Below are 221,965 nucleotides of genomic sequence, written 5' to 3' on the forward strand. Positions count from 1 at the left end.
CGCCCCGGCGCATGGGCCAGGGGCCAATGGCCCTGTTCGTACAGCGCAAGCACAGGCTCCCAGTGTGCCGGCAGGCCGAGATGCATCTCCAGCAGGCGTTGCCGGAAGGCGAACATCGCTCCATCGCGCGCCACCAGCTGCAGGTCATGTGCACCGCAGCGCAGTGCCGGCAGATCCAGCGCCGAAAGCGCGCGCATCAACGTGCGGTTGAGTTCGCGTCGGGCGTCGGCCAGTTCGGCGGGATGGGGCAGGGCGCCGTGAAACGGATCCGAATCGCCCAGTGTTGTGGGCATCCATTCGAAACCATCGGTATCGATGGTCCGCATTGCTTCGGCCAGCGACCGAACGGCGACGACGCCGGCCGTTATGGGCAGTGTTTCACCCAACCGGGAAAAAAAGCCGATTCCAGACATCCGCTGCAGCATGCTATCCATACGGGCATTGTAGATCCACGCCAAGCGTGGATGCCGCTGTCCCCGTCCTGCGGCTACAGCAATTCCAGCATCAACCCCAGCACCGGCAGCGCGATCGCCAGCGGCGCAATCCATGTTGGACGATACGGATACAACCCGAACGACAGCGTCACGCCGGCCAGGGTCATTGCCCCCAGCCACAGCACCGGGCCCATCGCCCAGCCGTGGTCGGCCACGCACAGTGCGAACGCCGCCGCCAGCAGCGCCCAGCCCAGCACCCGCCACAGCACCCGCCGTGCGGGTGTGGCCGCGGCTTTGCCATGCAGGTCGTGCTGGTGCTTTTCCATCGCCAGCGACAGCGCAGTAAACGCAGAGAACGACAGGGTCAGCGCCAGCAGCATCATGCGCTGGCCTCCGCTTCGGCCGCGTCTGCAGTGTTCACCGATGCCTTCGGCGCAGCCGCAGTGGCTGCACGCTTCTTCTTCTCGGCCGCACTCAGCGGTGGCGTCCAGCGCTGCATGCGCCAACCGCACAGCGCCAGCATCGCACCGAACGCGATCATCGACAGATCGAAGCCAGCCAATACCCAGTCGCCGTTGCGCAGGGTGTTGCCCAGGTGCGCATGCGTGGTCAGCGCATTGACCACCGGTACCAGTGCGAACGCGGCCGCGCCCAGGTAGAGCTGCCACGCCCACATCATCCGCTTCGGCCAGATGAAGGCGGCCAGCAGCGCGCCGGCCCAGGCGTAGAAGAACACGTTGGCCTCCGCACTCGAGCGCTCGGCGATGTCCAGCGGCAGCAGGCGGTTGCCCCAGAAGTAGGCGGCGAAGGCGATCGGCAGGCCGGCCACGGTGCCGATGTTCAGCGCATCGACCAGGCGCAGGCCGAAGCCGGTGCGGCCACTCTTGGCGTGCCTGGGCCGTTCCTTCACCGCCCACAGCACCACGCCGCTGGCCACCATCAGGCAGCCGACTAGACCGGACAGGAAGAACAGTGCACGCAGGCCCCAGTCGGCAAAACGCGCCAGGTGCAGGCCGTACAGCACGCCGCGGGTGGCGGTGGCACCGCCGGAAGGCGGCGTTTCCTCAAGCAGAGCACCGCTGACCATGGCGTAACGCACGGCCGGGGTGTCGATGGACAGGCGCTTGCCGTCGCGCTGGCGGATGTCGATCACCGCATTGGCCGCGCCCGGATTGGACACGGTGAAACCGGCCACCTCCACGCCGTGCCAATGCGCGCGCGCGTTGTCCAGCAGTTGTGCGATCGGCAACGGCGTGGCGTGGCCCTCGGCGGGCGCGGTCACTTCCGGGAGGCCGCCGAAGGCCTCGAAGAAGAACGTGTCCTCGTCCTGCGGGTAGGCCACCTTCACCCCCCACGGCAGGTACATGATCATCAACGTCACAATGCCGGTGTAGGTGATCATCGCGTGGTAGGGCAGGGCCATCACCGCGCTGACGTTGTGGAAATCAAGCCAGGAACGCAGGCCCTTGTCCTTGCGGAAGGTGAAGAAGTCCTTGAAGATTTTCTTGTGGGTGATGACGCCGGTGATGATCGCCACCAGCATGAACATCGCGCAGAAGCCGACCAGATAGCGTGCCCACAGCACCGGGATGTAGTGCAGGTCGAAGTGCAGGCGGTAGAAGAAGTCGCCGCCGCGGGTCTCGCGCGCCTTCAATGCCTGGCCGGTGTTGGGGTCCAGCGTGGCGTCGCCGAAGCCACCGCGGCGGCCACGGCTGGGATCGGCCAGTTCCGGCGGCAACCGCCAGAACATCTGCATGGCCGGGTTGCGCGGCTGCGGCAGTGTGACGAACCAGCTTTCGGCCTGCGCGGCGTTGGCTTGCAGGTAGTCCACCGCGCGCTGTGCGGCGACGTCGATGCTGACGTTGCTGGACGGCAGTTCCGGACGCATCCAGCGGCTGATTTCCTCGCGGTAGTAGCTGGCCGTGCCAGCCATGAAGATCAGCAGCAGCAACCAGCCAACCAGCAGCCCGGTCCAGGTGTGCAGCCAGGCCATCGACTGGCGGAATCCGTTCTTCATGCCCAGGCCCCCATCAGGCGCGCAATGGCGGCCATCAGCAGCGCGGGCGCGAGGATGCCGACCCAGGCGCGCAGCGCGCTGCGGGTGGCGAATGCCCACAGTGCCGCACAGGCGGCGACCAGGATGGCCAGCAGCATGCCGGTCAGCACGGTCTGGCCACGGGCGCCGGGCAGGGCCACGGCGCAGAACACACTGGTCACCGAGGCAAGCGCGTAACCGCCGAAGATCGCGGCCAACGAGCGTGACAGCACGCCCCAGCGCGGGTTGGAAAAGAAGGTGCGGGGGCTGGCGGTTGCGGGCGAGCGGTCCACGGCATTCCTGCAGGTAGGAGAGGGGATGGAACGCGTCCGCGGCCCCCTTGCGCCCTGCGCATGTCGCCCAGCGTGTCCCATCGACGAAGCACGGCCCGCGCAGACGGGCAGTCCAGAGGTGGGGGATGTACACGGGCGATGGGTGCGTCTTCCGCACCCGATTGGCTAAGCGTACAACCGATCAGTAAATGATAGGCATTCGCATTTTATGAATCAAGCGTGATTACCCGAAGGGCGCGTTGAGGCCTAGAACCTGAACACCACTGTCGCCGCATGCAGCAGCAGGCCGATCAGGCCACCCACCAGGGTGCCGTTGAAGCGGATGAACTGCAGGTCGCGGCCCACGCTCAGTTCCAGCTGTTCCACCAGATGGCGCTCGTCCCAGCCCTTCACGGTCTGCGCGATATGCGTGGTCACGCCTTCGCGCAGGCGGCCGGTCAGGCGTTGCGCGCCTTCCAGCAGGTGCTGGTTGAGGGCCTCGCGCAGCGCCGGGTCGGCCTGCAGGCTCGCACCGAGCGAACCCAGGCTGCGCTGCAGGTGGCCGACCAGCGCCGAGTCCTCGCGCTGCAGGTCCGCGCGCAGGCTGGCGTGGATGCGCGCCCACAACCCCTGCACGTAGTCCTGCAGGGCCGGATGGTCGATCATTTCCTGCTTGAGCTGTTCGATGCGCTCGGTCAGGGCCGGGTCCTCGCGCAGGCGCTGCACGTAATTCTGCAGCCAGCTCTCGTAGTCCTGGCGCAGCGGATGCTGCGGCTCGGCCAGCACCTGTTGCAGCTCTTCCAGTACCGCGCGGGCCAGGCGCTCGGCCAGGCTGTCGCCGATCTCGTCAATCGGCTTGACCCAGTTCACCGTGCTCGACAGCGTCGGCCATTCGCGCTGGATGTAACGCACGATCAGCTGCGAGGCGCGTTCTTTCACCTCGGGCTGCTCGAGCCAGCGGCCCAGCCGCTGCAGGCCTTCGTCCAGCACGCGCTGGTGGCGACCATCGGCGGTCAGCAGGGCCAGCAGTTCACCGGCAGTGGCAGCGGCATTCCACTGCCGCAACTGCTGCACAACGAAGCCGTGCAGCTGCCGGCGCACGGCGGTTTCGTCGAAGAAATCCAGTGCCTGCAGCGCCCAGCCGCGGACCATGTCGGCCAGCATGCGCGAGCGTGCCGGGTCGGCCAGCCAGCTGCCGAGGCGGCTGGCCGGATCGAACACCTGCAGCTTGGCCAGCAGCACGCCCGGCTCCAGGAACTGGTCGCGCACGAACAGCGCAAGGCTGTCGCCGATGCGTTCCTTGCTGCGCGGGATGATCGCGGTGTGCGGGATCGGCAGGCCCATCGGCCGCCGGAACAGCGCGACCACGGCGAACCAATCGGCCAGTGCGCCCACGGCTGCGGCCTCGCAGAACGCCGAAACCCAGGCCCAGATGCCGCGCTCGCCCTGCCAGTGGCTGACCGCGAAACCGGCCAGCATCAACAGCAGCAGGCCCAGCGCGAGGGCTTTCAGGCGCCGCAGCTGAGCGCGGCGCGGATCGTTGGCAGACGTCATGCCGGAAGTCTAACCGGCACGGCATGAGCATCTGGTAGTGCCGGCCGCTGGCCGGCATCCTCAACGCACCCGATACGTTCATGGCGTTGCCGGCCAGCGGCCGGCACTACCCCTTGGTTCAGAGCGCTTCCAGTTGCTTGCGCAGCGCGGCCAGTTGCGCGCGCAGGGTGTCGTTCTCACGGGTCAGCGCGACCACCCGACGGCGCAGCGCCGGTGCGTCCTCGCCCAGCTGCTCCAGCGCCGACAGCACCTCGGCATCGCGGCTGGCGATCTCGTCCTCATTTGCCTCCTCGAAATCCATCTCGGCCGCGTCCGGCTTCGGTGCGCGCGGCTTGCGCTTGGATTCACGCACGCGCTTGGCGGCCTGCTTCAGCTCGTCCTTGCCACCGGCCGCGGCCGCGCGCTGCTCGTCCTCCGGCAGGTCGGCCACGGCGGCGGCGGCGCTGATCGAGATCACGCCGGCCTTCACCGCTTCGACGACTTCGGGCGCGGCCTGGGCGTGGATGCGCTCGATCATGCCGACCTGGCTGGTGCTCAGCTTGGCCTCGCGGGCCAGCTCGGCGCGGCTGATCTTCGGTGCCGGCTCCCACGGCGGGCTGTCTTCGCCGGCCTCATCGGTGACGTCGGCAGTGCCATCGCTCTCGCGCTGCAGCTGCGCCTGCTCGATCTGCTTGCGGGCGGCCAGGATGTCGCGCTTGCGCAGCGCCAGCACGCCGCGCTGGAAGTCGGACACGCTGCGACGGCCCAGGTGCTGCTCGATCATCCACAGGTGCACGTCTTCCATGCTCTGGAAGCGGGTGTTCTGTACGGTGTTGAAGGGCAGGCCATGCTTCTGGCAGATGCCGAAGCGGTTGTGGCCGTCGACCAGTACGTTGCCCCACAGGACCAGCGCGTCACGACAGCCCTCGGCCAGGATGCTGCGCTCCAGCGCGTCATGTTCGTCCGCAGTCAGCGGATCGATATAGGCCTTGAGTTCTTCTTTGACGACGATATCCATGGGCACGGCAGCGAGCAGGAGCGGAACCGCCCATTGTACCCGCTCGCCGCCGCCGGCCAGGGCTCAGGCAGTGGCCCGGATCATCTCGCCCAGCGTGCCGGTGATCTGGTCGATCTGCGCCTTGTCCACGATCAGCGGGGGCGACAGCGCGATGATGTCACCGGTACAGCGCACCAGCAGCCCGCCGTCGTGGAAGCAGCGCCGATAGACCTCGTAGCCCCGGCTGCCCGGCGCATCGCGGCGAGGCGCCAGCTCGACCGCGCCGACCAGGCCGAAGTTGCGGATGTCGATCACGTTGGGGAGGCCCTGCAGCGCATGCAGCCGTTCCTGCCAGTACTCGCCCAGCTCGATGGCGCGCTCGAAAAGGCGCTCCTCGGCGTAGACCTCCAGCGTGGCCAGTGCGGCCGCGCAGGCCAGCGGATGCCCCGAATAGGTATAGCCATGGAACAGCTCGATGGCCTGTGGCGGTGCCTGCATCAGGGTTGCATGCACGGCGTCGCTGGCCAGCACGCCGCCCAGCGGCACTGCGCCGTTGCTGACCGCCTTGGCGAAGGTCAGCAGGTCGGGGGTGACCCCGAAGCGCTGTGCGGCGAATGGCATGCCGACCCTGCCGAAACCGGTGATGACCTCATCGAACACCAGCAGGATGCCGTGGTGGTCGCACAGCTCGCGCAGGCGCTGCAGGTAGCCCGGCGCCGGCAGAATCACCCCGGCGGAACCGGCAATGGGTTCGACGAAGACCGCCGCGATGGTTGAGGCATCATGCAGTGCGATCAGTCGTTCCAGGTCATCGGCCAGCTCGGCGCCCTGGCGCGGCAGGCCTTTGCTGAACGCATTGCGCTGCAGGTCCAGGGTGTGGCGCAGGTAGTCCACGCCGCCCAGCTGCAGACCGAACGCCCTGCGGTTGTTGGGCAAGCCGCCCAGCGCCATGCCGCCGAAGCCCACGCCGTGGTAGGCCTTCTCGCGGCTGATGAAACGCGTGCGCTGGCCCTCGCCACGCTGGCGGTGGTAGGCCAGCACGATCTTCATCGCGGTATCCACCGCCTCCGAGCCGGAGCTGGTGAAGAACACATGGTTCAGTGGCGTCGGCGCCAATGCGGCCAGTCGCTGCGCCAGCGCGAAGGCCGGCGGTGAGCCCATCTGGAAGGCCGGCGAGTAGTCGAGCGTGCGTGCCTGCTCGACGATGGCCTCGACGATGCGTGGGCGGGCATGGCCCGCGTTGCAGCACCAGAGGCCGGCGGTGCCATCGAGGATCTGGCGGCCGTCGACATCCTCGTAGTGCATGCCCTCGGCACGCACCAGCACACGCGGCGCGGCCTTGAACTGGCGGTTGGCGGTGAACGGCATCCAGTACGCCTCCAATGACTCCGGGCGTTGGGTAGCCAGATCGTGCAGGTCGCTCGCGGAACGCTTCATGCCAGCTCCATCGGGTCCGATGGGGGAAATGTAGCGCAGCCACGTCACGGCGGAGTCGCGGCCGCGCCGGTATAACCGGGGAAACTGTTCCGAGGAGCCCGACATGGCCGCCTTTCCCGACCGCAGCCACTGGCAGGTGCTGGCCCAGCAGCTTTCGATATCCGCACAGGCCTTCATTGATGGTCGTTACACCGACGCTGCCAGCGGCGCGCGCTTCGACTGCATCAGCCCGATTGATGGGCGCGTGCTGGCGGTGGTCGCCGACTGCGATGCAGAGGACGTAGAGCGCGCAGTGCGGTCGGCGCGGCGTGCCTTCGATGCGGGCCACTGGTCAGAGGCCAGCCCGGCCCATCGCAAGCGGGTGTTACTGGCCTTGGCGGCATTGGTGGAAAAGCACGCTGATGAGTTGGCCCTGCTGGAAACCCTGGACATGGGCAAGCCGGTGCGCGACGCACGCCGTATCGACCTGCCCGGCGTGGTGCGCTGCCTGCGCTGGACCGCCGAAGCGGTGGACAAGCTGTACGGCGAAGTCGCACCGACTGGCCCACACGAGCTGGGCCTGGTCACGCGCGAGCCAGCCGGCGTGGTCGCAGCGATCGTGCCATGGAACTTTCCGTTGCTGATGGCCTGCTGGAAGATCGCGCCTGCGCTGGCCATGGGCAATTCGGTGGTGCTCAAGCCTTCCGAGCGGTCGCCCTTGAGTGCGTTGCGATTGGCCGCGCTGGCCGCTGAGGCGGGCCTGCCGGACGGCGTGCTGAACGTATTGCCAGGCCACGGTACGCGCGTCGGTGAACCGTTGGCGCTGCACATGGATGTGGACGTGCTGGCCTTCACCGGTTCCACCGCCACCGGCGCGAAGCTGCTGGAGCATGCGGGACGGTCCAACCTCAAGCGGGTCTGGCTGGAATGCGGTGGCAAAAGCCCGCACCTGGTGTTCGCCGATGCACCGGACCTGGACGCAGCGGCCAAGGCCGTGGCGCAGGGCATCTTCTTCAACCAGGGCGAAGTCTGCACCGCCGGCTCGCGGCTGCTGGTGCAGCGCTCGATCCGTGAGGACTTCGTGCACCAGGTGATTGCCTACGGCCAGCATATGCAGCCGCAGCATCCACTGGAGGCCGATGCACCGATGGGCGCGCTGGTCGATGCCGCGCACGTGCACAAGGTGCTGGCCGATATCGCACGGGCCGAAGGCGAGGGCGCCCGCCTGCTGCTCGGCGGCCATCGGGCCGAGGTGGAGGCCGGCGGCTGCTATGTGCAGCCCACGGTGTTCGACCAGGTGCGTCCGGACCACGCGTTGGCACGCGAGGAGGTGTTCGGCCCGGTGCTGGCGGTACTTGGTTTCGAGGACGAAGCAGAGGCAGTGCGCGTGGCCAATGACAGCCGCTATGGGTTGGCGGCGGGCCTGTGGACACGTGACCTCGGCCGCGCCCATCGCGTCGCACGCCAGCTGCGCGCCGGCAGCGTGTGGGTGAACGGCTGGGATGGTGGCGACATGACCGCACCGTTCGGTGGCTACAAGCAGTCCGGCAATGGGCGCGACAAGTCACTGCATGCGTTCGACAAGTACAGCGAGATCAAGGCCACCTGGATCCAGCTGTAACGACGTGGCGGCTTGACCGCTGTTCGTTCTTTGTAGCGTCGAGCCCTGCTCGACTGCTTCTCGCGAAGAGCAGTCGAGCGTTGCTCGACTCTGCAGAAGGCAGACAGCCGTCGAGCTACCGGCAGCGGGCACTCACCTGCAGCACTGCCGCGCGCAGCATGTCGCGGTCGGCGTCTTCGACCGCGTTCTGGAAATAGTCCATGTCCTGTTTACCCAGTTCGCACGGGTCGACGATGTATCCCGGCGGCCAAAGCCCCAGCAGTTGCGCCACGCCATGCACGATCTGCTCGGGGCTCATCTGCCGACGGATCCGGAAGTAATTGCGGCGAGGCCCGAACGCAGGATGGACCTCGCGCCGACCGATCAGGCGCGGCGCCACGCCAGCTGCGCTGATGCCGTCACCACCGTCGATGCTGCCCGCAGGCAGGCTCAGGATCAGTGGCGCCACTGCAGCCACGTTCCCCGGGGCAGGCAGGGCGCTCTCTGCCTGTGCAACCGGAGCAGGGCGGGGCATCATCGATGCGGCCGGACGCGTCATCTTTACGGAGGGCGAGGCGGGCTGTTGAGGTACCGGCGCCGGCGGTTCCAGTGGCAGCCAATGCAGCGAGATCCGCGGGCCCTCACCGCTGCGCAGTTCGATCCGGCCGCTGTCCAGCAGCCACAGAGCGAGCCCGCCATGCACCAGCAGTACCACCAGCCACGCCGCCATCCGCGGCAGCTTCGGCGAATCGGAGCATGACAACGCAACTGCAGCCATGGGCAAGGCATCCATGCAGGGACCGGTGGCGCAGCCTAGCCGGCGGCCGGAAAAATTCCGTTGGCATCGGTGTCGGCTGAAACCATCGTCCCGTGCGGCCATCGGCCCGTGGCAGAATCGGGCGATCCGCCGTTACCCGTGTTGCCGATGTCGACGATCACTGCTGCCGCGCCGCCCGTGAATTCCCCCCGTCGTATCCTGCTGGCCAGCCTGATCGGCACCACCATCGAATTCTTCGATTTCTATATCTACGCCACGGCCGCCGTGCTGGTGTTCCCGCACCTGTTCTTTCCGGACAGCAGTGAGCAGGCGGCCCTGCTGCAGTCACTGGCGACCTTCGCGGTGGCGTTCATCGCGCGTCCGGTCGGCTCGGCGGTGTTCGGCCATTTCGGCGACCGCATCGGCCGCAAGGCCACCCTGGTCGCCGCGCTGCTGACCATGGGCCTGTCCACGGTGCTGATCGGCCTGCTGCCGACCCACGCGCAGATCGGGCTGTGGGCGCCGGCGCTGCTGGCGCTGTGCCGTTTCGGCCAGGGCCTGGGGCTGGGCGGCGAGTGGGGTGGGGCGGTGCTGCTGGCCACCGAGAATGCGCCGCCGGGCAAGCGCGCCTGGTACGGCATGTTCCCGCAGCTGGGCGCACCGCTCGGCTTCCTGCTGTCGGCCGGCATCTTCCTCGTGCTCGGCCGCTGCCTGAGCCAGAACGACTTCCTGCAGTGGGGCTGGCGCATTCCGTTCGTGGCCAGCGCACTGCTGGTCGGCCTTGGCCTGTGGGTGCGCCTGAACATCCACGAGACGCCGGACTTCAAGAAGGCGCTGGAGCGCAAGGCGCCGGTGCGGTTGCCGATGTGGACGGTACTGCGTGACCACCCGGTACCGATGCTGCTCGGCACGCTGGGCGCCTTCGCCACCTTCGTGCTGTTCTACCTGATGACGGTGTTCAGTCTCGGTCATGGCACCGCGGTGCTGGGCTACAGCCGCGAGCAGTTCCTGCTGATGCAGATGGCCGGCATGCTGTTCTTCGCGCTGGGCATCCCGCTGTCGGCGCGCTATGGCGACCGTTGGGGCACGCGGCGCACGATGATTGTTGCCAGCGTACTGATCGTCGGCTTCGGCGTACTGTTCGCACCGTTGTTCCAGCCGCACAGCCCGTGGCTGGTCACCGCCTTCCTGTGCCTGGGCCTGTTCCTGATGGGGCTGACCTACGGCCCCTGCGGTACCTTCCTGGCCGAGATCTACCCGGTGGAGGTGCGCTACACCGGTGCCTCGCTGTCCTTCAATCTGGCCGGCATCCTCGGTGCGGCACCGGCGCCGTACCTGGCCACCTGGCTGGCCGAGCGCTTCGGCCTGGTTGCGGTGGGTTACTACCTGTGCCTGACCGCGGTGGCCACCCTGTGCGCGCTGGTGGTACTGCACCGGCGCGCGCTGCGGCTCAACCAAAGAAGCGCTTGAGCGTGCGACCCAGCCAGCCGCCGCCCTGGTGTTCGCGGGCGAACTGGTTCAGGTGCGCCTTGACCTGTTCGGCATAGGCCTGGTCGTCGCCGCGGATGTGGTTGAACAGCCAGCGCGAGAGCATGGTGCGCAGCTCGTCACTGATGTCCTCGCCGGCCTGGAAGCGCATGCGGTACTCCGAGACACGCTTGATGAAGACCTCATGCACGCGTTTGTGCGCGGCACAGAACGGGTAGCCCGCTTCCTCCATCAGCTCTTCCTCGAACGCGAAGTGCGACATGGTGTAGTCCACCACCTCGTCGATCACTTCACCCACTGCGGCACGCTGCATGCTGGCCTGGGCCACGTGCAGGTGGTTGAGCATTTCGATGATGCGGCGGTGTTGTTGGTCGATCACATCGATGCCGATGTTCAGATCGTCCTGCCAGACCAGTAGTGCCATCCCCGGCTCCCCTTCATGCGTATGTCGGGGCGGACTGTAGAGCCGCCCGGCGCGGGCGGCGTTGATCTGGATCAAAGCGTACCGGTCAGGGCAGCGCCGGCTCGCGTGGGCGTAGCGGGCTGGCGACCGTGGTGCAGCTGACCCGGTTGCGGCCACCGGCCTTGGCCAGGTACAGCTGGCGGTCGGCTTCGGAGATCAGCCGGTGCAGTGCATCGCGCTGCGGGCGCAGGCAGCACAGCCCGATGCTGACCGTCATGCGCAGCGTGGCGGTGCCGATGTCCACCTCCAGCGCGGCGATGCGCTGGCGCAGCTCCTCGAAGTACAGCAGCGCCTCGTCCTGTTCCATGTCCGGCACCAGCAGGCAGAATTCCTCGCCGCCGAAGCGCGCGATCAGGTCGTGGCTGCGTGCATGCGTGGCCACCGCGCCGGCCACCGCGCGCAGCGCATCGTCGCCGGCTTCGTGGCCATGGGTGTCATTGATGTGCTTGAAGTGGTCGATGTCGATCATCGCCACCGCCACGCACTGGCCGTGCAGCTGCAGCTGCGGCAGCTGGCGCTGGCTCTGCTCCAGGAAGCAGCGGCGGTTGGGCAGGCCGGTGAGGAAATCGCGGGTGGCCAGGTCCTGCAGGGTGCCGATCAGCTCCAGCTGGTCCACATTCTGCGAGACCCGGCAGAAGAATTCCTCGCGCGAGAACGGCTTGCGCAGGAAATCGTTGGCGCCGTTCTTCAGGAAGCGCGGAATCAACGATGCATCGGTATTGCCGGAGATGCCGATCACCGCCACCTTGTCGCGCGAACGCAGGGTGCGCAGGCGGCGGGTGAACTCCACGCCCTGCATGCCCGGCATTTCCTGGTCGACCACGGCCAGGCGGATCGCCGGATGCGCCTCGATCGCGGCCAGGCCTTCGTTGCCATCGGCCGCTTCGTGCACCTCATGGCCGTACATGCGCAGCAAGGCTGCGGCGTAACCGCGCGCGGACGGTGAGTCGTCCACTACCAGCGCGGCGATGCGCCGGTTGCGCTCCAGCCGCTGCACCAGCCACACCAGGTAATCGATGCTGCCGGGAGTGTTCTTCAGCACGTAGTCGATGATCTGCTGCTGCAGCACGCGCTTGCGCAGGTCCTCGTCGTAGACGCCGCTGACCACCACGGTGGGCAGGTCGCGCTTGAGGAAGAACTCGACCACCGCGTCGCGGTCGCCATCGGCCAGGACCAGCCCGGTCAGTACCAGGAACCAGCCGCCACCTTCGCTCAGCAGGCGGTCGGCCTCGGCCAGGGTGGAGGCGATCACCACCGGCAGTTCCAGGCGCTGCTCGATGGCCTCGCGCAGCATGCCGGTGAAGGCGCGGGAGTTTTCGACCAGCAGGATCCGCTGCGGCAGCGGATCGGCCAGGTCGCCATCGACGGCGGCCTGCGGCAGGACGGGCATGATGCGGTGGCTCACGAGGGAGGGGCTCGGCACGGATAACGGCGGTTTAGGGTGTAACTTTAGCGGCGAACGTTGCGCGCCGGGCCAGATTCCGCGTCAGGCCGCCGCTGGCGACGCGTGGGTGATCGGTTCATGCAGGACCAGCCGCAGACGATTGCCGCGGCAGTGGACCGTTCCGCCGTAGGCAAGCATCCGTCCGGCCAGGCGCTCGACGGCCTGTTGGGTGGTACGCGTGGAAAGCGGACAACCACGATCGAGCAGGCTCACCACGGCAACAATGCCGCGATGCTTGCCTGCCCGACCGCTTCGGGCGCGCACGCAGACCTGCCCGGTTTCCAGCTCCAGCAGAAGTGAAACCGCCTCGATCAGCGAGCGATAGATGGCCAGTTGCAGATCCACGGTCAGCAGGCAGGGATTGCCCGCCAGCCTGGGTGGAATGACGCGATGCGTGTTGTTCCAGATTTCGCATGCACCGCCGGCTTGAAGCGCGATGTAGAGCCCGACGTGCTCCAGTCCGGTGGGATAGACCAGGCTGGCCTGTTCGCGAAACAGCCGTGAATGTACCGACGACGCGTGCTGCAGGCTGTTTGCGACCGCATGGTGGCCTTGGGACTTCAGCCAGCTGACCATCTCGCTGAGCGAATTGTCCATGCCCTCGCCCAGGTGCTTCAGGTGGACGGCCCGTTCACGCAGCTCACGCTCGCTGGTCTGAAGTGAGCCGCGTGCCAGGCGCAGCGTGGTTGCCTCGGCCAGGCCGCGGGACCGGGCGCGCTGATGGTGATAGCTGATGCTGGAACCGAGTGCCAGCAGTGCGACACTCATCACCGCCATGTTCTGTTGGGTGGTGAACGTGCCCAGGTCGAACGAGGAAGGCAGGCCAGTGCTGGGCGTTGCGCCGTGCAGGGGGAGGTTCAACAACGGAATCGCGATGGCTGCGCCGCGCCACCCGTGCATGAAGGTCAGGGCGATGGCGGGCAGGGCGGCCAGCAGCACCATGTGTGTCCGCGTCGTGTGGGCGTCGGCGCGTGTCAATTGCATGCACAGGCCCAGCACCAGCATCACCAGGATCGCCGAGGCGGTAGGGGCGACGAAACGGTCTGTCCAACCGGGGTCGGCCTGCCGCCGCGACCAGAGGAATGCCAACGGCACCAGGGTGATGATGGCGGCGAAGTGGCCAAAGATCGTCCGGTCGACCGCGTCCAGCAGGTTGCTGGGTGGTGGGTTCGACCATAGGACATATGAAATGCCCAGGTTGAGACCCGGCACGAACAACGCTGTGCAGAACGACAGCGACAGCAGCCACAGACCGGTGGCTGCTTCGGACGGCATTCTCATCCGATGCAGGTAGACCACCAGCATCGCCATCGGCATCAGCAGCGTCGAAGCCAGGATGACCCAATCCAGGCCGTAGGTGTCGATCATGGGGATGCGCAGCGTTGCAAAGTACGCGTACTCGCCCAGCAGCAGGTAGGGCCACAGGCGGGTCGGGACGATCAGCAGTGCCGCTGCGCGGATGCCCGCCGGCAGGAAGAACTGATCCAGCGAAAACTGACGCGAGCCGAGGCAGCTCAGCGCATAGACGGCCGCGAGTGCGATGCCGGCTGGCCGGATACGGAAGCTCAGTTCAACTGCCTTCTTGAATCGGTCCAAACCCGAGCCTCCCTTGCTCGTGACATTGGCAGCGGCCGTGCGGGTTGCTTGAACGCGCCATGACGCGCCATTGGATGACAGTATCGATGGAAGCAGGGGGGCGCAATTGCACGCCGGCGCCAGATCCTGACGGGGTGGGTTCGGCGCCGACCAAAGATCACTTTCGCGCAATGATCTGCAGCTCCTTTCACCGGGATAGTCAGATCGCGGCCCGGGGGACGCCAGTGTCCATGGAGCGTGTGCTTTCCCTCAAGGCTTCAGTAGTGCCTGCCTGGCGGGGAGCGTCCCGTGCTTCGGTCAACACCATCCTGAGCCTGTTGCCACTCAGGTCCATGTGGCCAGCGTGTGCGAGCACTCGGCCCAGCAGCTGCTCGTTTGCCAGCGCCTTTGCACGGCTTCCCAGTGATGCGTGGCGGTCCAGAAGAGCCACGCAGATGAAGGCACCACGCTTCCGGAAGGAGCTTCCGCAGCGGATACTGACCGAGATCTGTCCACACTCGCACTTCAATAGAAGCGAGACCGCATCGACCACGAGTCGATAGGCAGCAAGCTGAAGGCCGACCCCGAGTGCGCAGGGGTCACCCTTCAACCTCGGCTGGCCGATGCGATGCGTAGCATTCCATGCCTCGCGCACCCCGCCAGCCTGCAACGCCACGTACAGGCCCAGCTGTTCCAGGGCGGCGGGATAGATCATGCTGGCCTGGGCCCGGAACAGGCGCGAATGCACCTCAGAGGTATGCCGCAGGCTGTCGGCCACGGCGTGATGACCCTGCGCATGCAGCCAGTTCACCATTTCGTTCAGCGACAGGTCCATGCCATCGCCCAGCTGGCGCAGATGGGCCGCGCGCTCACGCAGGTCCATCTCGCTGGCCAGGTGTGAATTCCGAGCAAGCTGCAGGGCCGCTCTACCATCTTCCTCGTGCAGCCGGTGCTGGGTCTGGAAGTGGGTGATGCGCGCACCCAGCAACAGCAGGGCGATGCTGGCGATGGCCATGGCCTGCTGGGTAGCGAAGGTAGCCGGGTCGAATGCGGTCGGATGGTCGGCGGGGGTGCTGAGGCCAAGAATCATGTTAACGGCGGCGACACCGATGGCCGCACCGCGCCATCCCAGCAGGCAGGTCAGTGCGATCGCGGGAATAGGCAGGATCAACAGCAGCTGCAGCGAGCCGGGGGCCGTGATCGAGGCCGGTACCGGCGTCGCCTGCAGGCCAATGACCAGCATGGCGCCGAGTGCTGCGACCGTGGCCGCGACAGACCCGGTTGTCCATTTTTCCTCGGCGCGTCGGATCCACAGCAATGCCAGGGGTGCCAGGATCAGGATGCCGGTGAAGTCGCCCAGCGCATAGCGCAGCACATTGGTGAGTAATGTCTCTTCATGCAACGGTGCCCACATCACATACGAGATTCCGAGGTTGAGCAGGCTGACGACCGTCGCGGCGCATACCGCAATGGAGATCACGCCGACGATCGTGGTGCGTGCCAGCAGCTTCCGGTGCAGGCGCACGATCAGCATCACGGCAGGCATCAGGAACACCGAGGCCAGGATTACCCAGGTCAGGTTGTATTTGCTGATCAGGGGGATGCGCAGATGCGCGAAGTAGGCGTATTCACCCATCAGCAGGTAGGGCCAAAGACGCGGCGGGCACAGCAACAGCGCGGCCACCCGCACGCCGGCAGGCAGGAAGAACTGGTCCAGTGACAGCTTGCGCGCTCCCCAGCAGGCGAGGGCATAGAGCAGCGCCAGCGCCAGCCCTTCTGGGCTGACCCGTATCCTCACCAGCAGGCCGTCCTTCCACCACTGCATCCACGTGCTCCCCAGCTCCTGCGCCGATTATGTGGCTGGGAAGGGCCCGGCTACCACAACGCATCCCGCAGCTTGTACCACGACATCGCCGCCACCAGCAGGGGCGTGCGCAGCAGCCGGCCGCCGGGGAAGGGCGCATGCCGCAGGCGCTGGAACACGTCCAGACGCTCGCTCTGGCCGGCAATGGCGGCGGCGATCACCTCGCCGGCCAGTCCGGCGGCGGCCACCCCATGGCCGGAGAATCCCTGCGCGAAGTACAGGTTGCCGTCCAGCCGGCCCCAGTGCGGGGCGCGGTTGCGGGTGATGTCCACGTAGCCACCCCAGACCTGGTCCAGTACCACGTCGGCCAGCTGCGGGAAGACGTCGTGCATGCGTCGCTGCATCACCCCGCGCAGGCCGGGCGGGGGCAGTGCCGAGTAGCTGGCGCGGCCGCCGAACAGCAGGCGGTGGTCGTGGCTGAGGCGGAAGTAGTCCAGTGCCCAGGCGGTGTCGGCCACGGCCATGTTGTTGCCGATCAGGGCGCGGGCACGTTCTGCGCCCAGTGGCTCACTGGCACCGATATAGGTGCCCACCGGCATGATCCGCCGTTCCAGCTCGGGCAGCAGGCCCTGCAGCCAGGCATTGCCGGCCACCACCAGATGCATGGCGCGCACGCTGCCCTGGGCAGTGTGCAGGCTCGGCCGTGGCCCGCGCTGGATGCGCACGACGGGCGAATTCTCGTGGATGACCACACCTGCCGCGCGCGCTGCATCGGCCAGACCGCGTGCATACGCCAGCGGGTGCAGGTGTGCGCTGAGCGGGTCGAACATCGCGGCGCGGTAGCGCGGGCTGTCCAGCTGCGCGCGCAGAGCGTCACGGCCCCACCACTGCATGGGGTAGTCGTAGTGGCGTTGCAGGTGCTCGCAGTTGGCGCGCAGGTCACGCTCGTGGCGTTCACGGATGGCCACGCTGGCGTGGCCTTCAACCCAATGGCAGTCGATGCGGTGGCGATCGATGCGCGTGCGCATCGCCTGCACCGCGTCGCGCGACCAGTCGAACAGGTGGCGTGCATCATCACGACCCAGCTGACGCTCCAGTTCGTCCACCTCGCAGCCGTAGCCGACCAGCGCCTGGCCACCATTGCGGCCGGACGCGCCCCAACCGATCCGCTGCGCCTCCAGCACCACCACGCGCTGGCCACGTGAGGCCAGTTCCAGGGCCGCGGTCAGGCCGGTGTAGCCCGCACCAAGCACTGCGACATCGGCCTGAACCTCGCCCTGCAGCGGGGGCAGCGCGGGTGGTTCGGGCAGGCTGGCGGCATACCAGCTGGGCGGGAACGCGGCACTCACCGCAGGCCTCGCGGGCGCAGTGCGGTGGAGGAGAGCGGGGGAGGACGATCAGCATTCACCCGAGTAGTTTCGCCGATGCGTGACAGCCATGGTGTGACGGCGACGACTTGCCGCCTTCGCCTGACGGCGGGTAACGTGTCGGCACGCCAAGGAGTTTTCCCATGCGCCGCCTGCCCTGGGTGGGCCTGCCCACCGACAGCACCGTGCTCGGCCATCACCGTTTCGCGGTGGCCGGCGAGAAGTACGTGCGCGCGCTGGCCGAGGCCGCCGAGGTGACCCCGGTACTGTTGCCGAGCGTGCAGCCGCCGCTGCCGGCCGGCGACTGGCTGCAGGGGCTCGATGGCCTGCTGTTGACCGGTGCGGTCAGCAACATCGAACCGCAGCATTACGACGGCGGTCGCAGCTGGCCGGGCAATCCGCATGACCCGGCCCGTGACGCCAACGCGTTCGCGCTGCTGCACGAGGCGCTGGCGCTGGACCTGCCGGTGCTGGCGATCTGCCGCGGCCTGCAGGAGCTGAACGTTGCGCTGGGTGGCACGTTGCATCCGCAGGTGCACGCGGCGCCCGGTCTTTCGGATCATCGTGAAGACCCGAAGGCGCCGGTTGATGTGCAGTACGGGCCGGCCCATGCGGTCGCCCTGGCGGCGGATGGCTGGCTGGCGCAGTGGCAAGGCGGTGACCGCGCACAGGTCAATTCGGTTCACGGGCAGGGCATCGACCGACTGGCACACGGGCTGCAGGTCGAGGCCAGGGCCGATGATGGACTGGTCGAGGCAGCGCGCAGCCCACGCCATCGTTTCGTGCTCGGCGTACAGTGGCACCCGGAGTGGCGTGTCATGGACTCGCCGTTCTATCACGCTATTTTCCGTGCGTTCGGCCAAGCTTGCCGGCAGCACCAACAGAACCGACTGGATTCCCGATGAGTTCCCGAACGCGCCCGCGCAAGACGGCTACGCCCCCCGCACCGCAGGAAAGCAGCCTGCTGCGCTGGCTGAAGGAGCGGCGCATCACCGAGGTCGAATGCCTGGTCCCGGACATCACCGGCAACGCGCGCGGCAAGATCATTCCCGCCGACAAGTTCTCGCATGATTACGGTACGCGGCTGCCCGAAGGCATTTTCGCCACCACCGTCACCGGCGAGTTCCCTGATGACTACTACGAGCTGACCTCGCCGTCGGACTCGGACATGATGCTGCGTCCCGATCCGGACACGGTGCGCATGGTGCCGTGGGCGGCCGACGCCACCGCGCAGGTCATCCACGACTGTTACACCAAGAACGGTGAGCCGCACGAGCTGGCGCCACGCAACGTACTGCGCCGCGTGCTGGCGGCCTACGCCGAGCTGGGCCTGCGGCCGGTGGTGGCGCCGGAGCTTGAGTTCTTCCTGGTGCAGAAGAACACCGACCCGGACTTCCCGCTGCTGCCACCGGCCGGCCGCTCCGGGCGCCCGGAAACCGCGCGGCAGTCGTACTCGATCGATGCGGTCAACGAATTCGACCCGATCCTCGACCTGATGTACGACTACGCCGATGCGATGAAGCTGGATGTGGACACGCTGATCCACGAATCCGGTGCGGCGCAGCTGGAGGTCAACTTCACCCATGCCGATGCGATGGACCTGGCCGACCAGGTGTTCCTGTTCAAGCGCACCATGCGCGAGGCGGCGATGCGCCACGGCGTGTATGCCACCTTCCTGGCCAAGCCGATGGAGAACGAGCCGGGCAGTGCCATGCACATCCACCAGAGCCTGGTGCGGGTGAGCGACGGCAGCAATGTGTTCGCTGGCGATACCGATGCCGAAGGCGAGTTCAGCCCGGTGTTCGGCCACTATCTGGGCGGCCTGCAGAAGTACGCGCCGCAGGCGATGGCGTTCTTCGCGCCGAACGTGAATTCCTACCGCCGGCTGGTGTTCGGCGAAGTCTCGCCGAGCAACGTGCACTGGGGCTTCGACAACCGCACCTGTGGCCTGCGCGTGCCGCTGGACACGCCGGAAAACATGCGCGTGGAGAGCCGCTTCGCCGGTTCCGACGCCAACCCCTACCTGGCGATGGCGGCGACCCTGGCCTGCGGCCTGCTGGGCATCCGCGAGCGGTTGGCACCGGATGCGCCGGTGACCGGCAGCGCCAAGGAACTGGGCTACAACCTGCCGCGCTCGCTGGGCGAAGCGCTGGATGGGCTGGAGCAGTGCAGCGAACTGCAGGCCCTGCTGGGCGAACGCTTCTGCCGGGCCTACATCTCGGTGAAGCGCAAGGAATACGAGACCTTCTTCCGTGTCATCAGCTCGTGGGAGCGCGAGTTCCTGCTGCTGAACGTCTAAGCATCCGGAATAGAAAAATCCGCCGCCGGGGGGTAGGCTGGCACCCGTCGCCGGCCCCGCCGGCCCCCCTTCCCGCATTCTGGAGCACCCGATGAAGCTGCGTATCCTCACGCTCGGCCTGGCCTCCGCCATGCTCGCCGCCTGTGGCGGTGGCAATGGCGGCGCGCAGGACAGCCAGGTCCTGAACGTCTACAACTACAGCGATTACATCGCCGAGGACACCATCCCGACCTTCGAGAAGGAGAGCGGCATCAAGGTGACCTACGATGTGTTCGACAGCGATGAGATGGTCGAGACCAAGCTGCTGGCCGGCAACAGCGGCTACGACGTGGTGGTGCCGACCCTGAACTTCTTCGGTCGCCAGATCCAGGCCGGTGTGTTCCTGCCGCTGGACAAGAGCAAGATCCCGAACCTGGCCAATCTCGATCCGGCGGTGATGAAGCGCATCGCCACCCAGGACCCGGGCAACCAGTACGGCGTGCCGTACATGATCGGCACCACCGGCATCGGCTACAACGTGGAGATGCTGAAGCAGCGTTTCGGTGGCAGCACCGACATCGCCAACAGCTGGGACCTGGTGTTCAAGCCGGAGAACATCAGCAAGATGAAGGACTGCGGCGTGACCATCCTGGACACGCCGGCCGACATGATCCCGATCGCGCTGCATTACCTGGGCCTGGACCCGCACAGCGGTGACCCGGCCGAGCTGCAGAAGGCGGCCGACCTGCTGAAGTCGATCCGACCGTACGTGCAGAATTTCCACTCCTCGCAGTACGTGGGTTCGCTGGCCAATGGCGGCACCTGCCTGGTGGTCGGCTGGTCGGGTGACATCATCCAGGCCCGCGACCGCGCCGAGGAAGCCAGCAATGGCGTGCACGTGGCCTATTCGATCCCGAAGGAAGGCGCCCCGCAGTGGTTCGACATGCTGGCGATCCCGAAGGACGCCAAGCATCCGGAGGCCGCTTACGCCTTCATCAATTACCTGCTGCAGCCGAAGGTTGCCGCGGCCAACACCAACTTCATCCACTACGCCAACCCGGTGCCGACCGCGACCCCGCTGGTGGATGAGGCGATCCGTACCGACCCGACCATCTACCCGCCGGCCGACGTGGCCGCGAAGATGTTCACGTACTCGATCAACACGCCGGAAACCGACAAGCTCTACACCCGGCTGTGGACCGAGGTGAAGACCGGCCGTTGAGCCGGCCTGGTGCCGCCGCGTCATGCCCGGCGGCTGCCTTACCCTGGGTCGATGCCGGTACTCCCGCTTCGGCCCAGGTGCCGCAGGATGGCAGGCAGCAGGTCGCGTGCATCGCGACCGCCGTTGCACAGGAACGATGAACTCATCCGCTGCAGGTTGTGCATGCCGATGAAGAACAGCCCCGGTTGCGGTGAAACACCGAAGTCGCCGAGCGGGTAGCCATGTGCATCCAGCGCGCCCGGTACGTCGAGCCAGGGCCATTCGGCGACGAAGCCGGTGGCCAGCACCACCGAGCGGATGCCTTCCGCCTGCAGATCCAGTTCACGCGGGGCGGCGTCCGGCTCCCAGTGCAGATAGACCTCCTCCGGAATGTAGCGGGCATCGTCGGTGCGTGGCTCGGGACGCGTGGCGTAGTACGCGCTGGCCAGCGAATCGAGATAGGCGTACTCGGCCTGCGTGGCCTCGATCGCGGTACGCAGCTGCGGGCGCACATCGGCGAAGCGGGCGACGTTTCCATCGAAGCCCTGCAACCGGCCCAGCAGCCTGATGCCCGCGCGGTGCATCGCCAGCAGGCTGATCGAGCTGCCCAGGCCACCGTTTCCCTTGCCGGAAATAAGCGGGAACTCCGCGGTGCGGGCCTTGCGCAGCGCATCCGGTTCCCCGGCCAGTACGGCGGCCGCCTCACTCACATGCTGGTGGATGCGCCCGGCCATGTCCCACCAGGTCATCGAGTCCTTGCCGCGCAGCCGGCGGGTATGCGAATGCCGCTGGGCCAGTGACCAGTGCACGCTGCGACCGCTGTCGCGCAGGTCCTGGGCGATCTGCGCGCCGGACTGCCCACCCCCGATGACCAGCACGGCGCCATCGGGCAGCTGGCGGGCACTGCGGTAGTCGCCCGAGTGCAGCACGGTCAGGCTTGGCGCGGGCGCGAACGGGACCCGGGGCATCCGTGCACGGCGGTATTCACCGGTGGCGACCACCACCGCGCTGGCATGGATCAGCCCCTGGCTGCTGTCGATGGCATAGCCGCCGCACTCGGGCGCGACCCGATGTACCGCGCACCCTTCGCTGATCGGCAACACGCGCTCGTCGGCATAGTCGCGGAGCCGACGGATCACCTCCGGGGCGCCCATGAAGCCTTCCGGGTCGTCACCCGCATAGGCATGGCCGTGCAGGGCCATCGTCGCGTTGGCGGTGTTGGTCTGGAACGACTCCCAGCGCCGCTGCCAGCTGGCGCCCACGGTTTCGGCCTCCAGCACGCGATGCTCGACGCCGGCTTCCTGCAGGAGCGCGCTGAGGGACAGCCCGGCCTGGCCGGCGCCGATGATGACCAGCGGCAGCCTTGCAGGCAGGGAGCCCGGCAGGCGGGGCGGGAAAGGGGAGGGGCTGTCCGGGGAAGTCACGAGGGTGGGTCCATGCAAGGCCTTGATCAGGGCCATTGCGCGGGGAATGCCCCGGGCCTTCAACAGATCCGGTTCTGAAAAACGTTGCAGATCGAGGCGTCGCCTGTGGTGTCTGGCCGGGACGGCCGCAGGGTCGTCCAGGGGAGCCCGGGCCTTTGCGCGGGCAGGCCACCATGGCGGGGGAAAACCGACACTCCTGGGGCCCCCGGAGCCGGCCAGCGGCCGCTTCCGCCTGCCGCCGTCATATCCCCTGGGCCTCCCCGGCCGTTAGAATGGCGGCCGCTGTCCACCGCCCGCTCCCGGAGCCCCCATGCCCGTTGAAGCCCAGCCGGTAGCCGCCGTCGTTGACACGACCGGTGTGCCCGGCTATCTCTCCATTCGTGACCTGCGCAAGGAATTCGACGGTTTCGTCGCCGTCGACGACGTCAACCTGGACGTGCGCAAGGGCGAGATCTTTGCTCTGCTCGGTGGCTCCGGCAGTGGCAAATCGACCCTGCTGCGCTGCCTGGGCGGCTTCGAGACGCCCACCAAGGGCAGCATCACCCTCGACGGCCAGCGCCTGGATGCGTTGCCGCCGTACCAGCGGCCGGTCAACATGATGTTCCAGTCCTATGCGCTGTTCCCGCACATGACGGTCGAGCAGAACATTGCCTTCGGCCTGAAGCAGGATGGCCTGGGCAAGGACGCGATCAGCAAGCGCGTCGGCGAGATGCTCGACCTGGTGCAGATGGGCCACCTGGGCAAGCGCAAGCCACACCAGCTGTCCGGCGGCCAGCAGCAGCGCGTGGCGCTGGCGCGGTCGCTGGCCAAGGGGCCGAAGCTGCTGCTGCTGGACGAGCCGATGGGCGCGCTGGACAAGAAGCTGCGCTCGCAGATGCAGCTGGAACTGGTCAGCATCATCGAATCGTCGGGCGTGACCTGCGTGATGGTCACCCACGACCAGGAAGAAGCGATGACCATGGCCACCCGCATCGCGGTGATGGATGCCGGCTGGATCCAGCAGGTCGGCAAGCCGGACGAGGTCTACGAGCAGCCGGCCAACCGCTTCGTCGCCGAGTTCATCGGTTCGGTCAACCTGTTCGACGGGGTGATCGACGAGGACCTGCCGGAGTACGTGACCGTACGCTCGCCGCTGTTCCCGGCGCCGATCTACATCGCCCATGGCATCACCGGTTATGAAGGGCAGCCGGTCGCGTTCGCGCTGCGCCCGGAGAAGGTGATGATCGGCAAGGACGAACCGGAAGGGCACACCAACAAGGCCCAGGGCGTGATCGAGGACATCGCCTACTTCGGCAGCCATTCGGTCTACCACGTGCGCCTGCCCAGCGGCGCCAAGGTGCTGGCCAACTTCGCCAATTCGCAGCGCTGGGCCAGTGATGGCCTCACCTGGGGCGACGAGGTGTGGGTGCACTGGCGCGACAACGACGGCGTGGTGCTCACCTCATGAGCACCGCCGGCCTGAAGCGCTGGCTGCCGGGGCTGCGTGCCACGGTGATCGGCATTCCGTACCTGTGGCTGCTGCTGTTCTTCGCAGTGCCGTTCCTGATCGTACTGATGATCAGCTTCTCGCTCAGCCGGGTCGGCTCGCCGCCGTACACCTGGCTGCTGCAGTACGCCGACGGCGGTTTCTCGCTGAAGTTGAACCTGGAAAACTACCTGGCGCTGTTCCGCGATTCGATCTATGCCCAGGCGTTCCTGAGCTCGATCAAGATCGCGGCGATCTCGACCTTCCTGACCCTGCTGATCGGCTATCCGATGGCCTATGCCATCGCGCGCCTGTCGCCCGCCGCTCGCAACGTGGCGATGATGCTGGTGGTGCTGCCGTCGTGGACCTCGTTCCTGATCCGCGTGTATGCGTGGAAGGCGATCCTGGACCGCAATGGGCTGCTCGACCAGTTCCTGCAGTTCACCGGCCTGCAATCGCTGATGACCAGCATGGGTCTGCCCAAGCTGCAGCTGATCGACACCCCGACCGCCGCCTACATCGGCATCGTCTACTGCTACCTGCCGTTCATGGTGCTGCCGCTGTACGCCAATCTGGTCAAGCATGACCACCGCCTGCTGGAAGCGGCCTACGACCTCGGTGCCAGGCCGTGGCAGGCGTTCCTGCGCATCACCCTGCCGTTGTCCAAAGCGGGCATCATCGCCGGCTGCATGCTGGTGATGATTCCGGCGATCGGTGAATTCGTGATCCCAGAAATGCTGGGTGGCTCGGAAACGCTGATGGTCGGCCGCCAGCTGTGGAACGAGTTCTTCAACAACCGCAACTGGCCGGGCGCCTCGGCGATGGCGGTGGCGATGATCCTGTTGCTGCTGGTGCCGATCCTGCTGTTCAACCGTTCCCAGCAGCGCCTGCTGGAAGGGAAGCAGGCATGAGCCCGCGTAGCGCAAAGGGCCTGGGGCTGGGCGTGCTGCTGCTCGGCTTCGCCTTCCTGTACCTGCCGATCCTGCTGTTGATGTTCTATTCGTTCAACAGCTCGCGGCTGGCGATGGTCTGGGCCGGGTTCTCCACCCGTGCCTACAGCGACCTGTTCGCCGACCGCGCGCTGATGGATGCGATGTGGACCAGCCTGGTGGTGGCGTTCTGGACCGCCTGTACCGCTACCGTGCTGGGTACGCTGGCGGCGATGGTGATGACCCGCTTCAAGCGCTTCCGTGGCAAGCCGCTGTTCGGCGCGCTGGTGACCGCACCGCTGGTGATGCCGGATGTGATCCTGGGCTTCTCGCTGATGGCGCTGCTGGCCTCGATGGGCGCGATTCCCGGCTTCCCGGCACGCGGCCTGGCCACCATCTGGATCGCCCACGTCACCTTCACCCTGTGCTTCGTCACCGTGGTGGTGTCCTCGCGGCTGCAGGAAATGGACCTGTCGCTGGAAGAAGCGGCGATGGATCTGGGGGCGAGCCGGCTGACCGTGTTCGGTCGCATCACCCTGCCGATCATCGCGCCGGCGCTGGTGGCGGGCTGGCTGTTGGCTTTCACCCTGTCGCTGGATGACGTGGTGGTGGCCAGCTTTGTCGCCACGCCGGGCTCGACCACGCTGCCGATGAAGGTGTTCGCCTCGGTGCGCATGGGCATCAGCCCGAAGATCAACGCGTTGGCCACGCTGCTGGTGTCGGCGGTGTCGATCGCCGCGGTGATCGGCTGGTACATCAACGCCCGCGCCGAGAAGCGGCGCCAGCGCGACCTGCAGCTGGCGCGGCAGGACAACGGCTGAGGACACGGTCTGCCGACAACGCCGGCAACACCCGGCTCACAGCCGGCGGCGCACAATGGGGCTCTTCCAGATGGAGATCCCCCATGACCGTCGAGATCGTCGACCCGGCCACCGGACAGGTGACCTACCGCCATGAACTGATGGGCGCAGCCGACATCGAGCAGCGCCTGCAGGCCGCTGCCGATGCATTTCGGGGCTGGGCAGAGCGCTCGCTGCAGGACCGCGGCGCCATCCTTCGCCAGATCGCCGCGCAGCTGCGCACGCGGCGCGACGACCTGCAGCAGGCGATGACCCACGAGATGGGCAAGCTCAAGGCCGAGGCGCTGGCCGAGGTCGACAAGTGCGCTGCCGCCTGCGAGTACTATGCCGATCACGCGGCCGACTATCTCAAGCCGCAGCTGATCGATACCGAAGCCCAGCGCAGCTACGTGCGCTACGAGCCGATCGGCTGCGTGTTCGCAGTGATGCCGTGGAATTTCCCGATCTGGCAGGTGTTCCGTTTCCTCGCCCCGGCGTTCATGGCTGGCAACGTCGCCCTGCTCAAGCACGCCAGCAACGTGCCGCAGTGCGCCGACCTGATCCTGGCGGTGTGCCGTGACGGCGGCCTGCCTGATGGCGTGTTCGACGTGCTGCACATCGACAACGACCAGGCCGCCGACGTGCTGCGCGACGCGCGGGTGAAGGCGGTGACGCTGACCGGCAGCGAGCGGGCAGGGCGCTCGATCGCTTCCAATGCCGGCGGCCAGCTGAAGAAGTCGGTGATGGAGCTCGGCGGCAGCGATGCCTTCGTGGTGCTCGACGATGCCGACCTCGACAAGACCGTGGCCGCGGCAGTGAAGTCACGCTTCGACAACAGCGGCCAGACCTGCATCGCGGCCAAGCGCTTCATCGTGGTCGAGGAGGTGGCCGATGAATTCACCCGTCGCTTCGTGGAAGCGGCGGGCGAGCGCCAGTACGGCGATCCCGATGAGCGGGGCACCACGCTGGCGCCGATGGCGCGCGCCGACCTGCGTGACGAACTGCACAAGCAGGTGCAGGCCAGCGTGGCCAAGGGCGCGCGGGTGCTGATCGGTGGTGAGCCGATTGCCGGCACCCATGCCGGCTATCCGGCCACGGTGCTCGACCAGGTCGGCCCGGGCATGCCGGCGTATGACGAGGAGCTGTTCGGGCCGGTGGCCGCAGTGATCCGGGTCAAGGATGAGGCCGAGGCACTGCGCGTGGCCAACGACACCCGCTTCGGCCTGGGCGGCAGCGTGTGGACCGGCGATCCGGTACGCGGCGAGCGCTTCGCGCAGCGCATGGAATGCGGTGCGGCGTTCGTCAACGCCATCGTCAAGAGCGACGCGCGGCTGCCGTTCGGCGGCAGCAAGCAGTCAGGCTTTGGTCGGGAGCTGGCTGACCATGGCATCCATGAGTTCATGAACATCAAGACCGTCTACGTGGCTTGATCCCGAACGGTAGTGCCGGCCGCTGGCCGGCATTGCCGGGTTGCCGGCCAGCGGCCGGCACTACCAGAAGCGGGGCATGTGTCGTGCTTGGTGGGTATCGACCGTTGGTCGATACGCCCTACAACCACTTCGCGCGCTTGAACAACCGGTACAGCCCGACGCACACACCGCCCACGCCAACGATCATCAGCGGGTACGACCAGGGTTCGCTCAGCTCCGGCATGTGACTGAAGTTCATGCCGTACCAGCTGGTGATCAGCGTCGGCGCGGCGAGCAGCGCAGCCCAGGCGCCCAGCCGCTTGACCGTCTCGCCCTGCGCCAGTGTCACCAGCGAAAGGTTCACGCTCAGCGCGGTGCCCAGCATCTCGCGCAGGGTGTCGATCACATCGCTGATGCGCACCGCATGGTCATGCACGTCACGCACGTAGAGCTTCACTTCATCGGGAATCAGTTCGCCCTGGTAGCGGCGAAGCTGCGCCAGCACGTCCTGCAACGGCGCCACCGCCATCCGCATCTTGTTCAGTTCGCGCTTGAGCTCGTACAGCCGCACCACCGTGCTGCGCTTGTAGGTGTCGGCGAAGATGTCCTTTTCCAGCAGGTCCAGGGTGTCGCGGAAGCGGTGCACGATCGGCAGGTAGTTGTCGACCACGAAGTCGGTCACCGCGTACAGGCAGTACGACGGGCCCATCTTCAGCAGCTGCGGCTCGCGCTCGACGCGTGCGCGCACCGGCGCGTAGGACAGCGAGGCGCCGTGGCGGACCGTCACCAGGAAGCGCGGGCCGAGGAAGGCATGGGTTTCGCCATACTGGATGCGTTCGTCGACCATCTGCGCGGTGGTCACCACCACGAACAACGAGTTGCCATAGGTCTCGACCTTGGGCCGTTGGTGCGCGTTGCGCGCATCCTCGATGGCCAGGTCGTGCAGGCAGAATTCTTCCTGCAGTTTCAGCAGCACGTCTTCGTTGGGGTCGTACAGGCCGACCCAGACGAAGCCGTTGCCGCTGGCAATGACATCGCTGATGGCATCCAGGCTGATGTCGTGGCGCTTGCCCTCGTCATCGTAGTGGACGCAGTTGATGACGCAGGTAGGGTTGGCCAAAGCGGGGGCGGAAGCGGAGGCGGGCAATGACATGCCCGCCATCGTGCGTCAGGGCCGTGTTTCGGACAAGTGAGGACGACGCGCCAGCACCCACGCCAGTGCCATGTGCACCGGCAGCAGCAGCACGATCCACTGCACGTTGTACTGCGCCTGCAGGCTCAGCCAGTGCAGCACCAGCGCGGCCACCGCCTGTACCGCCAGCAGCCACAGCACGATCCTGAACATGCGTCCCGGCACGCGCCGGCGCAGCAGTGCGATCGCGCCCGGCAGCAGCAGCACGGCCAGTGGCGAAAGCAGCAGCAGGTTGCGGTTGGCCCATGCGGCATAGTGGATGCTGAAGCCCCACAGGAACACCAGCACGCCACCGAACAGGGCGCACAGCAGCCAGAACGGCAGGGCCAGCCCGGCCAGCAGGCGCGGGCGGTTGCGCAGCGCCAGCACGCCAGCGGCGATCACCAGGCCACACAGCAGCCACGGCCACCAGCGGCGTGCGAACTCCTTCGGCTCCGGATCGATGCGGTGCGGCAACAGTTCCTGTTCGGAGTGCACCAGCGGCCGGCCATCGCTGTTGCGTGCCTGGCGCAGGGCATCGGCCAGGCGCATCGGGACGAACGCTTCCTGCCAGCGCGACAGCGGCTGGTCGGCGAACGGTCCGAGGCCTACATCGAAGCCCAGCCACATCCAGGGTGCCGGCGAGGCCAGACGGACCGATTCACTGCGATAGGTGTTGCCACGCGAGCGCCCCGACAGCTGCGACTGCAGGCCGCCGCCGAGCGCCTTGTCCAGCGTGTCGCGCACCATCGTGGCGCAGTTGGCGGTGTAGTAATCGTAGTGGTAACGCGCGTTTTCCGGTTTGGCCCGCTCGGCCAGGCCGGCGGCCAGCGAGCGCGCCTGGTCCGGGCGCAGGTCCAGCCATTGCACGCTGGCGCCACGGCCGGTCTCGTCGTAGTACGACAGGTCCTGCTGCAGCGGCAGCGCCACCAGGTAGTACATCATGTCGCCGCGCGCGAAGCGGCTGACGAAATCGTCCTCGGACGGATCGAAGTAGCCGAAGTTGTACGAGGTCGCTTCACCGCTGAGCGGATCGACCACCACGATGGCGTCATGGCCGAAGCGTTCGAAGAACACCGTGCCCGGCTGCATGGTCACCACGCCGATGCGCGGAGCAGGGGCTTCAGCGCTGGCCGCGGGCACGGCAGGTGTGGCCGGCGCCGGCTGCGCGAAGGCGGCCAGCGGCAGGGCCATGGCCAGCACGTAGAGTGCCAGCCACACCATGAGGATCAGGCCGCGGCGCTTCAAGCGTCGTCCTGCGCGTCCGGCGGCAGCACGGTCACGTGGAAGGCCTGTACCCGGCGCGCATCGGCGCGGGCCACGCGGAACATGAAGCGGTCCAGCGCCAGCTCGTCACCGACTTCCGGCAGGTGGCCCACGGCCTCGGTGACCAGGCCGCCGATGGTGTCGTAGTCCTCGTCGGAGAACGTCGCGCCGAATCGCTCGTTGAAGTCGCCGATCGGGGTCAGCGCGTCGACCACGTACTGGCCGTCGGACTGGATCGCGATCTGCGCCGAGGGATCCTCGGCCTCGTCATGCTCATCGTCGATCTCGCCGACGATCTGTTCCAGCACGTCCTCGATGGTGACCAGGCCAGCGACACCGCCGTACTCGTCCACCACGATGGCCATGTGGTTGCGCGACAGGCGGAATTCCTTCAGCAGCACGTTGAGCTTCTTCGCTTCCGGGATCAGGACCGCCGGGCGCAGCAGCTCGCGCACGTTGGCCGGACCGTTGTCGGCGACCACGCCGCGCAGCAGGTCCTTGGCCAGCAGGATGCCAAGGATGTCGTCCTTGTTCTCGCCGTGTACCGGGAAGCGTGAATGGCCGGATTCGACCACCTGCTTCATCAGTTCCAGGAAGGGCGCTTCAACCGGCAGCGAGACCATCTGCGAGCGCGAGATCATCACGTCGCCCACGGTCAGCTCGGCCACCGAAATGGCGCCTTCCATCATCTTCAGGGTATCGGCGGCGATCAGACCCTCTTCCTGCGCGGTGTGCAGGACAGCGACCAGCTCGTCGCGGGTATGGGGTTCGCCGGAGAAGGCGGAGGTCAGGCGTTCAAGCCAGCCGCGCTTCTTTTCACTGTGCTCCGCAGGGGAGCTACTACTGTCGTCTTCTGACATCTCTGGAAAAAAGGCACCCGGCAGGCCGGGCGTTGACCCAAGTCTAGCAGGATGTGACGGCCTGTCAGTGACTGCCGGTGGCCGGGGCTGGGGCGGCCGCGGCCGGCGCCTCCTCGGGCAGGTCCAGGCTGTAGGTGCAGCCGGCCAGGGTCTTGCCCGGGTGGGAGGCCACGGTGGAGACGCTGAGGATGATCGACTCGATCTGGGCCTCGCCGGTCTTCGGGTCGGTCACGTCGCGGCTGACCAGTTCGCGGCCGGCCATGAACTTGCCGTCCTGGTCGTAGCCGGTCTCCAATTCCAGCCGTTTGGCCAGCGGGCGTGGGTCGGCCTGGTCGAGGACGGCCATGACGCTGGCGCCGGCCACCGCCACCCGATCGGTCTGTTGGCCGAAGACGGTGATCGGGCTGGCCAGCCGGAACTCGCTCATGAACTGGTTGCCCTGCGGCAGCGGCTGCAGGCCCTGGGCCACGGCCTTCAGCGGATCGGCCAGCAGCGGCGCCAGCGCGGCCTGCTCGGCCACGCCCTGGCGGCATTCGATCAGGGCCGGCAGGTCCAGGCGGGTGGCGGAGGCGGAGGGAGCGGCGAGGGCACAGAGCAGGGGCAGACAGCAGCGCAGTGACACGGTCGGTTTCCGCAGGCGAGGGGCCGCCATCATAGCCCCGGCGAGCGCCGGAACAGCCCGCTGAGAAGGCGCAGGAAACCGGTCATCGCCCGCCGTACGACCATCAGTGAGAGAGTCAGCACAACCGCAAGCATGGCGACCTGCATCGATTGCCCCGCGATGCGCGCCACCGCCGGCCACAGGCCCGGGCTGGTCAGCCAGGGCATCAGTTCCGCCGCGGCTGTCCTGGCCACTTTCATGTAGATCACGGCCAGCACGAACAGCACCAGCAGCGAGGTGCGGCTGGCGTGGAAGAACGGGAGTGCATTGGCCGGCCTGCCAAGCCACTGCTGCAGCAGCGTTCGCCACAGTACTGGCAGGGTCAAGGCACCGACCAGTATCAGCACCATCGACGTTTCCCAAAGCCCCGGCAGGTGGGCGGGTTCAGCTCTACCTGTGAGGTGCGGGCCGAACATGCCGATCGCCAGCCCGGCCAGCAGGCACACGGGCGACAGCAGGGCCAGGCTGCGCAGCAGCCAGTGCCTGCCGCCGGGGTCGCGGGCGCTGATGCGGCGCAAGGTGTAAGCGCCCAGCACCAGCAGGCCCGCGAGCAGGCCGGGGGCCATCGCAAACGTCGTGAAGCTGTTCCCTGGGTTCATCCTTTTTCCCTCCGCGTCCTGGCCGGTGTTGAACAGTAGCTCAGCGCATGGGCTGGCACTCCAGCCGTGGCGCAGTCAGGGCGGATTCCAGCGCGTGGCCGCTGGGTACCAGCGCAGCCTGACCGGGTAGCCCAGTCGCGCCTGCAGGTGGTCACGCACGGCCGCCGCCGTCGCGCGGTTGGCTGGGGTATCCCGCAGCTCCACCTCCAGCTCCCCGGTCTTGACATCCAGGCCATGGCCGAACAGGTCGGGCAGCTGGGCCCGCAGCCAGTCCTGCTGTGCGTGCAGGCGGCGCGTCATCTCCGCTTCGGTCATCGCGGCGCCGGTGATGTAGCGCACACGTTGCGGGCCATCCGCCCCTGGATGTGTCTCATCGGCCTCGGGTGCGGCGCCTGTCAGTCGCACGACAACGTTCCAGCCCCTCGCATTGTCCACCCATATGCCGGCCAGACGTGCCGCGTGCCGCGCTTCCAGGCGCTCGATCAGTGCCCGTTGCTGGGCAGTGGCGACGATGTTGCGGGTGTCGCGCTCGCTGCTGCCGAAGAACGCCCGTAGTTCGGCGATCTTTGCGGCGATGTCGGCCTCGCTGTCGCTGGCGGGGAACGGTGAGGGACGGTCAGGATCGGGCATCAGGCCTGCCCCGGACTGCAGTAGCGCGGCAAGCACAAGTGCGGGCAGGGTCATGCTGCGCTCCTCTTCCGTGAGTGCGTGGGCTCGGAACAGGGCCCGGTGTCAGCGCTCGCCCGCGTAGGGGTCGTCGATGCCCAGCTCGGCCAGGATCTCCCGTTCCAGCTGTTCCATCGCTTCGGCTTCCTTGTCGTCCTCGTGGTCCCAGCCGAGCAGGTGCAGCACGCCGTGCACGGTCAGGTGCGCGTAGTGGGCGTTGAGCGCCTTGCCCTGTTCGTCGGCCTCCCGCGCTACGACAGGTGCACAGATCACCAGATCGCCGAGCAGCGGGAACTTGACGCCCTTGGGCAGGCCTTCGGGCACTTCGGCCGGGAAGCTGAGCACGTTGGTGGCGTAGTCCTTGCCACGGTAGTGGCGGTTCAACGACTGGCCTTCCTTGGCGTCGACCACGCGGATGGCCAGGTCGGCCTCGCGGATGCGGCCCTTCAGCGCGGCAGCCACCCACCTGCGGAAGCTCACTGCCGCCGGCAGGCCGGCACGCGGCAGGGCATAACTGACGGCGACGTCCAGTCGCACGGGACCACGGGTCATGGAGTTGCTCCAGGTTGGATCTGATGCAGGTCGCGGCGGTCGTAGGCGCTGACGATACGCGCCACCAGCGGGTGGCGGACCACGTCGCGGGATTCGAAGAAGGTGAAGCTGACACCCTCCACGTCGCGCAGCACATCGATGGCGTCGCGCAGGCCCGACTTCACGTGCTTGGGCAGGTCGGTCTGGGTCAGGTCACCGGTGACCACCGCGGTGGAGCCGTAGCCGAGGCGGGTCAGGAACATCTTCATCTGCTCGATGGTGGTGTTCTGTGCTTCGTCCAGGATCACGAACGCATCGTTGAGCGTGCGGCCACGCATATAGGCCAGCGGCGCGATCTCGATGACGTTCCTTTCCAGCAGCTTGACCACCTTCTCCACGCCCATCATCTCGTACAGGGCGTCGTACAGCGGTCGCAGATAGGGATCGACCTTCTGGCTCAGGTCGCCGGGCAGGAAGCCCAGCTTCTCGCCGGCTTCCACCGCGGGACGGACCAGGATCAGCCGCTGCACCCGCGATTCGTTCAGTGCTTCGACCGCGCTGGCCACGGCCAGGAAGGTCTTGCCGGTGCCGGCCGGCCCGATGCCGAAGTTGATGTCGTGGGTTGCGATCTGGTGCAGGTAGCGGGCCTGGTTGGCACCGCGCCCGCGTACCGTGCCGCGCTTGACCTTGATCGCCACCTCCTGCGCTTCGTAGGAGCGCTCGGCGATCTGCTCGACATTGGCCTGCGCCAGGCGCAGGTGGATGGCGTGGTTGTCGAAGGTCGTTTCGCCGGCTTCGGCGTACAGCGCTTCAACCAGCTTCTGCGCCTCGACGATGGCTTCGTTCGGCCCGCTGATGCGGAACACGAAGCCACGGTTGGCGATTTCCACGCCGAGTTTCAGTTCGATCTGCCGCAGGTGCCCGTCGAACGGGCCACACAGGTTGGCCAGCCGTTCGTTGTCTTCCGGCGACAGGGTGAAGTCTCGATGCTCGATGCTTTTCATTGCTTCGGGTGGGGCGGACGCCTTCCACCGCAGTGTATTCAGGGGAGACAAGGGTAGCGCGCGTGCGGGGCACACGGCCAGCAGACGGTCGATACAGCGTTTTCCACACCCGGTGTGGACGGGGCGCGCGAAAACCTGTGGATAGACCCTCGCAATGCTTGTGCCACAAGGCCCATGAGGTCCTGGTGAAAAAAACGTCATGGTCGCTCGTCGCTTCGGCAACACTGCCACGGGGGGCCTGCACGGGGGCATTCATCGTGACGACAGTGCAGGTTTCGTTGCCGGGCGAGCAACAAAGCCGCGCGCTGGCGGATTTCCACAACGGTTGTGGAATGATGCCGAATCAACCTGTGGATAGGTGGTGCGGAGCCTTGCAGCAAAAGGCGTGCCCGCGCGTGGCGAAAAAACCGCCAGGGCTGATCGGAATCATTGAGGGTGCACGGGGCACATGGCACCGTGTCGCCGTCGCAGGAGGGGATGGCATGGGCATCGGCAACGGGATGCGAGGAATCGGACTGGCGGGCATCGGCCTGCTTGCCGGGTGTGGGCAGTCGACACCGACTGCACTGGGCACGCTGGAGTGGGACCGGATCACGGTGCCGGCACCGGCGGCCGAAGTGATCGCCACGGTGGAGGTGCGCGAGGGACAGCAGGTCAAGGCCGGCGCCGTGCTGATGCAGCTCGACCCGGCCCGCGGCGACGCGCAGTTCGCCGCAGCGCAGGCTGATACGGCGCGTGCGCAGGCGCAGCTGGAAGAACTGAAGATCGGCCCACGCCAGGAGCAGATCGCGCAGGCCCAGGCGCAACTGGCCGCGCTGCGCGCGCAGGCTGCCGAAGCAAGTGCCTATTACCGACGGGTCCAGCCGTTGGCACAGCAGCGCTTGATTGCCGCCGCTGAGCTGGATCGTGCACGTGCCGCCGCCGGCAATGCCGAGGCCAGCGTGCGTGCTGCCGAGCAGGCCTGGCTGGAGCGGGTGCACGGCAGCCGTGTGCAGGATATCGCCCAGGGCCAGGCCACCGCCGATGCCGCGCAGGCGCAACAGGCAGTGCAGGCCGTGAACCTGCAGAAGCTGCAATTGCGTGCGCCGCGCGACGGCGTGGTCGATGCCTTGCCTTACCGGCAGGGCGACCAGGCGCCGGTCGGCGCGCCGCTGGCGGTGATGCTGGTCGGCGAGCGCCCCTATGCGCGCGTCTACCTGCCGCAGCCATTGCGGTTGCAGGTCAAGGTCGGGCAGGTCGCGCAGGTGCACCTGGAAGGGCAGGGCACTGCGTTGAAGGGGCATGTGCGCTCGATCCGCAGCGAGCCGTCATTTACGCCGTACTACGCGTTGACCGGTGACGACGTCGCGCGCCTGAGCTACCTCGCCGAGATCGAAGTGGACGACGCCGCCGACATGCGGAAGCTGCCGGCGGGAATGCCGGTGCAGGTGACCTTCTGAACACCGGCAACGACATCGCGGTGCATGCCCAGGGCCTGACCCGCCGCTTCGGCGATCTGCTGGCCGTGGACAATGTCGACCTGACCGTGCCGCGTGGCCAGGTCTATGGCTTCCTGGGCCCGAACGGGTCGGGCAAGTCGACCACCATCCGCATGCTGTGCGGCCTGCTGGAACCGAGCGCCGGCCAGATCGAGGTGCTCGGCCTGGCCGTGCCGGAGCAGGCCGAGGCACTGCGCCGGCGCATCGGCTACATGACCCAGCGCTTCTCGTTGTATGAAGACCTTTCGGTGCGCGAGAACCTGGAATTCCTCGCCGCCATCCAGGACCTGCCGCGTACGCAGGCCCGGCAGCGGGTCGACGAACTGCTGCAGCAGTACCGTCTCCTGGACCGGCAGCCGCAGCTGGCCGGCACCCTCAGTGGTGGCCAGAAGCAGCGCCTGGCGCTGGCCGGCGCCGTCGTGCACGCGCCCGAGCTGTTGTTCCTGGACGAGCCGACCAGCGCGGTTGACCCGGAGTCACGCCGCGATTTCTGGGAGGCCCTGTTTGAACTTGCCGACGCCGGTACCACCGTGCTGGTATCGACCCACTACATGGACGAAGCCGAGCGCTGCCACCGGCTGGCGATCCTCGATCGAGGCGCGCTGGTCGCCGATGGCACGCCGGCCGAACTGTGTGCACGGCTGGACGGCCGCACGCTGCAGGTCACGTCGGCGCAGCCGCGGCAGGCCAGCCGCGCATTGTCTGAGCTGCCCGGCGTGCTGAGCGTGGCACAGATCGGCACGCAGCTGCGCGTGCTGTGCAGCGAGGCGGCCGCCGATACGCCAGCGTTGCGGCGCGCGCTGGCCAGCGCCGACCCGCAGGCCCGCATCGAGGCGGTGGCGCCGAACCTGGAAGACGTCTTCGTCGCCGCCACCCGCGGCCGTGGCCGGGAGCCAGCGGCATGAACCTGCGCCGGCTGTGGGCGATCATGCTCAAGGAATTGCGCCAGCTGCGCCGCGACCGCATCACGCTGGCGATGATCGTCGGCATTCCGGTGATGCAGCTGCTGCTGTTCGGCTACGCGATCAATCTCAACCTGCGCCACCTCGACGCAGGTGTCGCCGACCAGGCCAGCAGTGCGGCGTCACGCGCGCTGGTGCAGGACATGGTCGCCACCGGCGTGATCACGCCGCGCAGCGAAGCCTATACGCCCGACCAGTTGATGCAGGCGCTGCGGCGTGGCGAGATCAGTGTCGGCATCGTGGTGCCGGCCGACTTCGAGCGCCGTCGCTTCGATGGACGCGAGGCGGTGCAGGTGCTGGTTGATGGCAGCGACACCGTGGTGCAGAGCGCGGCGATCCAGCTGGCGCAGGTGCCGCTGGAGACGCGACCGACCAGCAACACGCGGCCGCTGCGCGAAGGCAGCATCGCCGATGGTCCAATCAGCGTGACCAGCTTCTACAACCCGCAGCGGCGTTCGGCGGTGAACATCGTGCCAGGCCTGATCGGGGTGATCCTGACCATGACCCTGGTGATGTTCACGGCGGTGGCGGTGGTGCGTGAACGCGAACGCGGCAACATGGAGCTGCTGATCGCCACACCGGTGTCGCGCAGCGAACTGATGGTGGGCAAGGTGCTGCCCTATGCAGCCATCGGCCTGCTGCAGACCACGCTGGTGCTGGTGCTGGGCACCTGGCTGTTCCAGGTGCCGATCCGCGGCAGCCTGCTCGATATCTACCTGGCCGCGGTGCTGCTGGTGCTGGCCAACCTCGCACTGGGGCTGCTGATTTCCACGCGCGCGCGCTCGCAGTTCCAGGCGATGCAGATGACCCTGTTCCTGTTCCTGCCGTCGATCCTGCTGTCGGGCTTCATGTTCCCGTTCGCGGGCATGCCGCGGCCGGTGCAATGGCTGGCCGAAGTACTGCCGCTGACCCACTTCCTGCGCCTGGTGCGCGGCATCATGCTGCGCGGAGCGTCGCTGTGGGAGCTGTGGCACGACGCGCTGGCGCTGCTGGCCTTCATCGCGGTGATGATGACCCTGGCGATCCTGCGTTTCCGCAAGCGACTGGATTGAGGCATGCCGACCAACGGTCGGCATCCACCCCGGTGGGTGCCGACCGTTGGTCGGCGCACCTTATTCCGCCACCACGCGCGCGCGCAGCGAATTGGTCAGCGCCTCGGTAATCACCACATCCACGAACTGGCCGATCAGCCGCGCCGGCGCAGGGAAGTTCACCGAACGCATGTTCTCGGTCTTGCCGGTCAGTTCGTTCGGGTTCTTGCGCGAAGGGCCTTCCACCAGCACGGTCTGCACGGTACCGACCATCTTCTCGGAGATGCCGGCGGCGTGCGCATTGATGCGCTCCTGCAGGCGCGACAGGCGAGCGTGCTTTTCGGCATCGCTGATCGTGTCCTCCAGGTCGGCCGCCGGCGTGCCCGGGCGGCGCGAATAGATGAAGGAGAAGCTGTGGTCGAAGCCGATGTCCTCGATCAGCTTCATGGTCTTCTCGAAATCGGCATCGGTTTCGCCGGGGAAGCCGACGATGAAGTCCGAGCTGATCGAGATGTCCGGGCGCACCGCGCGCAGCTTGCGGATCTTCGACTTGAATTCCAGTGCGGTATAGCCGCGCTTCATCGCCGACAGTACGCGGTCGCTGCCGGCCTGCACCGGCAGGTGCAGGAAGTTGGCCAGCTGCGGCACGTCGCGGAACGCATCGATCAGCGAGTCGCTGAACTCCAGCGGGTGCGAGGTGGTGAAGCGGATGCGGCCGACGCCGTCGATCTCGGCGATGGTCCGGATCAGCAGACCGAGATCGGCGAACTCGCCATCTCCATAGGGGCCGCGATAGGCATTGACGTTCTGCCCGAGCAGGTTGATTTCGCGCACGCCCTGCGCGGCCAGCTGCGCCACTTCCACCGCCACGTCCTCGAACGGGCGGCTGACTTCGGTGCCGCGGGTGTAGGGCACCACGCAGAACGAGCAGTACTTCGAGCAGCCTTCCATGATCGACACGAACGCCGAAGCGCCTTCGGCACGCGGTTCCGGCAGACGGTCGAACTTCTCGATCTCGGGGAAGCTGATGTCCACCTGCGGGCGCTTCTGCTCGCGGCGGGCGCGGATCAGCTCCGGCAGCCGGTGCAGGGTCTGCGGGCCGAACACAAGGTCCACGAACGGCGCACGCTTGATGATCGCCTCGCCTTCCTGCGAGGCAACGCAGCCGCCCACGCCGATGATGACCTCGCGGCCCTTGTTCTTCAGGCCCTTCCAGACGCCGAGCTGGCTGAACACCTTCTCCTGCGCCTTCTCGCGGATGGAGCAGGTGTTGACCAGGATGACGTCGGCGTCTTCCGGGGTATCGGTCAGTTCCAGGCCATCGCTGGCGGCGAGCACGTCGGCCATCTTGGCCGAGTCGTACTCGTTCATCTGGCAACCGTGGGTCTTGATGTACAGCTTGCCTTTCACCTGGTCGGGCTTGCGCGGACCGGCGGGCAGGGCAACGAGCGGGGCACCGCCCGGCGGGGCGGGCGGAAAGACGTCTGGCGTCCCGGTCATGGCGCTTAATCCATTCGGGTGGCGGGAAAGCCGGCAATTCTACCTGCATCCCGGCGCGTGCGCCGGCCCAGTAGAGCCAGGCCATGCCTGGCTGTATTCATCCACCCATGGCGTGGATCTACTGGAACTGCGGGTCCGCCCCCCGGCCGCGCCCGGCGGCACGCCTCAGGCCGCCACCAGCTCCGCATCGATCTGCCGCGAACGGTCGAACGCGGTCATCGCGCTCATCCGTGCGATGTAGTCAGCCGTGGCCGGCGCCGGCTGTACCAGGCCAAAGGCCGTGGTCCACGCCAGTGCATTGCCCCACAGCACGTCGGCGGCGCTCATGACCTCGCCCAGCAGGTACGGGCCCTGCGCCAGCTGGGCCTCGACCACCTGCAGCACGGTCTCGGCATCGTTGTACGGCGACATCAGGCGCGGCGGCGGCTCGCGGTGCATCGCCTTGTCGACCATCGCCGGCTCGAAACAGGCGCCATAGAAGGCCATCCAGCGCAGATAGGGCCCGCGCAGGGCGTCACCGATCGGCGGCGCCAGCCCGGCTTCCGGATACAGGTCGGCCAGGTACAGGTAGATTGCCACCTGCTCGGTCACCAGTGCGCCGTTGTGGACGATGGCCGGCACCTTGCCCATCGGGTTTATGGCCAGGTAGGCCGGGGCCAGGTTGGCGCCGGCTTTCAGGTCCAGCACCTGCATGCGGTAGTCGGCACCCAGCGCTTCGAGCAGGGCCACGGCGCCGCTCGAGCGGGAACGGGCGGCGTGGTACAGGGTGATCTGGCGTGAATTCATGGCATTGCTCCTTGCGGTGGGTGGTGAACTGGAGGCCATCCTGGGGCACTATTGCGGACGACTTCTGTCCTCGATCCTTCATGCGCCATACCGCCCATCGTCTGCTGCGCCTGATCGCCCTGCTGCAGGCCCGCCGCCAGTGGTCCGGGGCCGAGCTCGCCGAGCGCATGGGCGTGGACCGGCGCAGCATCCGCCGTGATATCGAGCGCCTGCGCGAGCTGGGCTATCCGGTGCAGGCCTCGTCCGGGGTCGGCGGCGGCTACCAGTTGGGGGCCGGGGCCCCGGTGCTGCCGATGCTGCTGGACGAGGAGGAGGCGACCACCCTGGCCATCGCCCTGCGCGCAGCCTCGGCCACCGTTGCCGGGATCGACGACACCGCGCGTGGCCTGTTGTCCAAGCTCGATCCGCTGGTGCCGACCCGTCGTCGCCAGCAGGCCGGCGAGGTGCATGCAGCGACGGCCACCCTGTCCGACCTTCCGTCCACCGACGCACGCCTGCTCGGGCGGCTGGCCCAGCACTGCCGACAGGCGTCACGGCTGGCCTTCGAATACCGCAGCGCGCAGGAAGCCGTCACCCAGCGCGAGGTCGAGGCCCAGCACCTGGTCAATTACGGGCGACGCTGGTATCTGCTTGCCTGGGACCTGGGGCGGCAGGACTGGCGCACCCTGCGCGTGGACCGCATGGGCGCCGTACGTGAGTGCGCCGGGCCGGGCCTGCACCGGCGCACCCCGGCGCCGCCCGATGTGATGGTGCGGCAGGCGGTCAGCCAGGCGCCGTTCGCGCTGCAGGCCATCCTCCGCCTGTCCGGCAGCCATTCCGAGCTGGAAGGCCGCATCCCGCCGTGGTGTGGAGTACTGGAAGCGGATGGCCCAGACCACTGCCTGCTGCGCATGGGCGCCGAGAGCCGCGGCATGATGCTGGCGCAGATTCTCAGCCTGGACCGCCTACCCGTGGCGCTTTGGACCACCCCGCCGGGCCTGCGCGACGAACTGGCACAGCGCCTGGCGGGCCTCGGCCAGCTGCTGGCTGTGCCGCCGGTCACAGGCTGAGCCACCTCGCTTGGCAAGCCCCGGCGAAGCTGGGACACTCGCCGCCATGAAGGGGATACTGGGGACAACGGCGATCATCATCGCTGCGCTGACCGCTGCGCCGGCCAGCGCTGGAACCCTGTACAAGTGCCAGGGCGCTGACGGCGTCACCAGTTATGTGAGCAAGCGGGTGGCCGGCGCGCGCTGCAGCACCATCAGCTACACCCGTGACACCCGCCCGGCACCTCGACCGGTGGTGGCCGCGCCCAGGCCGGCATCCACCACGATGGCCAGCATCGAACGCAACCCGGTGGCCGTTGCCGCGAGTGCCGCAGCGCCGGCAACGGTCGCGCCTGCGTCCGTGCCGGCATCCGGTCCCGCACAGCCGGTCGCCTCGCGCAGCGGGCGCATGGTCAGTGGCCAGGTGTATTCCTTCATGAAGGATGGCGTGCGCCACTACACCAGTGCGCGCCCGGCACAGGTGGCCAACCTCGGCCCGGTCCGGACCATCCGCTACAGCTTCATGGAGCGCTGCTATGCCTGCGGGGTCAATCCACGCGTGGACTTCGGCACCGTGCGACTGAACACCTCGGCCTTCCAGGCCGAGATCACCTCGGCCGCGCGCGAGTTCGGCGTGGAGGAGGCGGTGGTGCGCGCCATCATCCATGCCGAGTCGGCCTACAACCCGACCGCGCTCAGCCGTGCTGGCGCGCAGGGCCTGATGCAGCTGATGCCGCCGACCGCCGCGCGCTTCGGCGTAAGCGATTCCTATGACGCCGGGCAGAACATCCGTGGCGGCGTGCAGTATCTTGCGTGGTTGCTGAAACGCTTCAATGGCGACCTGACCCTTGCCGCAGCCGGCTACAACGCTGGCGAAGGCGCGGTCGACCGCCACGGTGGCGTGCCGCCCTACAGCGAGACCCAGTACTACGTGCGCCGGGTCGGGCAGCTGGCCGAGCGTTACCGCACCGCCCTGAGTCACCAGTAGGTGCCGACCGTTGGTCGGCACTCCTTTGAAAGGTAGTGCCGGCCGCTGGCCGGCAACCCCGCAATCAATGTTGTTGCAATGCGTTGTGTGGCGCGCGACGGTTCCGCTACACTCGACCGTGATTCAATGCGGCTCTGGCCCCCACCGGATCCGCTGGCAGCCTTAAAGCTACCTAATCAATATCGGAGTGCCGGATGGCCAACGATGGGGTACACGATCCAGTCAACACCGGACGTCGGCGTTTTCTTTCTGCCACCACTGCTGTGGTTGGCGCCGTCGGCGTCGGATTCACCGCAGTTCCTTTCATCAAATCCTGGAACCCCAGTGCCCGCGCCAAGCTTGCCGGCGCACCGGTGGTGGCCGACATCAGCGCCCTGCAGGAAGGCCAACGCCTGATCGTGGAATGGCGTGGCCAGCCGATCTGGATCGTCAAGCGGTCCAAGGCGATCCTGGACGCGCTGCACGGGCTGGATGGCCGCCTCAAGGACCCCGAGTCCGGCGAGAAGGACCAGCAGCCGGACTACGTGCTGAAGCAGAACCCCGAGCTGCGCTCGATCAAGCCGGATATCTCCGTACTGGTCGGCCTGTGCACGCACCTGGGCTGCTCGCCGGAAATGGTCGCCGAAATCCGGCCTGAGCCCTACGACCCGCAGTGGAAGGGCGGTTACTTCTGCCCGTGCCACAAGTCGCGCTTCGACATGTCCGGACGCGTCTTCAAGGACGTGCCGGCGCCGATCAACCTGAAGGTGCCCGCGCACCATTACCAGGACGACAACACCATCATCATCGGTGTCGATCCGCAGGGGGCTGCCTGATGGCCAATATCCTCGCCCGTACCGCCAGCGGCGTCGCCGACTGGGTCAATGCCCGCGCGCCGGGCCTGATGCCGGTCTACCGGAAGCACGTCAGCGAGTACTACGCGCCGAAGAACTTCAACATCTGGTACTACTTCGGTTCGCTGGCGCTGCTGGTGCTGGTCAACCAGATCGTCACCGGCATCTTCCTGACGATGCACTACAAGACCAGCGCCGCCGAGGCGTTCGGCTCCATCGAATACATCATGCGCGATGTGGAGTGGGGCTGGCTGATCCGCTACATGCACTCCACCGGTGCCTCGCTGTTCTTCATCGTGGTCTACCTGCACATGTTCCGTGGCCTGCTGTACGGCAGTTACCAGAAGCCGCGCGAGCTGGTGTGGATCCTCGGCATGCTGATCTACCTGGTGTTGATGGCCGAAGCCTTCATGGGCTACGTGCTGCCGTGGGGCCAGATGTCGTTCTGGGGCGCCAAGGTGATCATCTCGCTGTTCGGCGCGATACCGGTGATCGGCAACGGCCTGACCGAATGGATCATGGGCGATTACCTGCCCAGTGACGCCACGCTCAACCGTTTCTTCGCGCTGCATGTCATCGCCCTGCCGCTGGTGCTGTTGCTGCTGGTGGTACTGCATCTGGGCGCGCTGCACGAAGTGGGTTCGAACAACCCCGATGGCGTGGAGATCAAGAAGGGGCCGAAGGGCAACCGCTGGTCGCCGAACGCACCGGCCGATGGCATCCCGTTCCACCCGTACTACACGCTCAAGGATGGCGTCGGCGCCGGTTTCCTGCTGATCATCGCCGCCTTCATCATCTTCTTCGCGCCCGGTTTCGGCGGCCTGTTCCTGGAGCATGACAACTTCACCGAGGCCAACCGCCTGGTGACCCCGGAACACATCAAGCCGGTCTGGTACTACACGCCTTACTACGCGATGTTGCGCGTGGTGCCGAACAAGCTCGGTGGCGTGCTGGTGATGTTCTCGGCCATTGCGATCCTGTTCCTGGTCCCGTGGCTGGACAAGGCCAGGGTGAAGTCGGTGCGCTACCGCGGCTGGATCTCGAAGGTGATGCTGGGCGTGCTGGCGGTGTGCTTCGTGTGGCTGGGCGTGATTGGTTCCGGCCCGGGCACCGACGTGCACGAGACCTACATCGGGCGGGTGCTGACCTTCCTGTACTTCGCGTTCTTCATCACCATGCCGCTATGGACGCGGTTGGACAAGACCAAGCCGGTACCGGAGAGGGTGACCACCCATGACTGATCGCTGGATGGTCCGGTTGGCCCTGACGGCCACCCTGATGCTGGGCAGTTTCCTGGCCTCCGCCGCCGAAGGTGGCACCAAGCTGCTGCAGGCCGGCAACGATCTGGGCGACCGCGCTTCGCTGCAGCGCGGCGCGCAGCTATACATGAATTACTGCTCCGGCTGCCACGCGCTGAAGTACCTGCGCTATTCGCGGATGGCGCAGGACCTGGGCCTGACCGAGGAAGAGGTGATGAACAACCTCAACTTCACCGGCTCGGCGATCGGCGACCCGATTCCGGTGGCGATGCCCAAGGAGAACGCGGAGAAGTGGTTCGGCAAGATGCCGCCCGATCTCAGCCTGATCGCGCGTGTGCGGGGCAGTGACTGGGTCTACACCTACCTCAAGTCGTTCTATCTGGACAGCAGTCGCCCGCTGGGCTGGAACAACGCGCTGTTCGCCAATGCCTCCATGCCCAACCCGCTGTGGGAGATGCAGGGCCTGCAGCATGCGGTGCACGGCAAGGCGGAAGCGCCCGGCATGGACCCGCCGGTGACCGGCCTGAAGATCGAAACGCCCGGGTCGGTCGATGCCGGGCAGTACGACCAGGCGGTGCGGGACATCACCAACTTCCTCGAGTATGCCGGTGAACCGGCCGCGCTCAAGCGCCAGCAGCTGGGCGTGTGGGTGATCCTGTTCCTGGCCCTGCTCACCTTCCTGCTGTACCTGCTGAAGAAGGAATACTGGAAGGACGTTCACTGAATCTGCCGCCGGCCATCTCACGGGCCTATTGGCTTTTGTGATGGTCGGTTGCACACTCGGGGAGGAGTCGACCGCCGGCACGGTGCCGGCGGCGCCGATGCGGCAGGCGGTCTCCTGTCGTGGGAGAGCCTTTGATGGCGGCGAGCGTACGCATGCGCAATACACTGACGCTGTTTTCCTCGAACGACGATGTACTGTGCCACCGTGTACGCCTGGTCCTGGCGGCCAAGGGTGTGACCTTCGACTTCGTTCCGGTCGATCCACAGAACCCGCCTGAAGACCTGATCGACCTCAATCCGTATCACTCGGTGCCGACCCTGGTCGAACGCGAGCTGGTGCTGTACGCCGCATCAGTGGTCAGCGAGTACCTGGACGAACGTTATCCGCATCCGCCGCTGATGCCGGTCGATCCGCTCTCGCGTGCGCGCATCCGCCTGGCGATGCTGCGCATCGAGCACGACTGGGTGCCACAGGTGCAGGCCATCCAGCTCGGCAACAAGACCCAGGCCGAGGCTGGCCGCAAGCGCCTGAAGGAGCTGCTGACCGCCTCGCTGCCGCTGTTCAAGGCCAGCAAGTTCTTCCTCAACCCGGAAATGAGCCTGGCCGACTGCGCGATGGCGCCGATCATCTGGCGCCTGCAGTCGCTGGACGTACCGCTGCCGAAGGACGGCAAGGCGATCGAGGACTACGGCAACCGCATCTTCCGCCATCCGGGCTTCGTCCGCAGCCTGACCGATCAGGAAAAGAAGCTGCGCGATCTGCCGGTCTGATCCGGGCCTGCGTTACCCGTCTGCACGCCGACCGGCGTGCAGGTGATCCGCCCCGGCGGGGCGCCGGGCGCGTACACTTCACGCATGACCGAAGACTTCTTCCACATGACCAGCCACCGCCCGTACCTGCTGCGGGCGCTGGTGGAATGGATCAACGACAACCAGCTGACCCCGCACATCCTGGTCGACGCCGGCGTTCCCGGCGTGCAGGTCCCGCCTTCGGCGGTCAAGGATGGCCGGGTCGTGCTCAACATCGCCGAACGTGCTGTCGTGCGACTGATGATCGACAACGAGATGGTGAGCTTCTCGGCGCGCTTCTCCGGTACCAGCTACCCGGTGCAGGTGCCGATCAGCGCCGTGCTGGCCGTCTACGCCCGCGAGACCGGGCAGGGCATGGCGCTACCGGATGACATCCCGGGCAACGAGACCGCTCCGACCAGCGATGAGCTGCTGCACGAGGAAGGCACGCCGCCGGACGATACGCCGCCAGCCAGCCCGCCGCCGAAGGGGCGCCCGAACCTGCGCGTGGTCAAGTAACCAAGTAACGGTGGGTGCCGACCATTGGTCGGCACGCCTTCAGCCCTTACACATCCTCGGCATCGTCCACATCCGCGCGGATCTGGCTGATCCGCGCCGCGCCCGGACCAGTGAATGAGATCAGCTGGTCGCCGCGCAGCACCATGCGGCCCACGTGGCGATCGATGCCGTCGTAGGAATACTCGAACTTGAAGGTACGTTCGAAGCCGAGACGGCCATCTTCGCCGCGCGACAGGCGCAGGCCGGTGGCGTGCACCGCCTGATCCAGCCATTGCACGTCGGCAGCACGGCAGGCATTGCGCCCCAGTTCGACCGCGCGCTCGGCGGCCGAACGCGCCGCGTTCCAGAAGAAATAGATGATTCCGCCGGCAATCAGCAACAGCAGCAGGGTGGGCATGGCGTCAGCCGTCAGGGGGCGATCCCGCAAAGATGGCGGCGAACGCGCGCGGGATCAAGCGCTGCACTCACCGCCGCGGCTGCGGTTCGCTGGACATCGGCTGCGCGGGCACGATGACCGGTTGAGGTGCCGGAGTGGGCTGCATCGGCGTCGCAGTGGGCGAGGGCATCACCAGCGGTGAGGTTGCAGTCAGCTGCAGCAGCGCTGCCCAGTCCTGCCGGTTGAAGCTGCATTCGTCCTCGCGACCTGGCGTGCAGCCGGGGTCGATGCCGGTGCTGTTGCGTTCGCGTGCCGGAGGCAGCTTGATCAGCCCCGTACGATCCAGCTGCAGCAACCGCATCGCTACGGTGTTCATCACGTTGCCACCGACCAGGTACAGGGTCTGGTCGCCGCCGAGGTTGGCCGCCACCACCACTTCGCAATGCGATTTCCAGTGGCCCACCGAGCCATTGCCCAGTGCCTGCACCAGCCCGCTGTAGCTGAGCGTGGTGCTGCGGTCGCGCAGGAAGCACAGCAGGTCGCCCGGTGCGGGTTTGGCCGTGGCCGGGTCGACCAGCCGGTACGGCACGCCCGAGGGGCCGCCCTGGTAGGCGGCACGGATGTAGTCGATGTGGCGTGGCGACGTATTGAAGCCAGGAACGCCGGACTGCACCATCACCCAGGAAATGAACGCGGCCGACCATGGGTTGTCGATCAGGAAGGCGCGGCAGTCGCTGTCGGTGTAGCGCGTGCCCAACGGCGCCAGGCAGCTGCTGGCGCCCGCGATGCTGCCCATCGCATTGAGTGTGCCGCTGTTGCGCCAGTAGCCGGCCACGCGCTGCCAGGCGATCAGGCCATTGTCTGCCAGGTGATCGCTTTCGGCCTCGGTGACGCTGAGGCTGGCGGCACGGCCTTCACGATCGATGAAGGGCCGGTACCAGAGCCGGTGCTCATTGCAGGCGGTGTTGCGGATGGCCACCGCCAACGGACTCAGACCGAAGCGGGGCGGAACATCGCAGGCCTCGGCGGCCGCTGCGGACAACGGCGCCGCGGCCAGCAGCAGGCAGGCAGGCAAGAGCATCCGGCGCATGCGCGGCTCCTGTGGGGGATACCTCAGCGTCGCAGCGCTGTCGTGAACGCCGGGTGTGAGAACGGGGTCAGATCCCTTTTCCATGGAAAAGGAATCGGCCCCCACGCCAGGCCTCAACCCGGCGGCGGGCCCAGCTTCAGCGACAGATCGATGGCCTGCACGTGCTTGGTCAGTCCACCGATGGAGATGCAGTCAACGCCGTCCTCGGCGATCGAACGCAGGCCACCCAGGCCCACGCTGCCGGATACTTCCAGCGGAATGCGGCCCGCCGTGATGCGCACTGCCTCGCGGCGCAGGTCGGGGCTGAAGTCATCCAGCAGGATGCGCTCGCAACCGGCTTCCAGCGCCTGGCGCAGCTGGGCCAGGTCCTCGACCTCGACCACCAGCGGCAGCGCGGGCCATTGCCGGCGCGCGGCGGCCACCGCCGCGGCCAGCGAACCGGCGGCACGGATGTGGTTTTCCTTCAGCATCACCGTGTCATAGAGGCCGAAGCGGTGGTTGTCACCGCCGCCACAGCGCACCGCGTACTTCTGCGCCAGGCGCAGGCCAGGCAGAGTCTTGCGGGTGTCGAGGATGCGCGTGCCGGTACCGGCCACCGCCGCCACGTAGCGGGCAGTGGTGGTGGCGGTGCCAGACAGCGTCTGCAGGAAGTTCAGCGAGGTGCGCTCGGCGCTGACCAGGCTGCGGCTGCGCCCGTGCAGCAGGGCCAGCACGGTGCCTGCGGTGACCGCGTCACCTTCGGAGACACGCCATTCGATGCGCACGTCCGGGTCGAGTGCGCGGTGGGTGGCGTCGAACCACGGACGGCCGGCAATCACCCCGTCCTGCTTGCACAGCAGGTAAGCGCTGTCGGCCTGGTCGGGCAGCAGGGCGGCGGTGACGTCGCCGCTGCCCAGGTCCTCGGCCAGCGCACGCGCGACATCGGCGGCGACAACGGCCGCATCCGGCGTCGGCAGCGCGCTCATGCGGCCGGGAAGTCGGCGATCTGGGCGGTCGGGATGGCTTCCTCGGCCAGCAGCACCGGGATGCCGTCGTCAACGCGGAACACCTGCTTGCGGTCGCGGGTGACCAGCGCTTCGCGCAGCGGCTGCGCCAGCGGGTTGCCATCGGCCTTGTTCACCGCGCCGGCGGAAATGGCCTTGTTGAGGGCTTCCAGGCCCTTGCCATCCAGCAGGGACAGGGGCTGGCGGGTGTCCGGCGACACCAGCAGGTCGAGCAGCTTGCGATCCATGGTTCTTCGTCTTGCGTGGAAGATGGCTAGAATACGTCTTTAAGGCAGGTGACGGCCAATGACCCCCAACCCGATCGCGCCGCTTGTCGGCATCGTCATGGGTTCCCGTTCCGACTGGGAAACCATGCAGCACGCCGCCCAGAAGCTTGAAGCCCTGGGTGTTCCGTTCGAAGTGAAGGTGGTGTCCGCGCATCGGACGCCGGATGTGTTGTTCAGTTACGCCGAGCAGGCGGGTCCGCGTGGCCTGCGCGCGATCATCGCCGGCGCCGGCGGGGCCGCCCACCTGCCGGGCATGATCGCCGCCAAGACCGCCGTGCCGGTGCTGGGCGTGCCGGTGCAGTCCAAGGCCCTCAACGGCATGGATTCGCTGCTGTCGATCGTGCAGATGCCGGCCGGCATCCCGGTCGCCACCTTCGCCATCGGCAATGCCGGAGCGTCCAACGCGGCGCTGTTCGCTGCTGCGATGCTGGCCAGCGACCAGCCGGCGATCGGCCAGGCGCTCGACGCCTTCCGTGCACGCCAGACCGAAGACGTGATGGCCCACGACGATCCGCGCCAATGAGCCTGACCGTCGGCATCCTGGGCGGCGGCCAGCTCGCCCGCATGATGGTCCTGGCCGGTGCGCCGCTGGGACTGCGCTTCCAGCTGTACGACCCGGCGGCCGACGCCTGCAGTGGCCCGCTGGCGCCGCTCACCGTCGGTGCCTTCGATGACCGCCACGCGCTGGCGAAGTTCGCCGCCAAGGTCGATGTGGTCACTTTCGATTTCGAGAACGTGCCCGCAGACAGCGCGCAGTTCCTGGCCAACCGCGTGCCGGTCTATCCGCCGCCGGCCGCGCTGGCGGTGGCCCAGGACCGGTTGAGCGAGAAGACCCTGTTCCAGCAGTTGGGCATCCCGCTGCCGGCCTTCGCTGATATCCGCAGCCGTGACGAGCTGGCTGCGAAGGCGGCTGAGTTCGGCCTGCCGTGCATCCTCAAGACCCGCCGCCTTGGTTATGACGGAAAGGGCCAGTTCCGCCTGCGCAGCGAGGCCGACATCGACGCCGCGTGGGATGCACTGGGCGCGCAGGTCGAGCGTACCGGCCTGATCCTGGAAGGCTTCGTGGCGTTCCAGCGCGAGGTCAGCGTGGTCGCCGTGCGTGGCCGCGATGGCAGCTTCGAAGCCTGGCCGGTCACCGGCAACTGGCATGTCGACGGCGTGCTGTCGGCCAGCGTGGCACCGGCTGTGCTGTCCGATGCCGAGCAGCAGGCCGCGATCGGCTATGCCCGCCGTGTCGCCGAGCACCTGCAGTACGTCGGCGTGTTCGCGCTGGAGCTGTTCTGTCGCGATGGCGAGCTGTTGGCCAACGAGATGGCGCCGCGCGTACACAACTCCGGCCACTGGACCATCGAGGGCAGCGAGACCTCGCAGTTCGAGAACCATCTGCGTGCCGTGCTGGGCCTGCCGCTGGGCAGCACCCGCATGCTTGGCCACGCCTGCATGCTGAACTGGCTGGGTGCGATGCCGGACCCGGCACCGGTGCTGGGCCAGGCCAGCGGCCATTGGCACGACTATGGCAAGGAGCCGCGCGAAGGCCGCAAGGTCGGCCACGCCACGTTGCGCGATGACGATGCTGCCGCGTTGGCCGATGCGCTGGAGCAGGTCGGCCTGGAGCTGGATCGCCAGGCCCAGGTGGCGCCGGCGGTGCACGCGCTGCGCAATCGCTGAGTCCGGTAGTGCCGGCCGCTGGCCGGCAGTGCAACGCTGTGGCGCGCCGGTGCAGGCGTCGGCGCAACATTCCCGGTGGTAGCGTGGAACTCCTTTTACAGGAGTCACGACCATGCTCGACTGGAATGCCTACCGCAAGGAACTGAAGGGCCGTATCGGTGAGATCGGCAAGCTCTCACCGGATACGGTCAAGGGCTACGCCACCCTGGCCAACGCTGGCGCGCAGACCAACCACCTCGATGCGAAGACCCGCGAGCTGATCGCGTTGGCGGTGGCGGTGACCACCCGCTGCGACGGTTGCATCACCGTGCACGTGGATGCCGCGCTGAAGCACGGTGCCAACCGCGAGGAAATCGCCGAGGCGCTGGGTGTGGCGGTGTCGCTCAATGCCGGTGCGGCGCTGGTGTACTCGGCGCGGGTGATGGATGCGGTGGCCGCGCACGAGAACGCGTGAAGCCACGCTCTGCTTTCCGGTAGTGCCGGCCGCTGGCCGGCAGATTCGCCATCTCTGTACACCGATGGGGATGCCGGCCAGCGGCCGGCACCACCCCGGGGCGGAGCCGTTGCCTCAGCGTAGCTGGCTCTCAGCGAATTCCCAGTTGACCATCTGCCAGAACGCGTCCAGATAGCGCGCGCGATCATTCTGGTAGTCGGTGTAGTAGGCGTGCTCCCAGACATCGCAGCACAGCAGCGGCGTGCTTTCACCCGTCAGCGGCGTGCCGGCATTGCGGGTCGCCTGGATGCCCAGCTGCCCGCCCGGATGCTGCACCAGCCACACCCAGCCGGAGCCGAACAGGCCCAGCGCGGTGCGGTTGAATTCCTCGCGCAGGCGCTGCACGTCGCCAAACTGACGCTTCACCAGCTCGCCCAGGCGGCCCTGCGGTTCGCCACCGCCACGAGGCCGCAGGCACTGCCAGTAGAAGCCGTGGTTCCACGCCTGGGCGGCCGCATCGAACAGCTTGCCCTGGGCCTGGCGGACGATCTCTTCCAGTGACGCGTCTTCCCACTCGGTGCCGAGGATGCCGGCATTGACCGCATCCACGTAGGCGCGATGGTGGCGGCCGTGGTGCAGCTCCAGGGTCTGTGCGGACAGGTGCGGCTGCAGGGAGCCGGAAAGGTAGGGCAGGGCAGGCAATTCGACAGGCATGGACAGGTTCGTGGCCAGAGGGGCGGCGGCAGCCGGTTCCATCCGCTTACAATGGCGGCTACCGTGGGCAGTCTAGCCGACCACCGCGGTCGGTTTGTCCGGCGAAGCAAGGAGTGAGGTTGTGGCGGTAATGCAGCAAATCCAGGCCGAGGTCGATCGTTACCCACTCGTGCTGTTCATGAAGGGCACCCCGCAATACCCGATGTGCGGTTTCTCCAGCCGCGCCGTACAGGCGTTGATGGCAGCCGGCGCGGTCACCCTGCGCACCGTCAACGTGCTGGAAGAACCCGAGATCCGCGCCAACCTGCCGCGGTTCTCCAACCTGCCGACCTTCCCGCAGCTGTTCATCAATGGAGAGCTGATCGGCGGCTGCGACATCGTCCTGGAACTGTTTGAAGCCGGCGAGCTCAAGCGCATCGTCGAAGAGGCGACCCAGGGATGAGTGCCTGGCCATCGACGTCACCGACCAACGGGGCGCTCGATGGCCGCCCGTTGCAGGATCGCGTGGTGCTGGTTGCCGGCGCCGGCGGTGGGCTGGGCAGTGCGGCGGCCGTTGCCGCCGCCGCCGCCGGGGCCACCGTGGTCCTGCTGGGCCGCAAGCCGCGCCGCCTGGACCGTGTCTACGCCCAGGTCCAGGCCGTCGGCCCGGAACCGCTGCTGTATCCGCTGGATCTGGAGGGTGCGGGCCCCGACGACTATGCCGAACTGGCCCAGGCCCTGCAGCGCGAGCTGGGGCGCCTGGATGGAGTGCTGGTCTGTGCCGCCCATTTCCCCGGATTGACCCCGTTCGAACTGGCCGACCCGGCCAGTTTCGCCCGTGCGGTGCATGTCACGCTCACTGCCCCGGCGTGGCTGGCCCAGGCCTGCCTGCCGCTGCTGCGGCAGCGCGAGGACGCGGCCCTGGTGTTTGCGGTCGATGCCTCCGAACGGGTGGGGCAGGCCTATTGGGGGGGATACGGTGTGGCCCAGCATGGCCTGCGCGGGCTCATCACCAGCCTTCATGACGAACTCGGCCGCAGCCCGGTGCGGGTCAGCGGCCTGTATCCGGGCCCCCTGCGCACGGCGCTGCGCGCCAGGGCCTATTCCGTCGACCAGGACCCGGCCGCCCGGGGCCCGGAGGCCGCCGCTGCGGCGGCCGTGACCCTGCTGTCCGGCGCTGGGCTTGCCTGGCGGGGCCGGGTTCTCGACGCCAGTGAGGCGCCCCTGCCGGAATGAGGCCGGGGGAAAGGCGGAGTGAAGAACCCGTCACGATTGCGTTGCGATCCGGTGCCGTTTGTCGCACAACCGTCACATTGATGGCGTAGCGTGTTAATCTAGTGTTAACCGTTGTGGCTGCCTTCAGCCAAGCGGTAGGGAACCCCAGATAAATCTCCGACCAGCCACCCGCAGGGCTGTTTGGATGCGCTTTTTTTCCGCCATCGCCAACTCGCATCGAGGCTACCGAAAAATGACCCACCCACTCCGGATGTCCAAGCTCACCCTTGGTCTCGTGGCTGCGCTCGCCGCCGCTCCCGCCTTCGCCCAGAGCACCTCTGCCGGTGTCGGCGGCCAGGTGATGTCCGCCGCAGGCCAGCCTGTCGCCGGCGCTGAAGTCACCATCACCCACACCGAGTCGGGCACCGTTTCGCGTGCCACCACCGATGCGTCGGGTCGATACAACGCGCGCGGCCTGCGCGTGGGTGGTCCGTACACCATCACCATCACCAAGTCCGGTGAAGGCACCAAGACCGAAGAGGGTGTCTACCTGAACCTGAACCAGGTCAACACGGTCAACGCCAACCTGGGCGGTGACCTGGCTGCGACCAACCTGGACGCGGTGAACGTTGTTGCGACCGCCGGCGGCCTGGACCTGTTCAGCGCCAACAAGATGGGCACCGGCAGCAACGTGACCCGCGAAACGATGGACGCGCTGCCGTCGGCCAACCGCAACATCCAGGACTACATCCGCCTGGACCCGCGCATCTCGCAGGTCAGCAAGGCTGACGGCGCGATCTCGGCCGGTGGCCAGAACACCCGCTACAACGCCATCCGCATCGACGGCATCAGCGCCTCCGATCCGTTCGGCCTGGGCTCCAACAACCTGCCGACCGAGCGTCAGCCGGTGTCGATGGACGCCATCCAGGAAATCAACATCGACCTGGCCAACTACGACACCACCATCGCCGGTGGTACCGGTGCGGTGATCAACGCCGTGACCAAGTCGGGTACCAATGAGTTCCACGGCACCGTGTACGGTTCGTACCGCGACAAGGACATGATCCGTACGCGCCTGGAAGGTGACACGACGGACTTCAACGGCTTCAAGGACGAGAAGACCTACGGCATGACCCTGGGCGGCCCGATCGTCAAGGACAAGCTGTTCTTCTTCACCAACTATGAAAAGTACGAGCGTAGCGGCGGCGGCGTGAGCCTCGGCGAAACCCCGTACAACAAGCCGAACGGCATCAGCGACGCCGACATCGCCCGCGTGCAGAAGCGCATGTCCGACCTGGGCTACCCGGTTGGCGGCATCGGCGCGCTGGACAACAAGACCTCGATCGAAGAGTACGCGATCAAGCTCGACTGGAACATCAACGAGAACCACCGCGCGGCCCTGCGCTACAACAAGATGAAGCAGGACGTCGTCCGCTTCCCGCAGGTCAACAACAGCGCCATCTCGCTGAGCGACTTCTGGTACACCCAGCCGACCCAGTACGAAACCTGGATGGGTGAACTGTTCAGTGACTGGTCCGAGAACTTCTCGACCGAGTTCAAGGTTTCGCACAAGGACTACTCGTCCAACCGCGTTGCTGCCTCGCATCTGCCGCAGATCCGCGTGCGCTTCGGCAACAACTCGCTGTACCTGGGTACCGAGCAGAACACCCACACCAACATCGTCGAGTCGAAGGAACTGAGCGCCTTCGGTGCCGGTACCTGGTACATCGGTGACCACACCGTCAAGTTCGGTTTCGATTACACCGACAACGACCTGATGAACTTCTATGGCCGCAACCTGTACGGCGCGTACGAGTTCGCCGACCTGGCTGCGTTTGAAGCCGGTACCCCGTCGGCCTACCAGGTGCGCGTCCCGCGCGCCGGCGGCAGCGTTGACGACATCCCGGCCAAGTTCCACCTGAAGAACACCGGCCTGTTCATCCAGGACACCTGGGCGATCAACTACAACCTGAGCCTGATGTTCGGTATCCGTATCGACATGCCGGACTTCAGCACCCAGCGCCTGTACAACCCGCGCATCGAACAGCTGTACGGCTTCAACAACACCCAGCTGGTCGACAAGAAGCTGTTCCAGCCGCGCGTCGGCTTCAACTACACCTTCGACACCGATCGTCCGACCCAGCTGCGCGGTGGCGTTGGCCTGTTCGGCGGCGCTGCTCCGAACGTGTGGCTGGCAGGTGCCTACCAGAACACCGGCCTGAACTACTCCGAGTACAACCTGACCCGCAACCCGGGTGGCTTCAGCTTCGACGCCGACAACCCGTACATCCCGAACCCGTCGCTGGCCTCGGCCCGCCAGAACGTTGACCTGATCGCTCCGGGCACCCGTCTGCCGTCGGTGTGGAAGGCCAACCTGGCGTTCGACCACGAGCTGCCGTGGTACGGCATCGTGGCGTCGGCTGAAGTGCTGTTCACCAAGGTCAAGGATGGACTGTACTTCGACCGCCTGGACGTGATGACCCCGAATGCCAATCGTTCGGTCGGTCAGGACGGTCGCGCGCTGTACTGGAACGACTACGGCATGAATGGTGCCAATGCCGGCCCGAACGGCATGCAGGCTGGCCAGAAGAATGGTCGCGCCTGCTCGGCGACCGATCGGACCTGCCCGGGTGACCGCGTCAACCGTCCGGGTGACATCGGCGACGTGATCCTGCTGCGCAACACCGACAAGGGTCGCGGTTCGCAGGCTACCTTCTCGCTGGCCAAGCCGCTGACCGAGAACTGGGGCTGGTCGCTGGGTTACACCTACACCCAGTCCAAGGAAGTGAGCCCGCTGTCCAGCTCGCAGAACACCTCGAACTGGAACAACACGCTGAGCCTGAACGCCAACGACAACGTTGCGTACAACTCGCGCTACGCGATCAAGGACCGCATCACCGGTACCCTGGAGTGGAAGCACAACTTCTTCGGTGACAACGCCACCCGCGTTGGCCTGTTCTATGAAGGCCGTTCGGGCCGTCCGTACAGCTACGTCTACTACAACGACGTGAATGGCGACGGTGCCGGTACCAACGACCTGTTCTACGTGCCGAAGGGCCCGGGTGACGTGATCTTCACCGGCGGCGCCGACATGGAGAAGAAGTTCTTCGAATGGCTGGCGCAGAATCCGGAACTCGAGGCCTACCGTGGCAGCGTGGTCCCGGCCAACTCGCACCGTGCCAAGTGGGTCAACAGCTTCGACGTCCGTATCAGCCAGGAATTCCCGGGCTTCGTGAAGGGTCACAAGGGTGAAGTCGCCCTGGACATCATGAATGTCGGCAACCTGCTGAACAAGAAGTGGGGTCTGATCGACGACTACGGCTTCTACGCCACCCGTCGCGTTGCCAACTACTCGGGTATCGACCCGGCTACCGGCAAGTACCTGTACAACTTCACCGGCCGTACCGACAATTCCTCGATCCAGGAAAACAACAACGACAAGGGCAACACCGCCGTGTCGCGTTGGTCGATGCAGCTGACCCTGAAGTACAAGTTCTGATCCGTCAGAACCTGAAGCAGTAAGTGGAAACGGCCGGGGAAACCCGGCCGTTTTCCGTTCAGGCGAAAGTCCTTGCAGGCCACTCTGCATCGGCGTAGCATCCGGAAATGTGCGCGGTGCCAACGCCGCCGATGCGGTCCCGGAAAGGCGAACGCGGGGAGCACACATCCAACGGTCGGGCTTCCCGGCCGTTTTGCTTTTTAAGGGGGCGGCAGTACAGTCGGAAACCTTGAAGGAAGCAAAAAATTGGACATGACCACGAACGAAAAATCAGCCCGCGCACTGCCGGTGCAGGACGCACGGATCTACCCGCGCGGTGGGCTGGATGTGCTGTCGCGGGCCGAAGTGGCCCGCCTGCGCGATGCCTCTGCCGGCGGCATGCACGAGCTGCTGCGCCGCTGCGCGCTGGCCGTGCTGACCAGCGGCAGTGCCTCTGACGATCCGCGCGCGGCGCGCGATCTGTATCCCGATTTCGACATCCAGGTCGCGCAGCAGGATCGCGGCGTGCGCATCGACCTGGTCAACGCACCGGCCATGGCCTTCGTCGATGGCGAGATCATCCGCGGTGTTGCCGAACTGCTGTTCGCCGTGGTGCGTGACCTGGCCTACATGGCCATCGAGATGGGCCCTGCCTACGCGGCCGAGCTGGAGTCGTCCGAGGGCATCACCAACGCGGTGTTCGGCCTGCTGCGCAATGCGCGCATCCTCAACCCGGGTGACCCGAACCTGGTGGTGTGCTGGGGCGGCCACTCGATCTCGCGCGACGAGTATCTGTACACCAAGCAGGTGGGCTATGAACTGGGCCTGCGCGGCCTGGACATCTGCACCGGCTGCGGCCCGGGCGCGATGAAGGGTCCGATGAAGGGTGCCACGATCGCACATGCCAAGCAGCGCCGTACCGTGACGCGCTACATCGGCCTGACCGAGCCGGGCATCATCGCCGCCGAGTCGCCGAACCCGATCGTCAACCACCTGGTGATCATGCCGGACATCGAGAAGCGCCTGGAGGCCTTCGTCCGCATCGGCCACGGCATCATCGTGTTCGCCGGTGGCGTCGGTACCGCCGAGGAGATCCTGTACCTGCTCGGCATCCTGCTGCGCGAGGAAAACAAGGACCTGCCGTTCCCGCTTATCCTGACCGGACCGACCGTGGCGGCGCCGTACTTCGAGCAGATCGACCGCTTCATCCGTCTGACCCTGGGTGACGCGGCCGCCGAGCGCTACGAGATCATCATCGGCGACCCGGTGGCGGTGGCGAAGAAGATGGCCAATGGCATCAAGCGCGTGCGCGAGCACCGCCTGGCGCAGAAGGACTCGTTCTTCTTCAACTGGTCGATCGAGATTCCGTGGGAGTACCAGCAGCCGTTCGTGCCCACCCACGAGGCGATGGCCGCATTGGACCTGCACCACGGGCGTGCGCCGCACGCGCTGGCGGCCGACCTGCGCCGCGCGTTCTCGGGCATCGTCGCCGGCAACGTGAAGGAAGACGGCATGCGTCGCATCGAACAGTTCGGACCGTTCCAGATCCATGGCGACCCGGACATGATGCAGGCGCTGGACGCGTTGCTGCGCGCTTTCGTCGAGCAGCGCCGGATGAAGATCTCTGGCGAATACCAGCCCTGCTACCAGGTGCTGGCCTGAGCCCGGGCCGGCGCGATGGGGATCGCGCCGGCCGGGGTGGGAAGGTGCGGGTCGTCAAGGCTTTGACGCCCGTCGCCCTGGATTGACCGTTCATCCTGCCGCCGCTTGCCGGTGGCGGGACGATGGCCCATCGTGGCCATCAACACGCTGGGGAGCGTCCAATGTCTTTGCGCCGGCAAAACGGCTTCACGCTGGTCGAGTTGATGATCACGCTGGTCATCCTGGTCATTCTGGCCAGCATCTCCTATCCCAGCTTCCGCACCGCGATGCGCTCGAACCGGCTGACCACCACCAACAACGAGGTGATCGGTCTGTTGTCGCTCGCTCGCAGCGAGGCCATCCGCAACCGCCATGGTGGCGGGGTGTGCGGCAGCAGCAACGGCACGTCCTGCGATGGTGAGTGGAGCAAGGGCATGCTGGCCTGGGGCGACGCCGATGGCGATGGCTCCGTCAGCGGCAGCGAAAGCGTGCTGCGCTTCTCCAAGGGCAGCAGCAGCCTGGCGGTCGAGGCTCCCAGCCCAACCGTCATCACCTTCGATTCCCAGGGGCGCCGCCGCGCGTCCGCCGACCAGGTCGTGAGCCTGGTGCCGCAAGGCTGCAAGACGGGTGACCCCATGCGGACCCTGACCGTCCTGTTCTCCGGCCAGGTCCGCTCCACCGCAGGAACCTGCAAATGAAACGTCGTCGTTCCGGCATGGGCGGGCCTGCCCGCAGTCGTGGCTTCAGCCTGATCGAGGTGCTGATCGCGCTGCTGGTGCTGGCGTTCGGCCTGCTTGGCTTTGCGCTGCTGCAGACCATGAACGTGCGGTTCGTGCAGAGCGCCAGCCAGCGCACCCAGGCCACCAGCCTGGCCTACGATCTGATCGAGCTGATGCGCGTACAGCGCAGCGAAACCCTCAACGGTGGCGAATACACCAAGGCCTCCTTCACTGCCGGCTCGGTCACCGCGCCGGCTGGCCCCTGCACCTGGCCCAACAGTGCCGACGTGACAGCCTCCAAGGCGAACGTGGCGCGCTGGCAATGCCAGGTCGTCAAGGTGCTGGGAGGCAAGGCCAGCGCCAACGTGACCGTCAATGATGGTCTGGTCACGGTGGGCATCGGCTGGGGAGACGAGCGATGGAACGCAGCCAATCCCGACAGCATCACCACGTTCACCCTGGTTACCCGTCTATGAAGCGCGCGCCTTCCGCTGCCAGCCATGCGGCTGGCCTCTCGCTGGTTGAACTGCTGATCTCGCTGGTCATCGGCCTGGTGCTGATGCTGGGCGTGACCCAGATCTTCATGGCTTCGCGGGCGGCCTCACAGCTGTCCGAAGGTGTCGCGCGCACCCAGGAGAACGCCCGATTCGCGTTGGAGTTCCTCGAGCGCGACATCCGGATGGCCGGGCACATGGGCTGCGTGAATGACCAGGCGCACCTGGTGCGCGCCCAGGACAGTGTCAAGGTCAACATTGCCGGCGTGAAGTCGGGTGATGGCAGCCCGATGGACTTTTCGGTGCCGATCCAGGGTTACGAGGCACAGGGCACCGCGCCTGGCAACAAGCTGACCCTCGGCGCAAGCTGGGGGGCTGCCGGCAGCACGCCGTCGGCGATCACCAATCTGAAGCCCAAACCGCTTGGCGGCAGCGACATCATCGTGATGCGCTACCTGGCGCCGGAAGGCTCGCCGGTGCTGTCCATCGGCTCCGGTACTTCGCCGGACATCACGATCGCCAGTGACGCGGCGGCCCGCCTGTCGGCCGGTGCCGTCACCACGCCCTCGGCGTTTGCCGTGGCCGATTGCAGCAAAGTGGACGTGTTTGCGGGAAAAATCGCCGGCAGCACGATCACGGCCAGCAAAGCCGATCTCTCGGCGTATTCGGCCAACAACGCGGTGACCATGGTCTATCGGGTGGAATCGATGGCGTACTACGTGGCAACGAATACCGCCGGCGAACCCGCGCTGTACCGCGCGCGTGGCGCTGGCGACAATACGTTCGCCACCGGTGAGGAGCTGGTGGAAGGCATTGAGAGCCTGCAGTTCCTCTACGGCCAGGATACCGAGACGGCGATCAGCAGCACCGCGCCGCCGACCGGGGTAATCGCCTTCCAGAAGACTGCCAGCGGGGTCAGTACCGGTACCGATGCTGCCGCTGTCGCCGCGTGGCGACGGGTTGGCCTGGTGCAGTTTGGACTGCTGGTGCGCAGCCCGCAGCGCGCCGCGGCCGAGCAGGCCAATACGGCCGTGGCCCAGCTGGGCGTGCTCGGCGTTGGCTTCAATCCGCCCACGACCTACGACGATCGTTACCGTGCCTCCTACGAGGTGTCCGTGGCACTGCGCAACCGACTGTTCGGGAACTGACCCATGAAGCCCTCCGTCTCCCGTCGATTGCAGGGGCGTACGCAGCAGCGCGGTGCGGTGCTGTACGTGGCTCTGATGCTGTTGATCCTGCTGTCGCTGATCGGCGTGGTCGGCATGCAGGTGGCGAGCATGCAGGAGCGCATGTCCTCCAACTACCGGGCCGCCAACGTGGCGTTCCAGGCCAGCGAGCGGGCGGTCCGTGACGCCGAGCGGTCGATCGAGGAGATCGACAACAATACCGGCGACGGCGGCTCGTTGAAGGCTGACGCCATCAAGCGCATCTGCGATGACGGCTTCGATCCCACCCGCTGGGTGGGAGAGCAGAAACTGTCGGCGGCGCCGGTGGTCAGCGTGCGCCGCATCGACGCCTGCATCCAGGGCGAATCGACGCTGGGCATGGGCACGCCGGAAAGCGAAGAGCCCACCCGCGTCTACCAGATCACCGCGTTCGGCTCCGATCGCGATGCCGCCACCAGCAACGAGGGTACTTCCTCGGCGGCTGTCGACACTGTTTTCAAGCTTTGAGGAACCCGGTCATGGCGACCCGAAAGATCAAGATCCTGGCCGGCTCCGGGCTGTTGCTGGCGGTGGCTGGCGGCACCTGGCTTGCGATGAACCTGTTCGCCGCGCAGGCGCAGGGCACATTGTCGCAGCACCCGATGAACCTGAAGGTCTCCGCGCCGCCGTCATTCATCATGGCGGTGGATGATTCGGGTTCGATGACCTTTCAGACTCAGTTCCCAGGGCAGGATGGAACGGCGTGCTGGAGCAACGCGCGCAAGAGCTTCTTCAAGTCGGCCGGGGTCCTGAACAAACCGGATGACATCATTGCTTACGATTCGTGGAACAGGCCCTACAACGATGGGCAGTGCAACTATTTCTACCTGTTGCCGGGGCCGCGGATCAACACCAGTTATCTCGGAATCCCTGCGTTGGACGTGTTCGGGTTTGCCCGATCCGCTGCCTACAATCCAGCCTACTACGATCCCTCGATCCAGTATCAACCCTGGCTCCGTATCGTCAATGAGGCTGTTGAATCCTACCCGGCATCGGTCGCCAGCGCCGCGCTCATTGATCCGCGTAACCAGAATGACAGCAACTATGTCGTAAATGTATCGAGCAGCTACCTGGGAACTCGATCCTGGGATGTGCAGCGCATGCAGGACGGCATGTATGCCCCGCCGGGCCAGCGATACATGACCGTATCCGACTCCGGACGGTTCAGTTCCGTGCAGGAGAACAAATCTGGGACCTCATGGTCGTCCGCGGCCAACGCGTCGTTGGAGTACACGCCTGCGACGTTCTATATGCCCTTCAAGAGCGATGGCGACCCCTATCCGCAGTTGGCAGGAACGCCCAATGCCTATGCCAACGCGGGCAACAATCGGACCAAGGTCCTGGATGCCTGCGGCAAGGGTTGCCACATGTGGAAGTACGTGCTCACGGCAAGTGATGCGGCGGCAATGCAGAACTTCGCCAACTGGTTTACCTACTACGGAAACCGCAACCGCGCGATGATCGCGGGCATGACGCATGCGTTGAATGTCAACGATATGTATGTCGGCTATTTCAGGATCAACGATTTCCTGAAGTACAACAGCTCGACGGATGCTGCGAAGCGTCTAACGATCCAGGACATGAGCCTGATTGGTCAGAAGACTCAGCTGTATAACGACATGATCGCACTGACGGCCAGCGGTGGCACGCCAAACCGCAATGCGGTAAATGCGGCCGGCCTGCAGTTCATGCGAACCGACGATGCGGCCCCCATCAAGCTTTCCTGCCAGAAAAACGCGGTGATGCTGTTCACCGATGGCTACAGCAACAACGGCAACGGGTTCCCATCGAGTTCGATTCCCACCCCAGGGAACATTGACGGTGCCATGGGTGCCCCGTTCAAGGACAGCAACTCGGATACGATGGCTGATATCGCGGCGTATTATTACGTCAATCCGTTGCGCACCGATACCGCGATGCCCAAGGGCAATGTGCCGGTGCCGGAGCAGTGCGCGACCAGTACCGACAAGTCGCTGGACTGCAACAAGAACCTGCATATCAACTTCTACGGGATCACCCTGGGTGCGCGTGGCAACCTGTTCGACCCTGACAAGCAGCAGAACCCGTATACCGATTCGGCGGTCTACAGCAACTGGCCAAGTCGCCAGAACGACAACCCCAGCACCGTGGATGACATCTGGCACGCCGCGACCAATACCCGCGGTGAGTACATCAACGCGCGTACTCCGGCAGACATCACCGCGGCCATGCGCCGGGTGCTGTCGTCGGTCACCTCCGGGCCAGCGCCTTCGGGCAGCCAGGGCCTGACCGGCGCGCGTATCGGTACCGGGTCGCTGGCGGTCACACCCCAGTTCGAAGTGGCCAACGAGGAAACCGATTGGTTCAGTCGCCTGAAGGCATCCAAGCTTGCGGTGAACGACAAGACGCAGCAGACCGAGTACACGCAGGTGTGGGAAGCGGCGGAGAAACTGGGAGCGCAGCGTTCGCGCACCATCGTTGCCACCAAGGGCAATGCTGCAGTTGACTTCAGCAGCACCAACATCGCCTTCAGCGACCTCTGCAACAAGGATGAGAAGCAGTATCCGGGCATTGCGCGCTGTTCCGCGACCGAGGCTGAAAAGCTGGGCGGCGACATCGCCACGGCCATGGCTTATCTGCGCGGCGACGCATCGCGCGAAGTACGCAATTCGGGGGGCATCTATCGCACCCGTACCACCGTGCTGGGCGACATCGTCAATTCCAGCCCGGTGATCAGTTCGCCCCGCGACGACTATGGCTACCAGCGCATCAGCACCGCGATGGCGACCTCGTATGCCACGTATCTGACCCGCAAGCGCAACAATGGCCGCTACATGGTCTATGTCGGTGCCAATGACGGCATGCTGCATGCCTTCGACGGTGGCATGAACGGCAGTGGCGTAAGTGACGGTGCCGGTGGCAGCGAGACCTTCGCCTACATCCCTGGAACCGCGCTGGGCCACATGGCCAACCTGCTGTATCCCTACGTGGCGGCCAACAAGTCCGACCAGCGCTTCCGTCATCGCTACTACGTGGATGGACCGATCGCGGTGGCGGACGCACAGATCGGTGGCAACTGGGCCACGGCGCTGGTCGGTACGGCGGGCGCCGGTGGGCGCTCGGTGTTCGCGCTGGATGTGACCACGCCGTCCAGCTTCGGTACCGGCAATCGCCTGTGGGAAATCAGTGACGTGGCGCCGGGGCTCGATAGCACCGTAAAGGCGAACATCGGCCATGTCCTTGGCAAGCCGGTGATCGTGCCGGTGAAGGAAGGGACCGGGGTGGCGTGGAAAGCGATCTTCGGCAACGGTTACAACAGCCTCAGCCGCAAGGCCGTGCTGTTCGTGGTCGACCTGGGATCGGGCGCGGTGCGGATGATCACTGCTACCGAGGCCGCAGCAACCGCACCTGCCGGTGACAATGGCCTGGGCAACATCGTGGCTGTCGACCGTTGGCGCGCAGACAGCGCCGGTGGGACGGGGCGTGTACGTGGCCGTGACGGCCTGGCGGACACGATCTATGCGGCCGACCAGCGCGGCGCGCTGTGGAAGTTCGACCTGGAAAGCACGGCGACCTCGGTCACCACGCCGGTGTTCACCACGGCGCGCCAGACCAACAACAACAACCAGGTGTATCGCCAGCCGATTACCGGTGGCATGACCGCCGTGACCGGACCCGGTGGTGGCGTGATGCTGGTGCTGGGTACCGGCAGCTTCTCCTTCGACAATGACCCCCAGGATCTCACCGCGCAGTCGCTGTACGGTGTCAACGACACCAGCAAGGACCAGCCGGAGGCCACGATCGTGCCCGCCAATCTGGTGGCCTATACAGTGACCACCACCAACAAGTTGCGCACGGTCACGGCCACACCCTTCTCCGGCGCGGCGCGCGGATGGAGCATTGCACTGCCCGGCGCAGGTGAGCGCTTTGTTGGTAATCCTGCCGTGGCGTCGGGAACGGTGTTCATGCCTACCTACATGCCCACCGCGGGTGGCCGTGGCTGTTCGACCGAGGGAAGCAACTGGCTGTTTGGCCTCAATCCGATCTCGGGCGTTGCATCGCTGGAGCAGGCGCGGGTCGGGTCCATTACCGGTACGCCCTACGGAGCGGGCACGGCTGGCGTCAGTCTCGACACCGGCGGCACCGCACCGGTGAAGGACGTCAATGTCTCGGTGATGCCGCGCCTGGCAAAGGGTGCCGATCGAGGCGGACGTGCCTGCTGGATGGCGGTCAACGTGGCGGGTGCTCCGACGATGTACGTGCCTTATCCCTGCGGTCGCCAATCCTGGCGCCAGATCCAGTAACGAAGACATGCCCATGAGCCTGAACACTCTTTCCCGTACCCTGCGTCGTCCCGGCAAGCAGCACGGTTTCTCCCTCATCGAACTGATGATCGTGGTGATCGTGCTCGGTATCCTGGCCGCGATTGTCGTTCCGTCGTACCAGCAGTACATCCGCCAGTCGCACCGGGGCGTGGCCAAGGCGGACCTGGTGGAATACGCGCAGCGTGCTGAGCGCTACTACTCGGTGAACAACACCTACTCGGGCTTCGCGCTGCCCAGCAAGGTGTCGCCGCGCGAGGGCGGGACCACACGGTACGCGATCACGTTCGATGGCAAGGCGTCCTCGTTCACGCTGACTGCGACGCCCCAGGGCAACCAGACCAAGGACAGCTGCGGGACGCTGAGCGTGGACCAGGCCAACCGCAAAACGGCCAGCGGCACGGTTTCCGATTGCTGGTAAATCAGGTGTTGATCTTCCTCTGAACGCCCAGTACAATGCGCCTCCCCGCCCGAATAGCTCAGCCGGTTAGAGCACTTGACTGTTAATCAGGGGGTCGTTGGTTCGAGTCCAACTTCGGGCGCCAGATACTGCAAAAGCCGCGAGAAATCGCGGCTTTTGTCGTTTTGGCCCGTCAGCAGGGAAGGGTGCGGTCGACACGCTCGCTGCGGATGCGGCCGCCGTTGTTGATGACCAACCTGCCATGCAGCCGGTCTCCTGCGCAGATGCGCAGCGTCAGATTGGCACCGGGACTGCGCCCGTCAGGCTGGAAGAACAGCAGCGGCCGTCCACCGCTGGCCTGGGCGACGATGGCGATGTCGGTCCGGCCTTGATGGTGGATCAGGATGTCCTGGGCGGATGCTGGTGTCCCCCGGTGCCTGCCGCTGCGATAGATGATCCACCCTGCGCTCCAGTCGCGGGAGCACTGCTCACCGTCGTCGCTGGCGCACAGCCCGATCAGTTCGCGGCGCTTCAGGGCCTCGCTTCTGGCGCTGGAAAGACTGGCATGCAGGGTCAGCTGCAGGGCGTCGGCGCGTTGCCGCAACAGCACCGGGCGCAGGGCCGGCCAGCCCACGGCCAGCAGAACGGAAAGGATGGCGATCACCACCAGCATCTCGACCAGATGCACGCCGCGTGATGCTGAACGACAGTGGGCGGGAGTGCGATGCATGGCATCAAGCCTCGCGCCGCAGCGGGACGGCCGCCATCAGGCACTGCCGCGCCCGCCTGCCCGGAAAGCCCTCAGCCGGCCGTCACCCCTTGCCCCGTATACTTGTCCTTCCCGGGAACTGGCAACACCATGAGCGACCGTTTCGAACTCGTCTCGCCGTATTCGCCGGCGGGCGACCAGCCTGATGCCATCGCGAAGCTGACCAGCAACTTCGAGGCGGGCATCGCCAAGCAGACCCTGCTGGGCGTCACCGGCTCGGGCAAGACCTACACCATCGCCAACGTCATCCAGAACGTGCAGAAACCGACGCTGATCATGGCGCCGAACAAGACGCTGGCGGCGCAGCTGTATGGTGAGTTCAAGGCGTTCTTCCCGCACAACGCGGTCGAGTATTTCGTCAGCTACTACGACTACTACCAGCCGGAGGCCTACGTGCCTTCGTCGGACACCTTCATCGAGAAGGACAGTTCGATCAACGAGCACATCGAGCAGATGCGGCTGGCCGCGACCAAGACCCTGCTGTCGCGCCCGGATGCGATCGTGGTGGCCACGGTGTCGGCGATCTATGGCCTGGGTGCGCCGGAGGACTACCTGTCGCTGCGCCTGATCCTGTCCAAGGGCGAGCGCATCGACCAGCGCGACCTGATCAATCACCTGACCCAGCTGCAGTACACGCGCAATGAGTACGAGCTTCAGCGCGGCACGTTCCGCGTGCGTGGCGAAGTGATCGACGTGTTCCCGGCCGAGTCGGACAGCGAAGCGCTGCGCATCGAGCTGTTCGACGGCGAGGTCGAGAAGATCACCCTGTTCGACCCGCTCACCGGTGAGACGATGCGCAACATGCAGCGTTTCACCGTCTACCCCAAGACCCACTACGCCACCACCCGCGAGCGCGTGCTGGCCGCGGTGGAAACGATCAAGGTGGAGTTGAAGGAGCGGCTTGAGCAGCTGTACGCGGAAAACAAGCTGGTGGAGGCGCAGCGCCTGGCACAGCGCACGCAGTTCGACATCGAGATGATGGCCGAGGTCGGGTTCTGCAACGGTATCGAGAACTACTCGCGGCACCTGACCGGCAAGAACGCCGGCGAGCCGCCACCGACTCTGTTCGACTACCTGCCGCCGGATGCGCTGCTGGTGATCGACGAATCGCATGTGACCATTCCGCAGATCGGCGCCATGTTCAAGGGTGACCGCTCGCGCAAGGAAACCCTGGTTGAGTTCGGTTTCCGCCTGCCGTCGGCGCTGGACAACCGCCCGCTGCGCTTCGAGGAATGGGAGGAGCGCTGCCCGCGCAGCATCTACGTGTCGGCCACGCCCGGGCCCTATGAACTGCGTGAAGCCGGTGACGAGATCACCGAACTGGTGGTGCGCCCAACCGGCCTGATCGACCCGGTGGTGGAGATCCGGCCGGTCGGTACCCAGGTCGACGATCTGATGAGCGAGGCCAACGCGCGCATCAAGGCGGGCGACCGCGTGCTGGTCACCACGCTGACCAAGCGCATGGCCGAGAACCTCACCGAGTACCTCACCGAACACGGTATCCGCGTGCGCTACCTGCACTCGGACGTGGATACGGTCGAGCGCGTGGAGATCATCCGCGACCTGCGCCTGGGCAAGTTCGACGTGCTGGTCGGCATCAACCTGCTGCGCGAAGGCCTGGACATGCCCGAGGTGTCGCTGGTGGCGATCCTCGACGCCGACAAGGAAGGCTTCCTGCGCTCCACCGGTTCGCTGATCCAGACCATCGGCCGCGCCGCCCGCAATGTGCGCGGCAAGGCGATCCTGTATGCGGACAAGGTGACCCGCTCGATGCAGGCAGCGATCGACGAGACCGACCGCCGCCGCGCCAAGCAGGTCGAGTACAACGAAGAACACGGCATCGTGCCGCGCTCGGTGGCGCGCCCGATCGTCGACGTCCTCGAAGGTGCGCGTTCGGATGCGGCGGAGAAGGAAGCCAAGAAGGGCAAGGGCAAGGGCAGGGCGGGTGTTGCCGAGGACGGAGCCGATTACCGTTCGCTCGGTCCGGCCCAGCTGGCGGCGCGTCTCAAGGCGCTCGAACAGCAGATGTACCAGCACGCCAAGGACCTGGAATTCGAGGATGCCGCACGGGTGCGTGACCAGATCCGGCAGCTGAAGGAAGCGAGTCTGGGCTGAACGCGGCGGTGCAGCATCTTCTTCACAAAAGTGTTGCGCTTCACGGCCGGCATCCGTAATATACGCGGCCTGCACCGACGCAATCGCGGACGTTCAGAAGCAAAAACGGGCGGTTAGCTCAGCGGTAGAGCACTACCTTGACATGGTAGGGGTCACAGGTTCGAACCCTGTACCGCCCACCACGAAGTCTCCGGAAGGAGGCTGTCGTGAACTGAAGAGCCCGGCCCTGGCGCCGGGTTTTTACGTAGCAAGGCCAGCTTTCGGGCGGCAGGAACAAGATGGGCGGTTAGCTCAGCGGTAGAGCACTACCTTGACATGGTAGGGGTCACAGGTTCGAACCCTGTACCGCCCACCACCTGGCTCCCGGCATTGCCGGTGCAGCGGTGGATCACGATGAAAGCCGGCCCTGGGCCGGCTTTCTCGTTTACGACGGTTGCCGGTGCCGAGCGTCAGCGCTGGGCAACCCATTCGTCGATGCTGATCATGCGCTGCAGCCGCCAGTGCCCGTCCACGCGTTCCCAGACCTGCGCGAAGCGCGCCGAGCCGGCTTGCCGCTGCGGGGCGTCGGCCTGTGGCGGCTGATTGCCCACGCGCAATACGCGATCCTGGCGTAGCCGGTACAGCTGCAGGGTGGCCGGGGCTGCTTTCCGACCCGGCACCGACGATGTTTCTGCCTGACCGGCGTCGGCCTGCAGGATCTGGCTGCGCAGGGAGGCATCCCCGGCGTCGGCATCGCGGCCGAACAGGCCAGCGCACAACAGCAGCAGGGCAAGCATCGGCATGGCACGGTGCTCCGGAGAAGGGAGTCCAGCGTGGCACTGCCCCCTGCGCTGTGAAACCGGTATGCGACGAAAGCCGGAAAAGCGCCCGCCAAGTCGCTGCGGGAAGGATGAATCCGGGCCAGGAAGTGCCGGGCCGCGCTTCAAGGCGGCCCGGCGTGGTGGGCCACTGCGGGGTGGCCCGGTCATGGCCGCGGCGCTGGCTCAGCTCCGCGGCGGGTGTGGCAGGTCAGCGATGCCGACCCCATGCACGGATCCGGTTACAACGGATCGCAGCACAGCAGCTGGCCGTGCTTGCCCGCGTTGCCGAACGGGCACTGCGGGTGTGGTTCGCAGCCCGGTGCATATCCGGTCTTGGGCGAGACGGCGAAGGCCTGGCTGGCGCCGAAGGCCATGGCCGCGACAACGACGATACCGGCGACGGACGAAAGCACTTTCTTTCCGATCATGTGTATCTCCTTGGTTGGCGTTGTGGAGTTGCAGTTGCCGAAGGCACGGGAGTGCCGGTTGTGGCGCGAATGCGGTAACAGGGGGCCGCGACGCGATGCGCGGCACGCGGGATCAGGGCAGCGCCGGCTTCGGTGCGAGCGAGGCGACGGCAGCCTGCACGACCTGGGCGTCGAGCTGGCCGACATGCTTGTAGGCAACGCGGCCATCGGCAGCCAGCACCATCAGCATCGGCGTGACGGTGGCGCGATAGCGCGTGGACGCGGCGGCTTCGTTGTCGATGGCGATCGGGAAGCGCAGTGCATGTTTGCCGGCGTAGTCCGCCAGCTGGTCGTATGGCGGCATGCCGACACCGACCAGTTCGCTGTTGCCGCGGGCCGCGGCGATCTGTTGCAGCTGCGGTACCGAGGCCAGGCAGTAGCGGCATGCGGTGGAGAAGAAATAGAGGATCTGCGGAACCTCGCGCGCACCGCCGATATCGACGAAGGTCTGCTGCGTGGTGCGCAGCGCCAGCGCATCCGGGCGACTGCCCAGTTCGAGGCCATGTGCTGCAAGACGCATGTCCTGCAGCTGCGTGGCCATCTGCTCATTGATCTGCCGCAGCTGGCGGTTCTGCCATCCGAGCGCGATGACCAGCACGGACAGCAGCAGGGCGACAACGGGGAACAGGACGCGCTTGAGCATCGATCATCCTTGAACACAGCGTTGGGTCGAACATACCCGAACTGGCGCGCAGGTTGTTAAGCGGATGTTCCCGGCGCATCCTCCGACGGAGCACATGTACTAGAGTTGTGCCCGCGCAGGCTTGCGTGCATGCCCTCCACCCATCCCCAGGATCTTTCAACGATGAGCGATCATGTGCCGGTTTCCAGGCCCAATCCGTTCTTTGAAGTGCTGTTCGGCGGCAACATGCTGGAAGGTACGTTCAAGGCAGTGATCTGGGTCGCCCTGTTGTCCGCTGTGCTGGCCTGGACCACGTTCCGCTGAGCGGCTGCGCGGCACTGCGGCAGCGTTGCGGCTGGCCGGTGCTCAGGCGCTGAAGGCCTGGCGCAGGCTGCGCAGGGTGGCCTGCCGGTGCTCTTTCGCGCTGGCCTCGCCCATCTCCAGTTCCTGCAGGCGCAGCCCGACCAGGGTCATCGAAAGCGCGTATCCCCGGGCCGCGTCGGCAACGCGCGACTGGCCGAGCGCGCGACGTGCAAGCGCGCTTACGTGCTCAAGGTCGGGCATCAGGCCAAGGTAGACGCGTTCGGCGCTGTCCAGATCGGGGGCTCGCAGGATCGCGTGTGCTTCGGAAGTGGGGGAGACGGAGGCCATGGGGAGTCCTTGTCCGTAGCGGGTGCTCGTTCAGAACGAGCGCATCAAGGAAATGAAGGCCGACGACTGTGTGCCGCGTCGTGCCATCGGGCTGTCCTTCACCGCATCGCCAAACCACTGGTTGGCGACGACGCCGGTCGCGCGCCACTTCGTGCCCAGCGGCGTGCTGACGGCGATCTGCAGGCTTGGCGATGTCGTGCTGCCCGGCCGGTAGGCGGCCAGTCCGGAGCGCAGCGCTTCCTCATCGCTGATGCCGTAGTAGTAATCCAGCAAGCGTGCGCTGGAGCGCACCACGCCCACCTTGGGGACCCACGTGAAGCGGCCGGCCTGGATCGGATAGCTGTAGTGCAGGCGCGATTCGAAACCGCCGCCGTGGCCGGTGATCTCACGCATCACCCCAGCTTCGATGATGCCCCAGTCGGCGCTGTATTCGCCGTTGATGCCGGCCATGGCCGACATCTGCCGGCTGTGCAGGCGGCGCAGCTGCGGATCATTCACGTCATCGGTCTTGAAGCGCAGCGTGTAGGGCGTGAGCGCCGTCGAAAGGCGCAGGCCCTGGCCCTTGTACAGGTACATCCCCAGCGAGCCGGGGCTGGCGAAGAAGCGCTGGCCCTGCCAGGCAATGGACGGAACCACCAGTGGTTTGACGTCGTAGTGCGCATACGCGCCCGAGGTTGCGCCAGCGCTGATGCCGGCCTGCACGCCCGGGTTGCGGTCGGCGGCCTGCGCGAACACCGGCAGGCCGAAGGCAGCGGAGAACAGCAGCGGGCGCAGCAGGGTCGGGGACAGTGACGGCATCGATCAGCGACTTTGCGGGGGATGGCTGCGCATGATGGCGGGGCAACATTGTCAGAACATTGCGTCGGCGCATCCGGCAGGCCGAAGCGGAAAAAGTGGGCGCCAGGCACTATGATCGGCACCGTTTCCGGTAGCCGAGCCCCCGATGCGCATCCTCCTGGTCGAAGACGATCCTGATCTGTCCCGAGCCCTGCAATCGGGACTGGAGCGGCAGGGCGTGGTCGCCGATGTGGTTGGTTGCCTGGCCGAAGCGGCCATCGCGCTGCGCGAACCCGTGCACCAGCTGATGCTGCTCGACCGCCAGTTGCCTGATGGCGACGGCGCTGGCTTCGTTGCCGTTGCGCGGGCCCTGCGCCCGAACCTGGCGGTGATCATGCTGACTGCCAAGGGCACGCTGTCGGACAAGGTCGAGGGCCTGGATGTCGGCGCCGATGACTATCTGGTCAAGCCGGTGGCGATCGAGGAGCTGATGGCGCGCATCCGTGCGGTGTCGCGGCGGCCGTCTGCGATGGTGACACCCAGCCTGCGACTGGGCCGGCTGGAATTCGATTTCGAATCGCTGCAGGCGCAGGTCGATGGCCAGCTGCTGGCGCTGCCGCGCCGGCAGGTGCTGGTGCTGCAGGCGCTGGCGATGCGGCAGGGACGCACCGTCACCCGCAGTGCCTTGGAGGCGGCAGTGTACGGCTTCGATGACGAGATCCAGTCCAATGCACTGGACGCGCATATCTCCAAGCTGCGCAAGGCGCTGCAACAGGCGGGGGCCGGCGTGGAGATCCATGTGATCCGCGGTGTCGGCTACCTGCTGGCGGAGGCCTGAGATGGCACGTCCGATCCGTTCCATCACCCTGGGCCTGGCCTGGCGCCTGTTCCTTGCACAGGCCTTCACCGTGCTGTTCGCGGTGGTCGCGTTGATCCTGACCTGGGGTGACAAGGACACCTGGGGCATGGACATGTTCATGGCCGAGGCAGTGGCCAAGGCAGTGCACAGCGAGGGTGGCCGACTGGTGCTGGACCAGGCGCGCTGGGAAAAGCTCGATGCCAGTGCAGGCGGCAACCTCTGGTTCGCGGCAGTCGACGACAAGGGTGTCTGGTTGGAGCGCGGCACGATTCCGGCGATCCACGCGCCGCTGCTGGCGCGGTTGCCGACGCTGGGCGCGACCGAACTTGGTTCGCTGGTGCCGCCGTACCTGGATGTGGCGCGGGTGATGATCCGCAACGAAGAGGGGCGCCGCATCACGGTGATGGTCGGTGGCGCTCCAAAGGGCGGGTTGCTGGATGGCGCGCTGATGGTGCTGCGCCTGATCGGCCTGTGGTTCTTCCTGCCGTTGATCGTGGTCACGCTGCTGGTGATGCCGACGGTGATCCATCGCGCGATGCGCGGCGTGCGCCGCTCCGCGCAGCAGGCCAAGGAACTGGACATCGGCCAGCCGGGCGCGCGCCTGGATGCGCAGCTGGTGTCCACCGAGGTCGCACCACTGGTGGAAGCGTTCAACGATGCGATCGACAAGGTGCAGCAGGGCTATGCAGCGCGCGACAAGTTCCTCGCCGATGCCGCGCATGAGCTGCGCGTACCGATCGCGGTGGTGCAGGCGCGCCTGTCGCAGCTGCCGCAGGGTGAACTGAAATCGCAGTTGCTGACCGACGTCGCCCGCCTCGGCAACGTGGCTGAGCACCTGCTCGACCTGCAGCGTCTCGATCGCAATGTCGGCGCGCTGCAGCGGCTGGACCTGGCGTTGCTGGTGCGCGAGGCGGCCGCCGATCTGGCGCCGCTGGTGGTCGGCGCCGGTTATGGCTTCGAGGTGGATGCGCCGGAGTCGCCCGTGTGGATCCATGGCGACAGCCTGGCGCTGGGGCGGGTGATCGCCAACCTGGTGCACAACGCCATCGTCCATGGCGGCGGGCGCGGCACGATCTGCGTGCGCCTCGATGCACGCGGCCTGCTGGAGGTCAGCGACCAGGGCGCCGGCATTCCGGTCGGCGACCGCGAAGCGATCTTCGAGCCCTTCCACCGCCTGCGTGCAGCCGGCAGCGGCAGTGGCCTGGGCCTGCACCTGGTGAAGGAAATCGTGCAGCACCACGGTGGCTCGGTCAGCGTTGGCGAAGCGGCTGGCGGCGGCGCCAGCTTCAGAGTCAATTTCCACCGCGGTACCGTACGGCGCTGACAGGCGCACGGGGAAAGGCCCGATAGGCAGCCTGCGACCTCCAGCGGCAGGCTGGGGAAATGGTTCCCGATCGATCCGCCCCGGCCCTGTTTGGCTTTGGCTGCGCTGCAGGCCTGGTGCTGGGGGCGCTGGCCTGCGTGCAGATGCCGATGTTGCTGCCGCTGTGGCTGAGTGTGCCGATGGCGATCGCCGGCGCCGGCGGCTGGCTGTTGCCCTGGCGCGGCCGTGCCTGGGCCGCGGCCCTGCTCGGCCTGGCCTGGGCAACGGTGCACGGGCACTGGGTCCTGCATGGCCAGCTGCCACCCGGCGCGCCAGCGCAGGATGTGCAGGTGCGGGGCCGGGTTGCCGACCTTCCCCAGCAGGGGCCCGGCTACACGCGTTTCGTGCTGCATGTCGAAGATGCCGGCGCGCTGCCATCGCTGCGTGGCAAGCGCCTGCAGGTGACCTGGAACGATCCGTGGCGCGGATCGCCAGCGCACGAGGCGGAGGGCGGGCGCCATGCGGTTCGCGCAGGATCGCATTGGCAGTTGTCGTTGCGCGTGCGCGCGCCACGCTCGCGGATCAATCCCGGCGGCTTCGATGGCGAGCGCCACGCCGTGCTGCGGGGCATCTCCGGCAATGCCTCGGTGCGTGATCCAGCCCGTGCGCGGGAGTGGCTGCCGGCGCAGGGCCTGCAGGCCTGGCGGGAACGCAGCAGTGCGGCGATCGCCGTGCAGGTGGCACATCCTGCCGCGCGGTTCGTGCAGGCGCTGGCACTGGGCGATACCCGTGGCCTGTCCGATGCCGACTGGGAACACCTGCGCGCGCTGGGCCTGACCCATCTGGTCGCCATCTCCGGTTTCCACGTGGGCGTGGTGGCTGGCTTCGGTGTACTGCTGTGCCGCTTGTGGTGGTGGCTGTGCCCGCTGCTGGGACGGTACTGGCCACGGCCGCAGGCCGCCGCATGGGGAGCGGCGCTGGCCGCAGCCACCTATGCCGTGGCGGCGGGTGGTGCGCTGCCGACGGTGCGCGCGGCGCTGATGATCGGGCTGGTCGCACTGGCCAGGGCCGGGCGTCGCCCGGTGGGCGCAGGGCAGGGGCTGGCGTTGGCCGCGATGGTGATGCTGTTGCCTGCGCCGCTGTCGGTGCTCTCGGCTGGATTCTGGCTGAGCTTCGGTGGCGTGCTGTGGCTGCTCTGGTGCCTGCCGAGGACGGGGCCGGAGGGAATCGGTGGCGGGCTGCGCGGGTTCCTTGCCGCGCAGGGTGTTGCCAGCCTTGGGCTGCTGCCGCTGTGCATCGCCTTGTTCGGCGGGACCGCGCGGCTGGGGCCGCTGGTCAACCTGCCGATCATCCCGTGGTGGACAATGCTGGTTGTTCCGCTGTCGCTGCTCGGTACCGGCCTGCACGTGCTGCATGACGGCGCGGGGCGTTGGGCCTGGCGTGCCGCGGCCTGGCTGTTCGAGCTCAGCTGGGGGGCCCTGCAGCCGTTGGCGCTGCATCCGCAGGCGATGTGGTGGCTGGCCGAGGCGCCGCGCTGGGCGCTACCCGTGGCCTTGCTGGGCGTGTTCTGGTGGCTGCTGCCGCGCGGCGCCGGCGGTGGCCTGGCGGGCCTGCTGCTGTGCCTGCCGCTGCTGTGGCCGGCCCGGCATGCACCGGCCGCGGGGGAGCTGGAGCTGCTGGTGCACGATGTCGGCCAGGGCACGGCGGTGCTGGTGCGCACGGCGCGGCACGCGCTCTGGTACGACGTAGGGCCGCCGACTGGCGGCGAGGGCAACGAACGCATCCTGGTCCCGGCCCTGCGCGCGCTCGGCCAGGGGCCGCCCCGGCAGGTGATGCTCAGCCATGACCACCTGGATCACACCGGCAGCCTGCCCAGCCTGCGACGGCAGTTGCCCGGGCTGCAGCTGCTGGCGCCACCGGGCAGCACCATCGGCGGCGCCACGCCCTGCCAGCAGGGGATGCGCTGGGAGTGGGACGGGGTTGATTTCCAGGTCCTGCACCCGGCGCCGGGCAGCCGGCAAGCCGAGAACGAGGACAGCTGCGTGCTGCGCATCGCCAGCCGTCACGGCGTGGTCCTGCTGCCGGGTGACATCGGTCGACCGGCCGAGGGGGCGCTGCTGCAGGCGTACCCGCACGCGCTGAGGGCGGACGTGGTACTGGTGCCGCACCATGGCAGCGGCGGCAGCTCCAGTGCGCCGTGGGTTGCGGCGGTGGCGCCGCGGTTGGCGGTGGTCTCGGCCGGGCACCGGAACCGCTTCGGCCACCCGCGCCAGGATGTGGTCCAGCGCTGGCAGGCGCAAGGCGCGGAGGTGCTGGCCACGGCCGACTCCGGGGCGATCCGCGTATGGCTTGGCGCACAAGGCCTGCAGCTGCGTGAACAGCGCATCCATGCATCCCGGTGGTGGGATGCCGCTGGGCGGGCGCGGTCGGCTGCTATCCTATCGCCGATCGAACAAGCGGCCGTTGGGCCGGAGGGTTGAAACGTGTGGGAACTGGTCAAGGCCGGTGGCTGGCCGATGGTGCCGCTGCTGCTGTTGGGCGTACTGGCTTTGGCGATCATCCTGGAGCGTTGCTGGTCCCTTCGGCGGACTGAAGTGCTGCCGCCCGGCCTCGGCCAGGAAGTGCGCAACTGGGCCGCCCGCGGCAAGCTCGACCCGGCCCACCTGCAGACCCTGCGGGCGAATTCGCCGCTGGGCGCGCTGCTGGCTGCCGCACTGGAAGCCCGCAACCGCCCGCGCGACCAGATCCGCGAGCGCATCGAAGACACCGGCCGCCACCTGGTGCACCGCATGGAGCGATTCCTGAACGCACTGGGCACCATTGCCTCGGCGGGCCCGCTGCTGGGCCTGCTCGGCACGGTGATCGGCATGATCCAGATGTTCCTGGGCATCCTCGACCACGGCGTGGGCGACGTGAACCAGCTGGCCGGTGGCATCGGCAAGGCGCTGGTGTGCACCGCCACCGGCATGATCGTGGCGATTCCGGCGCTGATGTTCCATCGCTACTTCAAGGGCCGCATCCACGGCTACGTGGTGGAGATGGAGCAGGAAGCCAGCGCCCTGCTGGATACGCTCGACGGCCGCCCCGGGGTGATGAACCCGGCCCCGGCCGCGCGCCAGTCCGGCGCCGCCACGGCGAAGGCCTGATCGATGCGTATCGGCAACGACCGACCCCAGGATGAGCCGCATATCGACCTGGTACCGCTGATCGACGTCATCCTGGTGCTGATCATCTTCTTTGTGGTCACCACCACCTTCGACGCGCGTTCGACGCTGCAGGTGCAGTTGCCGACCGCCAGCCAGCAGCAGACCAACGAGCCGCCGCGCTCGCTCAGCGTGCTGATCAACGCCGAAGGCCGTTACTTCATCAACGACCAGGAAGTGCTGCGCAGCGACGTGGAGTCGGTCAAGCAGACCATCGCCGCCGTGGCCGGCAGCGATCGCGAGCAGACCGTGCTGCTGCGTGCAGACGCACGCACTCCCTACCAGGCCGTGGTGACCGCGCAGGACGCGCTGGGTCAGCTCGGCTTCCGCCGTATTGCCATTGCAACAGCACCCGAGGTGCGTCCATGAGTTCCAAACACGCGCCGGTGTGGCCGATCTACAAACGTCTGCTGGGATACACCCGTGCCTACTGGGGCATGATGGTCGCCGCCGTCATCGCCATGGCGGTGGAGTCGGTGGCCGGCTACCACTTCACCAAGCTGATGGAGCCGCTCGTCAACCGTGGCTTCGTTAATCCCGAACCGAAAATGGCGGTGATCCTGCCGCTGACCATCCTCGGCCTGTTCCTGATGCGCAGCGCTGCCACCTGGGTGAGCGACTACGCGCTGGCCAAGACCGGCCGCAGCGTGGTGCGCGACCTGCGTGAGCAGGTGCTGGCCAAGTACCTACATCTGCCGTCCTCGCATTTTGATACCGAATCGACGCCGGTGATGGTCAGCCGCCTCAACTTCGATACCGAGCAGGTCACCCAGGCCAGTGCCGATGCGCTCAAGACCGTGGTTGCCGACACCCTGACCATCATCGCCATGCTGGCGGTGATGCTGCAGATGAGTGTCAAGGTGACCGTGGCGATGCTGGTGGTGGTGCCGATGATCGGCGTGATCGTGTCCTATGTTGGCAAGCGCTACCGCCGTATCAGCCGCGGCATCCAGGACGGCATGGGCACGATGGCGCAGACCGCCGAACAGTCGCTGGCGGCCCAGCAGGAAGTGAAGGTGCACGGCACCCAGCAACACGAAATGTCGCGCTATTCGCGCCTGGCCAACCGCATGCTGGCGCTGAACATGAAGGTGGAAATCACCCGTGCCGGTGCATCCAGCGTGGTCCAGTTCCTGGCCGCGCTGGCGCTGGCGGTGATCGTCTGGGTATCGACCCGTGAAGCACTGGCAGGCCGCCTCAATGCCGGCCAGTTCATGGGCCTGATGATCTCCATGACAGCGATCATCCCGTCGCTGCGCCGCCTGACCAGCGTGCAGTCCTCGATCTCCCGCGGTGTGTCCGCCGCCGAACGCCTGTTCGGCATCCTCGACATGCAGGTCGAGCGTGACGAGGGCCGCAACAACGTGCAGCGCGTACGCGGCGAACTGGCCTTCGACCACGTCATGCTGCGCTACCGCGAGGACAGCGGCATTGCCCTGGACGACATCAGTTTCGTTGCCAAGCCCGGCACGGTCACCGCCATCGTGGGTCGTTCCGGCAGTGGCAAGACCAGCCTGATCCGGCTGGTGCCGCGCTTCTACGAGCCCAGCGGTGGTGTGATCACCCTCGATGGCGTCGCGCTGGATGACTATCCGTTGGCCGACCTGCGTCGGCAGGTGGCGATGGTCGGACAGAAGGTCATGCTGTTCGATGACACCATCGCGGCCAACATCGCCTATGGCATGGAAGCGAGCGAGGAGCAGATCCGTGCGGCGGCCGAAGCAGCCAATGCGTGGGAGTTCATCGCGCGCATGCCGCAGCAGCTGCAGACCCCTGTCGGCGAGAACGGCGCGCTGCTGTCCGGTGGCCAGCGCCAGCGACTGGCGATCGCCCGCGCGATCCTGCGTGACGCCCCGATCCTGATCCTCGACGAAGCCACTGCCGCGCTGGACAACGAATCCGAGCGACTGGTGCAGGATGCGCTGCAGCGCCTGATGCCCGAACGCACCACGCTGGTCATCGCGCACCGCCTGTCGACCATCGAGCATGCCGATCAGGTGCTGGTGATGGACCACGGCCGCATCGTTGAACGGGGTACCCACAAGGAGCTGCTTGCCATGGGTGGCCTGTACCAGCATCTGCACAGCATGCAGTTCCGCGAAAGGCAGGACTGATGGCTGGCAAGGGTACCCAGACCCCGCCGTACTGGTACGACGGCAGCCCGGTTCCGTGGGCGATGCGCCTGCTGGCGCCGCTGTATGCCGGCGTCACCGCGCTGCGCCGCCGTGCCTACCGGCGTGGATGGCGCAAGCGCTACGCGCTGCCGGTGCCGGTCATCGTGGTTGGCAACATCACCGCCGGCGGCACCGGCAAGACGCCGCTGACCATCGCCCTGGTCGAGCGCTTGCGTGCGGCCGGCTGGAAGCCGGGCGTCGCCAGCCGTGGCTATGGCCGTGAAGACGCTGACAAGCCGCTGTGGGTGCAGGCCGACACGCCGACCGCCAAGGGCGGTGACGAACCGGTGCTGATCGCCTGGAAGACCGGCGTACCGGTGCGCGTGGACGCTGACCGCGTGGCCGCAGGCAGGGCACTGGTCCAGGCCGGCTGCGATGTGATCGTCTGCGATGACGGCCTGCAGCACTACCGGCTGGCGCGCGACATCGAGATCGAAGTGGTCGATGCCCAGCGGCGCTACGGCAACGGCCGGATGATTCCCGCCGGACCGCTGCGCGAGCCGGTCAGCCGTGCCGGCGAATGCGATTTCCGCGTGGTCAACCTGGGCCAGGCCGATGAGGAAAGCGCGGCACAGGCCTGCGGTTTCGGCCAGTGGCCGATGGCCCTGCACATCGACAGTGCACAGCCGCTGGCCGGTGGCCGCGCGCGCCCGTTGTCGTACTTCAAGGGTCAGCGTGTTCATGCGGTGGCCGGCATCGCCCATCCGCAGCGCTTCTTCGACATGCTGCGCGCGCGTGGCATCGGCGTGGTGCCGCACGCCTTTGCCGACCACCAGGCCTACCAGCCGCAGGACCTGTCGTTCGGCAGCCAGCTGCCGGTGCTGATGACCGAGAAGGATGCGGTGAAATGCCGCGCGTTCGGCAACGATTGGCATTACGCGGTGCCGTTGCGTGCCGAGCTGCCTGCCGCGTTCTGGGTGGCGCTGACCGACCGCCTGGACAAGCTGCGACCGAACTGAGCGGCGCGGCGGCGCTTGCATTCACGTGCCGCCGGCCGCATCCCCGTTGTAACGAGCCTGCCGAGTATTGCCCCATGACCGAATTCGTCGTCGCCATTCCGGCCCGCTATGCCGCCTCGCGGCTGCCGGGCAAGCCGCTGCGCCTGCTGGGCGGTGAGCCGCTGGTGCTGCACGTGGCGCGCCGCGCGCTGCAGGCCGGCGCTGGCGAGGTCTGGGTCGCTACCGACGATCAACGCATTGCCGACGCGCTGTCCGGGCTGGCCGAGGTGAAGGTGGCCATGACCGCCACCTCGCATGCCTCCGGTACCGACCGCCTGGCCGAGTGCGCGCGAATCGCCGGCTGGGCCGACGACACCGTGGTGGTCAACCTGCAGGGTGATGAACCGTTCGCGCCGGCTGCGGGAATCCGTGCGGTGGCCCAGGCGCTGGTTGAAGGCAATGCGCCGATGTCGACGCTGGCGACCGCCGTGGAGGATGCAGAAACCCTGTTCGATCCGAACGTGGTCAAGCTGGTGCGCAACGTGCGCAACGAGGCGATGTACTTCAGCCGCGCGCCGATTGCCTGGCACCGCGATGGCTTCGCGCGCAGCCGCGACGTGCTGCCGGAAGGGCATGCCTGGCTGCGCCACATCGGCATCTACGGCTACCGCGCCGGTTTCCTGCAGCAGTTCGCGGCGATGCCCCCGGGCCGGCTGGAGCAGGTCGAATCGCTGGAGCAGCTGCGCGTGCTCGAGGCCGGCTACCCGATCAGCGTGGCGATCTCGCCTGAACCGTTCCCGGCGGGCATCGACACGCCCGAGGACCTGGAGCGCGCCGAAGCACTGCTGCAGACGCTGGCTGCCCGATGAAGCTGCTGGTCGTCTGCCTCGGCAACATCTGCCGTTCGCCGATGGCCGAAGGCGCGCTCCGCGCACGCCTGGACGCTTCGCCACTGGCGGGGCGCGTGCAGGTGGATTCGGCCGGCACCGGTGACTGGCATGTGGGCGAGCCGCCGGACCGGCGTGCGATCGCCTGCGCGGCCGGGCACGGCGTGGACATCGGCGGCCTGCGTGCGCGCCAGCTGCACGCCGCTGATTTCGACCGCTTCGACTGGATCCTGTGCGCCGACGAGGCGAACCTGCGGGACGCGGGACGCTTGGTGGCACCCGCCCAGCGTGAGCGGCTGGCGCTGTACCTGCCCTGGTCGGGCGGGGAGGGGCAGGCGGCCATCCCGGATCCTTACACCGGCGGCAGCGATCACTTTGAACAGGTCTGGACGCTGGTCGACAATGCTGCAAAACGTGCAGTGGCACGACTGTTGCATGACGCCGACTCCGGCATAATCGGGCCATGAACGTCCAGCCCGTCCCGGACCTGCCCGAGTTCGCCACCTGGCTCAATGCCGCTCCCTGTACCCTGACCGAACTGCGCGGTCGGCCGGTGGCCCTGTTGTTCGTCAACGCCGCTTCTGCCTGGAGCGCGCAGCGCCTGGCCGAATTCAGTCAATGGCTGTCGCGTCACCCTGGCATGCTGCAGCCGCTGGTCCTGCAGGTACCCCGCTTCGATTTCGAGCGTGACGCCGGCGCCGCACTCAAACTGCTGCGCCGCCAAGGGCTGTCAATGCCGGTCCTGCTCGATGCCGACTGGGATGGCTGGCGTCGCTTCGGCATCACATCGTGGCCGACCGTGGTGCTGCTGGACGCGCAGGGTCGCGAGCAGCAGCGGCTGGTCGGGCTGGGGGCTCCGGGAGAGCTTGAGCGTGCGTTGAATGCGCTGTGCCACGGTGCGCCGTCGGCACCGCCGCGCGGCGGTACCGAGCTGCATCCGGAGCCGCTGCAGGCCCTGCGTTTTCCGCTGGGCCTGGCGGTCAGCACCGAACGCCTGTACGTCGCCGACAGTGGCCATCACCGCATCCTCGAATGCAGCCACGGCGGCCGCATCCTGCGCCAGTTCGGGTTGGGGACGGCCGATTTCATGGACGGCAACCTCGCCGAAGCGGCGTTCCATCGCCCGCAGGCGCTGGTGCTTGAGCGCGACGCGCTGTACGTGGCCGACACCGGCAACCATGCCGTGCGCCGCATCAACCTGCTGACCGGCATCGTCGACACGCTGTGCGGCAATGGCCGCCCCGGTGCGCCGGTGGAGGGCCCGGTAGCACAGGCGCGGCAGGTCTCGCTGGACCACCCGGTCGGCCTCGCCATCGCCGATAACCAGCTGCACATCGCCATGGCCGGCGACAACCGCATCTGGAGCTACCACCTGGGTCAGCGCAGCCTGCAGTGGCGCGCCGGCAGCGGTGCCATCGACGAGCGTGACGGCAGCGGCCATCTGGCTGCCTTTGCCCAACCGACCGCGCTGGCCGTGGTGCAGCAGGTGCTGTACGTGGCCGATGCGCTGGGCTCCTCGATCCGTGCACTGCAGCTGCGCGGGGATCTGGTGCAGACGCTGGTCGGGCAGGGCCCCTGGCGTTTCGGTGACGAAGATGGCCCGCGCGCGCAGGCCAGCCTGCAGTTCCCACAGGCGATCGCGCTGAGTCCGGATGCGCCGCTGCTATGGATTGCCGATACCGGCAATGGCCGCCTGCGCACGCTGCGCCTGGGCGGTGGCGAACTGACCACCCAGCCGCTGCCGCGCCGCCTGCACGGCCCGGCCGGGTTGGCCGTGGGTGCCGGTGCGGTGTGGATCGCCGAGACCGACGCCCACGCCATACTGCGATTCGACCCCGAAAGCGGCGTGCTCAGCGAAGTGCCGATCAGCGAATGACCGACGTTCCCGCCCCGGCCTTCGACGGCAAGGCCTTCGCGGCCCAGCTCAGTACCGCCCCCGGTGTGTACCGCATGTACGCGGCCGACGACACCCTGCTGTATGTCGGCAAGGCGCGTGCGCTGCGCAACCGAGTCGGCAGCTATTTCAACGGCAGTCCGAAGAATGCGCGGATCATGTCGATGATCTCGCAGATCGTGCGCATGGACGTGACGGTGACGCGCTCGGAAGCCGAGGCGCTGCTGCTGGAAAACCAGCTGATCAAGTCGCTGTCGCCGCGTTACAACGTCTCGCTGCGCGACGACAAGACCTATCCGCATGTGCTGCTGACCCGCGAGGACTGGCCGCGCATCGCCCTGCACCGCGGCCCGCGCGCCATTCCCGGCCGCTACTTCGGGCCGTATCCCGGCGTCACTGCGGTGCGCGAAACGCTGAACCTGATGCACAAGCTGTTCAAGCTGCGCAGCTGCGAGGACAGCGTGTTCCGCAACCGTTCGCGACCGTGCCTGCAGTACCAGATCGGGCGTTGCAGCGCGCCCTGCGTGGAGCTGGTGGCGCCTGCCGAGTACGCCGAATCGGTGCGTCGCGCTGCATTGTTCCTGGAAGGCAAGAGCGACGAACTGACCCGCGAGCTGGGCGAGCAGATGCAGGCCGCCAGCGAGGCACTGGAATTCGAGCAGGCCGCGCGCCTGCGTGACCTGATTTCCTCGCTGCGCAGCATGCAGACCCGCCAGTACGTGGATGGCCGTGCTGCCGACCTGGACGTGCTGGCGGTGGCCATGCAGGGCTCGCAGGCCTGCGTACTGCTGCTGGCCTTCCGTGATGGCCGCAACCTCGGCACCCGCCCGTTCTTTCCGCGCACCAATGGTGAAGAAAGCCCGGAGGAAGTGCTGGCCGCGTTTGTCTCGCAGTACTACATCGAATTCGAGCCACCGCGCGAGATCCTGCTGGACCGCGAGATCCCCGATGCCGACCTGCTGGTCGCCGCGTTGTCGGCCTCGGCCGAGCGCAAGGTGCAGCTGAAGTGGAACGTGCGCGGCGAGCGCGCCGGCTACGTGGAACTGGCCAGCCGCAACGCGCAGCTGACCCTGACCACCGAACTCAACAGCCGCAATGCGCAGCACGCGCGCAGCGATGCACTGCGCGAGATGCTGGGCCTGGCCGAGCCGGTCAAGCGGGTCGAGTGCTTCGATATCAGCCATACGCTTGGCGAGGCTACCGTGGCCTCGTGCGTGGTGTTCGACGCCGCCGGTCCGGTACGCGCGCAGTACCGCCGCTTCAACATCAGCGGCATCGAGCCGGGCGACGACTACGCTGCGATGCGCCAGGCCATCGATCGGCGCTTCCGCCGTGCGGTGGAAGAGCAGGGCGTGCTGCCGGACGTACTGCTGATCGACGGTGGTGCCGGTCAGCTGGCGCAGGCGCAGGCCGCGCTGGCCGACCTGGGCGTGGAAGGCGTGCTGCTGGTGGGCGTGGCCAAAGGCGTGGAGCGCCGCGCCGGCCACGAAGCGCTGGTGATGCCCGATGGCCGCGAGCTGCGCCCGGGCGCGGCCAACCCGGCGCTGCAGTTCATCCAGCAGGTGCGCGACGAGGCGCATCGCTTTGCCATCACCGGCCACAGGGGGCGCCGCCAGAAGGCGCGGATGACCAGCAAGCTGGAGGATATCCCCGGCATCGGGCCGCGCCGCCGCGCCAGCCTGCTCAAGCATTTCGGCGGCCTGGTGGGCCTGAAAGCCGCTGGCGAAGCGGAAATCGCCAAGGTGGAAGGCATCAATGACGCCCTCGCGGCACGTATCTACGCTAACCTGCACGGGTTGGCCACGCCTGATGCGGCCGAGTAGAGAGAGAAGCACGCAAGCATGAAGTTGACCCTGCCCACCTGGCTGACGTTGTTGCGGATCGTGATGATCCCGGTGCTGGTGCTGGTGTTCTACCTGCCCTACACCTGGACCAACTTCGCTTCGGCGGCGATCTTCGGCCTGGCCGCGATCACCGACTGGCTCGATGGCTGGATCGCACGCCGTTACCAGCTGGAGTCGGCCTTCGGTGCCTTCCTCGACCCGGTCGCGGACAAGCTGATGGTGGCAGTGGCACTGTTCCTGATCGTGCAGGGCCATCCGACGCCGTGGATGGCGTTCTGGGCGGCGGTCATCGTCGGCCGTGAGATCGCGGTATCGGCGCTGCGCGAATGGATGGCCGAGCTGGGCCAGCGTGCGAAGGTGCGCGTGGCGATGATCGGCAAGATCAAGACCACCGCGCAGATGGTCGCGTTGCTGTGCCTGCTGTACTCGGTGGCCCCGAACGTGCCGGTGGAAGACATCTGGATGGGCTGGCCGGTGTTCCATATCGGCGACTGGACCCTGGCCATTGCCGCGGTGCTGACCCTGTGGTCGGGCCTGCAGTACCTGCACGCCGCCTGGCCGAGCCTGCGCGATGACGAGCGCGCTGCGCGCGAGCGTGCGCGGCAGAAGAAGCTGGGCAACTGAGCCCGGGGTCGGATCCCTTTCCGCAGGAAAGGGCTCTGACCCCACGGTTGCTGCCATCCACGCATGGCGTGGATCTACTGGAAATGCCGCATCCAAGGAGGGGGCGGATCCATCAGTTTGCGGAGACGCTGCAGTAGATCCACGCCATGCGTGGATACGCGGTGCCAGGTGCCTCGGCAGACCCTGAAAAAAGCGCTTGACGCCATCCTTGGAATAGGTAAAATTTCGCCTCCCAAGCGGGAATAGCTCAGTTGGTAGAGCGCAACCTTGCCAAGGTTGAGGTCGCGAGTTCGAGTCTCGTTTCCCGCTCCAGATTCAAGAAAAACGCTCCCGCAAGGGGGCGTTTTTCGTTTGCGTGTTCCACGCTTCATCCTCACTTCACCGCCACTCCTTCGCCTCACCACGCGGCAGTTCGAAGCTGCATCTCCGACGCTCCACGGCGATGCCGCAATGCCTCACACTTCCCCCGCCTACGACCACGACGTGGTCATCGTCGGCGCCAGTTTCGCCGGTGCCGCCTGCGCATTGGCTGCCGCCCAGTACGGTCTGCGCGTCTGCGTGCTGGAACGCAAGGCCGACCCCGGCGAGCGCCTGCACACCACCGGCATCGTGGTGAAAGAAGCGATGGAGCAGACCTGGTTGGGGCGCATGCCCGAGCATCTGGTGCAGCGCGTCGCCAACGTGCGCCTGTATGCGCCGAACCTGCGCAACGTGTTGCTGGCCGCGCCGGGCTATTACTTCCTCACCACCGATACGCCGAACCTGATGCGCTGGCTGGCCAGCGAGCTGCGCGCGAATAGTGTCGACCTGCGCCTGCAACGGTCTTTCACCGATGCCCATCGCAGTGGTGACGGCTGGCAGGTGGATGGGGCAGGGCGATGCGCCTATCTGGTTGGTGCTGATGGCGCACGCTCACGCGTGGCACATCGCACCGGACTTGGCCAGGTGCGTGACAACCTCTACGGCGTCGAGCGTGAGTTCGCCGGCCTGCATTTGCCGCAGGGCGACGCGCTGCATTGCTTCGTCAGCAAGCACTACGCACCGGGCTACATCGGCTGGGTCGCACAGAATCCGACCGGGCTGCAGGTGGGATTGGCGCTGCGTCATGACCCGCAACAGGTGCGGCCGCCGGATATCGATGGCTTCCTCGACCACGTGCGCGATGTGGTCGACATTCCGCCTTCGGCGCGTTCCTCGGCCACCCGCGCCGGCTTGGTCCCCTGCGGCCGGCCGGATGGGCCGATCACCGGCCAGCGGCTGATCCTGACCGGCGACGCGGCGGGCATCGTCTCGCCGCTGTCCGCCGGGGGCATCCACTCCTCGTGGCGGCACGGCTGGGCGGTCGGCGAGGCGATTGCCCGCCATCTGCGTGGGCAAGGGCCGGAAGCGGAACGGGTGGCGCGGCGGGTGGCGCCGGCATTCCATGGCAAGCGCCTGCTGCGCTGGGCGATGGACCATCTGCAGGCGGACTGGCCGCTCAATGCACTGCTGCACACGGCGGCCACGCGGCGCATCGCCGAGCAGGTCTACTTCCACCGCCGTGGCCTGCGAACCTGAGGTATCGGTCCTGGGGGCCTGAACGCCTCCCCGCAATGCAGGCGAAAATTCCTGTTGACGCCGTGCAGCAATATCGACACAATAGCGCTCCTTCGACGCAGGTCGAACGAAATCTGCGGGAATAGCTCAGTTGGTAGAGCGCAACCTTGCCAAGGTTGAGGTCGCGAGTTCGAGTCTCGTTTCCCGCTCCAGATTCAAGAAGAACGCTCCCGAAAGGGGGCGTTTTTCGTTTGTCATGACGTTGGCGGCACGGGGCGCTACAGTCGCGCCATGGCATCGTCATGGCGGGCGTGATATCGACGGCCTGGCGGGACGATTCCAGCGTTAGTGTCGCATTCGGAATGGCGGGGCGTATCGGTCGTGGGGATGACCGCAGGCGCGGGGCTCGGGGAAGTTGGCAACAGGACGCAATGGCCCGGATGTCGCACCAGCGTTCCGTGCGTCGCATGCAGTGAAAGGCTGGCGAAAGCCAACGCCATCGTTGCCTGAACCGCACGCGTGCTGTGACCGTTTTCGGACCATTTCTCCATGTTCGCTCCACAATCGCACGGTAGCCTTCATGCTCCTTCTACACGTTGGCGGGCTGGTGGTCAGGCGTATCACTTCAGTGGCAGTGCCCAGGACAGGGCGCGGACTCTCCCTGCAGGCAGTGCTGCGCCCCGGTGCGTTTTTGGCAACCCTGGCCCTGGCCGGCTGCATGTCGGTGCCCGTCCCGGACCTGCCTGATCGCACACCCAGCGCCTGGACCCAGGTACCGCAGGGCCAGGGCGTGGCGGTGGACGCCAGGCAGTGGTGGAAGGTGCTGGCCGACCCGGCGCTGGATGGCCTGGTCGATCAGGCGGTCGCCGGCAATCTCGACCTGCAGCAGGCCACCTTGCGCCTGCAAGCCGTTCGGATCGTCGCTGGCACGTCCGACTCGCGTTTCCTGCCGGAAATCTCCGCCAGCGCCAAGCAGGTGCAGGACGCCGCCGCTGTCGATACCTACTTCCATGCCGGCATTGAAGCGATCTGGGACCTGGGCCTGTTCGGCGCCGCCGAGAGTGCGCAGCTGAGCGCGCAGGCCTCGGCCGGCAATGCCGAGGCGCTACGCAATGCCGCGCAGGTAGCGGTGATTGCCGACGTGGTGCGCAGCTATCTGGACCTGACCGTGGCGCAGGCCCAGCAGGATCTGCTGATGCGCCAGCAGGCCGTGGACGACCGCGGCGAACAACTGGCGCGGGTCCGCCAGCGACTTCGCCTGGATGAGCCGGGCGAACTGGATCGCCTGCGTGCACGCCAGGCCGCCACCCGCGCCGCCACGGCACAGGCCCGGGAAAACGCCGACAACGCGGCCCGCGCCCTGGCATTGCTGCTGGGCCGCGATGGCCCGGATCCGGCCTGGCGTGCGTACCGAACGCCGCCGACGCTGGGCACGTTCTCGTTGCAGCAGGTCCCAGCGGACCTGTTGCGCCATCGTCCGCAGATCCTGCTGGCCGAATCGGAGGTGATGCAGGCCGCCGCCAGCAAGGGCTCGGCGCGCGCCGCGATGTACCCGCGGATCAGCCTCGGCGGCTCCATTCTGTATGCCTACAACCTCACCCAGAACGCGCGCTCCAATTCCGACTCCAGTCCGTCGATCGGTCCATACGTCGATATTCCGCTGTGGGACTGGGGCCAACGCCGTGCGCGTTTCCATGCCGATGAGAAGCAACTGGACGCCGCGCTGCTCGGGTATCGCAAGGCCGTGCTGGAAGGCGTGAGCGAAGTGGAAGGCGCGCTGGGCAGCCTGGCGCGCCAGGACAGCAGCATCCAATCGCTCCGTGCGGCCAATGATGCCGCCAACCAGCAGGTCAAGCGCCAGGTGCGGCAGGTGCAGCTGGGCCTGTCCAGCGAGTTCGATGGGCTGGACACGCAACGTGCCGCGCTCGCTTCGCAGGCGGATCTGATCGGTGCGCAGGGCGCGCGCGTGCTGGCTTTTGCGTCGCTGTACCGCGCCCTTGGTGGCGCACCGCTGCCGGTCGAGGCTGAGGGCGAACCGCAATGATCGCGCTGGCCCGCAAGACCCTGGCCTATGAGTGGCGCCGGTTCCTGCCGGTGGTGCTGGCGATGTGCTTCGCCGGCGTGCTGCTGATCGTGCAGGCGGCGCTGGTGCTGGGCATCTTCGGTACCGCCGCGATCTATGTGAAGGCATCTTCGGCCGATATCTGGGCCGGTTTCCCCGGCACCCAGAGCGTCAACTACGGCCACGCGATCAGCGCCGATGTGGAAAGCCACCTGCGCATGGATCGGGATGTCACCCGCGTCGAACCTTACGAGTGGGTGGATGGCGAATGGCGCTCCAGCGCGCAGGGTACCGGCAACGTGTCGGTGTATCTGTCCGGCATCTCCACCCGCGACGATGCAATGATGTTCGCGCGCATCCTGCCTGCCGACCTGCGTGCACAGCTGCGCGAACCGGGTGCGGTGATCGTCGACAGCGCCGACCTGGATACGCTGGGCGTGGACCTGCAGAACAACCGCGCCTGGATCAATGGCAAGGCCGTGCGCGTGGTTGCCGCGCAGCCGGGCCTGCGTGGCCTTGGTGGTGTCAACGTACTGGCTTCGCTGGATACCGCGCGCGCCATCGCCGGTACCGACCCACACGAGGGCAGTACCTACTTCGTGGCGGGCCTGCGCTCGCCGGACCTGGCCGATCGTGTGCGTGACCGCTTGTCCGCGTCGATGGGCCGGGCCACGCCGGTCGAGTTCTGGACCGCGCCGGAGTTCGCCAGCCGCTCGCAGCAGTATTGGCTGTTCGATACCGGCGCCGGCATCGCGGTGTTGTTCATGGCCGTCATCGTCTGCTTCGTCGGCGCGGTGATCACCAACCAGTCGTTCGCGTCGGTGGTGACTGGCTCGGTTCGCGAGTACGCCACGCTCAATGCACTCGGTGCAGGCCGCTATGCGCTGGCACGGGTGGTGTTCGAGCAGGCGTTGCTGATCGGTGGCGTGGGCATGTTGCTGGCGGCGGCCTTCAGCACCGTGGTGCTGTTGATCGCGCAGACCCAGCGCGTGCCGGTGCAGCTGACACCGATGGTGATCCTCGGCTGCGTGGCGCTGGTTGCGGTGATGGCCATGCTCTCCAGCATCATGGCGGTGCGCAGTGTCGTCCGCTCCGATCCATCGTTGCTGCTGCGTTGAGGACCGGCCGATGACTTCCACACGCGCCGTCGCCCCGACCCTGCGGGCCGATGCACTTGAAAAGGGCTTCCTGTCCGGCGACGTGCAGGTGCCGGTGCTACGTGGCCTGTCGCTGGACATCTATCCTGGCGAGCTGACCCTGGTATCGGGCCCGTCGGGTTGCGGCAAGAGCACGCTGTTGTCGCTGCTGTCCGGCCTGTCCGCGCCCGATGGTGGCCGCGTGCACGCACTTGGCCAGGACGTGGGGCACATGACCCGAAGCGAGGTGGAGCGCTTCCGCCTGCACCATGTCGGTTTCGTGTTCCAGGGCTTCAATCTGTTCCCGGCACTGACTGCGCTGGAGCAGGTGCAGCTGCCGCTGGGCTACCGCGGCATGCGCAATCGCGAAAGCGAGCCGCTGGCCCGCAAGGCGCTGGAAGAAGTCGGCCTCGGCCATCGAAGCCACATGCGCCCGGCTCAGCTGTCCGGTGGCGAGAAACAGCGCGTGGCGGTTGCCCGCGCGTTTGCCAAGTCGCCGACCCTGATCTTCGCAGACGAACCCACCAGCGCGCTGGATGCCGAGAACGGCCAGCGCGTGATCGACATCCTGCATCGCTACGCACGTGCGCATGGCGCCACCGTGCTGTGCGTGAGCCACGATCCGCGCCTGATCCGGCATGCCGATCGGGTGATCGCCATGGAAGACGGCATGGTCCGTGATGACCGCCGCCAGAACGAAACCGTAGAGTCCGCCCCATGACCAAGACGTCGCATCTGCTTCCCCTCAGCCTGGCCCTGTCCGCGGCACTGCTGCTCGGCGCCTGTTCCAGGGAAGCGCCCACCGCTGCATCGGCCCCCTCAGGCAAGGAGGGTACTGCCGCCGCCGGCAAGGTCGCCGTGGCGCGGGGCATCATTGACGTCGAAGGTGGCCTGATCGCACTGGCGCCGCCGGTGGATGGCTCGATCACTGCAGCGCCGGTGAAGGAAGGCGCCACGGTGAAGAAGGGGCAGTTGCTGCTGTCGCTGGATGGCGCCCTGTTGCAGCAGGAAGTGGCAATGGCCACCGCCGATCTGGCCTTGGCCAATGACCGCCTGAAGGGCAGCCAGGCGCAGCTGCGCGAACTGGAACGCAACGCCACCCGCCTGTCCACGGGCGCCAGCGAAGGTGTGTCCTCGAACCAGCAGGCCGATGCGGCCAAACAGCAGTTGGCCGGTGTGCGTGCCGATGTCGACGTGGCCGGTGCGCAGGTCGACATGGCGCAGCACAAGCTGGAGCACGCGAAGCTGAGACTGCAGCAGATGTCGTTGAGCGCGCCGGAAGCCGGCACCGTGGTCGGCCAGGTGCCGGGCGTCGGCGCCTTCGTGCAGGCCGGCAAGCCGGCGATCTCGTTGTTGCCGGCGCGCCCGCTGCAGGTGCGCGCCGAACTCAGCGCCGCCTACGCCGATGCGGTGCAGGTAGGCATGAAAGCGGCGGTGGTACCGGACAGTGATGGTGCCGAGAACACCGGCACGCTGCCGACCGCACGCGTGGTACGCATCAGCCCTGTGTTCGCGCAGGCACGCCTGCCTGAAGATGCAGGGCGTGGCGTGGCCAAGGTGGTGGAGTGTGTGCTGGAGTTCGATGGCGAGGCCAAGGCGCGCTTCGGCCAGCATGTGCGGGTAGAGTTCCGGAAGTAGGTCCGGTCAGCCGTTGAGCCAGCGGCGTAGGCGCGGGCAGGCGGAGGCCGCGACCACGGCCAGTAGTGCCACAAGAAGAAAGGCGGCAACGGCGAGCACCCAGTTCAAATGCACATCGCGCACGGGTGATTGGTGCCTGGCGGTCACGCCCCAAAGTACTGTCCAGCCCAGCCAGGGAAAGGCACAGACAAACATCCGCAGCCACAGGCGGTGAAACCGCCATGGCTGCACGATCAGGCCCAGGACAACAATCTCCACCAGAATGATCAGCGCGAAGGTGAAGACTGAATCTGTGGGGTAAGGCAGTGTCCCGGGCTCGATGTGACACAGTTGCCAGTAGTCTGGCTTGAAGCCGGCATGGATGAGTGCGAAGGCCAGCAGCAGCCATATAACGGATGCGGATAGCTAGAAGGCCTGGACTGCCGTCGGTTTCTGAAAGAACTCTGGCATCTACTCGGGCAGGTATCCCTGCTGCTTCCAGAAGTTCACCGCGAGCGCATGATCTTTTGCGAAGTAGGGTGTTCTTCCTTTCAGTAGGCCTGAATTTGTGCCGTGCATTTCCCTTGCGCCACGCTTGAAAAGTTGTAGTGCGTCGGCCAGCGCCTCCCCTCCGACAGGATCTATCTGAACCGGCGAGTCTTCAGTGCGCAGGTCTGCCTTGTAACGAATGTGAACGCGCTCCCGTCCATCCATGCAGGTCTCAACGTAGTAGTAGTAGCTTTCGGTGACGCTGCTACCGTCGGTCTGTTGAAGTTCCCGTGAAAGTCGGAGCATGGGCCCCTCGCTGCCGGGCCCGCGTTTCTCTTGGCGAAACGCCGCATGACAGTGACCCACCCACAATCCGCAACGGTCACCATCGCCATAGTCGTCGTATGGCTGACAGATCGGAAGCGCCAGTAGACCGCGTATCTCGGCCGCTGAAATTGTCTCCGCAGTCCTTTTTCGGTTCGATGCGCCTTCCTCAAGAAATCGCCACCCGCCGAGGATGAGTGCGATGAAGGGTGGCTGGATGTCATGTGACTCAACCTCGTCCCATTCGCGCTGATCCTGTCCAGCATCGCTGCAGATGTACTTCAGTAGGCTCCAGCCAGATCCAGCACCTCCTATGTAAGAGGCCGTGGTGCTGGCGGTTGCATCGGTGCGCCACATTACGAGGCGTGCAGCGATGTTCTTCGAAGGATCTTCCATCTGCACGGTGTATACGCGGGCGTCGGCGTCGGCGTCGGCGTCGGCGTTGGCGGTGCCAGCACTTGCTAGAAGTGAGATGCCGCTGCGGTGGAATTCATAGGTCCGGGTATCCATGGGAAGCATGTCTTCTCCACAAATGCGTAGCAGGCTTTCTGCACTGACAGTGGCGTCGCTAAACAGGTTCATTGTGCATAGCATCGGGTCTCGCGCTGACAGACCCTCCGCACGGATGACGCTCTTCCCGGCAGTGAGCCTTTGCAGCATGGCTCCCGCGTCCAATGACCAGAAGCTGTCCGGACCCTCGGATTCGCGTAACAGACAATCGGGTTCGATGATCTGCTCAATTCCGTCGTCAATGATGGTTTCGTCGTCCATCCTGCGAATGCAGTGAACCGAGCCATCGAATTGCATGGAGTAGTCGGTCTGAATGAGAAGCGCTGCCTGGGTGTTCCCGACCACGTGCAGTTCCCCGTGGTTGTAGTCGCCCCAGAACAGCTCGCGGACCAGTAGGTTGCCGCCTACGCGGATTTCCTGTCCGCCGACGATGGCATTGGTTGTCGTCAGGTCGCCCGAGACAAGCAATCCGCATGCGCCGTCGGTTTCAAGGCTGTGAACATGGCGTGCTATCTCTGCATTGCCGCGAACCAAGATGAAACGGATGTACGCACCAAGATCTTCTTCCCGCCACGGGGCCAGCGGGTCGTCCAGGTCCAGCGTGTCGAGCTTGAGGTCGCCATCAACCAAGAGAACCAACTCATCGGGATCACCCCAGACGTAGTGCTCTGGTGCGTATGTTGAGTCCTGCGGTACCTCATCCTTGATGTCGGCGTATCGGACGACCTGAAAGGGGCAGGCTGCGGAAAGTCGCGTGGCAAGTTCCAAGGGCGTAATCGGGCGGTCTCCAGCCATTGCTGGCAACGCTGCGTCAAGCGGATCCGCGTCGTCGGGGAGCTGTGATGCCCGCTGGCTCGACTGCTGCATGATTTATCCCGGTTTGGCAGAGGCATATGCAGAGCAGCGGCAGTGAAAGTATTGCCGGCGCTGTGGGCCTCGGGTCAGGTACTGTCCTTCGCCGGTCCGCTGCGGGTCCATGCAACTATTCTGAAATGCGTAGGCCATCTCTGCGCGTCTTCTCCCTGCGGCAGCCATGCGGTGAGCTTATGAACGCCCGCCATGCACTCACCGCCGACACCCCGCACAGCGCCAGCAGCAATCCCACGTCCAGCAGCAGCAACCACAGCAGGTGCATGCCTTGTACCGGCGGCTGGTGCATCGCCGACAGCATCCACGGTATCGACCACACCAGCAGCAGGGCGAAGGCGATCAGCAGGCGCAGCCACAGGCGTTTGAGTTTCCACGGGCGCACGATCAGCGCCGCCACCACCAGTTCAACCGTGCCCAGCAATGCGAACACGATGACGGTGCTGGTCGGATAGGGCAGCTGGGCGCCTTCCAGGCGATGCAGCAGCCAGTAGTCCGGAGTGAAGCCAGCATTGACAAGTGCGGCGATCAGCGCCAACCAGGTCAGCGCGACCAGCAACCAGAACAGGCGGACGTAGCGTCTCGGCATCGGGGGTGTCCGTGCTTGGGCGGGGCAGCGTAACCCAGTGCGGACGCCCGTGACCGCATGATGTGAAGACTGTTGACGGCGTGAAGGAATTTGGACACAATAGCGCTCCTTCGACGCAGGTCGAATGGAATCTGCGGGAATAGCTCAGTTGGTAGAGCGCAACCTTGCCAAGGTTGAGGTCGCGAGTTCGAGTCTCGTTTCCCGCTCCAGATTCGACAGGGCCCCGGTAGGGGCCTTGTTTTTCTCCCGCCACGGCAAGGCGGGGCACGTTGGGCCACAAGGCTTTACGCGCAGTCAGAAAAGTGAAATCGCTGGTGTGTTTTCCGGATTTCCGGTAGCATGTCGGCTTACGCGGGAATAGCTCAGTTGGTAGAGCGCAACCTTGCCAAGGTTGAGGTCGCGAGTTCGAGTCTCGTTTCCCGCTCCATGTTCCGACAGGCCCCATCTTGGGGTTTTGTCTTGTCAGGGCTAGGTTCCTGGCGCGCAGTACGTTGGCCTCATGGCAGAGTGGCTATGCACCGGATTGCAAATCCGTTTACAGCGGTTCGATTCCGCTTGAGGCCTCCAATTGAAAAGCCCTGACTCCGGTCAGGGCTTTTTTGTTTGGCTGCGATCGATTCCCCGCTCGCGCGATCACCGCTCGGCAGTCAGTCATGGCAGATGCGGTGGCGCTACACTCGTGTGATGAACCAGATTGATCACTTCCGCGGCGCCTTGCTCGGCCTCGCGTGCGGCGATGCCGTCGGTACCACGCTGGAGTTCAAGCCTCGTGGCAGCTTCACCCCGATCACCGACATGGTGGGTGGTGGGCCGTTCCAGCTGCAGCCGGGGCAATGGACCGACGATACCTCCATGGCGATGTGCCTGGCCGAGAGCCTGGTGCGTTGTGACACCTTCGATGTGCACGATCAGATGAACCGCTACGCCAACTGGTACCGGCATGGGTACTGGAGTGCGACCGGCGAGTGCTTCGATATCGGTATGGCAACGCGGGCTGCCATCGACCGGTTCCTGCAGGACGGCCAACCGCTGGCGGGTAGTGACGACCCACGCAGCGCTGGCAATGGCTCGATCATGCGTTTGGCGCCGGTGGCATTGCGCTACGCCGGGACTCCCGACCTGCAGGCCATGGCCGAGCTGAGTTCGCGAACGACGCACGCTGCGCAGGAGTGCCTGGAGGCGTGCCGCTTGCTGGCGGTCGCGCTGGAGCGGGCGTTGGCAGGTGGCACCCGTGACGCGGTGCTGGATCTCAGCAATGTCCCTGTCGAGAGCGCGCGGCTGCGGCAGATCGCGGCGGGCGGCTACCGCGGTGCCGCGCGTGAGCAGATCCGTGGCAATGGCTATGTTGTCGACAGTCTGGAAGCTGCACTCTGGTGCTTTGATCGCCACGACACCTTTGAAGCCGTCGTACTCGAGGCGGCCAATCTTGGCGAGGACGCCGACACCACGGCCGCCATTGCGGGGCAGCTGGCGGGCGCATTCCATGGTGCGCGCGGAATCCCCGGGCGGTGGTTGCAGCGGCTGGCCCTGCGTGCCGAAATCCAGGCGCTGGCCGATGCGCTGCACGCCTTGAACCAGGGCAGCGACCGCGCTGCGTGAGTCGGGTTCCCTGCCTGTGAACTGCGCCGGCAGGACGCTCCATGCCGTCGCCATTTCCGACGCCGCGAGGGAACCCGTGCGGCAGCTCACATGCCGCGGCCGCCAGTCTCAGCCGGCCGCGACATGGCAAGGCGTTATGGTCGAGTTCCACGTCTCAGGGAGCTGCAATGGCGAGCAAGGACATCACGGGTCGCTTCGGGCACGGAGCGAATCGGAAATGAGCAAAATCATGGCAGATGTGCGTTGGCTGACCTTTCGGTTGAAGAACGGGCAATCCATCGGCCCGGAGCGGCTGAAGGACGGATGGGTGATTGCCTCGGAAACCGCCCGCTGCGAGGTCCGCCGCGAGCATATCGAGGGATCGGGCCTGGTGTACGCCCTGTATGCGCCGGCCAACCTGGCCTCACCGCGGCGCGCGGAAATGCGCATGCGCGAATTCCTGATGAGCTCGGGCTACACCTTCACGATGGGCACGCTGGGCGGCTGATCCCCGCCTGCTGCGGCCACGGGCGCACGGCCAAGACCTGGCCGAGCGCGCCGATCTGACCGCGCGCATCGAACGGCACTGTGCTGGTCGGCCGACACCCGGGTGGCCAAACGGCACCGACATGTCGAAGCCCAGCCACTCGCCTTCGGGCATGCCGAACAGGTGCGCGGTCAGATCGAGGGGAGGCGGCACATGCTGCGCGGGTCCCTGCACCGTAAGCGTTGCCAGCCTGGCGGACACGTTTCGCTACGCGATGGACTCAGCGTTGCACTGTCTTCAAGGCATCGACAACCTGTGCTTCAGAGAAGCCACAATGTCCTTCGCCCACCGATGGCAGTACCCGTGGCGCTGGCCGCGCACCGGCGTGTGCGGCCAACTGCGGATACACCGTCTGCATGTGCGGCACGATGGTCGGGTCGTTGTGGTTGAACTGGATCACCAGCGGGCGCTGCAGTGCGCCGGTCAGCGCCAGCGTCGCGCGCACCCTGGCCTGCGCGGCAGGTACAGCATCGATGCGCCGCACCCCGGCGTTGAATGCGGCGTCATCGCCGAAGCCGCTGTAGACCATGCCCCTGTTGCCGACCGGCATGCCACCGCTGCGTGTGGCCAGCTCGTGCAGGACCAGGGCGTGCAGGCTGATCGTGCCGGCCACTTCATCGGGGGAAACCTGCAGCCGCTGCGCCAGCAACGCGGCATGCGCCGGGTCGCGTTGCAGCGCGGTGGCGATGCCCTGGTAAAGCTCACTCTGGGGCAGCGTGGCTGCTTCGCGCGACGCCAACCCGGTGACCGGCAGCCCCTCAGCCTTGGGGAAGAAATAATCGAACGCGACCAGTGTGGTCAGCAGGTCGGCCGCGATCTGTTCGCCACTGAGATTGGCGCCGCACAGCGACACACCACCGGCATAGTGCTGCGGGAAACGCTCGAGGCTGCCAATGGTTACGGCACCACCCATCGAGAAGCCCAGCATCCAGGTGTGTCGCACGCGCTTGAGTTCACCCAGGGCATGCTGTCGCAGGTGTTCCATGTCGGTGATCGCCTCGGCCACCGCCCAGCCTTGGCTGGAATACGCGCTCTGCGCGACGGCGTAGCCCGCGCCCAGCAGTGCTGCGGTGCTGTCACCGGCGGCCATTGGCGTGGTGCGTGGCACGCCCACGGGCTCATAGCCATGGGCCAGCATCACCAGGTCGCCGTTCCAGTCTGCCGGTATATCCAGCCGCCAGGGGGCGTCCTGCAGCTCGCCGCTGAGCGTGCGTGGTGCCGTGGTTGGTGCTGCCAGCGATGCCGTCGAAGCATGCAGCAGGCCAAGGGCGAGGGCACATCGAAGCAAGGGGCGCATCGTGGTCATTCCATGCGGGAATGGCGCCGAGCATAGATGCCAGCGGAATGTTGCGCGCGCTGCACTGCCGCAGGGGATTGCGGGCCGTACAGGCGGCGCTCTACGCTGGTGGCATGGCTCCGCACGTCACCGCGTCGATTATCCGCATTCCCCAAGGGAAGGCGGGGTAGCGCGCGGTCGTCACGGCCCTGCAACCCGCCCGGGAAGGCGGATTGCATGCAGCGCTCTCCCGGGAACTGGAATCCACCGAGGAGATCGCAGATGCATCACCCTTCATCCGCCGATGGCGGCGCAACCCTGCACCTGCTGTGCGGCAAGATCGGCGCAGGAAAATCGACGTTGTCGCAACAGCTGGCGGCCAAGCCTCGCCACGTATTGATCAGCGAAGATGCCTGGTTGGCTACGCTGCACCCGGGCGAAATCCACTCCGTCGCCGATTATCTGCAGCGCGCAACCACGCTGCGCAGCGTGCTGACCGATCATCTGCGTGCGCTGCTGCAGGCCGGCGTCTCGGTGGTGCTCGATTTCCCCTTCAACACGCCCGCAACCCGCGGGTGGGCACGTGAGGTGTTCTCGCCAGTGGGCGCCGCGCATCAACTGCACTTCCTCGATATCGCCGACGAGGTCTGCAAGGCGCGGCTGCGTGCACGCAATGCATGCGGCGAGCATCCGTTCCAGGCCAGCGATGAGGAATTCGAGCAGATCACCCGCCACTTCGTTGCACCGGCCGCAGAAGAGGGTTTCATGGTGATGCGCTACACCGAGGCAGGCCCGGCATAGCGCGGTCGGCTCAGTCGCCGAATGCCGGCTTGCCTTCGGTGGCGGTGCGCACGAGCGTCCTGCGGAAGGTCTCGACCAGGGGGCGCAGGTTGATGCGGTGCCAGGCCGCCCACAGCGGTGTGCGGTAGCTGAACCACGGCAGCTCGCGCAGCACCACGCCGTCCGGCGCCTGGTGATCCAGGCTCTGCTGGACGGTGGTCAGGCCCAGGCCGGCGGCAACCAGGCCAAGCGCGGCCAGTGGCTCGGTCGCTTCCATGGCGATGGTCGGGGTGAACCCGGCTTTCGCACACGCGGCGATGAAGGTGTCGTGGCGCAGTGCGTTTTCCCTGTGCATCACGCCGATCCACTGCTGGCTGGCCAGATCCGCGGGCGTGATGATTTCTGCGCTGGCCAGTGCGTGCGCTGCCGGCACGGCCAGCAGCATCGGGTCGTTCAGCACCTGCGTGGCCTCCAGGTCCGGATCGTCGAACGCCGGTGGTTCGCAGACCAGGGCGATGTCCAGGCTGCGTTGTCGCAGGCCTTCCAGCTGCACGTCCGACTGCTGGTTGTAGAGCGCGATATGCACCGCCGGGCGATCGCCGCGCAGTTCGCGCAGGGCGGTGGGCAATACGCCGGAGTGCATCGCGTACTCCAGATAGCCGATGCACAGGCCGCCCTCGTCGCCGCGGCCGAGCCGGCGCGCCAGCGATTCCAGCCGGTTGGCATGGGTCAGCAGGGCACGCGCCTCGGCCAGGAAGGTACGGCCATCGGCGGTCAGCCGGATGCGCTGCTGCGAGCGTTCGAACAGCTGCAGTTCCAGCCGTTCCTCCAGCTGGGCGATCTGCCGGCTGAGCGGGGATTGGGAGATGTGAAGGCGCTCGGCAGCGCGGCCGACGTGTTCATCTTCGGCGACGGCCACGAAGTAGCGCAGTTGGCGGAGGTCGAGCATAAGACCCTGCGGGACTCAAGATAATTAAATTATGTCTTGGACAGTCTTATCGGGCAAGCCTAGCCTGTGCCTCAACTTCAACAACCTCCCCAAGGGGGAACCCATGAGCATCAACACGCTGCTGGCTGGCAAGACCCTCGGCTTCGGTACCGCGCCGCTGGGCAACATGTTCCGTGACATCCCGGAAGCCGAGGCTCAGGCCACGGTGGACGCGGCCTGGGAACAGGGCACCCGCTACTTCGATACCGCCCCGTTCTATGGCGCAGGCCTGGCCGAGATCCGCCTTGGCGACGCGCTGGCCAAGCGCAACCGCGATGACTTCGTGCTCAGCACCAAGGTCGGCCGCCTGATCCTGGACGAAGTGGAAGACACCAGCGCCCGCGACCTTGGCGAGAAGGGCGGCCTGTTCGTCGCCGGCCGCCCCAACAAGCTGGTCAACGATTACTCGGCCGATGCCACCCTGCGTTCGATCGACGACAGCCTCAAGCGCCTGAAGACCGATCGCCTGGATATCGTCTGGGTGCACGACATCGCACAGGACTTCTACGGCGATGAGTGGCTGTCGTACTTCGAGACCGCACGCCGCGGCGCCTTCAAGGTGCTGACCCGCCTGCGCGAGGAAGGCGTGATCAAGGCCTGGGGCCTGGGTGTCAACCGTGTCGAGCCGATCGAGCTGACCCTGGACCTGGACGAAGCCCGTCCGGATGGCTTCCTGCTGGCCGGCCGCTACTCGCTGCTCGACCACGAGCGTGCGCTGCAGCGGGTGATGCCCAAGGCGGCCGAGCGCAACACCGGCGTCGTGGTCGGCGGTCCGTACAGCTCCGGCGTGCTGGCCGGTGGCAGCCACTTCGAGTACCAGAAGGCGTCGCCGGAGATCCTGGCCAAGGTCGAGCGCATCAAGGCCATCGCGGCCGAGTACGGCATCAGCATCAAGGCGGCCGCGTTGCAGTTCTCGCTGGCCAACCCGGCAGTGGCTGCGGTGATTCCGGGCGCCAGCCGTCCCGAGCGCATCGCCGAAGACTACGCCGCACTGAAGGAAATCATCCCGGCCGGGTTCTGGCAGGCGCTGCGCGCCCAGGGCCTGGTCGCGGCCAACGCCCCGCTGCCGATCGACAACATCTGAGTCCCGAAGGAGACATTCCCATGGCAACTGCTTCTGTATCCATCACCGTGCCGACCCCGGCCGACCAGGTCTGGAACCTCATCGGCGGCTTCGATTCATTGCCCGACTGGCTTCCGTACATTCCCCAGAGCACGCTCAGCGAAGGCGGTCGCGTGCGCCATCTGGCCAATCCCGATGGCGATGCCATCGTCGAGCGCCTGGAAGCCTTCGACCAGGCCGATCGCAGCTACACCTACTCGATCCTGCAGGCCCCGTTCCCGATCAGCGGCTATCGATCCACCCTGCGTGTGGTCGAGCAGGGCGACGGTTCGCGGATCGACTGGTCCGGTGAGTTCACTCCGGTAGGCGTCAGCAACGAAGAAGCGTCCGCGCTGTTCGAGGGCATCTATCGCGATGGCCTGAAGGCCCTGGAAACCACGCTGGCCGGGTGAATGCCCGTGTGGCGTTGACCGCATGCAGGCGCCCCGGCCGGTCCGGGGCGTCTGCGTGTCAGGGTGCGGGCGTCGGTGCACCGCAGGCGACGCGATGCATGGGAAAGTCCATTGCCTGCTTCGGATTGTCCTGCGCGATCTCGATGCGCGCATGTGCGCGCTGGTCGTCGAGGCGCCGGTAGCGGATACGTTGTGGGAAGTCGTTGGCAGGATTCTCGAAGACCGCCTCGTTGGCATCGACCCGGGTGGCAACGAAGTCCGTGGCGTTCTGGCCAGAGGGCAGGGTAGTCAGCACCAGGCGCCCATCATCGTGCTGGCGCAGTTGCATGAACTCGAAGCCGACGGTTCGCCCTTCACGCAGGCTGCGGCTGCTGCCGAACAGGGTGTTTCCAGCCAGGCTGGTCCATTGCTCGCCGGCACCGGGTGGCTGCCCATCAAGCTGCCAGCAACCGGCCAGCCAGGCCAGGTGTTCGATCTTCGAGGGTGAGGCGGATAGCGCGTGCGGGGCCGCGAGCAGCAGCGGCAACAGGGCCAGGGCGATGCGGAGTGACATCGGTGCCTCCATGCGCGGGAATGTGCGGCCTGTATAGCGCCCGCCAGATCACGCGGCCAGTGCCGTCCTTTCCAGTGCTGATTCCGATACGATCTGTCACATTGAGCTTATCTCGCTTGACCCGGAGTCCCGTCATGGTCGACCGTCTCGCCATTCTGCTTGAACGCTTCGCGGTCACCGCCTCGGTGTTCCATGCCGGTGCGCTGTGCGGCATCAACACGCTGGAGGGTGAGGATGAAGCCGGGCAGCTGCACTTGGTGCGACGTGGGCCGCTGCAGGTCAGTCATGCCCAGCAGACCGTACAGGTGGATGTGCCCAGCCTGCTGCTGTATCCGCGGCCGATGCCGCACCGCTTCAGTACCGACCCACAGCAGGGCGCCGACATGGCCTGCGCGAACCTGCATTTCGAAGGCGGCCGGCTCAATCCGATCAGCGCCGCGTTGCCGGATTTCATCTGCCTGCCGCTGGCTGGGCTGTATGGCGGCAACGCAGCGCTGGAGTTGTTGTTCGAAGAAGCGTTCGAGCAGCGTTGCGGGCGCGCGGCGATGGTCAACCGCCTGTTCGAGGTGGTGATGATCCAGGTGCTGCGCCAGCTGATGGAAGGTGGCGAAATGCGCGGCGGTCTGTTCGCTGGGCTTGGCCACCCGCGATTGCGGCTGGCGCTGGTGGCGATGCACGAAGCCCCGGCGCAGGGGTGGACGCTGGAGGATCTGGCCGAGGTGGCCGGCATGTCACGCAGCGTGTTCGCCGCCAGCTTCCGCGAAGCGATGGGGACCACCCCGGGCCAGTACCTGCAAGGCTGGCGGGTCGGGCTGGCACAGCAGGCGCTGCGCCAGGGCCGGCCGCTGAAGCGGATTGCCGACGAGGTGGGCTATGGCAGCGAGGCGGCACTCTCGCGCGCGTTCAAGGCGCACACGGGGCAGTCACCACGCGAATGGCGCGGACAGGCGCGTGCTGGCACGGCCTGAGCCTCAGCCGAGCACCAGCCGGGCCAGCTTCATGCCACCGAACAGGCCGGCCAGGCCCAGCGCCACCGAGCCACCGGCATACAGCGCGGCCAGTCCGTGCTGCCCGCGCTGCAGCAGCAGGCCGATCTCCAGCGCATAGGTAGAGAACGTGGTGTAGCCACCAAGGATGCCGGTGGCGAGCAACAGGCGAAGCTGCGGCGAGGCACCATTGCGCATCGCGAAGACCTCGACCACCACGCCCATCAGCAGGGCGCCGCTGACGTTGATCAGGAAGGTCGACCACGGCCAGGGGCTGCCGACGGCCACTCGGGCGCCGATCAGGTTGCAGGCGTGGCGCAGGCAGGCACCGATGCCGCCGCCGACGAAGACCAGGAAATAGTTGTTCAATGCTTGCATGGCGTGCCTCGAATGCGGGTTCGCAGGGTCAATGGCGAACGCCGAGGGCAGGCACGACCTGCCGTCGACGAACACCGGGTTCGTCCTGGCAGGAGCCATCAGCCTTCTCAGGCGGTTATCGGGGGAGCCCCATCCCCATCGCGGTCCATGCTACCAGCGGCGGTGCATTCACGTCATTGAGGTGGTCAGCACGCGGGCCACCTTGCTGCGGCTGAAGCCATCCATCAGCAGTTCGAACGCGAGCAGGTCCAGCGCCGCGTGGCGGCGGTGGTCGATTTCCAGGCCATTCTCGGCCACCAGGTGACTGACCAGCTCGTAGGCGTCCTGCCAGACGTCAAGGTGGGCCTGGCTGGGAATGTAGGCGTTACCCGGCTCCCCGACGCCGCGCCCGTTCACTCCATACAGCAGCTCGCGTGCGTCCAGCTTGGCCGCATCGGCGATGCGGAACAGCTGCTCGGCTTTCACATGGGACGCACTGACATGGTCGTTGAGCCAGTTGCTGATGGTTGCCGTGGTGGATTTGGCGGCGCGGGCCAGATCGGCCGGGCGGGGGTGCCCGGCTTTCTTCATGGCGGCGGCGAGTCGTTGGCCGAGAGTATTCATCTATGCAAGCCAGCTTAACGCGTGGAATGCGAAGAATCCTTGCCGCAAGAATAAGTCTGGTTAACAAAAGGGCAGACCATGACCGAATTCTGGAACAAGCGGCAGGTGCGCACGCGGCTGGGGTTCCAGACCGATGCGGAGCTGGCGCGCTTCTTCGGCATCAGCCGTTCCGCGGTATCGCAATGGCCGAAAGACTTCCCGATCCCCGCTCTGCGGCAGTACATCCTGCATCAGCGCTACCCGAACCTGTTCCCCGCAACTGGCGCCGCCGAAGTCGAATCCGCCTGAATTACGCCGCCTTTTGTCGCATTTAGCGTGCTAAGCGCATTCTGTTAAGTACACTTAGCAAAATAGGAAAAACTGATCGTATTGGCAGTACCTATTGTCGAGGCCTACCGGCTGCCGGACAGGTGCCTGGGGCGCGTTGTCGGCTTCACCCCATCCGGGAGGGGCGGGGTCCCGTATGTGGTTTCGTGAACGATTAATAATTTCAATCGCGAAAGTCGCTGCATGTAATTGACCTGTCGTGAAATCTGTGACTAATTTGGATCAACCGGGCGTGAAGCCTGGGAGTCTTTCAGTAGCACGCAAGTGAGTCGGTAGACCGTCAACGATGCAGAACAAGTCCAACGGAGGTCGTATGGAATACGGCATGCATGGCTTGGCTGAACGGGTACGCCGCGAACTGGAAGCCAGCTATCACAAACACGGATGCGGTCCGGCGTTCTGGGATACCTACCAGCAGGTGCTGGACCGGCTCGTCCCGCAGGGGACCGAGCGTACCGAGTTCACCAACGAAATGGCGCTGATCATCGAGCAGCTGGGCATTGTCCGACGCGCGCAGCTGGTACCACCGCACGCCGACGGGCCGCGTTGATTCAGAGCAGGCGCCAGGCGCCGCAGGCAAGCAGCGCAAGCAGCAAAGACAGCAGGGCCAGGGTCCGGGGTCGCCACCAGCGCTTCGGTTGCCCGGCCATCGCCTGCGGACTGCAGTAGCGCACCAGCCCCGGACCGAACCCGGCCCGGTGCTGTTGCTGTGCGCAGGCTTCCAGACAGGCGCCGCAGGCCAGGCAGTCGGCCTGCGGCCCCTGGCGGATGTCCAGCTGCATCGGGCAGGCGCTGATGCAGGCCGCGCAATCGGTGCAGTCGCCAAGACGGTCGGCGCTGAAGGTCGGCATTGGTCCGGCCAGCAGCGGATGCGCGGCGCGGAACACGTAGTCCTGTGCAGTGGTCGGGTCGAGCAGGCCGCGGCCACGGCCCAGCACGCCGCCCAGGCCGGGCGGGCGAGGTCCGCGTGGCTCGCCGCGGCGGGCGTCGTACAGCATGCGCGGCGTATGTGGATCGGTCAGCAGCGGCTGCATGCGTGCGAACGGGCACAGCGAACGGCAGACCTGCTCGCGCAGGAAGCCGGCGTTTGCCCAGGTGGCGGCGGCATAGAACAGCACCCAGAACGTTTCCCAGCCGCTCCAGCCGGCGCGCGGCGCTGCGATCACCAGCTCGGCGATGGGGCTGAACAGGCCCACGAAGGTGATGCCGGTCCACAGCGAGAGCAGCCCCCAGGCCAGCTGTGTGGCCGCGCGCGCAACGCGTGCCGGAAGCGCGCGGGCCACGCCGTCGGCGATCCAGTCGAAGGCACGGCGCCACAGTGTCTGCGGGCAGGCGTGGCCGCACCAGATGCGCCCGGCGAGGTGGGTGAGCAGTGCCAGCCCCACCGCGAGCACCGCCAGCAGGCCGACCAGCACCCCGACGTCTCCCGGCCACAGCGTCCAGCCGAACAGATCGAAGCGGCGGGCGTTGATATCCAGCAGCAAGGCCTGGCGGCCGTCCCAGCGCAGCCATGGCAATGCGTAGAACAGCACCAGCAAGGCGGCGCTGAGCGTGCCGCGCCAGTGCCGTGGTCTCGGTGTGCAGGTCGTACTCATCCCAGCGGCAGCTCGTCGTCGTCGCCGCTGGGCATCGGTCGCTGCAGGTACCAGGTGATCGCGCTGGACAGCGCAGTCACCGTCCAGAACATGAAGAAGCCAACCGTGTAGCCCATTTCACGGCTGATCTGCGTGCCCGGGAAACTGATGGCCTGCAACCGCAGCGGGTCGACGAAGGCGAAGAACACCACGCTGGCCAGGCCGGCAGCGATGAAGCTGGGCCAGAGGATCGCGCCCCATTGCTGGATCAACTGCTGGCGACGGTTGGGAGAGGGTCTGTTCATGCTGTCCCGGATCGAAAAGTGGGCGGCGCGTATACTCGCCTGGGTTGGCGCGGCATCCGCAGGGCATGCTTCCTGCAAGCGTGCCAGCCTAGGTGCAGCGGACTGCGCCGACATTGATCTGGATCAACGGTGGTGCCGGCCGGCTGCGGCACACTGCCGGCACGCTTTGGGTACCCCGATGAACGCAACGCCGCCTGTCCTTCCTGTCGCCTCGCCCGAGCTGTGCACCGAGCAGGAAGTGACCCGCCTGGTCCACGACTTCTACGCCCGCGTGCGCGGGGAGGAGCGATTGGGGCCGGTGTTCGAGGCCCACGTCCACGACTGGCCGGAGCATCTGGCCCAGCTGGTCGACTTCTGGTCGGCGATGCTGCGCGGCACCCGGCGCTTCAAGGGTTCGCCGATGTCCAAGCACATGGCCATCGAGCTGGACAAGGATCTGTTCGACCGCTGGCTGGTGCTGTTCCGGATCACCACCGCCGAATGCAACAACCCGCCGATGCAGGAGCTTGCCAACGACGTGGCTGCGCGCATCGGTGACACCTTCTGGAAGCGCTACCAGATGCTGCGATGGCCGCAGGTCGGCCTGCCGGTGCTGGGGATGCCCGCCAAGGATTGATCTGGGTCAAGGCGGCGCAGGCCGCCCAGCGCGATGCTGGCGCCATGGACACGTTCTCTCCCGCCGCTGGTGGCCTGGCCTGGACCTTCGACCCCGACCTTCTGCGCCGGCACGACCGGCCGGGCCCGCGCTACACCTCGTACCCGACCGCGCCGCATTTCCATGATGGGTTCGACGCGCCGGCGCTGCGCCAGGCGATCGCCGACAGCAACCAGCTGGCCCGCGCGCTGTCGTTGTACGTGCATGTGCCGTTCTGTTCCAGCCCGTGCTTCTACTGCGGCTGCAACCGGGTGATCACCCGCGATCGCGGCCGTGGCCACAGCTATGTGTCGCGCGTGCTGGCCGAGGCCGACCTGCTGGCACCACAGTTCGAGGACGGTCGCGAGGTCATCCAGCTGCATCTGGGCGGTGGTACGCCGAACTTCCTCGATGCCGAGGCGATGACCACACTGGTGGAAGGGTTGCGCCGGCGCTTCGATTTCAGCGATTCACCGCAGCGCGATTTCTCGATCGAACTCGATCCACGCTTCATCGATACCCGTGACGTCGCCATGCTGGCGCGCCTGGGCTTCAACCGGGCCAGCCTGGGCGTGCAGGATTTCGACCCGCAGGTGCAGGAATCGATCAACCGCATACAGGGCGTGCAGCAGACACTGGACATCCTGCGCGCCTGCCGCGACAGCGGCATGCGTTCGGTCAACGTCGATCTGATCTACGGCCTGCCCGGGCAGAGCCTGGAAGGATTCGGCCGCACCCTCGAACGGGTGCTGGCGCTGCGCCCGGACCGCCTGGCGGTGTATGGCTACGCGCACCTGCCGCATCTGTTCCGGGCGCAGAAGCAGATCGACGAAAGCCGGTTGCCGTCGCCGGAAGACAAGCTGGCGCTGCTGGGCCTGGCGGTGGAGAAGCTCTCCGCGGCCGGCTACCAGTACATCGGCATGGATCATTTCGCATTGCCGGAAGAGGATCTGTCACGCGCGCAGCGTGCCGGCCAGCTGCATCGCAACTTCATGGGTTACACCACCCACGCCGATACCGATCTGCTCGGCCTGGGCGTAAGTGCGATCAGCCATATCGGCGCCACCTACAGCCAGAATCCACGTGACCTGGCGTCCTGGGAGGACGCGGTGGACCAGGGGCAGTTGCCGGTCTGGCGCGGTGTCGCGCTGAGTGCCGACGACCAGCTGCGCGCGGAGCTGATCCAGCAGCTGATGTGCCAGGGCGAGGTGGATGGTGCGGTGCTGGGGCAGCGCCACGGCGTGGATTTCCAGCAGTACTTCGCCGAGGACCTGCGTTCGGTACAGCGGCTGCAGGAAGATGGCCTGGCCGAATACCGCGATGGCGTGGTGCGTGCGAGCGAACCCGGGCGACCGTTGCTGCGGTTGCTGGCAATGTGCTTCGACCCGTATCTGCGTGCCGCACATGAGCAGCCACGTTACTCGCGGGCGATCTGAAAGCGGGATGTGCTGCATGCGTGTGGTGCCCGGAGCCGGAATCGAACCGGCATGGGGTTGCCCCCGGCGGATTTTAAGTCCGATGCGTCTACCAGTTTCGCCATCCGGGCCTGCAGCGCGGCGCCGATTGTAGCCTACCCGTGTCGCTGCAGCCGGATTGCGCGTGAGCGACGTGCTTAACTGTTATCCCTGTTCATGTCATAGTCCCAGCCACCGTTCCCAGGGGGGGAGCCACCCGATGTCGCTGCACGCGATTGCCTATGCCAGTGAGGCCCGCGCCGATCTGCGGACAACCGATCTTGATCGCCTGCTGGCCGACGCCACGGCATTCAATCGTGTAGCCGGTGTCACCGGTGTCCTGATGTTCGACGGCAGCCGCTTCCTGCAGTATCTGGAAGGCCCCGAAGATGGCATCGATTCGGTGTTCCAGCGCATCTTCAATGCACGCAGCCACGCGCAGATGAGGCTGTTGTGCCGCGCGCCGGTGGTGCAGCGTGCGTTCCCGCGCTGGTCGATGGGGACGCGGCGGATCGATGCGGACCTGCTGACCCAGATCGTTGACGCGGCGTGGCCGGGTTTCCTGCTTGGCAGCGGTGGTTTCGAGCGCCTGCTGCAGGCCTGGACCGGTGCCGACGGCGAGCTGGAACCCGCCGCGGTCGCGCTGGGTTCCTGAGCCCGCCTTGGCGGCGGGGTACCGGGGCCGGTAGGCTGTAGCCTTTCTGGTGCGGGTTTTCCGGAGTGGTACAGCGAATGAGTGGGTTGGCCCAAGCCATGGCGGCACGCATCCGGTTTCGCCCGGTGCACGGGACATGCCGATGAGCGTGCCCGTTGCGGCGGCGGTGACGCCGCGTTTCGCCGTGATCGGCCTGGGTTACGTCGGCCTGCCATTGGCGGTGGCGTTTGGCCGGCACTGGCCGACACTGGGCTTTGACATCGATGCCGGCCGCATCGCAGAGCTGCGCGGTGGCCGCGATCACACGCTGGAGATGGAGGCCGACGAGCTGGCCGAAGCCACGCATCTGCAGTACGGCAGCGATCCTTCGCTGCTCGATGCCTGCAACGTCTATATCGTCACCGTGCCGACCCCGATCGATGCATACGAGCAGCCCGACCTGGAGCCCCTGCGTTCGGCGACACGGCTGATTGCCAGTCATCTTCGCGCCGGCGATCTGGTGATCTACGAGTCCACGGTGTACCCCGGCACCACCGAGGAAGTGTGCGTGCCGCTGCTGGAACAGGGTTCGGGCCTGGGCTTCAACGAAGACTTCTATTGCGGCTACAGCCCGGAGCGGGTCAGTCCCGGTGACCGCCAGCGGCGCCTGGCCGACATCCGCAAGATCACGTCTGGTTCGACCCCGGAAGTCGCTGCGGTGATTGATGGTCTCTACCAGCGCATCATCGATGCCGGTACGTTCCCGGCGCCGTCGATGCGCGTGGCCGAAGCAGCCAAGGTGGTCGAGAACATCCAGCGCGACGTCAACATCGCGCTGGTCAACGAGCTGGCGCTGATCTTCGACCGGCTCGGCATCGATACCCAGGACGTACTGGACGCCGCTGGCAGCAAGTGGAATTTCCTGCCGTTCCGACCAGGCCTGGTTGGCGGTCACTGCATCGGCGTCGATCCGTACTATCTGCTGCACAAGTCCGAAAGCGTGGGCTACCACCCGGACCTGATCCACACCGCGCGGCAGGTCAACAACCGCGTCGGCGAGCACGTGGCGGCGCGCGTGCTGGCGATGCTGGCCGAGCGTGGCCGTGCACCGGCGGAGGCACGCATCCTGGTGCTGGGCGTGACCTTCAAGGAGGATTGCCCGGACCTGCGCAACAGCCGCGCGCTGGAACTGGCCCAGCGCCTGCGCGATGCGGGGGCGCAGGTGGAGGTGAGCGACCCGTGGGTCGGCCCGGCGGCATTGACCGGCGAGGGCCTGGATTGGCTGGCCGAACCCGGGGCGGGGCGCTATGACGCGGTGGTACTGGCGGTGGCCCACGCCCGTTTCAAGGCAATGGATGAAGACGCAATCCGGGCGCTGCTGGCGCCAGGCGGCCTGGTCTACGACGTCAAATCGGCCTGGCCGCGCAACGTGGTTGACGATCGTTTGTAAGCCTTGGCAGCGAGCGGCGCGGTAGACTCGGGAACAGTTGCAACCGAGGAAAGCCATGCACCGGTACATCGTCTACCTGCTCGCCATCCTGATGTTCCCGATATGCCTGTGGCTGGCCACGATCTGGCCGGCCTGGTACTGGGGCGTCGGCCTGACTGCCGCGATGGTGGCATTGGGGACCTGGGACCTGCTGCAGAAGCGCAGCACGCTGCGCCGCAACTATCCGGTGATGGCGCACTTCCGCTACGGGCTGGAATCGATCGGCCCGGAGATCCGCCAGTACTTCGTGCAGAGTGACCTGGAGGACGTGCCGTTCTCGCGCCAGCAACGTGCACTGATCTACCAGCGCGCCAAGAACGAGATGGACACGGTACCGTTCGGCACCCTGCGCAGCACCTATGCGGTGGACTACGAATGGATCAACCATTCACTGGCGCCGACTGCCATCGCCAAGCATGACTTCCGCGTGCTGGTCGGTCCGAACTGTGCCAAGCCCTATTCGGCCAGCGTGTTCAACATCTCGGCGATGAGCTTCGGTTCACTGTCGGCCAATGCCATCCGCGCACTGAACGAAGGCGCACGGCGTGGTGGTTTCTACCACGACACTGGCGAAGGTTCGATCTCGCCCTATCACCGTGAGATGGGCGGCGATCTGGTCTGGGAAATCGGCTCGGGCTACTTCGGTTGCCGCGACGAGAAGGGTGGTTTCAGCGAGGAACGCTTCGTTGCCAATGCCACCCATGACCAGGTCAGGATGATCGAGATCAAGCTGTCGCAGGGTGCCAAGCCGGGTCATGGCGGCGTGCTGCCAGCGCCGAAGGTGACTGCCGAGATCTCGGTGACCCGTGGCGTGCCGATGGGCGTGGACTGCGTGTCGCCGTCGCGTCACTCGGCGTTCTCGACACCGGTCGAGCTGCTGCAGTTCGTCGCCCGCCTGCGCGAGCTGTCCGGTGGCAAGCCGGTCGGTTTCAAGCTGGCGATCGGCCACCCGTGGGAGTGGTTCGGCATTGCCAAGGCGATGCAGGAAACCGGGTTGCTGCCGGATTTCATCGTGGTGGACGGTGCCGAAGGGGGCACCGGCGCGGCGCCGGCCGAGTTCGTCGATCATGTCGGCGTGCCGATGCACGAAGCGCTGCTGCTGGTGCACAACACCCTGGTCGGCCTCGATCTGCGCGAGCGCATCCGCATCGGTGCAGCCGGCAAGATCACCAGTGCGTTCGACATCGCGCGCACCATCGCGCTGGGTGCCGACTGGTGCAATGCCGGCCGCGGCTTCATGTTCGCGCTGGGCTGCATCCAGTCGTTGAGCTGCCATACCGACAAGTGCCCCACCGGCATCGCGACCCAGGACCCGGCGCGCTGGAAGCATCTGGATGCACCGGACAAGGCCACCCGTGTGTACAGCTACCACGAGCACACGCTGCATGCCTTGAAGGAACTGCTGTGTGCCGCGGGCCTGAACGACCCGGCGGAACTGGGTCCGGAGCATATCCTGCGTCGGGTTTCGCCTGTTGAGATCCGTTCGCTGGCCTCGCTGTACCGCTACCTGGAACCGGGCGAGCTGCTGCACAAGGTGCCGGACCACGCCGTGTTCCATGCGTTCTGGGCCGATGCGCGCAGCGATTCCTTCCAGCCGCCGCCGAAGATCCAGGCGCTGCGGGCCAGCAAGTCGCGATAACGTGTTGCTGTAGAACCGAGCCCATGCTCGGCTGCTTCTCTCATCGCGATGTTGGAACGAAGAACCGTCGAGCATGGCTCGACGCTGCAAGGAGATGCCATGCGGTTCCGGATCGGCACCACGGATGACGTGGCCACGCTGTGGGCGTTGCGCACGCGTTGCGTGCGCGAGACCTGCAGCAGCCATTATCCGCCCGAAGTGATTGCGCCCTGGTCGGCCTCGCCGCCGCCGTCGCAGTACGCGCGGTTGCTGGGGCAGGGCGGCTGCGTGGTGGCCGAGGATGGGCAGGGCGGCCTTCTTGGCTTCGGTGTGTTCGATGCCGATGCCAATGAAGTCGACGCGTTGTTCGTTGATCCTGATCGTGGCGGCCAGGGAATCGGCCAGGCGCTGATGCAGCGCCTGCTGGCAATGGCCGATCGTGAGCGTGAGGTGGTGCTGTCGGCCTCGCTCAACGCGGTGCCGTTCTACCAACGGCAGGGATTCATCAGCGTGCGCGAAGAGGTCTATCCGCATCCCAGCGGCGTGGCGCTGGCTTCGGTGAGCATGCGCAGGCCATGGTGAGCGCCCGGGGACTGTAAGGCAGTCGAGGATGGCTCGACTCTACAATGCAGGCGTCACCGCCCGGCCAGCCACCTGATTACGCCCTCGGCGGCACGCAGGCCACTGGCGTAGCACGCGGTCAACAGGTAGCCACCTGTCGGCGCCTCCCAGTCCAGCATCTCGCCGGCGCAGAACACGCCGGGCACGGCCCGCAGCATCAGGCCATCATCCAGCGCATCCAGGCGCACGCCGCCGGCGGTGCTGATCACCTCGGCCATCGGCCGGGGACGCAGCAGGCGCAGCGGCAGGCGCTTGAGCGTAGCCGCCACGGCAGGCAGGTCGTTGCCGGCTTCCTTACCCAGAATCTCGAACACCAGTGCGGCCTTCACCGCATCAAGGCCCGCCTGGCGACGCAGGTGCTCGCCGAAGCTGCGGCCCTTGCGCGGGCGTGACAGATCGGCCAGCAGGCGCGCCTCGTCGCGGCCCGGCACCAGATCCAGCCACAGCATCGCGTGGCCATCGCGGTTGATGGTCTCGCGCAGGTCCGCCGCCAACGCATAGATCAGGCTGCCTTCGATGCCGTACTCGCTGGCCACGCATTCGCCCTGCAGCGACTGTGGCTGTCCGGCCAGGTCGATCCAGTGCGCGACCACCGGCTTCAGCGGTGCACCGGCATTGCGCTGGGCGAAGAACGGGGTCCAGTCCACGTCGAAGCCGCAGTTGGCTGACTGCAGTGGCGCGATGTCCACGCCACGGGCCTGCAGTGGTGCAACCCAGGCGCCGTCGCTGCCCAGCTGCGGCCAGCTGCCGCCGCCCATCGCCAACACGGTGGCATCGGCGTGGACATCGATCTCGCCGGCTTCGGTGGCGAAGCGCAGCGCGCCGTCGTTGCTCCAGCCGATCCAACGGTGGTTGGCATGCAGGCGCACGCCCTGTTCCTTCAGCCGGCGCACCCAGCCACGCAGCAGCGGCGCGGCCTTGCGGTCGACCGGGAACACGCGGCCGGAGCTGCCCACATAGGTCTCCACGCCAAAACCGCCGGCCCAGTCGCGCAATGCCTGCGCATCGAAGCCATCCAGCCAGCGGCCCACGGTCGTGGACTGCTCGCGGTAGCGGCTGTCGAACAGCGGACGCGGATCGGAATGGGTAAGGTTGAGCCCGCCCTTGCCGGCGATCAGGAACTTGCGGCCGGGCGAACCTTTGGCCTCGTACAGGTCCACCTCCAGACCGGCGGCGCGCAGGCGCTCGGCGGCGAACAGGCCGGCCGGGCCGCCGCCGATGACGGCGACCCGCGGAAGCGGTGCGGCATTACGGTTTGACATCGAGCAGCTCGACATCGAACACCAGCGACGAGCCGGCCGGAATCGGGCCAACCCGGCGGTCGCCGTAGCCGTAATCCGGCGGGATCATCAGGGTGCGCTTGCCGCCGACCTTCATGCCGGCCACGCCCTCATCCCAGCCGCGGATGACCTGGCCGGCGCCGAGTGCGAAGGTGAACGGTTCGCCGTGCTTGAAGGAGCTGTCGAAGGTCTTGCCGTGCTTGGTTTCGGTGCGGTTGTCGTAGATCCAGCCGGTGTAGTGCACGGTGACCTTGCTGCCGGCAACGGCTTCGGTGCCGGTGCCGGGCACGGTATCGATGCGCTCGAAGGTGGTCAGGGTGCCGCCGGGCGGTGGGCCGGACGGTTCGGTTGTGCAGCCAGCGGCGGCGAGGGACAGCAGCAGGGGAAGCAGCAGGCGGCGCATCGGGCGTCTCCGGAAGGGCGCAGGGCGAGGGCGGCAAGGGTAGCGCATCGGCGCCGGGTATCATGGGGGCATGGCAAAACTCCTGCTCAATCTGCGCAATGTCGGCGACGACGAATATGCCGATGTCTGCACGCTGCTCGACCAGCACGGCATCGCCTGGTATCGCACCGAACCCAGCCCCTGGGGCATCTCCAATGGTGGCCTGTGGCTGCGCGAGGACGCTGATCATCCACGAGCGAAGGCGCTGATGGCGGAATACCAGGCCGAACGCGGGCCGCGCATCCGTGCCGAGCGTGAGCAGGCATTGCGTGATGGCACGGCGGAGACCTTCGGCAGCCTGTTCCGGCGGCGGCCGGTCTACGTGGTGCTGGTGCTGCTGGGGATGGCCGGTGCGGCGGCGCTGGTGCTGCTGCCGTTCGTGCTGTTGCGGGGGTAATGGGGCTTCTGGCCGGGTTGCACCCGGCACCCGCAGACGCAACGGCAACAGCAACGTCAAAAGCCGGGCTTCAGTGGGAGGGCGGGGCGGTGTGGACAGGCGGGGGACGGCAAAAGCTGCTCCTGCGTGCCTCGTAGAGCGCCATCCATGGCGCTCTGCGCCCCCGCCTGCCCACACCGCCCCACCCATGACAGATTCCGGTTGTTTGCCGGGCTTGGGGTCGGGTCCCTCTGCTGCGCAGAGGGCTCTGACCCCTGAATCTGCCCGGAGGGGCGGGAGGCGCTAAAATGCCAGGATGATCGCCAATACCGCTGCCTATCATTTCGCCGTCATCGACGCTCCCCAGGCCCTGTGCGACCAGTTGCTGGCGCGTGCCGAGGCGGCGCAGTTGCGGGGCACGATCCTGGTGGCGGGCGAGGGGCTGAACCTGTTCCTGGCGGGTGCGCCGGAGGCGGTCGAGGGTTTCTACGCGGCGCTGCGTTCTGACGTGCGGTTTGCCGATATGCGGGTCAAGACCAGCTTCAGTGAACATCAGCCGTTCGCGCGGCTGAAGGCCAAGGTGAAGGACGAGATCATCAGCTTCCGCCGTGACGACGGTCAGCCGCTGGACTATCCGCGCGCGCCGGCGGTCGATCCGGCCACGCTGCAGCGCTGGTTGCGGCAGGGGCATGACGACGCCGGCAAGCCGGTGGTGATGCTCGACACGCGCAACCTGCAGGAAGTGGAGTACGGCACCTTCAAGGATGCGCTGGTGCTGCCCATCTACAAGTTCACCGACCTGCCCGAGGCGCTGGCGCCGCACCGCGAGGCGCTGAAAGACAGCACCGTGGTCAGTTTCTGCACCGGCGGCATCCGCTGCGAGAAGGCCGCGCTGTGGATGGTCAACGATGGCATGGATAACGTGCTGCAGCTGGACGGCGGCATCCTCGGTTACTTCGAGGAGGTGGGCGGCGAAGGCTACGAGGGGCGTTGCTTCGTGTTCGATGAGCGCGTGGCACTGGATGCCGAGCTGAAGCCGATGGTCGACCAGCCGCTGCCGGAGCCGCGCCCCAGCGCGTTCTGACGCTTCCGCGGTAGAGCCGGCCGCTGGCCGGCTGCGAAGCCATCTACCTGTATGCCGGCCAGCGGCCGGCACTACCAATCGCGCTTGGCGCGGATCAGGGCACCCCGGATCGGCACGGTCAGCCCTGAACCCGCCACACGGGAATCAGCATCCCGCCACCGTCACTGGCCGCGGCGCCTGGCCGACCCCATGCATGGGGGATCCTGTGACGGAAAAACGCCTGATGATCCCGTTGTCGATCCTTGACCTGGCCCCGGTCTGCGAGGGCAGTGACACCACCGCCGCTTTCGCCAACATGCTGGAACTGGCCCAGCACGCCGATGCGCTGGGCTACCGCCGCTACTGGCTGGCCGAACACCACAACATGCCGGGCATCGCCAGTGCGGCCACCGCCGTGCTGATCGGCCACGTCGCCGGTGGCACAAAGCGCATCCGCGTCGGTGCCGGCGGCATCATGCTGCCCAACCATGCCCCGCTGCAGGTGGCCGAGCAGTTCGGCACGCTGGCTTCGCTGTATCCGGACCGCATCGACCTCGGCCTGGGCCGTGCACCCGGTACCGACCAGCCGACCGCGCGTGCGCTGCGCCGCTACTTCGACAGCGCCGACCAGTTCCCGCAGGACGTGCGCGAGCTGCTGCATTACTTCGAGCCGGTACAACCCGGGCAGGCGGTGCAGGCGGTTCCGGGTGGCGGCCTGCGGGTGCCGACCTGGATCCTCGGTTCGAGCCTGTTCGGTGCGCGCATGGCCGCCTCGATGGGCCTGCCGTATGCGTTCGCCTCGCACTTCGCACCCGACGCGATGGATGAAGCCGTTGCTGTGTACCGCCGCGAGTTCCGCCCCTCGGCCACGCTGAAGCAGCCGCACGCGATGCTGGCCCTGAACGTCGTTGCCAGCGACAGCGAAACCGAATCGCGGCGCCTGTTCACCAGCCAGCAGCAGAGTTTCGTGAACCTGCGTCGCGGCCGACCGGGCAAGATTCCGGCACCGATCGACGACATCGAGTCCTTCTGGGAGCCGCACGAAAAACTGGGCGTGGAGCGGGCGCTGGCCTGCGCCGTGCTGGGCGATCCGCGGCAGGTGGCGGAGGGCATCGCCGCGTTCGTCGAACGGCACAAGCCCGACGAGCTGATGCTCACCGCCAACCTGTACGACCACCGCGCGCGCCTGCGCTCGTTCGAACTGACCATGCAGGCCTGGCACGCCCGCCACGCGGGCTGAACAATTGCGTCACGGCCCATTGCGGCCGAACCGCGTCTGATGGGGGCTCATATCGAAGGAGCCCCCACATGGCCGACACCCGTGCCGAACACATCGCCCAGCTGGCCGAACTGATCAAGGACGTGGAGGTGGCGATGTTCACCACCACCGGCGTCGACGGCCGCCTCTACAGCCGGCCGTTGGCCACCCAGCAGGTCGCCTTCGACGGTGACCTGTGGTTCGTGATCACCGGCGACAGCCCCAAGGTGGCCGAGATCGCGCTCGACCCGCGGGTCAACGTGGCGTACGCCTCGCCCTCGAAGAACACCTATGTGTCGGTGGCGGGGCGGGCACGCGTGGTCGACGATCGCGCGAAGATCGAGGCGCTGTGGTCACCGGCGATGAAGCTGTTCTTCCCCGGTGGCAAGGATGACCCCAACCTTCGCCTGATCCATGTGCGCGCCGACAGTGCCGAGTACTGGGACGGTCCGGGCACGCTGCTGGGCAAGGCGTTGACGTTCGTGCTGTCGGCGGTGCAGGACGAACCGGCGGCGCTGGCCGACAACGGTTTCATTGATCTTCGGTGATGACCGACGTCCGGTATTGGTAGTGCCGGCCGCTGGCCGGCAAACCTGGAAACGTGGCAGCCGGCCAGCGGCCGGCTCTACCGGATTCCGGATCAGAACCAGCGCTGGAACAGCTCCACCGTATAACCCACCAGCTGCCCCGAACTGAAACCGAAGAACGCGATCGCTGCCACGGCGGCGATCCAGTTGAACAGCATCAGCGCGCCATCGCGTTCCAGCAGCGCCAGCGAGAACAGCAGCAGCTGGAAGCCGAACAGGAAATTGGTGAAGGGAATAGGCAACGACAGCAGCAGGCCCAGCAACACCAGCAGCAGGCCACTGAAGGCGTGGGCAGGCAGCGGTGTCAGCAGTTGCGGCAGGCGGGGTTTCAGCATCTTGTCCAGGCGCCGCAGCGGTCGATCGATGCGGTCCAGGAAACGATGCATGGTGCCGCGCTTTGGCCCGCGGCGGGCGATGAAGCCGGGCAGCCAGGGCCGGCGCAGGCAGAACAGCATCTGCAGGCCGATCAGGACCACCAGTGGGCCGCTGACCGCGCCGCCCATGCCCGGGATCGGGATGAACGACGGCAGGATCGCCACGAACAGGAACACGCCGAACGCGCTCTGCTGCAGGTTGCCGAGGATCTGGCCCAGCGGCATGTGCTCGGCGGGATCGCCAGAGGCAAACATCTCCAGCAGGGTACGGATGCCCTCGTTGCGGTAGGCCGGGCGCTCGTCGCCCGGACCCTTGCCGGACTCAGGCGGTGAGCTCATCGGCCTGCTCATCGGACAACGTGCGCAGCAGCAGCTTGTCCACGCGCGCACCATCCAGGTCAACCACTTCGAAGCGCCAGCCCGCCCAGTCGAAGTACTCGCCTGCGTGCGGAATGCGGCCGAAGTAATGGATGCACATGCCGGCCAGCGTGTAGTAGTCGCCGTCCTCGGCGTCGGGCAGGTCGTTGCTGCCGATCAGTTCGCGCACGTCTTCGATCGGCAGCGAGCCGTCCACCAGCAGCGAGCCGTCTTCGCGGGTCACCACCAGCGCGTCCTCGTCGGCGTTCTCCACCGCCTGCAGGCGGCCGACCACCGCGCCCATCAGGTCGCTGATGGTCACCAGGCCCTGGATCTCGCCGTACTCGTCCACCACCAGTGCCATCGACTGCTGTTCCTCGCGGAAGATTTCCAGCAGCTTCATCGCGTGGGTCGATTCGGAGACGTACAGGGGTTCGCGCAGGGTCTGGAACAGCGCGTTGTCACCGCGCGCCATGCGCGTGGCCAGCGATTTCAGTTCGAGCACGCCGACCACGTCCATGTCGTTGTCGCGGTACACCGGGTACCGGGAGAACTCGTGTTCGGCCATGATTTCCAGGTTGCGCTCCAGCCCGGCCTGGGTATCCAGCCACGCGATGCGGTTGCGTGGGGTCATCAGGCTGTCGGCGGTGCGGTCGCCCAGGCGCATGACGCGGTTCATCATGTCGCGCTCGTGGGTATCGATCACGCCGGCCTCGTGGCTTTCGGCGACCAGCATGCGGATCTCTTCTTCGGTCACCGAGGCGACTTCATCCTTGCCCAGGCCGAACAGGCGCAGCACCAGCTGGGTGGTCCTGGACAGCAGCCAGACGAAGGGCAGGGCGAGCTTGGCCAGCCAGCTCATCGGCATCGCGACCAGGCCGGCAATGGCCTCCGAACGGGTCAGCGCCAGGCGCTTGGGCACCAGTTCGCCGAAGATCAGCGTAATGAAGGTGATCAGACTGACCGCCAGCGCGGTACCGATGTTGCCGGCATAGGCGAAGCCCGGCATCAGGCCCTGGATCCAGCCGGCGAAGGCTTCGCCCAGCGCTTCACCGCCGAGGTAGCCGGTCAGCACGCCGATCACGGTGATGCCGATCTGCACGGTGGACAGGAAGCTCTCCGGCTTCTCGGACAGCTCCAGCGCCTTGGCCGCGCGCTTGGAGGTGGCGGCCATCTGCTTCAGGCGGCTCTTGCGCGAGGTCATGACCGACATCTCGGACATGGCGAAGAAGCCGTTCAGCAGAACAAGCGCGAAGACAATCAGGATCATTTCAAACACGGGCGTCGTCCCCGGTTGGTGGCAGGGAGGGCGGGTGCTTGCGATGGCGGCAGGCGCTCAGGAACGGGGTCCGGCGCGGCGCTGGGGGATAAGGGTCGTCGTCCATAGGATGCGCCCGAAGGCGCGCTGGCATCTTAGCAAAGGGGCATGGCAGGGTGGCAACCGCCTGTTCAGGTTCAGGGTTCCGAGCCCCGGAAAGGGGGCGGGGATACCCGTGATGGTCATCTAGCCGTCATAATTCCGTCTGGTGCCGTCCTTCCCGCGACGGCTGACAGGTTTCTCAATGTTCTCTCTGCAGACCATTTTCGGTTCCGGCAAACAGTTCTACACCCTGCTCGATGAGGCCGCCGTCGCGGCCTCCGACGCCGCCAAGGCGCTGCATTCCATGCTGCGCGAGGCCGACCGCCAGCCCGCGCTGGACGCCTTCAAGCTGGCCCGCCTGCGCGAGCGCGCGGCCTCCGACAAGATCAGCCAGGCGCTGGTGGACAGCTTCATGACCCCGATCGAGCGCGAAGACATCGAAGCGTTGGGCTCGGCCCTGTACAAGATCCCCAAGCAGATCGAGAAGTTCGCCGATCGCTATTCGCTGGCCACGACCCACCTGGAGCACATCGACTTCGCGCCGCGCGCGGCGATGCTGGAACAGGCCGCCGGCGTGGTGGTGGAGATGGTGGCCGACCTGCGCCACATGAACCTGGACCGGATGACCGCGCTGAACGAGAAGCTGCGCTCGCTGGAAAACGAGGCCGACCGCCTGATGCTCGAGCTGTACCGCGACATCTATTCCGGCCGCCTGGACAACCTGCAGATGTTCCTGCTGAAGGAATTCTTCGAGATCCTGGAAAAGGCCATCGACCGTTGCCGCGAGGCCGGCGTGGTTGCGTACCAGATCGTGTTGAAGAACAGCTGACGGACGCCGCCGCATGTTGACCCTTGTCCTGGTGGTGATCCTGGCCGCACTCGTCTTCGAGTTCATCAACGGCTTCCACGACACCGCCAATTCCATTGCCACCGTGGTCGCGACCAAGGTGCTCTCGCCTGGCTGGGCGGTGATGCTGGCCGCCTTCATGAATCTCATCGGTGCGCTGACCGGCACCGCGGTGGCGCTGACCATCGCTTCGGGCCTGCTCAACACCAACGTGGTCGAGGTCACCCCGCAGGTGATCCTGTGCGCGCTGCTGGGCGGCATCATCTGGAACCTGATCACCTGGTGGAAGGGCCTGCCGTCCTCGTCCTCGCATGCGCTGATCGGTGGCCTCTGCGGCGCCGGCCTGGCGGCCGCCCACAACAACTGGGACGCGCTGATCTGGTCCGAGCGCCTGGGCAGCTGGGCGCAGAACAAGGGCCTGCTGTGGAAGGTGTTCGTGCCGATGATCACCTCGCCGATCGCCGGCTTCCTGCTCGGCATCGTGGTGATGGTGCTGCTGTGGGCGCTGATCGCCGGCCTGGCCAAGGTCGGTGGCGCCATCGGCCGCCTGGCCCGCCCGCGCATCGTCAATGCCTTCTTCGGCAAGGCGCAGATCGCCTCGGCGGCCTACATGGGCTTCGCCCACGGCCACAACGACGCGCAGAAGACCATGGGCATCATCGCGATGACCCTGATTGGTGCCGAAGCCACCGGCGCACTGAACGATCTGCCGTCCTGGCTGGCCTTCATGCACCCGGACGCGCACGCCGGTGACGGCATCGCCATGTGGATCGTGCTGACCTGCGCGGTGGTGATGGCGGCCGGTACCGCTTCGGGTGGCTGGAAAATCATCAAGACCCTGGGCCACAAGATGGTCAAGCTGCACCCGATCCACGGCTTCGCCGCGGAGACCAGCTCGGCCACCATCCTGACCCTGGCGGCCCACTTCGGCATGCCGGTCTCGACCACGCACAGCATCTCCACCGCGATCATGGGTGTCGGCTTCGCCAAGAACCCGCGTTCGCTGAAGTTCGGCGTGATCGAGCGCATCGTCTGGGCCTGGATCCTGACCATCCCGGCGGCCGGCGGCTGTGCGTACCTGATCCTGAAGCTGTTCGAGCTGTTCGGCTGGACCTGATCGCCACGCCAGGGTTGCAAACGAAAAAGCCCGCCGGTATCCGGCGGGCTTTTTCATGGGCAGAGAATTCTTCCGCACACATCGTGTCGACCAAGGTCGACACCTACCAGAGCAGAAACAGGGATCCGGTCCCGTGCCGACCAACGGTCGGCACCCACCAACAGCAGCGGGAACCTGTCAGCGGCGGGGTGGGGTGGATATGCAGGACCGTTGGCGCCATGGATGGCGCCATCGAGCCCCCATGGACGGGTTTACGGCGTGTCCTGCATATCCACCCCACCTCGCCAGCCCACGGAAATCCGGCTTTCGACGTTGCCGTTGCCGTTGATCCGGCGGGTGCCGGGCCGCAGGCCCGGCCGAACCCCTCAATTACGCTGGAACAGCGCCTGCACATCCTTCCGGAACGCCGCCTGGCTGTCCGCCCGGCTGTAGAACATGTGCCCGCCCGGATAGCTCCGCACCTGCACCCGGTCCGGGTTGCTGCCCATCGCCGGCATCTGGTCCACCGTCAGGATCGAGCCCATGAACGGGCACGACAGGTCGTTCCAGCCATGCGCGATCAGCACCTGCAGATGCGGATCGATCGCCACCGCCTGGCGCAGCTGGGTCACCGCACCCTGGCGCAGCTCGCCGTTGCGGTCCCACAACCGATTCACGTCGTAGTTCAGCGCCTGGTAGCGTGCATCCACCTTCCAGCCGACCACGCGCGTCACGAAGTCGACCATCGCCGTGGTGGTCGGCGCAATGATGCTGTCCAGCAGCGGATCATTGGCGCGCTGCTCCGGGTCATTCGGGAATGGATCGAACGCGGTCACATTGGAGTCGTAGCGGCTGCCCAGCGTGCCCTTGTCGCGGAACACTTCGCGCAGGTAGGCCTGGGTTTCCAGGCGGCCACCGGCACGGCGCACGAACTGCGGGTCAAGCCCGGTCAGCTCGGTCACCCGGCGCAGCATCGCCTCGGTCGCCTGCGGATCGCTGCGGCCCTTCATCAACGCGGTGGCGTAATCGCCACGGGTGTACTCCACCACCTCGCGCATTGCTGCGTCGGTGAGCCTGCCCTGGCGCTCCAGGTGCGCCGCGGCGATCGACGGCAGCGTCTGCATCCATGCCATCGGCGAGACGTCGGCGTTGTCTTCTAGCGTCGGGCTCAGGTACGGCGAGACCAGCACCAGGCCGTTCATCGCCACGCCCAGCCGGGTCTGCAGGAAATGGGTGATGCGCGGGCCGCGATAGCCGCCGTAGCTCTCGCCGGTCAGGTACTTGCGTGACGCCATGCGCTGGTTGCGCAGCAGCCAGTCGTAGATCGAGCGCGACAGGTACTCGATGTCGGCGCCGGGGTTGTACAGCTGCTTCTTCGCCTCGTCATCGCCGATGCGCGCGCGGCTGAAACCGGTGCCGACCGGGTCGATGAATACCAGGTCGGTGAAATCCAGCCAGGTGCCCGGGTTGTCATGCAGGGTGGCGGGCGCCGAGGCGCTGTCGCCTTCCGAACCGAAGGTGACCACCTTGGGCCCGATCGCGCCCATGTTGAGGTACACCGACGAGGCACCGGGCCCGCCATTGAGCGCGAACGTCACCGGCCGGTCCTTGCCCGGCATCGTGTACGCAGTGAACACCACATCGGCGATGACCTTGCCCTTCTCATCGCGCACCGGCAGGGTGCCGACGGTGGCGGTGTAGTCCAGGGTGCGGCCGGCCAGGCGCATGCTCTGGCGCGCCGACGCATCGGCAGGCAGCGCAGGCGCGTCGGTCCTGTCGTCTTTCGAATCGGGCTTGGTGTCAGCGGCGGGCGCGGCCAGCACGCTGGTGGGGGCGATGAGCAGGCCGACGCAGAGCGCGGCAGTGTGCAGCAGGGACTTCATGGCACCGGATCGGCAGCGGAAGGGGGTTCCGATGCTAGGCCGGTGGAGTGCCATGCCGTATGTGTCCAAAGGCATGGCCACGTTCTGCAGCGGCTTGCGGCCAGATTGGATCAAACGGGCAGGGCGGCTGCCGCTTCGTCGTTGGCCAGCAGGCCATAGACGGCCGAGTCCGAAAGCTCGCCCTGGATGCGCCAGCGCTGGCGCAGCACCCCCTCGCGGTGGAAGCCGAGGCGGTCAAGCACATGTGCCGAGGGTACGTTGCGTGGATCGATCTCGGCTTCGATGCGGTGCAGGTGCAGGGTGTGGAACAGATAGCCCAGCATCTGCTGCAGAGCCTCATGCATGTAGCCCTGGCCCTGGCGGTCGGGCGCCAGCAGATAGCCGATCTCGGCCCGCATGGCCGCACGATCAATGGCGAATGCGACGCAGACGCCCAGCAGTGGGCCGTTGGGTGATTCGCGCAGGGCCAGCTTCAACTGGGTGCCGATCGCGTGCGCGGCAAGGTCGTCGTCGATCTGTTCGCGGGCTTCGGCCGGTCGCGTCCAGGCCGGGTGGTTCCACCAGCGCATCACGTCCGGATTGGATTGCAGCGCGAACAGCGCGGGCGCGTCGTCACGGCGGATCGGGCTCAGCACCAACCGCGCGCTGTGCAGCGGCAGGGCGGGGAACAGCAACGAGTGGCTGGCCAATACGATGGTCCACACGGGTGGACGCGCATTATGGCTCCGCCGGGTTTGCCGATGGCGGCGTAATGCCAAGGGCGCATGAGCCGGTAGTGCCGGCCGCTGGCCGGCACTACCGGGCAGCCGGGTCAGAGCCCTTTGCCAGGCAAAGGGATCCGACCCCGTGCCGGGATCAGACCTCCAGCGAGGCCAGATCGCCCTTGGACTCCAGCCAGCCCTTGCGGTCGGAGGCGCGCTTCTTGGCCAGCAGCATGTCCATCAGCGAGCTCGTCTGCTCGCGATCGTCCACGGTCAGCTGCACCAGGCGGCGCGTATCCGGGTGGATGGTCGATTCGCGCAGCTGCGGCGGATTCATCTCGCCCAGGCCCTTGAAGCGGGTGACGTTGATCGCGCCCTTGATCTTCTCGCGTTCGATCTTGTCCAGCATCGAGCGCTTTTCTTCCTCGTCCAGGGCGTAGAACACCTGCTTGCCCACGTCGATGCGGAACAGCGGCGGCATCGCCACGAACACGTGGCCGGCATCGACCAGCGCCGGGAAGTGCTTCAGGAACAGCGCGGTCAGCAGGGTTGCGATGTGCAGGCCGTCGGAGTCCGCATCGGCCAGGATGATGACCTTGCCGTAACGCAGGCCGCTGATGTCGTCCTTGCCGGGGTCGCAGCCGATGGCGATGGCCAGGTTGTGTACTTCCTCCGAGGCCAGCACGCTGTTGGACGAGACTTCCCAGGTGTTCAGGATCTTGCCGCGCAACGGCATGATGGCCTGGAAGTCCTTGTCGCGGGCCTGCTTGGCACTGCCCCCTGCCGAGTCGCCTTCCACCAGGAACAGCTCGGTACGCGACAGGTCCTGGCTGATGCAGTCGGCCAGCTTGCCGGGCAGGGCCGGGCCCTGGGTGACCTTCTTGCGGACGACCAGCTTCTCGGTCTTCAGGCGTGCGCTGGCGCGCTCGATGGCGATCTGCGCGATTTTCTCGCCCAGCTCGACGTTCTGGTTCAACAGCAGGCTGAAGGCATCGTGGGCGGCGCCTTCAACGAAGCCGGCGGCCTGGCGCGAGGACAGGCGTTCCTTGGTCTGGCCACTGAACTGCGGGTCGGTCATCTTCAGCGACAGCACGAACGACACGCGGTCCCACACGTCTTCCGGGGCCAGCTTGACGCCGCGCGGCAGCAGGTTGCGGAAGTCGCAGAACTCGCGCAGCGCCTCGGTCAGGCCGGTACGCAGGCCGTTGACGTGGGTGCCGTGCTGGGCGGTGGGAATCAGGTTGACGTAGCTTTCCTGCACCAGCTCGCCTTCCGGCAGCCAGGCCACGGCCCAGTCCACCACCTCGGTGTCCTTCTTCAGGTTGCCGACGAACAGGTCGGCCGGCAGCGATTCGCGTTCGCCCAGTTCCAGCTTCAGGTAATCGCGCAGGCCGTCTTCGTAGTACCAGGTGTCGACTTCACCGGTGGCCTCATCGGTCAGCTTGACCGTCAGGCCCGGGCACAGCACGGCCTTGGCGCGCAGCAGGTGCTTCAGCGCGCGCACCGCGAACTTGGGCGTGTCGAAGTATTTCGGGTCAGGCCAGAAGCGCACGCGGGTGCCGGTGTTCTTCTTGCCGACGCTGCCGACCACTTCCAGCGGCGTGGCGCGGTCGCCGTTGCGGAAGGTGATGCGGTGCTCGGCACCTTCGCGCTTGATGTGCACTTCCACCAGGGTCGACAGCGCATTGACCACGCTGACGCCGACGCCGTGCAGACCGCCAGAGAAGGTGTAGTTGTTGTTGCTGAACTTGCCGCCCGCATGCAGGCGGGTGAGGATCAGCTCGACACCCGGGATCTTCTCTTCCGGGTGGATGTCCACCGGCATGCCGCGGCCGTCATCGCTGACCTCCACGCTGCCGTCCTTGTACAGGGTGATCTCGATCGAGCGGGCGTGGCCGGCGAGGGCCTCGTCCACCGAGTTGTCGATCACTTCCTGCGCCAGGTGGTTCGGGCGCGCGGTGTCGGTATACATGCCGGGACGGCGCTTGACCGGGTCAAGGCCGGACAGGACTTCAATATCGGCGGCGTTATAGCGGGCGTTCATCTGTCTTCGAAAGCTTGGAGCGACGGGCAAGTGTGGGGTCTGGCACGGGATTTTGCACGCCTGCGGTTCAGTCTCGGCGACGCAGAGGGGGTAAAATGGCAGCCGCTGGAATCTGAATGCCGGCGACCCCCGTTGGGTCGAAACATCCAAGCCATACCGCGAGGAGGACCTCATGAAGAAGTTGCTGACCATTGCGATCCTGGCCGCTGCCGCCGTTGCAGTGCCGCTGGTGGTGGCGCAGAACGCCGGCCAGCCGGCCCCGCAGCAGGGTGGCCAGGCCGACAAGGCGCAGGCCGAAGCCGATGCCAAGGCCAAGCGCCGCGCCCAGGCCAATGCCGAAATGAAGGCGCAGGGCCAGCCGGCCCCGCAGCAGGAAGAGGAAGAAGAGGCGCGGAAGAAGAAGTAGTTCTTCCGCCCTCCGAAGCCCTTGCCGCAAGGGATTCGCCCCCCGACGCCCCGCCCAGCGGGGCGTTTCTTTTGGGCGATGGCCGCAACTGCCCCTTGGGTTGGCGGCCATCAATCTGTAAACTATGGCTTTCCGGGAGTAAGTGCGTGTCCACCCTTTGCGAATGGGCTGGCACGGCCATGCGTGGTCGCCAGCAATGCGGGTCGCAGGTGACGGTCGATTTGACCGGCACGGCCGCCCCGACCTCGCAGGGTGGTCCCCGTCCGGCGCCTGCCGCCGCACGGCCCAGCACCTCCCTCGCTGCCCCAGCGAACCGGAAAACCCCCTTCAAGCTCCATGCCCGCCCTCCGGGTGCGCGTGGTGCTGCCGTTTTCCATTTCCAGACAGGATGCTTGCAGCCATGACTCCCTTGATTTTCGTAACCGGCGGCGTGGTGTCCTCGCTCGGCAAAGGCATTGCCGCTGCGTCACTGGCCGCCATTCTCGAAGCCCGTGGCCTGAAGGTCACGATGATGAAGCTCGACCCGTACATCAACGTCGACCCGGGCACCATGAGCCCGTTCCAGCACGGTGAGGTCTACGTCACCGACGACGGCGCCGAGACCGACCTCGACCTGGGCCACTACGAGCGCTTCGTGCGCACCCGCCTGAGCCGCAAGAACTCGGTCACCACCGGCCGCATCTACGAGAACGTGATCCGCAAGGAGCGCCGTGGCGACTATCTGGGCGCGACGGTGCAGGTCATCCCGCACATCACCGACGAGATCCGCCGATGCATCGATGAAGCCACCGAAGGCTACGACGTGGCGCTGGTCGAGATCGGCGGTACTGTCGGCGACATCGAGTCGCTGCCGTTCCTGGAAGCGATCCGCCAGGTGCGCACCGAGCGTGGCCCGGAGAAGGCGCTGTTCATGCACCTTACCCTGGTGCCGTACATCGGCGCCGCCGGCGAGCTGAAGACCAAGCCGACCCAGCATTCGGTGAAGGAGCTGCGCTCGATCGGCATCCAGCCGGACGTGCTGCTGTGCCGCTCCGAGCAGGCGGTGCCGGATTCGGAGCGCCGCAAGATCGCCCAGTTCACCAATGTCTCCGAACGCGCGGTGATCAGCGTGCCGGACGTGGACGTGCTGTACCGCATTCCGTCGGGCCTGCACGCGCAGGGCCTGGACGAGATCGTGGTCAACCAGCTGAAGCTGGCCGACAAGGCCGGCCCGGTCGACCTGTCGATGTGGGAAGACGCGGTCGACGCGACCCTGCATCCGCTGGACGAAGTGACCATCGCCGTGGTTGGCAAGTACGTCGATCACCAGGATGCCTACAAGTCGGTCGGCGAAGCCCTCAAGCACGGTGGCCTGCGCCAGCGCACCAAGGTCAACCTGAAGTGGCTGGAAGCACAGGACCTGGAAGGCACCGACATGGCCGCACTGGCCGATGTCGACGGCATCCTGGTGCCGGGTGGTTTCGGTGACCGTGGTTTCGAAGGCAAGGTGCTGACCTCGAAGTTCGCCCGCGAGCAGCAGGTGCCGTACTTCGGCATCTGCTACGGCATGCAGGCGGCCGTGGTCGACTACGCGCGCAACGTGGTCGGCCTGGAAGGTGCCAACAGCACCGAGAACGACCGCCAGTCGCCGAACCCGGTGATCGGCCTGATCACCGAATGGCGCACCGCGACCGGTGACGTGGAAAAGCGCGACGACAAGAGCGACCTCGGCGGCACCATGCGCCTGGGCCTGCAGGAACAGCGCCTGAAGCCGGGCACGCTGGCCCGCGAGCTGTATGGCAAGGACGTCGTCGCCGAGCGTCACCGCCACCGTTACGAGTTCAACAACCGTTACCGCACCCAGCTGGAAGATGCCGGCCTGGTGATCGCCGGCAAGTCGATGGACGACACCCTGGTGGAAGTGGTCGAACTGCCGCGCGACGCGCACCCGTGGTTCCTGGCCTGCCAGGCGCACCCGGAATTCCTGTCCACGCCGCGTGACGGCCATCCGCTGTTCATCGGTTTCATCCGCGCCGCACGCGAGCGCAAGGCCGGCGGCAAGCTGCTTTCCGAAGCGCGCGCCTGACTTGTGAATGGGGGCTTCGGCCCCCATCCTGCATGCTTCAACCCCCAGCGCACCGGCCCGGCCGGTGCTGCGGACAACAAGGAAACGCCATGAAACTGTGTGGATTCGAGGTCGGGCTGGACCAGCCCCTGTTCCTGATCGCCGGCCCCTGCGTGATCGAGTCGATGCAGCTGCAGCTCGATACCGCCGGCAAGTTGAAGGAAGTCACCGACAGGCTCGGCGTCAACTTCATCTTCAAGTCCAGCTTCGACAAGGCCAACCGTACTTCGGGCACCGCGTTCCGTGGCCCGGGCATGGAAGAGGGCCTGAAGGTCCTGGCCGAGGTCAGGAAGCAGATCGGCGTGCCGGTGCTGACCGACGTCCACGAATACACCCCGATGGACGAAGTGGCCTCGGTGGTGGACGTGCTGCAGACCCCGGCGTTCCTGGTCCGCCAGACCGACTTCATCCGCAAGGTGTGCTCGGCCGGCAAGCCGGTCAACATCAAGAAGGGCCAGTTCCTGGCGCCGTGGGACATGAAGCCGGTCGTGGAGAAGGCCAAGGCCACCGGCAACGAGCAGATCATGGTCTGCGAACGTGGTGCCAGCTTCGGCTACAACAACCTGGTCAGCGACATGCGCTCGCTGGCGGTGATGCGCGACACCGGTTGCCCGGTGGTGTTCGACGCCACCCATTCGGTGCAGCTGCCGGGCGGGCAGGGCACCAGTTCCGGTGGCCAGCGTGAGCACGTGCCGGTACTGGCCCGTGCCGCCGTGGCGGTGGGCATCTCCGGCCTGTTCGCCGAGACCCATCCGGATCCGTCCAAGGCGCTGTCCGATGGCCCCAATGCGTGGCCGCTGGACCAGATGGAAGCATTGCTTGAGACCTTGATGGAACTCGATGCAGTGACCAAGAAGCACGGCTTCTCGCGCTTTGCGTGAGTCGTGACCCGTGGCTGGCGCTGGAAACCCAGCGCCGCCGCCGGCACTGGAAACAGTGGCCGTGGGGCCTGATCGCACTGGGCCTGGCCGTGCTGTTCACTGCGGGCATGTTCGGGCTGGTGCTGATCGGTGCCGCGTCCGTGCGGCCGCCGGGTGATGGCAGCAGCGCACTCGATCTGCGCGCGTACTACATCGCGCTTATGGTGGCAGAGCTGCTCGGTGCAGTGGGATGCGTCGCTGCTGCTGTGCAGGCCTGGAGGCTGAATCGCGGCAAGGTGGCCGCCGGCCTGGCGATCATCCTGCTCTCTCTGTGGCTCGGCGCCCTGTTCTACGGAGTGCTTTGATGAATGCGACCACATCGGCGCGAGGCTGGCCCTGGGGCCTGATCGCCTTGGGGCTGTCCGTGTTGACCTGGATCGCCCTGGTGGTGGGCGTACTGGCCTTCACCGCCGGTTTCCGGCCGCCGGGGGACGGAAACAACGGCGTGCAGGCCACGCAGTGGTGGCTGCTGGGCGCATTGGTCACGATGGTGCTGTGCTTCCTGGGCAGTCCGGTGGCGATGGTGCTGGCCTGGCGACGGCGGCGTGGCCCCATCCTGGCGGCGCTTGCTGGTGCATTGCTGGTGATGCTGGTGTCGATGGTCCTGGTCGTGATCGGGTCCAGCTGGGGCTGAAGCCGCCCACGCCATTTGGCAAGTGGCGGGCAGCCGGGGATAATCACGCGGCATTCGTTTTGTCGCCCCCTCTCCAGACAGGTAACCGGTCCGACCATGAGCACGATCCGCAGCATCCACGCCCGTGAAATCCTCGACAGTCGTGGCAACCCCACGCTGGAAGCCGAAGTCATCCTGGAGGACGGTTCGTTCGGTCGCGCCGCGGTTCCCTCCGGTGCCTCGACCGGCACCAAGGAAGCGGTCGAGCTGCGTGACGGCGACAAGACCCGTTACCTGGGCAAGGGCGTGCGCAAGGCCGTCGACAACGTCAACACCACGATTGCCGCCGCGCTGAAGGGTTTTGAAGCCACCGACCAGGCCGGCCTCGACCGTCGCCTGATCGACCTCGACGGCACCGAGAACAAGGGCCGCCTGGGCGCCAACGCACTGTTGGGTGTTTCGATGGCCGCTGCGCACGCCGCCGCCGCATCGAACAAGCAGGCGCTGTGGCAGTACCTGGCCGCCAGGACCGGCGTGACCCCGTCGCTGCCGGTGCCGATGATGAACATCATCAACGGCGGCGCGCACGCCGACAACAACGTCGACTTCCAGGAATTCATGGTGCTGCCGGTCGGCTTCACCTCGTTCTCCGAAGCGCTGCGTGCCGGTACCGAAATCTTCCATTCGCTGAAGTCGGTGCTGAAGGGCCACGGCCTGAGCACGGCGGTCGGCGACGAAGGCGGCTTTGCTCCGGACTTCCGCAGCAACGTCGAAGCGCTGGACACCATCCTTGAAGCGATCGGCAAGGCCGGCTACACCGCCGGTGAAGACGTGCTGCTGGGCCTGGACGTGGCGTCCAGCGAATTCTTCGAGAACGGCAAGTACAACCTGGTGGGCGAGAACAAGCGCCTGACCTCCGAGCAGTTCGTCGACTTCCTCGCCGACTGGGCCGCGCAGTACCCGATCATCACGATCGAAGACGGCCTGGCCGAGAACGACTGGGCCGGCTGGAAGCTGCTGACCGACCGCATCGGCAAGAGGGTGCAGCTGGTCGGTGACGACCTGTTCGTGACCAACCCGAAGATCTTCCAGGAAGGCATCGACTCGGGCACCGCCAACGCGATCCTGATCAAGGTCAACCAGATCGGCACCCTGAGCGAAACCCTGGAAGCGATCGCCATGGCCGACCGCGCCGGTTATGCCGCCGTGGTCTCGCACCGTTCGGGCGAAACCGAAGACACCACCATCGCCGATATCGCAGTGGCTACCACCGCCACCCAGATCAAGACCGGTTCGCTGTGCCGCAGCGATCGCGTGGCCAAGTACAACCAGCTGCTGCGCATCGAGGAAGCCCTCGGCGCCGGCGCGCGTTACGCCGGTCGTGACGCGTTCGTTTCGCTGAAGCGCTGAGCCGATGCGCGACTGGCGCTGGATGCTGCTGGTGCTGGCCCTGCTGCTGGGCTGGCTGCAGTACCGCTTCTGGTTCGGTCCGGGCAATTCGGGCGAAGTGATGATGCTCGAAGCCCAGGTCGCCAACCAGGAGCGGGACAATGAGGGTCTGCAGCAGCGCAACGACGCGCTCGCTGCCGAAGTGAAGGACCTCAAGGAAGGCCAGTCCGCCATCGAGGAGCGCGCACGCAGCGAGCTGGGCATGATCAAGCCCGGCGAGAAGTTCTATCGTGTGGTCGAGGATGCGCCGGTCCATCCGGCGCAGCCTGCGGCAGGTGTCAGTGCGCAGGTTGGCGACCACCCGGCGGACGTGCCATGAGTGCGGCCATCTGGGTCGTGGTTCCGGCTGCGGGTCGTGGCACCCGCTTCGGCGCGCCGTTGCCCAAGCAATACCTGCAGGCAGGGGGACAGATCCTGCTTGCCCATACCCTGGACGCCCTGCTGGCGCACCCGGCCGTGGCCGGGGCGATGGTGGTGATCGGCCAGGACGACGCCGACTGGCCCGGCTGGAACGAGTGGGCGGGCAAGCCGGTGCTGACCTGCATCGGTGGCGCGACCCGTGCCGCTTCGGTGCTGGCTGGCCTGCAGGCGCTGCCGGAGACGGTGCGCGCTGATGAGTTCGTACTGGTCCACGATGCCGCGCGACCGAACCTGTCGCCGGCCGATCTCGGTCGCCTGCTTGAAGTCGGTCGTACCGACCCGGTGGGGGCGATCCTGGCCGCACCGGTACGTGACACGCTCAAGCGTGCAGGCGACGACGGTGGCATCGATGGCACCGAGCCGCGTGAGCGCCTGTGGCGTGCACTGACCCCGCAGCTGTTCCGCCGCCACCAGCTCAGCCGCGCGCTGTCCGACGCCGCTGCCGCCGGTGTTGAAGTCACCGACGAGGCGATGGCCATGGAGCGCCAGGGCCAGCGCCCGCTGCTGGTGGAAGGCAGCGAGGACAACTTCAAGGTCACCACCCCGGCCGATCTGGACCGGTTCGAATTCGTACTTTCCCGCCGCGCCGGCTGACCGTCCGCGTGGTCCTGCTGCAAGGGTTGCATCCATGAGCACCGCACCGTTCCCGCCCGTCCGCATCGGCCAGGGCTACGACGTCCATGCCTTCGGCGAAGGCGATCACATCATGCTTGGCGGCGTGAACGTTCCACACAGCTGTGGCGTGCTTGCGCACAGCGATGGCGACGTGATCCTGCACGCCTTGTGCGATGCGATGCTCGGTGCGCTGGCGCTGGGCGACATCGGCCAGCATTTCCCACCCAGTGACAACCGCTGGAAGGGCGCCGACAGCAGCGACTTCGTGCGTCATTGCGACAGCCTGCTGCGCGAGCGCGGCTGGCGCGTCGGCAACACCGACATCACCGTGATCTGCGAGCGGCCGAAGGTTGGCCCGCATGCGCTGGCGATGCGTGAGCGCATCGGCGGCCTGCTGCAGTTGCCGCTGGATGCAGTCAGCGTCAAGGCCACCACCTCGGAAAAACTGGGCTTCACCGGCCGTGGTGAAGGCATTGCCGCACAGGCGGTCGTGTTGCTGGTGGCGGCATGATTCCGCTGCCGTTGGCATTTGGTGCGCCGTTGTTGACGGCGCGCATCCGCACCACGCCAGACGATTTCCAGGTTGACGAGCTGCCGGCCTTCGAGGCCACCGGCGAAGGCGAGCACCTGCTGCTGCACATCCGAAAGCGCGGTGCCAACACCGTGCATGTGGCCAAGGTGCTGGCCAAGTGGGCGGGCCTGCCGGAAATGGCGGTGAGTTACGCCGGCATGAAAGACCGCCACGCGGTCACCACCCAGCGTTTCAGCGTGCACCTGCCCAAGCGCATTGCGCCGGACCTGGCCGAGCTGGCCAGTGACGAGATCGAAGTGCTCGAAGCGACCTGGCATAACCGCAAGCTGCAGCGTGGCGCACTGGCCGGCAACCGCTTCAAGCTGGTCCTGCGCGAGGTGCAGGGCGATGCCGCAGCGATCAGCGAACGCCTGCAGCAGATTGCCGGGCGCGGCCTGCCGAACTGGTTTGGCGAGCAGCGCTTTGGCCGCGACGGCGGCAACGTGCCCGCGGCACTGGCGATGTTCGGTGGCCGCCGCATGCGCAAGGACCAGCGTTCACTGCTGCTGTCTGCCGCCCGATCGGCGCTGTTCAACCGCGTGCTGGCTGCGCGCGTGGAGCAGGGCAACTGGGATCAGCCACTGGACGGCGAGGTGTGGATGCTGGACGGCAGCCGCAGCGTGTTCGGCCCGGAGCCGTACACCGACGTGCTGGCCGAGCGCCTCGCGCGGTTCGACATCCATCCCAGCGCACCGCTGTGGGGTGAAGGCGAGCTGCGCAGCACCGAAGCGGCACGCGAGCTGGAGCTGGCCGCGCTCGACGACGAGGAAGCGAAGGCACTGCGGGCCGGCCTGGAAGACGCGCGCCTGAAGCAGGAGCGCCGCGCGCTGCGCCTGCGCCCCGCGTTGTTGCAGCACCAGTGGCTTGGCGATGACGTGCTGGAGCTATCGTTCGCGCTGCCGCCGGGCTGCTACGCCACCGCCGTGCTGCACGAGCTCGGCCCGGTCGAAGACGCCTCGCAGGCCTGAGCAGGGCGCGCGGCAGAGTCGACTGTCAGTCGACTTGCGCGCGCAGCGCGGGGTATTCGCTTGCCGCTGGAAGAGCAGTCGACTGACAGTCGACTCTACCTGGACTCATGGCGTCCCCCTTTTTCAGCGCCGCGCCAGCAGCACCAGCACCGCGCCGGTGCCGCCTTGCCCGGTCGGCGCCGAATGGAATGCCAGTACGTCGTTGCGCAGCCGCAGCAGGCGGTCGACCAGGTTCTTCAGTACCGGCGCGCCGCCGTCGGACTGCAGGCCCTTGCCGTGGATGATGCGCACGCAGCCATACTCGTGTGCATGCGCTTCCAGCAGGAACTGGCGCAGCAGGGTTTCCGCCTGCGCTGCGGTGGCGCCGTGCAGGTCGAGCTCATCCTGTACCGAATACTGGCCGCGCTTGAGACGCTGGAACAGGCGCGGTGGCAGGTTGTCGCGGCGATAGCTGGCCACGTCGCCGGCTTCCAGTGGCGTGCTGTCGCGCAGCAGCCGGGCGAACTCGCCGGCGGCTTCGGCCTCGTCACGTTCGGCCATGCGCGCGCGCGGCTTCGGCCGGGGCGCAGCCGGTGCCGGCTCGGCATCCTTGCGCAGCGGCGTCACTTCGCCGATGGCCGCGCGGAACAACGCGGCCGGATCTTCGTCTTCAGGGTGCGACATGCGCACAGGGTAAACCGCCGGCGCAGGTCTGCCTATGACGGTTCGATGTCGGCCGTGACCGCCGGCAGGGTAGGACCGGCGGCTCGCATGCGGCACAATAGACGATGCCCTTGCAGGGTCGACGGCTTCCGCAGGGGAGTACGACGGTCCCGCCCACACTGCACGGTGATGGAATCGAATTCTTGGAAAATCAAGCGGTTAAATCGAAGATGCGAATCCTGGTCAGTAATGACGATGGTGTCGACGCCGCAGGCATCCGGATGCTTGCTTCGGTGCTGCGTGAGGCCGGTCACGAAGTCACGGTGGTCGCGCCCGACCGCGATCGCTCCGGCGCCAGCAATTCGCTGACCCTGGACCTGCCGATCCGCCTCAAGCGCATCGACCATTACACCGTCTCGGTGGCCGGTACCCCGACCGACTGCGTGCACCTGGCGCTGACCGGGCTGCTCGAGTTCGAACCCGACATTGTCGTGTCCGGCATCAACAACGCCGCCAACCTCGGCGATGACGTGATCTATTCCGGCACCGTCTCGGCGGCGATGGAAGGTCGCTTCCTCGGCCTGCCGGCGGTGGCGGTCTCGCTGGTCACCCGCAACCACGATCCGAAACACTTCGAGACCGCCGCGCGCGCTGCGGTGGAGATCGTCGCCCGGCTCAAGGCCGATCCGTTGCCGGCTGACACCATCCTCAACGTCAACGTGCCGGACCTGCCGTGGAACGAGGTCAAGGGCTTCGAGGTCACCCGCCTGGGCAACCGCCATCGTGCAGAAGGCTGTATCGCGCAGAAGGACCCGCGCGGCAACGAGGTGTACTGGATCGGCCCGGCCGGTCGTGAGCAGGACTCCGGCCCCGGCACCGATTTCCACGCGGTACGCACCGGCCACATCTCGATTACCCCGATCCAGGTCGACCTGACCCGCTACCAGGCACTGGAGAAAGTGGCCAGCTGGGTCGGCGGCCTCAGCGCCGCGCTGGACCAGCCGGCATGAGCCCACGCCTGCGCCTGCAACCGGAAGCCGTCGGCATCGGCATGACCTCGCAGCGTGTGCGCGACCGCCTGGTCGATCGCCTGCGCGAGGCTGGCATCGTCGACGAGTCGACCTTGAATGCGATCCGGGTAGTGCCGCGCCATCTGTTCATCGACGAAGCGCTGGCGTCACGCGCCTACGAAGACACCGCCCTGCCGATCGGCCACGGCCAGACCATCTCCCAGCCGTGGGTGGTGGCGCGCATGACCGAAGCCGTGCTGCAGGTCTCGCCAAAGAAAGTGCTGGAAGTCGGTACCGGCTCCGGCTACCAGGCCGCCGTGCTCGGCGCGCTTGGCCTGGAGATCTACACCGTCGAACGCATCGGCGACCTGCTGCGACAGGCGCGCAAGCGCTTCCGTGCGCTGGGCATGAACATCCGCACCAAGCATGATGATGGTCGCGCCGGCTGGGCCGAGCACGGCCCGTTCGATGCCATCGTCGTCACCGCCGCGGCGCCTGCACTGGTCGATGAACTGGTCGGGCAGCTGGCCGAGGGCGGCCGCCTGGTGGCGCCGGTCGGCGGGCCGGCTGGGCAGTCGCTGGTGCAGCTGGACCGCAGGGCTGACGGCAGCATCGAACAACGCGTGCTGGCGCCGGTCACCTTCGTGCCGCTGCTGTCCGGCATGCTCGACTAATCCACGGAGCAGGGTTGCATGAAGATTTTCGGGCCGCTGTACGAGCGGGCGATGAAGTGGGCGGCGCACGAACGCGCGCCGACCTACCTGACGGTGTTGAGCTTCTTCGAGGCGATCATCTTTCCGGTGATGCCGGAAGTGATGCTGGCGCCGATGTGCGTGGCCCAGCCGAAACGCGGCTGGTGGTTCGCCACCCTCAGCCTGGCCGGCTCGATGGTCGGCGCACTGCTTGGGTATGCACTGGGCCATTACGCCTTCGAGGCGATCAAGCCGCTGTTCGAAGCGCTGGGCATGCTGCCGGCAATCGAGCAGGGCATCACCACCGTGCAGGCGAAGATGGCCGAGTCGCCGTGGGCGGTGTTCACCTTCCTGGTGCTGGGCGGCTTCATGCCCATCCCGATGAAGGTCTTCACGTGGGCATCGGGTATCGTCGGCGTGCCGATGCCGCAGTACCTGTTGAGCATGCTGATCGGTCGCGGCAAGCGCGTGTTCGTGCTGGCTGCGGTCATCCGTATCGGTGGTGCGCGTGCTGAAGCGGCACTGCGTCGCTGGATTGAACCGCTGGGCTGGATCGCCACCGCGTTGGTGGTGGTGCTGATCGCCTGGCTTGTATGGAGGTCGAAGTTCGCATGAATCCTGATCGTCTGAGCAAGGGAGTGCGCATCGGCGCGCTGGCGTTGCTGGTTTCCACCCTGGCCGCCTGCGGCACCGCAACCGTGGTTCGTCCTGGTGGTGGCAGCACCGGCGGTGGTGTGACCACGCCGAAGACCTCGGTGCCCAAGCCCGGGCAGACTGTGGTGGTGCGCAAGGGCGATACCATCTATGCGCTGGCCCGCATCCATGACATCACCCCGGCCGACCTGATTGCCTGGAACAGTCTGGACAACCCCTCGACCATCCATCCGGGGCAGGTGATCCGACTGTATCCGGCCGGTGCCAGCGGCGGCCGCGCGCCGACCACGGTGGTCACCCCGCCGCGCTCGGGTGGCAGCAGCGGCGGCAGCACCACATCGGTCCCGGCCCCGGCGCCGGTGGGTCCGGTGAAGAGCAACATCGCCTGGCGCTGGCCGGCCGATGGCGCGATCGTCGGCCGCTACGTGGCCGGTGACGCGACCAAGCAGGGCGTGGACATCGCCGGTACCAGCGGCCAGCCGGTCAAGGCCACCGCCAACGGTGTGGTGGTGTACTCCGGCGCCGGCCTGGTCGGCTACGGCGAGCTGATCATCATCAAGCACAGCGACCAGTGGCTGTCGGCCTATGGCCACAACCGCAAGCGCCTGGTGAATGAAGGGCAGAGTGTGAAGGCCGGTGAGCAGATCGCCGAGATGGGCCGCACCGGTGCGAACCGCGACATGGTCCACTTCGAGATCCGTTACAACGGCAAGCCGGTGGATCCGCAGCAGTACCTGCCGGCACGCTGATCGTCGTTGGATCGGGGAGCGCCGGGCCACGCCCGGCGTTCCCGACCTGCAGCGCCGAGCCATGCTCGACTCGCTGTACGCTGGCCGCCGTGGGTGGCCATTTGCGACCATGAGAGGCGCATCTCAAGCTTCCCGGCGAGCCAGGGAAGCGGCATGCTTCAACGGCCCCCCAATCCGGTGCCGCATGTCTCGCCCAACAGCCCTTTTCGTGCTGCTCATCGTCGCGCCATTGGCGGCCGCCGCCAGCAGCGATCCACGTGACGTGGTCACCCGGCTCTACGACGCCATCCAGGCACCGACGTCGAACGAAACGACCGTTTCCCCACTGCTGGGTGAGGCCCTCCGCTCAGCCATCGCTGGGCAGCGTGCATATGAACAGGCCTGCACCGTACTGGCGGCGCCTGATGAAAAGCCGCACATGCTGGACCGGAGCCCGTATCTGCTGGCGCCGGATCGACCGGAAACGATATCCGTGGGAATGCCCGGATCGAGCGGTGACGCCACTTGGATCCATGTCGACATGGCCGTGGGCGACTACCGCTGGACCGACCGGGTCCTGCTGCAGCGGCAGGACCGGGACTGGAAGGTCATGGATATCCGCTGGGGGCAGGGCGGCAACCTGATTGGCCGGCTCAAGGCGTTCTCGGCATTCCGCTGCACACCTTCGGGCAGCTGGCCAGGAGCCACCCGGTGACTCGACCTCAGCCTTCCAGAATGAAGGCGGCGGCGACCTTGCGGCCTTCGCTGGCCAGGATGTTGAAGGTGCGCGCGGCGGCTGGATTGTTCATCACTTCCAGGCCGATGCCGCGTGACAGGCAGGCGGCCATCACCACCGCCGGCGGGAACACCTGACGGTCACCCGTGCCGAGCACGATCAGCGCCGGATTCAGCGCCAGGATCGGCTCCAGGTCAGCCACCTGCAGCGCAGTGGCGCTCACCACCGGCCATTGCGTGACCAGCTGGTCCGGGGTCAGGAAGAAACTGCTGCCCAGAGCCTGGTCATTCACCTTGGCCGAGCGGCCATCGGCGGCACGGAGGCTATAGGCGTAATCCGGCGGTTCGTGGTTCAGCTGCATGGCAGTAGGGCGATCAGCCGCGCGGCAGCACGATCTGGCGCTGTTCCTTGCTCGGGCGGTACAACACGGCGACGTGGCCGATGCGCTGCACCAGCGCGCTTTCGGTGGCTTCGACGATCTCGCCGATCATCACGTCACGGGCGTCGCGGTCTTCGGCAGCGACCTTCACCTTGACCAGCTCGTGGCGCTCCAGCACTTCGTTCAGCTCAGCGATGAAGGCCGGGGTCACACCCTTGCCGCCGGTCTGCAGCAGGGCCTTCAGGTCGTGGGCTTGGCCGCGCAGGAAACGGGTCTGGGAGGCGGTCAGGGCGATGGACATGCAGGAAAACACGGTTGAATGGGGCGATCAGGGTATCATGAGGACCCCATCAGCCCCTATTTTCAATGGCTACCCGCAGCAAAAGCAGCCAGCGCTGGCTCAAGGAACACTTCTCCGACCCCTTCGTGAAGAAGGCCCAGGCCGAAGGCATGCGCTCGCGCGCCGCCTACAAGCTCGAAGAGCTGCTGGAACGTGACCGGTTGCTGAAGCCGCACATGGTGGTGGTCGACCTCGGTGCCGCCCCGGGCGGCTGGTCTCAGCAGGTGCGGAGACAGATCGGCGACACCGGTCGCGTGCTGGCGCTGGACATCCTGGACATGCCGCCGCTGGCCGGCGTGGAGTTCCTTCATGGTGACTTCAGGGAAGAAGCCGTTCTATCGCAGTTTGAAGCCATGCTCGGGGATCAGCCGGTAGACCTTGTGCTGTCGGACATGGCCCCCAATAAGAGTGGTGTAGGCGCGGTCGACCAGCCGCGGATGATGCACCTGGCGGAGCTGGCCCTGGATTTTGCCGACAACCACCTGAAGACCGGTGGGGCGTTCCTGATCAAGCTGTTCCAGGGTGAAGGCTTTGACGACTACGTGCGCGACATGCGTCGCCGGTACGACAAGGTCTCCATCCGCAAGCCGGAAGCTTCGCGCAAGCGCTCTCCCGAGGTGTATGCCTTGGGTCAGGGAAAACGCGCCCACATGAAGTAAGCTCGCAACGTAAGCAAGTTCGACCCCAACGCAACGCCAGCACTGAGAGGAACACCGGAGCCAATGAGGATGAACGACTTGACCAAGAACCTCCTGCTATGGGTGGTCGTCGCCGTCGTGCTGATGGTGGTCTTCCAGAGCTTCTCGCCGAAGTCCTCCGGGGCCGGCGCGCAGGGCGCGTCTTACTCGCAGTTCCTGGACCAGGTGGACAGCGGCAACGTGCAGAAGGTCGCCTTTGGCGGCGACATGCGCGGCGGTACCAGCCAGCTGACCTACACCACCCGCGGTGGGCAGTCGTCCACCATCACCGCGCCGTTCGATCGTGACCTGATCAACGTGCTGCGTACCAAGAACGTGGAGATCGTGCAGGAGGAGCCGTCCAGCGGCATTTCCCTCGGCGCGATCCTGATGAATTTCCTTCCGGTCATCCTGATCATCGGCTTCTGGTTGTTCATCATGCGCCAGATGCAGGGCGGTGGCGGCGGTGCCAAGGGCGCGATGTCCTTCGGCAAGTCGCGCGCCAAGCTGCAGGGCGAAGACCAGATCAAGGTCACCTTCGCCGACGTCGCCGGCTGTGACGAGGCCAAGGAAGAAGTGGGCGAACTGGTCGACTTCCTGCGCGACCCGTCCAAGTTCACCAAGCTGGGTGGCAAGATTCCGCGCGGCGTGCTGATGGTGGGCCCGCCGGGTACCGGCAAGACGCTGCTGGCCAAGGCCATCGCCGGCGAAGCCAAGGTGCCGTTCTTCTCGATCTCCGGTTCGGACTTCGTGGAAATGTTCGTCGGCGTCGGCGCCAGCCGCGTGCGTGACATGTTCGAGCAGGCCAAGAAGCACGCGCCGTGCATCATCTTCATCGACGAAATCGACGCCGTCGGCCGCCACCGTGGCGCCGGCCTGGGCGGCGGTCACGACGAGCGCGAGCAGACCCTGAACCAGCTGCTGGTCGAGATGGACGGTTTTGAAGGCGGCGAAGGCGTGATCGTGATCGCTGCGACCAACCGTCCGGACGTGCTGGACCCGGCGCTGCTGCGCCCGGGCCGTTTCGACCGCCAGGTCGTGGTCGGCCTGCCGGACGTGAAGGGCCGCGAGCACATCCTCAAGGTCCACATGCGCAAGCTGCCGCTGGCTGACGACGTCGAGCCGATGGTGATCGCGCGTGGTACCCCGGGCTTCTCCGGTGCGGACCTGGCCAACCTCTGCAACGAGGCGGCCCTGTTTGCCGCGCGTGGCAACGAGAAGGAAGTCCGCATGGACCACTTCGACCGTGCCCGCGACAAGATCCTGATGGGTGCCGAGCGCCGCTCGATGGCCATGAGCGAGGACGAGAAGACCCTGACCGCGTACCACGAGGCCGGCCACGCCATCGTCGGCCGCCTGGTGCCCGAGCACGACCCGGTCTACAAGGTGACCATCATTCCGCGCGGCCGTGCGCTGGGTGTGACCATGTACCTGCCGGAAGGCGACAAGTACTCGATGAACCGCGTGGCGATCCAGTCGCAGCTGTGCTCGCTGTACGGCGGCCGCGTCGCTGAAGAACTGATCTTCGGCGAGGATAAGGTCACCACCGGCGCCTCCAACGACATCGAGCGTGCCACAAAGATGGCCCGCAACATGGTCACCAAGTGGGGCCTGTCCGAGCAGCTCGGCCCGATCGCCTATGGCGAAGAGGACGACGAGGTGTTCCTGGGCCGTTCGGTCACCCAGCACAAGAGCGTGTCCAACGACACGGCGCGCCGGATCGACGAGGAAGTGCGCAACATCCTCGATAAGGCCTACGCCCGCACGACCCAGCTGCTGACCGAGAACATCGACAAGCTGCACGCGATGTCGCAGCTGCTGCTGCAGTACGAGACCATCGACGCGCCGCAGATCGACGCGATCATGGAAGGCCGCGATCCGCCGCCGCCGGCGGGCTGGAGCAAGTCGAACAAGGATGGCGGCAACGACAAGGGCGGCGACGCCCGTCCGCTGCCGCCGATCGCAGGCCCGGCCGAATCGCACTGACGGCCCGCTGCAGGTGACACCAGACGAGGCCGGGGCAACCCGGCTTCGTCGTTTCCGGGCCACTGGCCCATCCCGAAGAACCGATCTGACGCTGGAGCCCGCATGTCCGCCCCGAAGCCCGAACCGATTTCCCACACCGCCGAGATGGTGATCGCCACCGTGGTCGGCGTCGGTGTGGGCTTGGGGGCCGACAACCTGCTGCTGGGCTGCGTGGTGGGTATCGCCGTTGGCATCGTGCTGAGCATCGCCAGGACCCTGTACGTGGACCGCAAGCGCCGCCGCCGTTGAGGGGGTGTCGGCAGGGCTGCGCCCTGCACCCGCGGTAGTGCCGGCCGCTGGCCGACAACCTCAACAGCAACAGCAACAGCGGGCTTTCCGTAGGATGGCGGGGCGGTGTCGGAGGGCGGGGACGCTGCAAGTACGTCCCTGTAAGCTTGGCAGCCGCATCCATGCGGCTGACACCCCGCACTCCGACACCGCCCCACCTCTGACAGATTCCTGCTGCTGTTGGTAGGTGTCGACCTTGGTCGACACGTAGATCCACGCCATGCGTGGATGAATCTCCATCGAACTCGAGTATCTCGAGAATTGAACGAAGAGCATCCACGCATGGCGTGGATCTACCGGTCCCCATCCAACCGTCACCGGGAATCTGTCGGAGGTGGGGCGGTGTGGGGCTGCAGGACCGTTGGCGCCATGGATGGCGCCATCGAGCCCCCAAGGACGGGTTTACGGCGTGTCCTGCAGCCCCACACCGTCCCGCCAGACCATCAGCAATCCAGAGCCGCATTAGCTTTGGCCGTTGCCTCTGCGGGTGCAGGGCGCCGCCCTGCCGAACTAAACTACCCGCCGTTGTCCCTGCAGGATTGCCCATGTTCGATACCTCGCCCCAGCTCGATTGCGCCGGCCGCATCCTGCGCCTCGATCGTGCCCAGGTCATGGGCATCGTCAACGTCACCCCGGACTCGTTCTCCGATGGCGGCGCGCACGACACCACCGAGGCTGCGGTCGGCCATGGCCTGAAGCTGGTCGAGGAGGGCGCGGACCTGCTGGACATCGGCGGCGAATCGACCCGGCCGGGCGCTGCGCCGGTATCGGTGGAGGAGGAACTGCGCCGGGTGATTCCGGTGATCGAGCAGCTGGCCGCGCGCACCCGGGTGCCGATCAGCATCGACACCTTCAAGCCGGAAGTGATGCGCGCGGCGGTGGCGGCTGGCGCCGGCATGATCAATGACATCTACGGCCTGCGTCAGGAAGGGGCGCTGGACGCCGCCGCTGCAACCGGCGTGCCGGTGGTGCTGATGCACATGCAGGGCGAGCCAGGCCACATGCAGGCCGATCCACATTACGACGACGTGGTCGCCGAGGTGCACGGCTTCCTGGTCCAGCGCCTGTTCGCTGCCGAGATGGCGGGCATTGCGAAGAAGAACCTGCTGATCGATCTCGGTTTCGGTTTCGGCAAAACCACTGCCCACAACATGACCCTGCTGGCACGCTCCGAGCGGTTCCTGGAGCTGGGCCTGCCGATGCTGGCTGGCCTGTCGCGCAAGCGCAGCCTGGGCGAACTGACCGGTCGCGACACGCCGTCCGAGCGCGTGGCCGCCTCGGTGGCCGCGCACCTGATCGCGGTGCAGCGCGGCGCACGCATCGTGCGCGTGCATGACGTGGCCGCCACCATCGATGCGCTGAAGATCTGGCAGGCAGTCGAGGCCGTGCCAACGCCGCGCGCCGACGCCACGCCGACGATCCGCTGGCCGGACGAAGACTGATGGGCATCGACCGGCGGCCACTGGCGATCGCCGTGATGGGGCCGACCGCCAGTGGCAAGACCGCCACCGCGATCGCCCTGGCGAAGCAGCTGGATGGCGAGATCGTCAGCGTCGATTCGGCGCTGGTCTACCGGCATCTGGATATCGGCTCGGCCAAGCCGGATGCGGCCGAGCGGGCGCAGGCGCCGCACCATCTGCTGGACCTGCGCGATCCGTGGCAGACCTATTCGGCGGCCGAGTTCGCCGCCGATGCCGGCCGCGTCGTTGCCGACATCGTGGCACGCGGCAAAACGCCGATCCTGGCAGGTGGCACGGGGCTGTACTTCCGGGCCCTGCTGCAGGGCCTGTCGCCGATGCCGGAGGCCGACCCGGTGATGCGCGAAGCACTCAGCACCGAGGCGGCCGAGCGGGGCTGGGCGGCACTGCACGCAGAACTGGCCATCGTCGATCCAGCCGCAGCCGCACGTATCCATGCCACCGACCCGCAACGCATCCAGCGGGCGTTGGAGGTCTATCGCCTCACCGGCACGCCGATCAGTGAATGGCAGCGCCGGCCGGGCGTCGCGCCATTGCCGGTGCGCACCCTCAAGCTGATCCTCGCCCCGCGTGACCGCGCGGTACTGCACCAGCGCATCGAGGCGCGCTTCGACGCCATGCTGGCGCAGGGCTTCCTGGACGAGGTGCGGGCACTGCGTGCAATGCCGGAAATGGCCGCCGTGACGGCGCCGCTGGACCTGCCGGCGGTGCGCGCGGTTGGCTATCGCCAGGCCTGGGAATACCTGGACGGGGAGGGTGATGCCGCCCGTTTCCGTGACAAGGCGATCTTCGCCACCCGGCAGCTGGCCAAGCGCCAGCTGACCTGGCTGCGCGGCGAGCTTGATGCGCGCTGGTTCGACCCCCATGTCGATGGGGAGCGCCTGGCCGGCGCGGTGTCGACCTTCGTCGCACGCTGAACCCCCGCCAGCCGTGTAACATCATCGGTCGGCGGGCGGCTCGGGGGCCGTGGCAACCGTCGGCAACCCAATAAGAACAATAATCAGGAGTGTGCAATGTCCAAGGGGCAATCGCTGCAGGATCCTTTCTTGAACGCACTGCGGCGCGAACGCGTGCCGGTTTCGGTGTACCTGGTGAACGGCATCAAGCTGCAGGGCACGATCGAGTCGTTCGACCAGTTCGTGGTCCTGCTGCGCAACACGGTCAGTCAGATGGTCTACAAGCATGCCATTTCCACGGTCGTTCCGGCACGCAACGTGAAGGTTGGCCCGGGCGGTGGTTACGTGCAGTCGGGTGAAGGTGGTCAGGCAGGTGATGAAGCAGACGAGTAAGACCGGAGCGGTGAATGTTTGACCGCTCGAAAAAGGGTGAACACGCCCTGTTGATCCAGCCCCATTTCGGCAAGCTGGAAGACGATGTGCTGGAAGAATTCGGTGATCTGGCCCGCTCGGCTGGGGCCAGCATCGCCGCGACGATCACTGCGCGCCTGGACCGACCGAATCCGTCGACCCTGATCGGCAGCGGCAAGCTGGACGAGATCAAGGCTGCGGCAGATGCCAGCGGTGCCGACCTGATCCTGGTCAACCATGCGTTGAGCCCGGGCCAGGAACGCAACCTGGAACGTTTCCTCGAGCGCCGGGTGATCGACCGTACCGGCCTGATCCTGGACATCTTCGCCCAGCGTGCGCACAGCCACGAAGGCAAGCTGCAGGTCGAACTGGCGCAGCTGCGTCACCTGGCCACGCGGCTGGTGCGCGGCTGGACCCATCTGGAGCGCCAGCGCGGCGGTTCGATCGGCCTGCGCGGCCCGGGTGAAACCCAGCTGGAAACCGACCGCCGCCTGCTGCAGAAGCGCGTGGAGCAGCTGCAGAAACGCCTGGAAAAGGTCGAAGTGCAGCGCACCCAGATGCGCCGTGCGCGTGTGCGCAGCGAGCTGCCGCGCGTGGCCCTGGTGGGCTACACCAACGCCGGCAAGTCGACCCTGTTCAACGCCATGACCGGCGCCGAGGCCTATGCCGCCGACCAGCTGTTTGCAACGCTGGATCCGACCGTGCGCCGCATTGCGGTTCCGGGTGGCAACGTGGTCCTGGCCGACACCGTCGGCTTCGTCCGCGACCTGCCACATGACCTGGTTGCGGCGTTCCGCTCGACCCTGTCCGAGGCGCGCGAGGCGGATTTCCTGCTGCACGTGGTCGACGCTGCCGATCCGCACCGCGAGGAGCGCATCGCACAGGTCGACGAGGTACTGACCGCGGTCGGTGCCGGTGACCTGCCGCAGCTGCTGGTGTTCAACAAGATCGACCGCATCGATGGTGCCGACGTCCGCCACGATGGCCAGGACGGTATCCCGGATGAGTCGCGTCGCGAGCGGGTGTGGATCTCCGCGCGTGACGGGCAGGGCCTGGAGCTGTTGCAGGCGGTACTGGGCAAGCGCCTGGGCCTGCAGCATGTCACCGGCGAACTGCGCCTGCCGCCGGATGCCGGCCGCCTGCGCGCGCGCCTGCACCAGCTGGAAGTGATCCGCAGAGAGCAGGCCGATGAAGACGGCTGGCTGCTGCAGGTCGACCTGCCGATCGCCGAAGCCGAAAAGCTGGCTGCCAGTGCCGACGGCGCGCCGATCCGGGCGCTGCTGCGGGAGAAGCTGCCGGAGTGGTGAGGTAGCGGCCAATCCCCGGTAGTGCCGGCCGCTGGCCGGCAACCACCGTGCTGGAGGGGCGCGACATCCGCCTGTCATCTGCGGTACAACGTGCAGGTTCTTCACCCCACCGTCATGCCGATGTCCATCCCCACCGACGCCGACCTCAACGCCCAGTCCGCCGCGCTCGGGCAGCGCCTGCAGCAGGCTTCGCTGCAGCTGGTGACCGCTGAAAGCTGCAGTGGCGGCTGGATCGCCAAGTGCATGACCGATATCGCCGGTTCCTCGGCGTTCTTCGACTGTGGCATGGTGGTCTACAGCTACGAGGCCAAGCAGCGCCTGCTGGGTGTGCGCGCGCAGACCCTGGAGCAGTTCGGTGCGGTCAGCCGCGAAACCGTACTGGAGATGGTGTCCGGCGCACTGGTCAATTCCGGTGCCGGCATCGCCGTGGCGGTGACCGGCATCGCGGGTCCTGGCGGTGGCAGCCCGGACAAGCCGGTCGGCAGTGTCTGGATCGGCTGGAAACGCCGGGGCGGCTATGCCCGCGCCGAGCTGTTCCAGTTCGATGGCGACCGCGAAGCCATCCGCCGGCAAACCGTGGCGGCGGCATTGCGCGGTATCGACGCCCAGCTGTGACATGCTGCTCCGGTAATCGTCCGGAGCACGCATGATGTGGGAAACGCTGGGCACGGTCCGTGACCTGGGCCGACTGCAGGAAATTGCCGTCGTCCTGATCCGCTATGGCTTCGGCGACGTGGTGCGGCGCATCGGCCTGGCCAGCACATTGGAGCGGGCAGGGCGCCTTCTGCACTGGAACGAGGAGCGGCAGGAACTGCTGCGGATGACCGCACCGGTGCGCGTGCGCAGCGCGATGCAGGATCTCGGTCCCACTTTCGTCAAGCTCGGGCAGGTGCTGGCGACGCGCGTTGACCTGCTGCCGCCGGAATGGATCGCTGAGCTGTCCGAACTGCAGAACGCGGTACCTGCGCTGCCGTACGCGGACATCCGTGAGCAGCTCGAGGCCGACCTTGGCGCACCGCCTGCAGAGGTGTTCGCGTTCCTCGATGAAACCCCGATGGCTGCCGCCTCGCTGGCGCAGGCCCATCGCGCACGCCTGCATGATGGTCGCGAGGTGGTGCTGAAGGTGCGGCGCCCCGGCATCCGCGATGTGGTCGAGGCCGACCTGCGTCTGCTGGCCCGCCTGGCCGAGATCGTTGAAGCGCGACTGCCGGACCTGCGTCGTTACCGCCCGGCCGAAGTCGTGCAGCAGTTCACCGTGTCGCTGCGCCGCGAGCTGGATTTCGCTGCCGAATGCCGCAATGCCGAGCGCATCGCGCGCAACTTCAGCGGCCGTGACGACATACTGATTCCGCAGGTGCACTGGCAGTGGACCTGCGAGAGCCTGAACGTGCAGGACTTCGTCGACGGCATTCCTGGCCGAGACCTGGCCGGCGTCGATGCGGCGGGCTTGGACCGGCGCGAGCTGGCACGGCGTGGCGCCGGCATTGTGCTGAAAATGGTGCTGGAGGACGGCAGCTTCCACGCCGATCCGCACCCGGGCAACATCATCTATCTACGTGATGGCCGCATCGGCGTGATTGATTTCGGCATGGTCGGCGCCTTGTCGGAAGTCCGGCGTTTCCAGGTGGCGCAGCTGCTGCACGGGCTGGTCGAGCAGGATCCGCAGGGCGTGGCCGACGTGCTGCTGGACTGGGCCGGCGGTGTTGAGGTGGACGAGAACCGGCTGCAGCACGACATCAGCCAGTTCGTAGATCAATACCGTGGCGTGCCGCTGAAGGACCTGCGCATCGGCCTGATGCTGGGCGACATCACCCAGCTGCTGCGCAGCTACAGCCTGACCCTGCCGGCTGACCTGGCGCTGATGATCAAGGCGTTCCTGACCCTGGAGGGCATGGGCCGGCAGCTGGACCCGGATTTCGACATGGCCAGTGCCGCGCGCCCGTTCCTGGAGCGGGTGGTGCTGCAGCGCTACGCGCCCAAGGCGCTGTTCAAGCGCGGCCGCCGCAGCCTGCTGGGCCTGGTCGACTTCGCCGGTGAGCTTCCCCGCGACCTGCGCAAGCTGGTGCAGGCGGCGCGCCGGGGACGCCTGCAGTTGAAGGTGGAAACCACGGCGCTGCAAGGCTTTGGCGAACAGGTGAACCGCGCAGCGAACCGGTTGGTGATGGGCATCGTCACTGCTGCGCTGATCATCGGTTCCTCGATCGTGATGCACAGCGTCGGCGGCGTCTCCAGCCGCTGGCTGCTGGCGCTGGGCGTCTGCGGCTTCATCGGCGCCGGCTTCTGCGGCGTGTGGATCCTGTTCTCGATATGGAGAAGCGGTAAACACACCTGAGTGTGTTTACCGCAGCGGTTCCCAGCGGGAACCGCGGAATCGCGCAACGATTCCTGTAGAGCCGACCGCTGGTCGGCTGCTTTCGCCCTTGCATTCGCCTTTGCCGCCCGGCCATTCGCCCGACTGCCGAGTATGGCTCGCACTACAGATGTTGCCGTGTCGCCCCCGGCACTTGCAGTCCCGGATATTAGTAGTAATACTACTAACCATGGACCTGACCGACACCCAGCAGGCGATCCTGCAGTTGATCGCCGAGCGTATCGAGAGCGAAGGCGCGCCGCCCTCGCAGACTGAAATCGCACGTGCGTTCGGCTTCAAGGGCGTGCGCGCGGCCCAGTACCACCTGGAAGCCCTGGAGCAGGCCGGTGCGATCCGTCGCATCCCCGGTCAGGCCCGCGGCATCCGCCTGGTACAGGCACCGCCGGTCGAGAAGCTGGCCGAGCCGGGCCTGCCCGACAGTGTGCTGCGCCTGCCGGTGCTGGGCCGGGTTGCGGCCGGCCTCCCGATCGGCGCCGACATCGGCTCGGACGATTTCGTGGTGCTGGACCGGGTGTTTTTCTCGCCAGCGCCGGACTACCTGCTGAAGGTGCAGGGCGATTCGATGATCGACGAGGGCATCTTCGACGGTGACCTGATCGGCGTGCATCGCACCCGCGACGCCCATTCCGGGCAGATCGTGGTGGCCCGCATCGATGACGAGATCACGGTCAAGCTGCTGAAGATCGCCAAGGATCGCATCCGCCTGCTGCCGCGCAATCCCGATTACAAGCCGATCGAGGTACTGCCGGATCAGGACTTCGCGATCGAGGGCCTCTATTGCGGCCTGCTGCGGCCCAACCGTTGACCCGTTCCATAGCGCATTACCCCGCGGTCTTTTGTGGCGATTCTCTGGTTCCACTGAGGTTGGTACGGATGTCCGATAATTCTTTTCAGAGCGCCGGGCAGAATCTCAGCCTGTGCGATACGTCCGACTTAAAGTGAACCCATGGCAAAGAAGACCCACAAAGACAGCACCTCCAACGACACGACCTCTGCAAGGACCAATCCGATGGACGAGAACAAGAAGCGCGCCCTCGCTGCAGCTCTGGGCCAGATCGAAAAGCAGTTCGGCAAGGGCTCGGTGATGCGCATGGGCGACCGTGTGGTCGAACCCGTCGAAGCCATCCCGACCGGTTCGCTGATGCTCGACATCGCGCTGGGCATTGGTGGTCTGCCGAAGGGCCGTGTCGTTGAGATCTACGGGCCGGAATCCTCGGGCAAGACCACCTTGACCCTGCAGGCCATCGCCGAATGCCAGAAGATGGGCGGTACCGCGGCCTTCATCGACGCCGAGCACGCGCTGGACCCGATCTACGCCGCCAAACTGGGCGTGAACGTGGACGACCTGCTGCTGTCGCAGCCGGACACCGGTGAGCAGGCGCTGGAAATCGCCGACATGCTGGTCCGTTCGGGTTCGGTCGACATCCTGGTGATCGACTCGGTTGCCGCGCTGACCCCGAAGGCCGAAATCGAAGGCGAGATGGGCGACCAGCTGCCCGGCCTGCAGGCCCGCCTGATGAGCCAGGCGCTGCGCAAGCTGACCGGCAACATCAAGCGCTCCAACACCCTGGTGATCTTCATCAACCAGCTGCGCATGAAGATCGGCGTGATGATGCCGGGCCAGAGCCCGGAAACCACCACGGGTGGCAACGCGCTGAAGTTCTACGCCTCGGTCCGCCTGGACATCCGCCGTATCGGCGCGATCAAGAAGGGTGACGAGATCATCGGTAACCAGACCAAGATCAAGGTCGTCAAGAACAAGCTGGCACCTCCGTTCAAGCAGGTCATCACCGAGATCCTGTATGGCGAAGGCATCAGCCGTGAAGGCGAGCTGATCGACATGGGTGTGGATGCCAAGCTGGTCGAGAAGGCTGGCGCCTGGTACAGCTACGGTGAAGAACGCATTGGCCAGGGCAAGGACAACGCCCGCGGCTACCTGCGCGACAACCCGACTGTCGCCGCCAAGCTCGAGGCCGAGCTGCGCGAGAAATTCCAGCCGGCCGAAGCGGCCCGCGAGGAAGGCGACGACGAAGGCGAAGACGAATAAGGCTTGCTGTGGGGCAGGGTGGCGCCGTCAGTGACGTCGCCCTGTCCCGCAGGTTCGAATCGCCCAGGGATGGGCTGGGCGCCACGGATGGCGCCACCCTTGGAGTACCCATGTCCGACGCCGAAGACATTCCGACCGGCCGCAAGCGCCGGCCGCGTGAGCAGACCCCCGTGCAACGGGCACTGGGCCTGCTGGTCCGCCGCGAGCACTCGCGCAAGGAACTCACCCGCAAGCTGACCGCCCGTGGCATCGAAGACGAAGCCGCGCAGGCCGCTGTCGCCAAGTTGACCGAGGCCGGCTGGCAGGACGACACCCGTTTTGCCGAGAACCTGGTGAGGATGCGCGCCAACACCGGTTATGGGCCGATCCATGTCCGCGCCGAGCTGGGGACCCACGGCCTGGACAGTGCCGCGATTGCCGCAGCGATGGACAGCTACGAAGGCGACTGGCAGGAAAACGCCCGTGATCTGGTCCGCCGGCGCTTTGGCGAGGCCGGTCCGCAGGACCTGACACAGCGGCGCAAGGCTGCCGATCTGCTGGCCCGACGGGGCTTCGACGGCGACAGCATCCGCCGCGCGACCCGCTACGACCCGGATGACTGAGACTGGCGGCGCCGGGCCTGATACCCTTTAGGTTTTCGGCGGTCCCTCGCGACCCTGGCCAACGCGGCCGGTGGTCCGGGTCCGCCGGCCCGCAGACTGCCAGCCCCCAATGAACGCATCCGCCAAATTCACGACTTCCCAGATCCGCAGCGACTTCCTTGAATTCTTCAAGGGCAAAGGCCACACCATCGTGCCGTCGGCGCCGCTGGTGCCGGGCAATGATCCGACCCTGCTGTTCACCAACTCCGGCATGGTGCAGTTCAAGGACGTGTTCCTTGGCGCGGAAAAGCGCAGCTACGTGCGCGCGGCCGACGTCCAGCGCTGCCTGCGCGCGGGCGGCAAGCACAACGACCTCGACCAGGTCGGCTACACCGCGCGCCACCACACTTTCTTCGAAATGCTGGGCAACTGGTCGTTCGGCGACTACTTCAAGAAGGACGCGATCGCCTGGGCCTGGGAACTGCTGACCCAGGTCTGGAAGCTGCCGGCCGAACGCCTGCTGGTCACCGTCTACCAGACCGATGACGAAGCCTACGCGCTGTGGCGCGACATGGTCGGCGTGCCGGAAGAGCGCATCGTGCGCATCGGCGACAACAAGGGCGCACCGTTCGCTTCGGACAACTTCTGGCAGATGGCCGACACCGGCCCGTGCGGCCCGTGCACCGAAATCTTCTACGACCACGGTGACCATATCGCCGGTGGCCCCCCGGGTTCCCCGGATGAAGACGGCGACCGCTTCATCGAAATCTGGAACCTGGTGTTCATGCAGTTCGACCGCCAGCCCGACGGCACCCTGGTGCCACTGCCGGCGCCGTGCGTGGATACCGGCATGGGCCTGGAGCGCCTGGCGGCGATCCTGCAGCACGTGCACACCAACTATGAGATCGACCTGTTCCAGGCCCTGATCCGCAAGGCCTCCGAGCTGACCGGCACCGCCGACCTGGAAAACAAGTCGCTGCGCGTGATCGCCGACCACATCCGTGCCTGTTCGTTCCTGATCGTCGATGGCGTGCTGCCGTCCAACGAAGGCCGCGGTTACGTGCTGCGCCGTATCATCCGCCGCGCACTGCGCCACGGCTGGATGCTGGGCGTGCGCCAGCCGTTCTTCAGCAAGCTGGTGCCGACCCTGGTCGAGCAGATGGGCGAAGCCTATCCGGAACTGCCGGCTGCGGTGGACACCGTCACCCGTGCGCTGCAGGCCGAAGAAGAGCGTTTCGCCGAAACCCTCGACGCCGGCATGAAGATCTTCGAGGACGTCGCGGGGAAGGCCAGCAATGGCGTGATCCCGGGCGTTGACGCCTTCCGCCTGTACGACACCTATGGTTTCCCGCTCGACCTGACCCAGGACATCGCCCGCGAGCGCGACCTGACCGTCGACATTGCCGGCTTCGATGCCGCGATGGAGCAGCAGCGCGAGACCGCGCGCGCGGCCGGCAAGTTCGGTGGTGGCGTGACCCTGCCCGCCGAGCTGGTGGCGACCCTGAGCCCGACCCTGTTCCTGGGCTACGACCGCCTGCAGGCTGACGGCCTGACCGTGCTGGCCCTGCTCAAGGACGGCCGTCCGGTGCAGTCGGCCGATGCCGGTGACGCAGTCATCGTCATCACCAACCAGACCCCGTTCTACGCCGAGTCCGGCGGCCAGGTCGGTGACACCGGCGTACTGACCGGCAACGGCGTGCGCCTGGCGGTGGACGACACCCAGAAGTTCGCCGGCCAGTTCCATGGCCATGTCGGCACCCTGTCCGAAGGCGGCCTGAAGGTCGGCGACGTGCTCTCCGGCCAGGTCGATGGCGAGCGCCGTGGCGCCACCATCCTCAACCACTCGGCCACCCACCTGCTGCACGCCGCCCTGCGCGAAGTGCTGGGCACCCACGTGCAGCAGAAGGGCTCGCTGGTCGCTCCGGACCGCCTGCGTTTCGACTTCTCGCACTTCCAGCCGATCAGCGCGGAAGAGCTTGCCGTGATCGAGCGCAAGGTCAACCAGCAGGTGCGCGCCAACAACGCCGCTGAAGTACACAACATGGGCATGCAGGAAGCGCTGGACTTCGGCGCGATGGCCCTGTTCGGCGAGAAGTACGGCGAGCACGTGCGCGTGTTGAAGATGGGTGACTACTCCACCGAGCTGTGCGGTGGTACCCACGTCAACCGTACCGGCGACATCGGCCTGTTCAAGATCACCTCCGAGGGCGGCGTCTCCGCGGGCGTGCGCCGCATCGAGGCTGTTACCGGCCAGGGTGCGCTGGATTACGTGGACGCCGAAGAGGCCCGCCTGGCCGAGGCCGCTGAACTGCTCGGTGGCAGCGCTGCCGACGTGGTCGAGAAGATCCGTGCCCTCGGTCAGCGCCAGAAGCAGCTGGAGCGCGAACTGGAGGCCGTGAAGGCCAAGGTCGCCGCCGGTGCCACGGCCGATCTGTCCGGCCAGGCCGTCGAGGTTGCTGGCGTGAAGGTACTGGCTGCCCGCCTGGAGGGCTTCGACGCCAAGGCCCTGCGTGACGCCATGGACCGCCTCAAGCAGCAGCTGGGCGACGCGGTGATCGTGCTGGCCGGCGCCCAGGACGGCAAGGCCGCCCTGGTCGCGGGTGTGAACGGCAGTGCAATGGGCAAGGTCAAGGCCGGGGAACTGTTGTCCCATATCGCCAGTCAGATCGGGGGCAAGGGCGGCGGACGCCCGGACCTCGCCCAGGGTGGTGGCGAGGACGGGCCCGCCCTTGCCACTGCGCTGGCTGCAGTCGTCGAATGGGTCAGCCCCCGCCTGTGATGAACCTGGCCGTCCCCCTCCTTGTAGGAGCGGGACGGCTGACGGTACCATTGCGAATCTTTTCCCTTTGTCGTGGTAGCGCTTCTTGACGGAGCGTCAAGCCGGTGGGGGATACCCTTCCACACGGTTCCATGGAGACTTACAAAAATGTTGATCCTGACTCGCCGCGTCGGCGAAACCCTGATGATCGGAGACTCGGTGAGCGTCACCGTGCTTGGCGTCAAGGGTAACCAGGTGCGTATCGGCATCACCGCGCCGAAGGACGTTGCTGTGCATCGCGAAGAGATCTATCAGCGCATCCAGCGCGGTGACGAAGCCGGTGGCACCGGTAGCGAAAATTCTGCCGAATAACGCTTTACCTTCGCACTCGATTAACGTTATGATTCACGCCCCGCTGAGGTGCAACGCACCAGACGCGGAGAAAACCCCGGAGTGATGCCCGAGTGGCCGAAGGGGCTCCCCTGCTAAGGGAGTATAGGGTCAAAAGCTCTATCGAGGGTTCGAATCCCTCTCACTCCGCCAGATACAAAGAAGCGCCTGCAGATCCTCGATCTGCAGGCGTTTTTCTTTATCCGACACTCGCAGCGTGGAGCTGACTATCCTGGCAGATCGGTGCGGGAGGCAGGCGTTGGCATGGGCGTGGGTGTCATCGCTGGTGCCGCAGCGGGTGTACGCGGCAGCTGTGGCGGTTCAATGTGGCGAGGTGGAATTTCCCGCCACAGCAACGCAAGCGTGCAGTCGTTGGCACGTTCCCTGCACATTCTTTCGGCCTTCCGCTGCGCGGCGTCCGCGGTCTTCTCACCCAGTGCAAAGCCCAACGCGATCGTGCCGGTAGCTATGGCCGAATAGCCTTCGCTGGTGGTGCTGGCGGACTGACCGCAATTGCGCGATCGCGCTGCGCAGTAGTGCAGCGACTGCTGCATCGCAGTGGTGAGGGAAGACTGGTTCATCGAATAGCCGTAGCGGCCATCCTTGTCGTAGGTGATCGCAGACGCAGCACTTGCGGCTGATGAAACGGACAACAACAGCGCCAGTGAAACCGCATGCTTCCAGTTCATCACGCTCTCCTCTTTTGCCGATGGTGAATCAACCGGCGCGTGTGGCGCAACCACGCAGGGGGGGCGGGGCAGAACGCCTGCAGGCCATTTGCCCGCAGGCGCGTACCGATGCGTTCGATCCTCAGAGCTTCACCGTCACGCCCACCTGGAAACCGCGCCCGGGCAGCGGCGCGATGTACTTCAGCGGCGAGTTGTGCGGCCGTGCTTCTTGATTGAGCAGGTTGCTGCCGTTGACGAACACCTCCATGCCGGCGATGTAGCTGTTGCGTACCGGCAGCTCACGGCTGACCTGCAGGTCGACCAGGTTGAATGCATCCAGCGGCACTTCCTCGCTCACGTTGCGGCCGAGGTACTTCTGCGTGTCGTAGTAGGTGCTGGACAGCCGCGCCTTCCAGCCCTCGCGCTGCCACTGCAGGGTGGCGCCGTAGCGGTTGGTCGGCATGTTCGGCAGGTACTCGCCGTCATTGTGGGCACGCAGCGAATCGGGGCGGTCGGCCTTGTTCTTCACCAGGTCGGCGAAGGCGGACACGTTCAACGTGCCGTAGCGGCCCAGGTCCAATGCCTGCGAGGCATCGATCTCGAAGCCCTTCACCGTGGTGTCGGTCTGCTTCCAGTACTTCAGCGGCAGGCGGTTGGCGGTCTGCATGCCCGAGTAACCCAGGTACAGGTAGTTCTCGTACTTCATCCGGTACGCGGTGGCCAACAGTTCGAAACCACCGAGGTGGAACAGGCCGGTCAGTTCCAGGTTCTTCGCGCGTTCCGGCTTGAGGTTCTGGTTGCCTTCTTCCTGGGTCATCACCGAATAGTGAGCATTGCTCGCGTACAACTCGTTGATCTCAGGTGCGCGCTGCGAGGACGAGTAGCGCACCTTGGCGGCGAACAACGGACCGAGCTCGACATACGATCCCAGGCTGTAGCTGTTGAGCCGGTAGTCGCGGTCCTGCAGTTTCGCGTTGGCGGCATTGCGCGCGGTCTTGAAGCGGCTTGGTTGCAGGTCATGGTCAACCCGCTCGTGGCGCACGCCAGCGTCGAAACTGGCCCAGCCGAAGTCCAGCGTCTCCTTCAGGAACACCGCGTTGCTGCGGGTGTCGACGTCAGGCAGGTAGCGCAGCGAGCCACTGCCGGTGACATCACGCGACTGGTGGCTGAAACCCAGCATGCCGCTGAGCGGACCGACGCGCTGATGGCTGAGCAGCAGCTCGGCCTGGGTGCTCTCGAAATCGTAGTCGTTGGCACGGGTGGCACCCAGCCGCTCGCCCGAGGTGTTGTCCAGCTTGGAAACGCGCAGTTCGGCGCGCTCGAACCACGGCAGCGGATCGCGCAGCAGGGCTTCCAGTGCATAGCGTTCCTGCTTGATCACCACCCCCACCGGCAGCCCGTTGGCATAGTTGGAACCGAACGACAGGTTCTGCATCGAGAACCCCGGCACGCCGTACTCGCTGTCCTTGGCATCGATGCTGATACCCACGTAACCACGGTCGAAGAACAGGGTCGACCCGAGCGCCACCTGCGAATTTCTCGCGTAGCTGTTGCCCAACCGGTGATGGTAATCGGGCGTCACGTCGTTGTTGATCTGCTTCTGCACGTACGAAGGCGTGCCGGGTACGTAGGCCGGGTTGACCGGATTGATGTAGGTGCGGCGCTGCCAGACCGAAGTCGGGTTGTTGGTGTAGAACGAGAAATCACCGTCGGCCCAGTCCGGGTTCTCGGTCATGAACTGGTCGATGTAAGGCTGCGAGGCCTTGTTGTAGATCTGCTGCACGCGCGCTTCCTTCTGGCAGCTGTCGGCGAGGGCCGAGTTGACACCACCGGAGGCCGGGAACAGGTGGGTGTTGCAGACGGCGGCCTTGCTGTTGCCGGGGATGTCGAAGTGCGAGATGCGCTGGCGCGAAACCTGCAGGTTTGTCGAGAGGTTGCGCTGGTTGTTGAAGTTCATCCGGAAGCCCTGCGCGTCGGCTGCATTGAAGCCCTTGCGCAGGACCAGCTCCATCGACTGGTCCTTGTCTTCCATGCGGCGCGAGATCAGGCCCGAATCGATCTCCACGCTGCCACCGATCGCATTGCCGCCGTAGCGCACGGTGTCGGAAGACTTGTTGACGGTGACACTGCGTACGAACAGCGGATCGAACGGGATGTTGATGTCGCCGCTGATCGCGTTCATCCCGAGGATGGACTGGCCGTCCTGCAGGATCTGCACGCGGTTGCCACTGAGGCTGCGGATGACCGGGGCACCCGCGTTCGGCCCGAAAGCACTGTTCTGCACGCCGGAGACGTGTTCGAGCAGGCCGCCCAGGGTGCGGTTCTGCGCCTGTGGGTTGTCGACGGTGACCCGGCTGTCGATACGGGAGGGCTGGCTGGCCTGGACCTGGAGGGTGGGGAGGGTGGGTTCGTCCGCGGCCTGGGCGCTGTGGACGACGAACAGAATGGCGGTAGCAAGGAGATGGCGACGCATGGCACGGTCCGTGAAATTGACGTGAAATGTTATAACGTAACTCTTCGGGTCAACAAGAGCGGAAACCGCCTCGATTCAATGGGGCAGGGTGCTTTGGCTTCTCGGAATGGGACGGAGTCTCCCTCGTTCAGCGCACCGCCTTGCGCGTGCTGCTGGCGACCGGCACGATCTGGGCACTGCCCCGCAACGCCCCACGCAGAGCTTCCTCATTCAAACGGAGCCCCGTATGAAGCTGTTGTCCGCTGTGTTGTTGTCTGCGCTTTCGCTCTCCGCCGTTCCGGCGCTGGCGGTGGAAGCTTCGCCCTCACCGCTGCTGGGGCGCTGGTCGCTGGATATCGCCACGTCTGCGTTACCCGAAGCACAGCGCCCGAAGCAGGTGGTGCTGGAGTTCAAGGACGCCGGTGCGGGTCGGTGGAGTTCACACGTTGACATCGTCCTGCACGACGGCAAGACCATGAAATCCGACGGCACGTTGGCGCTCGACGGTACGCCGGGGCCCTTGTCCGGCACCTACGGCGCGGACAAAGCCAACCTGAAACTGCCGGCGCCGAATACCCTGGTGATGCAGCTGGTGGACCATGGTACGCCGGCCTCCACCCGCATCTATACCGTGGCGGCCGACCGTACGACGATGACCGAGACCAAGGCGTTCTACGGCCACGACGGCACGCCGATCCTGCAGACCAACCTGTTCAAGCGGATACCGTAGCGGCGCCGCCTGCGCCATGCCCACGGGGAGGGAATCCGCGGGCATGGCACCGGCAGCCTCACAACGCGGCCGGGTCGCGCTTGGCGGTGTCGATGCCGTACTTGTCGATGGCCTCCTGCATCCGCGAGCGCTCGATGCGGCCTTCGTCGGCCAGCGACTTCAGGGCGGCCAGCACGATGAAGTGGCGATCCACTTCGAAGAACGTGCGCAGCGACTCACGCGTGTCGGAACGGCCGAAGCCATCGGTACCGAGTGCGATGAAGCGGCGGTCGTTGATGAAGGGACGGATCTGGTCGCCGACGATCTTCATGTAGTCGGTGGCCACCACCACCGGGCCGTCATGGCCCTGCAGGCACTCCTGCACGTAGGGTACGCGCGGTTCCTCAGCCGGGTGCAGCAGGTTCCAGCGTTCGGCGGCCAGGCCATCGCGGCGCAGTTCGGTCAGGCTGGTCGCGCTCCACACATCGCTGGCGATGCCGAAGTCCTGCTGCAGCAGTTCTGCCGCAGCTTCCACCTCGCGCAGGATCGAGCCTGCGCCCATCAGCTGCACGCGTGGCTGCGAGGCGGCATCGGCGGCTGCCGGACGCAGCAGGTAGAGGCCCTTCAGGATGCCGGCCTCGGCGCCTTCGGGCAGTGCCGGCTGCGGGTAGTTCTCGTTGAGTACGGTGATGTAGTAGTAGATGTCTTCCTGGTCGACATACATGCGGCGCAGGCCGTCATGGATGATCACCGCCAGCTCGTAGTTGTAGGTCGGGTCGTAGGACACGCAGCTGGGAATCACCGACGACAGCACGTGGCTGTGGCCGTCATCGTGCTGCAGGCCTTCGCCCATCAGCGTGGTGCGGCCCGACGTGGCACCGAGCAGGAAGCCGCGGGTACGCGCATCGGCAGCGGCCCAGGCCAGGTCACCGACGCGCTGCAGGCCGAACATCGAATAGAAGATGTAGAAGGGGATCGTGGCCAGGCCGTGGTTGCTGTAGGCGGTACCGGCGGCGATCCACGAACAGATCGCACCGGATTCATTGATGCCTTCCTGCAGGATCTGGCCGTCCTTGGCTTCCTTGTAATAGCTCAGCTGGCCGGCGTCCTGCGGGGTGTACAGCTGGCCCAGGTAGGAGTGGATGCCGATCTGGCGGAACAGGCCTTCCATGCCGAAGGTGCGCGATTCATCGGGCACGATCGGAATCACCAGCTTGCCAAGCTCCGGGTCCTTCAGCAGGCTGGTGAGGATGCGCACGAAGCCCATGGTGGTGGATTGGCCGCGATCGCCGCTGCCCTGCAGCTGGGTGTTGAAGATCGACAGCGGCGGCAGCGGTAGCGGATCGACCTTGGCCAGGCGCGCCGGCAGCTGCCCACCCTGGATGCGGCGGCGCTCGGCGAAGTAGGCCGCTTCGGCGCTGCCCGGTTCCGGGCGCAGATAGGGCATCTCCTCCAGCTGGTCGTCGCTGACCGGCAGGTTGAAGCGGTCGCGGAAAGCGCGCACCGCGTCGGCGCTCATCTTCTTCAGCTGGTGGTTGATGTTCTGGCCTTCGCCGGCTTCGCCCATGCCGAAACCCTTGACCGTCTTGGCCAGGATCACCGTCGGCCGGCCGCTGGTGTTCACCGCCTGCTGGTAGGCGGCGTACACCTTCTGCGGATCGTGGCCACCACGTGCCAGCGCCCAGATGTCGTCGTCGCTCATGTGCGCGACCAGCTCCAGCAGCTCCGGGTAGCGGCCGAAGAAATGCTCGCGCACGTAGGCGCCGCTCTGCGACTTGAAGGTCTGGTAGTCGCCGTCCACGCATTCCATCATGCGCTGGCGCAGCAGGCCGCTGTGGTCGCGGGCCAGCAGGTCGTCCCAGCCACTGCCCCAGATCAGCTTGATCACGTTCCATCCGGCCGCGCGGAAGGTGCCTTCCAGTTCCTGGATGACCTTGGCGTTGCCGCGTACCGGACCGTCCAGGCGCTGCAGGTTGCAGTTGACCACGAACACGATGTTGTCCAGCCGCTCGCGGCCGGCCAGGGAAATTGCCGCCAGCGATTCGGGCTGGTCCATCTCGCCGTCGCCGAGGAAGGCCCAGACCTTGCGGCCCTGGTGTTCTTTCAGGCCGCGGTATTCCAGGTAGCGCATGTAGCGCGCCTGGTAGGCGGCGGTCAGCGGGCCCAGTCCCATCGACACGGTGGGGAACTGCCAGAACTCCGGCATCAGGCGCGGGTGCGGATACGAGGACAGGCCTTCGCGGCCGGCTTCGCGGCGGAAGTTGTCCATCCGTGCCGGATCGATGCGGCCTTCCACGTACGCGCGGCCGTAGATCCCCGGCGCGGAGTGGCCCTGGATGTAGATCATGTCGCCGTCGAATGTGTCGGTACGGCCACGGAAGAAATGATCGAAGCCCACGTCGTACAGCACTGCCGCTGACTGGTAGGTGGCGATGTGGCCGCCGACGTTGGAGTGCTTGCCGGCACGCAGCACCATCACCATCGCGTTCCAGCGGATCATCGCGTTCAGGCGGCGCTCGATGGCCAGGTCACCCGGGTAGGCCGGCTGGCGCTCGGGTGGGATGGTGTTGACGTAGGCGGTCCAGGCACGGGTATGCAGGTCGCCGTGCTGCCGGGCGTCCAGATCGCTCAGCTGGTCGATCAGGTAGTGCGCGCGCGGCCGGCCGCCGGCCTGCATCACCGCCTCCAGCGATTCACGCCACTCCTGGGTTTCCAGTGGATCGGTATCGAAGGGAATGAGGGCTTGGTTCATGGCTGTCTCCAGAGGGCGCCGGTCGGACGTCTGCCTGGGCGACAACACCGGCAGGGCGCACAGCACTGGAGCGGGGTCGCAACGGCGGGCGCCGTGACGCGAAGGGCGACCGTGGCGGCCACCGAGAAGACAAGCGTAGGCCTGCCCCCCACGCTTCGGTAGGCGGGCGGGGCTTGGGTCTCTGGCAAGCAAGGGTTGGTGCCGCGCGCCGTATCATGGGCCGATGCGCTGGGCGCGGCCGCTGATCAGGCCGGGGACAGCCCCGGCAGGAACACCGGGATGATCGCCACGCCGACGCCCAGCAGGCACCAGGCGACGATGGGCAACCAGCGCGCCAGGCGTTGGGCGGGTTCCGGTGCACGACGACCGCCGATCCACAACAGCAGCGTGAGCACAGCCAGCGCATAGGCGAGGACGACGATCACCGGATGCACATGGATGACCCGGCTGGGCGGCCACATCTGCTGCTGGTAGGCGGTGGTGTGGGCGACCAGCAGCAGGAACAGCAGGCTGCTGAGGGTGTTGATGGCGGTGCGTGCGTTGATGGGAGCACTCCTTGTGCGGGCTGCCGGGACATTGCAGGGGCCGCATTCTAGCGGCTGCCTGCCGGTCGTTGAAACGCCACTGTCATCGATGGCGGTCACCCTGCGGGGCTTTCCAGCCTCGGGGTGGTTGGCCGGCCGTGAACAGCGTGAGGATCTGGGAGAAGAGCTACGCGCTGCGGCGCCGGCTGCTGCGTGGCTTCTTCCTGCGTCGCGGTTCGGCCAGCGAGGATGCCGAAGACCTGGCGCAGGAGGTCTACCTGCGCCTGCTGCGCAGCACCGGCGAGGATGCCGATGCGGTCGAGAACCCGGAAGCCTACCTGTTCACCGTGGCGGCCAACCTGGCGCGCGAGCATGCGCGCGCGCGGTCGTCGCTGCCGCCGCTGGAAGACGTCGACCTGCTGGCCGAAGTGCTGAAAAGCGAAGAAGACATCGAAGGTGAATTCGAGCGCGCGCAGCGCTGGAACGATATCCGCAGCACCATCGCACGACTGCCGGCGACCACGCGGCGGGTGATGGAGCTGCACTACCGCGACGGGCTGGACTGCCCGGCAATCAGCCAGCAGCTGCAGGTGTCGGTGCATATGGTGCGCAAGCACATCGGCAAGGGGCTGGAGGCCTGCAGGAAGGCGCTGGGCGCCAGGGAGCTCACATGAACCGGACCTCATCGCCCGTGGCCGACGACACGATAGCCTGCGAGGCCATGGACTGGTTCCTGCGCAATCGCGAGGGGCCGCTGGATGAGGCCGGGCGCCTCGCGTTCCTGGACTGGATGAAGCGCTCGCCGGAGCACGTGCGCGCCTACATGCACGCCCTCGCGTTGCATCGGCAGGTGGGCGAGGCGCTGCAGTCGCCGTTGCCTGACGACGCGGCGGTTCCACCGCGGCAGGTCGCCGCCAAGGTGGTGCCGCTGTTTGGTAGCGTGCACGCGCCGCCGCGCGCTGTGCCGCGTCGCGGTCGTGCGCGCTGGTGGGTGGCGGCTGCCGCAGCCTGTATCACCCTGCTCGGCGTGGGTCTGGTTCCGCAGGTGATGCCCACCGAGCAGCTTTACAGTGCCGGACAGGGTGAACTTCGCGACCTGGTGCTGCCTGACCAGACCCAGGTGCGGCTCAATGCGGACAGCCGCCTGCGGGTACGCATGGGCTGGTTCAGCCGCAAGGTGGAGCTGCTGCAGGGTGAGGCCACATTCGACATCGCCCGCGACCGCCGTCCGTTCGAGGTGGCGGTGAACGGCCTGGAGATCCGCGACATCGGCACGGTGTTCGATGTATCGCGACGGCTGCAGAGCACGCGCATCGGCGTGGTCTCCGGCGAGGTGGAGGTATGGAGCCGGGGTGCGGACGCCCGGCGTCTTGCGCAACTGGGCGAAGGCCGGGTGGTGCAGGTCGACGCGCGCAGCCATGTGGTCGAGTCATTGGACCTGCCATTGTCGATGCTGCTGGATTGGCAGCAGCGCAAGGTGTCCTTCCTGGATGAGCGGCTGGACGAGGTGGCCGCTGCCTTCAACCGGCACAACCAGGTGCAGGTGCGCGTGCTGGACGAAGGCGCGGCATCGGCACGGTTGTCGGGCAGTCTCGATGCGCATCGCATCGGTGCGCTGCAGGCCTTCCTCGAACGCGACCCGCGTTTCGTGGTGAGGCGCGAAGGCGACACCGTGCGGGTTGGCAGTCGCTGAGGCCGACGTGGTCGTGGACTGTCAGAAAAAATTCATCGAATCCGCGTTCTCCACTTCGGCGGATGCGGGCTCTTACTTGGGAGAAGCCGCTGCCGAGCCACGCAGCGGCGCCTGCTGCCTTCTCTCTTCCAAGGACCCGTGATGCGCAACACGCTCTACCTGTCGATCATCCTCGCCCTGTCTCCCTGCAGCGTGCCGCTGGCCTTCGCCGCCGGTGCCGATGGCCTGGAGGCGCGTGTATCCACGCCGATCGCGGCGCAGCCGTTGGCGCGTGCGCTGGAGCAGCTGTCGCGCGGTTCCGGGGTGCAGTTCCTGTACTCGGCCGGCGGTGATGCCCGCATGGCCGGTGCGGTGCCGCGCGGTGCCACCGTCAGGCAGGCGCTGGAGGCGCTGCTGGCCGGTACCGGCCTGGGGTACACCGTGGTGGATGGCAATGTCATCGCCATCGATCCGGCGCCAGCTCGCAACCAACCGAAGCCGGCCGCGCCGAAGCTGCGCGAGGCCGAGGCAATGGTGGCGCCGACCCTGGACACGGTGAAGGTGATTGCCGCACATGAGGTCATCGACCAGAAGAAGTCGTCGCCGGTGATCAAGGATTCGGTGGTGTATGACGAGATGGACAGCTACGGCGACGAGACCCTGGCCGAGAGCCTGATGGCCGCTCCAGGGCTGAGTGCGGTGGAGGATGCCGGCGAGCCACGTTACGTGACCGTGCGCGGCGTACAGGCCAACCTCAACTACACCACCATCGATGGCATTGCGATTGCCAGCGTGGGGAGCAGTGGCTCCGGCGAGCGCATGAACAACCTGCAGCTGATTCCCAGTGACATCGGCACCCGTACCGACATCTACAAGAGCTTCAGTGCCGAGCAGGCACCGGATGCGATCGGCGGCGTGATCGACATCATCAGCCGCAGTGCCTTCGACCGGTCAGGCAAGTACGTGTTTGCCGATGTGGCAGGCATCTATTCCACCGCCGAGACCAACGTCGAGCGCAGCGCTGGCGGCAACCACGAGACCCTGGGCCACTTCGGCAAGAGCGCCAAGATGGTGTTCTCCAACCAGTTTGGTGTCGACCAGCAGTTCGGCATCGTTGCGGTGGCACGCTACGAGCAGCGTTCGCGCAACAGCGTCAAGCGCTGGGTGGAGTCGAACTACTACTACAACGACGCTGGCAAATACCTCACCGACGGTACCACGGGCCCGGACCAGGCCAAGGGCTGGAACGGGCTGCGTGCGCCTGGCAACTTCAGCACTGGCACCTATACCAACTTCATCACCAACTTCGGTGGCTCCGCCAAGCTTGAGTGGAAGCCCTCGGATGATCCGTTCTACGCATCGTTGCTGCTGTATTCGTACCGGTTCTACGAGAACTCGACGATGAACAAGACGGATCTGTACGGCAACGCTAAGTTTCCGGTCCGCAACCAGACCGAAGACAGCGGCACCACCCAGATCAACAGCATCTACATCAAGAACCGCCACGACCGCTGGGACCGCAGCAACCGTGGCGCCATCGCCAGCTTCAACTGGGACATGGGGGACCGTTCGCGGCTGACCCTGCGCAGTGGCCATACCGAAGAGACCTTCCACAACAGCCAGGTCTACTGGGGCGTGCGCGCCTACCCGAGCAACCTGTTCGTCGACTACGAGAACGACAGCCACGGTTTCCCCAACGCGGTGGCCGTTTCCGATTCCAGCCTGCTGACCAGTTCCGCATTCAAGCTCAATCCGGCGCAGGCCTACGTCTCCCCGCGCGATGCCAAGGAGAGCATCGACAACCTGCGCGCCGACTTCAGCTACAACATCGACGCCGATGCGAGAGGTTTCGGACTGGCCGCCGGCGCCGAGTACCGCCACCTGAAGATCTGGCAGGACATCGACTTCGACTATTTCAAGAGCAGTGCCACGCTCAACGACTACCTGTATCCGGGTTCGACGCTGCTGGGCAGCGTGCCGGGCTTCCCGCTGATCGACAACCGCAAGTGGAACGAGCAACTGCTGCCGAAACTGGGCAACAACAATGCGGCGTATCCGAATGCCAACTTCACCAGTGACTACAAGTACGTGGAGGACATCACCAATGCCTATGTGTCCGCGCACTACGCCTGGGACCGGCTGCTGCTGATCGGCGGCCTGCGCTACGACCACACCCGCTTCGATGCCTATAGTCCGTTCAGCGATGATGGCGGCACTACCTATACCTCTGCGTTCCGCAACACGAGTGGTGGCTACAACAATCTGCTGCCCTCGTTGAACGCAACCTTCAAGCTCACCGAGGACCAGCGCCTGCGCTTCTCCGCCAGCCGCACGCTGGGCCGGCCGACGCCGAGCAACATCGCCCAGGCCACCAGCACCAGCTGTGGCGATGACGAGGAGGGCAGGGGCTTCTGCAGCATCAAGCAGGGCAATGCCGATCTGCAGCCGCGACGTTCCACCAACATCGACCTGGCGTGGGACCTGTACTTCAACGGAAACAACGGCCTGGTCTCGGTGGCGCTGTTCGACAAGGTGATCAAGGACGACATCTACACCCTGACCACCTTCGAGAACGTGGGTGATGCCCGCTACCGGGTCACCCAGCCGATGAACACCGATGAGTCCACGCTGCGCGGTGTCGAGTTCGCGGTGGCCAACCGCAACCTGCAGTGGGGACGCCAGCGCTTCGACATGTACTTCAACGCTACACGGCTGGAAGGCCAGACCAACTACCGCATCAGCGATGGCACCGAGCGCCGCCTGGATCGCCTGCTGTACCAGCCGGACTGGTCGCTCAACGGTTCGGTGATCTGGCGCATGCCCTGGAAAAGCGCGCAGCTGCGCCTGTCCGGCACCTACCGCAGCCAGATGCTGGTCGACTTCGGTGACACCGAATGGCTGGATTCGTACTACGACCCGTACATGACCTTCAACATGGCCTTCAGCCACAAGGTCAGCAGGCACGTGACGCTGAAGTACGAAGCCAAGAACCTGTTCAACACCCAGCCGACCTACAGCACCGGCCCGAACGGGCGCTTCCGTACCGAGATCGACGACTACGGCCGCTTCTTCTACTTCCACATCATCTACAACTGAGGGCACAGCAGTGGAGACGATCAATCGCAGGCGATTCCTGGCCCTGGCCGGCCTGTCCGCTGCCGGTGCCTGGATGGGCACGGCACACGCGCTGGCCGCGCAGGCCGACGCCACCGCGCTGAACCCGCGCAACCTGCTGGCCAAGCCGCGCTTTGCCAGCACACCCTTCACCCTGGGCGTGGCCTCGGGTGATCCCTCGGCCGATGGCGTGGTGCTGTGGACGCGCCTGGCGACCGAACCGCTGGTGTTCGGCGGTGGCATGCCGATCCGGCCGATGGCGGTCGAATGGCAACTGGCAGCAGACGATGGCATGCGCAGGGTGGTGCGCCAGGGTTCGGCAATGGCGCATCCCGAACTCGGCCACGCCGTGCACGTGGAGCTGGACGGGTTGGCGCCCGGACGGCCCTACTGGTACCGCTTCACCGTAGGCGGCCACGCCAGTGCGGTCGGTTGTACCCGCACGCTGCCCGCAGCCACGGCCGCAGTGGATCGTGTGCGCTTTGCGGTGGCCGGTTGCCAGCACTACGAAGAAGGCCACTACACCGCGTGGCGGCGCATCGCCGAGGAACCGCTGGATTTCGTCTTCCACTACGGTGACTACATCTACGAAGGCGAAAGCCAGCCGGGCCTGCGGAAGATGAACGGCCAGCCGTTCACCAACCTGCGCAACCACGTCGGCCCGCAGATCTACACGCTGGATGATTACCGCCGCCGCTACGCCCAGTACAAGAGCGATCCCGACCTGCAGGCCGCGCATGCGGCGGCACCGTGGTTCGTCACTTTTGACGACCATGAAGTGGACAACAACTGGGCCGGTGCCGAGGACCAGGATGACACGCCCAGCGAAGTGTTCCTGCTGCGTCGCGCACAGGCGTTCCAGGCCTACTACGAGAACATGCCACTGCGCCGCTCTGCATTCCCGCGCGATGGCCACATGCAGATGTACCGGCGCGCACGCTACGGCACGCTGATGGACCTGCACCTGCTCGATACCCGCCAGTACCGCAGCAAGCAGGTGAACATGGCGTTGCGTGAGGAGGTGGAATCGCCGGAGCGCAGCATTGTGGGGGCGAAGCAGGAGCGCTGGCTGTTCGACGGCCTGGCCGATGCCGCACCGCGCTGGCACACCATCGCCCACCAGGTGGCGCTGGGCAACTACATGCGCGAGAAGGATGGGGTGGTGCAGTCGTCCGACGACCAGTGGTCGGGCTATCTGGACAGCCGCCGGCGCCTGCTTGACCACATCCAGAAGGTGGGCTTCGGCAACGTAGTGACTGCCTGCGGCGACGCGCATCGCCACTATGCGAGTGATCTGGTGCAGGACCACCGTGACTCGGGCGTGATCTCCAGCGAGTTCCTCGCCACGTCGATCACCTCCGGCGCCGATGGCCAGGGTGTGGACGCGTATGCCAGCAACCAGCTTGCGCACAGTCCCTATCTGAAGGCGACCACCGACAAGCGTGGCTACGTGCTGTGCGATGTCACCCGCGATGCGTGGATCGGCGACATGAAGACGCTGGATACCGTGATGCAGCCGAATGGCGCGGTGCAGAGCTGGAAGCGCTATGCGGTGGAGCACGGCCGGCCGGGGCTGCAGGAGGCCTGAATCTACCGCTCTACAGAGATCCTTCAATCCTGCTCGAACCGCAATGGCTCGCTGCCCATCGCCGGGTCACTGGTGCCGGGGCGCCCATCCTCGGCACGACCGGCCAGGCGCAGCATGCTCTCGCCCGCGCCGATCTGCAGGTCATACCAGCCCGCCGTGGGCGTTGCGTCCCACGCCAACGCGGTTTCTGCGTGTGCGGGTAGTACCAGCGCCTGATCGGGCATGTGCCCGGCATAGGCACCAGGCTGCACACGCACCTGCTGCGCGCCGTCACCCAGGTTGCGCAGCCGCAGCCGCAGTTGGCCATCCGTGCGATCAATTGAAGCCTGCAGCGCAGGATCCTTGGCCGCCCCCTGGAAGTGGCGGTGGAAGCCGTTCGGGCCCAGCAGCCACAGGTCATAGCGGCCCTGGGCATCAAGCGGCCAGCGCTCGCGCAGCGGCATGCCCGGCAGCAGCGTGTAGCGGCGTGGCACCGCATCCAGCCGCAGCCGGTCGTAAACATGCAGCACTGCTGCTGCGCCTTCGCAGGACAGCGCCAGATCCACACCCGAGGCGTCGACAGCGGCAATCGATGCCTGCGGCCGGTAGGGCAGGGCACGCGCCGGGCGCACGCCGCTTTCCTGTTTCGCCGGCTTCAGTCCCTCGGGCAACGCGGGCACGGTGCGTCCCGGCAGGGCGGCGGCGCGCGCGGCCACCGCGCTCACGTCCGGCAGGCCGCGTACGAACGGGCGGGTATCGCGCTGGGCGAAGTCGAACGCGTTGCTGAGGTCGCCGCAGACCGCCCGGCGCCACGGCGTGATGTCCGGTGCGGCCACACCGAAGCGACGTTCGATCAACCGAATGACCGAGGTGTGGTCGTACACCTGCGAATCGACCCAGCCACCGCGGCTCCACGGCGAGATCACATACAGCGGCACGCGCGGACCCAGCCCATATGGGCGGCCACGCAGTTCGGCGAGGTCGTACTTCTCGTCGCCCGGTGCCGGATGGCGGTGGTACTCACCCTCGGTACTGACCGAAGACGCACCGGCCCAGCCGGTGCCCAGCGGTGAAGGCGGTGCCGGTGGCGGCATGTGGTCGAAGAAGCCGTCGTTCTCGTCGAACATCAGCAACAGCGCGGTGCGGCTCCACACCTCTGGATCGGCGGTCAGCGCGTCCAGCACGCGCGCGGTATAGGCCGCGCCCTGGGCGGGGCTGGAGGGGCCGGGATGCTCGCTGCCGGCCGCGTCGGCAATGATGAAGCTGACCTGCGGCAGGCGCCCACCGATCACGTCCTGGCGCAGCTGCGCCAGGCCACGGGTGCTGACGCCGCGTGCGCGCAACTGCGGGTCATGCCCCGGCGCGGCGCGATGGGCCTGGCGGAATACCTCGAAACCGGCCAGCGGGTTGTCGGTGAAGTTGTCGGCCATGTCCTGGTAGATCTGCCAGGACACGCCGGCCTTCTGCAGGCGCTCGACATGGCTGGTCCATCGGTACGACGCCGGATGCCCGCCCTGTTCCGGGAAGTTGTCGTGCGAGTTGGCGATCACAGGGCCACCTGCACGCGCGTGTGCATCATTGTGGCCAGTCCACAGGAACACCCGGTTCGGGTTGGTGCCGGCCTGCATCGCGCAGTGGTAGGCGTCGCAGATCGTGAACGCATCGGCCAGCGCGAACTGGAACGGCATGTCGCTGCGCTGGAAGTAGCCCATGGAGTGGTTCTGCTTGGCCTTCGGCCAGTGCCCCATGCGCCCGTGGTCCCAGGCACGCTGTGCGTCCGGCCAGGTGTGCGGTGTGCCTTCCACCCGCATGTAGCCGAAGTGCGCGGCGGTATCCAGCGGGAACGGCGCGATCGCGCGCGCGCCGCTCGCGTCGGGCTGCAGCCACAGGCTGCGGGTGCGGCCACCGGCCTGCAGGGCCGCGGCAGGGGCCACGAAGCGATCACCGAAACCACGTACCCCAGGCAGCGTGCCGAAGTAGTGGTCGAACGAACGGTTCTCCTGCATGAACACCACGATGTGCTGCAGGTCTTCGAGGCTGCGCGTCTGCGCCGCAGGCGCGATCGCTGCGGCCCGGGCGATGCTGGGCAGCAGCGGGGAAAGGCCGGCGGCAACGCCGGCCTGCAACAACCGGCGTCGGCCGATATCGGTCACGGGCTCACTCACAGGTCCACACGGAAGGAGATGCCGACGGTGCGCGGGGCGCCGATGAAGGCGTTGTCGCGGCCGTCCACCCCCGCAAGATACCGCTTATCGGTGAGGTTGCTCACCACCAGGTTGGCACCCATGCCCTTCAGGCGCGGCGACAGCCCCTGCAGGTCGAAGCCGATGTTGGCGTTGAACACGGTGGCCGAGGGCAGCTTGTTGACGTTGGCGGCGTCGAGATAGCGCGTGCCCAGGTAACGGCCGGACAGGCCGAAGTTCCAGTTCTCGCCCTGCCAGTCCGCCGACAGCACCAGGGTCTGTTCGGGCTGGCCGATCACCTTGGCGCCATCGACGATGCCCAGCTGGGTGTCGCGCGCGGCATCGCCGCTGCCCAGGTACTTGGAGCGGTTGTAGGTATAGGCGGCGTTGAGGCGCCAGCCGTTGTCCCAACCGTAGCCGAACGCCGCTTCCAGGCCGTTGCTTTCCACGCCGCCGAAGTTCTCGTAGACACCGTCGGTCTCGCCCAGGTAGTCGATGCCACTGACGAAACCTGCCGGAAGGTAGACGATGCGGTTGTCGAACTTGATGTTGTACAGGGTCACCGAGGCGGTCAGCGGCCAGCGGCTGATGCGCATGCCCACTTCGATGTTGTCGGCGGTCTCCGGTTCGACGTTGCGGAAGCGCTGCGGGTCGGTCTCGCCGAGCACGCCGGAGGGAATGGCGGCGAAGTTCTGCGAGAAGCCGGCGAACAGCTCCATGCCTTCCACGCCCGGTGCCCAGGTGAAGCCGGTCGACAGCAGCGGATCGGACCTGGAATCGGATTTCACCTGCTCGCTGGCACCGATCACGCGGCGGCGCGACTGGTCGACGAAGAACTGCTTCACGCCCAGGCGGGCACTGAACGGGCCGAAGCGGGCCACGTCCTCGACGTAGTACATCTGCTCGTCAACCTTGTACTTGTCCTCGAACTGCACCCAGTACGGCTGATGGTCGAAGGCGATGTCCTGGCCGACGTTGAGCAGGCGGTGCCAGTCACGGCGTGCCGAACGGTCCAGCTTCTCCACCCACAGGCCGCCACGGATCGTGTTGTCGATCGCACCGAAGGTCTGCCGCCATTCGACGTCGGCGGTCACGCCCATGCGGTCGTTGTCGTAGTGGGTGTGGCGGTAGGACTGCGCGCCCAGCACGTTGCCCGCGTAGCAGTTCGGATCGTACTCGGCGGTGAAGCCCAACCGTGGCGTGCAGCTGGCCAGCCGCTGTGCCGCGCTGCCATCAGGATTGACGAAGAAGATCTGGCCGCGGTTGCTGCCGCCGTACACGGTCTCGCCACCGAGGTACTCCGACTCGGGGCGGCCCGCGCCATCGTCGCTGACCTGCGCCAGGTACGGCGGCAGCCAGTCACCGCGGCCCTGCATGCGATGCCCATAGGCGGCCACCGACGCTTTGAAACCATTGCCGCCGTCAAAGGCTGCGCGCAGGTAGCCGAAGGTGTTCTCGCGCAGCGCACGCGAGCCGGAACGGTAGTTCTGGTCCAGATACGGAATGCCGGTGAGGGTGCCGACCAGGTTGTCGCGATCCGGATTGGTGGCAAAGCCCGTCGGCGAAACGCTGGTGTATTCGGGCTCGTCGGCGTCGTTGTAGGACAGGTAGCCGGTCAGCGTCCAGCGATCCAGTTCGGTGATGAACTTGCCGGCGATGTGGTCGTTGCTGGCGTGGCCGGTGCCGTCGATCCAGTCGTGCACCTTCGACGAGGAGGCGCTGATCCACGCGCGGGTGTGGCCGCCGAGCAGGCCGGTGTCGTAGCGCACGTAGTACTTGCGCGCCTCGTTGTCACCGGCACCGACCACGAAGCGCAGGCGGCTGTCCTGCATCGGGTCGCTGGTGAGGAAGTTGAGCGTGCCGCCGAGGGCTTCGTTCGAGCGCGAGGAGATGTCAGCGGTGCCCTGGCTGACTTCCACCGTTTCCAGGTCCAGGGTGTCGATGTAGCGGTTGGCCAGCGAGCCGCCGCCGTAGCCGGAGCCGCCGTTGGGCAGACCGTCGATGGTGGTGCCGATCTGCTGGGTATCACGATTGGTGACGAACCCGCGCATGCTGATCTGCGTGCCCCACACCGACGAGCCGGTGGCGTCGGCCTCGCTGACCACCACGCCGGGTACTTCGTTCAGCGCGTCGTTGACGCTGCTCATCACCGTCTGCCGGTTCAGTGTTTCTGCGCGCACCGACGTCTTGGCGTAGCTGGTGGCCTGGCCGATCACCTGCACCTGGTCGAGGGTGCGGGCATCGCTGCTGCGCGCTTCGCCCGTATCGCCCTGCGGTGCTTCTGCGAGGGCGTCCAGCGCGGGGGCGATCAGCAGGGCAAGCAGCGAAACACGGGGAAAGCGCGCAATCGTTCGCATCGATACCGGACCTTGGGGGGAGAGAAGCCCCCGAGTGTCGACAGCACCAATGACATCGACATGACGTAGAGATGCAGGAACCGTGTTGTGACGGCCGACGCCCCCGGCCGCCTGCCTGTCAGTACCGCGCGTCCTTGGGTTTCGGGTCGCGCGGCCAGTCCTTGGCCTTGTTGGCGAAGTCCGGCCGGGGCTGGTTGATGAAGTAGCTGGCGATGTCCACCGCATCCTGGTCGGGCATCGCCTGCTGGCCCAGTGGCGGCTCGCGGGTCACCGCCGGTGGCATGTTGTGCTTGACGAAGCCGGCGGCCTTGTACAGGCGCGCCATGCCGGCGCCGATGTTGAAGCTGTGGTCGCCCCATAGCGGCGGGAAGGCGATGTCACCGCCGGCGTCGCGCCGTCCTTCGCCGTTGTCGCCATGGCAGGCGGCGCACTGCACGGCGTACAGCGCCTGGCCGCGGACCGGGTCCGGGGTCAGCGTGCTGTCGATCGGCCCCTCACTGGGGGCGGCCACCTTTGCACCCTCTGGCACCGGACTGCTCAGCCACGCCATGTAATCGAGCATCGCGCGCATCTGCGGCGAGTCCTCCGGCAGCGGCTTGCCGTTCATCGAACGCTGCAGGCAGCCGTTGATGCGCTCGGTCAGCCCGATCACCTTGCCCGGACGCGGCATGTAGCGCGGATAGGCGCCGCCGCCGGTATTGAAGTAGTGATTGCCGAAAGGCCGCTTGCCCTCGGCCATGTGGCACGAGTTGCAGTTCAGATCGTTGCCGACATTGTCCGGCAGCAGCCGTGCGGTCTCGTTTAGGATACGGCGGCCGAGCATCACCGATTCGGCATTGCCGAGCCCGGCGATTTCTTCGGCGCTGGGCGCATGGTAGTGCCCGACCACCTTGCCCTTCGCATCGAGGATATCGATCGTGCTGGCCACGGCGGCATCCAGGTCCGGATACAGATGACGGTAAGCGAGGGTACCGGCCCCGGCGAGCATCACGAGGGTGATCGCACTGCCGATCAGCAGGCGGGAGCGTTTGCGCGAACGTTTCATCGTGCGGCCTCCTGCGGAACGTAGTGCACCGGCTTGTCGGGCACCACCTGGCGCATGCGCGCCACGTCGACCTCGCTCACGGCACTGGCCTGGTTGCCCCAGCTGCTGCGGATGAAGGTCAGGATCTGTGCCAGCTGCGCGTTTGGCAGCTGCTCGAAGCCGGGCATGGTGAAGGCCATGCGGTCATGCGGGGTATGCGGCGTGCGGCCGCCGATCAGGGTCACCTGCACCAGCGAGCTGGGGTCATCGGCGAACACGATCGAGTTGCCGGCCAGGGCTGGATAGACGCGCGGCATGCCGCGCCCGTCGGCGCGGTGGCAGGCCTGGCAGTGCTCGGCATAGGCCAGCGAACCTGCCACGCGGTAGTCGCCGCTGCGCAGTGCGGCGGTGGTGGTGTCGGTACCGGGCGACCACTGTGCGCTGCGTCCTTCGCGGGCGGGCAGCTGCTTCAGGTAGCGGGCCATCGCCAGCAGGTCGGTGTCGGACAGGTACTGCGTGCTGTGCTCGACCACGTCGGCCATGCCGCCGAAGGCCGCCGATCGATCGGTGCGGCCGGTACGCAGGAAATCGACGATCTCGCCCTCGCTCCAGCTGGCCAGGCCGGTCGATTCATTGCGCAGGTTCTTCGCGTACCAGCCTTCCAGCACCGAGCCGGACAGGAACTGGCGGCTGCCATCATCGGCCATCGCCTTTTCCTGGAACGCCAGGCCACGTGGTGTGTGGCAGGCGCCGCAGTGGGCCAGGCCTTCCACCAGTTCGGCACCGCGCTGCTGGCTGGCATCCAGCGACGGATCCGGGTTGAACGTGCGCGGGCGTGCGAACAGCAGCTGCCACCAGGCCAGTGGCCAGCGCATGTTGGCCGGCCACGGGATCGTGCTGTCGGCGTTGTTCTGCTCCACCGGTTGCACCGAGCCCATGAAGTAGGCGTACAGCGCCTTGATCTCGGCGTCGCTGGCGATCACGTACGAGGCGTACGGCATGGCCGGATACAACGGCTGCCCATCATGGCGGATGCCGCGACGCACCGCGCGCTCGAAGTCGGCGTAGTCGTAGGCGCCAATGCCGGTGTCCGGATCGGGCGTGATGTTGGTCGAGTAGATCGTGCCCATCGGCGTCTGCATGCCGAGGCCACCGGCGAACGGCTTGCCGCCGGGCGCGGTGTGGCAGGCCGCGCAGTCGGCCGCGCGCGACAGGTATTGTCCCTGCGCGATCAATGCCGGATCGTGGATGTCGACCTGCGCGGCCTGTCGCGGTGCGAACCAGTAGGGCGTGGTGCGGGCGACGCCGTAGGCGGCGGCCAGCGTGGCGGCCAGGGCAATGGCGAGCTTGAACGAGGTGCGCATGGCGGCACTGTGGGCAATCCCGCGCGCGCGTTCATTGATCCGGATCAATGACTGAACAGATACAGCTTGTACACCAAGCTGAATCGTTCCTGCGTTGTCATCAAGCCGTCATCCATGCGCGATAGATGGCCCACGCGCGCGTCGCTAACCTGCCACGCTGTCGCACCTTTTCCCCGATTGCCCATGAAGCGCCTGCTGCTGTTGTTGCTGGCGTGCGCCGGCCTGTGGCTGGCTGCATGCTCGTCCTCGATCAATGCCTCGTCCACCTCGCTCGCCGATCGGCTGATCGCGCCGGGTGGCGTATCGACCCTGCTCGATCGTCCGCGCATTGCTGCGGCCATCGCCGAACTGCCCAATCGCCACGGCTTCGCGCCGGGCCGCGATGGCGTGCCGATCTTCTGGCGTGTGTTCGATCCTGGCGATTACGGCGCGCGTTACCACTACCTGCCGCAGCGCCACGAGAACGGCCTGCCGCTGGATACCGGCCTGAGCCTGGCAGTACCGCAGCCGTTCCGCGCGCAGGCACCGCGCGGTACCGTGGTGCTGCTGCACGGCTGGATGATGAACGGTGATTCGATGCTGCCGTGGTCGTTGCAGTTGGCCGAATCCGGCTACCGCGTGGTCACGCTCGACCTGCGTAATCATGGACAGTCCGGTACCGGGCCGTCGGGTTATGGCACCTATGAATCCGACGATGTGGTGGATGTGATCGGCGAGCTGCGCGCCCGTGGTGAAGTAACCGGCCCGCTGTACCTGTTCGGCGTGTCCTATGGCGCCGCCACAGCGGTATTCACCGCCGACAAACTCGGCGACCAGGTGGAAGGGGTGGTGGCGATGGAATCGTTCGCCAATGCCGGTGTGGCGATCCGCACGATGATTCCGCACCTGATGGGACTGCAGCCGGAAGGCCTGAAGGCGCAGGCGATGGCGTCGTACGCGCGCTGGCGCTACGGCGGCCAGGACATCAACCAGGTGATCGCCGCCGCCAGCCGCCGTATCGACGTCGATCTGGACCGCGTGGATGTAGCGCGCGCGCTGGCCGATACCCGCGCCTGCGTGCTGCTGCTGCACGGCCAGGGCGACCAGCACATTCCGGTCAGCCAGGGCCGCGAACTGGCCCAGGCCAACCCGCGCGCGCATTACATCGAGATGCGCGGCGAGGACCACATCACCCTGCCGCTGCGGCTGGACCTGCTGGCCGGAGTGGTCGATGACTGGATGGCGCGCGACGAACACCACCCGAAGAGCGCCTGCCCGGCCCCACAGCTGCCGGCCCAGGCCGAGTGGCTGGCCCACCGCTGAAAAAAGGGGACGGAGGGGATTAAGTCGTTTCCCGCACAGCTGGGCCATAAACGACTTAATCCCCTCCGTCCCCTTTTTCTGTCAGGCCACCCGTCGTGCCAGCGAGCGGGCAGACGCCGCGACGCCCAGCAGCAGCGCGGCCACGCACAGGAAGGCGAAGCCGAGGCTGGTGCCGTGTGCCAGTGCACCGATCGCTGCCGGGCCGGCGAGGATGCCGGCGTAACCCAGCGTGGTGACTGCGGTGATGGCGATGCTCTCCGGCATCACCCGCTGCTGGCCGGCCATCGAGAACAGTGCCGGCACGATGTTGGCGCAGCCCAGCCCGACCAGTACATACCCCGCCAGCGCCACCGGGAACGAGGGCACCAGCGTGGACAGGGTGAAGCCTGCTGCGGCGGTGATGCCGCCGAAGACCAGGGTGCGGGTGCGGCCGAGGCGCTCGACGATGCCGTCGCCGAACAGGCGCATCGCGGTCATCGCCAGGGTGAACAGCGCGAAGCCGGCGCCGGCCTGGTCACGCGGCACCTGCCGCACTTCGGCCAGGAACACCGCGCTCCAGTCCAGCATCGAGCCCTCGGCGAGGAACACCACGAAGGCCAGCACGCCGATGAACAGCACCACGCCGTGCGGCAGCGCCAGCAGTGGGCCGTCGTGCAGGATCCGTTGCGGGCGCCAGTGCGGCGCCGACAGCACCGCGACCAGCAGCAGTGCCGTCACCGAAACCAGCGCGGCCAGCCACAGCGGTGTACCCAGGATCAGCAGGCCGGTCATGCAGCCGGCGCCGACGAAGCCACCGATGCTGTAGAAGGCGTGGAAGCCGGACATCATCGCGCGCCCGGCGTCGCGCTCGACCGCGACCGCCTGCATGTTCATCGCACAATCCAGCGCACCGACGCCGGCGCCGAACACGAACAGCGCCGCACCCAGCGCCACCGGCGAGGGCGCCAGCACCAGCAAGGGCAGGGCGCACAGCATCATCGCGCAGGTGATCACCATCACCCGGCGGCAGCCCAGCCGCCCGGTCAGCGCGCCCGCCAACGGCATCGCCAGCAGCGAGCCGAGCCCAAGGCACAGCAGCACGGCGCCGAGGCTGGCGTCGGACAGCCCGGCCTTGGCCTTGGCGTAGGGCACCATCGGCGCCCATGCGGCGGTGGCGAATCCGGGAATGAAGAAGGCGGCGCGGGTGGCGTGCTGCTGGGCACGGGGGGATGAAGGCGTCATGCGCGATGCGAAGCTCCAGGGAACAGCCATGAAAACGATTTCAGACTGACTCGGCAAGTGCCATGCGTGACATCGGGCGACGCATACGATTGCAGTGACCCGATTGCGTCACCAGCGATTAACGCGACGCACGGACAGTGGCTGCACGGTCTGCATTCCGCCGGCCGCTGCCGGAGACCTCTACATGAGCACGACACCGACCATCCTCCTCGTCCATGGCTTCTGGGGCGGGGCCGCACACTGGGCCAAGGTGATCCTGGAACTGCATCGCAACGGCCACGACCGTGTGCAGGCGGTGGAACTGCCGCTGACCTCGCTGGCCGACGACGCAGGGCGCACCCGGAAAATGATCCGGCAGATCGACGGGCCGGTGCTGCTGGTCGGCCACTCCTATGGCGGCGCGGTGATCAGCCAGGCCGGTAACGAGCCCAACGTGAAGGGCCTGGTCTACATCGCCGCGTTCGCGCCTGATGCCGGCGAGAGTCCCGGTGGGATCACCCAGCAGCACCTGCCGGAGGCGGCGCCGAACCTGGCACCTGACAGTGATGGCTACCTGTGGCTGCGTGCGGACAAGTTTCATGAGAGCTTCTGCCAGGATCTGAGCGAGGACGAAGGCCGGGTGATGGCCGTTACCCAGAAGGCACCGCTGGCCAGCACCTTCGGTGATGCGGTCAGCGACCCGGCGTGGAAGCACATGCCGAGCTGGTACCAGCTGTCCCGCCACGACCACATGATCGCGCCGGAAAACCAGAAGGCCATGGCCGCAAGGATGCAGCCCAGGCGCCTGCTGGAGCTGGATGCCAGCCATGCCTCGCTGGCTTCGCAGCCGAAGGAAGTGACCGCGCTGATCCTGGAGGCCTGCGCCGCCATCGGCGGCTGATCCCGCGCCAGCACTCCGCACGACAGCCGCGGCGCAGGGGAGTACACTCCTGCGCCGCGGCTGTCCGGCCGCGTCCCTCTCTTCCCTCCAGCCGCCGCCAGAGGATCCCACCCTATCGTGGAGGTCCCGTCGTGCTGCCTGTGCCTGTTGTCCATACGCCGTCCCCCTTGCCGCGTCGCCGCGCGTTGCCGCAGGCGCTGGCCCGGGGGTTGCTGATCGCTGCTCTGGGCAGCAGCGGTATTGCTGTTGCGCAGTCCAGTACGGATCCAGCCAAGGATTCGCAGGCGCCTGCATCACAGACCCTGCAGACCGTACAGGTCACCGCCAACCTGCTCGGTACCATCACCGAGGGCAGCGACGCCTATACGCCCGGCACCATTGCCACCGCGACCCGCCTGGTGCTGACGCCACGGCAGACCCCGCAGACCATCAGCGTGATCACCCGCGCACAGATGGATGACTTCGGCCTGCACGGCATCGACGACGTGATGCGGGTGACCCCCGGCATCAGCATCGTCACCTACGACAGCGAACGCACCGAGTACTACGCGCGCGGTTTCGCGATCCAGAACTTCCAGTACGACGGCATTCCGATGTCGCGCAACTCGGCGTACTCCGCCGGCAACACGCTCAGCGATACCGCCATCTACGACCGCATCGAGGTGCTCAAGGGCGCGACCGGCCTGCTGACCGGCATGGGCGATCCGGGTGCGACCATCAACCTGGTGCGCAAGAAGCCGGGCAAGGACTTCGCCGGGAGTGCCTCACTGGGTGTCGGCCGCTGGGACGACTACCGCGCCGAGCTCGATGTGGGTGGCCCGCTGACTGCCGATGGCCGCGTGCGTGGCCGTGCCGTGGGTGCCTGGGAAGACAAGCGCTCCAACCTGGACAACTACCAGCGCACTAGCAAGGTCGGCTATGCCGTGCTGGAAGCCGATCTGGGCGAACGCACGCTGTTGTCGATCGGTGGCGACGTGATGGACAGCGACCCGAAAGGCTCCACGTGGGGCGGCATTCCGCTGCTGGACAGCGCCGGCAACTTCAACCGCATGCCGCGCTCGTTCAACAATGGTGCGCAATGGGCCGGCTGGCGCCAGTACGTGCGTACCGGTTTCGCCACGTTGGAGCACACGTTCGCCAACGATTGGATTGCCAAGCTGCAGCTCAATCATCAGGTCAACGGCTATGACGCCGCACTGGCCGGTGCCGCCGCCGGCAATCCCGATCCGTTGACCGGCGAGGGCGTCAGCCTGTGGCTCGGCAAGTACGTCGGCAAGACCGTCAGCAATGCCGCCGACTTCTATGTGAGTGGGCATTTCGGCCTGTTCGGCCGCGAGCATGAGCTGGTGGTTGGTGGCAGTGCCTCGCGCAAGCGCTGGACCAATACCGGCTACGGCCCTCAGGCGGGTTTCCCGGATACCGTGCCGGACTACCGCAGCTGGAATGGCGACATTGCCGAACCGCAGTGGCAGCGCACCTATGACAACAATGAAATGACCCGTGAGAACGGGCTGTACGTGGTTGGCCGCTTCGACGTGGCCGATCCGTTGAAGCTGATCGTCGGCAGCCGCCTGGCCAGCTACCGCTCGCCGGACACGCGCGAGACCGGCGTCCATGTGCCCTATGCCGGCGTGGTCTACGACCTCGGCGAGCATTACTCGGTGTATGCCAGCTACAGCACCATCTTCAAGCCGCAGGGCGAGCGTGACGAGCAGGGCAAGGCGCTGGATCCGCTCGAAGGCCGCAGCTACGAGATGGGGCTGAAGGCCGAGTTCTTCGATGGACGCCTCAATGCCAGTGCGGCGCTGTTCCAGCTTGATCAGGACAACTTCGCTCAGCCCACCGGCGGCAAGACACCGGATGGCCAGGATGCCTACCGCACCTTGATGGGCGTGCGCACCAAGGGTTTCGAGCTTGAAATGTCGGGTCAGCTGGCCGAGGGCTGGCAGGTGCAGGGTGGGTTCTCCCACAAGATCGCCCGCCAGGCGGGCACCAAGGTGACCACGCTGGAACCGGAGAACCAGTTCAGCCTGCACACCCGCTACCGCCTGCGTGGCGCCTGGCAGGGGCTGACGCTGGGTGGTGGCGCACGCTGGCAGGATTCGACTTTCGGCGAGATTACCAACCCGGCCACGCGGGCCAAGGTGGTGCATCGCACGCAGCCGTACTGGTTGCTCGATGCGATGGCGCGCTACCAGTTCAACGATCGCCTGTCGGCCACGGTCAACGTCAACAACCTGCTCGACAAGCGTTACTACACGATCTTCAACTGGTACAGCACCTACGCCTGGGGCGAGCCGCGCAACGTGCGGTTGAGCTTGAATTACAGGTTCTGACGCAGATGCGCCCGCGATGCTCTGCAGCATCGCGGGCGATGTGGTTACAGCGGCAGGTCGAACACCAGCACTTCGGCATCGTTGCCGTTTTCCAGCGTCAGCTGGGCTTCGTCGCTGACCTGCAGCGCATCACCGGCTTCCAGGGTGATGCCGTTGACCTGCAGCTGCCCACGGGCCACCTGCACATAGGCGCCACGACCGTTGCCAAGGGCATGGTGCAGCTTCTGGCCGCCGTCGAGGATGGTGGCGAAGATGCGGGCATCCTGGTGGATGCGCAGCGAACCGTCGGCGCCGTCCGGCGAAGCGATCAGGCGCAGCTGGCCGCGCTTGGTCTCCGGTGCGAAGTGGGTCTCCTCGTAGGACGGCGTGATGTTCTCGGTGTCCGGGAAGATCCAGATCTGCAGGAAGTGCACGGTCTCGTCGGCCGAGTGGTTGAACTCGCTGTGGGTGACGCCGCTGCCGGCGCTCATGCGCTGCACGTCGCCGTAGCGCAGCACTGAGCCGGTGCCCATCGAGTCCTTGTGTTCCAGCGCACCGCCCAGCACGTAGGAGATGATTTCCATGTTGCTGTGGCCGTGGGTGCCGAAGCCCTGGCCGCCGATCACCTTGTCTTCGTTGATCACCCGCAGCGGGCCGAAGCTGACGTAGCGCGGGTCGTAGTAGTTGGCGAAGGAGAAGGTATGGCGCGAGGACAGCCAGCCATGCTCGGCCAGGCCACGGGTAGCGCTCTTGCGGATCTGCAGCATGATGGAATCTCCTTGTTCGATGGTTTCGATGGGGCGGGGTGGGCTGGCAGCCGCTTTGTTTCCCCGTTGGAGAGAAGTATCCGCTTGCGCCTTGGGTTTGAAAAACGGATAGTTTTGACAGCCATCATCGAAAAATTCGAATGCTCAAGCTCAGCCTCGATGCCCTGCAGATCCTGGATGCCATCGACCGCCGCGGCTCCTTTGCCGGCGCCGGCAAAGCCCTGCACAAGGTGCCCTCGACCATCTCCTACACCGTGGCCAAGCTGGAGGAGGACCTGGGCGTTCAGCTGTTCGACCGGGTCGGTCCGCGCGCCGAGCCGACCGAGGCTGGCCGCGCGCTGCTGGACGAAGGCCGGCACCTGCTGCGCGCCGCCCGCGAGCTGGAACTGCGGGTGCGCCGGGTGGCGTCGGGCTGGGAGACCGAACTGACGCTGGCGGTGGATTCGGTGTTCCCGACCTGGCTGCTCGGGCCGGACATCGCCGCGTTTCGCGAGGCCGAGGCACCGACCCGGCTGCGATTGATCGGCGAGGCCCTGTCCGGCACTTGGGAGGCCCTGCTGGACCGCCGTGCCGACCTGCTGGTCGGCGCGCCGGGCGAGGGCCCCAGTGGCGGTGGTTACGTGGTCGAGCCGCTGGGCACGGTGGAGTTCGTGTTCGCGGTCGCGCCCGGTCATCCGTTGGCCGCAGTGCCGGGTGTGCTGGGTCGCGAGCAGCTGGTCGAGCACTGCGCGATCGCGGTCTCTGATTCCGCGCGCAGGCTGCTGCCGCGCACGGTCGGCTTGTTGATGGGGCAGGAGATGCTGACGGTGCCGGACATGGCCAGCAAATTGAAGTTGCAGTGCGAAGGCGTGGGATTCGGCTTCCTGCCCGAGCCGTGCGCACGCGCTGCGGTGGCGCGCGGCCAGCTGGTGATCCGCGAGGTGGAGGAACACAAGCCGGAAGAGACCTTCTGGCTGGCCTGGCGCACCGGAGAGGATGGCGCCGCACTGCGCTGGTGGCGCGAGCGCCTGCGCAGGCCGGAGCTGCTGTCGCAGTGGTGGCAGGCAATGGCCAGTGGGGAGGGGTTTGGCAGGGCTGCGCCCTGCACCCGCTACGATCCAGAGCAACAGCAACAGCAACAGCAGAAGCTGGTTTACTGAGGGATGGCGGGGTGGGTCCGGTTGCGGGAGACGCCGTAAACCCGTCCTTGGGGGCTTGGCCGCGGCATCCATGCCGCGGACACTCCCGCAACCGGGCCCACCCCGCCTTCGACAGTTTCCGCGATCTGTCGGAACGGCGTACTGCTCTGGTAGGTGTCGACCTTGGTCGACACGGTAGATCCACGCCATGCGTGGATGCTCTTCGATCAATTATCGAAATGTTCGAACTCGATGGAGATTCATCCACGCATGGCGTGGATCCATCAGATCGCGGAAATCTGTCAGAGGTGGGGCGGTGTCGGAGTGCGGGGTGTCAGCCGCATGGATGCGGCTGCCAAGCCTACATGGACGTACTTGCGGCGTCCCCGCACTCCGACACCGCCCCGCCATCCCACGGAATGCCAGCTTTTGCCGTGGCCGTTGAGGTTGCCGGCCAAGCGGCCGGCACTACCAGGGTGCAGGGCGCAGCCCTGCCGAAAAACACACATAAAAAAACAGCAGGCCGAGGCCTGCTGTTTCGGTGTAATGGTGCGCCCGGAGAGATTCGAACTCCCGACCGCCTGGTTCGTAGCCAGGTACTCTATCCAACTGAGCTACGGGCGCCAATTACATGAACTTGTTGTGCTGACTGTGTATGGTGCGCCCGGAGAGATTCGAACTCCCGACCGCCTGGTTCGTAGCCAGGTACTCTATCCAACTGAGCTACGGGCGCGCGGTACACAATCAAATTTTACTGCATTTCCAGCGGCGGATGCTGGAAACCTGTCGAGTGGTGCGCCCGGAGAGATTCGAACTCCCGACCGCCTGGTTCGTAGCCAGGTACTCTATCCAACTGAGCTACGGGCGCCCTGCGACAGGAGCGGAATTATGCGGATGTCGGCGCGTACCGTCAACAGTTTTGTGAAAATTTTCATCCAACTGAATGAAAAAGCTTTCAGCCACGGCATCAGGGGCCTTCAGCCACGCGAAATGATCGGCGCGCGTGCCCAGTTCCTGCGCGGACAGCACGCGCAGCTGCGCGTCCACATTCGGCAGCTTCGCCAGCAGCGTCTGCATCGATCCGGTGGGGGCCAACCAGTCGTGCTCCATCAGCACCGCCTGTGCGCTGCCATGCACACGCGCCATCTGCGCATCGAGGTCTTCGTCCATGCCGACGGCGGCGTAATGGTTGTTCAGGCCGACGCGCGCCCAGTCGGCGATCAGCCCGCGCGCTTCGGTGCCACCGAAGCCGAGGCGACGGCCATGCAGCACGCCCTGGCGCTGTGCGATCCACGGCAGGAAGCGGTAGACCAGCGGCAGCAGCCAGCCACGCGGTGGTGGGAATCCGCGCCAGAACGGTGAGCCGCTGGCGGCCAGCCACAGCCGGTTGAAGTGCTGCGGGTTGCGGCCGGCATGCACGCAGGCCAGCTGCCCGCCCAGGCTATGGCCGCCGATGATCCAGGGCAGGGCGTCGCCGTCGTCATCTGCTGCGGCCAGGACGGTCTGGCTGGTCGGCAGATCCTGTTCGAGTACCTCGCGATAGCCCCAGTCCTGCGTGCGTGACGGGCGCAGCGAACTGCTGCCATTGCCTCGCCACTCATGCAGGTAGACCGCCACGCCCTTCGCCGCCAGCGCCAAAGCCAGTGCCAGGTAGTGGCGCGCCGCCACGCCCAGTGCCGGCAGCCACAGCAGGCGTGCGATGGGCTGTGCGGGCACGCAGGCGATCACCTCGTAGCGATGGCCGTCGTCGCACTGCACGGCAAGGACGCTCGGCGTCAGGCTCATGCGTGGGGTGCCGCGCCGAAGTGATCCAGCACCAGCACCTCGCTGCGGCCGGGGGCATAGCCCTGCTGCAGGCCGCGTGCAACGTAGTCGATACCGGCTTCGCAGGCATTGGCCAGGCTCAAGCCGTTGCACAACTGCGCGGCGATGGCGGAGGCCAGCGTGCAGCCGGTGCCATGTGCGTCCAGCGGCAGGCGTGCGTGGATGAATTCTTCGCTGCTGACGCCGTCGAAGTAGCGATCGATCACGCGATTGCCCTCATGCAGGTGGCCACCCTTGAGCAGCACTGCGCCGGCACCGAGGTCGAGCAGGGCCGAGGCGGCCTGTTCTGCGTCTTCGCCGTTGCTGATCTTCCGGCCGACCAGCAGTTCTGCTTCCGGCGTATTGGGGGTGATCAGCGTGGCCAGCGGGATCAGGCGCTCACGCATGGCCTGCAATGCGCTGTCTTCCAGCAGGCGTGCCCCACTGGTGGCGACCATCACCGGGTCCAGTACCACGTGTGGCGGGCGATGCTTTTCGAGTGCATCAGCGACGGCATGGATCACTTCGGCGTTGGCCAGCATCCCCAGCTTCACCGCATGGATGTCGAAGTCGTCGAAGCAGGCATCCAGCTGCGCGCGGAGGAACTCGATGGGGGGCACGTGCACGGCGATGACGCCACGGGTGTTCTGCGCGGTCAGTGCAGCGATCGCCGAGAGGCCATGCACGCGGTGCGCGGCGAAGGCCTTCAGGTCGGCCTGGATGCCGGCGCCACCGCCGGAGTCGGAGCCGGCGATGGTGAGGGCGGAAACGGGGGTGGTCGGGCTCATCAGTTGATTGTGCCGTGGTCCCGGAGGGGAAGGTAGATCCACGCCATGCGTGGATGTCCTTGATTCAATGCCGCCAACGCGCCCACTGCTGGTACAGCACATAACCCAGCCCGGTCAGGCCGGTCAGCAGGGCCGGGGCGAGCAGGGCGTCGTACTGCCAGCGCATGAACAGCCAGGCGCCGATGATGCCGCCGGCGAGGAAGCCGCTGATGATCAGGCCGCTGAGGGTCAGCCGTCGTACCTGCAGCGGCAACCCGCGCAGCAGGTGGCCCAGGCCGATGCCGAGGTCGGTGAACATGCCGCTGAGGTGGGTGGTGCGCACCACCGCGCCACTGAAGGTGGTGGCCATCGCGTTCTGCAGGCCGCAGGCCATGGCGGCGGCCAGCGCGCCCCAGATCTGGTGTTGTTCGAACAGTGGAATGGCGACCAGCAGCAGCGCCGATTCCAGTGCCAGCGCCACGCCGTAGCGTCGGCCCAGCTGCAGGGTGCTGTCCTGGATCAGCAGGCCGCTGAGCATCGCGCCCAGCGAGAACGCGATCAGCAGTCCCCACAAGTGGCCGACCGCGCGCCAGTCACCCTGGGCCAGTGCCATGCCGAGCTGGCTGGTGCTGCCGGTCATGTGGCTGACCGCCTGGTGCTCGAAACCAAGGAAACCAACCACGTTGACCATGCCGGCCACGCACGAGAGCGCGACCGCGCCGATCCAGACCCAGGTGGGCAGGCGTATTCCCATCGGCGGGGCCCCTCAGGGCCCGCCGAAGCCGCCGTTGAACTGCAGCTCGCTGAAGGTGTTGCTGGCCGGGTCGAACACCGCGCCCCAGAACTGCGTGCCGCCGTCACAGACGCGGATCGCTTCGCGTGCCGGATTGATGCCGCTGTCGTCGGGCAGGTGGAAGGCGTTGACGTAGATCAGCCGCTTGCCGGCGCTTTCGATGCCGACGTACTGGCGGTCGAAGTCCAGCACTTTTGGTACCTGTGCCTCCAGCGACGACAGCTGTGCTTCCAGCTGATCGATCTGCTGCCGGCTGGGAGCCCAGTAGCCGCTGACCCGCCCGGCCTCGCGGCCGGGGCTGGCGCGCGAGCAGGTGTCGAGCACCTGCGCGGCGATGATCGGGCGGGTGACCACCCAGGACTGCCCGGTGCGCTCGGCGGTCGGCACACTGGCCGGGCCGCGCGTGGTGGTGCAGGCACCGAGCACGGCTGCGAGGGTGATCGCAGCCGTGGGCAGCAGCAGGCGGGTGCAGCGGTTCACAACACCTCCGAAGCGTAATCGGCCAGGCGCGAGCGTTCGCCTCGGCGCAGGGTGATGTGCGCACTATGCGGCCAGTTCTTGAAACGATCCACCGCGTAGGTCAGGCCCGAGGTGGTCTCGGTCAGGTACGGGGTGTCGATCTGCTCGACGTTGCCCAGGCAGACGATCTTGGTGCCGGGGCCGGCACGGGTGATCAGCGTCTTCATCTGCTTCGGGGTGAGGTTCTGCGCCTCGTCCAGGATCAGGTAGCGCGACAGGAAGGTGCGGCCGCGCATGAAGTTCATCGAGCGGATCTTGATGCGGCTGGCCAGCAGGTCGTTGGTGGCCTGGCGGCCCCAGGTGCCGCCTTCCTGGTTGTGCGTGAGCACTTCCAGGTTGTCGGTCAGCGCGCCCATCCACGGCGTCATCTTCTCCTCCTCGGTACCCGGCAGGAAACCGATGTCCTCGCCGACGCTGACCGTGGCGCGGGTCATGATGATCTCGCGGTAGCGCTGCTGGTCCATCGTCTGCGCCAGCCCGGCGGCCAGCGCCAGCAGGGTCTTGCCGGTGCCGGCGGTGCCCAGCAGGGTGACGAAGTCGATCTCCGGGTCCATCAGTGCATTGAGCGCGAAGTTCTGCTCGCGGTTGCGGGCGCTGATGCCCCACACGGCGTGGCTGCCGTGGCGGAAATCGTCGACCAGCGACAACACTACCTTGCCGTCGCCGACCACGCGGCTGACGCGCAGTTCGACTTCGTCTTCGCCGGGCAGGTAGACGTACTGGTTCGGGTACCACTCCTCGCCGTCCTGCGCCTGGATTTCGTAATGGCTGCGGCCCTTGTCGCTCCAGCTGCGCAGGTCGTCGCCGTGGCGCTTCCAGAAGTCTTCCGGCAGCTCGGTGGCGCCGGTGTAGAGGAGGCTGAAATCGTCCAGCGCGCGGTCGTTTTCGTAGTCCTCGGACACGATGCCGGCGATGGCGGCCTTGATCCGCAGGTTGATGTCCTTGGAAACGAACACCACCGGCAGGTCCGGCGTTTCTTCCTTCAGCGCCAGGATCGCGCCAAGGATGGCATTGTCGGGAATGACCTTTCCAAAGCTCTTGCCCGCGTCGAAGTGGCTGGTCTGGAAGCGCAGCTTGCCGGCGCTCTGCTTGCCGCGCAGCTGCAGGCCGTTGGGGCGCTGCAGCGGAATGCCGTCGGCCAGGTTGTCCAGGCCGGATTCCTGCACCAGCTCGTTGAGGAAGCGGCTCACCTGGCGGGCGTTGCGGCTCGCTTCGGAGGTGCCCTTCTTGCCGTTGTCCAGCTCCTCGATCACCTGCATGGGCAGGTAGATGTCGTGCTCCTCGAATTTGAACAGCGCGGTCGGATCGTGCATCAGCACGTTGGTATCCAGCACGTAGATGCGCTTGCCTCGGGTCATCGTCGATTCCTGGTTACGGACAGGGGAAAACCACCACGGCCTGCTGCGGGGCAGGGTGATGGCAGACACAGTAGGCAGTGGGACTCACTTGGACTGGGAGGCCTTCAGTTCGGCGAGAACGGCATCGGCATGGCCGGCAACCTTGACCTTGCGCCAGGACTGCACGATGCGGCTGTCGGGGCAAATCAGGAAGGTGCTGCGTTCGATGCCACGTACCTGCTTGCCGTACATGTTCTTCATCCTGATCACGTCGAAGGCGCTGCACAGCGCTTCGTCGCCATCGCTGACCAGCGGGAAGTTGAAGCCCTGCCTGGCACAGAAGTTGTCGTGCGACTTCACCGAGTCGCGAGAGACGCCGAGCACGACCGCGCCGGCCTTCTTGAACTTCGGCAGCAGGGCGTTGAAGTCGATGCCTTCGGTGGTGCAGCCGGGAGTGCTGTCCTTGGGGTAGAAGTACAGCACCAGCCACTGGCCGGCATAGTCGCCGAGAGTGGCCTGGTCGCCACCGGACAGCGCCAGCGGCAGGGAGAGGGTGGTGCTGTCCAGGGTATCGCCGTTGTTCATGAGGTCCTTCTGTCGAGCCTGGGTTGTTTCTACGACAATTGCATGAAACGCCACGCGCCCGTGAGAGGCGCGCGAAAAATCCGCACTCCCAATCAGAATTTCATCGGGTCCATGATCGCGTCCAGGTTCAGGTGGTCGCAGAACTCAAGGAAATCGTCGCGCAGCGCGGCGATGTGCATGTTGGCCGGCACGCCGATGGTGACCTGTGCACTGAACATTTCCGCACCGGTCTGCATGGCGCGGTAGCGCGTGCTCTGCAGGTTCTCGATGGTGATGCCCTGGCGGTCGAAGAAATCGGCCAGCTGGAACAGGATGCCCGGCTTGTCGGCGGCGATCACTTCGACAATGTACGGCAGCAGGTTGGACTGCGCCTGCTTGGCCGCGGTGCGGTACCAGACCAGCTTCAGGCCTTCCTCGCGCTCCAGCCGGGTCAGCATCGCCTCGAGCTTGGCCACCGAGTCCCAGGAGCCGGTGGCCAGGGCGGTGACCGAGACATCGCGGCCGACCGTGGCCAGGCGTGCGTCCACCAGATTGCAGCCGCTGTCGGCGATGCGGCGGGTGACGGACAGCAGGGGGGACTCCGGATGCGTCGTATAGGCGTTGATCAGGAGGTGGTTTTCGCTCGGCGCGGGGCGCGGGGTGGTGTCGGTCAAGGCGATTCCGGGTAATGCATGCGTTAGTCTGAATGCCCGCCAGAGGCGGGGATCCACCGGTGTCCAGCATACTTGCCCGTGCTTTCGCGCCGCAAGTAACATTCAGGTCGCCCCCGGCCTTTCGTGGCGGGCGTTTTCCCTTTCCAGCCAAGAGCAGCACGTCCTTGTCCCTTTCCGGCCTCATCACCGCGCTGGCGACCCCGTTCCGGGCCGACGGCGCCCTCGATCCCGACGGTTGGCAGCGGCTGCTGCACCTGCAACTGGAAGGTGGCGTCCATGGCGTTGTCGTTGCCGGCTCGACCGGCGAAGCGGCAACCCTCACCGATGCCGAGTACGACCTGCTGCTGGCCAGCGCGGTCGAACGCATTGGCGGCCGCATCCCGGTCATGGCCGGCACCGGCCTGTCCGGTACCGCCAAAACCATCGAACAGACCCGTCGTGCGGCCGCGCTTGGCGCCAGCCATGCACTGGTGGTCACCCCGCCTTACGTGAGGCCGACCCAGGCCGGCCTGATTGCCCATTATCGTGCGGTCGCCGACCAGGGCGGGTTGCCGGTCGTGCTGTACAACGTGCCCGGCCGTACCGGTTGCGACATGCAGCCGGAGACCGTGGCCGAACTGGCCAGCCACCCCAACATCGTCGGCATCAAGGAGGCGGTGGGCGACACCGGCCGGGTGCAGGCGCTGCTCGCACTGCGCAGCCCGCAGTTCGCAGTGCTCAGCGGCGACGACGGTACGGCCGCGCGTTCGATCCGGGCCGGTATCGACGGCCTGATCTCGGTCGGCTCCAACGTGCTGCCCGGCGCCTACCGCCGCATGTGCGAGCTGGCCGCCGCCCATGACCACGAAGCCACCGAGTCCTGGGATGCGCGCCTGCAGCCGTTCCATGATTTCTGCGGTGTTGAACCGAACCCGATTCCGGTCAAGGCGCTGCTGCGCCGTATCGGTATCGGCCATGACCTGCGCCTGCCGCTGCTGCCGCTGTCGGCGCCGCACCACGCGGCCGCCGACCATCTTGCCGGCGACATCGCCGCCCTTGAAGCCCTTTCCAGCCACTGACCTTTCGTCTTGGTCTGACCCAGGAGATTCACATGCGTCAATCCGTTTCCACTGTCCGCGTGCTGTCCTACGCCCTGCTTGCGGTGGCCGTTGCCGCCGGCACCACCGGCTGCTTCAAGCGTGGCGTCAAGGGCGACTACGCCCTGGCCCCGGAAATGCGTCCGCTGGAAGTGCCGCCGGACCTCAACCTGCCGGCCACCACCGGTGACAACAAGGTGCCGGCGCTGGTGTCGGCCACCAAGCCGGCAGCGCCGGCGGCTGCGGCTCCGGCCGTTGGCAATACCGGTTTCACCATCGCCGGTGGCAAGGATGAAGCCTTCGCAAAGGTCGGTACCGCGCTGGAAGGCGTGGAGGGCGTGACCATCGCCAGCCGCGCCCAGCTGCTGGGCTCGTATGACGTGGCCTACGAAGGCAGCAACTTCCTGGTCCGCGTGGTCGCCGTCGATGCCGGCGCCTACATCTCCGCGGTCGACCCGCGTGGCCTGCCGGCCACCGCCGAAGCGCCGGTGAAGCTGATCGCCGCGCTGAAGGCGAAGCTGGCCCAGTAAGGGCTGCCTCTGGTAGAGACTGACCCTGGTCGGCGCTTCTGTGCCAACCAAGGTTGGCACCTACCGGATCGCAAGGTTGGCATGCCGTATCGCGAGGTTGGCATACCGGATCGCAAGGCTGGCATGCCGGATCTTGCGGTTGGCGTTCACCGGAAAACAGAAAAGGGCGCCCGTGGGCGCCCTTTTCGTTACCGCCGTGGGCGCTTCTCAGCGCTCCAGCAGCTTCAGCTTGTCCGGCTTGCCATCCCATTCGCCGGCGTCGGCGGGCGGGTCCTTGCGCACGGTCAGCACCGGCCACTCCTTCGCCAGCTCGGCGTTGAGGGCGACGAAGCCTTCCTGGCCGGCGGGGACATCGTCCTCCGGGAAGATCGCATTGACCGGGCACTCCGGCTCGCAGAGGGTGCAGTCGATGCACTCATCCGGGTCGATCACCAGGAAGTTCGGGCCTTCGTGGAAGCAATCCACGGGGCACACTTCCACGCAATCGGTGTGTTTGCACTTGATGCAGTTTTCGGTGACGACAAAGGGCATGGGCTGGGGGTGGATCGATTCCTGAACCCGCCAATTCTAGAACAGGTTGGCCCCCGCTGTCGGCGCGGGGCGGAAATCGGGCGTCTGGCAGGCGCGGCCGTGGCAGTCATTGGCGGCAGGGCGGGGCCTGTGCGACGCTGCGGGTCAGCCGGCTGCGTCGGGTGGCCGGCCCCCTTCCCAGCAGGATCGTCAATGTCACCAGCCCAGCCCAGCATCGCACTCCATGGCGGTGAGAACACTGCATTCATCGTCCTGATCAGCTGCGTGGCCACGCTCGGTGGATTCCTGTTCGGCTTCGACAGTGGTGTCATCAATGGCACGGTCGATGGCCTGCGCCAGGCCTTCAACTCCAGCGAGGCGGCGCTCGGTTTCGAAGTCGCCTCGATGCTGCTGGGTTGCGCGATCGGTGCGTTCCTGGCCGGCTGGCTGGGCGACCGCCTGGGACGCCGCGGTGTCCTGATCGTGTCGGCGCTGATGTTCCTGGTCTCGGCGCTGGGCGCCGGCGCAGCCCACGCCTCCTGGCTGTTCATCGCGGCCCGCGTGCTGGGCGGCTTTGCGGTGGGGGCGGCCAGCGTGATGTCGCCGGCCTACATTGCGGAAGTGGCCTCGGCGCGCTATCGCGGGCGCCTGGCCACCGTTCAGCAGATGGCGATCATCTGCGGCCTGTTCGCGGCGTTCCTCAGCAACTACCTGCTGGCCCGCGCCGCTGGGGCGTCGACCGAGCCATTGTGGCTGGGTCATGAGGCCTGGCGCTGGATGTTCTGGATGCAGGCGCTGCCGTCGGGGCTGTTCCTGCTGTTGTTGCTGGTGATTCCGGAAAGCCCGCGCTTCCTGGTCCTGAAGGGGCGCCAGCAGCAGGCGAGGGCGGTGCTCTCGCGGCTGTACGGCGATACCGTGGCGGCGGCCAAGCAGGCCGAGATCGAAACCAGCCTGGCCCAGGACCAGCACAAGCCGCGCTTCAGCGACCTGCGCGACACGGTCAGCGGCAAGCTGCGGCCGATCCTGTGGGTGGGTATTGGCCTGGCCATGTTCCAGCAGCTGGTCGGCATCAACGTGGTGTTCTACTACGGCGCAGTGCTGTGGCAGGCGGTCGGCTTTTCGGAAAGCGACGCGCTGTTGATCAACGTGCTGTCCGGTGGGCTGAGCATCGGTGCCTGCCTGCTGACGGTGCTGTTGATCGACCGCATCGGTCGCAAGCCGTTGCTGTGGATCGGCTCGGTCGGCATGTCGGTGGCGCTGGTGCTGATGGTGGTCGCGTTCGCCAGTGGAAGCCTGGCCGACGGTCGCCTGCAGCTGTCCGACGGCATGGGCCGGCTGGCGCTGGTCGCGGCCAATGTCTACGTGGTGTTCTTCAACATGTCCTGGGGCCCGGTGATGTGGGTGATGCTGGGCGAGATGTTCCCCAACCAGATCCGCGGCCCGGCGTTGGCTGTTGCCGGTGCGGCGCAGTGGACGTCGAATTTCGCGATCACCGTGACCTTCCCGATGCTGCTGGCCGGCATCGGCCTGGCCGGCGCCTATGGCATCTACACGGTCGCGGCGATCCTTTCGATCGTCTTCGTGGTCCGCTACGTACGCGAGACCAAGGGCAAGGAGCTGGAGCAGATGGAAGGCTGACGGCGACTGGCTTCGGTTGCGTTCCGTTGGCGCCTGCTTGTCCAGAGTGTGAGAGGGCGGCCTGCCCCCTCCTGACAGTTTCATGGTGCGTGCGGATGCGGCGAAGCGCTGGTCGGTTGTTGCCGCAGCTGGCGGGAAACCGTCCAGAGCCGGTGGGGTCACCCAGGGCAGGAACGTTGGCGCCATGGATGGCGCCATCGAGCCCCCATGGATGGGTTTACGGCGTGTCCTGCCCTGGGTGACCCCACCGGCTCACGCCGATTGCAGGGAGGCGCCAAAGCGACCAACCCGACCGCAATCACTGCAATCCCGGAAAACAGAAAAGCCCGCACAAGGCGGGCTTTTTCGGTTCCTGCTGCGGCGACTGGCGCTCCCTAGGGGACTCGAACCCCTGTTTTAGCCTTGAGAGGGCCACGTCCTAACCACTAGACGAAGGGAGCGTAACTGTGTCGCTGCCGAGGCAGGAGCGCTAGTATATGCACCTCGATGCCATTGGGCAATCCCGAAACTTCAACCGGAAGCGCCAACATCATTTCCTCTGCTACATCACCGTTCAGCCTGCGCGTCATCCCGCGCGACCAGCACACGATCTCCCGCAAGGACATCAGCCCGAACGCCCTGCGCGTGCTTTATCGCCTGCGCGATGCCGGCTTCGGCGCCTACCTTGTCGGCGGCGCGGTGCGCGACCTGCTGGTCAATGGCCAACCCAAGGATTTCGACGTGGCCACCGACGCCACGCCCGAACAGGTCAAGCAGCTGTTCCGCAACTGCCGCCTGATCGGCCGCCGTTTCCGCCTCGCCCACGTTGTGTTCGGCCGCGAGATCATCGAAGTCGCCACCTTCCGCGCCAACAGCGATGACGGTAGTGGCGACCGCGAGATGGAAAACGGCATGCTTGTGCGCGACAACGTGTACGGCACCATCGAAGACGACGCCGTCCGCCGCGACTTCACCTGCAACGCCCTGTACTACGCCATCGAGGACTTCTCGGTGCGTGACTACACCGGTGGCTTCGAAGACGTGCAGGCGCGCCTGATGAAGCTCATCGGCGACCCGGTACAGCGCTACCAGGAAGACCCGGTGCGCATGCTGCGCGCCGTGCGCCTGGCGGCCAAGCTCGGCTTCCAGATCGAAGAGGGCACCGCCGCGCCGATCCCGCAGCTGGCTGGCCTGCTCAACGAAGCCGCGCCGGCACGCCTGTTCGAGGAAGTGCTGAAGCTGTTCCTGTCCGGGCACGGCGTGGCCAGCTTCGAAGGCCTGGAGCGCTACGGTCTGCTCGACGTGCTGTTCCCGGAAAGCGCCAGGGCGTTGAAGTCCAACCGCACCGGCGCGCTGCGCCGCATGCTGGTAGAGGGCCTGGCCAATACCGATGCCCGCGTGGCCAACGACGAGCCGGTCTCGCCGGCGTTCCTGTTCGCGCTGCTGCTGTGGCCGGCGTTCTGCCGCGCCCAGGCGACCCTGCTCAAGCAGGGCGTGGCGCCGGAAGAGGCGCAGCGTCGTGCCGCCGACCGCGTCACCGTGCAGCAGCTGAGCACCATCGCGCTGCCGCGCCGCTTCTCGCTGCCGATGCAGGAAATCTGGCTGCTGCAGTCGCGTTTCAGCTCGCGCCAGCGCAAGCGCGTGTTCCGCACGCTCACCCATCCGCGCTTCCGCGCCGCGTTCGACTTCCTCAGCCTGCGCCAGGTGGCCTCGGCCGAGCACGCTGCCGATGTTGAATTCTGGCGCGACGCACAGGCGCAGTCGGGCCGCGAGCTGGAATCTTCGCTGGACGCGATGCAAAGCGAAGAGGGCGATGACGAGAACGGAGCACCGCGCAAGCGTCGCCGTCGTCGCCGCCGCCCGGGGGCCTCGGCCGGTGCAGCTGGCGAATAAGCAATGATGCCAGCGTGGATCGGCCTCGGCGCCAACCTCGGCGATGCGGCCACGACTGTCGGCGCGGCGATCACTGCGCTGGACGGCCTGCCCGGGACCCGCGTGCTGCAGGCCTCGCGCCTGTACGCAACGCCGGCCTGGGGCAATGAAGACCAGCCACCGTTCGTCAACGCGGTGGCCGCGGTCGAAACGTCACTGGCAGCCGATGAACTGCTGCAGGCGATGCTGGCGCTGGAGCAGGGCTTTGGCCGCGTGCGCGATGCGGCGGTGCACTGGGGGCCGCGCGCGCTGGACCTGGATCTGCTGCTGTATGGCGCGCAGGTGCTCGACCAGCCCGGCCTGCAGGTGCCACACCCCTACATGCACGAGCGTGCCTTCGTGCTGGTGCCGCTGGCCGAAATCGCGCCGGATCTGGCCATCCCCGGGCATGGCCGCGTGCGGGATGCAGTGATGCGGGTGGATGCCTGCGGGATCGCGCCGATAGGGTGATAATGCCCGGGTTATCTCCCCCGGTTATCAGCACATGAGCACCCACGCAGACAGCAAGCCCTGGACCGTTCCCGCCCTGGCCGAGGCCAAGCGCAATGGCCAGAAGCTGGTCATGTTGACCGCCTACGACGCTGGCTTCGCCCGCACTTTCGACGCAAATGGCGTTGACCTGATCCTGATTGGCGATTCGCTGGGCATGGTCGTGCAGGGCCATGATTCGACCCTGCCGGTGACCGTGGCCGACATGGTCTACCACACCCGCGCCGTGGCCCGTGTGCTGCAGCGCGCGCTGCTGGTGGCCGACCTGCCGTTCGGTGCCGATGCCACTCCGGAGCGCGCGCTGGATGCTTCGCTGCAGCTGCTGCAGGCCGGTGCCGAGATGGTCAAGATCGAAGGTGCCGGCTTCAAGGTCGACATCATCCGCTACCTGGTTGAGCGTGAGATTCCGGTCTGTGCGCATCTGGGCCTGACCCCGCAGTCGGTGCTGCGCCTGGGCGGCTTCAAGATCCAGGGCCGCGGCGATGCCGCGCGCCAGCTGGTGGAAGATGCCAGGGCCGTGGCCGCTGCCGGCGCCAGCATCATGGTGCTTGAGTGCGTGCCGACCCCGGTTGCCGCCGAGGTGACCGCTGCGGTGGAGGTGCCGACCATCGGCATCGGTGCCGGCCCGCAGTGCGACGGCCAGGTGCTGGTGCTGCACGATTTCCTCGGCCTGGACAGTGGCCATCGCCGCCCCAAGTTCGTCAAGGATTTCCTTGCCGAAGGCGGTTCGGTGGCCGGTGCCACCCGCGCCTACGCCGACGCCGTGCGCGACGGCAGCTTCCCCGACGAACAGCACGCTTACGCCTCATGATCCAGACCTTCAACGAGCTCGGCGCATTGCGCGGGCAGATCGCCCAGTGGAAGCGCGAGGGCCTGCGCGTGGCGCTGGTGCCCACCATGGGCAACCTTCACGGTGGCCATCATTCGCTGGTGACCCTTGCCCGCCAGTACGCCGACAGGGTGGTGGCAAGCATCTTCGTCAACCCGACCCAGTTCGGGCCGAACGAGGATTTCAGTCGCTATCCGCGTACGCCCGAGGCCGATGTGGCCGGGCTTGAGCAGGTCGGCTGCGATGCGGTGTGGCTGCCCAGCGTCGAGGCCATGTACCCGCTGGGCGTGGACAAGACCACGCAGATGCACGCGCCCGGCGTGAGCGAGGTGCTGGAAGGTGCCAGCCGCCCGGGCCACTTCGATGGCGTCTGCACGGTGGTGGCGCGCCTGTTCCTGCAGGTGCAGCCGGACGTGGCCGTGTTCGGCCGCAAGGACTACCAGCAGCTGGCGGTGATCCGGCAGATGGTGGCTGAGCTGTCGTTCCCGATCCAGATCGTCGGCGCGGACATCGTGCGCGACGAGGATGGCCTGGCCAAGAGTTCGCGCAACCAGTACCTGAGCGCCGAACAGCGCCCGGTCGCGACCACCATCCACCGCACCCTGCTGGGCATGCGCGAAGGCTACGTGGCCGGGCAGGCGCGTGATCGCATCGAGGCCGACGCCACGGCGGCATTGCAGGCGGCCGGTTTCCAGGTCGACTATGCGGTGCTGCGCACCCCGGAGCTGGCCGAGCCGACGTTCGATGGCGGTGGCCGCGTAGCGCTGATCGCCGCGCGCCTGGGCTCCACCCGCCTGATCGACAACCTGGAGTTCTGAGCCGCATGCGGCCCGGGGGCGCCCACAATGGGCGCCTCGCACCTTCCCATGGACGGGAGAACGGCAATGAAGACGCCCTCCACTGACGCTGGTCGGCTTGCGCAGGCGTTGATCCTGGCCGTGTTGGCGGCAGGCATGCTGCCGGCCCAACTGTTTGGCGGCCTGTTGTTCGCATTTGAATTCAGGCGCACGCCGATGCCCGCGCTCACCGGCGGTGGACTGATGTTCGGGCTGGGCGTCTGCAGCGCCATCGCGGTGTTCCTGCCGATGGCGCTGCTCCCGCGATCTCGGCGGCTCCTGCGCCGGCCCCGCTTCGTGCTTGCAGGGGCTGCTCTGGGCGCGCTGGCCATGGCCATCCATGACTGGCCGGGCGCGATCCATGGGCCGCTGCTGCAGCGCCTGCGCTATGTCGATACATTCGATGTGATCAGCTATGGGCTGACGGTGTTGGCTGCAGGGGGCCTGGGCCTGGCCTCCGGGCTGGCCTTCCATACGGTGTTCAGGCTGTCACTGCAGGGCGGTGCCGTCCATGCCACGGCGCCGCCGCCGGGCGAGGGCGCCTGAACGGCCTTCAGCGTCCTGCCGCAGGCCCCTGACGACGGCCAAGCGGGTGCTAGAATCCGCTCTTTCCTTTGCCGTTGCAGCGCCCCCATGCACCTGTCCCTGCTCAAGACCAAGATCCACCGCGCCACCGTCACCCATTCCGAGCTGAACTACGAAGGCTCGATCGCCATCGATGACAACCTGCTGGCTGCCACCGGCATCCGCGAGTTCGAGCAGGTGCACATCTGGGACGTGACCAACGGTGCGCGCTTCTCGACCTATGCCATCCGCGCCGAAGCCGGCAGCGGCGTTGTCTCGCTCAACGGTGGCGCTGCGCGCCACGTGCAGGTCGGTGACATCATCATCATTGCCGCGTTCGCCAGCATGACCGAGCAGGAAGCCGACAGCTTCAAGCCGAAGCTGGTGTACGTTGATGGCAAGAACCAGATCACCCACACCAACGACACGATCCCGACCCAGGCCGCATGACAACGTACAACGGATTCGACTCGCTGCATTCCCACGCCCAGCGCCTGAAGGGCGCAAGCATCCCCGGCCTGCTCGCCGCCGAACCCGGCCGCGTGCAGGACCTGGCGCTGCGGGTCGGTCCGTTGTACGTCAACTTCGCCCGGCAGAAATACGATGCCGCGGCGTTGCAGGCATTGCTGGCGCTGGCTGCCGACCGTGATGTCGGTGGTGCCATCACCCGCCTGTTCCGTGGCGAGCAGGTCAATCTGACCGAAGGTCGCGCCGCGCTGCACACCGCACTGCGCGGCGACGTGGTCGATGCGCCGGTGGCGGCCGAGGCCTATGCCACCGCGCGCGAGATCCGCCAGCGCATGGGCGTGCTGGTGCGCGCGCTGGAAGACAGTGGCGTGACCGATGTAGTCAGTGTCGGCATCGGTGGTTCCGACCTTGGCCCGCGCCTGGTCGCCGACGCACTGCGTCCGGTCAGCGGTGCGCGCCTGCGCGTGCATTTCGTCTCGAACGTGGACGGCGCGGCCATGCAGCGTACGCTGGCCACGCTGGATCCTGCCAAGACCGCCGGCATCCTGATCTCCAAGACCTTCGGCACCCAGGAAACCCTGCTCAACGGCCAGATCCTGCACGACTGGCTGGGGGGCAGCGACCGCCTGTACGCGGTCAGTGCCAATCCGGAACGTGCCGCCAAGGCCTTTGCCATCGCCGCCGATCGTGTGCTGCCGATGTGGGATTGGGTCGGCGGCCGCTATTCGCTGTGGTCTGCGGTCGGTTTCCCGATCGCGCTGGCGATCGGCTTCGAGCGCTTTGAACAGCTGCTGGAAGGTGCTGCGCAGATGGATGCGCATGCGCTGGATGCACCGCTGGAGCGCAACCTGCCGGTGCTGCACGGCCTGACCGACATCTGGAACCGCAACCTGCTGGGCCATGCCACGCATGCGGTGATGACCTACGACCAGCGCCTGGCGCTGTTGCCGGCCTACCTGCAGCAGCTGGTGATGGAAAGCCTGGGCAAGCGTGTGCAGCGTGACGGCCAGCCGGTCACCACCGATACCGTGCCGGTGTGGTGGGGAGGCGCGGGCACCGATGTGCAGCACAGCTTCTTCCAGGCACTGCACCAGGGCACCAGCATCGTTCCGGCAGATTTCATCGGCTGCGTGCACAACGACGATCCCTACACGATCAATCATCAGGCCCTGCTGGCCAACCTGCTGGCGCAGACCGAAGCACTGGCCAATGGCCAGGGCAGCGACGACCCGCACCGTGATTACCCGGGCGGCCGCCCGAGCACGCTGATCCTGCTCGACGCGCTGACCCCGCAGGCGCTGGGTGCGCTGATCGCCATGTACGAACACGCCGTGTACGTGCAGTCGGTGATCTGGAACATCAACGCCTTCGACCAGTTCGGTGTCGAACTGGGCAAGCAGCTGGCCAGCGGCCTGCTGCCGGCGCTGCAGGGCGAGGATGTGGCCGTTGCCGACCCGATGACCCGCGAGATCCTTGCGCAGCTGAAGCGCTGAGGCTCTGGTAGTGCCGGCCGCTGGCCGGCGACCTCATGAACGATTGAAGCATCACCTGGTTGCCGGCCAGCGGCCGGCACTACCATGAAGGGCGTGGTGCCTCAGCGGCTCGGGTCGCGTTCCGGGCTGGGCCGCTTGGCCAGCTTGCGCTGCAGCGAGCGCCGGTGCATGCCGAGCAGGCGCGCGGCTGCCGACACATTGCCGCCGGTCTCGTGCATCGCCTGCTGGATGTGTTCCCACTGCAGGCGGCTGATCGGTGTCATCGCGTCGGGCACTTCCATTTCGCCATCGTCGGCCGGGCCGTCATCCTCCTCGCCCAAAGCGCGAAGGATCATCGGTACCGTGGCTGGCTTGGGCAGGTAATCGTCCGCACCGAGCTTGATCGCTTCCACCGCAGTGGCGATGCTGGCGTAGCCGGTCACCAGCAGGATGCGCATGTCCGCGCGCAGCGCACGCAGCGGCTGGATCAGCGCCAGGCCGGAATCGCTGCCCAGCTTCAGGTCGATCAGGGCGAACGCGGGTGGGTGCTGGCGCGCCAGTGCCAGCGCGCTGGCGGCATCCTGCGCGGTCTGCGTTTCAAGCCCCTTGCGGGCCAGGCTGCGCTGCAGGGTGCGCAGGTACAGTTCGTCGTCGTCGACCAGCAGGCCGAGGGTTGAGGCGCTCATGGGGTTTCCTCGCGTGGGGCCAGCGGCAGGCGGAAGCCGACGCGGCTGCCGGCCCCTTGGGCCGGGCGCATCCACATCTCGCCGTCGAGGCGTTCGATCGTGGCATGGGACAGGGCCAGGCCGACTCCCATGCCTTCACTCTTGCTGCTACCGAACAGCTTGCCCGGCAGCACCGCGGCGCGCGCGTTGAAGCCGTGGCCGTAGTCGCGTACTTCGCCGATCAGATCGTCGCCTTCGATGCGCAGGTCCAGGTCCACGCGCGGCCGGCCGGCCTGTTCGCCGGCATCGGCGGCATTGTTGAGCAGGACCATCAGCAGGTGGCCCACGCCCGGGTCGAGCGGCAGCCGCAGCGGCGCATCATCGTTGCGGTGCAGGTCGATGGTCGGTCGCACCAGGCGCCATTGCTCCAGCACCTGCTGCGCGCTGGAATGGCTGCGTCCGGGCGCATCGGCCGAGGCCGGTGCGGCCAGCGCCAGCACGCGCTCACGGCACTGCACCAGCAGCTCGCGCAGGGTTTCCATGTCCTCGCGCACTTCCGGCTCTTCACTACGTTCGGCTACGTCGTCGGCGAGCAGGGTCATGGTTGCCAGCGGCGTGTTCAGTTCATGCGCCACCGAGGCGGCATGGGTGGCCAGGGCGACGATGCCCTCGTTGCGGGCGAAGCGTTCGCGCAGGGCCGAGAGTTCCAGTTCGCGCTGGCGCAGCGCCAGCGCCAGGCGGGTGGAGAAGGCCAGTACGACCGCCGCGGAAATCAGGAAATTGGCGACCACGCCCCAGCGGTTGAGGTCCTGCGCGCGGAAATAGCCGTCCGGCAGCGACTGGCCGAAGATGCCGCTGGCGGCGTAGCCGAGCAGGCAGGCCAGCGCGACCGCCAGCGCCCAGCGCAGGGGCAGGGCGAACGCGGCCAGTGCGATCAGGATCAGGAACAGCGAGCTGAACGGATTGGCCATGCCACCGCTCCAGCCGACCATCCAGGTCAGGATGATCACGTCTACCAGGATGTGGCCGAATGCAGTCAGCGGTGCGGTGTCGGCCGCTTCCGGGCGCAGCTGGGTATAGATGTTGAACAGGGCCAGCACCGCCACGCCGGCCCACAGCGGCAGCTGCGGCAACGGCAGCCCCAGCACCCAGGTGGCGACCAGGATGGTGGCGGCCTGGCCGCCTACTGCAAGCCAGCGCAGGCTGCACAGGGTTCGGAGAAACGGGGCGTCGGGACCGGTCATTCACGCTCATCGTATGCGTTCGCGCGTGACCGTGCCTGCGACAATCGGCCGCAGCCGTGCCGCCGGCTGAATGCGAGTCACCCCGAATGCAGGGCCGGGCGGTAGAATGCGCCCATGCACGACGCCGTCACCCGCCCGACTCCGCCCTCCGATGCCACTGCCTGGCCGCGCCGCCAGACCCATGCCGTCCAGATCGGCGGGGTCACCGTGGGCGGAGGCAAGCCGGTGGTGGTGCAGTCGATGACCAACACCGACACCTCCGACGTCGCCTCCAGCGTGAAGCAGGTGGCCGAGTTGTGGCGTGCCGGTTCGGAGATGGTGCGGCTGACCGTCAATACCGTGGAAGCCGCTGCGGCGATCCCGCGCATTGTCGACAAGCTGGCGATGATGGGCATCGACGTGCCGCTGATCGGCGATTTCCACTACAACGGCCACCAGCTGCTGACCGCCGAACCGGCATGTGCCGAAGCACTGGCCAAGTACCGCATCAACCCGGGCAACGTCGGCTTCGGCAAGAAGAAGGATCTGCAGTTCGCCCAGCTGATCGAATTCGCCATCCGTTACAACAAGCCGGTGCGCATCGGCGCCAACTGGGGCTCGCTGGACCAGGCCCTGGCGGCGAAGCTGATGGACGAGAACAACCTGCGCGAACAGCCCTGGGACGCCGGCCGCGTGCTGCGCGAGGCGCTGATCCGCTCGGCGCTGGATTCGGCCGAGCAGGCGGTGGAGCTGGGCCTGCCGCGCGATCGCATCGTGCTGTCGGCCAAGGTCAGTGGCGTGCAGGAGCTGATCGCGGTGTACCGCGACCTGGCGCAGCGCTCCGACTTCGCCCTGCACCTGGGCCTGACCGAGGCCGGTATCGGCAGCAAGGGCATCGTGGCATCGTCCGCGGCGCTGGGCGTGCTGCTGCAGGAAGGCATCGGTGACACCATCCGCATCTCGCTGACCCCGGAGCCGGGCCAGTCGCGCACGCAGGAAGTGATCGTCGCCCAGGAACTGCTGCAGACCACCGGCCAGCGTGCCTTCACGCCGCTGGTCACGGCCTGCCCGGGCTGCGGCCGTACCACCTCCGAGTTCTTCCAGGAGCTGGCCAAGGTGGTGCAGAACCACGTGCGCGAGAAGATGCCGCTGTGGAAGGTCCACCACCCGGGGGCGGAGAACATGACCCTGGCGGTGATGGGCTGCATCGTCAACGGGCCGGGCGAATCGCGTCACGCCAACATCGGCATCTCGCTGCCGGGCACGGGTGAGACGCCTGCGGCGCCGGTGTTCGTCGATGGTGAGAAGAAGGTGACCCTGCGTGGCGACAACATCGCCCAGGAGTTCGTCGCCCTGATCGACGATTACGTCGAACACACGTATGTCCGAAGCGCCGGATAAGCCTGCGATCCTCGCCGCACCGGAGTCCGCCTCCGGCTTCCGCCACTGGATGGCGCGCAACGCCTGGCGCCTGGTCCTGTTGTTCGGTGGCGTGCTGCTGCCGTTGGCAGGCTTTGTTGCCCTGGCGGACGAAGTGCACGAGTTTGAATCGTTCCATTTCGACGCGCCCCTGCTGTGGCAGATGCATGGCCTGCATTCGCCGTGGCTGGACCGCTTCTTCGTGCTCATCTCGAAACTGGGCTACGAGTGGTTCCTGATCCCGGCCGACGTGCTGATCATCGGCGTGCTGCTGGGCTACCGGCGCTGGCGCGAGGCGACCTTCGTCGCGGTCAGCTTCGTAGGGTCGGCGCTGCTGAACATGGGCAGCAAGCAATTCTTCCAGCGGCAGCGCCCCAGCCTGTGGGAATCGATCGCGCCGGAATCGACGTTCAGCTTCCCCAGCGGGCATGCGATGGGTTCGATGACCCTTGCCGTGACCTTGGTACTGCTCGCCTGGAACACCCGTTGGCGCTGGCCGGTACTGATGCTGGCACCCGCGTTCAGCCTGCTGGTAAGCGTGTCGCGGGTCTATCTGGGGGTGCATTACCCCTCCGACATCCTGGCCGGATGGTGTGCCGCGCTGGTTTGGGTGGTAGGGTGCTATCTGGTCATGTTCAGTCGCCGGCACCCTTGGCGACGTCACGGCCCGCCGCCAGCGAAGGCCAGCGAAGCACCAACACAGGGGGTTTGACGTGGATGGCCCTTGAGGGACGTCTACGTGATAGATCAGTTGTTTCGTTGCAGCAGGTTCTGCAAGACAGGGGGCAAGCACAACGCGCGGTACTGTGATGCGCAAGGCAGATCGCCGATGCCGCATTCCGGACGCGCTTGCAGGGTATCGGCACCCTGCCTAGCTTGACCTGCAATGGCCGCATTCGAAGAGGTACATGAATGACGATTCGAGTCTACCTGGTGGATGACCACGCGCTGGTCCGCACCGGTATGAAGATGATTCTGTCGGGGGAAACCGACATCGAGGTGGTGGGCGAAGCCGAGACCGGCGAAGACGCGCTGCGTGAAGTCCGCCAGCTGCTGCCGGATGTGGTGCTGTGCGACCTGCACCTGCCGGGCGTGAGCGGCATGGAAGTGACCGAGCGCATCGTCCGCAGCCACCGCAATACCCGCGTGGTGATCGTGTCGGTACTGGAAGACGGCCCGCTGCCCAAGCGCCTGCTCGAAGCCGGTGCGGCCGGTTACATCGGCAAGGGCTGCGATGCGCAGGAACTGCTGCGTGCGGTGCGTGATGTGGCGGCCGGTCGTCGCTACCTGGGCACCAGCATCGCGCAGAATCTGGCGCTGTCGACAGTGGAAGGCAATGGTTCGCCGTTCGACAACCTGTCGCCGCGCGAGCTTGAGGTGGCGCTGTTGCTGACCCAGGGCCTGCGCCAGGAAGACATAGCGCGGCGCCTGAGCCTGAGTGCGAAGACGGTGAACACGCACAAGGCGCGGTTGTTCGAGAAGATGGGGATCCACGACAACATCGCGCTGGCGCGGATGGCCAGCCAGTACGGGTTGGTGGATCCGGCACGGCCGCTGTAAGGGGTTCCGGCCAACGGCTGAGCCCCTCGCGGTGTGCGGCAGGATTCGTGGGGTTGGTCCTGCGGAGGGATTGCGCAGGGGACGCCGTGAATCCATCCCTGGAGGCTCGGGCGCGCCATCCATGGCGCTTACGCCCCTGCGCAATCCCTCCGCAGGGCCACGAACAGTTTCCGTGCGCCGCCACCGCGGAATGAAGAAGGAAGAGCAGGAGCGGGTCGCGCGCTTTGCGCACTCGTCGCCCGGGGTCGGATCCCTTTCCCGGTGGGAAAGGGCTCTGACCCCTGATGATGCCGGAGCCGAGCATGGGCTCGGCTCTGCACCTTTGTCGGGCTCAGTGGCCGCGTACGCGCTGGATGATCTTGGCGGCGTCTGCGGCGCTGGCGCGCACCTTGTCCCATTCGCCGTTGGCGATCCAGTTGCCCGGCACCATCCACGAACCACCGATGCAGACCACGTTCTTCTGCTCGAGGTATTCGGCGGCGGTGTTCTCGGTGATGCCGCCGGTCGGGCACAGCTTCAGGTCCGCCACCGGGCCGGCCAGTCCCTTGATCATTGCCAGGCCACCCACAGCCGTGGCCGGGAACAGCTTGCACACGCGGAAGTCGCGGGCGTAGAGCGACAGCAGCTCGGTCGGGGTGGCCGCACCCGGCACCACCGGCAGCGGTGCGGCGGCCAGTGCATCAGCCAGTGCCGGCGGCGTACCCGGGGTTACCAGGAAGTCCGCACCCGCATCGATCGACTGCTGCATCTGCTCCACGGTCAGCACCGTACCGGCACCCACCACCACGTCCGGCAGCTCGCGCTTGAGCATCGCCAATGCTTCCATCGCCACTGGCGTACGCAGCGTCAGCTCGATCGCCGGCAAGCCACCTTCCAGCAGCGCCGCACTGACCGCCCGCGCCTGGTCCAGCGTATGAATCGTCACCACCGGCAGGATGCCCGCCGCACGCAACAGCTCCGCCGCCTTCACCTGATGTTGTTCGATACCCATGCTTTTGCCCTTGCCTTTTGCTCTTCTTGATTCAGTGGCCGCAGCGCAAATGACGCGCCGGGAATTGTCCAAGGGCAGTAGAGCGCCCTGGCCGGGACCGTGAGCGGCATGGATGCCGCGACCGAGCCCCCATGGATGGGTTTATGGCATGTCCCGGCCAGGGCGCTCTACTGCCCAGGCCGGGAAGCCTGCCGCGGCTTTTCGCTTCAGGCGTCTTTTGCCTCATGCGGCGCCGCCGCCGCCGCGGCATCGTGCCCCAGCTCATATTCCGCGTCGTACTCCCACGGCCCACCATCAGCCGCCGCCGGCCCGCACGAAATCGAAATCGCACCCTGATCAGCCGGACCCACCACGCGACGGTTGATCGCGAACAGGTTGCGGCCCAGGTCATGCGCAGCCGGTGCTGTGTTCGGCGCCAGCCGACGTGCCGCCCATTCGGCCGCGTCCACCAGCACTTCCAGCGTGCCAGCCTCGCCATCCAGGCGGATCATGTCGCCCTCGCGGACCTTGGCCAGCGGACCGCCGCGTGCCGCTTCCGGCGTCACGTGGATCGCCGCCGGAATCTTGCCCGAGGCACCGGACAGGCGACCGTCGGTGACCAGCGCCACGCGCCGGCCCTGGTTCTGCAGCAGGCCCAGCAGCGGCGCCAGCGAATGCAGTTCGGGCATGCCGTTGGCACGCGGGCCCTGGTAACGCACCACCGCCACGAAGTCCTGCGGCAGCAGGCCACCGGCGTGCAGCTTGTTCAGCACCTGCGGTGCATCGACCACCACGGCCGGCGCTTCGATCGTACGGTACTGCGGCTTCACCGCCGACAGCTTGATCAGCGACTTGCCGAGGTTGCCGCGCAGCAGGCGCAGGCCGCCCTGGTGCTCGAACGGATTGTCGAAGCCACGCACCACCTCGTCATCGGCGCTGCGTTCCAGGCCCGGCAGATAGACCAGCTGGCCATCGCGCAGCTGCGGTTCGCGTGCGTAGTCGGCCATGCCGCCGCGCGCCACGCTGACCAGATCGCCATGCATCAGGCCCGCCTTGATCAGCTCGCCGAACACGAACGCCGGGCCGCCAGCGGCCGCGAAGCGGTTCACGTCGGCCTCGCCGTTCGGATAGACGCGGGCCAGCAGCGGAATCAGCTGCGACAGTTCGTCGAAATCGTCCCAGGTCAGCACGATACCGGCGGCACGCGCCACTGCGATCCAGTGGATGGTGTGGTTGGTCGAACCGCCGGTGGCCATCAGCGCGATGACCGCGTTGATGATCGCGCGCTCGTCGATGATCCGGCCCAGCGGACGGAAGTCGTCGCCCAGTGCGGTGATGTCCAGTGCACGCTCGGTCGCCTCGCGGGTCAGCGCGTCGCGCAGCGGCGTGCCCGGATTGACGAACGACGCGCCCGGCAACTGCACGCCCATCGCTTCCAGCAGCACCTGGTTGGAATTGGCGGTGCCGTAGAAGGTGCAGGTGCCGGCGCCGTGGTACGAGGCGGACTCGGCTTCCAGCAGCTCTTCGCGGGTGGCTTCGCCGGCGGCATAGCGCTCGCGCACTTCCGCCTTCTGCTTGTTGGGGATGCCCGGGGTCATCGGGCCGGCCGGCACGAACACCGCCGGCAGGTGGCCGAAGGCCAGCGCACCGATCAGCAGGCCGGGCACGATCTTGTCGCACACGCCGAGGTAGACGGTGGTATCGAACATGTCATGGCTGAGGCCGATCGCCGTGGCCTGGGCGATGACATCGCGCGAGAACAGCGACAGTTCCATGCCACCACGGCCCTGGGTGACGCCGTCGCACATCGCCGGCACGCTGCCGGCCACCTGTGCCGTAGCACCGAGCTCGCGGGCGATCTCGCGGATCTGCTCGGGATAGGTCTCGAACGGCTGGTGCGCCGAGAGCATGTCGTTGTAGGCGGTGATGATGCCCAGGTTCGGCGTCACGCCGCCGCGCAGGCGGCTCTTGTCGGTGCCGCCACAGGCGGCGAATCCGTGGGCGAGGTTGCCGCAGCTCAGGCGGCTGCGGAACGGGCCTTCGCGCAGGGAGGCGTCGATCGCGGCCAGGTAGGCGGCACGCGAGGCGGCGCTGCGGCGGATGACACGCTCAGTGATGGCTTGCAGTTGCGGATGGAGGCTCATTGGCTACCGGCGTTCAAGGTGGCGAGAGGCAAGCGGCGGCAGGGCGCCGCCGCCGACATCAATCAGCCCAGTGGACGCGCAGCCGCGCGCCTTCCAGGTTGATCGCGTTGAGGATCGGGTACTGCTGGGCGTCGTTGCTGTCCAACGCCTGGCGCAGCACCTGCAGCTTCTGCTTGCCGCGCAGCAGCAGCAGGCGCTGGCGGCACTGGCGCAGCCCATGCGGGGTCAGCGTGATGCGCAGCGGCCACTGGTTCGCGCCCGGGCAGCCGGTGGCATCCAGCGCGGCATAGGGCAGGGCGCTTTCCAGTGCGCGGGCCAGGTCCTTCGAGCCGGGGAACAGCGAGGCGGTGTGGCCATCGTTGCCCATCCCCAGTGCCACCAGGCTCGGCGGCTGGCTGTGCTGGGCCTGCAGGTTGGCGGTGTACACGCATTCGGGCAGGGGTTTGCCAATGCGCACCAGCGGATCGAAATGCGCACCCTCGGCGCGCTTGAGCAGGTGCTCGCGCACCAGCCATGCGTTGCTGTCGCGATCCTGCGGCGACAGCCAGCGCTCGTCGGCCAGGCTCACTTCAACCCGGTCCCAGTGCACGTCCAGTTCGGCCAGCGCCTGGTAGACCGGTGCTGGCGTGGTGCCGCCGGACAACAGGATGCGGGCGCGGCCCACTTCATTGATGTCGTGGTTGAGGGTCTGCGCCATCTCGGCGGCTACCGCTTCGATCCAGCCGTCGGCATCGCCGTGGTGGATGAACTCGACGCGGTCGTCGTGGAAGGTGGGGCTCATGCGGCAACTCCAGGTGCGTCACGTTCGGCATCGGCGGCATAGGCGGCGGCGCCCAGCAGTCCGGCATGGGGATGCATCACGGCCAGCGACGGCACCCGCGCCATGATCGAAGAGAACCGCCCCTTGTGTTCGAAGCGCTGGCGGAACCCGGAGTGCTGCAGCGAATCGAGCATCTTCGGGGTCAGTCCACCGGTGAGGAACACGCCGTCCCAGGCGCCCTGGGTCAGTACCAGGTCGCCGGCAATGGCGCCGAACACGGCGCAGAACACATCGACGGTGCGCATTGCCTGCGGATCGCCATGCAGGGCGCGGGCGGTCACGTCCACCGGCTGCAGCTGGCCCGGGTCGATACCGGCCATCTCGCACACCGCGCGATGGATGTTGACCAGGCCGGGGCCACAGATCAGGCGCTCATTGGAGACGCGGCCGAACTGCTCGGACAGGATCTCCAGAATGCGGATCTCCTCCGGCGTTCCCGGCGGGAAGCTGACATGGCCGCCTTCGGTTTCCAGCGGGTAGCAGCGGCCGTGGCGCAGGATCAGGCCACCGACGCCGAGCCCGGTACCGGGCCCGATCACCGCATAGTTGCGTGGCTGCCCCGGCTTGCCCGGCACCCAGGCGGCGCCACCGACCTGGACCACGTCCTCGGGCTGCAGCAGCGAGATCGCCATTGCCTGTGCGGCGAAGTCGTTGATCAGGTGCAGCTCGTCGAAACCGAGCATCGCCGCGGTGCGGCTGCGCGAGATCACCCACGGATGATTGGTGATGCGTGCCTCGTCACCGTCTACGCGACCGGCCACCGCGAACACGCCGCGGCTGGCGGCAGCGCCGATCTGCTCAAGGTGATGGCGGGCGGCATCGCCAAGCGACGGGAACTCCGCCACTGCGTACTCGCGGATGCTCTCCTTCAGCAATGGCGCGTCCAGCGAGGTGTCGGCCAGGGCGAAGCGGGCGTTGGTGCCACCGATGTCGGCGACCAGCACCGGCTGCGAGTTGGCACTCATGCCGACGCCTCGCTGTCCGGTGCGTCCACGCCCTGCGGCAGGAACTCCGTTGCGTTGCTCGGGCCCCATTGGCCGGCGGGATAGGGTTCCAGCGGCAGCTTGGCTTCCTTCCAGGCGTCGGCCACGCTGTCGATCCACGCCCAGGCGGCGCGCACTTCGTCGTCACGCACGAACAAGGTGTGGTTGCCGTTGAACGCATCCAGGAACAGGCGTTCGTACGCGATGCGGCGATGCAGGCCGGTCGGCACCGACAGTTCCAGTTCCAGCGGATGCAGTTCCAGCGCACCCCATTCCGGGCCGGCCAGGCTGCTCATCAGGCCCAGTTCGATGTTCTCCTGCGGCTGCAGCTGGAACACCAGGCGGTTCGGTGCGGCCTGGGCGCGCTGCGGGCGCTCGAACAGCCAGTGGGTGACCGGCTTCAGCGTGACCACCACGCGGGTGGTGCGCTCGGGCAGGCGCTTGCCGGTGACCAGGTGGAACGGCACGCCGCTCCAGCGCCAGTTGTCGATGTGCGCGGTGACGCCGGCGAAGGTTTCCACGTCGCTGCCTTCCGGCGGCTGGTAGGCCTGCGCCGGCTGGCCGTTGATGGTGCCGGCGGTGTAGCGGCCGCGGATGCTGTCACGCGCGGCGTGCCTGGCATCGAGCGGACGCAGCGCGCGCAGCACCTTGACCTTCTCGTCGCGGATGCGATCGGCTTCCAGCGAGGCCGGCGGCTCCATCGCCACCATGCACAGCAGCTGCAGGATGTGGCTCTGCACCATGTCGCGCAGCGCGCCGGAGCGGGCGTAGTAGGCGTCGCGGCCATCCACGCCCTCGCTCTCGGCCACCAGGATGTGCACTGATTCGATGTAGTTGCGGTTCCATACCGCTTCCAGCAGCGTGTTACCGAAGCGCAGCGCGATCAGGTTCTGCACCGCGGCCTTGCCGAGGTAGTGGTCGAGGCGGAACACGCGGTCCTCGTCGATCCACTGGCCGATGGTGCTGATGATTTCCTCGGCGCTCTCGCTGTCGCTGCCGATCGGCTTCTCCAGCATCAAGCGTGCCGGCGCGGCGAGGGCGCCACCCTTGGCCAGGCCTTCGCAGGTGGAGATGTACAGGCCCGGCGGAATGGCCAGGTAGCTGACGCACTTGCGATGCACCAGATCGGAGACGGCGGCGGCGACCGAGTCGACGTCGCGCAGGTCGACCGAACGGTAGTCGATGCGGCGCAGCAGGCCGTTGATGTCGTCCTGCGAGGCCATCGGCATGGCCTGCTGCAGGCGCGGGCGCAGGATGTCATGGAAGGCTTCGGTGTCATGCCCGGACAACGCCAGTGCGCGGATGCGGAAGTCCTCCGGCAGCAGGCCGTCGCCAAGCAGGCGAAGCAGCGAAGGGAACAGGTAGCGCTGGGCCAGATCACCTGTGGCACCGAACAGGAAGAGGGTGTCGTGCATCGCTCGAGTTTCAGATCCGGGTGACATCGTTGTCAATCGCTTCATGGCTGGGTTCGGGGGACATCCGCGCAACTGCCTGTCCGAGGTTCGTTGGGGGCGTTCTCCGGGGCACCGGAAGACCGTTCCATTCGAAACCACTACCCCGGCGGAACCTTCGTTCAACCGCCGACGCAGATCGGTGCGCACCGATCATCGGATAGTGCCACGTGAAAACGTTTACATGGCAGAATGGGCAACTGTATTCGATTGCAGTGCTCGCCGTCATGCGGCAAGCGCGCAATCATCACTGCCATCGGGAGGGCCGAGGCAGTCCCAAAAGACAGCCCGGCTTCGGGCGGACCGGATAGGTGATATGGCAAAAGTGCAGTTGCAGGGTGTGCGCAAGGTCTATGACAACGGCCAGGTCGCGGTGAAGGACGCCACCTTCGAGGTCGCCGATGGCGAGCTGATGGTGCTGGTCGGTCCCTCCGGCTGTGGCAAGTCGACCCTGCTGCGGATGGTGGCTGGCCTGGAAGAGATCAGCGGCGGCACGCTGACCATCGGTGATCGCGTGGTCAACGATGTGGCGCCGAAGGATCGCGACATCGCGATGGTGTTCCAGAGCTACGCGCTGTACCCGCACATGACCGTGGCCGAGAACCTGGCCTTCGGCCTGAAGCTGCGCGGCCATGACAAGGCCACCATCGACAAGCGCATCGCCGAGGCGGCGCAGACGCTGGGCCTGACCGAGATGATGGACAAGCTGCCCAAGGCGATGTCCGGCGGCCAGCGCCAGCGTGTTGCGCTGGGCCGGGCGCTGGTGCGCGAGCCGGCGGTGTTCCTGCTTGACGAGCCGCTGTCCAATCTGGATGCCAAGCTGCGCCACAGCGTGCGTACCGAAATCGCGCAGCTGCACCGCAAGCTGGGCACGACCATGATCTACGTAACGCACGATCAGGTCGAGGCGATGACCCTGGGCCAGCGCATCGTGGTGCTGAAGGACGGCATCATCCAGCAGATCGATACGCCGATGGCGCTGTACGACCGTCCGGCCAATCTGTTCGTGGCCGGCTTCCTCGGCAGCCCGGCGATGAACGTTCTGCGCGGCACGCTGCAGGGCGATGCCGGCGGCGTGACCGTGGTCGACGGCGACTGGCGTGCACCGCTGGGCCAGGCCACGATCGATCCGGCGTGGCTGCAGAAGCCGATCGCGGTGGGCGTGCGTCCGGAGCACCTGCAGCCGGCCAGCGCCGATGATGCGCATGCGTTCACCGCGCGCATCGAAGGCATCGAGCCGGTCGGCAACGAGATCTTCGTGAACCTGAGCAGTGGCCAGCACGCGCTGACCATGCGCGTGGCGCCGCAGGCGCTGCCGGCGGTGGGCGAGCAGATCCGCGTGGCGATCCACCCGCAGGGCCTGCATTTCTTCAGCGCGGAAACCGGCGAGCGCCTGTAAGGGGTAGGGCCGGCCGCTGGTCGGCTATCTCAATCATGCGTGGTTGCCGGCCAGCGGCCGGCACTGCCATTCCTCCGCCGAAGGCGTGCGGACCAACGGTCCGCACCCACCAGTGCAGATCCCCACCAACCTGCTTCAGCGCGCCAACCCATCCAGCAACGGCACGCGCTGCGCGATGGCATCACCCACCTGCAGGTCAGCATCACCGGCCTCCAGTGGCAGCACCGCCAGTGCCAGGTCGCCGGCCACGCAGGCGATCGTGCCCAGCGCCGCGCCGTCCTGCTGCACGCCATCGCCGGCCTGCGCCGGTGCCGCGGTATGCAGCAGCTGCACCGCGCGCTTGGCCTTGCCGAGGAAGTGGGTGCGGGCGACGATTTCCTGGCCGGGATAGCAGCCCTTCTTCACGCTGTAGCCGTTCAGACGGTCCAGGCCCAGCTGCTGCGGGGTCCACACCTCGCGCTGGCCTTCTTCCAGCCGCGGCAGCCCGTAGCGCAGGTCGGCCTGGCGCCAGGCCAGGGCGAAAGCGGCCTCATCGGTTTCGCTGCCGGCCGCAAAGGCATCGGCGGCGCCAGTGCGCAGGGTGCGCGGCAGGGCATCGCTGCCCAGATCCAGTTCCCAGCCATCACCTGCGGCCTGCGCAATCGCAGCGCCGCTGGCGGCCTCCGGCGCAGTGAACGCCCCGGCCGCCGCCAGATCATCGCGCACCAGCACCTTCACCTTGCGGCGGAACACGAAGCGCTGCAGTTGCGACGCAATCGCATCGGCATCGCCATCCGCCAGCACCAGCATCAGGTGGTCGTCGGCCAACCGCAGCAGCTGGAACACCGCCAGGGTGCGGCCCTTGGCGCTCAACCAGGCACTCCACTGCCAGTGCAGCAGGGGCAGGGCGGTGACATCGCTGCTGAACTGGGCGTGGGCAAAGACAGCCGCATCCGGGCCCTGCAGGCTCAGCAGCTGGTGGCCGGGCAGGCGCGGATATCCGACGAAAGCAGGGGGCAGGTTGTCAGGCACGTGAACGAGGTCTAAAATTTGTGCGTTGCGAGACCGAACATGATAGGCCAAACAACCCCCACTCCCGACGACGAATCTGAAGCCCCGCTGGTCCCCGCGGCACCCGTGCCCGTGGAACAGGAAAAAGCAGAAGAATTCGGCGGCCGCGGCGGACTTGATCCGGTGCGGTATGGCGATTGGGAGAAAAACGGACGCTGCATCGATTTCTGATCAGCATTGAGCCAACGCGGCCGCGTGCCGCCCAGCCGAGACAACGAGCCCAGCGAATGGCGACCAGACAACGCCCACTTTCCCCGCACCTTCAGGTGTATCGCTGGCAGATTCAGATGGCCACCTCGATCCTGCATCGAGCCACTGGCGTCTTTCTGTCTGTTGGTGCCCTCCTCATCGCTGCCGGCCTGCTGGCCCTGATGATGGGGCCCGAGTCCTGGAACTGCTTCACCGGCCATGCCGGGGCCTGGTATGGCCGCGTGTTCCTGTTCGCGTGGACATGGTCGTTCGCCTATCACCTGTGCAATGGCATCCGCCATGTGGTGCAGGACTTCGCCATCGGCTTCAGCATCCCCGCCTTCATCCGCAGCAGCTGGCTGTCGGTCACCGGCAGCCTGGTGATCACCCTGCTGGTGTGGGCCTATGTGATGTTCGGAGGTGCCGCGTGAGCAAGTTCCGTACCCCGTTGAAGAACGTGCGTGGCCTTGGCTCGGCCAAGACCGGCACCGAGCACTTCGTGCATCAGCGCCTGACCGCCGCCGCGCTGGTGGTGCTGGGTATCTGGTTCCTGGTCTTCGTGCTGGGCCTGCTGGGCTCGGACTACGCGACCGCCGCCGCCGCCGTGGCCAAGCCGTGGAACGCAGTGCCGCTGATCGGCCTGCTGATCGCCATGTTCTGGCACGCGCAGCTCGGCATGCAGGTCGTGCTGGAAGACTACATCCACGAATCGCTGCTGGCCCTGGTGCTGCAGACCGCGGTGAAGTTCGTCGCCGTGCTCGGCATGATCGTCAGTGTGTTTGCGGTGGGCCGCATCGCCCTCGGCGTTGCCTGAGCCCAGGCACCAACACAGGAATCCAGATTAGATGTCCGCTTACAAGATCACCGAACACAAGTACGACATGGTCGTGGTCGGCGCCGGCGGCGCCGGCCTGCGCGCCACGTTCGGCCTGGCCGCCAAGGGCCTGCAGACCGTGTGCCTGACCAAGGTCTTCCCGACCCGTTCGCACACCGTTGCCGCCCAGGGCGGTATCTCGGCCGCACTCGCCAACATGGGCGAAGACGATTGGCGCTACCACTTCTTCGACACCATCAAGGGGTCGGACTGGCTGGGCGACCAGGACGCCATCGAATACATGTGCCGTGAGGCCATCCCGGCCATCATCGAGCTCGAACACTACGGCGTGCCGTTCTCGCGCACCGCCGAAGGCAAGATCTACCAGCGTCCGTTCGGTGGCATGACCACCAAGTACGGCGAAGGCCCGGCGGCGCAGCGTACCTGCGCGGCGGCCGACCGTACCGGCCACGCGATGCTGCACACCCTGTACCAGCAGTCGCTGAAGCACGATGCGCGCTTCATGATCGAGTACTTCGCGCTCGACCTGATCTTCGACGACGAAGGCGCCTGCCGCGGCGTGCTGGCCCTGGACATGTCCGACGGCACCCTGCACCTGTTCCGCGCCCAGGGCGTGGTACTGGCCACCGGCGGCTACGGCCGTGCCTACTTCAGCGCCACCTCGGCGCACACCTGCACCGGCGACGGTGGCGGCCTGGCCATGCGTGCCGGCATCGCCATGCAGGACATGGAGTTCGTGCAGTTCCACCCGACCGGCATCTACGGCGCCGGCTGCCTGATCACCGAGGGTGTCCGCGGTGAAGGTGGCATCCTGCGCAACAGCAGCGGCGAGCGCTTCATGGAGCGCTACGCGCCGCACTACAAGGACCTGGCCTCGCGCGACGTGGTCAGCCGTTCGATGACCATCGAGATCCGCGAAGGCCGCGGCGTCGGCGAGCACAAGGACCACATCCTGCTCGACCTGACCCACCTCGGCCCGGGCGTGATCGACGACAAGCTGCCGGGCATCGCCGAAAGCGCCCGCATCTTTGCCGGCGTCGACGTGCACAAGCAGCCGATCCCGGTCATCCCGACCGTGCACTACAACATGGGCGGCATCCCGACCAACTACCACGGCGAAGTGGTGCAGAAGGTCGGCGACAACGACAATGCCGTGGTGCCGGGCCTGTACGCCATCGGTGAAGCGGCCTGCGTGTCCGTGCACGGCGCCAACCGACTGGGCTCGAACTCGCTGCTGGACCTGGTGGTGTTCGGTCGTGCGGTGGCCAACCGCTGCGCCGAGACCATCAAGCCGGGCGCGGCGCACAAGCCGCTGCCGGCCGATGCCTGCGACAAGGCGCTGGGCCTGCTGGACAAGCTGCGCCACGCCAACGGCGATACACCGACCTCGGTCATCCGCGATCGCATGCAGCGCACCATGCAGGCCGACGCGGCCGTCTTCCGCACCAGCCAGACGCTGAAGGAAGGCTGCGAGAAGATGGACAAGATCTTCGACTCGTTCCAGGACGTGAAGGTCTCCGACCGTTCGCTGGTGTGGAACTCGGACCTGATCGAGACCTACGAGCTGAACAACCTGCTGCTCAACGCGGTGGCGACGATCAACTCGGCCGAACAGCGCAAGGAAAGCCGTGGTGCGCATGCGCACGAGGACTATCCGGACCGCGACGACGTCAACTGGCAGAAGCACACCCTGGTCAGCGTCGACGAGAAGGGCAAGTGCAGCTTCGACTACCGTCCGGTGCACATGTACACGTTGACCGACGACGTGTCCGTGGTGCCGCCGAAGCCGCGCGTGTACTGATCCGACCCCGCCTACCATGCAATCCGCGCCCAAGGGCGCGGGCCGCCTGAGCCAACGAGAGCAGCCATGGCCGAGTTTTCACTCCCCAAGAATTCCAAGATCACGAAGGGCAAGCACTTCCCCGTCAAGAACGGCGGCAAGAACGTGCGCACCTTCAAGATCTACCGCTGGAGTCCGGACGACGACAGCAACCCGCGCACCGATACCTATGAAGTCGATCTGGACGCCTGTGGCCCGATGGTCCTGGACGCCCTGATCAAGATCAAGAACGAGATCGACCCGACCCTGACCTTCCGCCGCTCGTGCCGCGAAGGCATCTGTGGTTCGTGCGCGATGAACATCGACGGCACCAACACCCTGGCCTGTACCCGAGCCATCTCGGACTGCGGCAAGAAGGAAGTGCCGATCTACCCGCTGCCGCACATGAACGTGGTGAAGGATCTGGTTCCGGACCTGACCCACTTCTACGCGCAGTACGCCTCGATCAAGCCGTGGATCCGCACCCAGACCCCGGCACCGCCGGACCGTGAGCGCCTGCAGTCGCCGGAAGACCGCAAGAAGCTGGACGGCCTGTACGAGTGCATCCTGTGCGCCTGCTGCTCGACCAGCTGCCCGAGCTACTGGTGGAACGGCGAGCGTTACCTGGGCCCGGCGATCCTGCTGCAGGCCTACCGCTGGATCATCGACTCGCGCGATGAGGACACCGGTGCGCGCCTGGACGATCTGGAAGATCCGTTCAAGCTGTACCGCTGCCACACCATCATGAACTGCGCCCGGACCTGCCCGAAGGGCCTGAACCCGGCGCTGGCGATCGCCGAGATCAAGAAACTGATGATGGAACGCCGCGCCTGATCGGCTCTGGCCGTACCCGGTAGAGCCACGCCATGCGTGGCTGTGCCACCCCAGTAGAGCCACGCCATGCGTGGCTTTGCTGTATCTGGAGAAACACGATGGAAGAAGACGTTCTGCTGAAGAAGCTGCGCTGGCGCTGCCGCCGCGGCATGCGTGAGCTGGACCAGCTGTTCGGCCGTTATCTCGACCACGAATGGAGCACTGCGCCGACCGAGGAGCGCGAGGTTTTCCTGTTCCTGCTCGACTGCGAGGACGATAAGTTGTGGCGCTGGTTCATGGGCTATGAGGCCTGCCCGCATGCGCACGCGATCCCCCTCATGCAGAAGATCCTCGCCCTCAAGCCTTGAGTGGCGCCCCTCGCGGCTGCAGGCCGCCGCCCAGCTGGCGGTGCTGCTGGCCGCACCCTGGCTGCTGCGCGCATCGGATCTGCCGCCCCGGCTGCTGACGCCGGCGGTGTTGCTGGCCTGGGGCATCGGGTTGGCCGAACTGGCCTGGCGCCAGCGCAGGCCATGCGTGCAGGTGCTTCTGCCGGTACCGCCCGAGCTGCTGCAGGTGGCCGGGCAGGACGTCGATGCACCACAACTGGTCGTGCGTGGGCCATGGCTGTTGTTGCTCTGGCGTGAGGATCGGCGCCGCCGGCGCCTGCTGTTCTGGCCCGATGTGCTCGATTCCAGGCAGCGACGTGAACTGCGACTGGCCGTGGCCGCACGCGGCGTTTCCCGTAGGCCCCGGTCGATGGCACCATAAGCTGAATTGACCGGCGTGCCTGCATGTTCAAACCCATTCCCGTGGCCATTGGCCTGCGCTACCTGCGCGCCAAGCGCCGCAACGGCTTCATCTCCTTCATCTCGATGGCATCGATCCTGGGCATCGCGCTCGGCGTTACGGTGCTGATCACCACCCTGGCGGTGATGAGCGGTTTCCAGAAGGAAATCCGCAGCCGCCTGCTGCAGATGACCGCGCACACCACCATCAGCCGCGACGGCGAGCCGATGCCGGACTGGATGCGCGTGGTGGACGTTGCCCGCAAGGACCCGCGCGTGGCCGGTGCCGCGCCGTACATCGAGATCCAGTCGATGATCAGCGGCCCGCGCGTGCAGGGCGCAATCATCCAGGGCATCGATCCGGCGCTGGAGCCGAAGGTGTCGGTGATCGACAAGAAGGTCACCAAGGGCAGCTATGACAGCCTCAAGCCGGGCAGCTTCAACGTGCTGCTGGGCAAAGAGCTGGCGGTCTGGCTGGGCGTGGACGTTGGCGACCAGGTGCTGGTGACCTTTGCAGAAGTGCAGGGCACGCCTGCTGGCGCAGTGCCGCGGATGAAACGCTTCACCGTCAGCGGCATCTTCGAGGCCGGCTACAACGAGGTCGACCGCGGCGTCGGCTTCGCCAACATGCAGGACCTGGAGCGCGTGCTGCGTTCCGATGGCGCTACCGGCGTGCGGCTGAAACTGCACGACATGGACCGCTCGCTGGAAGTGGGCGTGGACCTGGCGCAGAGCCTCGGCGGCGCGTACCGGGTAAGTGACTGGACCCAGCAGAACGCCAACCTCTACCACTCGCTGCGCATGGAGAAGGTAGTGATGGGCATCCTGCTGTCGCTGATCATCGCCATGGGCGCTTTCAACCTGGTGTCGTCGCAGGTGATGCTGGTCACCGACAAGCAGGCCGACATCGCCATCCTGCGCACCCTTGGCCTGACGCCGGGCGGGGTGATGCAGGTGTTCATGGTGCAGGGTTCGCTGATCGGCATCTTCGGCACGCTGGCCGGCCTGATCGGCGGCATCACCCTGACCCTCAACCTGGAACGCATCCTCGGCGCCATCGAGAGCGTGTTCAACGTCAAGCTGCTGCCGGAGGATGTGTACTACATCACCGGCCTGCCGACCGACATGCAGACCGGCGACGTGGTGGCGATCACCGTGGTCGCGCTGCTGATGAGCTTCCTGGCCACCCTGTATCCCGCCTGGCGGGCAGCGCGCACCCAGCCGGCGGAGGCCCTGCGTTATGAATAAGGTCTTCAACCGCGGCGACGAAGTGATCCGCGCCGAAGCACTGGGCAAGACCTACGCCGAAGGGCGCATGCAGACCCCGGTGTTCGATGGCCTGGACCTGACCGTGACCGCCGGCGAGACGGTGGCGATCATCGGTGCCTCCGGCGCCGGCAAGAGCACGCTGCTGCACCTGCTGGGCGGCCTGGACATTCCAACCGCCGGCGAGGTCTACGTGACCGGGCAGCGCATGTCGGCGCTGTCGGATACCGCGCGCGGTCTGCTGCGCAACCAGGCGCTGGGCTTCGTCTACCAGTTCCATCACCTGCTGCCGGAGTTCACCGCGCTGGAAAACGTGATGATGCCGGTACTGCTGGCTGGCACTGCGGTAGCAGAAGCGAGCAGCCGGGCCACCACGCTGCTGGAAGCGGTCGGCCTCGGCCACCGCCTGGATCACAAGCCGGGCGAGCTGTCTGGTGGTGAGCGGCAGCGTGCTGCGGTGGCGCGGGCACTGGTCAATCACCCAGCCTGCGTGCTGGGTGACGAGCCGACCGGCAACCTGGATGACCGCACGGCCGCCACGGTGTTCGAGCTGATGCTGGAACTGAATAGTGCGCGCCACACCAGCCTGGTGCTGGTCACCCACGACCGCAGCCTGGCGCGCCGCCTCGACCGGGTGCTGGAGCTGCGCGAAGGGCGCTTGCACGCACTGGCCCACGCGGACGTCTGAGGCGCCGGGGCCGCTTTGGTGGAAGCCGACCCTGGTCGGCTGCTCCTGCGGGGCAGGCGCCAACCAAGGTTGGTGACTTCCGGAATCCGGGGCCTTGGGTCTGCTTTGGTAGAGGTCGGCCTTGGTCGACCGCCGACCAGCGCCTGAATGGGGCTGTCGGTCGTCGCGCCGCCGTTGCCGGCCCGGGCGCATGATGGCGACAGTTCCCCGAGGAGATCGCCATGAAGACCCCGTTCCTGGTGGCCGGACTCTGCCTGGCGCTGGCCGCGTGTGCGACCACTGGCCGGCTCAGCAGCGCCGATAAGCTTGACCTGTACCGTGCCCATGCCGGTGCGCCGCAGAACGACATGCAGTTCTTCGGCACCCTCAATGGCTGGACCGAGCTGGGTGACAGCGCGCTTGCGGTATGGACGCGTCCCAGCGAGGCCTACCTGCTGGAGCTGAGGGGGCCCTGCCAGGACCTGCCATATGCCACCGCCATCGGCCTGACCAGCCAGATGAATCGTGTTTCGGCGCGTTTCGACAAGGTGCTGGTGCGCGACCCTACCGGCGGCCCGCGCCTGCCGTGCTTCATCGACAGCATCCGCAAGCTCGATGTGAAGGCACTACGCGCATCCGAGCAGGAGCTGCGCCAGGCGCAGGTGCAGGAGCGCGTGGAAAACACGAAATAGCGCGGTCGTGCCGGCCGCTGGCCGGCATCGCGCAGATGCCAGGTTGCCGGCCAGCGCCCGGCACTACCTGTGCGTCAGGCTTCCGGAGTGAAGCCGGCCGGCTTTTGCGCGTCCTTCTCGAACAGGAACTTGACCAGTTCGCCTTCAAGGAACGCGCGATGTTCCGGCGTACGCGGCGACAGGCGGTTCTCGTTGATCAGCATGGTCTGGTGCGCCAGCCACGCAGCCCAGGCCTGCTTGCCGATGTTGTTGAAGATGCGCTGGCCCAGCTCGCCGGGGTAGGGCACGAAGTCCAGGCCCTCGGCATCGCGTTGTTCGTACTGGCAGAAGACGGTTCGGGGCATGGCACTCACTCGTGGTTGCGGGGTTTCTTGGAAGTTCGTTTTGGCGTCTTGATCGTCGCGCCGTCGAGCAGTTTGCGGATCGGCGCGGGCAGGCCCAGCGCGCGCAGTTCATCGTAGGCGACCCAGCGCAACGTGGGTTCTTCCACGCGCAGGCCGTTCACCTGGCGCGACAGTACCTGCAGGTGCAGCCTGTAGTGACTGAAGGTGTGCTGCAGCACTGGCAGCTCCTCGGCGTCTTCCAGCGAACCTTCAACATGCGCATCGAACCAGTCCTGCAGGTCGCTGCCAGCCTCGGCCTGCGGCAGCGTCCACAGCTGCGCCCAGATGCCGGTGTCCGGCCGCTTCTGCAGCAGCACGCGCTGCTGGGGGTCGAGCAGCAGCAGGGCCACTGCTTCGCGCTCGGGCAGGGTCTTGCTGGGCTTGGGCGTGGGTAGTTCAGCGGTGCGGCCTTCGCGGCGCGCCACGCACGCGTCCTGCAGCGGGCAGATCACGCAGGCGGGTCTGGCGCGGCTGCACACGGTCGCGCCCAGGTCCATCTGCGCCTGGGTGTAATCGGCCATGCGTCCGGCCGGCACCTGCGCCACGTGCGCCTCGGCGATCGCCCACAACTGCTTCTCGATGGCCGGAAGGCCCGGGAAGCCGTCGATGCCGTGGTAGCGGCTGAGCACCCGCTTGACGTTGCCATCGAGGATCGCGAACGGGTCGTTCCAGGCCTGGCTGAGGATCGCACCGGCGGTGCTGCGGCCGATGCCGGGCAGGGCATGCAGTGCGTCGAAGTCACGTGGCAGGTCGCCGTCGTGCAGTTCCACGCAGCGCTTGGCTGCCGCGTGCAGGTTGCGTGCGCGGGCGTAGTAGCCGAGCCCGGCCCACTGCGCCATCACCGCGTCATTGCTGGCGGCGGCGAGGTCGGGCAGGGTCGGGAAGTGCTGCAGGAACCGCTGGAAGTACGGGATGACCGTACTCACCTGGGTCTGCTGCAGCATGATTTCCGACAACCAGACCCGATAGGGGCTGCGCGGATGCTGCCAGGGCAGGTCGTGGCGGCCGTGGTCGTCGAACCAATGCAGCAGGTGGGCGACGAAGTCGTCGGTCTGCGTGGTTCCGGCGCTGGCGTGCGGCTGGCGGGGCATCGGTATTCCGGAGGTGGGCAGCCACCGATGGGGTGGCTCTACCGGGCTGCAGTAGAGCCACGCCAAGCGTGGCTGCACGGTCTATCAGGCACCCAGCGCTTCGGGCAGCAGGGCGTCAACGAAGGCTTCCGGATCGAATACGCGCAGGTCTTCCGGGCGCTCGCCGATGCCGGCGAAACGGATCGGAATGCCGAACTCGCGGGCCAGCGCGAACACCACGCCGCCCTTGGCAGTGCCGTCCAGCTTGGTCACCACCAGGCCGGTCACGTTCACCGCAGCGTTGAACTGGCGCAGCTGCGACAGCGCATTCTGGCCGGTGGTGCCGTCGATCACCATCAGTACTTCGTGCGGTGCAGTGGCGTCGATCTTGCCGAGCACGCGGCGGATCTTGCCCAGCTCGTTCATCAGGCCGGACTGGGTGTGCAGGCGGCCGGCGGTATCGGCGATCAGCACCGAGGTGCCGCGGGCCTTGCCGGCCTGCAGCGCATCGAATGCCACCGAAGCGGCATCGGCGTTCTGCCCTTGGGCGACTACGGCCACGCCGTTGCGTTCGCCCCAGGCCTGCAGCTGTGCGACGGCGGCGGCGCGGAAGGTGTCGCCGGCGGCCAGCATCAGGCTGTGGCCTTCATCCTTGAAACGCTTGGCCAGCTTGCCGATGGTGGTGGTCTTGCCAACGCCGTTGACGCCGACGGTCAGCACCACGAAGGGCTTGGCGTTGCGGTCGATCACCAGCGGCTTGGCCACCGGCTGCAGGATCGCGATCAGCTCGGCACGCAGCGCGGCCAGCAGCGCATTTGCATCTGCGAACTCGCGCGACTTCATGCGCTTGCGCAGGCCCTCGACCAGGTCGGTGGTGGCACCCACGCCGACGTCGGCGGTGATCAGGGCGGTTTCCAGCTCGTCCAGCAGGTCGTCGTCGAGTTTTGGGTTGCGCGAGAACAGGCCACCGAAGCTGCGCGCGATGACGCTGTTGCGCAGGCGTTCGCGCCAGCCGGGCTTGCCGGCAGGTGCCGGAGCAGCGTCGACCGAGGCGGCAGCAGGCAGGTCGTCGGTGACCGGTGCCGGGGTGGGCTCGGGCAGCGGTGCGGGTGCCGGTTCGATGGCCGGGGTCGCGATGGGGGCGACGTCAATCTGCGCCGTGGGCGCAGGAGCTGCCGGAACTGGTGCGGCTGGGGCCGGAATCACCGGGGTGGGCTCGACAGCGACCGGAACGGCGGTTGCCGGGGGCGGCTCGACCGGTGCAGGCTCGGCCGGTACGGCTACCGGTGCCGGCTCCTTGTCCTCGACCGGCGCGGCCGACGGAAACGCCGCCGCCAGCTCTTCAGCCGAGTAGTGCTGGGTCTTGGGTGCCTCCGTTGCGGGGGCATCCTGGGGCTTCTTGCGGCGGAAAAAACTGAGCATTGGCAAAAGGCGCTGAAATCAGAGGGATATGCTACCACTCGGGCCTGTCGGGCCGATGTGGACTCAAGGTCGCGGCCGGCCGGCCGTTAACCGGTCCGGAGGGCTGCGCAGGGCGGTCCGGAGACCGCCATGAACAACGTGAT

218 protein-coding genes, 14 tRNA genes and 1 riboswitch (2 of these 233 running past the window's edge) are annotated in these 221,965 nt (G+C 66.6%); of the genes, 143 read left to right on the forward strand and 89 right to left on the reverse strand.

Annotation, left to right across the window (positions count from 1 at the left end; translation table 11 throughout):
* The 7 genes from AC5P9P_RS02985 to aptA form a co-directional block, all read right to left on the reverse strand.
* Window positions 1-458, reverse strand: partial view of a hypothetical protein gene (locus AC5P9P_RS02985; RefSeq protein WP_033836021.1) — the 5' portion only. 16 nt of this gene lie to the left of the window's left edge; the window shows 458 of its 474 coding nt (coding positions 1-458); its start codon is at window positions 456-458; its stop codon lies off the left edge, out of view.
* A gap of 29 nt (window positions 459-487) precedes the next feature.
* Window positions 488-817, reverse strand: coding sequence for a DUF3325 domain-containing protein (locus AC5P9P_RS02990; RefSeq protein WP_049402712.1), 330 nt, complete (start codon window positions 815-817; stop codon window positions 488-490).
* Window positions 814-2,451, reverse strand: a complete 1,638-nt coding sequence (locus AC5P9P_RS02995; protein WP_049402713.1) for a PepSY-associated TM helix domain-containing protein — start codon at window positions 2,449-2,451, stop codon at window positions 814-816. Before AC5P9P_RS02995 ends, AC5P9P_RS02990 begins: the two co-directional genes overlap by 4 nt.
* Window positions 2,448-2,762 carry a DUF3649 domain-containing protein gene (locus AC5P9P_RS03000; RefSeq protein ID WP_033834719.1) on the reverse strand — a complete coding sequence of 105 codons (315 nt, stop codon included), beginning with the start codon at window positions 2,760-2,762 and terminating at the stop codon, window positions 2,448-2,450. The genes AC5P9P_RS02995 and AC5P9P_RS03000 overlap by 4 nt, the downstream gene beginning before the upstream one ends.
* A gap of 246 nt (window positions 2,763-3,008) precedes the next feature.
* Entirely contained in the window at window positions 3,009-4,295 is a 1,287-nt protein-coding gene (locus AC5P9P_RS03005) for a DUF445 domain-containing protein (protein ID WP_111108355.1), read from the reverse strand.
* 118 nt (window positions 4,296-4,413) lie between these two features.
* Window positions 4,414-5,292 (reverse strand): plasmid replication/partition related protein, encoded by an 879-nt coding sequence (locus AC5P9P_RS03010; RefSeq protein ID WP_049402715.1) that lies wholly within the window; start codon window positions 5,290-5,292, stop codon window positions 4,414-4,416.
* A gap of 63 nt (window positions 5,293-5,355) precedes the next feature.
* Complete coding sequence (gene aptA, locus AC5P9P_RS03015) at window positions 5,356-6,708, reverse strand: omega-aminotransferase AptA (protein ID WP_005412783.1); 1,353 nt, start codon at window positions 6,706-6,708, stop codon at window positions 5,356-5,358.
* A gap of 103 nt (window positions 6,709-6,811) precedes the next feature.
* On the opposite strand from aptA, the gene AC5P9P_RS03020 reads away from it, so the two are divergent.
* Entirely contained in the window at window positions 6,812-8,308 is a 1,497-nt protein-coding gene (locus AC5P9P_RS03020) for an aldehyde dehydrogenase (protein WP_111188551.1), read from the forward strand.
* A gap of 115 nt (window positions 8,309-8,423) precedes the next feature.
* On the opposite strand, the gene AC5P9P_RS03025 is transcribed toward AC5P9P_RS03020, so the two are convergent.
* The gene (locus tag AC5P9P_RS03025) at window positions 8,424-9,065 is read right to left on the reverse strand and encodes a hypothetical protein (protein WP_111188552.1); all 642 of its coding nucleotides are present in this window, start codon (window positions 9,063-9,065) and stop codon (window positions 8,424-8,426) included.
* Between the two features lie 156 nt (window positions 9,066-9,221).
* Here AC5P9P_RS03025 and AC5P9P_RS03030 point away from each other — a divergent pair, with 156 nt between their 5' ends.
* On the forward strand, window positions 9,222-10,514 hold the full coding sequence (locus AC5P9P_RS03030; protein WP_495232619.1) for an MFS transporter: 1,293 nt from the start codon (window positions 9,222-9,224) through the stop codon (window positions 10,512-10,514).
* On the opposite strand, the gene AC5P9P_RS03035 is transcribed toward AC5P9P_RS03030, so the two are convergent.
* The 5 genes from AC5P9P_RS03035 to AC5P9P_RS03055 form a co-directional block, all read right to left on the reverse strand.
* Window positions 10,495-10,956, reverse strand: a complete 462-nt coding sequence (locus AC5P9P_RS03035; RefSeq protein ID WP_004151683.1) for a bacteriohemerythrin — start codon at window positions 10,954-10,956, stop codon at window positions 10,495-10,497. The two genes, AC5P9P_RS03030 and AC5P9P_RS03035, sit on opposite strands and share 20 nt — an antisense overlap.
* An 85-nt stretch (window positions 10,957-11,041) precedes the next feature.
* The gene (locus tag AC5P9P_RS03040) at window positions 11,042-12,385 is read right to left on the reverse strand and encodes a diguanylate cyclase (protein WP_005408813.1); all 1,344 of its coding nucleotides are present in this window, start codon (window positions 12,383-12,385) and stop codon (window positions 11,042-11,044) included.
* Window positions 12,386-12,481: 96 nt separating this feature from the next.
* A complete protein-coding gene (locus tag AC5P9P_RS03045; protein ID WP_033834723.1) occupies window positions 12,482-14,035 on the reverse strand; it encodes an MASE1 domain-containing protein in 1,554 nt (517 codons plus the stop codon).
* A 199-nt stretch (window positions 14,036-14,234) separates the two neighbouring features.
* On the reverse strand, window positions 14,235-15,839 hold the full coding sequence (locus tag AC5P9P_RS03050) for an MASE1 domain-containing protein (RefSeq protein WP_049431862.1): 1,605 nt from the start codon (window positions 15,837-15,839) through the stop codon (window positions 14,235-14,237).
* Window positions 15,840-15,889: 50 nt separating this feature from the next.
* Window positions 15,890-17,167, reverse strand: a complete 1,278-nt coding sequence (locus AC5P9P_RS03055) for an NAD(P)/FAD-dependent oxidoreductase (protein WP_049402721.1) — start codon at window positions 17,165-17,167, stop codon at window positions 15,890-15,892.
* Window positions 17,168-17,328: 161 nt separating this feature from the next.
* Between AC5P9P_RS03055 and AC5P9P_RS03060 the strand changes: the two genes are divergently transcribed.
* From AC5P9P_RS03060 to AC5P9P_RS03070, 3 genes are all read left to right on the forward strand, one after another.
* Entirely contained in the window at window positions 17,329-18,090 is a 762-nt protein-coding gene (locus tag AC5P9P_RS03060) for a gamma-glutamyl-gamma-aminobutyrate hydrolase family protein (protein ID WP_033834726.1), read from the forward strand.
* Window positions 18,087-19,484 (forward strand): glutamine synthetase family protein, encoded by a 1,398-nt coding sequence (locus AC5P9P_RS03065; protein WP_005408818.1) that lies wholly within the window; start codon window positions 18,087-18,089, stop codon window positions 19,482-19,484. The genes AC5P9P_RS03060 and AC5P9P_RS03065 overlap by 4 nt, the downstream gene beginning before the upstream one ends.
* 91 nt (window positions 19,485-19,575) lie before the next feature.
* Complete coding sequence (locus AC5P9P_RS03070) at window positions 19,576-20,685, forward strand: polyamine ABC transporter substrate-binding protein (protein ID WP_005408819.1); 1,110 nt, start codon at window positions 19,576-19,578, stop codon at window positions 20,683-20,685.
* A 38-nt stretch (window positions 20,686-20,723) separates the two neighbouring features.
* Here AC5P9P_RS03070 and AC5P9P_RS03075 read toward each other — a convergent pair whose 3' ends face one another.
* On the reverse strand, window positions 20,724-22,124 hold the full coding sequence (locus AC5P9P_RS03075; RefSeq protein ID WP_164227182.1) for a flavin-containing monooxygenase: 1,401 nt from the start codon (window positions 22,122-22,124) through the stop codon (window positions 20,724-20,726).
* A 274-nt stretch (window positions 22,125-22,398) separates the two neighbouring features.
* Here AC5P9P_RS03075 and AC5P9P_RS03080 point away from each other — a divergent pair, with 274 nt between their 5' ends.
* From AC5P9P_RS03080 to AC5P9P_RS03095, 4 genes are all read left to right on the forward strand, one after another.
* A complete protein-coding gene (locus tag AC5P9P_RS03080; RefSeq protein ID WP_033834728.1) occupies window positions 22,399-23,535 on the forward strand; it encodes an ABC transporter ATP-binding protein in 1,137 nt (378 codons plus the stop codon).
* Window positions 23,532-24,464 (forward strand): ABC transporter permease subunit, encoded by a 933-nt coding sequence (locus AC5P9P_RS03085; RefSeq protein WP_049454030.1) that lies wholly within the window; start codon window positions 23,532-23,534, stop codon window positions 24,462-24,464. Before AC5P9P_RS03080 ends, AC5P9P_RS03085 begins: the two co-directional genes overlap by 4 nt.
* On the forward strand, window positions 24,461-25,303 hold the full coding sequence (locus AC5P9P_RS03090; protein ID WP_005408823.1) for an ABC transporter permease subunit: 843 nt from the start codon (window positions 24,461-24,463) through the stop codon (window positions 25,301-25,303). Before AC5P9P_RS03085 ends, AC5P9P_RS03090 begins: the two co-directional genes overlap by 4 nt.
* 83 nt (window positions 25,304-25,386) lie before the next feature.
* The gene (locus AC5P9P_RS03095; protein ID WP_111108357.1) at window positions 25,387-26,751 is read left to right on the forward strand and encodes an NAD-dependent succinate-semialdehyde dehydrogenase; all 1,365 of its coding nucleotides are present in this window, start codon (window positions 25,387-25,389) and stop codon (window positions 26,749-26,751) included.
* 118 nt (window positions 26,752-26,869) lie between these two features.
* Here AC5P9P_RS03095 and AC5P9P_RS03100 read toward each other — a convergent pair whose 3' ends face one another.
* From AC5P9P_RS03100 to AC5P9P_RS03135, 8 genes are all read right to left on the reverse strand, one after another.
* A complete protein-coding gene (locus AC5P9P_RS03100; RefSeq protein WP_049402728.1) occupies window positions 26,870-27,892 on the reverse strand; it encodes a magnesium and cobalt transport protein CorA in 1,023 nt (340 codons plus the stop codon).
* Window positions 27,893-27,898: 6 nt separating this feature from the next.
* The gene (locus AC5P9P_RS03105) at window positions 27,899-29,149 is read right to left on the reverse strand and encodes a lipoprotein N-acyltransferase Lnb domain-containing protein (RefSeq protein WP_111108358.1); all 1,251 of its coding nucleotides are present in this window, start codon (window positions 29,147-29,149) and stop codon (window positions 27,899-27,901) included.
* Entirely contained in the window at window positions 29,146-30,027 is an 882-nt protein-coding gene (locus AC5P9P_RS03110) for a CorC family transporter (protein ID WP_005408827.1), read from the reverse strand. The genes AC5P9P_RS03105 and AC5P9P_RS03110 overlap by 4 nt, the downstream gene beginning before the upstream one ends.
* A 64-nt stretch (window positions 30,028-30,091) precedes the next feature.
* Window positions 30,092-30,679, reverse strand: coding sequence for a hypothetical protein (locus AC5P9P_RS03115; protein WP_181454319.1), 588 nt, complete (start codon window positions 30,677-30,679; stop codon window positions 30,092-30,094).
* A complete protein-coding gene (locus AC5P9P_RS03120; RefSeq protein ID WP_111108360.1) occupies window positions 30,679-31,287 on the reverse strand; it encodes a hypothetical protein in 609 nt (202 codons plus the stop codon). The genes AC5P9P_RS03115 and AC5P9P_RS03120 overlap by 1 nt, the downstream gene beginning before the upstream one ends.
* A gap of 75 nt (window positions 31,288-31,362) precedes the next feature.
* The gene (locus AC5P9P_RS03125) at window positions 31,363-31,971 is read right to left on the reverse strand and encodes a hypothetical protein (RefSeq protein ID WP_049402731.1); all 609 of its coding nucleotides are present in this window, start codon (window positions 31,969-31,971) and stop codon (window positions 31,363-31,365) included.
* 48 nt (window positions 31,972-32,019) lie between these two features.
* Window positions 32,020-32,505: an rRNA maturation RNase YbeY gene (gene ybeY, locus AC5P9P_RS03130; protein ID WP_032966554.1), complete on the reverse strand. Its 486-nt coding sequence runs from the start codon at window positions 32,503-32,505 to the stop codon at window positions 32,020-32,022.
* Window positions 32,502-33,488, reverse strand: a complete 987-nt coding sequence (locus AC5P9P_RS03135) for a PhoH family protein (protein ID WP_033834734.1) — start codon at window positions 33,486-33,488, stop codon at window positions 32,502-32,504. The genes ybeY and AC5P9P_RS03135 overlap by 4 nt, the downstream gene beginning before the upstream one ends.
* Before the next feature lie 482 nt (window positions 33,489-33,970).
* Here AC5P9P_RS03135 and AC5P9P_RS03140 point away from each other — a divergent pair, with 482 nt between their 5' ends.
* From AC5P9P_RS03140 to AC5P9P_RS03150, 3 genes are read left to right on the forward strand one after another with little or no spacing between them, the layout of a single operon-like run.
* A complete protein-coding gene (locus AC5P9P_RS03140) occupies window positions 33,971-34,927 on the forward strand; it encodes an HlyD family secretion protein (protein WP_049402732.1) in 957 nt (318 codons plus the stop codon).
* Window positions 34,928-34,947: 20 nt separating this feature from the next.
* Window positions 34,948-35,871: an ABC transporter ATP-binding protein gene (locus AC5P9P_RS03145; protein WP_012479664.1), complete on the forward strand. Its 924-nt coding sequence runs from the start codon at window positions 34,948-34,950 to the stop codon at window positions 35,869-35,871.
* Window positions 35,868-36,980, forward strand: coding sequence for an ABC transporter permease (locus AC5P9P_RS03150; protein WP_049431887.1), 1,113 nt, complete (start codon window positions 35,868-35,870; stop codon window positions 36,978-36,980). Before AC5P9P_RS03145 ends, AC5P9P_RS03150 begins: the two co-directional genes overlap by 4 nt.
* A 60-nt stretch (window positions 36,981-37,040) precedes the next feature.
* Here the strand turns inward: AC5P9P_RS03150 and miaB are convergent, their stop codons facing one another.
* Together miaB and AC5P9P_RS03160 are read right to left on the reverse strand one after the other, a co-directional pair.
* Entirely contained in the window at window positions 37,041-38,459 is a 1,419-nt protein-coding gene (gene miaB, locus AC5P9P_RS03155; protein ID WP_111108361.1) for a tRNA (N6-isopentenyl adenosine(37)-C2)-methylthiotransferase MiaB, read from the reverse strand.
* 165 nt (window positions 38,460-38,624) lie between these two features.
* Window positions 38,625-39,245: a glutathione S-transferase family protein gene (locus AC5P9P_RS03160; RefSeq protein WP_049402735.1), complete on the reverse strand. Its 621-nt coding sequence runs from the start codon at window positions 39,243-39,245 to the stop codon at window positions 38,625-38,627.
* An 80-nt stretch (window positions 39,246-39,325) separates the two neighbouring features.
* Between AC5P9P_RS03160 and AC5P9P_RS03165 the strand changes: the two genes are divergently transcribed.
* The 7 genes from AC5P9P_RS03165 (at window position 39,326) to AC5P9P_RS03195 (ending at window position 45,384) form a co-directional block, all read left to right on the forward strand.
* Window positions 39,326-40,294 (forward strand): helix-turn-helix transcriptional regulator, encoded by a 969-nt coding sequence (locus AC5P9P_RS03165; RefSeq protein WP_033834738.1) that lies wholly within the window; start codon window positions 39,326-39,328, stop codon window positions 40,292-40,294.
* A 46-nt stretch (window positions 40,295-40,340) separates the two neighbouring features.
* Window positions 40,341-41,261, forward strand: coding sequence for a lytic transglycosylase domain-containing protein (locus AC5P9P_RS03170; protein WP_049431894.1), 921 nt, complete (start codon window positions 40,341-40,343; stop codon window positions 41,259-41,261).
* Window positions 41,262-41,455: 194 nt separating this feature from the next.
* Window positions 41,456-42,076 carry a ubiquinol-cytochrome c reductase iron-sulfur subunit gene (gene petA / locus AC5P9P_RS03175; protein ID WP_004151998.1) on the forward strand — a complete coding sequence of 207 codons (621 nt, stop codon included), beginning with the start codon at window positions 41,456-41,458 and terminating at the stop codon, window positions 42,074-42,076.
* A complete protein-coding gene (locus tag AC5P9P_RS03180) occupies window positions 42,076-43,335 on the forward strand; it encodes a cytochrome b (RefSeq protein ID WP_049454044.1) in 1,260 nt (419 codons plus the stop codon). The genes petA and AC5P9P_RS03180 overlap by 1 nt, the downstream gene beginning before the upstream one ends.
* Window positions 43,328-44,077, forward strand: a complete 750-nt coding sequence (locus tag AC5P9P_RS03185; protein ID WP_005408841.1) for a cytochrome c1 — start codon at window positions 43,328-43,330, stop codon at window positions 44,075-44,077. The genes AC5P9P_RS03180 and AC5P9P_RS03185 overlap by 8 nt, the downstream gene beginning before the upstream one ends.
* 134 nt (window positions 44,078-44,211) lie before the next feature.
* The gene (locus AC5P9P_RS03190) at window positions 44,212-44,847 is read left to right on the forward strand and encodes a glutathione S-transferase N-terminal domain-containing protein (protein ID WP_005408842.1); all 636 of its coding nucleotides are present in this window, start codon (window positions 44,212-44,214) and stop codon (window positions 44,845-44,847) included.
* Window positions 44,848-44,931: 84 nt separating this feature from the next.
* Window positions 44,932-45,384: a ClpXP protease specificity-enhancing factor gene (locus AC5P9P_RS03195; protein WP_005412806.1), complete on the forward strand. Its 453-nt coding sequence runs from the start codon at window positions 44,932-44,934 to the stop codon at window positions 45,382-45,384.
* 46 nt (window positions 45,385-45,430) lie between these two features.
* Here the strand turns inward: AC5P9P_RS03195 and AC5P9P_RS03200 are convergent, their stop codons facing one another.
* The 4 genes from AC5P9P_RS03200 to AC5P9P_RS03215 all read right to left on the reverse strand — a co-directional run bounded on the left by AC5P9P_RS03200 (window position 45,431) and on the right by AC5P9P_RS03215 (window position 48,081).
* The gene (locus tag AC5P9P_RS03200; protein ID WP_005408844.1) at window positions 45,431-45,781 is read right to left on the reverse strand and encodes a DUF3301 domain-containing protein; all 351 of its coding nucleotides are present in this window, start codon (window positions 45,779-45,781) and stop codon (window positions 45,431-45,433) included.
* 67 nt (window positions 45,782-45,848) lie between these two features.
* On the reverse strand, window positions 45,849-46,850 hold the full coding sequence (locus AC5P9P_RS03205) for a DUF2272 domain-containing protein (protein ID WP_005412807.1): 1,002 nt from the start codon (window positions 46,848-46,850) through the stop codon (window positions 45,849-45,851).
* A gap of 113 nt (window positions 46,851-46,963) precedes the next feature.
* On the reverse strand, window positions 46,964-47,815 hold the full coding sequence (gene nadC / locus AC5P9P_RS03210) for a carboxylating nicotinate-nucleotide diphosphorylase (protein WP_005408846.1): 852 nt from the start codon (window positions 47,813-47,815) through the stop codon (window positions 46,964-46,966).
* Complete coding sequence (locus AC5P9P_RS03215; protein ID WP_005408847.1) at window positions 47,812-48,081, reverse strand: Trm112 family protein; 270 nt, start codon at window positions 48,079-48,081, stop codon at window positions 47,812-47,814. Before AC5P9P_RS03215 ends, nadC begins: the two co-directional genes overlap by 4 nt.
* Before the next feature lie 58 nt (window positions 48,082-48,139).
* Between AC5P9P_RS03215 and purE the strand changes: the two genes are divergently transcribed.
* From purE to AC5P9P_RS03230, 3 genes are all read left to right on the forward strand, one after another.
* Complete coding sequence (gene purE, locus AC5P9P_RS03220; RefSeq protein WP_005412808.1) at window positions 48,140-48,643, forward strand: 5-(carboxyamino)imidazole ribonucleotide mutase; 504 nt, start codon at window positions 48,140-48,142, stop codon at window positions 48,641-48,643.
* Window positions 48,640-49,788 (forward strand): 5-(carboxyamino)imidazole ribonucleotide synthase, encoded by a 1,149-nt coding sequence (locus tag AC5P9P_RS03225; RefSeq protein ID WP_495232595.1) that lies wholly within the window; start codon window positions 48,640-48,642, stop codon window positions 49,786-49,788. Before purE ends, AC5P9P_RS03225 begins: the two co-directional genes overlap by 4 nt.
* Window positions 49,789-49,900: 112 nt before the next feature.
* Complete coding sequence (locus AC5P9P_RS03230; RefSeq protein ID WP_005408850.1) at window positions 49,901-50,242, forward strand: carboxymuconolactone decarboxylase family protein; 342 nt, start codon at window positions 49,901-49,903, stop codon at window positions 50,240-50,242.
* A gap of 114 nt (window positions 50,243-50,356) precedes the next feature.
* Here AC5P9P_RS03230 and AC5P9P_RS03235 read toward each other — a convergent pair whose 3' ends face one another.
* The gene (locus AC5P9P_RS03235; RefSeq protein WP_032966020.1) at window positions 50,357-50,935 is read right to left on the reverse strand and encodes a superoxide dismutase; all 579 of its coding nucleotides are present in this window, start codon (window positions 50,933-50,935) and stop codon (window positions 50,357-50,359) included.
* A 121-nt stretch (window positions 50,936-51,056) separates the two neighbouring features.
* Between AC5P9P_RS03235 and grxD the strand changes: the two genes are divergently transcribed.
* The 11 genes from grxD (at window position 51,057) to AC5P9P_RS03290 (ending at window position 64,512) form a co-directional block, all read left to right on the forward strand.
* Window positions 51,057-51,377, forward strand: coding sequence for a Grx4 family monothiol glutaredoxin (gene grxD, locus AC5P9P_RS03240; RefSeq protein ID WP_005408852.1), 321 nt, complete (start codon window positions 51,057-51,059; stop codon window positions 51,375-51,377).
* The gene (locus AC5P9P_RS03245; RefSeq protein WP_033833861.1) at window positions 51,374-52,150 is read left to right on the forward strand and encodes an SDR family NAD(P)-dependent oxidoreductase; all 777 of its coding nucleotides are present in this window, start codon (window positions 51,374-51,376) and stop codon (window positions 52,148-52,150) included. The genes grxD and AC5P9P_RS03245 overlap by 4 nt, the downstream gene beginning before the upstream one ends.
* A gap of 232 nt (window positions 52,151-52,382) precedes the next feature.
* Window positions 52,383-55,628: a TonB-dependent receptor gene (locus tag AC5P9P_RS03250; RefSeq protein WP_005408854.1), complete on the forward strand. Its 3,246-nt coding sequence runs from the start codon at window positions 52,383-52,385 to the stop codon at window positions 55,626-55,628.
* Between the two features lie 252 nt (window positions 55,629-55,880).
* Window positions 55,881-57,269 carry a nucleotide 5'-monophosphate nucleosidase PpnN gene (ppnN, locus tag AC5P9P_RS03255; protein WP_005408855.1) on the forward strand — a complete coding sequence of 463 codons (1,389 nt, stop codon included), beginning with the start codon at window positions 55,881-55,883 and terminating at the stop codon, window positions 57,267-57,269.
* A 161-nt stretch (window positions 57,270-57,430) separates the two neighbouring features.
* Entirely contained in the window at window positions 57,431-57,946 is a 516-nt protein-coding gene (locus AC5P9P_RS03260) for a GspH/FimT family pseudopilin (RefSeq protein WP_005408856.1), read from the forward strand.
* Window positions 57,943-58,443: a type IV pilus modification protein PilV gene (gene pilV / locus AC5P9P_RS03265; RefSeq protein WP_005408857.1), complete on the forward strand. Its 501-nt coding sequence runs from the start codon at window positions 57,943-57,945 to the stop codon at window positions 58,441-58,443. The genes AC5P9P_RS03260 and pilV overlap by 4 nt, the downstream gene beginning before the upstream one ends.
* A complete protein-coding gene (locus AC5P9P_RS03270) occupies window positions 58,440-59,609 on the forward strand; it encodes a PilW family protein (RefSeq protein WP_005408858.1) in 1,170 nt (389 codons plus the stop codon). The genes pilV and AC5P9P_RS03270 overlap by 4 nt, the downstream gene beginning before the upstream one ends.
* 3 nt (window positions 59,610-59,612) lie before the next feature.
* A complete protein-coding gene (locus tag AC5P9P_RS03275) occupies window positions 59,613-60,134 on the forward strand; it encodes a pilus assembly PilX family protein (protein ID WP_049431909.1) in 522 nt (173 codons plus the stop codon).
* 11 nt (window positions 60,135-60,145) lie between these two features.
* Window positions 60,146-63,949 carry a pilus assembly protein gene (locus tag AC5P9P_RS03280; protein ID WP_049454052.1) on the forward strand — a complete coding sequence of 1,268 codons (3,804 nt, stop codon included), beginning with the start codon at window positions 60,146-60,148 and terminating at the stop codon, window positions 63,947-63,949.
* A 13-nt stretch (window positions 63,950-63,962) separates the two neighbouring features.
* Complete coding sequence (locus AC5P9P_RS03285) at window positions 63,963-64,388, forward strand: type IV pilin protein (RefSeq protein ID WP_005408861.1); 426 nt, start codon at window positions 63,963-63,965, stop codon at window positions 64,386-64,388.
* A gap of 47 nt (window positions 64,389-64,435) precedes the next feature.
* Window positions 64,436-64,512: transfer RNA gene (locus tag AC5P9P_RS03290), tRNA-Asn, on the forward strand.
* A gap of 48 nt (window positions 64,513-64,560) precedes the next feature.
* Here AC5P9P_RS03290 and AC5P9P_RS03295 read toward each other — a convergent pair.
* Complete coding sequence (locus AC5P9P_RS03295; protein ID WP_005408862.1) at window positions 64,561-65,097, reverse strand: GspH/FimT family pseudopilin; 537 nt, start codon at window positions 65,095-65,097, stop codon at window positions 64,561-64,563.
* A 129-nt stretch (window positions 65,098-65,226) separates the two neighbouring features.
* On the opposite strand from AC5P9P_RS03295, the gene uvrB reads away from it, so the two are divergent.
* The 3 genes from uvrB (at window position 65,227) to AC5P9P_RS03310 (ending at window position 67,606) form a co-directional block, all read left to right on the forward strand.
* Window positions 65,227-67,251, forward strand: a complete 2,025-nt coding sequence (gene uvrB / locus AC5P9P_RS03300) for an excinuclease ABC subunit UvrB (protein WP_033833863.1) — start codon at window positions 65,227-65,229, stop codon at window positions 67,249-67,251.
* Between the two features lie 107 nt (window positions 67,252-67,358).
* Window positions 67,359-67,433 (forward strand) — tRNA-Val (locus AC5P9P_RS03305).
* A 98-nt stretch (window positions 67,434-67,531) separates the two neighbouring features.
* Window positions 67,532-67,606 (forward strand) — tRNA-Val (locus tag AC5P9P_RS03310).
* A gap of 94 nt (window positions 67,607-67,700) precedes the next feature.
* On the opposite strand, the gene AC5P9P_RS03315 is transcribed toward AC5P9P_RS03310, so the two are convergent.
* The 3 genes from AC5P9P_RS03315 to AC5P9P_RS03325 all read right to left on the reverse strand — a co-directional run bounded on the left by AC5P9P_RS03315 (window position 67,701) and on the right by AC5P9P_RS03325 (window position 69,161).
* Window positions 67,701-68,033 carry a hypothetical protein gene (locus AC5P9P_RS03315; protein WP_049431340.1) on the reverse strand — a complete coding sequence of 111 codons (333 nt, stop codon included), beginning with the start codon at window positions 68,031-68,033 and terminating at the stop codon, window positions 67,701-67,703.
* A 257-nt stretch (window positions 68,034-68,290) separates the two neighbouring features.
* Entirely contained in the window at window positions 68,291-68,479 is a 189-nt protein-coding gene (locus tag AC5P9P_RS03320; protein WP_005408865.1) for a hypothetical protein, read from the reverse strand.
* A 112-nt stretch (window positions 68,480-68,591) separates the two neighbouring features.
* On the reverse strand, window positions 68,592-69,161 hold the full coding sequence (locus AC5P9P_RS03325; RefSeq protein WP_005408866.1) for a TlpA family protein disulfide reductase: 570 nt from the start codon (window positions 69,159-69,161) through the stop codon (window positions 68,592-68,594).
* Window positions 69,162-69,323: 162 nt separating this feature from the next.
* Between AC5P9P_RS03325 and AC5P9P_RS03330 the strand changes: the two genes are divergently transcribed.
* The gene (locus tag AC5P9P_RS03330; protein WP_164281623.1) at window positions 69,324-69,464 is read left to right on the forward strand and encodes a hypothetical protein; all 141 of its coding nucleotides are present in this window, start codon (window positions 69,324-69,326) and stop codon (window positions 69,462-69,464) included.
* A 42-nt stretch (window positions 69,465-69,506) separates the two neighbouring features.
* Here AC5P9P_RS03330 and AC5P9P_RS03335 read toward each other — a convergent pair whose 3' ends face one another.
* On the reverse strand, window positions 69,507-69,791 hold the full coding sequence (locus AC5P9P_RS03335; RefSeq protein ID WP_005408868.1) for a hypothetical protein: 285 nt from the start codon (window positions 69,789-69,791) through the stop codon (window positions 69,507-69,509).
* Between the two features lie 30 nt (window positions 69,792-69,821).
* Complete coding sequence (locus AC5P9P_RS03340) at window positions 69,822-70,589, reverse strand: MipA/OmpV family protein (protein ID WP_111108366.1); 768 nt, start codon at window positions 70,587-70,589, stop codon at window positions 69,822-69,824.
* Between the two features lie 145 nt (window positions 70,590-70,734).
* Here AC5P9P_RS03340 and AC5P9P_RS03345 point away from each other — a divergent pair, with 145 nt between their 5' ends.
* The 19 genes from AC5P9P_RS03345 (at window position 70,735) to AC5P9P_RS03435 (ending at window position 90,666) form a co-directional block, all read left to right on the forward strand.
* Complete coding sequence (locus AC5P9P_RS03345; RefSeq protein ID WP_033833867.1) at window positions 70,735-71,406, forward strand: response regulator transcription factor; 672 nt, start codon at window positions 70,735-70,737, stop codon at window positions 71,404-71,406.
* Between the two features lies 1 nt (window position 71,407).
* Complete coding sequence (locus AC5P9P_RS03350; RefSeq protein WP_033833868.1) at window positions 71,408-72,751, forward strand: sensor histidine kinase; 1,344 nt, start codon at window positions 71,408-71,410, stop codon at window positions 72,749-72,751.
* 59 nt (window positions 72,752-72,810) lie between these two features.
* Window positions 72,811-75,210, forward strand: a complete 2,400-nt coding sequence (locus tag AC5P9P_RS03355; protein ID WP_111108367.1) for a DNA internalization-related competence protein ComEC/Rec2 — start codon at window positions 72,811-72,813, stop codon at window positions 75,208-75,210.
* A 3-nt stretch (window positions 75,211-75,213) separates the two neighbouring features.
* Window positions 75,214-75,876, forward strand: a complete 663-nt coding sequence (locus tag AC5P9P_RS03360; RefSeq protein WP_111108368.1) for a MotA/TolQ/ExbB proton channel family protein — start codon at window positions 75,214-75,216, stop codon at window positions 75,874-75,876.
* Between the two features lie 3 nt (window positions 75,877-75,879).
* Window positions 75,880-76,302: an ExbD/TolR family protein gene (locus AC5P9P_RS03365; protein WP_111108369.1), complete on the forward strand. Its 423-nt coding sequence runs from the start codon at window positions 75,880-75,882 to the stop codon at window positions 76,300-76,302.
* Window positions 76,299-78,047: a lipid A export permease/ATP-binding protein MsbA gene (msbA, locus tag AC5P9P_RS03370; RefSeq protein WP_033833869.1), complete on the forward strand. Its 1,749-nt coding sequence runs from the start codon at window positions 76,299-76,301 to the stop codon at window positions 78,045-78,047. The genes AC5P9P_RS03365 and msbA overlap by 4 nt, the downstream gene beginning before the upstream one ends.
* A complete protein-coding gene (lpxK, locus tag AC5P9P_RS03375; protein ID WP_005412821.1) occupies window positions 78,047-79,066 on the forward strand; it encodes a tetraacyldisaccharide 4'-kinase in 1,020 nt (339 codons plus the stop codon). The genes msbA and lpxK overlap by 1 nt, the downstream gene beginning before the upstream one ends.
* Before the next feature lie 74 nt (window positions 79,067-79,140).
* Entirely contained in the window at window positions 79,141-79,914 is a 774-nt protein-coding gene (gene kdsB, locus AC5P9P_RS03380) for a 3-deoxy-manno-octulosonate cytidylyltransferase (protein WP_033833870.1), read from the forward strand.
* Window positions 79,911-80,399: a low molecular weight protein-tyrosine-phosphatase gene (locus AC5P9P_RS03385; RefSeq protein WP_005408877.1), complete on the forward strand. Its 489-nt coding sequence runs from the start codon at window positions 79,911-79,913 to the stop codon at window positions 80,397-80,399. The genes kdsB and AC5P9P_RS03385 overlap by 4 nt, the downstream gene beginning before the upstream one ends.
* Window positions 80,396-81,808, forward strand: coding sequence for a hypothetical protein (locus AC5P9P_RS03390; protein WP_111108370.1), 1,413 nt, complete (start codon window positions 80,396-80,398; stop codon window positions 81,806-81,808). The genes AC5P9P_RS03385 and AC5P9P_RS03390 overlap by 4 nt, the downstream gene beginning before the upstream one ends.
* Complete coding sequence (gene uvrC, locus AC5P9P_RS03395) at window positions 81,805-83,649, forward strand: excinuclease ABC subunit UvrC (protein WP_033833872.1); 1,845 nt, start codon at window positions 81,805-81,807, stop codon at window positions 83,647-83,649. The genes AC5P9P_RS03390 and uvrC overlap by 4 nt, the downstream gene beginning before the upstream one ends.
* Window positions 83,650-83,667: 18 nt before the next feature.
* A complete protein-coding gene (gene pgsA / locus AC5P9P_RS03400) occupies window positions 83,668-84,294 on the forward strand; it encodes a CDP-diacylglycerol--glycerol-3-phosphate 3-phosphatidyltransferase (RefSeq protein ID WP_005412825.1) in 627 nt (208 codons plus the stop codon).
* A gap of 236 nt (window positions 84,295-84,530) precedes the next feature.
* Window positions 84,531-84,606, forward strand: a tRNA-Gly gene (locus AC5P9P_RS03405).
* A gap of 138 nt (window positions 84,607-84,744) precedes the next feature.
* Window positions 84,745-85,851, forward strand: coding sequence for an NAD(P)/FAD-dependent oxidoreductase (locus AC5P9P_RS03410; RefSeq protein ID WP_049432174.1), 1,107 nt, complete (start codon window positions 84,745-84,747; stop codon window positions 85,849-85,851).
* A 115-nt stretch (window positions 85,852-85,966) separates the two neighbouring features.
* A tRNA-Gly gene (locus AC5P9P_RS03415) sits at window positions 85,967-86,042 on the forward strand.
* A gap of 368 nt (window positions 86,043-86,410) precedes the next feature.
* Window positions 86,411-87,874 (forward strand): TolC family protein, encoded by a 1,464-nt coding sequence (locus AC5P9P_RS03420; protein WP_049402553.1) that lies wholly within the window; start codon window positions 86,411-86,413, stop codon window positions 87,872-87,874.
* Entirely contained in the window at window positions 87,871-89,010 is a 1,140-nt protein-coding gene (locus tag AC5P9P_RS03425) for an ABC transporter permease (RefSeq protein ID WP_111108371.1), read from the forward strand. The genes AC5P9P_RS03420 and AC5P9P_RS03425 overlap by 4 nt, the downstream gene beginning before the upstream one ends.
* A 10-nt stretch (window positions 89,011-89,020) precedes the next feature.
* Entirely contained in the window at window positions 89,021-89,749 is a 729-nt protein-coding gene (locus AC5P9P_RS03430; protein WP_049431498.1) for an ABC transporter ATP-binding protein, read from the forward strand.
* A complete protein-coding gene (locus AC5P9P_RS03435) occupies window positions 89,746-90,666 on the forward strand; it encodes an HlyD family secretion protein (RefSeq protein WP_049431501.1) in 921 nt (306 codons plus the stop codon). Before AC5P9P_RS03430 ends, AC5P9P_RS03435 begins: the two co-directional genes overlap by 4 nt.
* A 6-nt stretch (window positions 90,667-90,672) precedes the next feature.
* Here the strand turns inward: AC5P9P_RS03435 and AC5P9P_RS03440 are convergent, their stop codons facing one another.
* The 3 genes from AC5P9P_RS03440 to AC5P9P_RS03450 form a co-directional block, all read right to left on the reverse strand.
* A complete protein-coding gene (locus AC5P9P_RS03440) occupies window positions 90,673-90,924 on the reverse strand; it encodes a hypothetical protein (protein ID WP_495232596.1) in 252 nt (83 codons plus the stop codon).
* A 192-nt stretch (window positions 90,925-91,116) separates the two neighbouring features.
* Window positions 91,117-92,835: a hypothetical protein gene (locus AC5P9P_RS03445; RefSeq protein ID WP_164133427.1), complete on the reverse strand. Its 1,719-nt coding sequence runs from the start codon at window positions 92,833-92,835 to the stop codon at window positions 91,117-91,119.
* A gap of 115 nt (window positions 92,836-92,950) precedes the next feature.
* Window positions 92,951-93,424 (reverse strand): hypothetical protein, encoded by a 474-nt coding sequence (locus AC5P9P_RS03450; protein ID WP_005415993.1) that lies wholly within the window; start codon window positions 93,422-93,424, stop codon window positions 92,951-92,953.
* A gap of 133 nt (window positions 93,425-93,557) precedes the next feature.
* Between AC5P9P_RS03450 and AC5P9P_RS03455 the strand changes: the two genes are divergently transcribed.
* The 5 genes from AC5P9P_RS03455 (at window position 93,558) to AC5P9P_RS03475 (ending at window position 95,510) form a co-directional block, all read left to right on the forward strand.
* A tRNA-Gly gene (locus AC5P9P_RS03455) sits at window positions 93,558-93,633 on the forward strand.
* A gap of 142 nt (window positions 93,634-93,775) precedes the next feature.
* Window positions 93,776-93,851: transfer RNA gene (locus AC5P9P_RS03460), tRNA-Gly, on the forward strand.
* 66 nt (window positions 93,852-93,917) lie between these two features.
* Window positions 93,918-93,991 (forward strand) — tRNA-Cys (locus AC5P9P_RS03465).
* 117 nt (window positions 93,992-94,108) lie between these two features.
* The gene (locus AC5P9P_RS03470) at window positions 94,109-95,023 is read left to right on the forward strand and encodes an ADP-ribosylglycohydrolase family protein (protein WP_111108373.1); all 915 of its coding nucleotides are present in this window, start codon (window positions 94,109-94,111) and stop codon (window positions 95,021-95,023) included.
* 217 nt (window positions 95,024-95,240) lie between these two features.
* Entirely contained in the window at window positions 95,241-95,510 is a 270-nt protein-coding gene (locus AC5P9P_RS03475) for a hypothetical protein (protein WP_005408911.1), read from the forward strand.
* Window positions 95,511-95,769: 259 nt separating this feature from the next.
* On the opposite strand, the gene AC5P9P_RS03480 is transcribed toward AC5P9P_RS03475, so the two are convergent.
* Window positions 95,770-96,846, reverse strand: a complete 1,077-nt coding sequence (locus AC5P9P_RS03480) for an alpha/beta hydrolase family protein (protein ID WP_495232597.1) — start codon at window positions 96,844-96,846, stop codon at window positions 95,770-95,772.
* A gap of 261 nt (window positions 96,847-97,107) precedes the next feature.
* On the opposite strand from AC5P9P_RS03480, the gene AC5P9P_RS03485 reads away from it, so the two are divergent.
* The gene (locus AC5P9P_RS03485; RefSeq protein ID WP_049404167.1) at window positions 97,108-97,626 is read left to right on the forward strand and encodes a P-loop nucleotide/nucleoside kinase family protein; all 519 of its coding nucleotides are present in this window, start codon (window positions 97,108-97,110) and stop codon (window positions 97,624-97,626) included.
* A gap of 10 nt (window positions 97,627-97,636) precedes the next feature.
* Here the strand turns inward: AC5P9P_RS03485 and AC5P9P_RS03490 are convergent, their stop codons facing one another.
* A complete protein-coding gene (locus AC5P9P_RS03490; protein ID WP_005412840.1) occupies window positions 97,637-98,554 on the reverse strand; it encodes a LysR family transcriptional regulator in 918 nt (305 codons plus the stop codon).
* Between the two features lie 103 nt (window positions 98,555-98,657).
* Between AC5P9P_RS03490 and AC5P9P_RS03495 the strand changes: the two genes are divergently transcribed.
* The gene (locus AC5P9P_RS03495) at window positions 98,658-99,677 is read left to right on the forward strand and encodes an aldo/keto reductase (RefSeq protein ID WP_005412841.1); all 1,020 of its coding nucleotides are present in this window, start codon (window positions 98,658-98,660) and stop codon (window positions 99,675-99,677) included.
* Window positions 99,678-99,697: 20 nt separating this feature from the next.
* Window positions 99,698-100,108 carry an SRPBCC family protein gene (locus AC5P9P_RS03500; protein WP_049452801.1) on the forward strand — a complete coding sequence of 137 codons (411 nt, stop codon included), beginning with the start codon at window positions 99,698-99,700 and terminating at the stop codon, window positions 100,106-100,108.
* A gap of 58 nt (window positions 100,109-100,166) precedes the next feature.
* Here AC5P9P_RS03500 and AC5P9P_RS03505 read toward each other — a convergent pair whose 3' ends face one another.
* Window positions 100,167-100,661: a DUF6265 family protein gene (locus tag AC5P9P_RS03505; RefSeq protein ID WP_111108376.1), complete on the reverse strand. Its 495-nt coding sequence runs from the start codon at window positions 100,659-100,661 to the stop codon at window positions 100,167-100,169.
* Window positions 100,662-100,795: 134 nt separating this feature from the next.
* Here AC5P9P_RS03505 and AC5P9P_RS03510 point away from each other — a divergent pair, with 134 nt between their 5' ends.
* The gene (locus tag AC5P9P_RS03510) at window positions 100,796-101,629 is read left to right on the forward strand and encodes an AraC family transcriptional regulator (protein ID WP_024956612.1); all 834 of its coding nucleotides are present in this window, start codon (window positions 100,796-100,798) and stop codon (window positions 101,627-101,629) included.
* 3 nt (window positions 101,630-101,632) lie between these two features.
* Here AC5P9P_RS03510 and crcB read toward each other — a convergent pair whose 3' ends face one another.
* Together crcB and AC5P9P_RS03520 are read right to left on the reverse strand one after the other, a co-directional pair.
* The gene (gene crcB / locus AC5P9P_RS03515) at window positions 101,633-102,025 is read right to left on the reverse strand and encodes a fluoride efflux transporter CrcB (protein ID WP_049452795.1); all 393 of its coding nucleotides are present in this window, start codon (window positions 102,023-102,025) and stop codon (window positions 101,633-101,635) included.
* A gap of 82 nt (window positions 102,026-102,107) precedes the next feature.
* Window positions 102,108-102,171: riboswitch (Fluoride riboswitch) on the reverse strand.
* A gap of 22 nt (window positions 102,172-102,193) precedes the next feature.
* The gene (locus tag AC5P9P_RS03520; RefSeq protein ID WP_005408921.1) at window positions 102,194-102,595 is read right to left on the reverse strand and encodes a transcriptional regulator; all 402 of its coding nucleotides are present in this window, start codon (window positions 102,593-102,595) and stop codon (window positions 102,194-102,196) included.
* 111 nt (window positions 102,596-102,706) lie between these two features.
* Between AC5P9P_RS03520 and AC5P9P_RS03525 the strand changes: the two genes are divergently transcribed.
* Together AC5P9P_RS03525 and AC5P9P_RS03530 are read left to right on the forward strand one after the other, a co-directional pair.
* Window positions 102,707-102,916, forward strand: coding sequence for a helix-turn-helix domain-containing protein (locus AC5P9P_RS03525; RefSeq protein ID WP_005408922.1), 210 nt, complete (start codon window positions 102,707-102,709; stop codon window positions 102,914-102,916).
* 352 nt (window positions 102,917-103,268) lie between these two features.
* The gene (locus tag AC5P9P_RS03530; RefSeq protein WP_005408923.1) at window positions 103,269-103,505 is read left to right on the forward strand and encodes a hypothetical protein; all 237 of its coding nucleotides are present in this window, start codon (window positions 103,269-103,271) and stop codon (window positions 103,503-103,505) included.
* Window position 103,506: 1 nt separating this feature from the next.
* Here the strand turns inward: AC5P9P_RS03530 and AC5P9P_RS03535 are convergent, their stop codons facing one another.
* Both AC5P9P_RS03535 and AC5P9P_RS03540 read right to left on the reverse strand, forming a co-directional pair.
* Complete coding sequence (locus AC5P9P_RS03535; protein WP_033834667.1) at window positions 103,507-104,550, reverse strand: 4Fe-4S dicluster domain-containing protein; 1,044 nt, start codon at window positions 104,548-104,550, stop codon at window positions 103,507-103,509.
* Window positions 104,547-104,834, reverse strand: coding sequence for a hypothetical protein (locus AC5P9P_RS03540; protein ID WP_033834668.1), 288 nt, complete (start codon window positions 104,832-104,834; stop codon window positions 104,547-104,549). Before AC5P9P_RS03540 ends, AC5P9P_RS03535 begins: the two co-directional genes overlap by 4 nt.
* 178 nt (window positions 104,835-105,012) lie before the next feature.
* Between AC5P9P_RS03540 and AC5P9P_RS03545 the strand changes: the two genes are divergently transcribed.
* Both AC5P9P_RS03545 and hemN read left to right on the forward strand, forming a co-directional pair.
* Window positions 105,013-105,450 (forward strand): group III truncated hemoglobin, encoded by a 438-nt coding sequence (locus AC5P9P_RS03545; protein WP_033834669.1) that lies wholly within the window; start codon window positions 105,013-105,015, stop codon window positions 105,448-105,450.
* Between the two features lie 44 nt (window positions 105,451-105,494).
* Complete coding sequence (gene hemN, locus AC5P9P_RS03550) at window positions 105,495-106,904, forward strand: oxygen-independent coproporphyrinogen III oxidase (protein ID WP_043034401.1); 1,410 nt, start codon at window positions 105,495-105,497, stop codon at window positions 106,902-106,904.
* Between the two features lie 23 nt (window positions 106,905-106,927).
* Here hemN and AC5P9P_RS03555 read toward each other — a convergent pair.
* A tRNA-Leu gene (locus tag AC5P9P_RS03555) sits at window positions 106,928-107,014 on the reverse strand.
* A 128-nt stretch (window positions 107,015-107,142) separates the two neighbouring features.
* Between AC5P9P_RS03555 and AC5P9P_RS03560 the strand changes: the two genes are divergently transcribed.
* From AC5P9P_RS03560 to AC5P9P_RS03575, 4 genes are all read left to right on the forward strand, one after another.
* Window positions 107,143-107,577 carry a BLUF domain-containing protein gene (locus AC5P9P_RS03560; protein WP_005408981.1) on the forward strand — a complete coding sequence of 145 codons (435 nt, stop codon included), beginning with the start codon at window positions 107,143-107,145 and terminating at the stop codon, window positions 107,575-107,577.
* A 142-nt stretch (window positions 107,578-107,719) separates the two neighbouring features.
* Complete coding sequence (locus AC5P9P_RS03565) at window positions 107,720-109,006, forward strand: nucleotide sugar dehydrogenase (RefSeq protein WP_005408982.1); 1,287 nt, start codon at window positions 107,720-107,722, stop codon at window positions 109,004-109,006.
* Between the two features lie 55 nt (window positions 109,007-109,061).
* On the forward strand, window positions 109,062-110,684 hold the full coding sequence (locus AC5P9P_RS03570) for an FMN-binding glutamate synthase family protein (RefSeq protein WP_005408983.1): 1,623 nt from the start codon (window positions 109,062-109,064) through the stop codon (window positions 110,682-110,684).
* Between the two features lie 99 nt (window positions 110,685-110,783).
* Window positions 110,784-111,245 carry a GNAT family N-acetyltransferase gene (locus tag AC5P9P_RS03575; RefSeq protein ID WP_024956617.1) on the forward strand — a complete coding sequence of 154 codons (462 nt, stop codon included), beginning with the start codon at window positions 110,784-110,786 and terminating at the stop codon, window positions 111,243-111,245.
* A 53-nt stretch (window positions 111,246-111,298) separates the two neighbouring features.
* Here AC5P9P_RS03575 and AC5P9P_RS03580 read toward each other — a convergent pair whose 3' ends face one another.
* Window positions 111,299-112,546: a TIGR03862 family flavoprotein gene (locus AC5P9P_RS03580; RefSeq protein WP_111108377.1), complete on the reverse strand. Its 1,248-nt coding sequence runs from the start codon at window positions 112,544-112,546 to the stop codon at window positions 111,299-111,301.
* A complete protein-coding gene (locus AC5P9P_RS03585) occupies window positions 112,533-112,967 on the reverse strand; it encodes an FKBP-type peptidyl-prolyl cis-trans isomerase (protein WP_005408986.1) in 435 nt (144 codons plus the stop codon). The genes AC5P9P_RS03580 and AC5P9P_RS03585 overlap by 14 nt, the downstream gene beginning before the upstream one ends.
* Window positions 112,968-113,037: 70 nt before the next feature.
* Here AC5P9P_RS03585 and AC5P9P_RS03590 point away from each other — a divergent pair, with 70 nt between their 5' ends.
* The 4 genes from AC5P9P_RS03590 (at window position 113,038) to AC5P9P_RS03605 (ending at window position 116,251) form a co-directional block, all read left to right on the forward strand.
* The gene (locus AC5P9P_RS03590) at window positions 113,038-113,403 is read left to right on the forward strand and encodes a DUF6164 family protein (RefSeq protein ID WP_005408987.1); all 366 of its coding nucleotides are present in this window, start codon (window positions 113,038-113,040) and stop codon (window positions 113,401-113,403) included.
* 295 nt (window positions 113,404-113,698) lie between these two features.
* Window positions 113,699-114,466, forward strand: coding sequence for a sulfurtransferase (locus tag AC5P9P_RS03595; RefSeq protein ID WP_495232598.1), 768 nt, complete (start codon window positions 113,699-113,701; stop codon window positions 114,464-114,466).
* Window positions 114,467-114,689: 223 nt separating this feature from the next.
* On the forward strand, window positions 114,690-115,685 hold the full coding sequence (locus tag AC5P9P_RS03600; RefSeq protein WP_495232599.1) for an LLM class flavin-dependent oxidoreductase: 996 nt from the start codon (window positions 114,690-114,692) through the stop codon (window positions 115,683-115,685).
* Window positions 115,686-115,753: 68 nt separating this feature from the next.
* The gene (locus AC5P9P_RS03605) at window positions 115,754-116,251 is read left to right on the forward strand and encodes a pyridoxamine 5'-phosphate oxidase family protein (RefSeq protein WP_033834120.1); all 498 of its coding nucleotides are present in this window, start codon (window positions 115,754-115,756) and stop codon (window positions 116,249-116,251) included.
* Window positions 116,252-116,343: 92 nt separating this feature from the next.
* On the opposite strand, the gene AC5P9P_RS03610 is transcribed toward AC5P9P_RS03605, so the two are convergent.
* A complete protein-coding gene (locus tag AC5P9P_RS03610) occupies window positions 116,344-117,003 on the reverse strand; it encodes an exopolysaccharide biosynthesis protein (RefSeq protein ID WP_033834121.1) in 660 nt (219 codons plus the stop codon).
* A complete protein-coding gene (locus tag AC5P9P_RS03615; protein ID WP_033834122.1) occupies window positions 116,987-118,291 on the reverse strand; it encodes a hemolysin family protein in 1,305 nt (434 codons plus the stop codon). Before AC5P9P_RS03615 ends, AC5P9P_RS03610 begins: the two co-directional genes overlap by 17 nt.
* Window positions 118,292-118,583: 292 nt before the next feature.
* Between AC5P9P_RS03615 and AC5P9P_RS03620 the strand changes: the two genes are divergently transcribed.
* Both AC5P9P_RS03620 and AC5P9P_RS03625 read left to right on the forward strand, forming a co-directional pair.
* Entirely contained in the window at window positions 118,584-119,210 is a 627-nt protein-coding gene (locus tag AC5P9P_RS03620) for a DUF47 domain-containing protein (RefSeq protein ID WP_004152833.1), read from the forward strand.
* A 13-nt stretch (window positions 119,211-119,223) separates the two neighbouring features.
* Window positions 119,224-120,345 (forward strand): inorganic phosphate transporter, encoded by a 1,122-nt coding sequence (locus AC5P9P_RS03625; RefSeq protein ID WP_019658889.1) that lies wholly within the window; start codon window positions 119,224-119,226, stop codon window positions 120,343-120,345.
* 365 nt (window positions 120,346-120,710) lie between these two features.
* Here AC5P9P_RS03625 and AC5P9P_RS03630 read toward each other — a convergent pair whose 3' ends face one another.
* The 3 genes from AC5P9P_RS03630 to parE form a co-directional block, all read right to left on the reverse strand.
* Window positions 120,711-122,207, reverse strand: a complete 1,497-nt coding sequence (locus tag AC5P9P_RS03630; protein ID WP_049432409.1) for a S10 family peptidase — start codon at window positions 122,205-122,207, stop codon at window positions 120,711-120,713.
* Between the two features lie 110 nt (window positions 122,208-122,317).
* Window positions 122,318-122,896, reverse strand: a complete 579-nt coding sequence (locus AC5P9P_RS03635) for a GNAT family N-acetyltransferase (RefSeq protein WP_033834182.1) — start codon at window positions 122,894-122,896, stop codon at window positions 122,318-122,320.
* Window positions 122,897-123,062: 166 nt separating this feature from the next.
* Window positions 123,063-124,952 carry a DNA topoisomerase IV subunit B gene (gene parE / locus AC5P9P_RS03640; protein WP_005408996.1) on the reverse strand — a complete coding sequence of 630 codons (1,890 nt, stop codon included), beginning with the start codon at window positions 124,950-124,952 and terminating at the stop codon, window positions 123,063-123,065.
* 172 nt (window positions 124,953-125,124) lie between these two features.
* Between parE and AC5P9P_RS03645 the strand changes: the two genes are divergently transcribed.
* The 10 genes from AC5P9P_RS03645 to truD all read left to right on the forward strand — a co-directional run bounded on the left by AC5P9P_RS03645 (window position 125,125) and on the right by truD (window position 133,018).
* Window positions 125,125-125,358 (forward strand): hypothetical protein, encoded by a 234-nt coding sequence (locus AC5P9P_RS03645; protein WP_005408997.1) that lies wholly within the window; start codon window positions 125,125-125,127, stop codon window positions 125,356-125,358.
* A gap of 400 nt (window positions 125,359-125,758) precedes the next feature.
* Entirely contained in the window at window positions 125,759-127,423 is a 1,665-nt protein-coding gene (pyrG, locus tag AC5P9P_RS03650) for a CTP synthase (protein ID WP_005408998.1), read from the forward strand.
* 89 nt (window positions 127,424-127,512) lie between these two features.
* Window positions 127,513-128,343 carry a 3-deoxy-8-phosphooctulonate synthase gene (kdsA, locus tag AC5P9P_RS03655; RefSeq protein WP_049404300.1) on the forward strand — a complete coding sequence of 277 codons (831 nt, stop codon included), beginning with the start codon at window positions 127,513-127,515 and terminating at the stop codon, window positions 128,341-128,343.
* Complete coding sequence (locus AC5P9P_RS03660) at window positions 128,340-128,687, forward strand: hypothetical protein (RefSeq protein ID WP_111109110.1); 348 nt, start codon at window positions 128,340-128,342, stop codon at window positions 128,685-128,687. The genes kdsA and AC5P9P_RS03660 overlap by 4 nt, the downstream gene beginning before the upstream one ends.
* Entirely contained in the window at window positions 128,687-129,016 is a 330-nt protein-coding gene (locus AC5P9P_RS03665; protein ID WP_111109111.1) for a hypothetical protein, read from the forward strand. Before AC5P9P_RS03660 ends, AC5P9P_RS03665 begins: the two co-directional genes overlap by 1 nt.
* A gap of 96 nt (window positions 129,017-129,112) precedes the next feature.
* On the forward strand, window positions 129,113-130,405 hold the full coding sequence (eno, locus tag AC5P9P_RS03670; protein WP_049430304.1) for a phosphopyruvate hydratase: 1,293 nt from the start codon (window positions 129,113-129,115) through the stop codon (window positions 130,403-130,405).
* Window positions 130,406-130,409: 4 nt separating this feature from the next.
* A complete protein-coding gene (ftsB, locus tag AC5P9P_RS03675; protein WP_005412924.1) occupies window positions 130,410-130,763 on the forward strand; it encodes a cell division protein FtsB in 354 nt (117 codons plus the stop codon).
* Window positions 130,760-131,458: a 2-C-methyl-D-erythritol 4-phosphate cytidylyltransferase gene (gene ispD, locus AC5P9P_RS03680; protein ID WP_005409004.1), complete on the forward strand. Its 699-nt coding sequence runs from the start codon at window positions 130,760-130,762 to the stop codon at window positions 131,456-131,458. Before ftsB ends, ispD begins: the two co-directional genes overlap by 4 nt.
* Before the next feature lie 34 nt (window positions 131,459-131,492).
* Window positions 131,493-131,990 carry a 2-C-methyl-D-erythritol 2,4-cyclodiphosphate synthase gene (gene ispF, locus AC5P9P_RS03685; RefSeq protein WP_024956349.1) on the forward strand — a complete coding sequence of 166 codons (498 nt, stop codon included), beginning with the start codon at window positions 131,493-131,495 and terminating at the stop codon, window positions 131,988-131,990.
* A complete protein-coding gene (truD, locus tag AC5P9P_RS03690; RefSeq protein ID WP_088470134.1) occupies window positions 131,987-133,018 on the forward strand; it encodes a tRNA pseudouridine(13) synthase TruD in 1,032 nt (343 codons plus the stop codon). Before ispF ends, truD begins: the two co-directional genes overlap by 4 nt.
* A 123-nt stretch (window positions 133,019-133,141) precedes the next feature.
* Here truD and AC5P9P_RS03695 read toward each other — a convergent pair whose 3' ends face one another.
* Window positions 133,142-133,681, reverse strand: a complete 540-nt coding sequence (locus AC5P9P_RS03695; protein WP_005409007.1) for a Smr/MutS family protein — start codon at window positions 133,679-133,681, stop codon at window positions 133,142-133,144.
* 209 nt (window positions 133,682-133,890) lie between these two features.
* Between AC5P9P_RS03695 and surE the strand changes: the two genes are divergently transcribed.
* The 5 genes from surE to AC5P9P_RS03720 all read left to right on the forward strand — a co-directional run bounded on the left by surE (window position 133,891) and on the right by AC5P9P_RS03720 (window position 137,459).
* Complete coding sequence (gene surE, locus AC5P9P_RS03700; protein ID WP_005409008.1) at window positions 133,891-134,670, forward strand: 5'/3'-nucleotidase SurE; 780 nt, start codon at window positions 133,891-133,893, stop codon at window positions 134,668-134,670.
* Window positions 134,667-135,344, forward strand: coding sequence for a protein-L-isoaspartate(D-aspartate) O-methyltransferase (locus tag AC5P9P_RS03705; protein ID WP_049461095.1), 678 nt, complete (start codon window positions 134,667-134,669; stop codon window positions 135,342-135,344). Before surE ends, AC5P9P_RS03705 begins: the two co-directional genes overlap by 4 nt.
* 18 nt (window positions 135,345-135,362) lie before the next feature.
* Entirely contained in the window at window positions 135,363-135,977 is a 615-nt protein-coding gene (locus AC5P9P_RS03710; RefSeq protein ID WP_049404306.1) for a YqaA family protein, read from the forward strand.
* On the forward strand, window positions 135,974-136,765 hold the full coding sequence (locus AC5P9P_RS03715) for a peptidoglycan DD-metalloendopeptidase family protein (RefSeq protein WP_005412928.1): 792 nt from the start codon (window positions 135,974-135,976) through the stop codon (window positions 136,763-136,765). Before AC5P9P_RS03710 ends, AC5P9P_RS03715 begins: the two co-directional genes overlap by 4 nt.
* 184 nt (window positions 136,766-136,949) lie before the next feature.
* Window positions 136,950-137,459, forward strand: coding sequence for a hypothetical protein (locus tag AC5P9P_RS03720; RefSeq protein WP_049404307.1), 510 nt, complete (start codon window positions 136,950-136,952; stop codon window positions 137,457-137,459).
* A 7-nt stretch (window positions 137,460-137,466) separates the two neighbouring features.
* Here the strand turns inward: AC5P9P_RS03720 and AC5P9P_RS03725 are convergent, their stop codons facing one another.
* Together AC5P9P_RS03725 and yhbY are read right to left on the reverse strand one after the other, a co-directional pair.
* Window positions 137,467-137,841 carry an Mth938-like domain-containing protein gene (locus AC5P9P_RS03725; protein ID WP_049404309.1) on the reverse strand — a complete coding sequence of 125 codons (375 nt, stop codon included), beginning with the start codon at window positions 137,839-137,841 and terminating at the stop codon, window positions 137,467-137,469.
* Between the two features lie 13 nt (window positions 137,842-137,854).
* Entirely contained in the window at window positions 137,855-138,160 is a 306-nt protein-coding gene (gene yhbY / locus AC5P9P_RS03730; protein ID WP_004152868.1) for a ribosome assembly RNA-binding protein YhbY, read from the reverse strand.
* Window positions 138,161-138,225: 65 nt separating this feature from the next.
* Here yhbY and rlmE point away from each other — a divergent pair, with 65 nt between their 5' ends.
* From rlmE to AC5P9P_RS03805, 15 genes are all read left to right on the forward strand, one after another.
* Window positions 138,226-138,858: a 23S rRNA (uridine(2552)-2'-O)-methyltransferase RlmE gene (rlmE, locus tag AC5P9P_RS03735; RefSeq protein ID WP_005409014.1), complete on the forward strand. Its 633-nt coding sequence runs from the start codon at window positions 138,226-138,228 to the stop codon at window positions 138,856-138,858.
* 69 nt (window positions 138,859-138,927) lie between these two features.
* Window positions 138,928-140,862, forward strand: coding sequence for an ATP-dependent zinc metalloprotease FtsH (gene ftsH, locus AC5P9P_RS03740; protein WP_005409015.1), 1,935 nt, complete (start codon window positions 138,928-138,930; stop codon window positions 140,860-140,862).
* Between the two features lie 102 nt (window positions 140,863-140,964).
* A complete protein-coding gene (locus AC5P9P_RS03745) occupies window positions 140,965-141,150 on the forward strand; it encodes a hypothetical protein (protein WP_005416039.1) in 186 nt (61 codons plus the stop codon).
* A gap of 584 nt (window positions 141,151-141,734) precedes the next feature.
* The gene (gene folP / locus AC5P9P_RS03750) at window positions 141,735-142,631 is read left to right on the forward strand and encodes a dihydropteroate synthase (protein ID WP_049403889.1); all 897 of its coding nucleotides are present in this window, start codon (window positions 141,735-141,737) and stop codon (window positions 142,629-142,631) included.
* Window positions 142,631-143,584, forward strand: coding sequence for a tRNA (adenosine(37)-N6)-dimethylallyltransferase MiaA (gene miaA / locus AC5P9P_RS03755; protein WP_111188614.1), 954 nt, complete (start codon window positions 142,631-142,633; stop codon window positions 143,582-143,584). The genes folP and miaA overlap by 1 nt, the downstream gene beginning before the upstream one ends.
* Window positions 143,585-143,680: 96 nt before the next feature.
* A complete protein-coding gene (gene hfq / locus AC5P9P_RS03760; protein WP_004152891.1) occupies window positions 143,681-143,956 on the forward strand; it encodes an RNA chaperone Hfq in 276 nt (91 codons plus the stop codon).
* A 14-nt stretch (window positions 143,957-143,970) separates the two neighbouring features.
* Entirely contained in the window at window positions 143,971-145,281 is a 1,311-nt protein-coding gene (gene hflX / locus AC5P9P_RS03765) for a ribosome rescue GTPase HflX (protein WP_495232600.1), read from the forward strand.
* A 120-nt stretch (window positions 145,282-145,401) separates the two neighbouring features.
* Window positions 145,402-145,896 (forward strand): CinA family protein, encoded by a 495-nt coding sequence (locus AC5P9P_RS03770; protein WP_005409020.1) that lies wholly within the window; start codon window positions 145,402-145,404, stop codon window positions 145,894-145,896.
* Window positions 145,897-145,930: 34 nt separating this feature from the next.
* Window positions 145,931-147,613 (forward strand): 2-polyprenylphenol 6-hydroxylase, encoded by a 1,683-nt coding sequence (ubiB, locus tag AC5P9P_RS03775; RefSeq protein WP_049403899.1) that lies wholly within the window; start codon window positions 145,931-145,933, stop codon window positions 147,611-147,613.
* A gap of 208 nt (window positions 147,614-147,821) precedes the next feature.
* Window positions 147,822-148,457: a transcriptional repressor LexA gene (lexA, locus tag AC5P9P_RS03780; protein ID WP_005412936.1), complete on the forward strand. Its 636-nt coding sequence runs from the start codon at window positions 147,822-147,824 to the stop codon at window positions 148,455-148,457.
* Window positions 148,458-148,661: 204 nt separating this feature from the next.
* On the forward strand, window positions 148,662-149,699 hold the full coding sequence (gene recA, locus AC5P9P_RS03785) for a recombinase RecA (RefSeq protein ID WP_005412937.1): 1,038 nt from the start codon (window positions 148,662-148,664) through the stop codon (window positions 149,697-149,699).
* A 110-nt stretch (window positions 149,700-149,809) separates the two neighbouring features.
* Complete coding sequence (gene recX, locus AC5P9P_RS03790) at window positions 149,810-150,301, forward strand: recombination regulator RecX (RefSeq protein WP_005409024.1); 492 nt, start codon at window positions 149,810-149,812, stop codon at window positions 150,299-150,301.
* 109 nt (window positions 150,302-150,410) lie between these two features.
* Window positions 150,411-153,059, forward strand: a complete 2,649-nt coding sequence (gene alaS / locus AC5P9P_RS03795) for an alanine--tRNA ligase (RefSeq protein WP_033834136.1) — start codon at window positions 150,411-150,413, stop codon at window positions 153,057-153,059.
* A gap of 147 nt (window positions 153,060-153,206) precedes the next feature.
* On the forward strand, window positions 153,207-153,410 hold the full coding sequence (csrA, locus tag AC5P9P_RS03800) for a carbon storage regulator CsrA (protein WP_004152909.1): 204 nt from the start codon (window positions 153,207-153,209) through the stop codon (window positions 153,408-153,410).
* A gap of 78 nt (window positions 153,411-153,488) precedes the next feature.
* Window positions 153,489-153,581 (forward strand) — tRNA-Ser (locus tag AC5P9P_RS03805).
* Between the two features lie 74 nt (window positions 153,582-153,655).
* Here AC5P9P_RS03805 and AC5P9P_RS03810 read toward each other — a convergent pair.
* A complete protein-coding gene (locus AC5P9P_RS03810) occupies window positions 153,656-154,117 on the reverse strand; it encodes a DUF4189 domain-containing protein (RefSeq protein WP_080356468.1) in 462 nt (153 codons plus the stop codon).
* 121 nt (window positions 154,118-154,238) lie between these two features.
* On the reverse strand, window positions 154,239-156,569 hold the full coding sequence (locus AC5P9P_RS03815) for a TonB-dependent receptor (protein ID WP_164135193.1): 2,331 nt from the start codon (window positions 156,567-156,569) through the stop codon (window positions 154,239-154,241).
* Window positions 156,570-156,795: 226 nt separating this feature from the next.
* On the opposite strand from AC5P9P_RS03815, the gene AC5P9P_RS03820 reads away from it, so the two are divergent.
* The gene (locus AC5P9P_RS03820; protein ID WP_033834139.1) at window positions 156,796-157,278 is read left to right on the forward strand and encodes a hypothetical protein; all 483 of its coding nucleotides are present in this window, start codon (window positions 156,796-156,798) and stop codon (window positions 157,276-157,278) included.
* Window positions 157,279-157,336: 58 nt separating this feature from the next.
* Here AC5P9P_RS03820 and aceE read toward each other — a convergent pair whose 3' ends face one another.
* Together aceE and AC5P9P_RS03830 are read right to left on the reverse strand one after the other, a co-directional pair.
* Window positions 157,337-160,009: a pyruvate dehydrogenase (acetyl-transferring), homodimeric type gene (aceE, locus tag AC5P9P_RS03825; protein WP_049433272.1), complete on the reverse strand. Its 2,673-nt coding sequence runs from the start codon at window positions 160,007-160,009 to the stop codon at window positions 157,337-157,339.
* Window positions 160,010-160,254: 245 nt separating this feature from the next.
* On the reverse strand, window positions 160,255-160,653 hold the full coding sequence (locus tag AC5P9P_RS03830) for a hypothetical protein (protein WP_033834141.1): 399 nt from the start codon (window positions 160,651-160,653) through the stop codon (window positions 160,255-160,257).
* A 38-nt stretch (window positions 160,654-160,691) separates the two neighbouring features.
* On the opposite strand from AC5P9P_RS03830, the gene AC5P9P_RS03835 reads away from it, so the two are divergent.
* The 4 genes from AC5P9P_RS03835 to AC5P9P_RS03850 all read left to right on the forward strand — a co-directional run bounded on the left by AC5P9P_RS03835 (window position 160,692) and on the right by AC5P9P_RS03850 (window position 166,907).
* Complete coding sequence (locus tag AC5P9P_RS03835; protein WP_033834142.1) at window positions 160,692-161,207, forward strand: RNA polymerase sigma factor; 516 nt, start codon at window positions 160,692-160,694, stop codon at window positions 161,205-161,207.
* Window positions 161,204-162,226 carry a FecR family protein gene (locus tag AC5P9P_RS03840; RefSeq protein ID WP_033834143.1) on the forward strand — a complete coding sequence of 341 codons (1,023 nt, stop codon included), beginning with the start codon at window positions 161,204-161,206 and terminating at the stop codon, window positions 162,224-162,226. The genes AC5P9P_RS03835 and AC5P9P_RS03840 overlap by 4 nt, the downstream gene beginning before the upstream one ends.
* 141 nt (window positions 162,227-162,367) lie before the next feature.
* The gene (locus AC5P9P_RS03845; protein WP_111109138.1) at window positions 162,368-165,301 is read left to right on the forward strand and encodes a TonB-dependent receptor; all 2,934 of its coding nucleotides are present in this window, start codon (window positions 162,368-162,370) and stop codon (window positions 165,299-165,301) included.
* A 10-nt stretch (window positions 165,302-165,311) separates the two neighbouring features.
* Window positions 165,312-166,907: an alkaline phosphatase D family protein gene (locus tag AC5P9P_RS03850; protein WP_495232601.1), complete on the forward strand. Its 1,596-nt coding sequence runs from the start codon at window positions 165,312-165,314 to the stop codon at window positions 166,905-166,907.
* Between the two features lie 23 nt (window positions 166,908-166,930).
* Here the strand turns inward: AC5P9P_RS03850 and AC5P9P_RS03855 are convergent, their stop codons facing one another.
* From AC5P9P_RS03855 to AC5P9P_RS03870, 4 genes are all read right to left on the reverse strand, one after another.
* Window positions 166,931-169,039: a phosphocholine-specific phospholipase C gene (locus tag AC5P9P_RS03855; protein ID WP_033834147.1), complete on the reverse strand. Its 2,109-nt coding sequence runs from the start codon at window positions 169,037-169,039 to the stop codon at window positions 166,931-166,933.
* An 8-nt stretch (window positions 169,040-169,047) separates the two neighbouring features.
* The gene (locus tag AC5P9P_RS03860; protein WP_049433268.1) at window positions 169,048-171,426 is read right to left on the reverse strand and encodes a TonB-dependent receptor domain-containing protein; all 2,379 of its coding nucleotides are present in this window, start codon (window positions 171,424-171,426) and stop codon (window positions 169,048-169,050) included.
* 118 nt (window positions 171,427-171,544) lie between these two features.
* Window positions 171,545-172,471: a c-type cytochrome gene (locus AC5P9P_RS03865; protein WP_049433267.1), complete on the reverse strand. Its 927-nt coding sequence runs from the start codon at window positions 172,469-172,471 to the stop codon at window positions 171,545-171,547.
* Window positions 172,468-173,814 carry a c-type cytochrome gene (locus AC5P9P_RS03870; RefSeq protein ID WP_111188620.1) on the reverse strand — a complete coding sequence of 449 codons (1,347 nt, stop codon included), beginning with the start codon at window positions 173,812-173,814 and terminating at the stop codon, window positions 172,468-172,470. The genes AC5P9P_RS03865 and AC5P9P_RS03870 overlap by 4 nt, the downstream gene beginning before the upstream one ends.
* Window positions 173,815-173,997: 183 nt before the next feature.
* Between AC5P9P_RS03870 and AC5P9P_RS03875 the strand changes: the two genes are divergently transcribed.
* A complete protein-coding gene (locus tag AC5P9P_RS03875) occupies window positions 173,998-175,116 on the forward strand; it encodes an alpha/beta fold hydrolase (protein ID WP_005409039.1) in 1,119 nt (372 codons plus the stop codon).
* Between the two features lie 81 nt (window positions 175,117-175,197).
* On the opposite strand, the gene AC5P9P_RS03880 is transcribed toward AC5P9P_RS03875, so the two are convergent.
* Entirely contained in the window at window positions 175,198-176,337 is a 1,140-nt protein-coding gene (locus AC5P9P_RS03880) for an MFS transporter (RefSeq protein ID WP_164133532.1), read from the reverse strand.
* Window positions 176,338-176,521: 184 nt separating this feature from the next.
* On the opposite strand from AC5P9P_RS03880, the gene AC5P9P_RS03885 reads away from it, so the two are divergent.
* Window positions 176,522-177,217, forward strand: coding sequence for an alpha/beta hydrolase (locus tag AC5P9P_RS03885; RefSeq protein WP_024957582.1), 696 nt, complete (start codon window positions 176,522-176,524; stop codon window positions 177,215-177,217).
* Between the two features lie 131 nt (window positions 177,218-177,348).
* The gene (locus AC5P9P_RS03890) at window positions 177,349-179,553 is read left to right on the forward strand and encodes a TonB-dependent siderophore receptor (protein WP_111109145.1); all 2,205 of its coding nucleotides are present in this window, start codon (window positions 177,349-177,351) and stop codon (window positions 179,551-179,553) included.
* A 44-nt stretch (window positions 179,554-179,597) separates the two neighbouring features.
* Here the strand turns inward: AC5P9P_RS03890 and AC5P9P_RS03895 are convergent, their stop codons facing one another.
* Window positions 179,598-180,299 carry a pirin family protein gene (locus AC5P9P_RS03895; protein WP_005409043.1) on the reverse strand — a complete coding sequence of 234 codons (702 nt, stop codon included), beginning with the start codon at window positions 180,297-180,299 and terminating at the stop codon, window positions 179,598-179,600.
* 140 nt (window positions 180,300-180,439) lie between these two features.
* On the opposite strand from AC5P9P_RS03895, the gene AC5P9P_RS03900 reads away from it, so the two are divergent.
* Window positions 180,440-181,438: a LysR family transcriptional regulator gene (locus AC5P9P_RS03900; RefSeq protein ID WP_495232602.1), complete on the forward strand. Its 999-nt coding sequence runs from the start codon at window positions 180,440-180,442 to the stop codon at window positions 181,436-181,438.
* A 526-nt stretch (window positions 181,439-181,964) separates the two neighbouring features.
* Here AC5P9P_RS03900 and AC5P9P_RS03905 read toward each other — a convergent pair.
* From AC5P9P_RS03905 to AC5P9P_RS03950, 10 genes are all read right to left on the reverse strand, one after another.
* Window positions 181,965-182,041, reverse strand: a tRNA-Arg gene (locus AC5P9P_RS03905).
* Between the two features lie 32 nt (window positions 182,042-182,073).
* Window positions 182,074-182,150 (reverse strand) — tRNA-Arg (locus AC5P9P_RS03910).
* A 58-nt stretch (window positions 182,151-182,208) separates the two neighbouring features.
* Window positions 182,209-182,285: transfer RNA gene (locus AC5P9P_RS03915), tRNA-Arg, on the reverse strand.
* The gene (locus AC5P9P_RS03920) at window positions 182,276-183,202 is read right to left on the reverse strand and encodes an alpha/beta hydrolase family protein (RefSeq protein WP_111108823.1); all 927 of its coding nucleotides are present in this window, start codon (window positions 183,200-183,202) and stop codon (window positions 182,276-182,278) included. The genes AC5P9P_RS03915 and AC5P9P_RS03920 overlap by 10 nt, the downstream gene beginning before the upstream one ends.
* On the reverse strand, window positions 183,199-184,008 hold the full coding sequence (gene thiD, locus AC5P9P_RS03925; RefSeq protein ID WP_005409046.1) for a bifunctional hydroxymethylpyrimidine kinase/phosphomethylpyrimidine kinase: 810 nt from the start codon (window positions 184,006-184,008) through the stop codon (window positions 183,199-183,201). The genes AC5P9P_RS03920 and thiD overlap by 4 nt, the downstream gene beginning before the upstream one ends.
* A 64-nt stretch (window positions 184,009-184,072) precedes the next feature.
* Complete coding sequence (locus AC5P9P_RS03930; protein WP_010484284.1) at window positions 184,073-184,741, reverse strand: YoaK family protein; 669 nt, start codon at window positions 184,739-184,741, stop codon at window positions 184,073-184,075.
* A gap of 12 nt (window positions 184,742-184,753) precedes the next feature.
* The gene (locus AC5P9P_RS03935; RefSeq protein WP_005409048.1) at window positions 184,754-185,260 is read right to left on the reverse strand and encodes a hypothetical protein; all 507 of its coding nucleotides are present in this window, start codon (window positions 185,258-185,260) and stop codon (window positions 184,754-184,756) included.
* A complete protein-coding gene (locus AC5P9P_RS03940; protein ID WP_005409049.1) occupies window positions 185,257-186,657 on the reverse strand; it encodes a PhoH family protein in 1,401 nt (466 codons plus the stop codon). The genes AC5P9P_RS03935 and AC5P9P_RS03940 overlap by 4 nt, the downstream gene beginning before the upstream one ends.
* An 84-nt stretch (window positions 186,658-186,741) precedes the next feature.
* Window positions 186,742-187,221, reverse strand: a complete 480-nt coding sequence (locus tag AC5P9P_RS03945) for a peroxiredoxin (protein ID WP_111108824.1) — start codon at window positions 187,219-187,221, stop codon at window positions 186,742-186,744.
* 92 nt (window positions 187,222-187,313) lie between these two features.
* The gene (locus AC5P9P_RS03950) at window positions 187,314-187,874 is read right to left on the reverse strand and encodes a glycine cleavage system transcriptional repressor (protein ID WP_005409051.1); all 561 of its coding nucleotides are present in this window, start codon (window positions 187,872-187,874) and stop codon (window positions 187,314-187,316) included.
* A 164-nt stretch (window positions 187,875-188,038) separates the two neighbouring features.
* Between AC5P9P_RS03950 and dapA the strand changes: the two genes are divergently transcribed.
* A complete protein-coding gene (dapA, locus tag AC5P9P_RS03955; RefSeq protein ID WP_005409052.1) occupies window positions 188,039-188,932 on the forward strand; it encodes a 4-hydroxy-tetrahydrodipicolinate synthase in 894 nt (297 codons plus the stop codon).
* A gap of 32 nt (window positions 188,933-188,964) precedes the next feature.
* Complete coding sequence (locus AC5P9P_RS03960; RefSeq protein ID WP_005409053.1) at window positions 188,965-189,480, forward strand: hypothetical protein; 516 nt, start codon at window positions 188,965-188,967, stop codon at window positions 189,478-189,480.
* Window positions 189,481-189,687: 207 nt separating this feature from the next.
* Here the strand turns inward: AC5P9P_RS03960 and fdxA are convergent, their stop codons facing one another.
* Window positions 189,688-190,011, reverse strand: a complete 324-nt coding sequence (fdxA, locus tag AC5P9P_RS03965) for a ferredoxin FdxA (RefSeq protein ID WP_005409054.1) — start codon at window positions 190,009-190,011, stop codon at window positions 189,688-189,690.
* A gap of 192 nt (window positions 190,012-190,203) precedes the next feature.
* Between fdxA and AC5P9P_RS03970 the strand changes: the two genes are divergently transcribed.
* Window positions 190,204-191,628 (forward strand): sugar porter family MFS transporter, encoded by a 1,425-nt coding sequence (locus AC5P9P_RS03970; RefSeq protein ID WP_111108825.1) that lies wholly within the window; start codon window positions 190,204-190,206, stop codon window positions 191,626-191,628.
* A 365-nt stretch (window positions 191,629-191,993) separates the two neighbouring features.
* On the opposite strand, the gene AC5P9P_RS03975 is transcribed toward AC5P9P_RS03970, so the two are convergent.
* A tRNA-Glu gene (locus tag AC5P9P_RS03975) sits at window positions 191,994-192,068 on the reverse strand.
* Between the two features lie 52 nt (window positions 192,069-192,120).
* Here AC5P9P_RS03975 and pcnB point away from each other — a divergent pair.
* The 7 genes from pcnB (at window position 192,121) to pgi (ending at window position 198,218) form a co-directional block, all read left to right on the forward strand.
* Window positions 192,121-193,500 (forward strand): polynucleotide adenylyltransferase PcnB, encoded by a 1,380-nt coding sequence (gene pcnB, locus AC5P9P_RS03980; protein ID WP_049402628.1) that lies wholly within the window; start codon window positions 192,121-192,123, stop codon window positions 193,498-193,500.
* Window positions 193,501-193,503: 3 nt separating this feature from the next.
* Window positions 193,504-193,989, forward strand: a complete 486-nt coding sequence (folK, locus tag AC5P9P_RS03985; protein ID WP_049402627.1) for a 2-amino-4-hydroxy-6-hydroxymethyldihydropteridine diphosphokinase — start codon at window positions 193,504-193,506, stop codon at window positions 193,987-193,989.
* A gap of 34 nt (window positions 193,990-194,023) precedes the next feature.
* On the forward strand, window positions 194,024-194,839 hold the full coding sequence (gene panB, locus AC5P9P_RS03990; RefSeq protein WP_005409058.1) for a 3-methyl-2-oxobutanoate hydroxymethyltransferase: 816 nt from the start codon (window positions 194,024-194,026) through the stop codon (window positions 194,837-194,839).
* Entirely contained in the window at window positions 194,836-195,675 is an 840-nt protein-coding gene (panC, locus tag AC5P9P_RS03995) for a pantoate--beta-alanine ligase (protein ID WP_065183334.1), read from the forward strand. The genes panB and panC overlap by 4 nt, the downstream gene beginning before the upstream one ends.
* A 66-nt stretch (window positions 195,676-195,741) precedes the next feature.
* Window positions 195,742-196,239, forward strand: coding sequence for a hypothetical protein (locus AC5P9P_RS04000; RefSeq protein WP_495232620.1), 498 nt, complete (start codon window positions 195,742-195,744; stop codon window positions 196,237-196,239).
* Between the two features lie 87 nt (window positions 196,240-196,326).
* Complete coding sequence (gene panD, locus AC5P9P_RS04005; RefSeq protein WP_005409061.1) at window positions 196,327-196,707, forward strand: aspartate 1-decarboxylase; 381 nt, start codon at window positions 196,327-196,329, stop codon at window positions 196,705-196,707.
* A complete protein-coding gene (gene pgi, locus AC5P9P_RS04010; RefSeq protein WP_495232603.1) occupies window positions 196,704-198,218 on the forward strand; it encodes a glucose-6-phosphate isomerase in 1,515 nt (504 codons plus the stop codon). Before panD ends, pgi begins: the two co-directional genes overlap by 4 nt.
* Before the next feature lie 101 nt (window positions 198,219-198,319).
* Here the strand turns inward: pgi and AC5P9P_RS04015 are convergent, their stop codons facing one another.
* Window positions 198,320-198,883 carry a response regulator transcription factor gene (locus tag AC5P9P_RS04015; protein ID WP_005409063.1) on the reverse strand — a complete coding sequence of 188 codons (564 nt, stop codon included), beginning with the start codon at window positions 198,881-198,883 and terminating at the stop codon, window positions 198,320-198,322.
* Window positions 198,880-200,106 (reverse strand): ATP-binding protein, encoded by a 1,227-nt coding sequence (locus AC5P9P_RS04020; protein ID WP_005409064.1) that lies wholly within the window; start codon window positions 200,104-200,106, stop codon window positions 198,880-198,882. Before AC5P9P_RS04020 ends, AC5P9P_RS04015 begins: the two co-directional genes overlap by 4 nt.
* Window positions 200,107-200,220: 114 nt before the next feature.
* Here AC5P9P_RS04020 and ispG point away from each other — a divergent pair, with 114 nt between their 5' ends.
* The 3 genes from ispG (at window position 200,221) to AC5P9P_RS04035 (ending at window position 203,064) form a co-directional block, all read left to right on the forward strand.
* Window positions 200,221-201,486 (forward strand): flavodoxin-dependent (E)-4-hydroxy-3-methylbut-2-enyl-diphosphate synthase, encoded by a 1,266-nt coding sequence (ispG, locus tag AC5P9P_RS04025; RefSeq protein WP_049402624.1) that lies wholly within the window; start codon window positions 200,221-200,223, stop codon window positions 201,484-201,486.
* Window positions 201,467-202,216, forward strand: coding sequence for a phosphatase PAP2 family protein (locus AC5P9P_RS04030; RefSeq protein ID WP_005409066.1), 750 nt, complete (start codon window positions 201,467-201,469; stop codon window positions 202,214-202,216). The genes ispG and AC5P9P_RS04030 overlap by 20 nt, the downstream gene beginning before the upstream one ends.
* A 200-nt stretch (window positions 202,217-202,416) precedes the next feature.
* The gene (locus AC5P9P_RS04035) at window positions 202,417-203,064 is read left to right on the forward strand and encodes a response regulator (protein WP_005409067.1); all 648 of its coding nucleotides are present in this window, start codon (window positions 202,417-202,419) and stop codon (window positions 203,062-203,064) included.
* A 331-nt stretch (window positions 203,065-203,395) separates the two neighbouring features.
* Here AC5P9P_RS04035 and eda read toward each other — a convergent pair whose 3' ends face one another.
* The 5 genes from eda to zwf form a co-directional block, all read right to left on the reverse strand.
* Window positions 203,396-204,055 (reverse strand): bifunctional 4-hydroxy-2-oxoglutarate aldolase/2-dehydro-3-deoxy-phosphogluconate aldolase, encoded by a 660-nt coding sequence (eda, locus tag AC5P9P_RS04040; protein WP_495232604.1) that lies wholly within the window; start codon window positions 204,053-204,055, stop codon window positions 203,396-203,398.
* Between the two features lie 206 nt (window positions 204,056-204,261).
* On the reverse strand, window positions 204,262-206,178 hold the full coding sequence (gene edd / locus AC5P9P_RS04045) for a phosphogluconate dehydratase (protein ID WP_111108827.1): 1,917 nt from the start codon (window positions 206,176-206,178) through the stop codon (window positions 204,262-204,264).
* Window positions 206,179-206,236: 58 nt separating this feature from the next.
* The gene (gene pgl / locus AC5P9P_RS04050) at window positions 206,237-206,959 is read right to left on the reverse strand and encodes a 6-phosphogluconolactonase (protein ID WP_111108828.1); all 723 of its coding nucleotides are present in this window, start codon (window positions 206,957-206,959) and stop codon (window positions 206,237-206,239) included.
* Window positions 206,956-207,963, reverse strand: a complete 1,008-nt coding sequence (gene glk, locus AC5P9P_RS04055) for a glucokinase (protein WP_005412971.1) — start codon at window positions 207,961-207,963, stop codon at window positions 206,956-206,958. The genes pgl and glk overlap by 4 nt, the downstream gene beginning before the upstream one ends.
* Window positions 207,960-209,396: a glucose-6-phosphate dehydrogenase gene (zwf, locus tag AC5P9P_RS04060; RefSeq protein ID WP_005409072.1), complete on the reverse strand. Its 1,437-nt coding sequence runs from the start codon at window positions 209,394-209,396 to the stop codon at window positions 207,960-207,962. The genes glk and zwf overlap by 4 nt, the downstream gene beginning before the upstream one ends.
* A 352-nt stretch (window positions 209,397-209,748) precedes the next feature.
* On the opposite strand from zwf, the gene AC5P9P_RS04065 reads away from it, so the two are divergent.
* Window positions 209,749-210,831 (forward strand): ABC transporter ATP-binding protein, encoded by a 1,083-nt coding sequence (locus AC5P9P_RS04065; RefSeq protein ID WP_005409073.1) that lies wholly within the window; start codon window positions 209,749-209,751, stop codon window positions 210,829-210,831.
* Between the two features lie 135 nt (window positions 210,832-210,966).
* Here AC5P9P_RS04065 and ygfZ read toward each other — a convergent pair whose 3' ends face one another.
* On the reverse strand, window positions 210,967-211,842 hold the full coding sequence (ygfZ, locus tag AC5P9P_RS04070; protein ID WP_164133507.1) for a CAF17-like 4Fe-4S cluster assembly/insertion protein YgfZ: 876 nt from the start codon (window positions 211,840-211,842) through the stop codon (window positions 210,967-210,969).
* A gap of 39 nt (window positions 211,843-211,881) precedes the next feature.
* Here ygfZ and AC5P9P_RS04075 point away from each other — a divergent pair, with 39 nt between their 5' ends.
* The 10 genes from AC5P9P_RS04075 to AC5P9P_RS04120 all read left to right on the forward strand — a co-directional run bounded on the left by AC5P9P_RS04075 (window position 211,882) and on the right by AC5P9P_RS04120 (window position 218,947).
* Window positions 211,882-212,052 carry a DUF1674 domain-containing protein gene (locus AC5P9P_RS04075; RefSeq protein WP_005409075.1) on the forward strand — a complete coding sequence of 57 codons (171 nt, stop codon included), beginning with the start codon at window positions 211,882-211,884 and terminating at the stop codon, window positions 212,050-212,052.
* Window positions 212,053-212,108: 56 nt separating this feature from the next.
* Window positions 212,109-212,501 (forward strand): succinate dehydrogenase, cytochrome b556 subunit, encoded by a 393-nt coding sequence (gene sdhC / locus AC5P9P_RS04080; protein WP_049402620.1) that lies wholly within the window; start codon window positions 212,109-212,111, stop codon window positions 212,499-212,501.
* Entirely contained in the window at window positions 212,498-212,884 is a 387-nt protein-coding gene (gene sdhD / locus AC5P9P_RS04085; protein ID WP_005409077.1) for a succinate dehydrogenase, hydrophobic membrane anchor protein, read from the forward strand. Before sdhC ends, sdhD begins: the two co-directional genes overlap by 4 nt.
* A 31-nt stretch (window positions 212,885-212,915) precedes the next feature.
* Complete coding sequence (gene sdhA / locus AC5P9P_RS04090) at window positions 212,916-214,706, forward strand: succinate dehydrogenase flavoprotein subunit (RefSeq protein WP_033833072.1); 1,791 nt, start codon at window positions 212,916-212,918, stop codon at window positions 214,704-214,706.
* A 66-nt stretch (window positions 214,707-214,772) separates the two neighbouring features.
* Complete coding sequence (locus AC5P9P_RS04095) at window positions 214,773-215,558, forward strand: succinate dehydrogenase iron-sulfur subunit (protein WP_005409079.1); 786 nt, start codon at window positions 214,773-214,775, stop codon at window positions 215,556-215,558.
* Window positions 215,559-215,656: 98 nt separating this feature from the next.
* A complete protein-coding gene (locus tag AC5P9P_RS04100; protein WP_005409080.1) occupies window positions 215,657-215,905 on the forward strand; it encodes an FAD assembly factor SdhE in 249 nt (82 codons plus the stop codon).
* Window positions 215,856-216,305: a hypothetical protein gene (locus AC5P9P_RS04105; RefSeq protein WP_033833073.1), complete on the forward strand. Its 450-nt coding sequence runs from the start codon at window positions 215,856-215,858 to the stop codon at window positions 216,303-216,305. The genes AC5P9P_RS04100 and AC5P9P_RS04105 overlap by 50 nt, the downstream gene beginning before the upstream one ends.
* A gap of 23 nt (window positions 216,306-216,328) precedes the next feature.
* The gene (locus tag AC5P9P_RS04110) at window positions 216,329-217,570 is read left to right on the forward strand and encodes a lipoprotein-releasing ABC transporter permease subunit (protein WP_005409082.1); all 1,242 of its coding nucleotides are present in this window, start codon (window positions 216,329-216,331) and stop codon (window positions 217,568-217,570) included.
* Window positions 217,563-218,276: a lipoprotein-releasing ABC transporter ATP-binding protein LolD gene (lolD, locus tag AC5P9P_RS04115; RefSeq protein WP_049431473.1), complete on the forward strand. Its 714-nt coding sequence runs from the start codon at window positions 217,563-217,565 to the stop codon at window positions 218,274-218,276. The genes AC5P9P_RS04110 and lolD overlap by 8 nt, the downstream gene beginning before the upstream one ends.
* A gap of 221 nt (window positions 218,277-218,497) precedes the next feature.
* Window positions 218,498-218,947 carry a DUF6491 family protein gene (locus AC5P9P_RS04120; protein ID WP_111108829.1) on the forward strand — a complete coding sequence of 150 codons (450 nt, stop codon included), beginning with the start codon at window positions 218,498-218,500 and terminating at the stop codon, window positions 218,945-218,947.
* A gap of 74 nt (window positions 218,948-219,021) precedes the next feature.
* On the opposite strand, the gene AC5P9P_RS04125 is transcribed toward AC5P9P_RS04120, so the two are convergent.
* The 3 genes from AC5P9P_RS04125 to ftsY form a co-directional block, all read right to left on the reverse strand.
* A complete protein-coding gene (locus tag AC5P9P_RS04125; RefSeq protein ID WP_005409085.1) occupies window positions 219,022-219,291 on the reverse strand; it encodes an oxidative damage protection protein in 270 nt (89 codons plus the stop codon).
* 5 nt (window positions 219,292-219,296) lie between these two features.
* Entirely contained in the window at window positions 219,297-220,421 is a 1,125-nt protein-coding gene (gene mutY, locus AC5P9P_RS04130; RefSeq protein WP_495232605.1) for an A/G-specific adenine glycosylase, read from the reverse strand.
* Window positions 220,422-220,505: 84 nt separating this feature from the next.
* Window positions 220,506-221,822, reverse strand: a complete 1,317-nt coding sequence (gene ftsY, locus AC5P9P_RS04135) for a signal recognition particle-docking protein FtsY (protein WP_049402618.1) — start codon at window positions 221,820-221,822, stop codon at window positions 220,506-220,508.
* A gap of 129 nt (window positions 221,823-221,951) precedes the next feature.
* On the opposite strand from ftsY, the gene AC5P9P_RS04140 reads away from it, so the two are divergent.
* A protein-coding gene (locus AC5P9P_RS04140) for a hypothetical protein (protein ID WP_012479775.1) crosses the window boundary here: on the forward strand, window positions 221,952-221,965 show its 5' portion. 286 nt of this gene lie beyond the right edge of the window; only the first 14 of its 300 coding nucleotides appear in the window; its start codon is at window positions 221,952-221,954; its stop codon lies off the right edge, out of view.

The organism is Stenotrophomonas sp. YJH_SMC_14-1 (assembly GCF_059372275.1).

Coding starts and splice junctions, on each gene's coding strand:
- AC5P9P_RS02990 (WP_049402712.1), bottom strand. CDS start 817: ATGATGCTGCTGGCGCTGACCCTGTCGTTCTCTGCGTTTACTGCGCTG.
- AC5P9P_RS02995 (WP_049402713.1), bottom strand. CDS start 2,451: ATGAAGAACGGATTCCGCCAGTCGATGGCCTGGCTGCACACCTGGACC.
- AC5P9P_RS03005 (WP_111108355.1), bottom strand. CDS start 4,295: ATGACGTCTGCCAACGATCCGCGCCGCGCTCAGCTGCGGCGCCTGAAA.
- AC5P9P_RS03010 (WP_049402715.1), bottom strand. CDS start 5,292: ATGGATATCGTCGTCAAAGAAGAACTCAAGGCCTATATCGATCCGCTG.
- aptA (WP_005412783.1), bottom strand. CDS start 6,708: ATGAAGCGTTCCGCGAGCGACCTGCACGATCTGGCTACCCAACGCCCG.
- AC5P9P_RS03020 (WP_111188551.1), top strand. CDS start 6,812: ATGGCCGCCTTTCCCGACCGCAGCCACTGGCAGGTGCTGGCCCAGCAG.
- AC5P9P_RS03025 (WP_111188552.1), bottom strand. CDS start 9,065: ATGGCTGCAGTTGCGTTGTCATGCTCCGATTCGCCGAAGCTGCCGCGG.
- AC5P9P_RS03035 (WP_004151683.1), bottom strand. CDS start 10,956: ATGGCACTACTGGTCTGGCAGGACGATCTGAACATCGGCATCGATGTG.
- AC5P9P_RS03040 (WP_005408813.1), bottom strand. CDS start 12,385: ATGCCCGTCCTGCCGCAGGCCGCCGTCGATGGCGACCTGGCCGATCCG.
- AC5P9P_RS03050 (WP_049431862.1), bottom strand. CDS start 15,839: ATGCAGTGGTGGAAGGACGGCCTGCTGGTGAGGATACGGGTCAGCCCA.
- AC5P9P_RS03060 (WP_033834726.1), top strand. CDS start 17,329: ATGCGCCGCCTGCCCTGGGTGGGCCTGCCCACCGACAGCACCGTGCTC.
- AC5P9P_RS03065 (WP_005408818.1), top strand. CDS start 18,087: ATGAGTTCCCGAACGCGCCCGCGCAAGACGGCTACGCCCCCCGCACCG.
- AC5P9P_RS03070 (WP_005408819.1), top strand. CDS start 19,576: ATGAAGCTGCGTATCCTCACGCTCGGCCTGGCCTCCGCCATGCTCGCC.
- AC5P9P_RS03075 (WP_164227182.1), bottom strand. CDS start 22,124: ATGGCCCTGATCAAGGCCTTGCATGGACCCACCCTCGTGACTTCCCCG.
- AC5P9P_RS03080 (WP_033834728.1), top strand. CDS start 22,399: ATGCCCGTTGAAGCCCAGCCGGTAGCCGCCGTCGTTGACACGACCGGT.
- AC5P9P_RS03085 (WP_049454030.1), top strand. CDS start 23,532: ATGAGCACCGCCGGCCTGAAGCGCTGGCTGCCGGGGCTGCGTGCCACG.
- AC5P9P_RS03090 (WP_005408823.1), top strand. CDS start 24,461: ATGAGCCCGCGTAGCGCAAAGGGCCTGGGGCTGGGCGTGCTGCTGCTC.
- AC5P9P_RS03095 (WP_111108357.1), top strand. CDS start 25,387: ATGACCGTCGAGATCGTCGACCCGGCCACCGGACAGGTGACCTACCGC.
- AC5P9P_RS03100 (WP_049402728.1), bottom strand. CDS start 27,892: ATGGCGGGCATGTCATTGCCCGCCTCCGCTTCCGCCCCCGCTTTGGCC.
- AC5P9P_RS03110 (WP_005408827.1), bottom strand. CDS start 30,027: ATGTCAGAAGACGACAGTAGTAGCTCCCCTGCGGAGCACAGTGAAAAG.
- AC5P9P_RS03115 (WP_181454319.1), bottom strand. CDS start 30,679: ATGGCGGCCCCTCGCCTGCGGAAACCGACCGTGTCACTGCGCTGCTGT.
- AC5P9P_RS03120 (WP_111108360.1), bottom strand. CDS start 31,287: ATGAACCCAGGGAACAGCTTCACGACGTTTGCGATGGCCCCCGGCCTG.
- AC5P9P_RS03125 (WP_049402731.1), bottom strand. CDS start 31,971: ATGACCCTGCCCGCACTTGTGCTTGCCGCGCTACTGCAGTCCGGGGCA.
- ybeY (WP_032966554.1), bottom strand. CDS start 32,505: ATGACCCGTGGTCCCGTGCGACTGGACGTCGCCGTCAGTTATGCCCTG.
- AC5P9P_RS03135 (WP_033834734.1), bottom strand. CDS start 33,488: ATGAAAAGCATCGAGCATCGAGACTTCACCCTGTCGCCGGAAGACAAC.
- AC5P9P_RS03140 (WP_049402732.1), top strand. CDS start 33,971: ATGGGCATCGGCAACGGGATGCGAGGAATCGGACTGGCGGGCATCGGC.
- AC5P9P_RS03150 (WP_049431887.1), top strand. CDS start 35,868: ATGAACCTGCGCCGGCTGTGGGCGATCATGCTCAAGGAATTGCGCCAG.
- miaB (WP_111108361.1), bottom strand. CDS start 38,459: ATGACCGGGACGCCAGACGTCTTTCCGCCCGCCCCGCCGGGCGGTGCC.
- AC5P9P_RS03160 (WP_049402735.1), bottom strand. CDS start 39,245: ATGAATTCACGCCAGATCACCCTGTACCACGCCGCCCGTTCCCGCTCG.
- AC5P9P_RS03165 (WP_033834738.1), top strand. CDS start 39,326: ATGCGCCATACCGCCCATCGTCTGCTGCGCCTGATCGCCCTGCTGCAG.
- AC5P9P_RS03170 (WP_049431894.1), top strand. CDS start 40,341: ATGAAGGGGATACTGGGGACAACGGCGATCATCATCGCTGCGCTGACC.
- petA (WP_004151998.1), top strand. CDS start 41,456: ATGGCCAACGATGGGGTACACGATCCAGTCAACACCGGACGTCGGCGT.
- AC5P9P_RS03180 (WP_049454044.1), top strand. CDS start 42,076: ATGGCCAATATCCTCGCCCGTACCGCCAGCGGCGTCGCCGACTGGGTC.
- AC5P9P_RS03185 (WP_005408841.1), top strand. CDS start 43,328: ATGACTGATCGCTGGATGGTCCGGTTGGCCCTGACGGCCACCCTGATG.
- AC5P9P_RS03190 (WP_005408842.1), top strand. CDS start 44,212: ATGGCGGCGAGCGTACGCATGCGCAATACACTGACGCTGTTTTCCTCG.
- AC5P9P_RS03195 (WP_005412806.1), top strand. CDS start 44,932: ATGACCGAAGACTTCTTCCACATGACCAGCCACCGCCCGTACCTGCTG.
- AC5P9P_RS03200 (WP_005408844.1), bottom strand. CDS start 45,781: ATGCCCACCCTGCTGCTGTTGCTGATTGCCGGCGGAATCATCTATTTC.
- AC5P9P_RS03205 (WP_005412807.1), bottom strand. CDS start 46,850: ATGCGCCGGATGCTCTTGCCTGCCTGCCTGCTGCTGGCCGCGGCGCCG.
- nadC (WP_005408846.1), bottom strand. CDS start 47,815: ATGAGCGCGCTGCCGACGCCGGATGCGGCCGTTGTCGCCGCCGATGTC.
- AC5P9P_RS03215 (WP_005408847.1), bottom strand. CDS start 48,081: ATGGATCGCAAGCTGCTCGACCTGCTGGTGTCGCCGGACACCCGCCAG.
- purE (WP_005412808.1), top strand. CDS start 48,140: ATGACCCCCAACCCGATCGCGCCGCTTGTCGGCATCGTCATGGGTTCC.
- AC5P9P_RS03225 (WP_495232595.1), top strand. CDS start 48,640: ATGAGCCTGACCGTCGGCATCCTGGGCGGCGGCCAGCTCGCCCGCATG.
- AC5P9P_RS03230 (WP_005408850.1), top strand. CDS start 49,901: ATGCTCGACTGGAATGCCTACCGCAAGGAACTGAAGGGCCGTATCGGT.
- AC5P9P_RS03235 (WP_032966020.1), bottom strand. CDS start 50,935: ATGCCTGTCGAATTGCCTGCCCTGCCCTACCTTTCCGGCTCCCTGCAG.
- AC5P9P_RS03245 (WP_033833861.1), top strand. CDS start 51,374: ATGAGTGCCTGGCCATCGACGTCACCGACCAACGGGGCGCTCGATGGC.
- AC5P9P_RS03250 (WP_005408854.1), top strand. CDS start 52,383: ATGACCCACCCACTCCGGATGTCCAAGCTCACCCTTGGTCTCGTGGCT.
- ppnN (WP_005408855.1), top strand. CDS start 55,881: ATGACCACGAACGAAAAATCAGCCCGCGCACTGCCGGTGCAGGACGCA.
- AC5P9P_RS03260 (WP_005408856.1), top strand. CDS start 57,431: ATGTCTTTGCGCCGGCAAAACGGCTTCACGCTGGTCGAGTTGATGATC.
- pilV (WP_005408857.1), top strand. CDS start 57,943: ATGAAACGTCGTCGTTCCGGCATGGGCGGGCCTGCCCGCAGTCGTGGC.
- AC5P9P_RS03270 (WP_005408858.1), top strand. CDS start 58,440: ATGAAGCGCGCGCCTTCCGCTGCCAGCCATGCGGCTGGCCTCTCGCTG.
- AC5P9P_RS03275 (WP_049431909.1), top strand. CDS start 59,613: ATGAAGCCCTCCGTCTCCCGTCGATTGCAGGGGCGTACGCAGCAGCGC.
- AC5P9P_RS03280 (WP_049454052.1), top strand. CDS start 60,146: ATGGCGACCCGAAAGATCAAGATCCTGGCCGGCTCCGGGCTGTTGCTG.
- AC5P9P_RS03285 (WP_005408861.1), top strand. CDS start 63,963: ATGAGCCTGAACACTCTTTCCCGTACCCTGCGTCGTCCCGGCAAGCAG.
- AC5P9P_RS03295 (WP_005408862.1), bottom strand. CDS start 65,097: ATGCATCGCACTCCCGCCCACTGTCGTTCAGCATCACGCGGCGTGCAT.
- uvrB (WP_033833863.1), top strand. CDS start 65,227: ATGAGCGACCGTTTCGAACTCGTCTCGCCGTATTCGCCGGCGGGCGAC.
- AC5P9P_RS03315 (WP_049431340.1), bottom strand. CDS start 68,033: ATGCCGATGCTTGCCCTGCTGCTGTTGTGCGCTGGCCTGTTCGGCCGC.
- AC5P9P_RS03320 (WP_005408865.1), bottom strand. CDS start 68,479: ATGATCGGAAAGAAAGTGCTTTCGTCCGTCGCCGGTATCGTCGTTGTC.
- AC5P9P_RS03325 (WP_005408866.1), bottom strand. CDS start 69,161: ATGCTCAAGCGCGTCCTGTTCCCCGTTGTCGCCCTGCTGCTGTCCGTG.
- AC5P9P_RS03330 (WP_164281623.1), top strand. CDS start 69,324: ATGAGCGATCATGTGCCGGTTTCCAGGCCCAATCCGTTCTTTGAAGTG.
- AC5P9P_RS03335 (WP_005408868.1), bottom strand. CDS start 69,791: ATGGCCTCCGTCTCCCCCACTTCCGAAGCACACGCGATCCTGCGAGCC.
- AC5P9P_RS03340 (WP_111108366.1), bottom strand. CDS start 70,589: ATGCCGTCACTGTCCCCGACCCTGCTGCGCCCGCTGCTGTTCTCCGCT.
- AC5P9P_RS03345 (WP_033833867.1), top strand. CDS start 70,735: ATGCGCATCCTCCTGGTCGAAGACGATCCTGATCTGTCCCGAGCCCTG.
- AC5P9P_RS03350 (WP_033833868.1), top strand. CDS start 71,408: ATGGCACGTCCGATCCGTTCCATCACCCTGGGCCTGGCCTGGCGCCTG.
- AC5P9P_RS03355 (WP_111108367.1), top strand. CDS start 72,811: ATGGTTCCCGATCGATCCGCCCCGGCCCTGTTTGGCTTTGGCTGCGCT.
- AC5P9P_RS03365 (WP_111108369.1), top strand. CDS start 75,880: ATGCGTATCGGCAACGACCGACCCCAGGATGAGCCGCATATCGACCTG.
- msbA (WP_033833869.1), top strand. CDS start 76,299: ATGAGTTCCAAACACGCGCCGGTGTGGCCGATCTACAAACGTCTGCTG.
- lpxK (WP_005412821.1), top strand. CDS start 78,047: ATGGCTGGCAAGGGTACCCAGACCCCGCCGTACTGGTACGACGGCAGC.
- kdsB (WP_033833870.1), top strand. CDS start 79,141: ATGACCGAATTCGTCGTCGCCATTCCGGCCCGCTATGCCGCCTCGCGG.
- AC5P9P_RS03385 (WP_005408877.1), top strand. CDS start 79,911: ATGAAGCTGCTGGTCGTCTGCCTCGGCAACATCTGCCGTTCGCCGATG.
- AC5P9P_RS03390 (WP_111108370.1), top strand. CDS start 80,396: ATGAACGTCCAGCCCGTCCCGGACCTGCCCGAGTTCGCCACCTGGCTC.
- uvrC (WP_033833872.1), top strand. CDS start 81,805: ATGACCGACGTTCCCGCCCCGGCCTTCGACGGCAAGGCCTTCGCGGCC.
- pgsA (WP_005412825.1), top strand. CDS start 83,668: ATGAAGTTGACCCTGCCCACCTGGCTGACGTTGTTGCGGATCGTGATG.
- AC5P9P_RS03410 (WP_049432174.1), top strand. CDS start 84,745: ATGCCTCACACTTCCCCCGCCTACGACCACGACGTGGTCATCGTCGGC.
- AC5P9P_RS03420 (WP_049402553.1), top strand. CDS start 86,411: ATGCTCCTTCTACACGTTGGCGGGCTGGTGGTCAGGCGTATCACTTCA.
- AC5P9P_RS03425 (WP_111108371.1), top strand. CDS start 87,871: ATGATCGCGCTGGCCCGCAAGACCCTGGCCTATGAGTGGCGCCGGTTC.
- AC5P9P_RS03430 (WP_049431498.1), top strand. CDS start 89,021: ATGACTTCCACACGCGCCGTCGCCCCGACCCTGCGGGCCGATGCACTT.
- AC5P9P_RS03435 (WP_049431501.1), top strand. CDS start 89,746: ATGACCAAGACGTCGCATCTGCTTCCCCTCAGCCTGGCCCTGTCCGCG.
- AC5P9P_RS03445 (WP_164133427.1), bottom strand. CDS start 92,835: ATGCAGCAGTCGAGCCAGCGGGCATCACAGCTCCCCGACGACGCGGAT.
- AC5P9P_RS03450 (WP_005415993.1), bottom strand. CDS start 93,424: ATGCCGAGACGCTACGTCCGCCTGTTCTGGTTGCTGGTCGCGCTGACC.
- AC5P9P_RS03470 (WP_111108373.1), top strand. CDS start 94,109: ATGAACCAGATTGATCACTTCCGCGGCGCCTTGCTCGGCCTCGCGTGC.
- AC5P9P_RS03475 (WP_005408911.1), top strand. CDS start 95,241: ATGAGCAAAATCATGGCAGATGTGCGTTGGCTGACCTTTCGGTTGAAG.
- AC5P9P_RS03480 (WP_495232597.1), bottom strand. CDS start 96,846: ATGCGCCCCTTGCTTCGATGTGCCCTCGCCCTTGGCCTGCTGCATGCT.
- AC5P9P_RS03485 (WP_049404167.1), top strand. CDS start 97,108: ATGCATCACCCTTCATCCGCCGATGGCGGCGCAACCCTGCACCTGCTG.
- AC5P9P_RS03490 (WP_005412840.1), bottom strand. CDS start 98,554: ATGCTCGACCTCCGCCAACTGCGCTACTTCGTGGCCGTCGCCGAAGAT.
- AC5P9P_RS03495 (WP_005412841.1), top strand. CDS start 98,658: ATGAGCATCAACACGCTGCTGGCTGGCAAGACCCTCGGCTTCGGTACC.
- AC5P9P_RS03500 (WP_049452801.1), top strand. CDS start 99,698: ATGGCAACTGCTTCTGTATCCATCACCGTGCCGACCCCGGCCGACCAG.
- AC5P9P_RS03505 (WP_111108376.1), bottom strand. CDS start 100,661: ATGTCACTCCGCATCGCCCTGGCCCTGTTGCCGCTGCTGCTCGCGGCC.
- AC5P9P_RS03510 (WP_024956612.1), top strand. CDS start 100,796: ATGGTCGACCGTCTCGCCATTCTGCTTGAACGCTTCGCGGTCACCGCC.
- crcB (WP_049452795.1), bottom strand. CDS start 102,025: ATGCAAGCATTGAACAACTATTTCCTGGTCTTCGTCGGCGGCGGCATC.
- AC5P9P_RS03520 (WP_005408921.1), bottom strand. CDS start 102,595: ATGAAGAAAGCCGGGCACCCCCGCCCGGCCGATCTGGCCCGCGCCGCC.
- AC5P9P_RS03525 (WP_005408922.1), top strand. CDS start 102,707: ATGACCGAATTCTGGAACAAGCGGCAGGTGCGCACGCGGCTGGGGTTC.
- AC5P9P_RS03530 (WP_005408923.1), top strand. CDS start 103,269: ATGGAATACGGCATGCATGGCTTGGCTGAACGGGTACGCCGCGAACTG.
- AC5P9P_RS03535 (WP_033834667.1), bottom strand. CDS start 104,550: ATGAGTACGACCTGCACACCGAGACCACGGCACTGGCGCGGCACGCTC.
- AC5P9P_RS03540 (WP_033834668.1), bottom strand. CDS start 104,834: ATGAACAGACCCTCTCCCAACCGTCGCCAGCAGTTGATCCAGCAATGG.
- AC5P9P_RS03545 (WP_033834669.1), top strand. CDS start 105,013: ATGAACGCAACGCCGCCTGTCCTTCCTGTCGCCTCGCCCGAGCTGTGC.
- hemN (WP_043034401.1), top strand. CDS start 105,495: ATGGACACGTTCTCTCCCGCCGCTGGTGGCCTGGCCTGGACCTTCGAC.
- AC5P9P_RS03560 (WP_005408981.1), top strand. CDS start 107,143: ATGTCGCTGCACGCGATTGCCTATGCCAGTGAGGCCCGCGCCGATCTG.
- AC5P9P_RS03565 (WP_005408982.1), top strand. CDS start 107,720: ATGAGCGTGCCCGTTGCGGCGGCGGTGACGCCGCGTTTCGCCGTGATC.
- AC5P9P_RS03570 (WP_005408983.1), top strand. CDS start 109,062: ATGCACCGGTACATCGTCTACCTGCTCGCCATCCTGATGTTCCCGATA.
- AC5P9P_RS03575 (WP_024956617.1), top strand. CDS start 110,784: ATGCGGTTCCGGATCGGCACCACGGATGACGTGGCCACGCTGTGGGCG.
- AC5P9P_RS03580 (WP_111108377.1), bottom strand. CDS start 112,546: ATGTCAAACCGTAATGCCGCACCGCTTCCGCGGGTCGCCGTCATCGGC.
- AC5P9P_RS03585 (WP_005408986.1), bottom strand. CDS start 112,967: ATGCGCCGCCTGCTGCTTCCCCTGCTGCTGTCCCTCGCCGCCGCTGGC.
- AC5P9P_RS03590 (WP_005408987.1), top strand. CDS start 113,038: ATGGCAAAACTCCTGCTCAATCTGCGCAATGTCGGCGACGACGAATAT.
- AC5P9P_RS03595 (WP_495232598.1), top strand. CDS start 113,699: ATGATCGCCAATACCGCTGCCTATCATTTCGCCGTCATCGACGCTCCC.
- AC5P9P_RS03600 (WP_495232599.1), top strand. CDS start 114,690: ATGATCCCGTTGTCGATCCTTGACCTGGCCCCGGTCTGCGAGGGCAGT.
- AC5P9P_RS03605 (WP_033834120.1), top strand. CDS start 115,754: ATGGCCGACACCCGTGCCGAACACATCGCCCAGCTGGCCGAACTGATC.
- AC5P9P_RS03610 (WP_033834121.1), bottom strand. CDS start 117,003: ATGAGCTCACCGCCTGAGTCCGGCAAGGGTCCGGGCGACGAGCGCCCG.
- AC5P9P_RS03615 (WP_033834122.1), bottom strand. CDS start 118,291: ATGATCCTGATTGTCTTCGCGCTTGTTCTGCTGAACGGCTTCTTCGCC.
- AC5P9P_RS03620 (WP_004152833.1), top strand. CDS start 118,584: ATGTTCTCTCTGCAGACCATTTTCGGTTCCGGCAAACAGTTCTACACC.
- AC5P9P_RS03625 (WP_019658889.1), top strand. CDS start 119,224: ATGTTGACCCTTGTCCTGGTGGTGATCCTGGCCGCACTCGTCTTCGAG.
- AC5P9P_RS03630 (WP_049432409.1), bottom strand. CDS start 122,207: ATGAAGTCCCTGCTGCACACTGCCGCGCTCTGCGTCGGCCTGCTCATC.
- parE (WP_005408996.1), bottom strand. CDS start 124,952: ATGAACGCCCGCTATAACGCCGCCGATATTGAAGTCCTGTCCGGCCTT.
- AC5P9P_RS03645 (WP_005408997.1), top strand. CDS start 125,125: ATGAAGAAGTTGCTGACCATTGCGATCCTGGCCGCTGCCGCCGTTGCA.
- pyrG (WP_005408998.1), top strand. CDS start 125,759: ATGACTCCCTTGATTTTCGTAACCGGCGGCGTGGTGTCCTCGCTCGGC.
- kdsA (WP_049404300.1), top strand. CDS start 127,513: ATGAAACTGTGTGGATTCGAGGTCGGGCTGGACCAGCCCCTGTTCCTG.
- AC5P9P_RS03665 (WP_111109111.1), top strand. CDS start 128,687: ATGAATGCGACCACATCGGCGCGAGGCTGGCCCTGGGGCCTGATCGCC.
- eno (WP_049430304.1), top strand. CDS start 129,113: ATGAGCACGATCCGCAGCATCCACGCCCGTGAAATCCTCGACAGTCGT.
- ftsB (WP_005412924.1), top strand. CDS start 130,410: ATGCGCGACTGGCGCTGGATGCTGCTGGTGCTGGCCCTGCTGCTGGGC.
- ispD (WP_005409004.1), top strand. CDS start 130,760: ATGAGTGCGGCCATCTGGGTCGTGGTTCCGGCTGCGGGTCGTGGCACC.
- ispF (WP_024956349.1), top strand. CDS start 131,493: ATGAGCACCGCACCGTTCCCGCCCGTCCGCATCGGCCAGGGCTACGAC.
- truD (WP_088470134.1), top strand. CDS start 131,987: ATGATTCCGCTGCCGTTGGCATTTGGTGCGCCGTTGTTGACGGCGCGC.
- AC5P9P_RS03695 (WP_005409007.1), bottom strand. CDS start 133,681: ATGTCGCACCCTGAAGACGAAGATCCGGCCGCGTTGTTCCGCGCGGCC.
- surE (WP_005409008.1), top strand. CDS start 133,891: ATGCGAATCCTGGTCAGTAATGACGATGGTGTCGACGCCGCAGGCATC.
- AC5P9P_RS03705 (WP_049461095.1), top strand. CDS start 134,667: ATGAGCCCACGCCTGCGCCTGCAACCGGAAGCCGTCGGCATCGGCATG.
- AC5P9P_RS03710 (WP_049404306.1), top strand. CDS start 135,363: ATGAAGATTTTCGGGCCGCTGTACGAGCGGGCGATGAAGTGGGCGGCG.
- AC5P9P_RS03715 (WP_005412928.1), top strand. CDS start 135,974: ATGAATCCTGATCGTCTGAGCAAGGGAGTGCGCATCGGCGCGCTGGCG.
- AC5P9P_RS03720 (WP_049404307.1), top strand. CDS start 136,950: ATGTCTCGCCCAACAGCCCTTTTCGTGCTGCTCATCGTCGCGCCATTG.
- AC5P9P_RS03725 (WP_049404309.1), bottom strand. CDS start 137,841: ATGCAGCTGAACCACGAACCGCCGGATTACGCCTATAGCCTCCGTGCC.
- yhbY (WP_004152868.1), bottom strand. CDS start 138,160: ATGTCCATCGCCCTGACCGCCTCCCAGACCCGTTTCCTGCGCGGCCAA.
- rlmE (WP_005409014.1), top strand. CDS start 138,226: ATGGCTACCCGCAGCAAAAGCAGCCAGCGCTGGCTCAAGGAACACTTC.
- ftsH (WP_005409015.1), top strand. CDS start 138,928: ATGAACGACTTGACCAAGAACCTCCTGCTATGGGTGGTCGTCGCCGTC.
- AC5P9P_RS03745 (WP_005416039.1), top strand. CDS start 140,965: ATGTCCGCCCCGAAGCCCGAACCGATTTCCCACACCGCCGAGATGGTG.
- folP (WP_049403889.1), top strand. CDS start 141,735: ATGTTCGATACCTCGCCCCAGCTCGATTGCGCCGGCCGCATCCTGCGC.
- miaA (WP_111188614.1), top strand. CDS start 142,631: ATGGGCATCGACCGGCGGCCACTGGCGATCGCCGTGATGGGGCCGACC.
- hfq (WP_004152891.1), top strand. CDS start 143,681: ATGTCCAAGGGGCAATCGCTGCAGGATCCTTTCTTGAACGCACTGCGG.
- hflX (WP_495232600.1), top strand. CDS start 143,971: ATGTTTGACCGCTCGAAAAAGGGTGAACACGCCCTGTTGATCCAGCCC.
- AC5P9P_RS03770 (WP_005409020.1), top strand. CDS start 145,402: ATGTCCATCCCCACCGACGCCGACCTCAACGCCCAGTCCGCCGCGCTC.
- ubiB (WP_049403899.1), top strand. CDS start 145,931: ATGTGGGAAACGCTGGGCACGGTCCGTGACCTGGGCCGACTGCAGGAA.
- lexA (WP_005412936.1), top strand. CDS start 147,822: ATGGACCTGACCGACACCCAGCAGGCGATCCTGCAGTTGATCGCCGAG.
- recA (WP_005412937.1), top strand. CDS start 148,662: ATGGACGAGAACAAGAAGCGCGCCCTCGCTGCAGCTCTGGGCCAGATC.
- recX (WP_005409024.1), top strand. CDS start 149,810: ATGTCCGACGCCGAAGACATTCCGACCGGCCGCAAGCGCCGGCCGCGT.
- alaS (WP_033834136.1), top strand. CDS start 150,411: ATGAACGCATCCGCCAAATTCACGACTTCCCAGATCCGCAGCGACTTC.
- csrA (WP_004152909.1), top strand. CDS start 153,207: ATGTTGATCCTGACTCGCCGCGTCGGCGAAACCCTGATGATCGGAGAC.
- AC5P9P_RS03810 (WP_080356468.1), bottom strand. CDS start 154,117: ATGAACTGGAAGCATGCGGTTTCACTGGCGCTGTTGTTGTCCGTTTCA.
- AC5P9P_RS03815 (WP_164135193.1), bottom strand. CDS start 156,569: ATGCGTCGCCATCTCCTTGCTACCGCCATTCTGTTCGTCGTCCACAGC.
- AC5P9P_RS03820 (WP_033834139.1), top strand. CDS start 156,796: ATGAAGCTGTTGTCCGCTGTGTTGTTGTCTGCGCTTTCGCTCTCCGCC.
- aceE (WP_049433272.1), bottom strand. CDS start 160,009: ATGAACCAAGCCCTCATTCCCTTCGATACCGATCCACTGGAAACCCAG.
- AC5P9P_RS03840 (WP_033834143.1), top strand. CDS start 161,204: ATGAACCGGACCTCATCGCCCGTGGCCGACGACACGATAGCCTGCGAG.
- AC5P9P_RS03845 (WP_111109138.1), top strand. CDS start 162,368: ATGCGCAACACGCTCTACCTGTCGATCATCCTCGCCCTGTCTCCCTGC.
- AC5P9P_RS03860 (WP_049433268.1), bottom strand. CDS start 171,426: ATGCGAACGATTGCGCGCTTTCCCCGTGTTTCGCTGCTTGCCCTGCTG.
- AC5P9P_RS03865 (WP_049433267.1), bottom strand. CDS start 172,471: ATGAAACGTTCGCGCAAACGCTCCCGCCTGCTGATCGGCAGTGCGATC.
- AC5P9P_RS03870 (WP_111188620.1), bottom strand. CDS start 173,814: ATGCGCACCTCGTTCAAGCTCGCCATTGCCCTGGCCGCCACGCTGGCC.
- AC5P9P_RS03875 (WP_005409039.1), top strand. CDS start 173,998: ATGAAGCGCCTGCTGCTGTTGTTGCTGGCGTGCGCCGGCCTGTGGCTG.
- AC5P9P_RS03880 (WP_164133532.1), bottom strand. CDS start 176,337: ATGACGCCTTCATCCCCCCGTGCCCAGCAGCACGCCACCCGCGCCGCC.
- AC5P9P_RS03885 (WP_024957582.1), top strand. CDS start 176,522: ATGAGCACGACACCGACCATCCTCCTCGTCCATGGCTTCTGGGGCGGG.
- AC5P9P_RS03895 (WP_005409043.1), bottom strand. CDS start 180,299: ATGCTGCAGATCCGCAAGAGCGCTACCCGTGGCCTGGCCGAGCATGGC.
- AC5P9P_RS03900 (WP_495232602.1), top strand. CDS start 180,440: ATGCTCAAGCTCAGCCTCGATGCCCTGCAGATCCTGGATGCCATCGAC.
- AC5P9P_RS03920 (WP_111108823.1), bottom strand. CDS start 183,202: ATGAGCCTGACGCCGAGCGTCCTTGCCGTGCAGTGCGACGACGGCCAT.
- thiD (WP_005409046.1), bottom strand. CDS start 184,008: ATGAGCCCGACCACCCCCGTTTCCGCCCTCACCATCGCCGGCTCCGAC.
- AC5P9P_RS03930 (WP_010484284.1), bottom strand. CDS start 184,741: ATGGGAATACGCCTGCCCACCTGGGTCTGGATCGGCGCGGTCGCGCTC.
- AC5P9P_RS03940 (WP_005409049.1), bottom strand. CDS start 186,657: ATGACCCGAGGCAAGCGCATCTACGTGCTGGATACCAACGTGCTGATG.
- AC5P9P_RS03945 (WP_111108824.1), bottom strand. CDS start 187,221: ATGAACAACGGCGATACCCTGGACAGCACCACCCTCTCCCTGCCGCTG.
- AC5P9P_RS03960 (WP_005409053.1), top strand. CDS start 188,965: ATGCGTCAATCCGTTTCCACTGTCCGCGTGCTGTCCTACGCCCTGCTT.
- fdxA (WP_005409054.1), bottom strand. CDS start 190,011: ATGCCCTTTGTCGTCACCGAAAACTGCATCAAGTGCAAACACACCGAT.
- AC5P9P_RS03970 (WP_111108825.1), top strand. CDS start 190,204: ATGTCACCAGCCCAGCCCAGCATCGCACTCCATGGCGGTGAGAACACT.
- folK (WP_049402627.1), top strand. CDS start 193,504: ATGATGCCAGCGTGGATCGGCCTCGGCGCCAACCTCGGCGATGCGGCC.
- panB (WP_005409058.1), top strand. CDS start 194,024: ATGAGCACCCACGCAGACAGCAAGCCCTGGACCGTTCCCGCCCTGGCC.
- panC (WP_065183334.1), top strand. CDS start 194,836: ATGATCCAGACCTTCAACGAGCTCGGCGCATTGCGCGGGCAGATCGCC.
- AC5P9P_RS04000 (WP_495232620.1), top strand. CDS start 195,742: ATGAAGACGCCCTCCACTGACGCTGGTCGGCTTGCGCAGGCGTTGATC.
- panD (WP_005409061.1), top strand. CDS start 196,327: ATGCACCTGTCCCTGCTCAAGACCAAGATCCACCGCGCCACCGTCACC.
- pgi (WP_495232603.1), top strand. CDS start 196,704: ATGACAACGTACAACGGATTCGACTCGCTGCATTCCCACGCCCAGCGC.
- AC5P9P_RS04015 (WP_005409063.1), bottom strand. CDS start 198,883: ATGAGCGCCTCAACCCTCGGCCTGCTGGTCGACGACGACGAACTGTAC.
- AC5P9P_RS04020 (WP_005409064.1), bottom strand. CDS start 200,106: ATGACCGGTCCCGACGCCCCGTTTCTCCGAACCCTGTGCAGCCTGCGC.
- ispG (WP_049402624.1), top strand. CDS start 200,221: ATGCACGACGCCGTCACCCGCCCGACTCCGCCCTCCGATGCCACTGCC.
- AC5P9P_RS04030 (WP_005409066.1), top strand. CDS start 201,467: ATGTCCGAAGCGCCGGATAAGCCTGCGATCCTCGCCGCACCGGAGTCC.
- AC5P9P_RS04035 (WP_005409067.1), top strand. CDS start 202,417: ATGACGATTCGAGTCTACCTGGTGGATGACCACGCGCTGGTCCGCACC.
- eda (WP_495232604.1), bottom strand. CDS start 204,055: ATGGGTATCGAACAACATCAGGTGAAGGCGGCGGAGCTGTTGCGTGCG.
- edd (WP_111108827.1), bottom strand. CDS start 206,178: ATGAGCCTCCATCCGCAACTGCAAGCCATCACTGAGCGTGTCATCCGC.
- pgl (WP_111108828.1), bottom strand. CDS start 206,959: ATGAGCCCCACCTTCCACGACGACCGCGTCGAGTTCATCCACCACGGC.
- glk (WP_005412971.1), bottom strand. CDS start 207,963: ATGAGTGCCAACTCGCAGCCGGTGCTGGTCGCCGACATCGGTGGCACC.
- zwf (WP_005409072.1), bottom strand. CDS start 209,396: ATGCACGACACCCTCTTCCTGTTCGGTGCCACAGGTGATCTGGCCCAG.
- AC5P9P_RS04065 (WP_005409073.1), top strand. CDS start 209,749: ATGGCAAAAGTGCAGTTGCAGGGTGTGCGCAAGGTCTATGACAACGGC.
- AC5P9P_RS04075 (WP_005409075.1), top strand. CDS start 211,882: ATGATAGGCCAAACAACCCCCACTCCCGACGACGAATCTGAAGCCCCG.
- sdhC (WP_049402620.1), top strand. CDS start 212,109: ATGGCGACCAGACAACGCCCACTTTCCCCGCACCTTCAGGTGTATCGC.
- sdhA (WP_033833072.1), top strand. CDS start 212,916: ATGTCCGCTTACAAGATCACCGAACACAAGTACGACATGGTCGTGGTC.
- AC5P9P_RS04095 (WP_005409079.1), top strand. CDS start 214,773: ATGGCCGAGTTTTCACTCCCCAAGAATTCCAAGATCACGAAGGGCAAG.
- AC5P9P_RS04100 (WP_005409080.1), top strand. CDS start 215,657: ATGGAAGAAGACGTTCTGCTGAAGAAGCTGCGCTGGCGCTGCCGCCGC.
- AC5P9P_RS04105 (WP_033833073.1), top strand. CDS start 215,856: ATGCGCACGCGATCCCCCTCATGCAGAAGATCCTCGCCCTCAAGCCTT.
- AC5P9P_RS04110 (WP_005409082.1), top strand. CDS start 216,329: ATGTTCAAACCCATTCCCGTGGCCATTGGCCTGCGCTACCTGCGCGCC.
- lolD (WP_049431473.1), top strand. CDS start 217,563: ATGAATAAGGTCTTCAACCGCGGCGACGAAGTGATCCGCGCCGAAGCA.
- AC5P9P_RS04120 (WP_111108829.1), top strand. CDS start 218,498: ATGAAGACCCCGTTCCTGGTGGCCGGACTCTGCCTGGCGCTGGCCGCG.
- AC5P9P_RS04125 (WP_005409085.1), bottom strand. CDS start 219,291: ATGCCCCGAACCGTCTTCTGCCAGTACGAACAACGCGATGCCGAGGGC.
- mutY (WP_495232605.1), bottom strand. CDS start 220,421: ATGCCCCGCCAGCCGCACGCCAGCGCCGGAACCACGCAGACCGACGAC.
- ftsY (WP_049402618.1), bottom strand. CDS start 221,822: ATGCTCAGTTTTTTCCGCCGCAAGAAGCCCCAGGATGCCCCCGCAACG.